We start from the raw sequence: 230686 nt of genomic DNA on the forward strand, positions 1-230686 counted from the left end.
TTAATTTTTTTACCACAAGGTTATTCGTTATCAATACGTAAGACGGATAAATTTGTTTAACTTTTAGGTGAACCCAGTGCATTGACGGAGTGCGGGGGGCGCTATAAGGTAGGAAATATCTTCTACAATGAAGTCCTTAAAGGCTACCCTCCCGCGAATGTAGCACGCAGGACGCGGGCGAAACGGCAGCGCCAGCTGTCAGGTCCAATGGTCATCGACAAACTTATGGAAGGAGTAACACTATGGCTTACAAACATATTCTTATTGCAGTAGACCTGTCCCCGGAGAGTAAAGTACTGGTTGAAAAAGCCGTTTCTATGGCCCGCCCGTATAACGCAAAAGTGTCCCTGATCCACGTGGATGTGAATTACTCCGACCTCTACACCGGGCTGATTGACGTTAACCTCGGCGACATGCAAAAACGCATCTCCGAAGAGACCCATCACGCGCTGACCGAGCTCTCCACCAACGCGGGCTACCCGATCACCGAGACCCTGAGCGGCAGCGGCGACCTCGGCCAGGTGCTGGTCGATGCGATTAAAAAATATGATATGGATCTGGTGGTCTGCGGCCACCATCAGGACTTCTGGAGCAAGCTGATGTCTTCTGCCCGCCAGCTGATCAACACCGTCCATGTCGACATGCTGATCGTCCCGCTGCGCGACGAAGAAGACGAATAACCGTCCCGTTTTATCTGCGTAAGACGCCCGCCGATGCGGGCGTCTTTATTTTCGCTTTCTCCTCACCGCATGGCAGAGATTAAAGCCATAAAATCGCCATTCAATTAGTGTGATCAACCAGTTATTCGCCAAAACATCTATATAATAATCTATTCATTAAGCCAATAACCGCAGCATGGCGAGTTATCAGACATTTTCGGCGCGTTCTGGCATACGCGTTCATACTTTTTGGGAAAGTAAAACAAGGCGAAGGAATATGAATACAACTGCACCTACGGGCTTGCTGCAGCAACCTCGTCCGTTCTTCATGATCTTCTTTGTGGAGCTCTGGGAACGTTTTGGCTATTACGGCGTTCAGGGGATCCTGGCGGTCTTCTTTGTCAAACAGCTGGGCTTCTCTCAGGAACAGGCCTTTATCACCTTCGGTGCTTTCGCGGCGCTGGTTTACGGGCTGATCTCCATCGGCGGCTACGTGGGCGACCATCTGCTGGGGACCAAACGCACGCTGGTGCTCGGCGCCATTGTGCTGGCTATCGGCTACTTTATGACCGGGATGTCGCTGCTGAAACCGCAGCTGATCTTTATCGCTCTCGGCACCATCGCCGTCGGCAACGGTTTGTTTAAAGCCAACCCGGCGAGCCTGTTGTCAAAATGCTATCCGCCTAAAGACGCCCGTCTCGACGGGGCGTTTACCCTGTTTTATATGTCGATAAACATCGGTTCACTGCTGTCGCTCTCGCTGGCGCCGGTGATCGCCGAAAAGTTTGGCTATGCCGTGACCTATAACCTGTGCGGCGCGGGGCTGATTATCGCGCTGCTGGTCTACTTCGCCTGCCGCGGGATGGTGAAAGATATTGGCTCCGAGCCGGATCATCGCCCCCTCAGCCTGCGCAATCTGGCACTGGTGCTGGCCGGGACGGTGGTAATGATTTTTCTCTGCGCCTGGCTGATGCATAACGTGATGGTCGCCAACCTGGTGCTGATTGTCCTGTCGACCGTGGTCATTGCGTTCTTTTTCCGCGAAGCGTTTCGCCTCGATAAAACCGGACGCAACAAAATGTTCGTCGCCTTTATCCTGATGATCGAGGCGGTACTGTTCTACATTCTGTATGCCCAGATGCCGACCTCGCTGAACTTCTTCGCCATCAACAACGTCCATCATGAGATCCTGGGCTTTACCATCAACCCGGTCAGCTTCCAGGCGCTCAATCCCTTCTGGGTGGTGGTTGCCAGTCCGGTGCTGGCGGCGATCTACACCCATCTCGGTCACAAAGGGAAAGACCTGACCATGCCGGTGAAGTTTACCCTCGGGATGTTGCTCTGCGCGCTGGGCTTCCTGACCGCCGCAGCCGCCGGAATGTGGTTTGCCGACGCCCAGGGATTAACCTCGCCGTGGTTTATTGTGCTGGTCTATCTGTTCCAGAGCCTGGGCGAACTGCTGATCAGCGCCCTGGGGCTGGCGATGGTTGCCGCGCTGGTGCCGCAGCATCTGATGGGCTTTATTCTGGGGATGTGGTTTCTGACCCAGGCCGCCGCGTTCCTGCTGGGCGGCTATGTGGCGACCTTTACCGCGGTGCCGGAAAACATCACCGATCCGCTGCAGACCTTGCCGGTCTATACCAATGTGTTCAGTAAAATTGGCCTGGTGACGCTGGGCGTCACGGTGGTGATGGCGCTAATGGTGCCGTGGCTGAACCGGATGATTAATACCCCGGCCAGCGCCGAGTAACCGTTTAAGACGGCCGATCCGCGCTGGCACCGTTTGTTCAGATATTGCGGTTCCCGGCTTGCGCTACGCTGAGCCGGGCGACAATTCGGTAGCCCGGATAAGGCGCGTTGCGCCGCTATCCGGGAGATACCACCACGGCGTAATATTACTCCGGCGTACCGGCGTAAATATCAAACCGATGCCCTTTGGTCACCACCGCGTTCGGCGTGGCGACCTCCGCCAGCGGCGGCGCGTAATCCGGGCGCTTCACCACCACCCGTTTGGTCGCCAGCTGGCGCGCCGGGGCCAGCAGGCCATCGGCGTCTAAATCGGGCCCCACCAGCGACTGAAAGACGCGCATCTCTTTCTTCACCAGCGCGCTTTTCTGCTTATGCGGGAACATCGGATCGAGGTACACCACCTGCGGACGCGGGGTGATATCGGTCAGCGCCGTCAGGCTGGAGGCGTGGATCAGCTGCAGCCGCTCCTGCAGCCAGCCGCCAATTTCCGCATCGGCATAGCCGCGCGCCAGGCCATCGTCGAGCAGCGCGGCGACCACCGGATTACGCTCCAGCATTCGCACGCGGCAACCGACCGACGCCAGCACGAAGGCATCGCGTCCCAGCCCGGCGGTGGCGTCGACGACATCCGGCAGGTAATCACCTTTAATACCCACCGCTTTGGCGACCGCTTCACCGCGGCCGCCGCCAAACTTGCGCCGGTGGGCCATCGCCCCGCCGACAAAGTCGACGAAGATGCCGCTAAGTTTGGGCTCATCGCGCTTACGCAGCTCCAGATGCTCCGTCGTCAGCACCAGCGCCATCAGGTTATCTTCATCCTGCTCCAGCCCCCAGCGGGCGGCTAAAACAGATAAGGCGCCGTCTCCGGCGCCTGTTTCATCAATTAAGCAGATCTTCACCGCAGACTTAACCCTTGATCCCGTAGTGCTCCAGCATCGCGTCCAGCTGCGGCTCACGGCCGCGGAAGCGTTTGAACAGCACCATCGGCTCTTCGGAACCACCGCGGCTCAGGATATTGTCGAGGAACGACTGACCGGTTTCGCGGTTGAAAATCCCCTCTTCTTCGAAGCGTGAGAAGGCGTCCGCCGCCAGCACGTCGGCCCACAGGTAGCTGTAGTAGCCCGCCGCGTAGCCGCCGGCGAAGATGTGGCTGAACGCATGCGGGAAACGGCCCCAGGTCGGGCCCGGCACCACAGCGACCTGCTTTTTAATCTCGGCCAGGGTCTCAAGAATTTTCGCCCCCTGCTCCGGCTTGTATTCCGCATGCAGGCGGAAATCGAACAGGCCGAACTCCAGCTGGCGCAGAATAAACATCGCCGCCTGGTAGTTTTTCGCCGCCAGCATTTTCTCCAGCAGCTCCTGCGGCAGCGGTTCACCGGTTTCATAATGACCGGAGATAAACGCCAGCGCTTCCGGCTCCCAGCACCAGTTTTCCATAAACTGGCTCGGCAGTTCGACTGCATCCCACGGCACCCCGCTGATGCCGGAAACGCCGGCGGTATCAATGCGGGTCAGCATGTGGTGCAGACCGTGGCCGAACTCGTGGAACAAGGTAATCACTTCGTCGTGGGTGAACAGCGCCGGTTTGCCGTTGACCGGGCGGTTGAAGTTACAGGTCAGGTAGGCGACCGGCTTCTGCAGGGAACCATCCAGTTTACGCATTTGGCCGACGCAGTCGTCCATCCACGCCCCGCCGCGTTTATGTTCGCGGGCATACAGGTCAAGATAGAAGCTGCCGCGCAGCTCGTTGTGTTCGTCATACAGCTCGAAGAAGCGCACTTCCGGATGCCACACATCGACATCGGTACGCTCTTTGGCGGTAATGCCGTAAATGCGCTTAACCACTTCGAACAGGCCGTTAACAGCTTTGTTTTCCGGGAAATAGGGGCGGAGCTGCTCATCGCTGATGCTGTAGAGGTGCTGCTTCTGTTTTTCGCTGTAGTAGGCGATGTCCCACGGCTGCAGTTCATCAACGCCAAACTCGGCTTTGGCGAAGGCACGCAGCTGGGCCAGCTCTTTTTCGCCCTGCGGACGGGCGCGTTTTGCCAGGTCGGTGAGGAAGTCGAGCACCTGCTGTGGATCCTCCGCCATTTTGGTGGCGAGGGATTTAAAAGCATAGCTGTCAAAGCCCAGCAGCTGCGCCAGCTCATGGCGCAGAGCGAGGATCTCCGCCATCACCGGGCTGTTATCCCATTTACCGGCGTTCGGCCCCTGATCGGAGGCACGCGTGGAGTAGGCGCGGTACATCTCTTCGCGCAGCGCCTGGTTGTCGCAGTAGGTCATCACCGGCAGGTAGCTCGGGATATCCAGGGTCAGCAGATACCCTTCCTGCTCTTTCGCCTGGGCCTGAGCCTGAGCGGCGGCCAGCGCGCTTTCCGGCATACCGGCCAGATCGGCGACGTCGGTCACCAGCTTGTTCCAGCCCATGGTGGCGTCGAGGACGTTGTTGCTGTACTGGTTGCCCAGCTCAGAGAGGCGCGCGGCGATTTCACCGTAGCGTTTCTGCGCCTCCGGCGGCAGGCCAATACCGGATAATTCAAAATCGCGCAGCGCATTATCAACCGCTTTTTTCTGCGCAGTATTCAGCGTGGCGTAGTTATCGCCATCGCGCAGGTCGCGGTAGGCTTTATACAGCCCTTCATGCTGGCCAACCCAGGTACTGTACTCGGAGAGCAGCGGCAGGGTCTGTTCGTAAGCTTCGCGCAGTTCCGGGCTGTTTTTTACCGAATTCAGATGGCTGACTGGCGAGAAGATGCGTCCCAGCACATCGTCCACTTCCGCCAGCGGCTGGCAAAGATTTTCCCAGCTATACGGCGCGCCGTGCGCCACCGCGCTTTCCACCGCGGCCCGGCAATCATCCAGCGCTTTGGTGACCGCAGGGACCACGTGTTCCGGTTTGATCGCAGAAAAAGGCGGCAGGGAAAAAGGCGTCAGTAATGGATTGGTCATATGCGCTGTCCTGTTGAAAAGGGTGAATGAAGCGCGCGTCCGGCGCTTATGCATGAGATCTAGAATGGGGGATAGTTGGGGGAATTTCAATGACGGGCGGTGCGTCATCCTGGGTATTGCTGCGATAAGTCCGCCCGTTGCGGGAAAAGGCCGACACGCGGTGCAGCGTGCCGGAAACCGCATTAATGCCTTTTTTGCGCCATCTCCCAGGCCGCCGACAGATTCAACCGCTGCCAGAACTGTTGTTCGGGGGTGGTGCCGGAAAGGGGGTAACCCGCCGGCAGCGCGGTGTTGACCATCAACGCCCGACGCTGGGCCGCTGACAGTTGCGGCAGGGCAGCCTCCAGCAGCACTTCCGCCCCCTCAGGCACCTGCAGACGCGGCTGCGGCCCCTTCTGCTGCGGCAGGTCGTAGGTCATGGTGAAACGAGAGAAATCACGCATCGCCGGATCGCGCCAGGGATCGTCTTTCACGCTGCTCTTCGCGCACTCAGCAAGCGATGTGCCGCAGGCTTTCGCCAGCGCGGCGCGCAGCTGATCGCGGGCTTCGTTAAATAATACCCGGTAGTGCGGATCGTTAAGATAGTGGGCCACGTTGCGCTCGGCCACCATCCGCGAGCCGATCACGTCCAGCGGATAGTGGACGCCCAGCACGATGCGCGAGTAGCCATAGCGGGCGCCGCGGGTTACCAGCGCGTCGTAGCGCTCCGGGATCATCGCCGCCAGCAGCAGCGCATCAGTATAGCCGGTGTTGGTGTGGCCGCTGGGGAACGAGCCGCCGTCGGCGGTATAGGGCTGGTTATCCTTCACCACCACGTCGTCCGGCACCAGGTGAATGGTGTTGCCCTGAACCAGAAACGGCCGCGGATTGTTGAAGTGCTTTTTCGCCTCGCCGGTGCTGACCTCCGAGGCTTTGATCAATGCTGCCGCTTTCCCCAGCGCGCCCTGGTCATAGGCGGTCAGAAACGCTTTGCCCAGCCGCGGCCCCAGCGCATCGCTGAGGAAGTAGAGGTAGCTAATCCCTTCCGCATCTACCAGCGCCTGACGGCGTGTCGTCTGCGCGGCATCGCGATTGATGCTAGTCACCGTCGCCAGATTCTGCTTCACGACGGTCTCCGGCAGGGTGCTGAACGCCGACAACAGCGCAATACCCGCCTGCTGGTTGGCCCGGGTCTGGAAGTCATAGCCGCTGGCCTTCAGCCAGGCGGTATCGGCCTGAGTTTTGTTTTGTTTCGTGTGCGCCAGCCGATCGCGGGTCAGCGTGGCGGCATCCCCCTGCAGAGCGTGACGTAGCTGCGTCAGCCCCTGTTGCTCAAGATCGTCATACGCCTGGCTGGAGGCAGCCGGCGTCACGCTATTGGCGAGGGCCGCCGCCCTGTCCAGCGGGATGTCTTTGGCCAGAACCGGTTGCGCCAGCAGCAGCGCGACGGCCAGCAGTGAGAGTTGCCTTTTCATTATTTTTCCTTTTATTCAGATAATTACCTTGCCTGCACCCGACGCTAGCGCGGCCGTTTGACGTTTTTATGACAGCGTTATGTTTTGCAACGCTTTTGGCAGAAATGAAACAGCGCGGCGGCGCAGCGGTAATCTCGGCCGATCTGCGGTAAACTATCGGTTAACTTGTTTACTTCCCGGAATCTCTGTATCCATGCTCAGTTATCGCCACAGCTTTCACGCAGGCAACCACGCCGACGTCCTCAAACACACCGTTCAGAGCCTGATCATCGAAGCGCTGAAAGAGAAAGAAAAACCGTTTCTCTACCTGGACACCCACGCTGGCGCGGGCCGCTATCAGCTGAGCGGCGAGCACGCCGAGCGTACCGGCGAGTATCTCGAAGGCATCGCCCGCATCTGGCAGCAGGACGACCTGCCGGCAGAGCTGGAGCCGTATATTTCCGTGGTCGAACACTTCAACCGTAATGGCCAGCTGCGCTACTATCCGGGCTCTCCGCTGATCGCCCGCCAGCTGCTGCGCGAGCAGGACAGCCTGCAGATGACCGAGCTGCACCCGAGCGACTTCCCGCTGCTGCGCGCCGAGTTCCAGAAAGACAGCCGCGCGCGCGTCGATAAAGCCGATGGCTACCAGCAGCTGAAAGCCAAGCTGCCGCCGGTATCGCGCCGCGGTTTGATTCTGATCGACCCGCCGTACGAAATTAAAACCGACTATCAGGCGGTGGTGACCGGGATCCACGAAGGCTACAAACGCTTCGCCACCGGCACCTACGCCCTGTGGTATCCGGTCGTGCTGCGCGCACAGATCAAACGCATGATCAAAGAGTTAGAAGCCACCGGCATTCGCAAAATTCTGCAAATCGAGCTGGCGGTGCGTCCGGACAGCGACCAGCGCGGCATGACCGCCTCCGGGATGATCGTCATCAACCCGCCGTGGAAGCTGGAGCAGCAGATGAACAATGTGCTGCCGTGGCTGCACAGCAAGCTGGTTCCGGCCGGCACCGGCCACGCCACCGTCAGTTGGATCGTACCGGAGTAATCGCAACCATCGGTGGAACCTTTTAAGCCTCGCGCTACAATCGCGGCAATCAACGATTAAGGACATATGGGCATGAGCAAACATTATGATTACCTCGCCATCGGCGGCGGTAGCGGCGGTATCGCCTCGATTAACCGCGCGGCCATGTACGGCCAGAAGTGCGCGCTGATTGAAGCCAAAGAACTGGGCGGCACCTGCGTCAACGTCGGCTGCGTGCCGAAAAAAGTAATGTGGCATGCGGCGCAGATCCGCGAAGCGATTCATCTTTACGGCCCGGACTACGGTTTCGATACCACCATCAACCATTTCGACTGGGAGAAGCTGGTCGCCAGCCGTAGCGCCTACATCGACCGCATCCATACCTCCTACGACAACGTACTGGGTAAGAACAACGTCGACGTGATCAAAGGCTTCGCGCGCTTTGTCGATGCCCATACCGTGGAAGTGAACGGCGAGACGATCACCGCTGACCATATCCTGATCGCCACCGGCGGCCGGCCGAGCCACCCGAATATTCCGGGTGTGGAATACGGTATTGATTCCGACGGTTTCTTTGAACTGCCGGCGCTGCCGAAGCGCGTGGCGGTGGTCGGCGCGGGCTATATCGCCGTTGAGCTGGCGGGGGTGATTAACGGCCTCGGCGCCGAAACGCACCTGTTCGTGCGTAAACACACGCCGCTGCGCAGCTTCGATCCGCTGATCGTGGAGACCCTGGTGGAAGTGATGAACGCCGAAGGCCCGCAGCTCCACACCAACGCGATCCCGAAAGCGGTAGTCAAGAATGCCGACGGCAGCCTGACGCTGGAGCTGGAAGATGGCCGCAGCCAGACCGTAGATTGCCTGATTTGGGCGATTGGCCGCGAACCGGCGACCGATAACTTCAACCTGGCGGCTACTGGCGTCAGAACCAACGAAAAAGGCTACATCGTCGTTGATAAGTTCCAGAACACCAACGTGCCGGGCATCTACGCGGTGGGCGATAACACTGGCGCCGTCGAGCTGACCCCGGTGGCCGTGGCCGCAGGCCGTCGCCTCTCCGAACGCTTGTTTAACAACAAGCCGGAAGAGCATCTGGACTACAGCAACATCCCGACCGTGGTCTTCAGCCACCCGCCTATCGGCACCGTCGGCTTAACCGAGCCGCAGGCGCGCGAGCAGTACGGCGACGATGCCGTGAAGGTCTACAAATCCTCTTTCACCGCGATGTACACCGCCGTCACCTCGCACCGCCAGCCGTGCCGCATGAAGCTGGTGTGCGTCGGCCCGGAAGAGAAGATTGTCGGGATCCACGGCATTGGCTTCGGGATGGATGAGATGCTGCAAGGCTTTGCGGTGGCCCTGAAGATGGGCGCCACCAAAAAAGACTTCGACAACACGGTTGCCATTCACCCGACGGCGGCAGAAGAGTTCGTCACCATGCGCTAAGACGCGATCGCCGGATGATAAAAAGAAGCCCCAGGGGCTTCTTTTTTTATGTTCAGGCCACGCCGTTATTGCCGTGGCGCATAAACGCCGGGCGCTGGTTGAGCGCCATATACCAGCGTTCCACGGCCGGCATCTCCGGATGGGCAAAAGGGGTCATCTTCCAGCGATGCACCGACAGCCCCAGCACGATATCGGCGAGGGTGAAGCGCTCGCCGGCTATCCACGCCCCGGTTCGCTGCAGTTGCGCTTCGACAATGCGCACGCAGTGGGTCCAGGTGGCAATACTCTCTTTAATCGCCGCCGGATCCTGAAAGCGCGGATCTTTACGCACCAGCCCCATAAAGGCATGGCGCCAGGCAGTGTTAAACTCGGTCGCCTGCCAGTCCATCCAGTGCTCCACCTCGGCGGCGGGCTGTGGCTCGGCGGGCAGCAGATCCCAGCGCTCCGCTTTCCGCGCCAGATAGCGGCAGATACTGTTCGACTCCCAGAGCACGAAGTCACCGTCCAGCAGCACCGGCACCAGGCTGTTAGGATTCAGGCGCTGAAACTCAGGCGTATCCAGAGGCTTAAATCCGCTACCGTAATCCTCCTGCTGGTACGCCAGCCCGGCTTCCTCGCAGGTCCACAACACTTTCCGTACATTGATTGAAGAGCGTTTGCCCAGAATTGTTAGCATTGTCAGCGATTCCTCAGCCATAAAAGAGAGATCTTTCACTCTACTCTATTGTCAGCCTTGCCAGCCAGCAACCAGGCAGAGTAGTGGATAATGTGTATAGTTGATTCCAGCCTGTTTGCCGAAAAGGAACCCGACATGTTGACCCCTTTTACCGTTTTGATGCCCGCAAATATTCGTTTTGGCCGTGGTCAGGCCCTGAGCGCTGCCCCCTGGCTGGCGCAGCAGGGCGGCCCCATTCTGCTGGTGCATGGCGCCAGCCCGCAGCGGGCGGCGTTTCTGCGCCATCAGCTGGAGGCGCTGCAGCTGGAGGTCACGATGCTGGCGATAAGCCGCGAACCCTGGCTTATCGATATCGAGCAGGGCGTCCAGCTGGCGCGCGAGAAAGGCGTCCGGGCAGTGGTCAGCCTCGGCGGCGGCGCGGTGATTGACGCCGGTAAGGCGATTGCGGCGCTGGTCCCCGCCGCCGGCCCGCTGGTCGACTATCTGGAGGTGGTGGGAACGGGTCGTCAGCTGGAAGCCAGTCCGCTGCCGTTCGTGGCGATCCCGACCACCGCCGGGACGGGCGCGGAGGTCACCAAAAATGCGGTGATCAACGTCCCGGAACAACAGCGGAAAGTGAGCCTGCGCGACGACCGAATGCTGCCTGACCTGGCGATTGTCGACCCGGCGCTGACCGACAACGCGCCGCGGAGCATCACCCTGAGCTCCGGCCTCGATGCCCTGACCCAGGTGATCGAACCCTGGCTCTGCAGCCGGGCCACTCCCTTCACCGATGCCCTCTGCCAGCAGGCGATCCCGCGGGGCATCCGCGCGCTGAAAATCCTGATGGAACAAGAGTGTCCGGCCAGCCGCGACGAGATGGCCTGGGTCAGCCTGTGCGGTGGACTGGCGCTGGCGAACGCCGGGCTGGGAGTGATCCACGGCCTTGCCGGCCCGCTGGGCGGCCTGAGCCGCGCCTCGCACGGTGCTTTATGCGGCAGCCTGCTGCCGTTTGGCCTGGCGCTCAATGAGTCGCAGATAAGCGACCCTGCCCTGCGCCAGCGCTTCAACGACGTTCGCCGCTGGCTGGCCGACGGGCTGGACGTCCCTGTGGATCGGGTCTGGGACAGTCTGCGGGAATGGAGCCATCGCGCTGGCCTTGGCACCCTGCGCGACCTCGGCGTAGCGCGCGATGCGCTGGAACCGGCGGCGCTGGCCGCCAGCACCTCCTCATCAATGAAGGCCAATCCGGTCAGCCTGAGCGGCGAACAGCTGCTGGAGATGCTGGAGGCGGCGTGGGAGTGAGCGCCCCGGGATAAAATTTTGTTGCATAATGAATGCTCCGAATTTCATCTGTGCCAGGATGTACAATTTTTAATTACTTATCAACAGCATACTTTAAAATAACAGCTTTTCTTCTCGGCGGAAAAGCGTGATCTCACGCACAGTTTGCTTCACACTCACCGAAGCGACTGTCTACGCTTAATAGACAAGGCCGGGTATGCCCGGCCCCGAACTCACGCTATCCGGAGGTCCGTATCGCTATGTTCAGCCAGAAATTACGCCACGTTGAAGACGACGAGTTAAGGATCGACATCGATCCCTGCTACGAAGCCGATCCGTACGAATTAAAGCTGGATGAGATGATAGACGCTGAACCGGAGCCTGAGGTGATCGAGGGGCTTCCGGCGTCCGATGCCCTTACCCCGGCGGATCGCTATCTTGAGCTGTTTACCAACGTGCAGAAATCACGCATCTTTGCCGACAGCAAAACCTTCCCCGACTGCGCGCCGAAACACGATCCGCTGGACATCCTGCGCAACTACCGCAAGGTCAAACGTCAGCCCGACTTCGACCTGCGACAGTTCGTGGAAGACAACTTCTGGCTGCCGGAGAACCAGACCGACGTCTACACCTCGGACCCCAGCCTGACGCTGAAAGAGCACATCGATAAGCTGTGGCCGGTGCTGACCCGCGAGCCTCAGGATCATATCCCCTGGTCGTCGCTACTGGCGCTGCCGCAGGCCTATATTGTGCCTGGCGGTCGCTTTAGCGAAACCTATTACTGGGACTCTTATTTCACCATGCTGGGGCTGGCGGAGAGCGGCCGGGAAGATCTGCTGAAATGCATGGCCGATAACTTTGCCTGGCTGATTGAAACCTACGGTCACATTCCGAACGGCAACCGCACCTACTACCTCAGCCGATCGCAGCCGCCGGTGTTTGCCCTGATGGTCGAACTCTTTGAAGAGGATGGCGTGCGCGGCGCGAAGCGCTATCTGGACCATCTGAAGATGGAGCACGCCTTCTGGATGGACGGCGCCGAGTCGTTGATCCCGCACCAGGCGTATCGCCACGTGGTGCGTATGCCGGATGGCTCCCTGCTCAATCGCTACTGGGACGACCGGGACACGCCGCGGGATGAGTCCTGGCGCGAGGACGTGGAGACCGCCCGACACTCCGGGCGGCCCGCCAATGAAGTGTACCGCGACCTGCGGGCGGGCGCCGCGTCCGGCTGGGACTACTCCAGCCGCTGGCTGCGGGATATCACGCGGCTGGCCAGCATCCGCACGACGCAGTTTATCCCCATAGACCTGAACGCCTTCCTGTTCAAGCTGGAGACGACCATCGCCAATCTCTCCGGCCTGAAGGGCGATCGCGAGACAGAGGCGGCCTTCCGCCAGAAGGCTCAGGATCGGCGGGCGGCGGTCAACCGCTATCTGTGGGATGATGAGAACGGCTGTTTCCGCGATTATGACTGGCGCCGTGAACAGCTGGCGCTGTTTTCCGCGGCCAGCATCGTCACCCTTTACGTCGGCCTGGCGACTCACGAGCAGGCAGAACGCCTTGCCGATGCGGTGCGGGCCCGCCTGCTCACCCCCGGGGGGATCATGGCCACCGAATATGAAAGCGGTGAGCAGTGGGATAAACCTAACGGCTGGGCGCCGCTGCAGTGGATGGCGATCCAGGGATTTAAACGTTACGGCCAGGATCCGCTGGGAGATGAGATTGCCTGGAGCTGGCTGCAGACGGTCAATCACTTTTACAAGCAGCATCACAAGCTGATTGAGAAATACCATATTGCCACCGGCGTCCCGCATGAGGGTGGCGGCGGGGAGTATCCCCTGCAGGATGGCTTTGGCTGGACCAACGGCGTGGTGCGCCGACTGATTGGCCTGTACGGTGAGCCAACCTAGTCGGGCTGTTCCCGGCGGCTTTCTCCTGCTATGTTCAGAGGATTCGCCCTGCCTGGAATGACGCTTATGCCTGAACTCCTGACGCCGCGCCTGCGCTGCTCACCGCTGCAGCTGGACGACTGGTCGTTTTTTCTTTCCCTGCAGCAGGATCCGCAGGTCATGCTCTACGTCGCCGACCCCCGGCCGCAGGCGGCCATCCGCGAGGCGTTCGATTCGCGGCTGCCGCCGTGGGCGCCGGGGGATGAACACTGGCTGTGCCTGGTGGTGCGCGACAGGCTCACCCATACCCCGCTCGGCCTGACCGGTTACCAGCATCATCAGCGCGACATTGCCGAGGTCGGCTTTCTCTTCGCTCCGGCGGCGCAGGGCCGGGGCTACGGCTACGAATCGCTGCGCGCGCTGTGCGACTACGCCTTTGCCACCGGCGGCGTCCGCCGCCTGACCGCCAGCGTCACCGCCGGCAACGAGGCGTCTAAGCAGTTGTTGCTCAAAGCCGGCTTCCGGCTGGAGGGGGAGTTGCGGGAGAACTACTGGCTGAACGGCCGCTGGCACAATGACTGGCTGTTCGGTCGGCTGCGTGGGGAGGGCGATGCGCCGTAGCTCACCGCCCGGCGTCAGTCTGGCTCAGAGGAACATCCCGCCCGAGACTTCCACGCGCTGCGCGTTCATCCACGCCAGCTCATCGCTGAGCAGGGCGGCGATGGCGTCGCCGATATCATCCGGCAGCCCGACGCGCCCCAGCGCGGTCTGGGCGGCGATATGCCGATTCACCTCGGCGTTATCGCGCACCACGCCGCCGCCAAAGTCGGTCTCGATGGCTCCCGGCGCAATGATATTCACCGAAATACCGCGCCCGCCCAGCTCTTTCGCCTGATAGCGGGTCAGGACCTCCATCGCCCCCTTCATCGCGGCGTAGGCCGCATAGCCCGGCAGGGCAAAGCGCGCCAGGCCGCTGGAAACGTTGAGGATCCGTCCCCCGTCCTGCAGGAGGGGCAGCAGCCGCTGGGTCAGGAAAAATGGCCCTTTGAACTGGATGTTCATCAGCTCGTCAAACTGCGCTTCGCTGGTCTCGGCGAAGGGGACGTTAAGGCCGATCCCGGCGTTGTTCAGTAAATAATCAAAGGTGGTTCGCCCCCACTTCTGCGCCAGCACCTGCGCCACCTCGCTGGCGAAAGCGTCGAATGTTGAAGAATCGCCGACGTTCAGCGCTAATGCCGCCGCTTTGACCCCTTTTTGCTCAATCTCCGCCACCACATCGAGGGCCGCCTGGCGGTTGCTGTGGTAAGTCAGAAGAATATCGGTTCCCTTCGCCGCCAGCTTCAACGCGGCGTTTTTACCCAGACCGCGGCTGCCGCCGGTCACTAAAGCGATACGTTGTGTCATCAGAAGACCCCTTTCAGGTTGCGTTGTGATTGTGTTCTAGCTTATTAACTGCCAGTGAAACAATAAATACGCTACATTACGTTTTACTGTTTCATTCATAACAACAATAGGCGATCGGCATGGATAAAATTCATGCAATGCAGTTATTCATTCGCGTAGCGGATCTGGAGAGTTTTTCCCGCGCCGCCGAGACCCTGGCGCTGCCGAAAGGCAGCGTCTCGCGGCAGATTCAGGCCCTGGAAAGCCATCTTGGCGTGCGGCTCCTGCACCGCACTACCCGCCGGGTTCAGCTCACCCAGGATGGGATGGTCTACTATGAACGGGCAAAGGATCTGCTGAGCAACCTCGATGAACTGGACGGCATGTTCCAGCACGATCCGGCGAGCATCAGCGGCCGGCTGCGGGTGGATATGCCGGTCGGTTTTGCTAAAAAACTGGTGATCCCTCATCTGCCGACTTTTTTACAGCAGTATCCGGGCATCGAACTGGAGCTGAGCAGCAGCGACCGGCTGGTGGACGTGATCCGCGAGGGGTTTGACTGCGTGGTACGCGTCGGCGCGCTCAAAGACTCAGGGCTTATCGCCCGCCCACTGGGCAAGCTGACGCAAATTAACTGCGCCAGCCCGGACTACCTTGCGCGATTTGGCTATCCGCAATCCCTTGAGGATCTGGCGGATCATGCCCTGATCCACTACGCCAGCACCCTCGGGGTCCGTCCCCCCGGCTTTGAGGTGGTGATCGATGGTGCGGTGCGCTGGGTAAAAACCGGCGGCATATTGACAGTCAACAGTACGGAAACCTATCAGGCAGCCTGTATCGCCGGGCTGGGGATCATTCAGGTGCCGCGTACCGGCGTGCGCGAGGCGTTACGCGCCGGCGACCTGACGGAGATCCTGCCCCAGTACCGCGCCGAGCCGCTGCCGGTCTCGCTTATCTACCCCCATCGGCGCAATCTCTCCCGTCGCGTACATCTGTTTATGGAGTGGCTGGGCGGGTTGATGAAAGATTATGTCGATTGATCCCCGCGGATGGTGAACGGGTGGCGGGTAGATGCGTTCCTGCAGGATACGCCATTTAAGGTATACTTTTTGCTGAATCTCGCGGTAAAAAAGGAAGAAATCACGTATGACGCCGGAAAACGACGATCGACGCCCACCACAGGAACCGGACACGCAGCCGGAGAAAAACAAAAGCCCCCTCGACGCTCTCAATGACACGGCCGTCGGGCAAAAAGCCAGCCAGGCGCTGAAGACCGTCACCGGAACGGCGGCCAAAGTGCAGCGCAACCCGGTGATCGCCCACTTACTGCGCGCCGCAGAACGTTTCAATGACCGGCTGGGCAATCAGTTCGGCGCGGCCATCACCTACTTCTCGTTCCTGTCGATGATCCCAATCCTGATGGTCTCCTTTGCCGCCGCCGGTTTCGTGCTGGCCTGGCACCCGACCCTGCTGCAGGACATTTTCGACAAGATTCTGCAAAACGTCAGCGACCCGACGCTGGCGGCGACGTTGAAAAACACCATCAACACCGCGGTGCAGCAGCGCACCGCCGTCGGTCTGGTCGGCCTGCTGGTCGCCCTCTATTCCGGTATTAACTGGATGGGCAATTTGCGCGAAGCGATCCGCGCCCAGTCGCGCGACGTCTGGGAGCGCCGGCCGCAGGACGAAGAGAAAATCTGGATAAAATACTTCCGCGATCTTATCTCGCTGATCGGTCTGCTGGTGGCGCTGATTATTACGCTGTCCATCACTTCTGTCGCGGGTTCCGCCCAGCAGTTGATTATCTCCGCGCTGTATCTCGACAACATTGAATGGCTGAAGCCCGCCTGGCGGCTGATCGGCCTCGCCATCTCGATTTTTGCCAACTATCTGCTCTTTTTCTGGATCTTCTGGCGGCTGCCGCGCCATCGTCCGCGGCGCAAAGCCCTGTTTCGCGGCACGCTTATCGCGGCGATTGGCTTTGAAATCATCAAAATCGTCATGACCTGGACGCTGCCGGCGCTGGTGAAATCCCCCTCCGGGGCGGCGTTCGGTTCGGTGCTGGGGCTGATGGCCTTTTTCTATTTCTTTGCCCGCCTGACGCTATTCTGCGCCGCATGGATCGCCACCGCGGAGTATAAAGACGACCGGCGGATGCCTGGCAAAACCCACCGTTAACGCATTGCGAGGATGAATTGAAGAGGCAAAATTCATCCTCGCGCTTTATTTCAGTAGATAAATCCACCCATTAACTTTTATTTAACCAAAAACTGGTTTTATCCTCTATCTTTTTAATTGTGTGAAGCATTTCATAGAACCATTTTTACTGGTGTAAAAATTATCCGCTTTTTGCCTGTTTTTTGCCCACTTTCCACGTTTGTTACAGATTGAAATGTCCCTGTGGCTGTGGCTATATGGCTTTTCGTTCGCGCAAAAATAAGAAAGATCTATGCAAGCCACAGCCACCACACTCGAAAACTCGCAGGAAACCGCCCCGGTCAATTCACGCAACAAAGTCGTTGTCGCCTCGCTCATTGGCACCGCCATTGAGTTTTTCGACTTCTACATCTATGCCACTGCCGCGGTCATCGTCTTCCCGCATATCTTTTTCCCGCAGGGCGATGCCGCCGCGGCCACCCTGCAGTCGCTGGCCACCTTCGCCATCGCCTTCGTCGCCCGGCCGATCGGCTCCGCGCTGTTTGGTCACTTTGGCGATCGCGTCGGCCGCAAGGTCACTCTCGTGGCCTCGCTGTTAACCATGGGGATCTCCACCGTGGTGATCGGCCTGCTGCCCGGCTATGAAAGCATTGGCATTGTCGCGCCGATGCTGCTGGCGCTGGCGCGCTTCGGTCAGGGGCTTGGCCTCGGAGGGGAATGGGGCGGCGCAGCGCTGCTGGCAACGGAAAACGCCCCGGCGCGCAAGCGCGCCCTGTACGGCTCCTTCCCGCAGCTGGGCGCGCCGATCGGCTTCTTCTTCGCCAACGGCACCTTCCTGCTGCTCTCCTGGCTGTTAACCGATCAGCAGTTTATGGAGTGGGGCTGGCGCGTGCCGTTTATCTTCTCCGCGGTGCTGGTGATCATCGGTCTGTACGTGCGCGTCTCGCTGCACGAAACGCCGGTCTTCGCCAAAGTGGCAGCGGCGAAAAAACAGGTCAAAATCCCGCTGGGTACCCTGTTGACCAAACACGTCCGCGTGACGGTGCTGGGCACCTTCATCATGCTGGCAACCTATACCCTGTTCTACATCATGACCGTCTACTCGATGACCTTCAGCACCGGCGCCGCGCCGAATGGCCTGGGCCTGCCGCGTAACGAAGTGCTGTGGATGCTGATGATGGCGGTGATTGGCTTCGGCGTGATGGTGCCTGTCGCCGGCCTGCTGGCGGACGCCTTTGGCCGTCGCAAGAGCATGATTGTCATCACCACGATGATTATTTTGTTCGCCCTGTTCGCTTTTAAACCGCTGCTGGGTTCCGGTAACCCGCTGCTGGTCTTCGCCTTCCTGCTGCTGGGCTTAAGCCTGATGGGACTGACTTTTGGCCCGATGGGCGCGCTGCTCCCGGAGCTGTTCCCCACGGAAGTGCGCTACACCGGCGCGTCGTTCTCCTATAACGTGTCGTCGATTCTCGGCGCCTCGGTCGCGCCGTACATTGCCGCCTGGCTGCAGGGCAACTACGGCCTGGCGGCGGTCGGCACCTATCTGGCGGCGATGGCGGCGCTGACGCTGATCGCCCTGCTGCTGACCCACGAGACCCGCCACCAGTCGTTGTGATCCTTCGCCCTGACGCCGCTGGCGTCAGGGCTCTCCTCTACTTTTTCATCTGCGACAAAATGGTCCGGCACTGGTTGCTATCGCCCTCCGCCGGGGAGATCAGCGCCAGCAGCGCGGCAGCCGGCGTCACCAGGGTCGCCAGCGCCGCCGCTACCGCACCGCGGACAATCAGCGGCCCGGCCTTCACTCCCGCCTGCGGCGATTTAAAGGTGCCCCGTACATACAGCGGTGAACGCAGGGTGATCACCCGGAAGCCTTTGCTTTCCGGATCGATGGTCAGGTCCAGCTGCTCGGAGGCGAAGCTGGCGGTTCCGGTCACATTGATCAGCGCGTTTTCCGTATCGAAGGCAAAAATCTGCGGCCGGGCGACGCCGTTGGTCACGTCGATATTGGCCGCCGCACAGTTCACCCGAACTTCCTCATCACCAAAAATCTGGCCGATCAGGTAGTTGCCGACGTTAAGACCGAGAATTTCCATCAGGTTACGACTGATCAGGCCGTCGTTCATCAGCAGTTTCAGGTTGCCATTACTGTTGCCGAGCAGGGCCGCCACCGAGTTGCCGCTGCCGCGCAGCTGAACATCGCCATTCATCTCGCCAAGGGTTTTCTGCATCATCTCGACGTTCGGCATCAGCGCCTTCAGCTTCAGGCGTCGCGCCTGCAGATTGGCCTCACCCTGCAGCGGCTTTTTATCGCCCTGCAAGTGTACGCTGCCGGCAATCGACCCGTTGGCCAGGCCAAAGCGCACCGGCTGCAGGCGCAGGTCGCCATCTTCCAGGATCACATGGGTCGACAGATCGCTGATCGGCAGGGTGCCGCCGTGCTCAATTCTCCGGCCCTTAAAGCGTACATCGGCATCCATCACCTGCCATTTATCGGTTTCAAAACGGTCTGCCGGCAGCACTTTACCCGCCGGCTGCGGTCGGTCGCCCGCCTGGCGCGCAGCGCCTTTCTTCGTCCCTTTGCCGGAATCGACGCCGATTAACGGCCCGAGATCCGCCAGCCGCAGCTGCTTCGACTCCATATCGCCGCTGAGTTTCGGCCGCGGTTTGCCGGTGGTATAGGTGAGGGAGCCATGAATGTCGCTATCGCCGATCCGACCATTAAAATCCTGGTAGTCAAAACGCATGCGGTTTTTCTGCTTAAAGTCGGCGCGCAGGCGGCCATCGGTAGAGAACGATGGCGTCTCCGGCAGCAGCACACCGGTCAGGTCGTAGAGATCGCGCAGCGAGTCGCCGGCGAATTTCAGCCGCAGGTCAATACCGCCGACGTTGAGCGGGTCGCTGACCGTGCCGCTGAATGCCACCCGGGTGTTGCCGGAGTGGAAGTCGCCCTGCAGCGGGAAAGGCGTGCTTGCGCTGCGCAGGGCCAGCATGCCGCCGATTTTACCGTTACCGGTGACCGGCTGGTCCTTGTAGCGGCCCTTCAGCGACAGGCCAAAGACGTAATCGCCCACTTTCGCCGCGCTATGCTGATCCTTCGTGCCGGTCACTTCGCTGAACGGCAGCGGTTTGCCGAGGGGATCGACAAGGATGGTGATATCGCTGCGGGTGATCTTGTCATCAATGGCGATAGTCCCGCGGTCAAAGAGAATATTATCGAGGCGAAAGGACCAGCTGGAGGGGGCGCTGTCGCCCGACGTACGCTGATCGCCAGCCAGCTGAAAGGTCCAGTTATTATTGTCTTCCGCCAGGCGGATCAGCCGCACGTCGGGCTGTTCCAGCTTGATCCACGGCAGGTACACCGTTTTGCTCAGCAGCGCCAGCGGGGCGAGGGTCGCCTCCACCCGCGGCAGGTGGATCATGGTCACCTGGGGGATGGCCGGCGGGTTGCCCAGCACGATATCTTCCGCGTGCACATGGGGCCACGGGATCCAGCTGCGCCAGCCGCGCTCGTCCGGCTGCCGCTCCCAGACCACGCCGAGATCGCCGCGGATGGCGAACGGTCGGTTAAGTTCGGCGGACACTTTCTGATTGATCGTCGGCTTCAGCCGGTTCCAGTCAAAGGTGGCCAGCACGATAAAGAAGAGAACGATCAGCAACAGTATCGTTCCTGTGATGATAACCAACGTTTTACGGGTTCTGCTCATCCCTACTCCGCTCCTTTTGCATCACGTCAGTCCTGAATATAGTCAAAACGCGGCGTTTATCCTGGAAATGCGCTTTTCGTCACATTACGCGCGTCAGGTCAAAAAAATAATGGAACGATGTTTTAATATGATTGACCAGCAAAACAGCGCAGCGCACACTAGCGCTTATATCGATTCCATTGCAGGTTCTGGCTATGTCTAAAAAAATTGCCGTTATTGGCGAATGCATGATTGAGCTGTCAGAGAAGAACGGGGCCGTTAACCGCGGCTTTGGCGGCGATACCTTAAACACCTCGGTCTATATCGCGCGGCAGACCGATGCCAGCGCACTGAGCGTCCACTATGTCACCGCGCTGGGAACCGATGCGTTCAGCCAGCAGATGCTCGACAGTTGGCAGCAGGAAAACGTCAACACCGATCTTATCCAGCGGATGGCCGACCGCCTGCCGGGGCTGTATTACATTGAAACCGATGACACCGGCGAGCGCACCTTCTACTACTGGCGCAACGAGGCGGCGGCAAAGTTCTGGCTGGAGAGCGATCGCGCGGCGGCGATTTGCGAAGAGCTGGCCACTTTCGACTATCTCTATCTGAGCGGCATCAGTCTCGCCATTCTCAGCCCAGCCAGCCGCGACAAGCTGTTCACGCTGCTGCGTGAGTGCCGCGCCAACGGCGGCAAGGTGATCTTCGACAACAACTATCGTCCACGCCTGTGGGCCAGCCAGGCGGAGACGCAGCAGGTCTATCAGGAGATGCTTGCCTGCACCGATATCGCGTTTCTGACGCTCGATGATGAAGACGCGCTGTGGGGGGAAAAACCGGTTGCTGAGGTGATCGCCCGCACGCATGCCGCCGGCGTGGAAGAGGTGGTGGTGAAGCGCGGGGCGGATGCCTGCCTGGTCTCGGTTAGCGGGCAACCGCTACAGGAAGTGCCGGCTGTCAGGCTGGCCAAAGAGAAGGTGGTGGATACCACCGCCGCCGGAGACTCCTTCAGCGCCGGCTACCTGGCCGTTCGCCTGACCGGCGGCGATGCTGAATCCGCCGCCAAACGCGGACACCTGACCGCCAGCACGGTGATCCAGTATCGCGGGGCGATCATCCCGCGGGAAGCGATGCCGCAGTAATTCTCCGCAGGAAGCGCTCTCCGGCCGCCGCTGGCGCGCCGGAGAGGCGTTAGTTACTGCCCTGGCGGGATGTCGCTGGCCTCGCTGTGGGCATCAACTGTATCAGCGCTGCCGCTGACCGCCGCGGCCGCCGGATTCGGCGCCATCAGTTTTTCCCACGTGGCCTGCAGCTCCTTCATGTTGTATTCCGGTTCGCCTTTCGGCTGCTGTAGCACCAGCGCCATATCCTGGGACAGCTGCTGACGCAGGTACTGATTCAGCATGTCTACCGTCAGGGAGTTGAGGAACTCCTGGCGCAGCTTCTGATACTGCTCCGGCGCGATATCCACCACCTGATTCTGCAGGGAGCGCATGCGCTGGCTCATCAGAATATCGGTGTCAGTGCGCGCATAGGTGGCAAACAGCCTCTGCAGCTCGAGGCTTTTCTGGGCGATAAGCGCGTCAAACTCCTCCTGCGGCAGGCCGTTGTCCCGCACTTTCGCCAGCTCGCGCGAGACCACGCTCAGGTTGTTGTTCAGACGCTCGCCCGGCGATTCGATGTTGATCGCGCACTGCGCGCGCTGATAGAGCACCCGGCAGTCAAAGCCAAGACCAATATCCTTCACGTTATTTTTGCTCAGGCTCTGCTGCACGTGCCAGAACAGCGCTTCGCGGGCGAGGTCGTCGCGCCAGTAGCGCTGCAGCGCCGCGGAGTCGCGGATTGGCTGCCAGGGCGCATCCCACATGATGGACAGTTTGTCCTGACGCACCGCGCTGGTCATGATGCTGACCGGCACGGTAGGCAGTGGCGATAAGGTCGGCACCGCCGCGGGCGTTTCCCGCTTGCCCTTCAGATCGCCGAAGGTTTTGCTGATTTGCTCAGCGACGCTGCGGCTGTCGACGTTACCGACCACAATCAGCGTCATGGCGTCGGGGGTGTACCATTTATGATAAAAGTCTTTCAGCTGCGCCACGTCTATCGGCTGCTTCAGCGGCGCGGCAGGATCATGGCCCAGCATGGTGGACCCTTTCAGGCGGTAGCGCCACCAGCCCTCTTTGGTATCCAGCGGCCACGTCGCCACCATGTCGCTGCCCTGCAGCGCATGATTGATCGATTCAGGCGTAATGGTCAGCTTACCGCTGGCGTCCGCCAGCCAGCTCAGCGCCTCTTTCAGCAGATCGTTGCGGTTATTGGGCAGACTGAGATTAAACATTGTGTAATCGTAGGAGACGATAGCCGGCGGCAGAGGACGCTTCGGGTCAATACTCTGCTGCCATAAAGAGCGCGCCTGCATCGTCGGCAGGCTGCCGCTTTGCGTCAACGCCAGGCGAGGAACAAAGCGGCTGAAACCACTCTGCTGAGTGCTTTCGCTCAGCGAGCCAATATTCACGGACAGACGGACTTCAATACGGTCGCTGGGACGCTGCGGCGTGGCCAGCACCTGCCACGTCAAACCATTCGCTAAGGTCCCTTGTTGCCAGGCCGGATCAGGCTGGAGCGCTTCTGCCTGCACATAACCGGCCGCCGCTACCATCAGCAAACCGCCCGTTAAGAGTTTAATTGTTGTGCCCTGCATGTGAACCCCTGATGAACATTCCTGGTTACAACAGCACCCCACTGACGGGCTGCCGAAAAAAAGTGAGAGTGAAATACGTCGGTTAGACCACACGGAGACGAAAATGTCGCATGACAACGCAAAATAATCATTTCGTGTCATTTCCGCCAAGCGGAAATGACCTCTAATTATGCGCAGGAGCCCGTACTCCAGCAAGGGAGTACGGGCCTAAGAGGAGGATTTAAGAGGATAATTCGTGCGATTTGTTCGCTGGAACACGGTTATTCAGAACATCATCCATCTGTTTGGCATCGAGTTCTTTGACCCATTTGGCCACCACCACCGTAGCGACGCCGTTACCCACCAGGTTGGTCAGCGCACGGGCTTCGGACATAAAGCGGTCGATACCGAGGATCAGCGCCAGGCCCGCCACCGGCAAATGCCCGACGGCGGAGATGGTCGCCGCCAGCACGATGAAGCCGCTGCCGGTCACCCCCGCCGCCCCTTTCGAGGAGAGCAGCAGCACCACCAGCAGGGTGATCTGATGGAAAATATCCATATGGCTGTTGGTCGCCTGGGCGATAAAGACCGCGGCCATCGTCAGGTAGATGGAGGTGCCATCGAGGTTGAACGAATAGCCGGTCGGGATCACGAGGCCCACCACCGATTTGCGGCAGCCCAGCTTCTCCATCTTGTCAAGCATTCTCGGCAGCGCTGATTCTGACGAGGAGGTTCCCAGCACAATCAGCAGCTCCTCACGGATATAGCGGATAAATTTGAAGATGCTGAAGCCGGTAGCCCGGGCGATACTCCCCAGCACCACCACCACGAACAGAATACAGGTGATGTAGAAGCAGATGATCAGCTGCCCCAACTGCACCAGGGTGCCGACGCCATATTTACCGATGGTAAAGGCCATGGCCCCGAAGGCGCCAATCGGCGCCAGGCGCATGATCATATTGATGATGCCGAAGATAACCTGGGAGAAGCTTTCAATGACGTTGAAAATCAGCTGGCCCTTGCTGCCCAGACGGTGCAGGGCAAAACCAAACAGGACGGCGAACAGCAGCACCTGCAGAATGTTGCCGCTGGCGAAGGCGCCAATGACGCTGCCCGGGATCACATCCAGTAAAAAGGCCACCACCCCCTGGTCTTTCGCCTGCTCAGCGTACACCGCCACCGCTTTCGCATCGAGCGTTGACGGGTCGACGTTCATCCCGGCGCCAGGCTGCACCACGTTGACGATAATCAGACCGATAATCAGCGCGATGGTGCTGACCACTTCGAAATAGAGCAGCGCCACCGCCCCGGTACGACCGACGGCTTTCATGCTTTCCATCCCGGCGATCCCCGTCACGACGGTACAGAAGATAACCGGAGCAATCACCATTTTAATCAGCTTAACGAAGGCGTCGCCGAAGGGTTTCATTTGCGCGCCCAGTTCCGGGTAAAAATGGCCCAGCAGAATACCGATCGCTATGGCCGTCAGAACCTGGACATAGAGGCTTTTAAAGATAGAGGTTTTCATAGGGTGTCCTTTGGGAATAACCACAGAGCAAGAAGGGATATTTGACGTCTGTGGCTTAAAAATAACACCCTGGAAACATTTCAGAAATAACTAACGCCGAAAGTGCAACGCAATTGTTAAAATCTTTGAGCTGACTCGCACAAGTCAACAAAACATTTACAAATTTTCATCCTCACGAACCGGGGAGAGATAGCGCGCGCTGAATGCCTCCAGCGGCAAAGCGCAACCGAACAGATGGCCCTGGAGCACCTCGACGCCCGCGGCTTGCAACCAGCGGTACTGGGCGTCGTTCTCCACCCCTTCCGCCACGATACGCAGCGACAGGCCGCGCGCGAGCTGGATCATCGCCGGCACCATGCTGACATCCTCCGGCAGCATATCGATGAATACTTTATCGATTTTCAGAATATCCACCGGCAGAGCTTTCATCTGCTGCAGCTGGTGCAACCCGGCATAACCCATGCCAAAATCATCCAGCGCAATCTGTACCCCGGCCTCGCGCAGCGGTCGCAACCGCGCCATCACATCCTGCGGATCGTCCATCCGGCAGCTCTCCGTCACCTCGAGGATGAGGGTGCCAGGGGCGATACGGTAGCGGGCGATCAGCTTTAGCATCTCCTCGCCACGGTCGTGTTCCAGCAGCTGGAGCAGGGAAACATTGACCGACAGCGGCAGCATAATCCCCTGGCTTTGCCAGGCCGCCAGCTGGCGGCAGGCCTCTTCCATCACCCAGTAGCCGACCGGGATAATCAGCCCGCAGGACTCAATGCGCTCAATCAGCGACGGTGGTAGCGACCAGCTGCCATCCGCCTGCCGCTGGCGCAGCAGTACTTCGGCGCCGCAGATCTCGCCGCTGGCGCAGGCCACCTGCGGCTGCAGCCAGATAGCGAACTGCTGGTTGTCGAGGGCGGTCATAATGTCGTGCTCTTCCATCAGACGGCGCTGAGCCTTTTCCATCTGCTCGGGATCGAAGAACTCAATCTGGTTTTTGCCTTTACGTCGTGCGGTGACGGCAGCCGACACCGCGCGCCGGTAAAACTGCTCGGCGCTGAGCCCGGCGTGGAACATGGCGATCCCGACGCTGGCGTAGGGCCGCAGCTGCAGCCCATGCAGCGGCAAACGCTCATTAATAATAGTGAGCACTTGCTTACTTAACGTCACCGCCTGCCACGGTTCGGCAAGGCCATCGGCGAGAATCGCGAAGTCATACCCGCTCACCTGAGCCAGCACCATTTGCGGCGGAATGGCGGCTCGCAGCTTCTCCACCAGCGTCAGGAGCAGCATTTCGCGCTGGCTCTCCTTGAGGACCCCGGCGGCATCCTGCAGGGTTTCGCAGGCGACGACGATTAGCGCGGCGCTCTGGGGGCGGGCCACCGTCTGCTCCAGCATCGCCAGCAAAAAGGCTTTATTCGGCAGCTCTGAGACCGGGAAGCGGGTCGACTGGATGGACAGTTCATCATGCTGGCGCACCAGGCTCTGCTGGTTGCGGTTATAGCTGCGCACCAGCATACCGATCTCGTCGTCATGGTGCAGGCGCGGGAGCGTTAGCTGATGGCCGAGACGATCCTGCTGGGAGAGATCGTTCAGCTCGCGGGCGATACGCCGCAGGGGGCGCACCATCAGCCGGTTGATGCACCAGGTAAGCGCCACCGTCAGCATCAGCACCAAAAGTAAGTAAGCCGTCACTAACGTAGCAAGGGCGCTCATGACGAATTTATACATGCGGTATGAATCCGCCTGCAGCACCAGATAGGCCAGCGGCTGGGGATTAGCCGGCCGTTCCAGTGAATAAATAGGCAGCGAAATCTGCACCGGCAGCTCAAACAGCCGGGTGACGGTCACCGGCACCGGCCGCTCGGGGATAAATCGCATCCGCAGCGCCTGGAACTGGTTCGGCAACACCACATCCGCCCGGCTGACGATGCCAGCAGGCTGGATACGGCTTAAAATGGCTTCCGCTTCCGGAATATCGGCTTTCAGAATAGCCGCAGACAGCGGTTCGCGAACGGATCGCGCGATACTTTCTAACTGCGTGGCCGTGGTAAAGCGACTCTGTTGCACAAAGTGAAACAGCAAAATAGTGCAAAAAACCAATACAAAGGCCATGGACACGCTCGCGACCATCGCCATCTGTTTGATTGTAAGTGAACGGCTGACGCGCAACGGTGTTCTCCACTGATACTGAATGCATACCCGGTATCAATCCTTCAATGCCGGTCGTTTCAGGCTGATTATATACTCAAATCCTTCGCCCACGCCCGCGAGGGATGAAGTGACGGGATATTTCCGCGCGGTGGCGCAGACGCCGGGGAAATCGCCCCGGCGGCCGACGGTGGGCAATGCCTCACGAGTATACGCGAAGCGCGTCGTGGAGTGGCGCTCTGTGACGTAATTCAGCCTATTCTGCTACCAGTCGGCGTAGGGCACCAGCGGCTGGGGCGGCATATCCAGATCCCCCTGCCAGCCGGCCGCCGAGTAGCGGACGTAAAGCAGCGCATGGCTCGGGGTGTAATCCTTCGCCTGCTGAATATCGACCGCGGCGCCGACGAACCAGTTGCTGGTCACCCGCCGCTCCACCAGCGCTCTGGCGGTGTAACCGAATCCCTGACTGCTGCTCCCCTCCTCCGTCAGCTCGCTGGCGCGCTGGCGGTAGTCGGACGGGATCAGGTTCAGCAGCGGATAACGGGCTTGCGTCTGGGTGCGCGAATGGGACCATGACACCGACCCGCCGAGCTCCCAGGACCAGTTCTCGGTACGCTGACGCCAGGTCACCGGCACGGCGAATGAGAGATACTCCTGCGGGCTGTAATAGCCGCCCTGGCCGAGGGTGTAACCGCTGAGATCTTTGTCGTAGTGCCAGATCATATTGTTGAGGCCGACGGTGACGCGACGATTATTCTCGTTGATGACCTTGTAGTAGTACCCGGTCATCCAGCGCACGCGCCAGTTATCCGCCACGTTTTTACCGGTCAGCGAATCGGCCCCCAGCGAGGACCAGATGCCGTGCGCTTCGCCCCGGTCATAACTGAGGCTCAGGCCGCCGCCGTCGGCGCGGACGCCGCCCCAGGTGGTGCCGGTATGGCTGCTGCTGTCTTTCTGCCCGCCAAAGGAGAGCAGCGAGCTGGAGATGGGGCGCCGGTGGACGTTGACCGTGTACCCCACCGGCCCGACGTCGCTGCTGTAGCTCAGCCCCCCCACCACATCGACGACATTGAAGCCCATCGGGGTGGTGCCGATATCGCCGCTCCAGGTGTCATTCTTCCAGCCGACCGCCACGCTGGCCCCGCTGTCGGTCTGGTTTTTACTGCCGCTGGTACAGGCGATCTCCCCGCAGGTGCCCCAGCTGGGCGAGTAGCTCCCGTCGCTGTGGGTGGAAAAGCTGCCGGCATCCATATTGACCAGATCGGTGCGAAAGAACATCCGGCCATCCGCCAGCGGAGCATCCACCTGCAGCATGGTGGTATGCGCCTTCAGGTCGGAATAGCCGCCGGTGCCGCTGGAACCCCAGAAGTCGTGTTCCAGGGTGACGTTCAGATCCTGCTGGCGATAAAGATCGGCGGCATCGCTACGGATCCCGCGCTTCAGCCAGTCATCCTGGCTGTCGTTGCGCGTCAGCCGCGTAAAGGTATCGTTATTCTGCGGCTGCACGGGGGCGATGCCGGAGGCCAACATCGCCTCCCGGTAGTGCGTCAGCGCCTGCTGCGGCGCCCCGGTCTGGGTGGCAAAGCGCGCGGCATCGCGCAGCACCAACGCGCTCTCCATCGAGGGCGGCTGCGCCTTCGCCTGCGGCACAATCTGGTTAAAAATCTGTTGGGCATCAGCGGTATCGCCAAGGCCGGCTCGCGCCAGCGCGACCCGACGCTGCATATTCATGGATTCGGTCTCTGCGCCTTTCAACTGCATGACCTGCGCCCGGGCGGCCTGTTTATCGCCCTCGGCCAGGTAGACTTCCGCAAGGCCGAGGCGCGCATCGCCATTGTCGGCCTCCTGGCGCAGCACCCGCTGATAGTCGGCAATCGCCGTCTGGCTGTCGCCGCGCTGCTGCGCCCAGTCGGCCAGCGTCAGGTCATAGCGCACCGAGGCGGGCTGCTGTTGGATAAGGGCGATCGCCTGCGCTTCGTTACCGCTGTCGCGCAGCTGGTTGGCCTGGCGCAGCACCCGGTCGCTTTGCAAACGCGCTTCGAGCTCACGAATATTATCCGTCCACGCGCTGCGCGGCAGAGCGGCGATTTGCGCCAGGGCCAGATCGTCCTGGTCGTTTCCCGACAGGTAGAGCCCCGAGGCGTAGACCCGTTCAGCATCCTGCGGCTGGCGGTTGACCATCGCCCGCATCAGCGCGTCGGCCTCCTGGCGTTCACCGGCGCTAACCAGATCGCGCGCCAGACGGTAGGTTATCCACACGCTGTCCGGATCCAGCGCCAGGCGCCGACGCTGGACTTCCGCCGCCTGCGCCCAGTTGCCCTGACTTTCCAGGGCCTGCGCCTGTTTCTCCAGCCGGTCGTTGGTCAGACTGCGCTCAATATCATCGATGCTCCGCCGCTGAGCGGGAGGGAGGCCGGCGATCCAGGCGCTGGCTTTCTCCGGCGATTCGGCGCGATAGAGGTTGGCCAGACCGCGCACCGCCAGATTATTACCGCGATCCAGGCGCAACGCCTGCTGGTAATAGCGCTCCGCCGCTGCCGACTCTTTGCGCGCCGCCGCGACGTCCCCCAATCCCAGCACGGCATAACTGTCGGTGCGATCGACCCGCTGCGCCTGGGCATAATAGTTCTGCGCCTGCGAAAGCTGGCCGGCTTTCAGGGCGTTATCCCCCTGCTTGATCAGCAGCCAGTAACGGTTGGTTTGCAGCAGGCTGTCCCATTTGCCGCGGTTCGGGCTGTCGGGGTCCATGGCAATCGCTTTATTGAGCTGCGCCACTGCCCGCGCGCGATCGCCGCGCTGGGAATAGGCCTGGCCGAGGGCGCCCACCGCATCGCTGTCGCGGCTGTCGGCCTGAACGGCTTTCTGCAGATCCGCGACCGCCTGCGAGGCATTCCCGGACTTGACCGCCGCCAGCCCTTCCGAGCGGGCGCGGAAGGTCGGATCCAGCAGCTGCGCCTGCTGCTGGTCGAGCAGAACGCGGGCGTTCGCCGCCACCGAGCCGGTGGGAAACTGCAGGAGAAATTGCTGCAACGCCTGCACGCTGGCCTTGCTCACCGGCATGCTTTTCACTTCACTGAACCACATGTCGGCGGCGATGCCGCGTCCTGAGGCCGAGCGGGCCATCTCCGCCAGATAGGCAAACCCTTCCTGCGGTTTGTTATCGGCAAACATCTGCTTCGCCAGCGAAGTCAGCAGGCTGACGTTGCCCGGCGCGCTGGCGTTCAGCTTTTTCAACTGGCTGACGCCTTCGCTATGGCGAGCGGGCAGGCGCGCCACCAGCGTCCAGTATTCAATGGCGACGTCAACGTCATCCGGCACCCCGCCGTACAGTTTTTCATAGGCGGCGATGGCTTCATCGACCTTCCCGGCCACGCCCAGCAGTCGCGCCTGCTGCAGCGCCTGCCGGCCCTCGCCGGTGTTGCTTTTCATCTCATTGCGCGACGCCTTCAGCTCCGGGGAGTCCGGCGCCAGCTTCGTCAATCGTTCCAGCTCTTTTTGCGCCCCGGCGGCATCCCCCTGACGCAGCAGGTAGCGCATCCGCGCGGCAATCAGATCCGGGTTGTTGGGATCAATCAGCTCCAGGCGGTACAGCGACTGGCGCACCAGGTCTTCACGATTACTGGCCTCGCCAAGGCGGACCTGCTCCAGCAGATGCTCCTGGGCAGGCGTCGTCGCCGCCTGCGCTAACGGCAGCAGCGCCACGCCGAGGGACAGCGTGAGTAAACTTAGTGAGAGCTTGCGCATTCCTGGTTCCAGTCAGGTTGTAATTCGCCACCCGCAGTGAAACGAAAACGGTGTTGATCCCAACCCTGGCCGAACAGCGTCAGAACTGCGCTGTAGTAGGCATCCGCGCCGGGATAGTTATCGGCGACGCGCTGGCGTTGCACCGACCGGGCCTCGTCGTCCTGTAAAAACGGTAGCATCACCGCGGAGAAGCCCACGGGCCCCTGGCCGCTGGTTTTGCCGGTGGCGATATTCACTTTCTCCGGCGGCACCCCCTGCTCCGTGGTCTGCGCCGCCATCGGCGCGAAGCGTTGCAGCAGGCGCGCTTTCTGCTTATCGCCATCATGGAGCATGCCCACCCACAGGTAGACGCGAATCGCGTCATAGCTGCCGATCAGCGGCTTTTCGGTTTTCAGCTGCCAGCCTTTCCCTTTCTCATAGCGCACCCAGTCCGGGATAAAGCCTTTCGGCGCGGTCTCCAGCAGCAGGCGCAGGTTGCTGTCGCGCAGGGCAGGCCACGGCGCGCCAAAACGCACAAAGTAGGTGGCCAGCTGCGGCGGAAGATAGCTGGGGTTAAACCGCCAGCCGCTGTCATCGGCAAAACCGACTTTTCCCGGCAGCAGCATCGTGCCAAGACCGGGCACCGCCACCGTCTCTTCCTCGACAATCCGCGCCAGCAGTGCTTTGCCGGTCTCGGTGTACTGCGGCTGCTGCCACAGGCGGCCCGCCTCCAGCAGCGCCCAGGCTATCCACAGATCCGAGTCGGAGGCCGAGTTGCTGTCCAGCAACGTCCACTGCTCATCGTCCTTTTTGCCCCACAGCCAGCCCGGCAGATGTTGCCGCAGGTCGCCTTCCGCCAGGTTGTTCTGCGTCCAGGTCAGTAGTTTGTCGAACCCTGCGCGATCGTTGGCGGCCAGGGCGAAAAACAGGCCATAGCTCTGTCCTTCCGAGGTGGAGATTTTGCGCGCATCGCTGGGGTCAATCACCCGTCCCTCAGGGCTGACGTACGCTTTTTTAAACTGCTCCCAGGCGGGCCACTGGCAGGCGGCGCTCACCGGGCCCGCCGCCAGCAGCAGCGCGGAGAGCACCGCGCCACAAAGTACTTTCATCATGGTTTATTCATCATCCAGGCTAAGACGGCGGCGACTGATGATGCGCAGCATGCGCCACAGCACCCACGCCAGCAGCACAATACTGATAGCGGCGAAGATCGCCAGCAGTATCGGGTGGTTAGAGAGCGCGAACCAGATGCGCTCGAACCAGGGCAGATGACCCACGTAGTAGATATCCCCTACCCGCAGACTGTTGACGCCGGACTCGCGGATCACCGCTACCGAGCCAAACATTGCTGCCCGCTTACCGCTGTCGTTGAGGGCGTTGGTCAGCAGTTCATTACCGCGCGGGCTGTCGGCCAGCAGGGCCACCACGCTGCGCTGATCGTTATACGGCGACTGGAAGCCAATCACCGCCGCCATCGGCCCGGAAGAGGTAATGTCGGTGCGGGTATTGGGCGTGCGGGCATCGTCATCGGGATAAATGCTCGCCAGGTCATAGTGGCGCATCGGCATTTTCACCCAGCTTTTGGTCGCCTCGACCAGCAGGTTGATTTTGGTGTCGTCCTTGAGGGACGACGGGATCGCGCCGATCAGCAGCAGATCCGCGTCTTTATTCTTGATCTGGTTGCCATCGTCGGTCATCTGCAGATTAATCGCCGCCAGACCGGTCTGCGAACCGATACCGCCCAGCGCCTGCAGCAGCGTCGCCACCTGGCCCTGGGTCGGCGCTTTCGGCACCACCACCAGCGTGTCGGAGAGGTCGGCCATACGGCTGTAAGGGAAGCCCGCATTGGCAAAGACGCGCAGGTCCGGCAGGGCGATAAAGTGATAATACTTCGAGAAGTCGATGGTCGAATCGTCGCCAATCACCACATGGTTCTGCACCGGCTGGAAGGTAATACAGTTGTCGATGGAGCCGCCCGGCATCGGGTTCATGTACTGGAAGTCAAAGCGCAGCTGGTTGACCGCCCCGAGACGCAGCGCGGGGATGGTGACCTCTGATTTGCCGTCCAGCAGCCCCTGCAGCACCGGCAGGCGCAGGATCAGTTTGTTCACGTCCTGAGCGCTGTTCAGGCTGAACGACTGCAGGAACTGGTCGTTGAGGCTGATATCCATCCGCGAACTGTCCTTCACCGGCGGCATGGTGTAGCGATATTTCAGATCCATATCGATGCCGTTGGCCCGCAGCAGATAGAGATCCGGCGGCAGATTAAGCGCCACGGTGATGGCATCCGGCACCAGCCCGCTGGACTGCAGCTGTTGCTCATAGGTTTTCAGCTCAGCGAAGGTGACCGAGCGGTCGGTGCGCACCCAGTTCGGTGCGTCGTAAGGCTGACGCGGCTGCAGGGTTTTGATGCCGTCCACGGTGACGCTGCTGCCGCGGAACAGAATATTGCCCTGGGCAATCCCCTTCGCTGCCAGCAGCAGATCGTTATCATCGCGGCCGAAAATTACCAGCAGCTTGACGTAAGGATCGTTCGGGTTGTCGATCATTTCGATGGTCGGCGCCTTGACCGGCGGATGATCGCGCAGGAAGTCCGGGCGCTTGTCGTTGGTGGCGAAGACGATGGCGTTACGATCCGGCAGTTCGTTGAAATAGACCGGGAACTGCTGGCCGCGCCAGCCGGCCTTGCTGCCGAACCAGGAGGCGACAATCGCCGCCGCCTGCTGCTGGGCCACCGCTGGCGAGCCCGGGAAAATCATCGGTAGCGTCAGCGGGCGGTTATCGCGCGGATCGTAGAACGGCACCGGGAAGTGTGACAGATCGTTATGCACCTTCAGCGACTGGTAGGTGAGATCCAGATAGCTTTCGCGCCCGACGTCCAGCCACAGCGTGCTGCTGGCGGGGTTTTCGCAGACATCGCGGTAGTGACCGACAAACTCCAGCCGTACGCGGTTGAAGTCGGTGATGTACAGCGGGTCAATCGGCAACTGCGCGCGGATCTTTTTCCCCAGCTGCTCTTTGGTCACGGGCAGGACGCCCATCAGCTCATCGTTGAGATAGACTTTCAGCTGCGACTGCACGGGCAGCAGCGAAGGCGATGGGGTGTATTCCAGGTTGAGCAGCGCGTTGGCGACCAGCTCATCGCTGCGCATGCCGAATTCGACCGACGCGTCAGGCCGTGAGCCGCGCAGCACGATGCTGCCGGGCGGCGGCGCGATGGTGGCAAAAGTCAGTTTCACCTCCCGCTGCGGGACGTTCTCGGCCACCGCCGCCGGGGCGGTCGGTTCGGCAAGGGCCGCCGTTGGCTCGCCCACCACGATCGGCGCGCCCGGGGTCGCTACCTGCGGCTGAACGCCAGGGGCGGCGTTCGCCACGACGGCCGGCGCCGCATAAGAGGCCAGCGGATACCAGCTGCACATGCCCACCGCTACTGCACACATCCAGGAAAGTTTTCTTTTCATCGCATTATCATCATTGTTGAGCCATTGCCGGGTCTGCGGAGAGCGTCGGCGCGGCGCGTTCAGGGCGTCGGGGTACAAACGACACTATCCAGGCCACCAGCGAAGTGAGCGCGCGGAAAACCACCTTCACCGACGGCGGCGAAAACTCCGCCAGGTGACGATAGCCACGGAAGCCCAGCTTGAGGATATCCAGCAGGCTTTCCATCGGCTTGTCTTCCGGGAAGCTATCCTGCCAAAGCGCCCACGTATCAGCGCGGGCAAACGTACACTGCACAAAATCGATATGCTGTTGGTTGGTCAACGGCAGTAGCTGGAGCCCCACCTCGCTGCCGTTGACCCGCGCGACCCTTACCGGGAAGGCATATTCCTGCTGTCCTCGTTTGAGCAACAGCCGGGCGTTCTGGCCTTCCAGCACCTGCGCGTCGCCGTGAATTTTGATCCCCAGCCCGCCGTCGGAATAGTCGTGAACCGTGCAGGAGAACAGATGGCCATCTTCGCGGGCAATCGCCGCCGGCATGCTCATTTCGACACGATGCGAACGGCGAACCTGCTTGCTTTCGACCGAGACCGCCACCGCGCCGCCAAGAATAATCAGGTTGTAGAACACCCAGACAATACTCACCCAGACGGTGAGAATTTCGTTTTCCGGGCCATACATAAATCGCCAGATCCCCACCGCGACGCCGACCAGATTGAGCAGTACAAGGTAGATATAGGGCCGGGAGATCACCCAGTCGACATACTCTTCTTCCACCAGCCCGCCCTTCGCGGTGACGTTGAACTTACCTTTATGCGGGTTAATCAGCGCCACAAAGGTGGGCGGCGCGATATACCAGGCCAGCACCGTCTCGTAGATTTCACTCCAGAACGAATGGCGGTATTTGCCCTGAATCTTCGAGTTGGTCAGGCTGGCGTGGATCATGTGCGGCAGCACGAACAGCGCGATCATCAGCGCGGGCGCATAAATGATATAGGCATGGAGCAGCAAAAAGGCCAGCGGCGCCGTGAGGAAGATGAGGCGCGGAATACCGGAGAGGAAGTGGAGCATGGCGTTAGCGTAGCAGACGCGCTGCGCCAGCTTCAGGCCTTTGCCAAACAGCGGGTTATCGAGCCGGAAAATCTGCACCATCCCGCGCGCCCAGCGGATGCGCTGGCCGATATGCGCGGACAAACTCTCCGTCGCCAGCCCCGCCGCCTGCGGGATCCGCATATAGGCTGAGGTGTGTCCCCGCCGGTGCAGACGCAGAGAGGTATGGGCATCTTCGGTTACCGTTTCGACGGCTATCCCGCCAATCTCATCCAGCGGGCCGCGACGGATAACGGCGCAGGAGCCGCAGAAGAAGGTGGCGTCCCACATGTCGTTCCCGTCCTGCACCAGGCCGTAGAACAACGTCCCTTCGTTCGGCGTTTTGCGAAAGCGGCCAAGGTTGCGCTCAAAGGGATCGGGCGAGAAGAAGTGGTGCGGGGTCTGCATCATCGCCAGCTCTTTCTCTTTCAGGAACCAGCCCATGGTCATCTGCAGAAACGAGCGCGTTGGCACATGGTCGCAGTCAAAGATCGAGACGAACTCCCCTTTAGCGTATTTCAGCGCATTGTTGATGTTACCGGCCTTGGCGTGCTCGTGGCTGGTACGGGCGATATAGTGCACCCCGACATCTTTGGCAAACTGGCGAAACGCTTCCCGTCCACCATCGTCGAGGATCCAGATGTTCAGCTTGTCCTTCGGCCAGTCGATGCCCTGCGAGGCGTAAATGGTGTTTTTCACCACGTTGAGATCTTCGTTGTAGGTAGGGACGAAGATGTCCACGGTTGGCCACAGATCCATATCCTCCGGCAACGGCACCGGCTGGCGGTTCAGCGGCCAAACCACCTGGAAGTAGCCCAGCACCAGCACCACCCAGGCGTAGGTCTCTGCGAACAGCAGAATGATCCCGCACACCAGGCTTACCGGGTCGTTCCAGTTCAGCGTCGAGGTGTAGCGCCACCAGATATAACGGCACGACACCGTCAGCGACAGTACAATAAGCATCAGCGCCGAGAAACGCCCCGGGATGCGACGCACCAGCAGCGCCACGCCCCACAGCAGCATCAGGAAGATAAACTGCGACAGCGGGTTAAAGGGCTGCGTAATACACATTAGCGCCAGCACCAGCGAGCAGAAGGTCACCCCCCCAAGGATCGCCCGACGCAGCTTCGGATTAAGGTGCGCCAGCTCTTTCTGTTTATCCAGATGGCCGGTGCGGGCATTCACCTGTTCAGGCAATTTTTCCAGCCATTGCGTATAGCGACCGTGCACCCCTTCCAGGGCCGCCAGCGAGCGCCAGTTGACCTTTTTTTCCGGCTCCGGCACGCGCGTCGCCAGCAACCACAGGGATTGCAGCAGGTAGCGCAGCGGATCCAGCGGACGCGGGCGATGCGGATTAATATGGGGAAAATAGGTTTCATGGTGGGCCAGAATCGCCTGCCAGCGCGGCGTCTCCAGCGGCATCAGCGCCCAGACCAGCGACGCCCACAGACAGCCAAGCGACGCCGAGAGCCAGGAGGCCCCGTGCTGCCGATAGTCGTCATAGCGCGCGCGCAGCCGTTCCCCCACCGGCGGAGCCAGCAGCAGCGTGCTGAGGCGGATCATTCCGCCCTCCCGCCGGAATAGTGGATCAGGCACCAGTTCGCCAGGGTCAGCACCTCTTCCGCCGCCAGGGAGTCCTGACGATACTCCCCGAGAGGTTGTTTCGCCGCCAGGCACTCGGCCATCGCCTCGTCGCGGTGAATCGTCACCGGCAGGATGCGCGGCTGGCTCTCCAGCCACAGCTGGTAGAGATCTTCCTGTAGCTGGCTGCCGACCCGCAGATCGTTAATCAGAATGTCGCTGTTGGCCGGGAGGGGCTGCTGGTGTAGACGGATATGGCTATTGGCGTCGGGATGAACCACCACCAGTGTGCGATCGCACAGCGTCAGCAGCTCGCGGGTTAATGGCGAATAACCGTTCGGCAGATCCAGCAGCAGCCAGCGGTACTGGCTCTGCAGCCGCTGCACAGCCTCCGCCATCGCCCCCAGCGCGGGCTGCAGCTGGTCAGCATTTTCTCTTTCGCCGGCGCTGAGCTGGCCAAACGGCAGCAGATCGATATGTTGCGTATAGCGCAGACCCGCGTCGCGCCAGTCCCGGCCGTCGAGCAGCGCCCGCGCCCAGCCGTCCTGATGATGGACGTCGGTATTGAAAAAAAAGCGCAGCATATTATCCGGGCTGGCGTCGATCGCCAGCACCGTTTCACCGAGCAATTGCAGCGCCCAGGCGAGTGCAGCCGTAATGGACGTGACGCCAGTCCCCCCGCGCACGCCCTGTAATCCCAGAATAGCCATCTCCGGCTTCCTTATTTTTTCTCTGCAAACTCTGCCAGTAACGGCCAGCGCTTCAGCGCCGCATTCAGCTGCTCGCGCCGGGAAATATCATGATAATCAATATCCGGCAGGGAAAATGCCCGGCTTAGCGCCAGAAAATCATTTTGAAAGGTGTACCCCAGCGTGGCGTCCGTGGGTACTGCAGGATCTTTTGCTGGCATATCTCTGTCCGTTTGAAATTTATTATTAAACCAGAGGACGAATACAGCGCATCCTTAAAAGCAGGTGTACATGCTAAAACTGATGACCTTTAATTTCAATGTTAGGTTTACTCTGCCGGTTTCGCTAGTAAACTTATCCAGTGTCAATCAGGGCGCACGAGGGATGCCGTGGATAGTGTATTTACTTTGGGTATTTCATCATTATGGGATGAAGTGTGCCATATGCCGGTCGGTGGGGTATGGTGGCTCAACGTTGACCGTTATACCGATGCCGTCAGTCTGTTTAATCAGACGCTGGCCGCGCAGGCGAAAAACAGCAAGATCGCCGCGCTGGTAATGGGAGACAAACCTAATAATATCATTTCATTAGATAATGAAGGTGGCCCGGATAATATCGCGCTGTTCACCCTGCCGAATCGTCCGGAAGCCCTGGAAGAAATACATCGTGATTTAGTCTGCTCCCTCGAACCTGGCAATTACTTGTTTATTCTGCTATGCGCTGAAAATACCTGGCAAAATATAAATAAAGATAAGCTATGCGCGTGGGTGGAAAAGACCAGCCGCTGGGCGCAATATCACCGTTGCGCTTTCCTGGCGATCAATTCCGCCCAGGATATCGATCGACAGCTCACCCCATTATTACGCGAGTACCGTTCCCTTTCCGGCCTGGCAAGTATTCGTTACCAGGGCGACCGGCATCTCTTTGATATTGCCTGGTGGGGAAGCGACAAAGGCATCAGCGCTCAGCAGCAGCTGATGGTGCAACGCGATGATGCCGGCTGGCGGCTGGCGCAGGAGACGGAAACCAGCGTTCAGCCACGTAGTGATGAGAAGGTGATCCTCAGCAATATGCGCGTGCTGGAAGGCGCCCCGCCGCTGTCGGAATACTGGACCCTGTTCGATACCAACGACGAGGTCTTCAACGCCGGGCGCACCGCACAAGCGGCCACGGTACTTTTCTCCATCACCCAGAATACGCAAATTGAACAGCTGGGACGCTATATTCATACCCTGCGTCGCCAGCGCGGTACGGCGCTGAAAATTATTGTCCGTGAGCAAACGCCCAGCCTGCGCGCGACCGATGAGCGGCTACTGCTCAGCAGCGGCGCCAGTCTGGTGATCCCCAGCAGCGCGTCGCTCTCCCGCTGTCTGACGTTGATCGAAAGCGTGCAGAACCAAAAATTCTCCCGCCATATTCCGGAGGATTTCGCCACGCTGTTGACCTGGAGCCAGCCGTTAAAGCTGCGCGGCTATCAGAAGTGGGATGCTTTCTGCGAGGCGGTACAGAACGTGATGGCCAATACCCTCCTGCCCGCCGACAGCAAAGGCGTGATGGTGGCCCTGCGCCCGGCGCCAGGGCTGCGCGTTGAGCAGGCGCTGACGTTATGCAAACCCAACCGGATGGGCGATATCATGACCATCGGCAATAACCGGCTGGTGCTGTTTTTGTCGTTTTGCCGGATTAATGACCTCGATACCGCGCTAAACCACATTTTCCCGCTGCCGACCGGCGATATTTTTTCTAACCGCATGGTGTGGTTTGAAGACAAGCAGATCCTCTCGGAAATCGTGATCATGCGCGGCGTCGAGCCCGCGCACTGGAACACGCCGCTGCCCTTGTCGATAGATAAAAACGAAACCATCAACGCCACCCACGATGGACGCCACTGGCGACGCTACCCCGAACCACACCGGTTAACCACCCGTGAGGAACAAGCCTGATGATGTCTATCGCCGATATTCTGCAACTGGTGGTGCTCTGCGCCCTGCTGTTTTTCCCGCTGGGCTACCTGACGCGCCATTACCAGCGCCGTATTCGCACGACGTTAAGATTGATGTTCTTTAAACCCCGTTACGTGAAACCGGCAGGCGTATTACGCCGGGGAGCCACGGTTAAGCAAGGCAAAGCGAACAAATGACAAACACTAAACCGACCGCGACACCGCTTCCGCTCTGGCAGTACTGGCGCGGCCTTGGCGGCTGGAACTTCTACTTTCTGGTCAAATTTGCCCTGCTGTGGGCCGGGTATCTCAATTTCCATCCGATGCTGAACCTGGTGTTTCTCGCCTTTCTGCTGGTGCCGATCCCGCGCGAAAAGCTACACCGTATCCGCCACTGGATCGCTATTCCGCTCGGCTTCGCGCTGTTCTGGCACGATACCTGGCTGCCCGGTCCGGAGACGCTTCTTAGCCAGGGTTCGCAAATCGCCGGCTTCAGCGCCAGCTATATCTGGGATCTGATCGTCCGGTTTATTAACTGGAGCATGGTCGGCGCCTTCTTTGTTTTACTGGTCCTGTGGCTGTTTATCAGTCAGTGGCTGCGCGTCACCGTGTTTGTCTCCGCGATGGTCGTCTGGCTGGCGGTCAGCCCGCTGCTGCCAGCCTTTACCCTATGGCCCGCCGGTCAGCCCACCACGGCCGCCGCCACGACCGCGCCGGCCAATACCGGTGCCAACGCCGCCGCTGGCACCGCGACCAGCCCCGCCAGCAGCGATATTCCACCGCAGACCGAGCCGCCGACGTCAGCCAATCTCACCAACTGGCTGAACGGTTTCTATGCCGCCGAGCAGAAGCGCAAAACGCCGTTCCCGGACCAGCTGCCGGCGGATGCCCAGCCGTTTGACCTGCTGGTGATCAATATCTGCTCGCTCTCCTGGTCGGATATTGAAGCCGCCGGTCTGATGGACCATCCGCTGTGGAAGCATTTCGATATTGTCTTCAAAAACTTTAACTCCGCGACCTCCTACAGCGGCCCGGCGGCGGTGCGCCTGCTGCGCGCCAGCTGCGGCCAGCTGTCGCATACCAACCTGTATCAGCCGTCCGGCGCCGATTGCTACCTGTTTGAAAACCTGGCGAAACTCGGCTTCAACCAGCAGCTGATGCTCGGCCATAACGGTCTGTTCGGCGACTTCCTGAAAGAACTGCGTTCGCTGGGCGGCATGCAGAGCCCGCTGATGGACCAGACCGGGTTGCCGGTCAGCCTGCAGGCGTTTGACGGCTCCCCGGTGTATGAGGATCTGGCGGTCCTCAACCGCTGGCTGAAGACCGAAGAGGCCAGCAGCAATCCGCGGAGCGCCACCTTCTATAACACCCTGCCGCTGCATGACGGCAACCACTTCCCGGGGCAAAGCAAAACTGCAGACTACAAAGTGCGTGCGCAGAAGCTGTTTGATGACCTGGATAACTTCTTCACCGAGCTGGAGAAATCGGGGCGGAAAGTGATGGTGGTGGTGGTGCCGGAACACGGCGGCGCGCTGAAGGGCGATAAGATGCAGGTCTCTGGCCTGCGCGATATCCCGAGCCCGTCGATCACGAACGTCCCGACGGCGGTAAAATTCTTCGGCATGAAAGCGCCGCATGAAGGGGCGCCGATTATCATCGATCAGCCCAGCAGTTACCTGGCGGTGTCGGAGCTGGTGGTGCGTGCCCTCGACGGCAAAATGTTCAGCGAGGACAGCGTCAACTGGCAGCAGTATGTCGCAAACCTGCCGCAGAGCGCAGCGGTGTCCGAAAACGCCAACGCCATCGTCATCCAGTATCAGGGCAAGCCTTATGTCCAGCTGAATGGCGGTAGCTGGGTGCCTTATCCGCAATAAGCGACAAGGCCGCCCAAACTGGCGGCCTTACATCGTGAGACGTTCCCATTCTCCCTTCCCCACCCTCATGCCTACGGGCGGGGAAGGCGGCAAATCAATCACCGTCTCTAACGCTGATCCTGTTTCGCCAGCCAGACCAACTGCTTGAGGCTGGCAGAGTAATAATCATCCTTGTCGTCAATCTGCGGCGCCTCCTGCGGTTCACCCAGCGTCAGATCGCGCACCGCCAGCAGACCGCCGGCCATATACCAGGGGGCCACCTCGTTGGTGCTGACGTTGATCCACGCCGGGGTTTGCAGACGCGGGTAACTCTGCATCCAGGCCTTCCACGGCGCGAGCAAAGCGCTTTGCGGATCGGCCCACGAGAGATACAGCGGGATACGAATCGCATCGAAACTCATCCGCGGCGGCCACTCTTTGGCTGGCAGCATCTTGCCATCCGCCCGCAGCGCCACCCAGTCGCTGGGCAGGTGTGATTTCCCCCACCCCATCTGCCCCAGCAGCGCCTGTCCGTCGGTCTGCAATGTCCGCCAGGCGGTCAGATGCGTCCGCTCCGCGAAGGCGCGCCAGGCCGGGAAGATGAAATAGGAGGGATTAAGGTTCAGATGGTCGTTGAGATTGAACCCTTTCACGCCCGGGAGCATCACCTGACGACCGGCGAAGGTCACCACCGTATATTTCAGCAGGGAGGCGGTGATGGCATCCGAGGCAATCGCGTAGCGCTTGTCCTGCCACTGCTTTTGCGCACGCAACAGCGCCCAGGCGATGAGAGTATCACCATCAGAGGCGTTGTTTTTATCGGCGATAGGGTCCGGCGCCACCGGGTTATAACGCCAGTAAAACAGCCCGTTAGACTTATCGCGCAGGGTGCTGTCCGTCCACTGCCACAGCTTGTCGAACGCCGGGCGATCGTTATTCGCCACCGCCAGGAGCATGGCAAAGCCCTGACCTTCCGTATGCGACACATTGCCATTGGCGGTATCAATGATACGGCCGTCCGGCATCATAAAACGGGCCTTATAGCGCTCCCAGGCCGTATCCGCCCACGCCCGGGGCACCAGCATCACTGCCGTTGTCACTATCACCGCCACTAAAGCACGCAGGGGCATACATTCACTCATTATGGATGGTAGTAAAGAAACTGAACGTCAGAGACAGAGAACACCCGCTCACGTTGTAAAACGACATGAGCACTGCCTCCCTGACTCTGCAGCCAGCGAGAATATAACCCCTCCAGTATGGCACAGAACGCGTTGCACCAGCGCACGCGTCCCGCGTCGTCCCGGCTGACCGGCAACGCCTGATGGCGCAGGCGCAGGCCATCCTCACCGACATCAATCGTCACCACGCCCCAGTGGAAATGGGTCAGCAGCCGGTTGATATTCGCCTCCAGCTCTCCCACCGTCTCCGACGCCGGCAGCGGATGGGTCTCCGCCAGCGAGGCGCCCATCTGACGCAGGAAGGGCTGGCTTTCCAGCTCGCCGGCATTATTTAACATACCTTCGACCATAATAACCAACAGATCGAACCATCCGGCAGGCGTCTGCTGTTGCTGGAACCAGGTCGTGACCACCGGGTTATTGTTCTCCGTCATCATCAATGATCTCCCAACATATAGCGGATATAGAGCCCGGCGGTGCTTTCGTTATAATCCCCGAAGGTGTCATAGCCAATCTGGCCCCCCAGCGTCATCTGTTTGTTAACCTTGTAGTCCGCCCCGGCGCGCAGGGTATAGCCGATGCCGCTCTTCGAGGTCGCGGAATAGTAGGCTTCCTTGGCAAACCCATTGCTCACCGCCGTCTCCAGGGTCTGCTGCCACTCCGAATTGGTCGGGAAATAGGCGCTCTTATCCTGACTGTAAGACTGGTAGCCCACCGAGCCGCCAAGCTTCATGGTCCAGTTATCATATTTCTCCGTCAGACTGACCGGCAGCGACACGCTGACATAGTTTTGCGGGCTAAAGTAGCCCCCCTGGCCATAGGTGAAGTAGCTGAGGTTCTTGGAATAATCCATATAGCTCATGCTCAACCCGGTCTGTAACTGGCGGTATTCGTCATGATAGGGCCGCAGATAGACCCCGGCATTGGCGTTAATGCTGGTGTTGCTGGCGACGTTCTGCCCCAGATAGCTGTATCCGCCACCGCCGACATAGAAGCCCGCGTCGCCGTCGTCATAGCTCAGCTGCAGGGTGCCGCCGTTTTTCGTCACCTGCCCCCAGGTTTTACCGGAATAAGTGTCCTTCAGACCAACGTAAGAAAGCAGGCTGTCGGTCAGTGAGCGGCGTTCGCCGGTCAGGATCAGCGACAGGTAGTTGCTCAGCTTAGGCGACCATTTCACCCCACCGACAACGGTATTGAGATCCTGGCCCAGCGGCGTGCTGCCAATATCGACGCGATAATCGTCACCGCTTAACGCCAGCGCCAGCTCGACGCCGTTAGCCTTCTGCGAATCGGTTGAGCCGCTGGTCTGGTCAACGTTCGGCTTAAGGCTGGAAGAGGCCAGATAGCTGGCGACCTGTCCCGAATCATAGCTCCCGAGCTTCGCCAGGTTTTCCATCCCGCTGCTGGTGGTCGGATTGAAATCTGCCGCATTCAGGGTGCCCAGGCCGCTTAAGGCTTCGGCCCCCGGATTGCTGGCAAAATAGGCCGTCCGCTCCGCCTCGGTCATCGAGGCGATCGCCGCCTGCTCGCTGGTGGCGGTACTCACCATATTGGAGACCGCGTTAGCCAGCGGGTTGGCGCCGTAGCGACGCCAGGCGTCGCCGCTGGCGGTTCCGGCGTTCAACGACACCGGGGTGACGGTAAAGTCAAAGCGCGAATCGCCAAATGGCGAAGAAGACCAGGTCAGCGGCGTCCGGAGCTCCGTCAGCTTGCTGGTACCCGATTCGCCGTCGCGCCCGCGCACGTCCATACCGCCCTGCAGCCAGCTGCCGGTTTTCTCCTGCAGCGACTCCATCATGGTGTCCACCTGGCGCAGCATCCGCGTCTCGGCGGTGTCCACTGGCAGATCGGGGCGCTGGATCCCCGGCAGCGTGGAACCGGGCGCGGCGGCCGACTGGGCGACCTGCCACGGCATATACTGCCCGTAGGCGGAGGCCGTTCGCGTCGGCGCCGACGTTTGCGACACGCCGATGAAGGGGTTATCCGCCGCCAGCACCCCGCCGACGGTTGGCGTTTCGCTGCTGTTGGTGCTTTGCATACCCAGCAGTTTGCCGCGGGCGCTACGCAGGTAGGTCATCGCCTGCTGATGATGGCCCTGCGCCTCTGCGACTCTCGCCAGCAGCAGTAAGCGATCCGGGGAGTTATCCTGGCGCAAGCCGCCGGCCAGCTGTTCGGCGCGATCGTTATTCCCCGCCGACAGCGCCACGTCGATGGCCCCGGCGCGCGCATCCTGGTTCGGCGTATCGCGCGTCATCAGGTAGTCATAAACCACCCCGGCCTCTTTATTCATTTTGCCGCTCTGGTACAACCGCGCCATCGCGAACATCAGATCGGTATTCTGCGGGTCGCTTTGCATGGCGCGGATCAGCTTGTCATACGCCGCGGCGTAGTTGCCCTGCTCACGCAGGCGATCGGCTTCGTTGATCACATAGCCATTGCGAATGCTCGCCAGCTGCGTCGGCGTACTGCTGGCCTGCAGCTGCGGATTGCTGAGCAGGTTCTGCGCCTCGCCGGTCAGCCCGGCCTGATTCAGCACCGCAATCTGATCGGCGTAATCACCGGCGTTGCCGGACACCCCGCTGCTGATATTGTTGCGCACCAGCGAGACCGCGGTAGTCAGATCGCCGCTCTCGGCCAGCAGCCGCGCCAGCTTGCCGGCGTCCGCCGGGGCTTTCGGCGGCGTGGAGGCCATCGCCCGCAGGGTATTGCTGGCGGCAGTGCGGTTGCCCTGCGCCAGATAGTTTTCGGCGGTCGCCAGCTGCAGGTTGTAGTTCACCCGCTGGCGTAAATCGCGCATGTCGCTGGTCTGGCTGCCGCCGGGAATGCGCGCCAGCAGCGTCTGCGCCTGCTGCCAGGCGCCGTTTTCGCTGGCAAACAGGGCGGCGGCATACAGCGCATTGTTGCTGGCGCCCGGGCGATAGGCCGCCGACATCAGCGAAGAGGCCTCGCTACCGTTACCCGATTTTTGCAACAGCCGGGCCAGATCGAGGCGCAGCCAGGGATCGTCCGGATAGCGGGCGACGCCTTCGCGCAGAGTGGCAATCGCGCCGCCTGGATTACCGCTGCTGACCTGCGCCTGGGCCTGACGGCGCACGGCATCGCCCGGCATACCGGCCACCACCCGAGGCTGCAGTTTTTGCTGCAGGCTCTGGGGGAGCGTCTGCAGCATCGCCTGCGCCTCGGCGGATTTATTCTGCTCGCGCAGCACGTAATAGAGGTTTTCCCGCCCCGCCGCGTTCTGCGGATCGTCGCTTAACAGCGAGCGTAGCGTTTGCTCCGCCTGGGGCAAATCTTTGTTATGCCGCAGCACATCGGCGCGGAACAGCTTCGCCGAGGCGCCCCGCGCCCCGCTCTGCTGCGCCAGCGGCGCGGAGAGCGCCAGCGCCTGGCTAATATTGCCCTGCTTATAAGCCTGCTGAGCCTGCGCCAGCTGGCCGTAGAACAGCGCATCGGCCGCCTGCTGACGACGGGTCGCCGAGGCGTCGCCGCCGAGATCCGCCGCCCGGCTCAAATACTGTGACGCGGCCTGGTAGTCGCCGCTGCGCTGCGCGATATAACCCATGCCCGCCAGCGCATCGGCATCCTGCGGGTTGGTCTGCAGCACCTCTTCAAATTGCTGCTTCGCGGCGGCGGTATTGCCGCTGTTGAGATTGGCATAGCCCTGGCCGCGCGCCTGACCGCTGCGCCGTTCGCGAAAGTAATTCTGGACTTCACTATCCTGCGGATGCCGCTGCATCCAGGTATCGTAATACTGCTCATCCCCGGCCTGCGGGCCCAGCCAGAGCAGCGCCTGACGCAAGCCGCTGTCCGCCTCTTTATTGCCGCTGGCCATCGGCTCAAGCAGAGCGATCCCTTCCCGGCGGGTCTCTTCCCGCCAGGTTAAGGCTTTGCCCAGCGCCACCCGCGGGGCGTTCTCCTGCGGATGCTGGGCCACGTACTGGCGCAGTTCGCTGATGGCCTGCGGATAAAGCGATTTGTCGCTGGCCATGGTCAGGTAATATTCCGCCGCCAGCCCGGCAGGCGGCGTATTGCCATTAAACATGCTGCGCCAGGTCGCCAGCGCCCCGGGAATATTGCCGCCGCGCGCCTGCTGGCGGGCCAGGCTGAGCTGCCCCTGCGGCACCTGCGACATCTTTTTAGCGTTGTCTAAATCCTGCAGCCCCGGGCTGTCCGGCGCCGCTTTCGCCAGCCGGGCGCGCCACTGCGCCGCCGCCTGCATATCGCCACCCTGCTGCGACCAGAGCGCCATCAGATACAGCGCCTGGGTGTTATTGGCATCGACCGAAAGCACCTTCTGCAGCGACTCCATCGCCAGTTCGTCATGGGATTTCTCATGCCAGTAGTTGGCCTGGGCGAACAGCGCCTGCAGCGCCGCGTCGTTACCTGCCGCCAGCGCGCCGCCAGAAGCACCGAGAGTCAACGCGCCGGTGAGGCAGAACGTCGTGAGCCGGCGGGAGGTTTTCATCGTTATTGTTATCTTTCTTTTCATTAGTTATCCCCCGAACCCAGACGCTTACGGGCATGACGTTTAAACATCGCGGTCAGCGCCAGTCCCATTATCGAGGTGGCAATCAGCCCCAGCACCGCCAGGAAACCGGAATGCTGGCTGGCATACCAGACAGCCATCATGTACCACGGCATCTGACCGCTGGGGAACGGCGTGCTGACCTGGAAGCTGCGCACCCCGTTATCACTGGTGATCACCGCGGTATCGCCACGGATCCCGGCGTTGATACGCGGCGAGTCCAGATCGGTCTTCAATCGCGCCAGCTGGTCATCATTGCTGGCCATCGCCACCACCACCAGGCGAGTCGCGTTCCACGGCGAACGATAGCTGATGAACCCGCGCCAGGCGCTGCTGGACGAGAAGTAGCGATCGGCATCGAGGCTGGCCGAGGTCCAGTCGCCGGTGAGCCGACGCTGCACTTTTTGCCACAGGTCAGGCTCACGGACGCTCAGTGTGTTATCCACCGGACGATACGGTGAATCAGCCAGCAGGCTCTGGTTAAAGGCCTGCTGATCGAGAGCGGTGACCGCCAGCACGTCACGTTCGCGCAGCGACTGCAGATCCGCGCCACCGGTCGGCATCCCGAGCACGACGCGGTTATTCGCCAGCGCAGTGCCGGTCGCATTTCCGGAGCGCGCCGCCAGATTCAGCAGGGTGGCCACCTGGGTCTCAGACGGGTCCGCCGGCAGCATAAGCGTCGTTTGCGAATAGTCCGCCAGTCGCGAGAAAGGGAATGAGGCGCCAACGAAATAGGAGAGGTTTGGCAGCAGCGAGAAGTGTCGCGTTTTGCTCAAATCAATCCAGGAATCGTCAGTGATCCGGCTCTTGATATTGTTATTCAGCAGTACCGAGCACGGAACATCGTCCTTCGGCACCACATTGAAGTACATCGACAGCTGGTTATCGCCGTAGATCAGGTAAGGTGCCAGCGGGATGGTAAAGCGCTCCTGGCGCGCATCGCCCCCGAGGTGGCGCCAGACTTTCTCCAGCGGCCCCTGCTTGTTCATCGCCAGGTTATTGAGGAAAGTGCCGTTGAGCGTGACGCTCAGCAGGGACTTGTCCTCATTAATCCAGCTTTCCGACGGGAAGCGGTAGCCAACCTGCAGCGGGATCGTCTCGCCATCCCAGAGATAGAGGTCGGGCGCGGCGCGAAAGGCGATACGTAAAGGCTCATGCCAGACGCCGCTGACGGTCGGGCTTTGATCCTTACGCAACAGCTCGCTGAGCCTGACCGGACGATCGGTGGGGATCCAGCGCGGCGCATCGTACGCTTTACCAACCGGGATGGTCTGCGGTTCGACATCCAGCGTCGCGGTTTGCGGGGCGAAGTTGCCGCGGGTCAAACGCCAGGCGGCCATGCGCAGCGCGGTATCGTTTTTACCGACAATCAGCAGCAGTTTGTAGGCCGGATTGGCGGGGTTGGCGATGACGCGCAGCAACGGTTTATCGGTTTCCGGCAGCGTCATGCCGCCCACCTGCTCGCCCGGATGGCCAATCACAATACCATGGCGTTCCGGCAGGCGATCGCGCAGGGCGCTGAAGGCGATGCCGCGATAGTCCGCCTGGATACCCAGCCATGAAGAGACCAGCGCCGCGGCGCTGAAGACGTCAGCCGACGGCTTCGCCCCATAGGCGACCGCGATGTCCGCCGGGGTCATCTGCATACTGTCAAAGAAGGGGCGTGGGAAGTGGCTCAGGTCGTCGCTGATGTTCAGTTGCTGGCTTTCCCAGCTGAAATGCGACGTGGGCAGCACCGTCACCCGCGACGAATCATGGATGTCACGCTGGCACTGCAGGATATCGCCATCGTTGATCTTCACGCTCAGGTTATTGCTGGAGACCATCAGCGCGGGCGGAATATCCAACTGATAATGGGAGACATCCTCGCCATCGGCACCCAGCGGCAGAGTGCCGAGGGGCTGACCGTTGAGCATCAGCTGCAGGGTGGCGTTGCGGCTCGCCATTTCCGGCGATACGCGGACGGCAAGGCTGAGCTGGGAATGGATCACCACCTGGTCGGAAGGCAGCGTAAAGCTAACGCCCCCCTGCCGCTGGCCGCCGCTGAGGATAATGCCGTCCGGCATCCCCATTTGCGCCAGATTCAGATCGCCTCCCCAAACCGGGGCGACGGGGATGACATCGGGCGCAACCGTGTCGCTCACCGGCGGGGTTACTACGGGCATCTCAGGCACAGGCGTTGTCAACGCCGCATCGCCTGCGGGGGCGGGCGCTACCGCTGGCGTGGCCTCTTCCGGAGCGGCCGCCGGAGGTTCGTCACCGGGCTCATTGTCCACCGCGCCGTTGAGCTGCGGAAAACTCAGCGGGGTTGAAGCGCCGGCAGCCGGCTCTTCACTGTGCAGCGCTGGCGCAGAGAACATCCCTGCCAGCAGCGCCAGCGTCGTTAATCGCTTCATAACGTCCCATCCTCCTGCGCCGTTTTCGCCACATCCGTCCGGCTGCGCTGGCTGCGACGGGTTTTCCACGTCAACCAGAACAGTTCGAACACGCAGCGCAAAATAGTGAAGAAGGAGCGAAACGGGTTATCCTGCGGGCGCGGCGGATTAATCCAGGCATCCGCGCGGGCCAGCACCACCCGCACCAGTTCACGGCGGCGCGAGAGAGGAATATCTTCATCAAACTTGAGGCGCAGGAAGCGCTCGTCTGAGGTGACCAGCTGAGCCGGAATGGAGATAGCCCCGGACTGCAGGATCAGCTCAATCTCTTCGATATCATCCTCCAGATGGCGCATATCCGGCGCGGCCACGCGGCAGCCGCCCATCGACAGGTCCGCGGTATGGCTGCGGGAAACGATACCGCTGGCGTAATGGATCACCACCGGAATGTCGACATCGATACGAATGGTTTTTCGCACCTGCCGCGTTTCGCGCGCTACGGCAATCGCCGCCAGCAGGAAGATCAGACTGTAGATCCCCCACCCGACGTTGAGGGCGATAACGTTGGGATCCGAGCCAAAGTAGTCATGGCCAATCGCCCGGACGATGCCGACCACCACCCCCAGGGCCAGCAGGCAGGCCACCACCAGGTGCGGCCGCACCACGGTGAAATCGAAGTAGCCGACGTCAAGCAGCCCACCCTTATCGGTAACGTTGAATTTGCCGCGTTTGGGGAAAATCATCGTCACCAGTGTCGGCAGCACCAGGTGGAAGGCCAGCACAATATCGTAGATCTCCCCCCAGAAGCTGTAGCGATAGCGGCCGTTCATTCGCGAACCAACGTAAATAGCGAGGAACAGATGCGGCAGGGCATAGGAGACAATCAGGCTCGCTGAAGAGTAAATAATATTGAGGTTAAACAGCAGATAAGCCAGCGGGGCGGTGACAAACACCACCCTCGGGAGCGCGAACTGGTAGTAGAGCATGGCGCTCAGGTAGCACAAGCGCTGCTGGAAGGTCAGGCCGCGACCAAACAGGGGATTATCGACGCGAAAGATCTGCGTCATCCCGCGCGCCCAGCGGGTTCGCTGGATGACGTGCACCACCAGACGTTCGGTGGCGAGACCAGCCGCCAGCGGAATATCGAGAAAGGCCGACTTCCATCCCAGACGCTGAAACTTCAGCGCCGTATGGGCATCTTCGGTCACCGTTTCGACAGCGAAACCGCCGATCTGCGCCAGCGCCTCGCGGCGGATCACCGCGCAGGAGCCGCAGAAAAAGGTGGCGTTCCAGTTGTCGTTCCCCTGCTGAATCGGGCCATAGAACAACATCCCTTCGTTCGGGATGTTGCGCCCGACGGAGAGGTTACGTTCAAACGGGTCCGGGGAATAGAAATAGTGCGGCGTCTGCACCAGAGCCAGCATCGGATCTTTCAGGAAACCGCCGACGGTGGCCTGCAGGAAGACGCGCGTGGCGACGTGGTCGCAGTCGAAAACGCAGATAAGCTCCCCGTGGGTCAGGGTCAGCGCATGGTTAAGGTTCCCCGCTTTGGCGTGCTTGTTGTCGTTACGGGTGATATAGCCCACGCCGACGTCGGCGGCGAACACGGCAAACTCACTGCGTTTGCCATCATCCAGAAGATAGATCTTCATTTTATCTTTTGGATAATCAATGCATTGTGCCGCCAGGACGGTATCGCGCACCACCTCTAACGGTTCGTTATAGCTCGGAATATAGATATCGACCGTCGGCCACTTGCTCATATCATCCGGCAGTGGAACAATGCCGCGCTTCAGCGGCCAGACCGTCTGCAGGTAGTTAAGCAGCAGCATCACCCAGATATAGACCTCCGCCAGAAAGAGTCCCATTCCGAGAATGGCTTCAATGGACGAGTTGAAGTGCAGGGTCTGCGTGAGGCGAAAATACATGTAACGCGTGGACATCAGCAGCGACGTGACGACCATAATGACCGATACGCTGCGGCGCTTGCTGAAGCCCATCAGAAAGAGAATACCGATACTTAGCAGACCAAAAATATACTGCTTTTGGCTGTCCATCGGCGTGATCACCACCAGCACGGCGACGGGAGACAGCACCAGCGCCAGCAACCAAAAAAGAGATTTTTTCATTCAGCAGCCCTGCAATAAGTTAAAGCCCTGACATGCGTGGCTGGCTGTGCACCGTGCCATCGCCAATGTGGATACCCAACAGCGAAGATATTTTTTTAGCCATGATTTCAATATCAAAGGCCGCTGCGGAGGAGGCGTTGAAGTCCAGGATCGACTTCTGCGAGGCATTAGCCTCTACCACGCTTTCATCACGATGGATCACGCCAAGCAGTCGCTCGCCCAGTTTCTCTTCCATCAGGCTGGTGACGTCCCGGCTGACCTGGCGACGGCTATCGCTTTGGTTTATGACGAAATAGTGCCCGTGCTTATGATTCAGCGCCCCGCCGGTCAGGCGCTGCTTTTCCACGTGCGCCAGGGTCGACATTGAGGCGGTATCCGCCAGCAGCGGGATCAGATGCAGATCCGCCAGCCCCGTCAGGGCCTTCAGCGCCGGTGAAGGCCCTGGCGGCATATCGGCGATGGTGATAAGCCCGGGATAGTTGAGCAGCGCCGAAAGACCGCGCTGGAGAAAATGGTCATTGTGGGTCAGTTGCTCATCAAACGCCTGACGCTGCGCCTCGCTCACTTCGCCGTAAGGCAGGACGAAAATATTGCTGCCGGCGCTCAGCACACACTGGCTCCAGTCATGCAGTTCCAGCGCCTTCGCCACGTAGCCCCGCTCATCGCTCAACGGCACGCCAAAATGCAAACGCAGCGCGTTCTGGACGTCAAAATCCAGCGCCAGGACTTTGCTGCCGGTCCGCGCCAGCGAATAAGCTAAATTGGCCGCAAGGGTCGTTTTCCCCACGCCACCTTTCGGTGAACAGACGCAAATCAACGGCATGTAGCGATCCTTTCCAGAAGAGATTTCAAAGGCTGGTCTTTATTTTTCGCCACCGGCTCCGCGGTTTTTGCCGCGAACAGGTGGGCATAGTTGTCGGCGCCCGGCGCAGGCCGCGGGGCCATCCTCGGCGGCGGGGACATCACCGGTTCAGGTACTGGCGTCGCTGCCAAGGGCTCTGACGTCATCGCCGGCGCCGGAGCGACAGGTTCCGGCATTGCAGGTTCTGCGACCGGCAGTGGGATCGCGGCAATAACTGGGGGGACTGGCGCAACCGGAGGTGATGCTGGCGCGGCGACCACAGGGTCGACACGCTGGAAGAGATCCGCAGGCACGGGCTGCGGCAGCGGCGCGGAGACCGACCCTCCCAGCGCCAGAGAAGCGGGTTTCCCGGCGTCGGGATTCAGCTGATTGAGGATCGCCCAATCCCCATGTTCCCGCGTGGCGGCTTGCGAAGAAAGATCCTGAAATTTGAGGTTTTGCGTCCGCGTTTTTTCTTGAAAGCGCTGCAGATCATCATAATGGTTCATTGATAACCTCATGATTTTAAAAATTTCATATTAAGTTTGTTGTTATTTTCTGGGTATATTAAAAATATCGTGACGCTTCTGGTATGGCAGATAAAGCGCCGGTGGTGACGTACCAATACACACGATTGACAGGGTTATAATAGTTTAGAATTTGATTTTTGGGATGATTCCACGGCAGAAGTATCGCTACACTAACACTTCCCTTTCAGAAGGATAGCCCCATTTTTTAGGTATGCGTACATCCTTAACCCCCGCAACCATCGCGCTTCCCAGTCGTTTTTATATAAAAGTATTACGCCATGATGAAATCATAGCGTCAGTTGAGCGAAAGAATAAACCTGAACCATTTTAATTTCTCTTTAATTCTATAAAAATGGACTGAAAGGCTTATTTTTTCGGATAATCGACGAAGAATGCTCCGAGAGTATGGCAGAAACTGCGGTAATAAACGGTGTTGCCAGGTTTCCTCTCCGGCGGAAGAGAAACTCCCGGTCCTGGGACCGGGAGTGTGCCATCAGGCGTGGGGTTTTTGCGGATTCTCATCCTGATCGACGGCAAAGCAGGCTACCAGCTGGCCGCCGTAATCCTTAAGCTGCGGCTGAAGCTGGGTGCAGGGACCAAAGCGTCGACGGCAGCGCGCGTTAAAGGCGCAGCCCGGCGGTGGATTCAGCGGGCTCGGCAGTTCGCCGGTCAGCTTGATCCGCTCGCGCCGATCGTCCGGATTCAGACGCGGCGTCGCCGACAACAGCGCCTGGGTGTACGGATGACGCGGATTGTTGAAGATCTGGTCCTTGGTGCCCTTCTCCACGCAGCGGCCGAGATACATCACCATCACTTCATCAGCGATGTGCTCGACGACCGACAGGTCGTGGGAGATAAACACGTAGGACAGCCCTAAATCCTGCTGCAGATCCATCATCAGGTTCAGCACCTGGGCACGTACCGAAACGTCCAGCGCGGAAACCGGCTCATCGGCAATCACCACGTCCGGATCCAGCATCAGCCCGCGGGCAATAGCGATACGCTGGCGCTGACCGCCGGAAAACATATGCGGGTAGCGATCGTAATGCTCGGTTTTCAGGCCGACCTTCGCCATCATCGCCAGCGCTTTTTCACGGCGCTGCTCTTTACTCAGGCTGCTGTTAATCAACAGCGGCTCTTCCAGAATCTGCCCCACTTTTTTACGCGGGTTTAGCGAACCATACGGGTTCTGGAACACAATCTGGATTTTCTGCCGCCGCAGCTTCTGCGCCTGCGGGTCGTGCTTAAGCAGATCCTGCCCCTGATAATACAGCTCACCGCCGGTGGGGATCTCAATCATTGTCAGCAGACGACCGAGGGTCGATTTGCCGCAGCCCGACTCCCCCACCACCGCCAGCGTTTTACCACGCTCAAGGGTAAAGGAGACGCCGTCCAGTGCTTTCACCAGTCGTTCCGGGGCGAATATTCCCTTCTTCACCGGGTAGTGTTTTTTCAGATCAATGGCCTGCAACAGCGGTTGTTGCGCGGCGGCCTTTTGCGTACTCATAATCCAGGCCTCCCGGCATCATCGAGTGGGTAGTGACATTTAGACTGACGGCCGCCGGTAAGATCCGCGAGCGCGGGCTCTTCGCTCCGGCATTTATCCGTGGCATAGGGGCAGCGCGGGTTCAGCAGACAGCCGACAGGACGGTCATATTTCCCCGGCACCACGCCCGGCAGCGACGCCAGACGCGCCTTATCCTGGGCGAACTCCGGCAGCGCGCGCAGCAGCGCCTGGGTGTACGGATGACGCGGCGCGCGGAAGATATCCTTCGCATCACCGGTCTCCACCACCTGACCCGCATACATGACGATAATTTTATGCGCCGCCTCGGCCACCAGCGCCAGGTCGTGGGTGATCAGCACCAGCGCCATATTCTCTTGCTGCTGCAACTCCAGCAGCAGCTCGATGATCTGCGCCTGAATAGTCACGTCCAGCGCGGTGGTCGGTTCATCGGCAATCAGCAGTTTTGGCCGACAGGCAATCGCCATCGCGATCATCACGCGCTGACTCATCCCGCCGGAAAGCTGGTGCGGGTAAACGTCGAGCCGCGACGCCGGATCGGGAATGCCCACCAGGTTCAGCAGGTCGATGGCCCGCTGACGGCGAGTTTGCTTATTGCCGCCCTGATGAACTTTGATCGCTTCCATAATCTGGTAGCCGACGGTATAGCACGGATTGAGGCTGGTCATCGGATCCTGGAAGATCATCGCCACTTCCGCCCCCACCAGCTGACGCCGCTCTTTTTCAGAGATGCGCTGCAGGTCGCGGCCATTGAACTCCAGTTTGTCCGCCATCACCCGGCCGGGATAGTCAATCAGGCCCATAATCGCCAGCGAACTGACGGATTTACCGGAACCGGACTCCCCCACAATACCGACCACTTCACCCTGATTCACGCTATAGCTGATGCGGTCTACGGCGCGGAACGGCGCGTTCTCATCGCCGAAATGCACCGATAATTTATCTACATTTAATAACGCCATCTCGAACCTCTTACTGCTTCAGTTTGGGATCGAGCGCGTCACGCAGACCGTCACCCATCAGGTTAAATGCCAGCACCGTCAGCAGGATCGCCACGCCCGGGAAGGTCACCACCCACCAGGCGCTTTGCGCGAACTGCAATACGTCGGAGAGCATGGTGCCCCACTCAGGCGTCGGCGGCTGCGCGCCCATGCCGAGGAACCCCAGCGCTGCCATGTCGAGAATGGCGTTAGAAAAGCCCAGCGACGCCTGAACGATCAGCGGCGCGAGACAGTTGGGAAGAATATTGACGAACATCTGGCGCATCGCGCCGGCGCCCGCTACGCGGGAAGCGGTCACGTAGTCGCGGTTGACCTCCACCAGCACCGCGGCGCGCGTCAGACGCACATAGTGCGGGAGCGCCACGAAGGTTAGCGCCAGCGACGCGTTGACGATAGATGGCCCGAAGATAGCCACCAGCACCAGCGCCAGCAGCAGGCTCGGCAGCGCCAGCATAATATCGACGACGCGCATAATGATGGAATCCACCACCCCGCCGAAATAGCCCGCCACCAGGCCGAGCACCACGCCAAGGATCAGCGACAGGACCACCACCAGGCAGCCCACCAGCAGCGACAGGCGGGCGCCGTACATCAGACGCGACAGAATATCGCGGCCCACGTCGTCGGTACCAAGCAGATGCGCCAGGCTGCCGCCATCCTGCCAGAACGGCGGCGCCAGCAGCGAATCACGGAACTGATCCGCCGGGTTATACGGGGCGAGGAAGTTGGCGAACACCGCGATGATAATCATCACCGCCACGTACACCAGACCGACGACCGCGCCTTTGTTGCGTTTGAAATAGTGCCAGAACTCCTGCAGCGGGGTCATTGGCACCGGTGCAGCAATAGCTTTATTCTCAGAAACTTGTGACATGATGGCCCCTTACTTCTTATGCCGGATACGCGGGTTCACCACGCCATACAGCAGGTCGACCAGCAGGTTGACGAGGATAATCATCGTCGCCACCAGCAGCACCCCGCCCTGCACCACCGGATAATCGCGACGCTGCAGCGCGTCGATCAGCCAGCGGCCTAAACCAGGCCATGAGAAAATGGTTTCCGTCAGGATGGCGCCCGCCAGCAGCGTGCCCACCTGCAGGCCAATGACCGTGACCACCGGCAGCATCGCGTTGCGCAGCGCGTGGACCACAATCACTCGCATCCGGGTCAGCCCTTTGGCGCGCGCGGTACGAATATAGTCTTCGCCGAGCACTTCCAGCATCGACGAACGGGTCATACGCACAATCACCGCCAGCGGGATGGTGCCCAGCACGATAGCCGGCAGGATCATATGCATTAAGGCGTCAATAAAGTCGCCCTGCTCGCCCCAGATGGCGGTGTCGATCAGCATGAAGCCGGTCAGCGGCAGAGTATCGTCAAGGAACACCGTATCGCTGATACGCCCGGAGACCGGCGTCAGGTTCAACTGCACCGAAACCAGCATAATCAGCATCATGCCCCACCAGAAGATAGGCATGGAGTAGCCGGTCAGCGCCAGACCCACGGCGGTGTGGTCAAAGATGGATCCGCGTTTTACCGCAGCCAGCACGCCCACCGGAATACCGACGGCGACAGCGAAAATCATCGCGCAAACGCCCAGCTCAAGGGTGGCTTTAAAGCGCGGGACAAACTCTTGCCACACGGGAATGCGGCTTTTCAGCGAGATGCCTAAATCACCGTGCAGTACGCCCCAAATGTAATGGGCATATTGCTGCCACAGCGGCTTATCAAGGCCCATTTCGGCCAGCAGCTGCGCGTGACGCTCGGGGGAAATACCACGTTCACCCGCCATAATCATCACCGGATCGCCGGGGATCATATGGACGAAGGCAAAGGTGAGAAGGGTGATACCGATAAATGTCGGGATGACGAGTCCCAGACGTCGGAGAATAAACTGCAACATAACCCGGATTCTCTCTAGTGACGCCCCGCCTGGCGACAGGGCGTCTGTATTGCTCACAAAAGCATTCCCCGGAATAGCGGGAATACGCCCCCTACCTCTCCCGCGCGGGGAGAGGAGGTCAGGCATCGTGCTTATTATTCGACGGAGACGTTATCGAAGTGGTGTTTGCCCAGCGGATCCACCACATAGCCTTTGACTTCTTTACGCACCGGCTCATAGACGGTGGAGTGGGCGATGATCAGCGCCGGAGCCTGGTCATGCATCACTACCTGAGCCTGTTTGTACAGTTCAATACGCTTGTTGTGGTCGTCGGTAGCGCGGGCCGGCTGAATCAGATCTTCAAACGGCTTATAGCACCAGCGCGAGTAGTTGGAGCCGTCTTTCGCTGCGGCGCAGCTGAACAGGGTCGCGAAGAAGTTATCCGGATCCCCGTTGTCACCGGTCCAGCCCATCATTACGGTCTGGTGCTCGCCCGCTTTCGCCCGCTTCAGATATTCACCCCACTCATAGGTGACAATCTTGGCCTGGACCCCGACTTTCGCCCAGTCAGCCTGGATCATTTCAGCCATACGGCGAGCATTCGGGTTGTACGGACGCTGTACTGGCATTGCCCACAGGTCGATGGTGAAGCCTTTTTCCAGGCCCGCTTCTTTCAGCAGCTGTTTCGCCTTCTCCGGATCGTAGGTGTAATCCTTAACGTCGTCGTTATAGCCCCACATAGTCGGCGGGATCAGGTTCTTCGCCGCCTGGCCTGCGCCCTGGTAAACGGCTTTGATGATCGCTTCTTTGTTGACCGCGTAGGTCAGCGCCTGACGAACTTTGACGTCGTCCAGCGGTTTCTTCTCGGTGTTGAAGGAGAGATAACCGACGTTCAGGCCCGGCTGTTCCAGCAGGGTAATGTTCTTATCTTCCTTCATGCGCGCGATGTCCGCCGGGTTCGGGTACGGCATCACCTGGCACTCATTTTTCTGCAGTTTGGCATAGCGCACGGAAGCGTCCGGGGTGATGGAGAAGACCAGACGATCGATCTTCGGCTTGGTACCCCAGTAGCCCGGGAAGGCTTTATACAGAATGCGGGAATCTTTCTGGTACTGCAGCAGCTGGAATGGGCCGGTACCGATTGGATTGAGGTCCACTTTTTCCGGCGTGCCAGCTTTCAACATGTTATCGGCATACTCTTTCGACAGGATGGAGGCGAAGTCCATGGCCAGGTCAGCGAGGAACGGCGCTTCCGGGCGAGTCAGGACGAACTGGACGGTTTTATCGTCCACTTTCTTCACTTCGCTAATCAGGTCCGGTAACCCCATCCCTTCAAAGTATTCATAGCTGCCGCCAGAAACTTTATGGTACGGGTTATTGGTATTCTTCTGGCGATCGAAGGAGAACACGATGTCATCGGCGTTCAGGTCACGGGTGGGTTTGAAGTCTTTATTATCTTGCCACTTCACGCCCTGGCGCAGATGGAAAGTATAGGTTTTGCCATCAGGACTGACTTCCCATTTCTCAGCAAGCCCTGGAATAACTTCCGTGGTACCGGTTTTAAATTCGACCAGGCGGTTATAGATCGGTACGGAACTGGCGTCATAGGTGGTGCCAGAGGTGAAGAGCTGTGGGTTAAAGCCTTCCGGCGAGCCTTCAGAACAATAAACCAGGGTTTTCGCTTGCACGCTGGCGGCGACGGTCATGGCGACCAGGCTCAGACCAAGCTTCAGCATCCCTGATTTCTTCAAGGAAATACTCATTATTCTGCTCCAAAACTGTGATGTTGTTTGCATATATCCGCCGGACCTTTATTTATTTTTATTCGTCCTATTTCAAACAACGGATGCGTTGGCTGCGCTCGATCATCCCAGTCACATCGTTATCTATGCTCAGGGGAGCTCGTACACTTGCCGCCTTTCCGCAGCTCGAACTATTTAGAATATACCCGGTCCAGTCGGTGGTGCCCGAAGGCGTAGAGAGAGATGGGGATTCCTTTCGCAAAAACGACTGAGTTGCAGTACGGATTCTCCATGAAATGCCCCTCATGCCCTACAATCTGTCAACAGAATGGGGAAACGTCAATACAGCCAGCCGGGTTTTACATCCAGCGTGAGAAACGGCAGGCAAAGATTAAAAAAACTTCAAGGCGCTATTTTCAGCAGAGAAATTTATGCTACGGGTCAATAAGCAGAATAATGACCTTAATAATTTGCAACACGCAGAGGGAAACAATTCCAACAAATGAGAAAAATTTCTTGCCGTGTGACCAATATGTGAGCGATTAATAGCGCGAACGTTAAAGCGCACAGCGGAAAATGCTACATTTAGCCATAAGCTTCGCGAAAAAAGATCTGTTCATCGATAAAAAAATGCAATGGAAGATGTCACAAAATAGCGAATAGCTGGCTGGAAACGTGGGTAAAGTCGTTTATTGTGATTTTGGTGGAATTTTTGGCCAGTGGCGCACTGATGATGCCCGGCGGCGCTGCGCTTGCGCGGGCCTACGGAACACAAGTCGAACTCTGCCCCCGGAGGTTCTCATCCTCACAGGCCTCAGATGCAAAAAAGCCTGCTCGTTGAGCAGGCTTTTCGAATTTGGTCGGTGATAGAGGATGACTCACCACTTCGTGGCTCGCCCTGCGGGCCGTTGCTGACGCAACGTTCTCTCGCTTCGCTCGAGTCGAACCTCCTGCCCCCGGAGGTTCTCATCCTCACAGGCCACAGATGCAAAAAAGCCTGCTCGTTGAGCAGGCTTTTCGAATTTGGTCGGTGATAGAGGATTCGAACCTCCGACCCCTTCGTCCCGAACGAAGTGCGCTACCAGGCTGCGCCAATCACCGAATGCGGGGCGCATCTTACTGCTGGGATGCCTACCCGTCAATGCCTTATTTTCAAAAAATCGCTCAACCGGCGAGAAACTCAGCAGCCTGAGCAGCGAATCGCCGGTTGGTCATCGTTTTCAGCGGCAGGTCACCTCAAACGCTTTGCGATACTCGGATACCTTACAGGTCACCGGCTCACCGAGATAGGTCGAGCCCGCCGGGTTGAATTTAAATTCCCCCAGCAGCATCGTCAGTTCCCCCAGCTCCGGGCAGGATTGCTGATGACGCATAATATCCGGGCGGGTATCGTTATTCACCGCGCGGGCGATGTCGCTGTATGCCAGCTTGTCGGCAAAGGCATTAGCACAAAACTGCAGTTCGCTTTGCGCCATATGCGCGGCCTGCCCTTTCAGCTCGGCATGCTGCGCCAGCAGCAGCTGGCGAACCTCGCCGGCCCGGCTGTAACCGATCGCCGAATAGCCGGCCTTATTGCTGAGGTTGACGCTGGCGCCAGCCTCAAGCAGCGCCTCAACATTGGCTTTATTATTCATTTTGACCGCCAGCATCAGCGGGCTGAGGTCGTTGGCGGAGAGCTGGTCCACCTTTGCGCCGCGCTGCACCAGCGCCGCGATCACCGCAGGCGACCCCTGACCCGCCGCCACCTGCAGCGCCGTGAGTCCTTCACGGTTCGGCTTATCCACCTCCACACCGGAGGCCGACAGCGCCAGCACCAGATTGGGATCATCCCCCGCCGCCGCCAGCATCAGCGGGGTGGTGCCGGATTTATCCGCCAGGCTGGTGTCCGCCCCGGCGTTGGCCAGCGTCGTGATGGTTTCCGCCGAACGCGCGTGATCGACCGCGAGGAAAAAGGCCGATTCCCCTGACGCATTGACGGCCTTCACGTCCGCCCCGTGCCTGATCAGCAGCGCCACGATCTCGTCGACGTTCTTCTTAAACGCGCCGGGCGCCAGTTGTAACGCCATGTCTTCGGTCATCAGCGCGCGGTTACCCGTCGCCAGCGATTTCGCCGCCGTTGCGCCGACAATTTTATCCAGCGCGCTCTCCTTCTCGACAGGCGCATCGGGCTTTTTCATCGCCAGAATATGCTGATAGTCGTTTCTGACGTCCCCGCCGTCGGCAATGGCGGACATCAATGCCGTACTCTTCTCGACGCTGGTCTGATTTACCGACGCGCCGGCCTGGAGAAGATCGCCGATAATCGCGGCATCGCTGCCGCGCGCCGCCGCCAGCATCAGCGCCGTGACGCCCTGGCGCGTCTGGAGATTCGGCTTCGCCTGACGCTTAAGCAGTAACGCTACCACATCACGACGATTTTCCGCGGCAGCGACCATCAGGCCACTCAAGCCGGTTTTATCCTGACCATCCACATCAATGCCGTTATTCAGCATGGCTTCGATCGTCGCTGGCGCATCGTATTTACAGGCCAGCAGGAACTGGCTGGTCTCTTCCTCAGACTGGCAGCCCGCGAGCATCAACAGGCACAGTAAGGCCAACCCCTTTATCACCTTCATCCTTTCTCTCCATGAAAAGTTCGTGCACAGGGGGAGCGAGAAAACTGGAGGGTAATCAAAGAAGAAGAGGCAACCTGCCAGACACATCCACTGTGCGAAAAAAATCCCTCGCGCGGCGTCTGCCGGCGAGGGATTAGCTTATCCTGGGCTCAGGAAGGGAGAACAGACCCGAGAATCTGAAAATAAACCCCGTGCCTTACTTTTTCCACCGGCACCAGTTGTTATTCTCATTGATCCCGCCATCCGGCGAGGTATAGCCGAGACAGCCCATAATGGTGTCATACAGCTCGACGTGACGGCGCGGCACCTTCATCGCAGCCTGCTGCTGCAGATGGGCAAACGCGGCGGCATGATCGGGGTTCTCCAGGTATTTATCCGACATCCACACCATCATCGGCACGCGGAACTGCTCCGGCGGCGCCATCTTGCGCGGCGTTCCGTGCAGGTGTTCGCGTTCATTAATCGACTCCCCATGATCGGCGGCATAGAACACAATCGCTTTCTTATCCCGCAGCTGGTCGAGGACGCTGACGATAAAGTGATCGACGTAGGTCACGCTGTTATCGTAGGAGTTAATCAGCTCCGCTTTCGAGCACTTGTTGTCGACGCCAACGCACTCCGGCTTCCACTGGGCGAAGCTGCGCGGGTAGCGTTGGGTGTAGTTAAAGTGGGAGCCTTTGGTGTGGAGAATGATCAGGTGCTTACCGGAGGCGTTGCCCTGCGCCATACCGCGTTTCATCTCCTCCACCAGCAGCATATCGTCAACGCTCTTACCGCGGTTGCGCGGCTCGGCGCCAATTTGCTCGCGGTAGGCGATATTGTTGGCCATCGTGTTGCTGTAGAACCACATCTCGCTCTGCATGGCATAGAGATTGCCGTTGAAGCCCAACTGATGAAGCACGGCAAAGACGTTCTGCTCTTTGAGCGTTCGCTGCGGGTTATCCTCCGCCCCGCCCTGACGCACAAACATACAGCGTAACGACAGCTTGGTGGCGGTATCGCAGGAGTAGCCGCGGAAGGCGACAAGATTCTTCTCTTTCTCCAGCTCTGGCGTGGTATTGCGGCTATAGCCGAGGATACCCATATGGTCCCAGCGGGTCGTTTCGCCAATGATAAACACCACGTAGGTGTCATCCAGGCCTTCCGGCGCGACGTAGGTAAACTTCTTCGCCGGGTTAATCAGCGATTTATTATCCGAGGATTCATCCACCTGCGCCCAGGCGTACAGCCCCAGCGCCGACAGCCAGTTTGATGGCAGATAGGAGTTGGCGATCACCCCGCCATAGCTCGGCATATCCACTTCCGAATGGCGCTCCACATCATGCTGACGCAGCTCAAGCAGGCGGATGGGACCCCAGACAATGAGTCCGGCCAGCACGACGATCAATACGTTTTTAACCCGCTGACCCGGGGTGCGCAGTTGGCGCAGCAGCGTATGGCGGCAGCGGTTGCTCCAGATGAACAGCAGCGGCGGCGCGCTCACCACCACCAGCCAGAGGATCAGGTGCCAGCCAATGACCTCTTTCGACAGGTCGATATCGGTGGTCATCACCGAAGCGATAATTCCGTAGCCAATCACCACATTGAGGAACGTCATGTAATAACTGGCGGCGGCGGAAAACAGGACAATCAGCGTCGCCAGAATGCGCCAGATGCGGCGACCAAACAGTGACAGCAGACGTAACAGGAAGAAGGTGACAAAGACCGTGGCGACCAGTTCAACGACACCGGAAAGCCCTTTCCAGAAAGTGAACTCTTGAGCATAACCATCGAAACGCCGGAAAAAAACGGCGATGTTCATAAACCAGCCGATGTACAGCGCCAGCCAAAAACTAAGCTTCTGCTGCGTCATCGTTCTAATATATTTCATGCAAGCAAACCTGGAAAAAGAAGAATAAAACACCGCCTGACGCTGTGGCACGAGTCAGTAGGCTAATAGGGTGCGTTAGGGTTGGTTATCAGAAACCTCTACAAAGCGCGATAAGTAGACCACAGGGAACGGGAAAAGTATCAGGAGGGAATGTGATCCAGCCAAACATTTACAAAACATTTGGCTGGATTGGCACTATTTGCTTAGGGGATTAACCAGGGGCACGTTTCGCGCTGCAGGTTTCAGGCGTGCGCCTCGCTATAAACACTGCCTTTCGGCTGACGGATGGTGGTGGACAGCGCCAGCGACAGTATCAGCAGGGCGAAGATCACGCAGAAGGTCACGTAGAAGCCGCCGAACAGCGAAGCGATGAGAGAGCCGCAGATGCTGCCGATACCAAAGCCCAGATAAATCACGCCGTAGTTTTTCGCCAGATTGTTCAGGCCAAAGAACTCACTCACCAGCGACGGGAAGACGGTGATGGTGCCGCCGAAGTTAAAGGCGACGCAGGCGATGGCGGCGAAGAAAGTCATGGCATTCAGCGGGGCGAACAGCAGCGCGGCCATCCCTACCAGCGACACGATCTGACCGAGGGTAATCACACGAATGCGGGAGATCTTGTCGGACAGGATGCCTAACACCAGGCGGCCGCTGAGGTTAGCAATCGAGATAACGGTTACCGCGTTTGCCGCCGTGGCGACATCCAGGTGGACCATCCCCTGGGCAATATCTTTCGCCACGCCAATCACGTACAGTCCGCTCATGCAGGCCGTCAGGAACATCACCGCCAGCATCCAGTACTGCGGTTTGCGCATCGATTCGGCGAGAGTAAAGTCATTTTCCACGACGCCGTTGGCCGCGGTGGTCGCCGTATGATTCGGCGCATCTTTCATCAGGGTCGCGCCAAAGACGATCATCACCAGCACGATAGCGCCCCAGATGACGAAGGTTTTTTCCAGGCCGACGGTGGCCAGCAGATGGGAATCAATGAATTTGAACCCCAGGCTGCCGAGCCCATAGGAACCAATGGAGAAAGCAGAGATCAGCCCTTTACGCTCCGGGAACCACTTCACGCAGTTCGACAGGGTCAGCAGATAGCCGGCGCCGTCCGCCAGCCCCACCAGCACGCCCGCGCTCAGCCACAGCATCATCAGGCTGTTGGAGTGCGCGGTCAGGAAGAAGCCCAAACCGAGCAGTATCCCGGAGGCCATGGTCACACGCTTAACGCCAAAGCGTTCCTGCAACTTCCCGGCGACCGACGAGGAGAGCGCCAGCCCGAGGCTCAGCAGGCCAAAGGAGAAAGCCACCTGGCTGACCGGCTCGCCCAGTTTGTCAGACAGCGAACTATTAAACAGGCTCCAGGTATAGACCGAACCGAGAGCAAATTGGGTGATGATGGTGCCGATTAGCGTAAGCCAGCGGGTCGATTGACGGTTTGCAGCGTTCATAGCAGTTGTCCTGATAAATTAACTGCCGCCACAATAGCGAAGGCCCCTCATCCTGTGGGGAAAAAGGCATGAACTGCCACCAGCAGGGAATGAAATGCATTAATGGCGGAACGAATGACATTGCAAAACATTCATTCCGCGAATTTCAGGAAAAAAGTTAGTGTGCGCTATCTCACAGAAATGCGCCATTACTGAGATTTAACAATAACCGCGTCGTTTCAAACGCGTAACAATATCGGTCAAAAGTTGGCGCTGACGCCCATCAGATAGAGCGTATTTTCCCCGGATGGGACATTGTCCGCCTGCGACAGCGTCGCCCATGCCGCAACATGGGATCCCAACCGCATATCGGCGCCCAGGGTGACATCACTCCAGCCGCCCTCTCTGGCGCGGGTCGTCGGCGACCAGGCATCGCTGGTAAGCGACTGGTTATAGCTCACCTGAGCCCAGGGATGCACGCCCCACAGCGACTGATAATCCATGCGCCAGCCGAGCGTGTTGACATACCCCGTCTCGCCAGCGCTTCTCGTCACTGGCGCGGTGACGTCACTGCGCAGGCTGGCCACCGGCCCGGAGGTCATGCCATTTGCCAGCAGATAATTCCAGCCAACGCTCTGACCACGGCTGCTGTCCGGTGGCGCCAGCGCCTGGTTTAATGCCAGCCCGCCAGGCGTCTCTGAGGACTTCATCCGCTCAGCGAGAATATCTTCGTAACGTGGTTGGTGATCGCTATCCCATGTATAGCGTTCCGGCGTATTACTTTTTGTATCGATAGCGATATATTCCTGTTGCCAGGCATTCGCTCCAGAGACACACGTCATCCAGACGGATACGCTCGCCGGGAACAAGAAGCCCCGGAGGCCATTGCATTTCTTTATTATCATTAATGCGACTCCAGAAAAGAGCCGAATCGGCAATATTGCTGTGTTTTTTTTGGGGATACGATTTCCCTGTATTAACTATTATCTTTATCTTTCAGCCGTCAAGCCGGGGCGTCCACTTTTTTAGCGCAGAGGGAGAAATAGCTATGCAACGTTGCGGATGGGTGAGTCAGGATCCGTTATATATCGAATATCACGATACCGAATGGGGTGTGGCGCAAAAAGAGGGCCGCCAGCTGTTTGAAATGATCTGCCTGGAGGGCCAGCAGGCCGGTTTGTCATGGATCACGGTGTTAAAAAAACGGCAGAACTACCGTCAGGCTTTTCACCAGTTCGACCCGGTGCGCGTGGCAGCGATGGGGGAAGACGATGTCGAGCAGTTGCTGCAGAATGCCGGCATCATTCGCCATCGGGGAAAAATCCAGGCCATTATCGGCAACGCCCGCGCCTATCTGGCGATGGAAGAAAATGGCGAGTCGTTCACTGATTTTGTCTGGTCCTTCGTCAACAATGAGCCGCAGGTGACCTGCGCCGCGACGCTGGCGGAGATCCCCACCACGACGCCGGCCTCCGATGCGCTGTCGAAGGCATTGAAAAAACGCGGCTTTAAATTTGTCGGCTCGACAATCTGTTATTCCTTTATGCAGGCCTGTGGACTGGTCAACGACCATATCACCGGCTGCTTCTGTCACCCTGGAGGTCAGGATGATCCGCAAGTGGGACACTAAAGATACCGCGCCGCTGCTGGCCCTGTGGCTGGACAGCACGATTCATGCCCATCCTTTTATCAGCGAAAGTTACTGGCGCGACAGCGTCGCGGTGGTACGGGATGTCTATCTTCCCGCCGCCAGCACCTGGGTCTGGGAACGCGATGGGGAATTAAAAGGCTTTGTTAGCGTGCTGGACTCCCGCTTCGTCGGCGCGCTGTTTGTCGCGCCGGACGCCATCCGCCAGGGCATTGGCCGGGCGCTGCTGGATGAAGTCAAACAGCACTACGCCTGGCTGAGTCTCGAGGTTTACCAGAAGAACGAATCGGCGGTCAGTTTCTACCATGCGCAGGGCTTCCGGATTGAAGACTGCGCATGGCAGGACGACACTCAGCACCCGACGTGGATTATGCGTTGGCCGGCGGATCAAATGCTGTAAGCGGCAGCGTCGGGCCGGTATATTTCTCCAGCCACGCCAGGGCGGTGTTCCCGGCACAGCCGTTGCCCAGCCGGGATGTCGGGATATCTTTGGTTAAGACATTCACCGCCCCGTTTTTGCAGATGCCCACCCGCGGATCCAGGTCGGGCCATGCCCCTTCATGCAGGCAAATCACCCCCGGGCGGATCCCCTCCGTCACCACCGCGCCGGCCAGCACCTGACCGCGGGCGTTCCACACCCGCACCAGATCGCCATCGGCAATCCCCCGAGCCCGGGCATCCTGCGGATGAATAGTCACCGGTTCGCGTCCGGCGACAGCATAGCGTTCGCGCAGCGTGGTGTGGTTCAGTTGACTGTGCAGACGGTGGGCCGGATGGGCCGACAGCAGCTGCAGCTGCCCCGCCTCAGCGTTGCCATGCCACTCGTCGGGCTCCAGCCACATCGGGTGCGGCGGGCAATCGGCGTAGCCAAAGGCGGCGATGGTCGGCGAGTGGATCTCAATTTTACCGCTCGCCGTTTTCAGCGGATTAGCCTGCGGATCGGCGCGGAAGGCGGCGAAGCGCGCAAAACGGGCATTCTCCGGCTCCTCTGGCATCTCAATCAGCTGGTTAGCCTGCCAGAATTCGGCAAACGGCGGCAGCATCACCTGCTGGTGAGCCCCGCGCTGGGCGGCGATCTGATAGAAGGTCTCCAGCCACTGCAAATCACTCTTCCCTTCGGTGAAGCGCTCGCGGCCGCCCACCTCCCAGCGTTCGCTGAGGTCGGCAAAGACCGTGAAATCGTCGCGCGCTTCATCTCGCGGGGCGACCACCTGCTTCATCGGCACCAGATGCTGATTGCTGTAATCTCCAGTCATGGTCAGATCGTTGCGCTCAAACGAGGTGGTCGCCGGCAGGACGATATCGGCATGGCGCGCGGCGGCGGTCCAGAAGCATTCGGAGATGACGATCAGCTCCGGCTTCTGCCAGGCCTGAATCAGGCGGTTGGTGTCCTGATGATGAGTAAAGTTGGCCCCGCCGGCCCACCAGATAAAGCGAATATCGGGGAAGCGACGCGCCATGCCGTTGTGCTGATACTCTGCCCCCGGATTCTCCAGCGCCTCGACGATCCGCGCGACCGGGATCTTCTCCACCGCGTCCACGCCCCCGGCGACGCTTCCCTGCATCGAGCCCAGTACCGCCGCGCGGCGCGTCGGGTTGCCGCCGTTGGCGAAATGATAGGAAAGACCAAACCCGCCTCCCGGGGTGCCAATCTGCCCCAGCATGGCGGCCAGGGTGACCAGCATCCAGTGCTTCTGCTCGCCATACTGCTGGCGCTGCATGCCCCAGCCAGACATCAGCATGGTGGTATTTTCATGGAAAATTTTCGCCAGTTCACGGATCTTATCCGCTTTCACGCCGCAGATCGCCGCCGCCCAGTCAGCGGTTTTCGCTACGCCGTCGCTTTCGCCGGTCAGATAGCGGGCAAAAATATCGTAGCCGCTGGTGCAGCGGGTAAGAAACGCATCATCCTGCCAGCTATTCTCCACCAGCGTATGGGCGATCCCCAGCATCAGCGCGACATCGGTGCCCATATGCGGCGCGATCCATTCCATCGAATCGCCAAAGAAATCGACGGTTTCCGATCGCATCGGATCGATGCAGATCAGGCGCTTACCGCTCTGGCGCAGCCGGTCGAACCACGGGATCCCCTGCTCGTCGGAGGCGTTCCAGGCAATTTTCAGGGTGTTCAGCGGATTGGCGCTCCACAGCACCACCACTTCGCTGTGCTCGAGCACCAGCGGCCAGCTGGTCTGCTGCTGATACACCTCATTCCCGCCCACGACGTAAGGCATGATCGCCTGCGCCGCGCCAGTGGAGTAATCGCCAAGATGGCCGGTATAGCCGCCCGCCAGGCTCATGTAGCGCTGCAGCAGGGTGGCCGCCTTATGCAGGACGCCGTTAGAGCGCCAGCCGTAGGAGCCGGCGAAAATCGACTGCGGACCGTAGCTTTCGCGGATCCGCCGATGCTGGGCGTCAATTAAATCCAGCGCCTGATCCCAGCTCACCCGCACGAATTCATCCTGACCGCGGACCCCCTGGGGCTTGTCCGGTGAAGCAAGGAAGCCTTTGCGCACCATCGGATAGCGCACGCGGGTTTTGCTGTGGACCTGATCGCGCACCGCCGTTTGCAGCGAGTTGGCAAACGGTGTCGCCAGCGCGCCGCGGGAAGAGAGGACGTTTTCACCGTCCGTTTCCACCAGCATCGGTCCCCAGTGGGCGGCGGTTAAGATGGTTTTGGTTGCAGATGAGGTTGGCAAGGGCGGCTCCTGGTCAGCGAATGCAGGTGTCATGACGGCGTGATGGGCAACCGTTCAATGTTATTTACAAAATGAGATGGTATCCGGGGAATTTTCTACGTAATCACGCGTCATAATCAACCGTCACGTTCGCTGTGACAAAGAATAAAAAGGATTAAGGACATTAAATGAAAAAACGCGTACTTATGATTGCGGCGCTGGTCAGCGGCACTCTGGCCATTTCTGGCTGCACCACCAACCCCTATACCGGTGAACGTGAAGCAGGTAAATCCGGTATTGGCGCAGGTATTGGCTCCTTAGTGGGCGCTGGCGTCGGCGCGCTCTCCTCTTCCAAACATGACCGCGGCAAAGGCGCGCTGATTGGCGCAGCGGCCGGCGCGGCGCTCGGCGGCGGCATTGGTTACTACATGGACGTGCAGGAAGCGAAGCTGCGCGACAAAATGCAGGGAACCGGGGTCAGCGTGACGCGAAATGGCGACAATATCGTGCTGAACATGCCGAATAACGTCACCTTCGACAGCAATAGCGCCAACCTGAAGCCGGCCGGCGCCAACACCCTGACCGGCGTGGCCATGGTGCTGAAAGAGTACGAGAAAACCGCTGTTAACGTCGTCGGCTACACCGACAGCACCGGCAGCAAGGATCTGAATATGCGTCTGTCGCAACAGCGTGCAGACAGCGTCGCCAGCGCGCTGATCACTCAGGGCGTGGCGGCCAATCGCATTCGCACCACCGGCATGGGGCCGGCGAATCCTATCGCCAGCAACAGCACGGCGGAAGGCAAAGCGCAGAACCGTCGCGTGGAAATTACCCTCAGCCCGCTGCAATAAGCGCATCCTCATGTCGCCCGGCAGCCGCTCTGCCGGGCAAAATGCTTGATATCGCTATTTTTCGCGCTAAGGTGTTGGCAGATTTTCAGCAAAGGAAGCCACCATGGCGAAAGCGGCGCGTGCAACTATCAGCGATGTGGCGAAAGCCGCAAAGACCGGCAAAACCAGCATTTCACGTTATCTTAACGGCGAGAAGCATCTGCTTTCCGACGATCTGTTATCACGTATTGAAAAAGCCATTGCCGAACTCGACTACCGCCCCAGCCTGATGGCCCGCGGCCTCAAGCACGGCCGAACCCGCCTTATTGGCCTGATCATCGCCGATATCACCAACCCCTACTCGGTCAATGTCATGAGCGGCATTGAAGCGGCCTGCCGGGAAAAAGGCTTCACCCTGCTGGTGTGTAATACCAATAACGAGCTGGATCAGGAACTGCACTACCTGGACCTGCTGCGCAGCTACCAGGTGGAAGGCATCGTGGTCAACGCAGTCGGTATGCGGGAGGATGGCCTGAACCGCCTGCAGCAGTCGGCCCTGCCGATGGTGCTGATTGACCGTAAAATCCCCGACTTCGCCTGCGATGTGGTCGGGCTTGATAACGCCCAGGCCGCCACCACCGCCACCGAACACCTGGTGGAGAAAGGGTTTGAGGCCATCCTGTTTCTCAGCGAACCGCTGGGCTCGGTGAATACCCGCCGCGAGCGTCTGAGCGCTTTTCGCGCTACCCTCACTCGTCACCACGGCGTGGTGGCTGAAAACGCCGAAGTGCAGCTCAACGACGGCGCGATGATGGACAACGTCCTGCGCCAGTTCCACGCCCGTCACCGCGGGATGCGCAAAGCGGTCATCTCCGCCAACGGCGCCCTGACGCTGCAGGTGGCCCGCGCTCTGAAGCGCGTCGGCCTGATCTGGGGGAGCGATATCGGCCTGCTGGGCTTCGACGAACTGGAGTGGGCGGAGCTGGCTGGCGTCGGTATTACCACCCTCAAACAGCCGACGTGGCAGATCGGCTACGCCGCGGTCGAACAGGTGATTCGGCGCATTGCCGGCACTAACGACCCCATCCGCGAGCGGGTCTTCTCCGGCGAGCTTATCGTCCGCGGATCAACCTCTCGTTAACGATCCTTCGTGATGCCGATCATAAATTAAACATCTCGCCCTTTCTTATGGAACCGATACCATCTAGCGTATTAAGGAGATTAAGCAACAAACGCCGGGAGTAAGAGCGCGATGGCCAGAAAAATTATTGTCGTTACCGCTGCGTATGGTAATGACCATGTTAAATCCTTAGGCGGCCAGGCCGCTGTCCTGCCGTTCATCGCCGACGCCGGTGCGGACGGTGTCGAGATCCGCCGCGAGCTGTGCAGCGCGGAAGAGCTCAACGCTCTGCCGTCGCTGGCGGCCACCATTGAGCGCCACGGCCTGCTGGCCTGCTACTCCGCGCCGCAGGCGCTGTTCGCCGATAACGGCGAGCTCAACCCGGAACTCCCGGCGCTGCTCGCGGAAGCGCAAACCCTTAACGCCCTGTGGCTAAAGCTCTCCCTTGGCCATTTCCTTCACAATCAGCAGTTGGATGAGCTGCGCGAGATCCTCCGCGACAGCGGCATGGCGTTGGTGGTAGAGAATGACCAGACCGACTGCGGCCAGCTGGCGCCGATGCAGCGCTTCAAAGCCGCCTGCAGGGTCCATCAGTTGCCGGTCACCTTAACGTTTGATATGGGCAACTGGCTGTGGGTCGGCGACTCGCCGGAAGAGGCGGCACGCCACCTTGCGCCGGCGGTCAGCTATATTCATGTGAAAGCGGCGGAGCCTCATCATGAGAAATTCCGCGCGGTACCGCCGGATCAGGCCGCCGATCGCTGGCTGGCCCTGCTCGATAATCTTCCTGCCGACGCGCCGCGTGGAATCGAGTTCCCGCTGACTGGCCATGACCTGACGGCCGTGACCCGCCGCTACGTCAACCTGTTACGCGAGGATTAAGCCGTGGAAAATTTAGATGTCATCACCATCGGCGAAGCCATGGCCATGTTTGTCGCCACCGAAACCGGCGATCTGGCCGAGGTGGAGCATTTCATGAAGCGTGTCGCCGGCGCCGAACTGAACGTCGCCACCGGCCTGGCGCGCCTGGGTCTGAAGGTCGGCTGGGTCAGCCGCGTCGGCAACGACAGCTTTGGCCGCTTCGTACTGCAATCGCTGGCGAAAGAGGGGATCGATAGCCACGCTGTCGCCATCGACAACCGCTTCGCTACCGGTTTCCAGATGAAATCGAAAGTCGAAAATGGAACCGATCCCATTGTGGAGTATTTCCGCAAAGGCTCTGCCGCCAGCCATCTGTCGCCGGACGATTTTCGCGCCGACTACTTCACCAGCGCCCGCCATCTGCACCTGAGCGGCGTGGCCGCCGCGCTCTCTGAAAGCTCATATGCGCTGCTGGAGCATGCGGCGAAGGTGATGAAAGCCGAGGGAAAAACCCTCTCTTTCGACCCTAATCTGCGCCCGGTGCTGTGGAAAAGCGAAGCCGAGATGGTGGAGAAACTCAACCGTCTCGCCTTCCAGGCTGACTGGGTTTTGCCAGGCTTAAAAGAGGGCGTGATTCTCACCGGCCAGCAGACCCCGGAAGGGATCGCCGATTTTTATCTCTCCCGCGGCGTCAAGGCGGTAGTCATTAAAACCGGCTGCGACGGCGCCTGGTTCAAGAGCGCCAGCGGCGAACAGGGAACGGTTGATGCCATTAAAGTCGAAAACGTCGTCGATACCGTCGGCGCCGGCGACGGCTTTGCCGTCGGGGTGATTAGCGCCCTGCTGGAAGGCAAAACCCTGCTTCAGGCGGTGAACCGTGGCAATAAAATCGGTTCGCTGGCGATTCAGGTCCAGGGCGACAGCGAGGGGCTCCCCACCCGCGATGCGCTGGGCGAATAACATTTATACGCAACAATAACAGCCGTCCTGTACCCTACCTGCAGCGCGGCACAGCAGCGTCCGTTTCGACGGACGGATGTCACCTCATTGACAGAGGCAAGCCTATGAATAGCTCAACAAATGCAACGAAACGCTGGTGGTACATCATGCCTATCGTGTTTATCACGTATAGCCTGGCGTACCTCGACCGTGCCAACTTCAGCTTCGCCTCCGCGGCAGGCATTACCGAAGACCTGGGCATCACCAAGGGGATCTCCTCCCTGCTGGGGGCCCTGTTCTTCCTCGGCTACTTCTTCTTCCAGATCCCCGGCGCTATCTATGCGGAGCGCCGCAGCGTTCGCAAACTGATCTTTATCTGCCTGATCCTCTGGGGCGGCTGCGCCTCGCTGACCGGTGTTGTGCATAATATCCCGGCGCTGGCGGCCATTCGCTTTATCCTCGGCGTCGTCGAAGCGGCGGTGATGCCGGCGATGCTGATCTATATCAGCAACTGGTTCACCAAATCAGAGCGCTCTCGCGCCAACACCTTCCTGATCCTCGGTAACCCGGTGACGGTCCTGTGGATGTCGGTGGTCTCCGGCTACCTGATTCAGGCCTTCGGCTGGCGGGAAATGTTCATCATCGAAGGGGTGCCGGCAGTGATCTGGGCCTTCTGCTGGTGGGTGCTGGTAAAAGACAAACCGTCGCAGGTTAACTGGCTGGCGGAGAGTGAAAAAGCCGCGCTGCAGGAACAACTGGATCGTGAACAGCAGGGCATCAAAGCGGTGCGTAACTATGGCGAAGCCTTCCGCTCCCGCAACGTGATCCTGCTCTGCGCGCAGTACTTTGCCTGGAGTATCGGCGTGTACGGTTTTGTACTGTGGCTGCCGTCGATTATCCGCAGCGGCGGTGAAAATATGGGGATGGTGGAAGTGGGCTGGCTCTCTTCGGTTCCGTACCTGGCGGCCACTATCGCCATGATCGTGGTCTCCTGGGCCTCCGATAAAATGCAGAACCGTAAGCTGTTCGTCTGGCCGCTGCTGCTGATTGGCGGACTGGCCTTCATCGGCTCCTGGGCGGTCGGCGCCAACCACTTCTGGGTGTCTTATACCCTGCTGGTGGTGGCCGGTGCGGCAATGTATGCGCCTTACGGCCCCTTCTTCGCCATTATTCCGGAAATGCTGCCGCGTAACGTCGCCGGAGGCGCCATGGCGCTGATCAACAGTATGGGCGCTCTGGGCTCCTTCTGCGGCTCGTGGTTTGTCGGCTACCTGAACGGTGCCACCGGCAGCCCCGCAGCCTCCTATATTTTTATGGGGGTGGCGCTTTTCGCCTCAGTATTGCTGACTTTGATTGTTAAGCCTGCTAATAATCAAAACATTCCGCTTGGCGCTCACCACGCCTGAACTATTTCTACTACGGAGATTCGCATGAAGCCGTCTGTCATTCTCTATAAAACGCTTCCCGACGACCTGCTACAGCGCCTGGAGGAGCACTTTTCCGTCACTCAGGTAAAAAACCTGCGGCCGGAGACCGTTTCGCAGCATGCAGAGGCCTTCGCCCAGGCTGAAGGCCTCCTGGGCTCCAGCGAAAAGGTTGACGCCGCGCTGCTGGAGAAGATGCCGAAGCTGCGTGCGACCTCTACCGTTTCCGTTGGCTATGACAACTTTGACGTCGAGGCGCTGAACGCTCGCCGGGTGCTGCTGATGCATACCCCGACCGTACTGACCGAGACCGTCGCCGATACGGTCATGGCGCTGGTGCTGAGCACCGCGCGCCGGGTAGTGGAAGTGGCGGAGCGCGTCAAAGCGGGCGAGTGGACGAAGAGCATTGGCCCGGACTGGTTCGGCAGCGACGTGCACCATAAAACCTTAGGTATCGTCGGCATGGGCCGCATCGGTATGGCGCTGGCGCAGCGCGCCCACTTCGGGTTCGGCATGCCGATCCTGTATAACGCGCGCCGCCAGCATCCGCAGGCGGAAGAGCGCTTCAATGCCCGCTATTGCGATCTCGATACCCTGCTGCAGGAAGCCGATTTCGTCTGCCTGATCCTGCCCCTGAGCGAAGAGACCCACCATCTGTTCGGTCAGGCGCAGTTTGCCAAAATGAAATCTTCCGCCATCTTCATTAACGCCGGACGTGGCCCGGTGGTGGACGAGCAGGCGCTGATCGCTGCTCTGCAGGCGGGTGAAATTCATGCTGCCGGCCTTGATGTCTTCGAACACGAACCGCTGGCAAAAGACTCGCCGCTGTTAACCCTACCAAACGTTGTCGCGCTGCCGCATATCGGCTCTGCCACCCATGAGACGCGCTACAACATGGCGGCCTGCGCGGTGGACAACCTGATCGATGCCCTGAACGGTAATGTAGAGAAAAACTGCGTTAACCCGCAGGTCAAATAAGCCATAAAAAAACCCGGGTAGCGGCGGCAATCGCCCTCCCCGGGTTCTTTTTGCATCTTATCCATCATCCTGCTCGTTCGCCGCAGCCAACGTCAGCCAGATGAGACATTAACGGGTGGCGTTCACCGCTGCCGTCCATGCCTGATTAAACGCCTGATGCTGCGCCGCCAGCGGCCCAATCAGCGCATTGTACTGGCTGGCCTGCTGCGAGGTGGGGAACTGAATGCCGTTGGCCACAAAGCTCACCTGGGTCCCCTGCTGAGCGACAAAATCCCCCACCTGAACCAGCTGCTGGGTAAAGATTTGCGCGGCCGGGATCAGCGGCTGCAGCGCGTCAGCTGGCGCGGTCACCACCTTGGCGTAAACCTGATCGAAGACCGGCTTAAGATCGTCAGCCTGCTTCAGAGCGCTATGCGCGGCATCGGCCTGCATTTTCGCATTCTGCAGCTGCTGGCTGAGCACGCCCAGCGCGCCGTTCGCCTGACGCAGCGGCTCACGCTGGGTCATATAGTCCTGCGGGACGCGGATAGCATTGACGCTGTCCACCACCGGGCGCAGACCAGCGTCCATCGCCTGGCTCACCTGCTGCGAGTAACCGTAGATCACCGCGTAGTCAGAGACAAAAGGCCCAAACTGTTTTTTCTGATCGGCGGTCAGCGTCGGCAGACGTTCACCGCTACGCATCGCCGTATTCTGCAGGAAGTCGATAAACGCTTTGCGCTGATCGCCTTCTTTATCAAAACACCCACTCAGGCTAACCACCATCAATAAGGCCGCCATAGCCGCAAACCAGCGAGAGCAGGACTTTCCTGTCGCCATTTTTTTACTCCTTTCAGCCAAAAAAAGCGCACAACGACACACACGTGCCAGACGCTGACAAGGATAGTCCAGCTCGGCCTCGCAGGATACCCTTTACTGCTAATCTTACGCAGGAAAAACGCCATTTCGCACGCCATCGTCGCGGTGTAGAACGTCTGTTATGCACATCACAAATATAGTCATCACATTCTGCGAGCGAAGTTTATATAACCATCTGATTTTTATGGCACTAAAAAAGTTTCCGTACGACGTGGCGTCCTAAAACGGACGATAATCGCACGCTTTGGCGCGCGCCTGCATTGCCTGCCCCCCACTTCAATGATTTGATGAATGAGCGATTAACGGCGATACGTTCGATTATCGCACAAATCAAACTCAATGACGCGAGGACGACGATAAAAACAGACCTCTGTCCCTCGCTCAGTCTGCCAGGAAAGCCGTATGACTAAGACAACCATCGACATTCAGGCCTTTATCAACGAGCACCCCTTCACCCGCTACCAGTGGATGATCCTTGCGCTCTGCTTTATCACCGTCGCGATGGACGGATTCGACACCGCGATCATCGGATTTATCGCCTCCGACCTGGTACAGGAATGGGGCGTGGAAAAATCGGCGCTCGGCCCGGTGATGAGCGCCGCGCTGGTGGGCCTGGCGGTCGGCGCCTTAACCGCGGGGCCGCTGGCTGACCGCATCGGCCGCAAAAAAGTGCTGATTATGTCGATCGTGGTGTTCGGCGGATTCAGCCTGCTTACCGCCTTCGCCACCAGCCTTAATCAGCTGACGCTGCTGCGTTTCCTGACCGGTCTCGGGCTCGGCGCGGCGATGCCGAATGCGGCCACCCTGATGAGCGAATATGCGCCGGAGCGCCGTCGGGCGCTGCTGGTGAACCTGATGTTCGTCGGCTTTCCGATGGGATCATCGCTGGGTGGCTTTTTATCCGCCTGGATGATCCCGCACTATGGCTGGCAGAGTGTGCTGGTGCTGGGCGGCGTGATGCCCCTCCTGCTGGCCGTAGCGTTAATTTTTCTGCTGCCGGAGTCTGCCCGCTATCTGGTGGTGAAGCAGCAGCCGGCGCAGCGCATTGCCGCCATCCTGAAACGCATCGCGCCGCTGCCGGAGGCGGTGGAATTTGAGCTGCGCGAAGCAGGCCAGGTGAAAGAGAAATCGGCCATCGGCGTCATTTTCTCCCCACGCTACGCGGTGGGTACCGTGATGTTGTGCCTGACCTACTTTATGGGCCTGCTGATTTTCTACCTCCTGACCAGCTGGCTGCCGCTGCTGATCCGCGAAACCGGCGCCTCGATGAGTCAGGCCTCCATCATCACCGCCCTGTTCCCGCTGGGCGGCGGGATTGGCGTACTGATCCTTGGCGCCCTGATGGACAAGATCAATCCCAACAAGGTGGTGGCCGTCGGCTGGTTGCTGACCGGCGTTTGCGTCTGCCTGGTGGGTTTCTCCACCAGCAGCCTGGTGCTGATGGGGGTGATGGTGTTTATCGCCGGTAGTATTATGAATGGCGCGCAGTCGTCGATGCCCGCGCTGGCGGCAGGCTTCTACCCGACGCAGGGGCGCGCCACCGGCGTCGCCTGGATGCTGGGTATCGGCCGCTTCGGCGGGATCCTCGGCGCATTCAGCGGCGCCTTCCTGATGCAGGCGCAGCTCTCCTTTGAAACCATCTTCACTCTGCTGGCCATCCCGGCGTTCCTGTCAGCCCTCGCGCTGCTGATCAAATACCGGGTCAGTAAATCCGCGCCGGCGACGAAAGACGACGCGAGAGGTCTGCAGAAAGCCTGATTGTTAAGCCGGCGGCCCGCGCCGGCTTTGCCGCTTTTTTCTTATCCGTTTACAAAAATTTTCGAAGCCATCTCATCGCGTTAGTAATCATTCTCTTAGGCTCCACTGCCGTTTGGCTGCCGGGGCCGATTCGATAGCCTGTTGGCAAATAATCACGGACGTTACCATCCGCTGCACGATTTTCTGACTATTCTTAAAGAGCTTTATAAAAAATCTCTTCCGCTGTGTGATAAAAGGAGTTCTCAATGGAATATAAAGATCCCGTGTTTGAACTGCTGAGCAGCCTGGAACACATCGTATTTAAGGATGATAATCAGAAACTTACCTCAAACCGTAAGTCCACTGTGTTTAGTGAATTTGAGCAACTGCGTAAAGGCACTGGACTTAAGATTGACGACTTTGCCAACGTCATGGGCGTGAGCGTCGCCATGGTAAGAGAGTGGGAGTCGAGACGGGTTAGACCGTCTCCCACCGAGCTGAAATTGATGCGCCTGATTCAGGCCAATCCACAGCTTTCACGACAGTTACTCGATTAATCCAGCGCGCAGCGGCATGGGTCAGTAAGGGGGCTTTTGCCGCTGCACCGTAAAAAAAAGTTTGCTATCAGGTGCTGAACGTGCGTTAATGCTCGCAGGTTTGATGTACAGACCACAGAGCAGTCGAATAGAGCAGTCCTTCTAAGGTTATCCAAAGATACCCCCGTAGTGAACTTTCCCTTTATCGCTTTAAATCTGTAGTCCAGACCGCTACGCCGCAAGGCTCACTTATTTTTTTAAAGGTAATTCACTATGTCCGGTAAAATGACTGGTATCGTAAAATGGTTCAACGCTGACAAAGGTTTCGGCTTCATCACTCCTGACGATGGCTCTAAAGACGTGTTCGTACACTTCTCTGCTATCCAGAACGATGGCTACAAATCCCTGGACGAAGGTCAGAAAGTTTCCTTCACCATCGAAAGCGGCGCTAAAGGCCCGGCAGCTGGCAACGTAACTTCTCTGTAAGTTCAAGCCGCTAAGAATCGAGAATCCCTGCCTGATGGCGGGGATTTTTTTTATCTGTCGCCAACAGCCGCCAGCATACGATGGCGGCTGTTGGGCATTCAGAGCAGGGAAAAGTGCCAGCCCGTCTCCCGCCACGCCAGGCTATGGGTCAGCTTCAGACCGTGTAAAAAAGCCTCATCATGTGACACCACCAGCATCGCGCCTGGAAACGCCGCCAGCGCGCTTTCAATAGCCTGTGTCGATGCTAAATCGAGATGGTTGGTCGGCTCATCCAGCAAAAGCAGCTGAGCGGGATCGCGTCGCCAGAGCACGCACGCCAGGGCCGCTTTCAGACGCTCGCCGCCGCTGAGCGTCGCCAGCGGCAGAGTGACCTTATCCGCGCCAAGCTGGAGCTGCGCCAGACGGGTGCGCAGAAGGCCCTCATCCAGCGGGGTATCGTCCAGGCTCAGGTGCGCCATGACCGATAACGACAGATCCAGCTGCGTCAGATGTTGATCCAGATAAGCCGCGCTCACCGACAGCCGGACATCGCCTGAGACGGCCTGCTCCAGCCCCAGCAGCGTTTTCAGCAAAGTGGTTTTGCCACAGCCGTTCGGTCCCTTTAGCGCAATACGCATCGGACCATCCATACGCCAGTCCAGCGGCGCAGCGGGTGAATGGGCGAGCTGCAATGCTTCCACCACCAGAACCTGCTTGCCGGCGGCCACTTCGCTACCCGGCAGGGTGAACATCACCGGATTGTCGTCTTCTACCCGCTCCCGTGCCTGCTGCACGGCGGCATTCAGACTGCTGTTCTGTTCACGATGCTGACGGCGCAGCGTTCCCGGGCGCTCTTTTGCCGCACCTTTGTACTTCACACGTTCAAACGATGCGATATTTAGCGTATCAACGGTCCGCAGCGTCTGAGCCGAGCGCCGCTGCGCGGCGTCATGCTCCTTTTGCATTCGCGCGCGGGTGCGCCGTCGCTCGGTCACAGCATGCTCCAGCGCCGCGCGCGCAGCCTGCTGCTCCGCCATACGCTGGCGCTGATATTCATCATAGTTGCCGCCGTAGCTGCGCAGCGCCGTCGGCGTCAGCTCAATAATCCTCGGCATCCGCGTCAGTAACTCGCGGTCGTGGCTGGCGATCAGAGCCCCACCCTGCCAGCTTTCCAGTTGGTGATAGAGCCACTCCCGCCCCTGGCGGTCCAGATGGTTGGTGGGCTCATCCAGCAGCAGATAATCGGCGCCGGAGACAAAGGCGCCGCACAGCAGAGCCTTCATCCGCTCGCCGCCGCTGAGTGAAAAAACGGGACGATCGGCAGAGAACGGCGGGAGATCGGCTTCACGGAAAGCTAAACTCAGGCGATCGGGGAGATCCCAGTGGCCATCCAATAGATCGAAATCGGCAGCCAGCACTTGACCCTGTTCAAGGCGAGACAAGGCATCAAATATCGGCGCATAGCCCAGCAGCGCCGCGAGGGTCATCTCTGGCGTGACGTTCGGCTGCTGCGCCACCCAGGCAATAGAAGCCCCGCGCTCGATATAGCCGTCGGCGGGGGAATCCAGACCGGCCAGCAGACGTAGCAGACGCGTCTTACCAACGCCGTTACGGCCGACCAGGCCGCAAAGCGACGATTCCAGCGATAAATTCAGCGGACCAAAAAGCGTATCTCCCGTCGCAAACTGACAGGTGACCTGATGTAAAACAAAAGCGGGGATGTGGGCGCAATGAGCCATAAGCACTCCTGAATGAAATCAATACTCCCCTACCCGCAACATCTGCGAGGTAAGGCGTGAAATTCATCAGTCGTGTTTGTTCATTTGTGGGGCGCGCTCCGGTGAGACGAGGAATTCGTCGGGGCATAGGATAGCCACACTCCGGTATGCGTTGCAAGCCTGTTTTATTCAACGATCGTGTAAAAATAAAAAGGCCTCCTGATATCAGGAGGCAAATGATTTATTTGGTGAACAATGAAAGGGTGCATTGAGAATGCCTGACACTGCAAGCATGGTGGGGATAGATCCCCACCAGATGCTCTTACTGTTTAATATCACAGGCTAAGAATGCCACCAGCTCAATATTTCCCTGCCTGACCTGTAATTCACATAGCGAATCACGAACCATCCAGGTCAATAATAAAATAGTGAAGCAAATCACTACTAAGCCAAACAACAGATACTTTTGCGGCATTCCTCGCCTCCAGTGTTGATTTTCAACAAGTAAGAGGCTACTCTTATGGTGTTCATGCATAGGGGAGCCTCACTTTGATTACTATCAGGTGGGGCTTTTCTCTGTCTGTCTCCCGCTGAATACCTGAGACACACAGTCTCAAGCACCCGCCGCCATTCTAGCGTAAATACCTCACGGAATTATGTTTATATATTCCTAAAACATTTCTTATCGATGAATGTAAATAATGAAGATATCAATAGCAGAATTATTAACGGTTCATCTATTTATATTTCACGTATAAAAAAACCTGCCCTGAGGCAGGTCTTTTATTATTACCGATACGCTTACTGCAGCAAAGAAATATCCGCGACCTGCAGGAACAGTTCACGCAGTTTGGACAGCAGCGTCAGACGGTTGATGCGAACATCTTTGTCTTCAGCGTTAACCATCACGTTCTCGAAGAATTCATCCACCGGCTCGCGCAGCGCAGCCAGCTCGATCAACGCATCCTGATAACGGCCTGCGGCGAAATACGGCTGCAGTTTGTCGCGCAGCACCACCAGATTGCCCGCCAGCTTGATTTCCGCCGATTCTTTCAGCACTGAAGCGTGAACGATGTCGTTCAGCGTCTCGTCGGATTTCGCGAGGATGTTGGAGACACGTTTGTTTGCCGCCGCCAGCGCGGAGGACTCTTCCAGGGTACGGAAGTGCGATACGGCTTTCATGCGCGCATCAAAATCCGCCGGGCGGGTTGGACGACGCGCCAGTACCGCCTGGATCGTGTCGACGCCGTAACCTTCGTCCTGATACCAGGCGCGGAAGCGGCCCAGCATAAAGTCGATCACATCATCAACCACGTTGGCGTTGGTCAGCTTCTCACCGTACAGACGCACCGCTTCTTCGGTCAGCGTTTGCAGATCGAGATTCAGGTTCTTCTCAACGATGATACGCAGCACGCCCAGCGCGGCGCGGCGCAGCGCAAACGGGTCTTTATCGCCTTTCGGATGCTGCCCGATACCAAAGATACCCGCCAGGGTGTCCATCTTATCGGCAATCGCCACCGCGCAGGCCACCGGGTTAGACGGCAGCGCGTCGCCGGCAAAGCGCGGCTGATACTGCTCGTTCAGCGCCACGGCCACGTCTTCCGCTTCGCCGTCATGGCGCGCGTAGTGCATCCCCATCACGCCCTGGGTGTCGGTGAACTCGAAGACCATGTTGGTCATCAGGTCGCACTTGGACAGCAGGCCCGCGCGGGTCGCATGGTTCACGTCAGCGCCAATCTGCCCGGCAATCCAGCCCGCCAGCGCCTGGATGCGATCGGTCTTGTCGCGCAGGGTCCCAAGTTGCTGTTGGAACAGCACGGTTTCCAGACGCGGCAGGTTATCTTCCAGACGTTTTTTACGGTCGGTGTTGAAGAAGAATTCAGCATCGGCCAGACGCGGACGAACCACCTTCTCGTTACCGGAGATGATCTGCTGCGGATCTTTGGACTCGATGTTGGCTACGAAGATAAAGTTCGGCAGCAGTTTGCCGGCGTTGTCGTAGACCGGGAAGTACTTCTGGTCGCCCTTCATGGTGTAAACCAGCGCTTCGGACGGCACCGCGAGGAATTTTTCTTCGAACTTCGCCGTCAGCACCACCGGCCATTCCACCAGCGAGGTGACTTCTTCCAGCAGGCTTTCGCTCAGATCGGCTTGACCGCCAATCTTACGCGCCGCTTCTTCCGCATCGGCTTTGATTTTGGCTTTACGCTGTTCGTAATCGGCGATGACTTTACCGCGCTCCAGCAGGATCTGCGGGTACTGGTCGGCATGATCGATAGTGAACTCCGGCTCACCCATAAAGCGATGCCCGCGAATCACGCGATCGGACGGAATACCGAGGATAGTGGCCGGGATCACTTTGTCACCCAGCAGCAAAGTCACCGTGTGAACCGGACGCACGAAGTGGACGTCAGACGCGCCCCAGCGCATCAGTTTCGGGATCGGCAGCTTCGCCAGCGAGCTGGCAATCATGTTCGGCAGCAGCGCTTCAGTGCTTTCGCCCTTTACATGGGCGCGATACAGCAGCCACTCGCCTTTGTCGGTGGTCAGACGTTCGGCCTGATCGACGGTGATACCGCAGCCGCGCGCCCAGCCTTCGGCCGCTTTGCTTGGCTTGCCTTCGGCATCGAACGCCTGGGCAATAGCCGGGCCGCGTTTTTCCACTTCGCGATCGGCTTGCGCCGCCGCCAGGTTGGCTACCTTCAGCGCCAGACGACGCGGGGCGGCAAACCATTCTACTTTACCGTGCGCGAGGCCAGCGTTATCCAGCTCCGCGGTCACGTTCGCAGCAAAAGATTCCGCCAGGCTGCGCAGCGCTTTTGGTGGCAGCTCTTCAGTGCCGATTTCCACCAGAAAAGTATTCTCAGACATGGCCGCCTCTTATTTATTCTTGTTGCACATCGGGAAGCCGAGCGCTTCACGGGAAGCGTAGTACGCTTCCGCCACTGCTTTAGTCAGGGTGCGAATGCGCAGAATATAGCGCTGACGCTCGGTGACGGAGATGGCTTTACGCGCATCCAGCAGGTTAAAGCTGTGAGCCGCTTTCAAAATACGCTCATAGGCCGGCAGCGGCAGCGGGGTCTCCAGCGCCAGCAGCTGCTGGGCCTCTTTCTCATACTGCTCAAAGCAGGAGAACAGGAAGTCGACGTCGGCGTATTCGAAGTTATAGGTGGACTGCTCCACTTCATTCTGGTGGAACACGTCGCCGTAAGTGGTTTTACCCAGTGGGCCATCGCTCCAGACCAGGTCATAAACGCTGTCCACGCCCTGGATGTACATCGCCAGACGCTCCAGACCGTAGGTGATCTCGCCGGTCACCGGCTTACACTCGAGGCCGCCCACCTGCTGGAAGTAGGTGAACTGCGTCACTTCCATGCCGTTGAGCCACACTTCCCAACCCAGACCCCAGGCGCCCAGCGTCGGGTTTTCCCAGTTGTCTTCGACAAAACGAATATCGTGAATGGTCGGGTCCATACCCAGCTCTTTCAGCGATCCGAGGTACAGCTCCTGAATGTTGTCCGGCGAGGGCTTAATCACCACCTGGAACTGATAGTAGTGCTGTAAACGGTTCGGGTTTTCGCCATAGCGGCCATCGGTTGGACGACGGGAAGGCTGCACGTAGGCGGTCGCCATTGGCTCCGGCCCTAACGCGCGCAGGCAGGTCATCGGGTGAGAGGTGCCGGCGCCGACTTCCATGTCCAGTGGTTGAACAATGGTGCAGCCCTGACGAGCCCAGTAATCCTGTAAGGTCAGGATCAGGCCCTGGAAGGTCCTGGTATCAAACTTTTGCATATGATTTCGTGCTGGATACGTGTGGATTTAAAGGAAGGAGTCAGTATACCCGCTGGCTGCGAGATATACAGTACGAAACGGCGTTGTTTCAGGAAAACGGACGAAATTTACGCCAGCCGGGGTCGATTCAGCGCATCGAAAGATGCATAAACTGGCCGTCCGGGTCAAAGGAACAGATGAAACGCTCATTCTTGCCGGTCCGCCCCGAAAGCTCATAGCTCGCCTGGAATTGTTCAAAATGGTTCACGTCAACGAGCTGCGTTTGCGTGTTGTAGCGAATAGCGGCCTGATCCTTGCAAAGCTGGGCCATATTGAGCGTCGTTTGCGGAGTAATGCGTGCGCGCTGCGCTTTTTGCGCCGGGGGGGAAATGGTCTCGCTGCAGCCCGCGAGGAGCAGCACCAGCATAACGGAAACAACACCTTTCACCACGTACTCCTCCACCGCCTTGTTAGCAAGTTGTTATCGTAAAGATTCAGTATTACAGGTATTTTGCGAATATCATAAAACCGCGACAAGTCTGTGACCGAAAACTCAGACTAATCTATTGCGACACCGGGACATAAGGCGGGTCAGACCTTATTTCGCCAGCAGACTTTGAGGGACTGATGCAAGAAAAGATACACTGGATCACCAACCTGCGCGGTATCGCCTGCATGATGGTGGTGATGATCCACAGTACCAGTTGGTATATCACTCATCCGCATGCCATCACCCTTATGGAATGGGACATCGCCAATCTGCTCAATTCCGCCTCCCGCGTCAGCGTGCCGCTGTTTTTTATGATCTCGGGATACCTGTTTTTTGGCGAGCGCAGCGCCCAGCCGCGCCATTTCTGGCGAATTGGTTTGTGCATTGCGTTCTATAGCGCGCTGTCTCTGCTGTATATCGCGCTGTTTACCCATATCAACGTCGAGCTATCGTTAAAGAATTTGCTGCAGAAGCCCGTCTTCTACCACCTGTGGTTTTTCTTTGCTATCGCCGTCATCTACCTGCTCTCGCCGCTGATTCAGGTTAAGTCCGTCAGTGGCAAAATGCTGCTGGTGCTGATGGCGATCCTCGGTATTCTGGCCAACCCCAATATGGTCAGCGTCAAAGCCGCCGGGATTGAGTGGCTGCCAGTCAACCTCTATATCAACGGCGATACCTTCTACTACGTGCTCTACGGCGTGCTGGGCAGAGCCATTGGCACCCTGGACACCAATAAAAAATGGCTGACCCCGTTCTGCGCCGCGCTGTTCATCGCCGCCGTGTGGGTTATCTCCCGCGGCACGCTGCATGAGCTGCGCTGGCGCGGAGACTTTGGCGACACCTGGTATCTCTACTGCGGGCCGGCGGTGTTCATTTGCGCGGTCGCTCTGCTGACGCTGGCCAAAAACTGGCTTAACGCGCGTCCCCTGCCCGGTATCGCCTGCATTGCGCGACATTCACTGGGGATCTACGGTTTCCATGCCCTGATAGTGCATGCGCTGCGCGCCAGCCATCTGGAGCTGTCCCGCTGGCCGCTGCTGGACATTGTGTGGATATTTAGCGCCGCCCTGCTCGGCAGCCTGCTGCTGTCAGGCCTGGTGCAGCGGATTGATAGCCGCCGGCTGGTCAGCTAACGGTCCGCCACCCGGAGGGGCCCGACTTACGACTCAGGCCCCTCTTCCGTCACGCTGAGAGGTTCCCGTAAGCGCGTCGGGTCCCAGGCATCACGCACGTTTTTCTGCACCGCAACAGCGCCAAACAGGCTCAAAAAGTACGCCAGCCCATAGAACCCTTTCTCGCTGAGCAGCAGAGTGGCATTCCACAGTCCGATAACCAGCAGACCTACAGCGATAACGAAGACCACCAGGCAGGTGGTGTAGTACAGCGCGGTGGTCGGAATGGCTTCATACTTATCGCGCACCGTCTTTTGATAAGATGCCGCGGCAAACAGCCCCAGTACCAGGACGGCAAAATAATAGCCTTTCTCATTCAACTGCATATCGGCATTCCACAGCCCCACCAGATAGGTGACGATGCCGCCGATCAGGGCAATCCAGGAGATCAAATGAAACGCCGGAGAATACGTCGCGTGCTTGTTTTCCATCACTTTTTACCTTTTACGCGCCTCGGAGCGGCGCTTATTCCGTTTTTTGCATCGCCCGGGCGACGCGGGTCCGTTCGGGGGTTGCCGATGCGCCATATAAGCAGACAAACCATGCCGCGATATAGACGGCTTTTTCATGCCAGTCTGCCGGCACATACCAGGCGCCAACCAGCAGCAGGCCGACCGATAGCAGCAGCACCAGCCGACATAAGGCAATAAAGCCGTCGTCCTGTTCCTGCCACTGGCTGGCGCGCTGATGGGCGAGGACGGCAAACATCCCCATCACCAGTACGCCGAGAAAATAACCTTTACCGCTAAACAACGGGCAGGTTCGCCAGATACCGAGCAGATAAACCAGCGATCCTGCTGCCATCATCACCCTGGCAATGTTGCGTTTTGTGTTCATCTCACCTCCCTGGTCGACAGGGGCTGATTATGACCGACTCTCCCGGCGATGCCGTAGGTTACGCACCGGAAAGCGGAGATTTCGGAATAAACAAATACGCTTTTTGGGATGGATGTAGTCGAGACATTCAGGGAGGGAATCCGCCCGGCGCTGCCGGACGGACTGAGGCTAAGACATCAGCGGTTTCAGTTGCTGATAAATCTGGCGGAAGGTTTCCCGCTGTGGCGCATAGTGGGCCACACGGCGATCGTCCGGGCGATGGGCTTGTTCAAGCGGCAGCGGCTTCAGCAGCCCGGCGCGGTCTGCCTCGTCGTGCACCGCCAGTTGCGCCAGCCGGGCCGCCCCCAGCGCCGGGCCGACATCGCCCCCGGTACGGTAATCGAGCTGCAGGCCGCTAATATCCGCCAGCTTTTGCCGCCAGTAAGCGCTGCGCGCCCCGCCGCCGATAAGCGTGATGCTCTGCGGCTTGATGCCGCAGGCGTGTACCACGTCCATGCCATCCGCCAGCGCATAGCCCACTCCCTCCAGCACCGCCCGCGCCAGCTCTGCCGGCCCATGCTGATGCGTCAGGCCAAAAAAGACGCCCTTGGCCTGCGGGTTGTTGTGCGGCGTGCGTTCGCCCGACAGATAGGGCAGGAACCACACCGGACCGGCGCTTTCATCCGCCGTCTGCGCCGCCGCGATCAGCGCCGGCACGCTGGCCAGGCCGGTTAATTTCGCCGCCCAGTCCAGGCAGGAGGCCGCGCTGAGCATCACCGACATCAGATGCCAACGGCCCGGCAGCGCATGGCAGAAGCTGTGCACCGCGCTTTCGGGTTTGCTGAGGAACCCTTCGCTGACGGCGAAGTAGACGCCTGAGGTGCCCAGCGACAGCATTGCCTGCCCGGCGTCGGCCATTCCGACCCCGACCGCGCCTGCGGCGTTGTCGCCGCCGCCGCCCACCACCAGCGCCTGCGGCATATTCCACGCCTGCGCCACCTCAGGTCGCAGTTGTCCGGTGACGTCGCTGCCTTCAAACAGCGCCGGCATCGCATCCCGACTGAGATCGCAGGCGGCGAGCATCTCATCGCTCCAGTCACGCCGGGCGACGTCCAGCCACATCGTACCGGCGGCGTCAGACATGTCGCTGGCAAGCTCGCCGGTCATGCGCAGGCGCAGATAGTCCTTCGGCAGCAGCACTTTATCGACCTGGTTGAACACCGCCGCCTCGTGGCGCTGCACCCAGAGTAACTTCGGCGCCGTAAAGCCCGGCATCATCAGGTTGCCGGTGATCTGCCGGGAAGCGCTGACTTTTTCCTCCAGCAGCTGGCACTCTTCGGCGCAGCGGCCGTCATTCCATAAAATGGCCGGACGCAGCACCTGTAACGATTTATCCAGCAACGTGGCGCCGTGCATCTGACCAGCGATGCCCAGCGCCTTCACGTCGCGCAGGCTATACTGCGCGCCCAGGGCTTTCATCGCCGTGTCTGTCGCCAGCCACCACTGTTCGGGATCTTGTTCCGACCACAGCGGATGCGGACGCGAGACGGTGAGTTTTTCGGTATGCGATGCCACTACCTCACCCTGCTCATTCAGCAGAATGGCTTTGACGCCCGATGTTCCCAGATCGATGCCGATATACATACTACCTCTCCTTAAACGCGCGCCACGGCTAAGCGTGGCGCGAACAGAGCATCCTGGTTGCGACGCCGGTCACGCCGGGCGCCGCCGCATGATTACTTATCAAACAGATAATGGTTGACCAGGTTTTCCAGTTGTTCCTGCTGGCCGCTGCGATGCTGCGGCGCCAGCTGATGCTGAGTGGCATACTGGGCTATGTCGCTGAGGGTCATCTGCCCGTTAAGGATCTGCTGCCCCAGCTCACCGTTCCAGCCGGCGTAGCGTCTGGCCACGCGTTTATCCAGCTCACCGTCCTCAATCATCCGCGCCGCAACTTTCAGCGACAGCGCCATGGTATCCATCGCGCCAATATGACCATAGAACAGGTCGTATTTGTCGGTACTCTGCCGGCGCACTTTCGCATCAAAGTTGAGGCCGCCGGTGGTGAAGCCGCCCGCTTTAAGAATTTCATACATCACCAGCGCATTCTCTTCGACGCTGTTCGGGAACTGGTCGGTATCCCAGCCCAGCTGCGGATCGCCGCGGTTGGCGTCGACGGAGCCGAACAGCCCCAGCGCGATGGCCGTCGCGATTTCATGATGGAACGAATGGCCGGCGAGCGTGGCATGGTTAGCTTCAATATTCAGTTTAATCTCTTTTTCCAGACCAAACTGTTTGAGGAAGCCGTAAACGGTAGAGGCATCATAGTCATACTGATGCTTGGTCGGTTCCTGCGGTTTGGGCTCAATCAGCAGCGTGCCTTTAAAGCCAATTTTATGCTTATGCTCCACCACCAGTTGCATGAAGCGGCCAATCTGTTCACGCTCCTGGCGCAGGTCGGTATTCAGCAGGGTTTCATAGCCCTCGCGACCGCCCCACAGCACATAGTTTTCGCCTCCCAGCTGATGAGTGGCATTCATGGCGGTGACCACCTGGGTGGCCGCCCAGCTAAACACTTCCGGATCCGGGTTGGTGGCCGCGCCGGCGCCGTAGCGCGGGTTGGTAAAGCAGTTTGCGGTCCCCCACAGAAGCTTCACGCCGCTCTGCTGCTGTTTCTCTGCCAGCACCTCGACCATGCGGGCGAAGTTATTGCTGTACTCCTGCAGCGAGGCGCCTTCCGGCGAGACATCGACATCGTGGAAGCAGTAGTAAGGCACATTGAGTTTGTGGAAGAATTCAAACGCCACATCGGCTTTACGTTTGGCCATTTCCAGGGCGTCGCCAGGCTGCTGCCATGGACGGTCGAAGGAGCCCACGCCAAACATATCGGCGCCATTCCAGCAGAAGGTATGCCAGTAACAGGCCGCAAAACGCAGATGATCTTCCATCCGTTTGCCCAGCACCAGTTCATCCGGGTTGTAGTGACGGAAAGCCAGCGGGTTAGTGGATTTCGGGCCTTCGTAACGAACGCGATCGAGTTGATCGAAATAGGTCTGCATAGAGAACTCCATATTCAGAGATGCGGCGAATAACCAATCAGATACCCTAAATAATTCGAGTTGCAGGAAGGCGGCAAGAGCGTGAACCTCCAGGCGCTGGTACCAGCAAGAGGTCGGAGCAACGAATGTCACCAACCCACCTACAACTTGAAGTATGACGGGTTTAAGCCAATATAGAATTTCACTTTCCATCTCCTCAATTACGTTATTTCACACCGCCATTGAGAGAATCCACAAACGTGCGCCAGCTCGCAAAAAATAATATACTTCCGCCTTCTCCGTGCCTTGTCGGACAAGTCCAGTGCAATAATAAGAGTGTGCATGAATAAAATACGATCGCCGTCATAATTTGCACATTAAACGAAATTTCATAACGGCAAAATAAGAACCGGTAATTGCCAGCCCTGCTTTCCGCGTTAAGAATCTGTAACGTATCCGCAACCTCATGTATCAAACATTATTTTTCCGTTCGTCTTATCTACCCTTACAAAAAAGGTATCATTATTATGAAGATAAAGAACCTTTGCCTTACACTTTGCGCCAGCTCCCTCCTGCTCGCCAGCATGGCGGGGATGGCGAAAGAAGTGAAGATTGGCATGGCCATCGACGATCTGCGTCTGGAGCGCTGGCAGAAAGACCGTGATATTTTCGTCAATAAAGCGGAATCCTTAGGCGCCAAAGTTTTTGTCCAGTCCGCCAACGGCAATGAAGAAACGCAGATGTCGCAAATTGAAAATATGATCAACCGCGGCGTCGATGTGTTAGTCATTATTCCTTATAACGGTCAGGTACTCAGCAACGTGATTAAAGAAGCCAAGCAGGAAGGTATTAAAGTCCTGGCCTATGACCGTATGATTAATAATGCTGATATTGATTTCTATATTTCTTTCGACAATGAAAAAGTCGGTGAAATGCAGGCGCAAAGTCTGGTCGACAAAGTGCCGCAGGGTAATTATTTCCTGATGGGCGGCTCGCCGGTGGATAATAACGCCAAACTGTTCCGCGCCGGGCAGATGAAGGTCCTCAAACCGTATGTGGATGAAGGCAAAATTAAGATTGTCGGCGATCAGTGGGTTGACGGCTGGCTGCCGGAGAACGCGCTGAAAATAATGGAAAACGCGCTGACGGCGAATAATAACAAGATCGATGCCGTGGTCGCCTCCAATGATGCCACCGCCGGCGGCGCCATCCAGGCCTTAACCGCCCAGGGGCTGGCCGGTAAAGTGGCGATCTCCGGTCAGGATGCTGACCTGGCGGGTGTGAAGCGCATTATTTCCGGTACCCAGACGATGACCGTCTATAAACCGATTACCACCCTGGCCACCAACGCCGCTGAAATCGCCGTTGAGCTGGGTAACGATAAGCAGCCGAAGGCCGATACCACGCTGAATAACGGCTTAAAAGACGTCCCTTCGCGCCTGTTAACGCCCATTGAGGTGAATAAAGAGAATATCGACGCCACGGTGATTAAAGACGGTTTCCATAAAAAGAGTGAACTGTAATGGCTGACGCCCCGCTCCGGGGCGTCATTTTCATCCCGCCGGATATCACTTTTGCGGAGTCTTTATGGCCTGGCTACTCGAAATGAAGAACATCACCAAAACCTTCGGCGCCGTTAAAGCCGTGGATAACGTCAGCCTGCGTCTGAACGCTGGCGAAGTGGTCTCGTTATGCGGTGAAAATGGGTCGGGGAAATCGACGCTGATGAAGGTGCTGTGCGGTATCTATCCGCACGGAAGCTATGAGGGCGAGATTATTTTTGCCGGCGAAACGCTGCAGGCAAACCATATTCGCGATACCGAACGCAAAGGCATCGCCATTATTCACCAGGAGCTGGCGCTGGTGAAACATCTCACCGTGCTGGAGAATATTTTCCTCGGCGCCGAGATCTCCCGCCACGGTCTGCTGGATTATGAAACCATGACGCTGCGCTGTCAGAAGCTGTTGGCGCAGGTCAATCTGCCCATTTCGCCCGACACCCGCGTCGGCGACCTCGGCCTTGGCCAGCAGCAGCTGGTGGAGATAGCCAAGGCGCTGAATAAACAGGTTCGTCTGCTGATCCTCGACGAACCGACCGCTTCCTTAACCGAACAAGAGACCGCGACGCTGCTGACGATCATTCGCGATCTGCAAAACCACGGTATCGCCTGCATTTATATTTCTCACAAGCTCAATGAGGTCAAAGCGATCTCCGACACGATCTGCGTGATCCGCGATGGCCAGCACATCGGCACCCGCGACGCCAGCGGCATGAGCGAAGACGATATCATCACCATGATGGTCGGCCGCGAGCTCACCGCGCTCTATCCCAGCGAGCCGCACGCCCACGGCGAGGAGATCCTGCGGGTCGAACATTTAACCGCCTGGCACCCGGTAAACCGCCATATTAAACGCGTCAATGACGTCTCGTTTTCCCTGCGTCGCGGGGAAATCCTCGGCATCGCCGGGTTGGTCGGCGCCGGACGTACCGAGGCGGTACAGTGCCTGTTCGGCGTCTGGCCGGGGCGCTGGCAAGGGGAGATCTTTATTGATGGCCAGCCGGTGAGCATTTCTAACTGCCAGCAGGCCATTGCCCACGGCATCGCCATGGTGCCGGAAGACCGCAAAAAAGACGGCATCGTGCCGGTGATGGCAGTGGGCAAAAACATTACCCTGGCGGCGCTTAACCAGTTTACCGGCGCGATGAGCAGCCTGGACGACGCCGCCGAGCAGCACTGCATTCAGCAGTCCATTCAGCGTTTGAAAATTAAAACCTCCTCGCCGGAACTGGCGATTGGCCGCCTGAGCGGCGGCAACCAGCAAAAGGCGATTCTCGCGCGCTGTCTGCTGCTCAATCCGCGCATTCTGATCCTCGACGAACCCACCCGTGGCATCGATATCGGGGCGAAGTATGAAATTTATAAACTGATTAACCAGCTGGTGCAGCAGGGCATCGCGGTCATTGTCATTTCATCAGAACTGCCCGAGGTGCTCGGTCTCAGCGATCGGGTGCTGGTCATGCACGAAGGTAGACTAAAAGCCAATTTGGTTAATCAACATCTGACCCAGGAACAGGTGATGGAAGCCGCGCTGAGGAGCGAACGCCATGTCGAAGAACACGTCGTCTGAAATCAAACTCACCCCAACCGCCCCCGCCGCCTTGCCGGCGCTGAAGGGGCTGAATCTCCAGGTCTTTGTGATGATCGCCGCCATCGTCGTCATTATGCTGTTTTTCACCTGGGTTACCGATGGCGCCTACCTGAGCGCACGCAATATCTCCAACCTGCTGCGCCAGACGGCCATCACCGGCATCCTCGCCGTTGGCATGGTGTTTGTGATTATTTCGGCAGAAATCGACCTGTCCGTCGGCTCGATGATGGGGCTGCTGGGCGGCACCGCGGCAATCTTTGACGTCTGGCTCGGCTGGCCGCTGCCGCTCACCATCCTGGTGACGCTGGTGATGGGCCTGCTGCTCGGGGCGTGGAACGGATGGTGGGTGGCCTATCGCAAGGTTCCCTCGTTTATCGTCACCCTTGCCGGGATGTTGGCGTTTCGCGGCATTCTGATCGGCATCACCAACGGGACCACCGTCTCGCCCACCAGCCCGGCGATGGCGCAGATCGGCCAAAGCTATCTGCCAGACGGTATTGGGTTTGGCATCGGCGTTGTCGGCATGGCGGCGTTTATCGTCTGGCAGTGGCGCGGGCGGATGCGCCGTCAGGCGTTAGGTCTGGCGACCTCGTCCTCCACCGCCGCCGTTGGCCGTCAGGCCATTACCGCGGTGATTGTGCTGGGCGCAATCTGGCTGCTCAATGACTATCGTGGCGTGCCGACCCCGGTGCTGATCCTCGCTGCCCTGCTGCTGGCAGGCCTGTTTATGGCCACCCGCACCGCCTTTGGTCGTCGCATCTATGCCATCGGCGGCAACCTGGAGGCGGCCCGCCTCTCAGGGATCAACGTCGAGCGAACCAAGCTGGCGGTGTTTGCCATTAACGGCCTGATGGTCGCCATTGCCGGGCTGATCCTCAGCTCGCGCCTCGGCGCCGGGTCGCCCTCGGCGGGCAATATCGCCGAACTGGACGCCATCGCCGCCTGCGTCATCGGCGGCACCAGCCTGGCGGGCGGCATCGGCAGCGTCGCCGGAGCGGTAATGGGGGCGTTTATTATGTCAGCCCTGGATAACGGCATGAGCATGATGGACGTCGCCACCTTCTGGCAATATATCGTTAAAGGCGCCATTTTGCTGCTGGCGGTGTGGATGGACTCCGCCACCAAGCGGCGCGCGTGAGGAGAGACTCTCTGAAGAATGTCTGAATTCTTTGCGCTACCGCCAAACTTCGCCACAAGGCGCTTGAAATATCTCGGGCATTAGCCGGTAGTGTATACCCAACATCATTCGGGTTGCAGACGACGCCCCCGGGCCGCGTACCGGCGTACGTGGCCCGGGTGAGTGAGGAAGCCAGGCCATCGGCAACATCAAGAATGAAGGGGTATGACCGGGGTTAGAGCAGGAACATTATCTATGTTTGAAAAGCGTCACCGTATTACGCTGTTATTCAATGCCAACAAAGCTTATGACCGCCAGGTGGTTGAGGGCGTCGGCGAGTATCTGCAAGCCTCCCAGCTGGAGTGGGATATCTTTATTGAAGAGGATTTTCGGGCACGAATCGAAAACATCAAAGAGTGGTTGGGCGATGGCGTTATCGCCGACTATGACGATCCCGAAATTGAAAAGCTGCTGGCCGATGTCCACGTGCCCATCGTCGGCGTCGGCGGCTCTTATCATCAGCCAGAGCAGTACCCGCCGGTCCACTATATTGCCACGGACAACGCTGCGCTGGTGGAAAGCGCCTTTCTCCATTTGAAGGAAAAAGGGGTGCACCGCTTCGCGTTTTACGGACTCCCCACCTCCAGCGGTAAACGCTGGGCGGTAGAGCGCGAGTATGCCTTCTGCCAGCTGGTCGCGAAGGAGAAGTATCGCGGTGTGGTCTACCAGGGGCTGGAGACGGCGCCGGAAAACTGGCAGCACGCGCAAAACCGGCTCGCCGACTGGCTGCAAACCCTGCCGCCGCAAACCGGCATCATCGCCGTCACCGACGCCCGCGCCCGCCACGTCCTGCAGGCCTGCGAGCTGCTGCATATCCCGGTGCCAGAGAAACTGTGCGTTATTGGCATCGATAACGAGGAGCTGACCCGCTATCTCTCTCGCGTCGCCCTCTCCTCCGTCGCCCAGGGCACCCGCCAGATGGGTTATCAGGCGGCAAAATTACTCCACCGGCTGCTGAATAACGAGGTGCTCCCGCTGCAGCGCCAGCTGATCCCGCCGATGCGCGTCGTTGAGCGACGCTCCACCGACTACCGGTCATTGAACGATCCCTCCGTGATTCAGGCGATGCATTACATTCGCAACAACGCCTGCAAAGGCATCAAGGTGGAACAGGTGCTCGACGCCGTGGGCATCTCTCGCTCCAATCTGGAGAAACGCTTCAAAGAGGAAGTCGGGGAGACCATCCACACGGTGATCCACAGCGAGAAACTGGAAAAGGCGCGCAGCCTGCTGGTGTCCACCAGCCTGTCGATCAATGAGATTTCACAGATGTGCGGCTACCCATCGCTGCAATATTTTTATTCGGTGTTTAAGAAGGAGTACGACGTGACGCCGAAGGAGTACCGTGACCGGCACAGCGAGGTGATGCTGTAGGGCAAAAAAATGCCCGGCGACAAGGCCGGGCATCCGGATTACAGATGGGCGGCGATGAGCCGCTGATTGTCCTGATACATCGCGAAGAGATAGTTGTTGTAGCTCGACCCTTTGGTCGAATAACCCTTCAGCTTATGAATCATGGTACTGGCCGTCACTTCCTGATCCGCCTTGCGCAGCTGCAGGCGCGATTTGCGGAATGAAGAATAAGCCGGGTGGGTGTTCAGGTTGGTGACATAAGCCTGCACCGACTGCTCCACTGATTCGAACTGCGAGTAGCCTTTCATCGCCCCGCGGCAGCGACCGGCGCCGCACTTCATGCCAAACAGGTTGTTGTTCTCACGCGCCAGCTTGGAGGTACCCCAGCCACTTTCCGCCGCCGCCATGGTTGCTACCATGCTGTTCGGAATAATGTCGACACGCTCAAGCAGCGCGTTCCAGGGCACATGACGCGTATTGCCTGACCACTTCACCTTATAACGGGCAGCGATATCTTTCAGGCGCGCCTTCTCAGTCGGCGACCAGCGAGCATCGTACTGCTTGGAAACAAGCCAGTTACGATCCGCAGTAATCGCCTGATTCTGCTTGGTAATATAAGGCATGACCGTCCGGAGAAACGCTTTTTTCCTTGGTGTTCCGGAAGGGTATTTTCGCAAGTCAGGAAGTGAACTGCTCTTTACACTATTGCGAGAATACTCTTGTTTACTGCTTACCTTAGTACTACTGATCTTCTTAACCGTTGGGGCTTTATGACTCTTTGTTGCTGTGTGCGTTGTTGCCAACACACTACCTGAAAATACACAGGTTAGTAACATAAGTATGGCGGCCCCATATCGTCGTATGGGATTCGATATCATCAGGTCTCCTGGTCGGATATATGCATTCCAACACCTTGTTTTTCACAAAAAAACGATAGCTGAATCGCTAATAGTATCAAAAATACGCAATGAGAGCATCAACAGAAATAGTCCAATTCCGAATTGGTGTCATCTGAAATCGGTTTCTGCGCCGCATCGCCAGTGCGAAAATGCTAGCTTCGTCTCATTTTTAGCCTATTTTTTGAGCGGTGTCACTCACCCCTTTTCATCCTCCTGGTAAAACGGCCGCCAGGAGGAGTTCACCCGTGCGGCAACAAGGCACACTAGATAAAAACCGCTCAAGGATCCCGCAATGAAACTCGCTGCGCTTGCCACGTTATTCGTGCCTGGGATGGCCTTTGCCGCCTGGACTACTACCGACTTCCCTGCCTTTACCGAAGAAGGGACGGGCCGATTCATCAGCCAGAAAGTGGTTGAGAAGGGTACACGTCCTCTGCAGCTAAATTTTGACCAGCAGTGCTGGCAGCCTTCCGGCGGCATTAAGCTCAACCAGATGCTGTCCATGGAGCCCTGCCGTGGCACCCCGCCGCAATGGCGCATCTTCCGCCAGGGGTTGTATACCCTGGAGGTGGATACCCGCTCCGGCACACCGACAATGATGATTTCGCTGGAGGAAAAAGAGGCCAGCGCCGCGGCGCCGCAGATCCGTCAGTGTCCGAAGTGGGATGGAAAACCGCTGACCATCGACGTCAGCAAAACCTTCGCCGAGGGCAGTAAGGTCCGCGATTTCTACAGCGGCAATGTCGCGACCGTCAGCGGCGGCAAAATCACCCTGCAGCCCGCCTTCGGCAGCAATGGCCTGCTACTGCTCGAGCGCGCCGAGACCGCCGCCCCGGCGCCGTTTGACTGGCACAATGCCACTGTCTACTTCGTCCTGACCGATCGCTTTGTAAACGGCAACCCGGCCAACGACAACAGCTATGGCCGTCATAAAGACGGCATGCAGGAGATCGGCACCTTCCACGGCGGCGACCTGCAGGGATTAACCAGCAAGCTGGATTATCTGCAGCAGATGGGGGTTAACGCCCTGTGGATCAGCTCCCCGCTTGAGCAGATCCACGGCTGGGTCGGCGGCGGCACGAAGGGCGATTTTCCTCACTACGCCTACCACGGCTATTACACCCAGGACTGGTCGAAACTGGACGCCAACATGGGGACCGAAGCGGATCTCCGCCGACTGGTGGATGAAGCGCATAAGCGCGGCATACGCATCCTGTTTGACGTGGTGATGAACCATACCGGTTACGCTACCCTGGCCGACATGCAGGAGTTCCAGTTCGGTGCCCTGTATCTGCAAGGCGATGAGCTGAAAAAAACCCTTGGCGAGCGCTGGACGGACTGGAAACCGGGCGCGGGCCAGACCTGGCACAGCTTTAACGACTATATCAACTTCAGCGACAAAGCCGGCTGGGAGAAATGGTGGGGCAAGAAGTGGATCCGCACCGATATCGGCGATTATGACAACCCAGGCTATGACGATCTCACCATGTCGCTGGCCTTCCTGCCGGACCTGAAAACCGAATCGAAGGAAGCCTCAGGCCTGCCGAACTTCTATAGCCATAAACCGGACACCGCGGCGAAGGCGATCCCGGGCTATACGCCGCGCGACTACCTGACGCACTGGCTGAGCCAGTGGGTGCGCGACTACGGCATCGACGGCTTCCGTGTCGATACCGCTAAACACGTGGAGATGGACGCCTGGCAGCAGTTAAAAACCCAGGCCACCGCCGCGCTGGCGGAGTGGAAAAAAGCCAATCCGGATAAAGCGCTGGATGCGGCGCCGTTCTGGATGACCGGCGAAGCCTGGGGACACGGGGTGATGCAGAGCGATTACTATCGCCACGGTTTTGATGCGATGATCAATTTCGACTACCAGGACCAGGCGGCGAAAGCGGCGACCTGTATGGCCAATATTGACCTCACCTGGCAGCAAATGGCGGACAAGCTGCAGAGCTTTAACGTCCTGAGTTACCTCTCCTCGCACGATACGCGCCTGTTCCGCGAAGGCGGCACCACTGCGGCGGAGCTGTTGCTGCTGGCCCCTGGCGCCGTGCAGATTTTCTATGGTGACGAATCATCACGTCCGTTCGGCCCCACCGGCTCGGACCCGCTACAGGGCACCCGTTCGCAGATGAACTGGCAGGATGTTAACGGCAAGGCGGCCCGCAGCGTCACTCACTGGCAGAAGATCGGTCAGTTCCGCGCTCGCCATCCGGCAATCGGCATGGGCAAACAGACAACGCTGTCGATGCCGCGTGGTTACGGGTTCGTGCGTGAGAGCGGTGAAGACAAAGTGATGGTCATCTGGGCCGGACAACAGCAGTAATCCACAGGTGGCTCTCCGCCCTGGCGGGGAGCCATTCAGAACAAAACGCTAACAAAATAGCAATTTACAGGATAAAGATAAAAAGCCGTCTCCTCCCGCCGATTTGCACCACGCTAGCGCTGGCGTTATGGTTAGCCACTTTCCAGAACCACCGATAGACTATTCGCGATGACATTTTCCCTTTTCGGCGACAAATTCACCCGTCATTCAGGCATCACCCGCTTGATGGAAGACCTTAATGACGGTCTGCGCACGCCGGGCGCTATTATGCTGGGCGGCGGCAACCCCGCTCAGATCCCGGAAATGAATGACTACTTCCAGCAGCTGCTGTCCGACATGCTGGATAATGGCAAAGCCCTTGATGCGCTTTGTAATTATGATGGGCCGCAGGGCAAAAGCGAGCTGCTGAGCCTGCTGGCGAACATGCTGCGCGACGAGCTGGGCTGGGAGATCGAACCACAGAATATTGCGCTAACAAACGGCAGTCAGAGCGCATTTTTCTACTTATTTAATCTGTTTGCAGGCCGTCGGGCAGATGGCACCACGCGTAAGGTACTGTTCCCACTGACGCCAGAATATATTGGTTACGCCGATGCCGGTCTGGAAGAGGATCTGTTCGTTGCCACCCGGCCGAACATCGAACTGCTGCCGGAAGGCCAGTTCAAATACCACGTTGATTTTGAACATCTGCAGGTGACGGAAGAGACCGGGATGATCTGCGTCTCGCGCCCCACCAACCCGACCGGCAACGTCATCACTGATGAAGAGCTGATCAAACTGGATGCGCTGGCGAATCAGCACGGGGTCCCGCTGGTGATTGATAACGCCTACGGCGTGCCGTTCCCGGGCATTATCTTTAGCGACGCCCGACCGCTGTGGAATCCAAACATCGTGCTGTGTATGAGCCTGTCCAAACTGGGCCTGCCGGGCAGCCGCTGCGGGATTATCATCGCCAACGAGAAAATCATCACCGCCATCAGCAACATGAACGGCATTATCAGCCTTGCCCCTGGCGGCATTGGGCCGGCAATGATGTGCGAAATGATTAAACGACAGGATCTGCTGCGCCTGTCAGAGACGGTGATCAAGCCCTTCTATTACCAGCGGGTGCAGGAAACCATCGCCATTATTCGCCGTTATTTACCGGAGGAGCGCTGCCTGATCCACAAACCGGAGGGAGCCATTTTCCTCTGGCTGTGGTTTAAGGACCTGCCGGTCTCCACCGAGCTGCTGTATCAGCGGCTGAAAAAGCGCGGCGTGCTGATGGTTCCAGGGGATTACTTCTTCCCGGGTCTGGATAAGCCGTGGCCGCACACTCACCAGTGTATGCGCATGAACTATGTGCCAGACCCGCAAAAAATTGAGGCCGGGGTGAAAATTCTCGCCGAAGAGATTGAATTCGCCTGGCGCGAACAGGAAGCATAGCCTCTGACGCCACGGGCGGTTAACGCCCGTCAGCGTCCCCACTCACGCCAGCGCCAGCCGCTGGCGTTTTTGCGCGCATAGCGCCTCCAGCTCCGCGGGAACCATCACCCGCAGCGCCTGCGTCGGGCAGGCGGCCACGCAGGCTGGTCCTTCAGCGCGGTGATGGCATAAATCGCATTTCAGCGCCTGCGCCTGCTCCTTCACTACCGTAACGGTCATCGCGCCGTACGGGCAGGCCACCATGCAACTTTTGCAGCCGATGCAGCGCCGCTGGTCGACCCACCAGACGTCATTGTCGCGCTGAATCGCCCCTTGCGGGCAAACGCTGGCGCAGGGCGCATCCTCGCATTGTCGGCACGCCGTCGCCGTCGATATGTCACCGCTTTTCACCACCCGGATACGCGGCGCGAAATGGTTCGTCGACAGGGCGGCGACATCCTGCGCCTGCTGGTGCGCCACCGCACAAGCCACTTCACAGGTACGACAGCCAATACACCGCTGGGCATTGGCAATAAGAAACTGGTTCATCCTCTGCTCCCTGGGGATAAAACCGCAGGGTGCCAGAATAGTCCCTGCCCGCGCTTTGATCCTGAATGGAATCAGCGCTGTTTTTTGTCAGATGGCCTGCAGGATGTGGTCATTTGCCTGACGCTTCACGCACCGTGAAACCCAGCTCACGCGAAATTGCTTCGGCGGTCTCACGCAGCGGTTTTAACAAGTTCTTTTCGCCAACTCCCCTGCACGAAGTCCGCCGGGGAGCTGGCGTGAATGATTACAGAAACAACGCCTTATCGCGCAGGATATGATCGTTACCGCGACGGCGGGTGAAGCCAATCCGATCGAAATACTCCAGGATCTGAATCGCCAGCTTACGCCCGACGTTTAAGGTGTCGCGGAAATCCGCGGCGCAGGTTGATCCGCGCAGCTGATCCAGCTCGCGCACCCGTTGGGCGAACTGCACAATGCGATCGTTGCGGTAGTAACGATCCTTGACGATCGCAGTAATCATCCCCTGCTGCGCCGCCTGGCGCAGCACCGCGCGCATCAGGGACTCTTCAACATGGACTTCGCGCGCGAGATCGCGCACCCACCACGGATCGTCGCCGAACAGGGTTTCCACCTTCTGCCAGACCGCCTGCTGCTCGTCGGTAAACCCGGCTTTATGCTCCGGCAAATGCAGCCAACCGTGATGGCTGTGGACTAAGCCGCTCTCGCGCATCTGCTCAATCAGCAGCAGCACCAGCGCTTCATCTTCCATCGGCAGCGCGATGCGGCGCAGGCGCTCCCGGCCCGGCCCGGGCTCATCGCGATGCTGCTCATGGTAACGCGCCAGAGCATCCAGCAATTTTCGCTGCCAGCGGGCGGCAAGCGGGGCACTGAGCAGGCGCTGTCCGGCCTGCAGATAGTCTGGTCGCTGGATCAGGGCGGCCATTCCGGCTTCGCTGAGCTGCCGCGCCCAGGCGAAGCGCTCAAGCCGGACGGCATCCCGCTGCAGATGCAGCTCAAGCGCCGGCGCATCGTCAGCGCCAACTGCCGCCAGGGCGTGCAGCCACTGCAGATACTCCGGTTTACGTTTGCCGCGGCGCGGGGGATCCAGCGTCACCACCCGTGCGCCGGCCAGCGTCAAGCGAGCAGAGATATCGCGGAGCACCAGCCGGTCGTTATCCGCCAGCCACAGCGGGGTATCCAGCACCAGCTCCGCCAGGTTGCCCTCGAGGAGCGACACCCGACCGGTAATGTGGCTGGCAGCATGGTGAATATGCAGCGGTTGCCACTGGCTGAGCGGCGTATGGCACTGCAGCTCGACAATCACCCGTTCCGCAGGCTCCGGCGGCGGTGAGGACAACAGCCAGTCGCCGCGGTGCACTGCCTCTTTCTGTGCATCGCCGACAATATTCAGCGCAATGCGCTGCCCGGCGTGCGCCTGCTCAACCGCTTGATTCTGGGCATGCAGACCCCGCACGCGCATCGGCGTGTTCACGCCGGTGAGCCACAGAGTATCCCCGACCCGGACTTCGCCGGAGAGCGCCGTCCCGGTGACCACCAGCCCCGCGCCTTTGACGGTAAAAGCGCGGTCCAGCGCCAGGCGAAACCGCTGCTGCTGCGGGTGGGGGCGCTCCGCAAGCTGCAACAGATGGCTGCGCAATTCGGCAATACCGATGTTTTCTGCCGCCGCGGTGGGAAAGAAAGCGACGGCGTCAAAGCCCAGCTCGCGCAGAGTCTGCTCGACCTCCGCCCGGACCTCCTCCACCCTGGCGGCCGCCACGCGGTCCGTTTTGGTGAGCGCCACGGTCAGCGTCGGCTTTCCGGTCAACTGCAGGATCGCCAGGTGTTCGCGGGTTTGCGCCATCACCCCGTCATCGCAGGCCACCACCAGCAGCGCATGGTCAATACCCCCTACCCCCGCCAGCATGTTGGACAAAAACTTTTCGTGCCCGGGAACGTCAATAAATCCCAGCACCCGCCCGTCCGGCTGCGGCCAGTAGGCATAGCCGAGATCGATCGTCATTCCCCGCGCTTTCTCTTCCGGCAGACGATCGGCATTTACGCCGGTTATCGCCTGCAGCAGCGTCGTTTTGCCGTGGTCAACATGTCCAGCGGTGGCAATAATCATCGTAACAACATCTCCATAAACCGGGTTTCATCTTCCAGACAGCGCAGGTCCAGCCAGAGCCGACCATCATCAATGCGGCCAATCACCGGACACGGCAGCGCGCGCCAGCGGGCAGCCAGCGCCTCCAGCCGGCTGCCGCGGCCGTCATGCGGGGTAAAGGTCAACGCCGCGCTGGGCAGGCGGTCAACGGGTAACGAACCGCTGCCAATCTGCGACTGGCAGGCTGCCACGCTGACGGCAAAGTCAGCATAGTGTGCCGCCAGGTCAGGCAGCAGGCGTTCAGCCAGCCGGCGGATCTCTTCCGCCGGACGGGTGAGCAAGCGCAGCGTCGGTAATCTCTCCGTCAGCACCTCCGGGTGCTGATAGAGGCGCAGCGTGGCTTCCAGCGCCGCGAGGGTCATTTTATCCGCGCGCAGGGCCCGCTTCAGCGGATGGCTTTGCAGCCGGGCAATCAGCGCGCGTTTGCCGACGATAATTCCGGCCTGCGGGCCGCCGAGCAGCTTGTCGCCAGAGAAACTGACCAGGCTCACCCCGGCGGCGATCATCTCCTGCGGCATCGGCTCCTTCGGCAGGCCATACTGGCTGAGATCCACCAGCGACCCGCTGCCCAGGTCGGCCACCACCGGGATGTCCAGTTCGCGGCCAATGGCCGCCAGCTCCGCTTCGTCGACGGCTTTAGTAAAGCCTTCAATGCTGTAGTTGCTGGTGTGAACCTTCATCAGCAGCGCGGTATTGTCATTCACCGCCTGACGATAGTCTTTGGCATGGGTGCGGTTGGTGGTACCCACTTCGTGCAGCTGACAACCCGCCTGACGCATCACATCAGGAATGCGAAATGCGCCGCCGATCTCCACCAGTTCGCCGCGGGAAACCACCACTTCGCGGCCGCTGGCGGTGGCCGCCAGCATCAGTAGAACGGCCGCCGCGTTGTTGTTCACGATACAGGCATCTTCCGCGCCGGTGATCTGGCACAGCAGATCGGCAATGGCGCGATCGCGATGGCCGCGCCCGGCGTCGTCGAGATCATATTCGAGCGTCACCGGCGCGCGCATCGCGCTGGCAACCGCCTCCACGGCCGACTCCGCCTGGATGGCGCGCCCCAGATTGGTATGCAATACCGTACCGGTGAGATTAAACACCGGACGCAGGGCGCTCCGCTGGCCGGCGGTGAGCCGCTGCTCACAGGCGTGCAGCCAGTCATGGCTCCAGTCAGGGAGCGTCTGCCGTTGGCTAATCTGTTCCCGCGCCTCATCCAGCATCTGGCGCAGCTGCGCCACCACCTGCGAATGGCCGTGCTGCGCCAGCAGGGGAGAAAAAGCGGGGTCGCGTAGTAAGCGGTCAATGGCCGGAAGCCGGGTATAAAGCGCACGAATATCGGTAGTCATGAATGGGCCTGGCGGTAAGTTATTTTCCCCCCTCCCGACGGGAGAGGGAGTCAACAATCAGCGGCGATTGTAACGCCTCCTTGCGCAAACTGTTACCTGCCTGGGTCAAGTCCGCGGCGGTTCGGTACGCGCAAAGCTGGCGCGCTGGAACAACGCATCCACCAGCTTCACCAGTTGCGGCCGGGTGGCGCACCAGCCGGGCGCGACCCGGCGAAAGTTCAGATAAGCAATGGCGCAGGCCGTGGAAATGGTCGCCAGATTAACCTCGTCGCCGCGCAGCGTTCCGTCTGCCGCGCAGGCTTCCAGCCGGTCGAGGCCGCGAGCCACTTTCTCCCGCTGGCGGAGCAGCTCTTGCTCTGACTGTTGCGCGCCCGGGCGGGCTTTTTCGCGCACCAGCGCCTGGGCGGCCTCCATCACTCCATCCGCCAGTGCTTCAAGCTGGCGCATCCTGAGAGCGGCTCTGGGGTCGGCGGGGATCATCGGCGGCGCCACGCCCAGCAGCTCCAGATACTGGGCGATGACCGGGGAGTCAAACCAGCACTCACCGTCGTCCGTCACCAGCGCCGGCACTTTGCCCAGCGGGTTATAGCGCGCCACACCGTTGCTTTCGCTGTAGGGGGATTCGTTGACAAACTCAAAAGGGATGCGCTTTTCCAGCAGGATCACGGAGATTTTGCGCACAAAGGGACTGGTGTAGCTGCCGATCAGTTTCATAGCCTGCTCCTTATCGCCAACAAATTATCGCCAACAAAGATATGAGTATGGCTCAGGGCAGGACAAAAGGCAGGTGAGCGTCCCGCTCAACCTGCCGCCGATCGCATTAATGGTCGAGATAGAGGTAGTGCATCCAGCTGGTCATCCGCAGCAGCACTTTACGCATCACCGAGACGTGGGCGAAATGGTCGGAGTAGACCGCCACCTGCGCGTAGATGCCATCGGGCAGCGCATCAATTTCGGCATTGGGGTCGAGCTCGATGGTCGCCAGCACGCCATCGCTGCCCGGCGTCACGGTCAGCGACTGTAACGCCCCTTGCGCCTGATAACTTCCTCCCGGCACCACCGGTAAAATACTCACCAGTTTGCCGTGGAACACCTGCCCGGGCAGGGCGTTAAACACCGCTTCCGCGTCGTCGCCTTTCTCCAGCCTTAACAGGGAATTTTGCCGAAACTGGGCGACGATCAGCCGTTTTTGCTCGGGGATAAACACCATCACCGGACGCAGCGGCAGCGAGGCGGCATAGGTCCCCGGACGGATCAGCACCTGGGTGATATACCCATCGCTTGGCGCCCGCACGGTGGTCTGATCGAGATTATATTTCGCCTCCGCCAGCTGGGCGCGCAGGCTGGCCACTTGCGACTGCTCGCCGTTGATCATGCTGTCCAGCTGGCTCTGGATCTGCGCCTGCTCCGCCACCGACGCCTTGACCAGCGCGTCCTGGGCAAGGTAATTCTGCCTGGCGTTATCGATGTCGCTTTCCGAGAACGGGTTCACCCGCGCCTGGCTCCCTTTCAGGTAGCGCTGATAGTCCTTGTATAAGCGATCGCGTTCCGCCGACACGCGGGTGGTGTTGGCCTGGGCTTCAGAGAGCTGCGCTTTGAGGGTGTTAATACTGTGCAGCGCCGTCACCAGGTCGGCCTGCAGACGGTCGACCCGCGCCTGATAGCGCGCCGGGTCAATAGTAAAAAGCACCTCACCCTTTTTGACGCGCTGATTCGCTTTGTCGGTGACGCTGTTAACCACTCCGGTAACCTGCGGCGTAATAGGAATAGATATCACCGCCTTTTGCGCCAGAAAGGTGTAAGGGTGGTTATAGTTCATTAATAAAATAAGCGCGCTAACAATAAATACGCCCCCCAGCGCCGCGGTAGGTACCGTCCATTTATTTACCGGTATTTTGAAGATTTTAAATATCGACCAGGCGATGGCCACGTAGGTCAAAATTATCAACAGATCCATAGATTATTTCTCCGCCGCAGAGGTGGACTGCGGCCGCTGGATGGCCGCCACCTGGTGTTCAAGGTCGCTCAGTCGTTGGCGAAGCTGTTGTATATCGGTCTCTTTTTCAGGTTCGTCAGGGGCCGTATTCGCCTTATGCTGCATGCCCCAGCCGCGCTCAGGCTGGTACAACGTGGCCCAAATCCATAAAAACGGCCAGATGACGTGGAGAGTAAAAAGACTGACCCATCCGGCGACATGAATAGCATCGGAATGAGGGTGGTTGCGTTTTTTGGCGATCAAATAAGGAATATCGTGAATAATGATAATCCCATAAAAAATGACCAGAAAAACGAAGATCAGAACGCCCAGCGCAAAATAATTGAGAAACATAATTCCCTCGGCTTTACGCTAATAATTTATATGAATTTTATTCACGACCCACTGACATTCGGGCCGCTATTTTGAGCATAATTCACGCCTTTCATTTTTGCCATCCGGCGTAAAAAAGTTATTCGGCAGTTAAGGTTGCTTAGTTACAGAGCCATCTCGCCCTGGCCGCAAAACCGGGCCGAGATCACAGCGGCAAAAATCCACCGTGAAATTCTTTGTGATCAAAATCACAAACAAACAACAAAACCACGAAACAAAATTGTGACAAATATCACACAAAAAGGCAGATCAGCGGCTAAAAAGGCGCTGTGTTGTTTTTTTACACAGGAATTATGTGATCAGCATCACTACAAAAAGCGCTTTGCCCCCTATATTCATGTGATCCGTATCACACAAAAGGGCGCTGGCTGGACAGCTAAACGATTCAGTGCCAGATTTCGCACTATCAATCAGGGCCCGGCTACCTCTGCCGCCACATTAACAACAAACCTCGGGCTTTAAGCCTGCGCGATACGCAAAACAGAAGAAGGGGTGTTTTATGTCATCCGATATCAAGATCAAGGTGCAAAGCTTTGGTCGTTTCCTCAGCAATATGGTGATGCCGAATATCGGCGCGTTTATCGCGTGGGGTATCATCACCGCGCTTTTCATTCCGACAGGGTGGTTGCCAAACGAAACGCTGGCGAAGCTGGTCGGTCCGATGATCACCTACCTGCTGCCGCTGCTGATCGGTTACACCGGCGGTAAATTAGTCGGCGGCGAACGTGGTGGCGTGGTCGGGGCGATCACCACCATGGGCGTTATCGTCGGCGCGGATATGCCGATGTTCCTCGGCTCAATGATTGCCGGCCCGCTGGGCGGCTACTGCATCAAGAAGTTCGATAACTGGGTAGACGGTAAGATCAAATCCGGTTTTGAAATGCTGGTGAATAACTTCTCCGCTGGCATCATCGGGATGATCCTCGCCATTCTGGCCTTCCTCGGCATTGGCCCGGCGGTTGAAGTTCTGTCGAAAATTCTGGCGGCTGGCGTTAACTTTATGGTGGCGCACGACATGCTGCCGCTGGCGTCTATCTTCGTGGAACCGGCAAAAATCCTGTTCCTCAATAACGCCATTAACCACGGTATCTTCTCGCCGCTGGGTATTCAGCAGTCCCACGAGCTGGGTAAATCTATCTTCTTCCTGATTGAAGCTAACCCGGGTCCGGGGATGGGCGTTCTGCTGGCGTACATGTTCTTTGGTCGCGGCAGCGCAAAACAGTCAGCAGGCGGGGCGGCTATCATCCACTTCCTGGGGGGTATCCATGAAATCTACTTCCCGTACGTGCTGATGAACCCACGTCTGATCCTGGCCGTTATCCTCGGCGGGATGACCGGTGTCTTCACCCTGACCATCCTCAATGGCGGTCTGGTCTCTCCGGCTTCCCCAGGCTCTATCCTGGCGGTGCTGGCGATGACGCCGAAAGGCGCCTACTTCGCTAACATCGCCGCGATTATCGCAGCGATGGCGGTCTCCTTCGTGGTCTCTGCGGTTCTGCTGAAGACCAGCAAGGTAAAAGAAGAAGACGATATCGAAGCCGCAACGCGTCGTATGCATGACATGAAAGCGGAATCCAAAGGCGCCAGCCCGCTGGCGGCCGGTAATGTCACCAACGACCTGAGCCATGTGCGTAAAATCATCGTCGCCTGCGACGCCGGGATGGGTTCCAGCGCCATGGGCGCCGGGGTACTGCGCAAGAAAGTGCAGGATGCCGGACTGAGTAACATCTCGGTTACCAACAGCGCGATCAATAACCTGCCGCCGGATGTTGACCTGGTTATCACTCACCGTGACCTGACCGAGCGGGCGATGCGCCAGGTACCACAGGCGCAGCATATTTCGCTGACCAACTTCCTCGACAGCGGTCTGTACACCAGCCTGACTGAGCGTCTGGTCGCGGCCCAGCGCCACATCGAGAATGAAGTGAAAGTTACCGATAGCCTGAAAGACAGCTTTGATGATGGCGACAAAAACCTGTTCCAGTTGGGTGCGGATAACATCTTCCTCGGGCGCAAAGCAGCCACCAAAGAAGAAGCCATTCGCTTCGCCGGCGAGCAGCTGGTGAAAGGCGGCTACGTCGAGCCGGAATATGTGCAGGCGATGCTGGACCGCGAAAAACTGACCTCGACCTATCTCGGCGAGTCCATCGCGGTACCGCACGGCACCATCGAAGCGAAAGACCGTGTGCTGAAAACCGGCGTCGTCTTCTGCCAGTACCCGGAAGGCGTGCGCTTTGGGGAAGATGAAGACGATGTCGCCCGTCTGGTCATCGGCATCGCGGCCCGCAACAACGAGCATATTCAGGTTATCACCAGCCTGACTAACGCCCTGGATGACGAAACCGTGATTGAGCGCCTGGCGAAAACCACCAGCGTCGACGAAGTTCTGGCACTGTTGAATAAATAACCAAAGCGGTCCATTCCCTCTCCCTTTGGGAGAGGGTTTGGGTGAGGGGCAAAGCCTCACCCCAGCCCTCTCAGGTAAAAACATTAATTGAAGGTTAATACTATGAAAGCATTACATTTTGGCGCAGGTAATATCGGACGTGGCTTTATCGGTAAATTGCTGGCCGACGCGGGCATTGAACTGACGTTCGCCGATGTCAATCAGACCGTACTTGATGCCCTGAATGCCCGTCATAGCTATCAGGTTCACGTCGTCGGTGAGAATGAGCAGGTGGATACTGTCTCCGGCGTCAATGCCGTCAGCAGCATCGGCGATGAGGTTGTGGACCTGATCGCTGAGGTGGATCTGGTCACCACCGCCGTCGGTCCCGTCGTACTCGAGCGCATCGCCCCGGCCATCGCCAAAGGGCTGGCGAAGCGCAAAGCGCAGGGCAGCGAACGTCCGCTGAACATTATCGCCTGCGAAAATATGGTGCGCGGCACCACGCAGTTAAAAGGCCACGTGTTTAACGCGCTGGCGGAAGAAGATAAAGCGTGGGTTGAAGCCCATATCGGCTTTGTCGACTCCGCCGTTGACCGTATTGTGCCGCCATCGGCTTCCGCCACCCATGACCCGCTGGAAGTCACCGTGGAAACCTTCAGCGAGTGGATTGTCGATAAGACGCAGTTCAAGGGCGCGCTGCCGACTATCCCGGGAATGGAATTAACTGATAACCTGATGGCATTTGTCGAACGCAAGCTCTTCACCTTGAACACCGGGCATGCTATAACCGCCTACCTCGGAAAACTGGCGGGCCACCAGACGATTCGCGACGCGATCCTCGACGAGAAAATTCGTGCCGTCGTGCAGGGCGCGATGGAAGAGAGCGGCGCGGTGCTGATCAAACGTTACGCCTTTGACCCGCAGAAACACGCGGCTTATATCCAGAAAATTCTTGGACGTTTCGAGAACCCGTACCTGAAAGACGATGTTGAGCGCGTTGGCCGTCAGCCGCTGCGCAAACTGAGCGCTGGCGACCGTTTAATTAAGCCGCTGCTGGGTACCCTGGAATACGGTCTGCCGCACCGCAACCTGGTGAAAGGGATTGCAGCGGCGATGCATTTCCGTAGCGAAGACGATCCGCAGGCGCAGGAGTTGGCAGCCCTGATCGCCGACAAGGGGCCGCAGGCCGCGCTGGCGCAGATTTCCGGCCTGGATGCCGCAAGTGATGTCGTCGCGGAGGCCGTTAACGACTACAACGCGGAAAAATGATGCACAACCTGGCGCGACCAACGTCGCGCCCATTACGACTCCTGTCAGATATGCAGGCAATGATGGAAGAAACACAAGCATTTGAAAACCGTGTGCTTGAGCGTCTGAATGCTGGCAAAACCGTACGAAGCTTCCTGATCGCCACCGTCGAACTGTTAACGGAAGCGGTCAATATTCTGGTGCTTCAGGTGTTCCGTAAAGACGACTACGCGGTGAAATACGCCGTCGAGCCCTTGCTGGAGGGCAGCGGGCCGCTCGGCGATCTCTCTGTACGCCTGAAGCTGATTTATGGCCTTGGGGTGATAAGTCGTGCCGAATATGAAGACGCCGAACTGCTGATGGCCCTGCGCGAAGAGCTTAACCACGACGGCAATGAGTACAGCTTTACCGACGACGAAATTATCGGTCCGTTCGGCGAGCTGCACTGCGTCGCCGCCCTGCCGCCAACGCCGCAGTTTGATGACAGCGATGCCGAACTGCTGGCAATGCAGAAGCTGCGTTACCAGCAGATGGTGCGCTCAACAATGGTGTTGTCCCTGACTGAGCTGATTTCGCGAATCAGCTTAAAAAAAGCCTTCCAGAAATCAACGCTCTGACTCCGGCTCCGTCTGGTCGCAGGTCGGCCGGTAAAGCTGACGATAATATTCCAGACGCTGCAGAAACAACGCTTCCTTATCCTGGGGAATATCTCGCGGTATATGCTGCAGACGCGGAGATTTTTTCAAATACTCCATAAACGCCTGACTGGAAGCCATAAAATCAACCGCTTTATCGATTAAACGTGGTACGCCGTCGCCGATCTTTGCCATCACGTCCTCCTTTTGGGAATAATCTGATTAAGCATTAGCCAAATCACCGGCGCGGGTTAAGGAAAACGTGCTTATCTGCCGACGGGCTTCACAGAAATGAAATTAGAACGGGTATTAGGCGGAATATTAATAAAATTCAAATTATTAGCGAGCGCTGGTATAGCATTCTGCGGGCGATAAACGGCGAATTTTTGATAAATAACTATCAACAATGGCGGTCACGGCACATACTATAGGCGAATGAAGCCCCTTTATTAACAGATTAAGTCACCATGAAAGAAGTCGAAAAAAATGAAATCAAGCGCCTGAGCGACCGTCTCGACGCCATCCGCCATCAGCAGGCCGAGCTGTCGCTGGTGGAAGCCGCCGACAAATACGCCGAGCTGGAAAAAGAAAAAGCCACCCTGGAAGCGGAGATTGAACGTCTGCGTTCCGTCCAGAGCCAGAAGCTGAGCAAAGAGGCGCAGAAACTAATGAGCCTGCCGTTCCGCCGCGCGATCACCAAAAAAGAGCAGGCCGATATGGGCAAGCTGAAGAAAAGCGTTCGCGGTCTGGTGGTCGTCCATCCGATGACCGCCCTGGGCCGGGAAATGGGTCTGAAAGAGATGACCGGTTTCGCCCGCAGCGAATTCTGATCCCCTGCCCTCTCCGCCCGGAGAGGGTCATTCTGTCTTCACTTCCCACATTTTTACCCTCAGCCAGGTCGATTGGTCCAACCAATAATTTCATCTACCCCCCAGCAGTTCACAAATCCATCAAAATACATCACAAACACGTTGCTTAAGAGCAACATCTGATTAACCATTCGTTGTCATCAACCCTGATACCCTTAATTGGCCGGGCCAATTTTACCTACGATGGGATCGGCAATGAGCGCAGACTCAGCCCTCCTCTCCTGGCGGCCCGATGGAGACCCTGCATGAATCTCTGGCAACAAAACTACGATCCCGCCGGTAATATCTGGTTATCCAGTCTTATCGCATCGCTACCGATTCTGTTTTTCTTTTTTGCGCTGATTAAGCTCAAACTGAAAGGCTACCTCGCAGCCACCTGGACCGTCGCTATTGCGCTGGCCGTCGCCTTGCTGTTCTATAAAATGCCGGTGGACCGCGCCTTAGCCTCGGTGGTCTACGGCTTCTTCTACGGCCTGTGGCCTATCGCGTGGATTATTATCGCCGCGGTCTTCGTCTATAAAATCTCGGTGAAGACCGGGCAGTTCGACATCATCCGCTCATCGATTCTGTCGATTACGCCGGACCAGCGCCTGCAGATGCTGATCGTCGGCTTCTCGTTCGGCGCCTTTCTCGAAGGGGCGGCGGGTTTCGGCGCGCCGGTGGCGATTACCGCCGCGCTGCTGGTCGGCCTTGGGTTTAACCCGCTGTATGCGGCTGGCCTGTGCCTGATCGTCAACACCGCGCCGGTGGCCTTCGGCGCGATGGGCATCCCGATCCTGGTCGCCGGCCAGGTGACCGGTATCGACAGCTTTGCTATCGGCCAGATGGTGGGCCGTCAGCTGCCGTTCCTGACCATTATCGTCCTGTTCTGGATCATGGCCATCATGGATGGCTGGCGCGGCATCAAAGAGACCTGGCCGGCGGTGATGGTGGCAGGCGGTTCGTTCGCTATTGCCCAGTACCTCAGCTCTAACTTCCTTGGCCCGGAGCTGCCGGACATCATCTCGTCGCTGGTCTCCCTGGTCTGTCTGACCCTGTTCCTCAAACGCTGGCAGCCGGTACGCATCTTCCGCTTCGGCGATATCGGCGCCTCGCAGGTGGATATGACGCTGGCCCGCACCCGCTACACGGCGGGACAAGTGATCCGCGCCTGGTCGCCGTTCCTGTTCCTGACCGCCACCGTGACCCTGTGGAGCGTACCGCCGTTTAAAGCGCTGTTCGCACCGGGCGGCGCAATGTATGACTTCGTCATCAATATTTCGGTGCCGTTCCTCGACAAAATGGTTGCCCGTATGCCGCCGGTAGTTAGCGCCGCGACGCCATACGCCGCGGTGTATAAATTCGACTGGCTGTCGGCAACCGGCACCGCCATTCTGTTCGCCGCCCTGCTGTCCATCGTCTGGCTGCGCATGAAGCCAAAAGACGCGCTGACCACCTTCGCCGGGACGCTGAAGGATCTGGCGCTGCCGATCTACTCTATCGGCATGGTGCTGGCGTTCGCCTTTATCTCCAACTACTCCGGGCTGTCGTCGACCCTGGCCCTGGCGCTGGCGCATACCGGCCACGCGTTTACCTTCTTCTCGCCGTTCCTTGGCTGGCTGGGGGTATTCCTGACCGGTTCGGACACCTCGTCTAACGCCCTCTTCGCCGCACTGCAGGCAACGGCCGCGCAGCAGATTGGCGTCTCCGATATTCTGCTGGTCGCGGCCAACACCACCGGCGGCGTCACTGGCAAGATGATTTCCCCTCAGTCGATCGCCATCGCCTGCGCCGCGGTAGGCCTGGTGGGTAAAGAGTCGGATCTGTTCCGCTTTACCGTCAAACACAGCCTGATCTTCACCTGCATGGTGGGCCTGATCACCACGCTGCAGGCCTACGTTTTAACCTGGATGATCCCGTGATAGTGATGCCTAAACGCCTGGCCGACGACGTGGCGCGTCGCGTCCGGGCGCTGATTGAAGAACAACAGCTGGAGGCGGGCATGCGACTGCCCGCTGAACGCCAGCTCGCCGCCCAGCTCGGCGTCTCGCGCAATTCCCTGCGCGAAGCGCTGGCGATGCTGGTCAATGAAGGCGTGCTGCTGAGCCGTCGCGGCGGCGGCACCTTCGTCCGCTGGCAGCATGAACCGTGGTCGGAGCAAAACATCGTCCAGCCGCTGAAGACGCTGCTGGCCGATGACCCGGACTACAGCTTCGACATCCTCGAAGCCCGCCACGCCATCGAGGCCAGCACCGCGTGGCACGCAGCGATGCGGGCCACCGACGCCGATAAAGAAAAAATTCGTCTGTGCTTTGAAGCGACCCAGAGTGAAGACCCGGATATCGCCTCGCAGGCGGATGTCCGCTTCCATCTGGCCATCGCCGAAGCCTCGCATAACGTGGTGCTCCTGCAAACCATGCGCGGTTTTTTCGACCTGCTGCACTCCTCCGTTAAGCAGAGCCGCCAGCGCATGTATCTGGTGCCGCCGGTGTTTGCCCGCCTGACTGAACAGCACCAGGCCGTTATGGAGGCTATTGTTGCCGGTGACGCCGAGGCGGCGCGCCAGGCGATGATGGGCCACTTAGGTTTTGTCCACGCCACGATTAAACGTTTTGATGAAGACCAGGCCCGCCAGGCGCGAATTACCCGCCTGCCCGGTGACCACAATGAAAATTCCAGGGAGAACTCGTGATGATTATTTCCGCCGCCAGCGACTATCGCGCCGCCGCACAGCGTATCCTGCCGCCGTTTCTGTTCCACTATATCGACGGCGGCGCCTACGCCGAACATACCCTGCGCCGTAACGTCGAGGACCTGTCCGATGTGGCCTTGCGCCAGCGTATTTTGCGCAATATGTCGGATCTGAGTCTCGAGACCACTCTGTTCAATGAGAAGCTGGCGATGCCGACGGCGCTGGCGCCGGTCGGGCTGTGCGGCATGTACGCTCGCCGCGGCGAAGTGCAGGCCGCCGGCGCGGCGGACGACAAAGGCATTCCGTTCACCCTCTCTACCGTTTCCGTTTGCCCGATTGAAGAGGTCGCCCCGACCATCAAACGCCCGATGTGGTTCCAGTTATACGTCCTGCGCGACCGCGGCTTTATGCGCAATGCGCTGGAGCGCGCCAAGGCCGCCGGCTGCTCGACGCTGGTCTTTACCGTCGATATGCCGACCCCTGGCGCCCGCTACCGCGACGCCCATTCCGGCATGAGCGGCCCGAACGCCGCCCTGCGCCGCTACTGGCAGGCGGTGACTCATCCGCAGTGGGCGTGGGACGTCGGCCTTAACGGTCGCCCGCACGATCTGGGCAATATCTCCGCCTATCTCGGCCAACCGACCGGTCTGGAGGATTACATCGGCTGGCTGGCGAATAACTTCGATCCGTCGATTTCATGGAAAGACCTCGAGTGGATCCGCGATTTCTGGGACGGTCCGATGGTGATCAAAGGGATCCTCGATCCGGAGGACGCCCGCGACGCGGTGCGCTTCGGCGCTGACGGCATTGTGGTCTCTAACCACGGCGGCCGCCAGCTCGATGGCGTGCTCTCCTCGGCCCGCGCCCTGCCGGCCATTGCCGACGCGGTGAAAGGCGACATCACTATTCTCGCCGACAGCGGCATCCGCAACGGGCTCGACGTGGTGCGGATGATCGCCCTGGGCGCCGACAGCGTGCTACTGGGCCGCGCTTACCTGTACGCCCTGGCGACCCACGGTAAGCAGGGCGTGGCGAATCTGCTGAACCTGATCGAAAAAGAAATGAAAGTGGCGATGACCCTGACCGGGGCGAAAACCATCCGTGAAATCAGCCGTGATTCGCTGGTGCAGAACGCCGAAGCGCTGCAGACCTTCGATGCGCTCAAGCAGAATAACGCCGCGTAGGCGGCGGCGTCATTCTCTCCCCTCACCCTAACCCTCTCCCTCAGGGAGAGGGGACTGTCCGGCAGACAGGTTAGCGGCGGCGTTTCCCTGAGCCTCTGTCCACGAAAAGTATCGACTGATGGGTGAGTCCTTTACCCGCACCCTCCGATCCACCGACCGGCGCCGGTTTTCCCCCTCTCCCTCAGGGAGAGGGCCGGGGTGAGGGTTCGCCAAATATCTGCTATTCTGCCCCCCGCAATTAAGGGGGCAGTATGCTGAACATCGTGTTATTCGAACCAGAGATCCCGCCGAACACCGGGAATATTATCCGCCTGTGCGCCAACACGGGCTTCAGTCTGCATATCATTGAGCCGATGGGCTTTACCTGGGACGATAAACGCCTGAGACGCGCCGGACTGGACTATCACGAGTTCACTGCCGTGCAGCGCCATGCGGATTACGCGGCGTTTCTCGCCAGCGCGCAGCCACAGCGGTTGTTCGCCCTGACCACCAAAGGCACGCCGGCGCACAGCGCAGTGAGCTATCAGGATGGCGATTTCTTGATGTTTGGCCCGGAAACCCGCGGTCTGCCGGCCAGCATCCTCGATGCCCTGCCGCCAGAGCAGAAAATCCGTATTCCGATGATGCCGGACAGCCGCAGCATGAACCTGTCCAACGCGGTGTCGGTGGTGGTGTATGAGGCCTGGCGCCAGCTGGGGTATCCGGGCGCCGTGTTGCGCAGCTAACCTGAGCCATTCCCGGATGGCGGCGCACCGCGCCTTATCCGGGCTACATATCTAAGCTTAACAGCGGCAAATGGCAATACATCAAATCCCGTCGCCGTACTCGAAGGTGTGGTGGATGCCGTTGAAATGCTGATCCATGTCCATCGCCGGCTTGTCGCTCTCCGGCTTGCCAACGATGCGCGCCGGTACGCCCGCCGCGGTGGTGTGCGGCGGAACCGGCTGCAATACCACCGAACCGGCGCCAATCTTCGCCCCACGTCCCACTTCGATATTACCGAGGATCTTCGCCCCGGCGCCAATCATCACGCCTTCGCGAATTTTCGGGTGACGGTCGCCGCTGGTTTTACCGGTACCGCCGAGGGTGACCGACTGCAGGATAGAGACGTCATCTTCAATCACCGCCGTTTCGCCGACCACAATGCCGGTGGCGTGGTCGAGCATGATCCCGCGGCCGATTTTCGCCGCCGGGTGGATATCCACCTGGAAGGAGACGGAGACCTGATTTTGCAGGAAAATCGCCAGCGCACGTCGGCCCTGAGTCCACAGCCAGTGGCCGATACGGTAGGCCTGCAGCGCATGGAAACCCTTCAGGTAGAGCAGCGGCGTGGAGTATTTATCCACCGCCGGGTCGCGCGTGCGCACCGCCTGAATATCGCAGGCGGCGGAGGCGATCATTTCCGGATCGGCGGCATAGGCCTCTTCCACCACTTCGCGAATGGCGATCGCTGGCATAATCGGCGAGGCCAGCTTGTTGGCCAGCATATAGCTCAGCGCACTGCCCAGATTTTCATGCTTGAGTAGCGTAGCGTGGTAAAAACTGGCGAGCATCGGCTCACAGTCAGCCAGAGCCCGGGCTTCGGCTTTAATATTATTCCAGACGATATCCAGTTCTTCACACGGCATTGCATACTCCAGACGATATGATAATGACCTGCCAGTTCTGCGCTGGCAGGGTCATTCAGGTGACAAAGGAAAGCTAATTGCTGCTGCGCTCGTCCTTGCGGGCGCGACCCAATAAGGTCAATGCTGCCTCGCGCGCAATTTTTCCGCAATACAATACCTGATAAATTTCCTCGGTTATTGGCATTTCGACACCTAAACGCTGTGCCAGAACGCGAACTTCCTTGGTATTGCGGTAGCCTTCGACCACCTGGCCAATCTTGTCCTGGGCGCTCTGCACGTCCATACCCTGGCCGAGCATCATGCCGAAGCGACGGTTACGGGACTGGTTGTCGGTGCAGGTGAGCACCAGGTCACCGAGACCGGCCATACCCATAAAGGTTTCCGGATCGGCGCCCAGCGCCGCGCCGAGACGGGACATTTCCACCAGCCCACGGGTAATCAGCGCCGTACGCGCATTGGCGCCGAAGCCGATGCCATCCGACATACCGGCCCCGATGGCAATGACGTTTTTCACCGCGCCGCCGAGCTGCACGCCGATAAAGTCCGGATTGATGTAGACGCGGAAACTTTTGCCGCAGTGCAGCAGGTGCTGCAGATCCTCGGCAAACTGCGGATCCGTCGCTGCCAGCGAAATCGCCGTCGGCAGACCGGCGGCCAGCTCTTTGGCGAAGGTTGGCCCCGAGATCACCGCCAGCGGGATATCATCGCCCAGCGCTTCACGCGCTACGTCCTGCAGCAGGCGGCCGGTTTCAGCCTCGAGGCCTTTGGTCGCCCACACCAGACGTGCGTCGGGACGCATCAGCGGTTTAATCTGACGTAATACCTGGCCGAACACATGGCTTGGCACCACGACAAGGATGTCGCGGCTGGCGGCCAGCGCGGTGGCCAGGTCGCTCTCAAGATGCAGCGTATCCGGGAAAGGCACATCGGGAAGGAACGCGGCGTTGCAGCGATCGTGTTGCAGCGTCGCGATATGTTTCGGGTCATGGCCCCAGAGCACAACGTGGTGGCCATTTCTTGCCAGGGTGATGGCAAGAGCGGTGCCGTAAGAGCCGGCACCGATCACAGTCATTGCAGCATTAAGTGCGTTCATCAGGCATCCTGATGTTGTTCAGCACCTTCGCCAGCCTGCTGCTGCAGATAGTTCATAAACAGCGCGTCGAAGTTCACTGGCGCAAGGTTAAGTTGCGGGAAGGTGCCGCGGGAAACCAGGCTGGTGATGCACTCACGCGCGTACGGGAACAGAATGTTCGGGCAGTATGCGCCGAGGCAGTGCGCCATCTGGGTGCCTTCGATGCCGTCGATGGAGAAAATACCGCCCTGCTGTACTTCACAGAGGAACGCGGTTTCTTCGCCCAGCGCGGCGGTCACGGTCACACGCAGCACCACTTCATAAACGCCTTCAGCCAGCTGGGTGGAGGCGGTATCCAGATCAAGTTTAACTTCCGGCTGCCAGTCTTTCTGGAAAACTTGCGGCGCGTTCGGCGCTTCAAAAGAGATATCTTTGGTATAGATACGCTGGATCTGGAAGGTCATTTCGGTGCTGTTTTGTTCTGACATAGTAAAACCCTTTCGTGTTGTCCTTAAATACGCGCTTCCGCCAGGGAAAGCGCGCAAAAATTAGCGCAAGAGGGGATCAAGTCCACCACGTGAATCAAGCGCATACAAGTCGTCACAGCCGCCAATGTGCTGCGCATCAATAAAAATCTGCGGAACCGTCGTCCGTCCGCTGCGCTGGATCATCTCCTCACGCTTCGCGGCATCGCCATCGATCGGCAACTCATGGAACGTTACGCCTTTGCTGTTCAACAGCGCTTTCGCGCGTACGCAGAACGGGCAGGTCGCTTTGGTGTAGATCTCAATATTGGCCATGACTTTACTCCTGTTTTTACCCTGGGGTTTTACGCCGCAGCCTGAGCTTCCCCTCACGTCAGGCATGAAGGGGAAAGCGCGGCGGCATTACCACGCGAGGTAAGTTATTTGCCGCGTACCAGAGGAAGGTTTTCGCCGCTCCAGCCAGCGATGCCCTCTTTCAGTACAAAGACTTTTTCAAACCCGGCTTTGTTCAGCGCGCTGGCTGGCTCTTGCGCCTGCATGCCGGAACCGTCTACCACAATAATGGGTTGCGATTTGTGTTTTTCCAACTCGCCGACGTTATTGGCTTTGATATCGGCAGGCAGCAGGTTGATGGCGCCGGCAATATGGCCTTTACGGAAATCGTCACGCTGACGCAGGTCGACCACCACCGCATCTTCTTTATTGATAAGACGCGTCGCTTCACCACGGGTGATGACTTTAACTTTCGACATCAACCCTTTAAAGGTGGTGAACAGTACCGCACCCAGCAGCGCGATCCACGCGATGCTCAGGACCGGGTGACGGCCGATGAATTGCATAATTTCTTGCATGGGGGGTTACAACTCCCGACTAAGTGATAAAAAACCAGGGAAGGAGTATACCTGTGCATTGCGGCAAATACAGCCAGTGAGCGCGATGTAATGTATTTTCTGCGGGCGGTCACGAAAAAAAAGCCGCCTTCATCATCGCCTCTGACGCCGCCCCTTCCCTTTCTTTGATCTTTCACGGGGATTTAAACGATTCAGCTGTAGTAAAATTACGCAAAATTTCTGTCTTTGAGCATGAGGTTGTCGCAATGTCGGTTTCTAAAAAACCTATGGTACTGGTGATTCTGGATGGCTACGGCTATCGCGAAGACCAACAGGATAACGCCATTTACAGCGCTAAAACGCCGGTAATGGACGCCCTGTGGGCCAAACGTCCGCATACCCTGATCGATGCATCTGGCCTGGAAGTCGGCCTGCCGGACCGTCAGATGGGGAACTCCGAAGTAGGCCACGTCAACCTGGGCGCCGGTCGTATCGTCTACCAGGACCTGACCCGTCTCGATGTTGAAATTAAAGAACGCACCTTCTTCGCCAACCCGGTACTCACCGCCGCGGTCGACAAAGCGGTTGCCGCCGGTAAAGCGGTCCACATCATGGGCCTGATGTCTCCGGGCGGCGTCCACAGCCACGAAGATCACATCATGGCGATGGTGGAGCTGGCAGCAGAGCGCGGCGCTGAGAAAATCTATCTGCACGCCTTCCTTGATGGCCGTGATACGCCGCCGCGCAGCGCGGAAAAAACGCTGGCGACATTCGAAGCCAAATTTGCCGCGCTGGGCAAAGGCCGCATCGCGTCTATTATTGGCCGCTACTATGCCATGGATCGCGATAACCGCTGGGATCGCGTGGAACAAGCTTATGATCTGATGACCCTGGCGAAAGGCGAATTCCAGGCCGATACCGCCGTCGCGGGTCTGCAGGCCGCCTACGCCCGTGACGAAAACGACGAATTCGTCAAAGCCACCGTTATCCGCGCCGCCGGCCAGGCCGATGCCGCGATGGAAGACGGCGACGCGCTGATCTTCATGAACTTCCGTGCTGACCGCGCGCGTGAAATCACCCGCGCCTTCGTCAACGCCGACTTCGACGGCTTCGCGCGTAAGAAAGTGGTTAACCTCGACTTCGTGATGCTCACCGAATACGCCGCCGACATCAAAGTCGCCTGCGCTTATCCGCCCGCCTCACTGGCTAACACCTTCGGCGAGTGGATGGCGAAGCACGATAAAACCCAGCTGCGCATCTCCGAAACCGAGAAATACGCTCACGTCACCTTCTTCTTCAACGGCGGCGTAGAAGAGCCGTTTAAAGGCGAAGAGCGTATTCTGATTAACTCACCAAAAGTGGCAACCTACGATCTGCAGCCAGAAATGAGCTCCGCCGAGCTGACCGAGAAACTGGTCGCCGCCATCAAAGGTGGCAAATACGACACCATCATCTGTAACTACCCGAACGGCGATATGGTTGGCCATACCGGGGTGATGGAAGCGGCAGTGAAGGCGGTTGAAGCGCTGGATCACTGCATCGACCAGGTGACTCAGGCGGTGGAATCCGTTGGCGGCCAGTTGCTGATCACCGCCGACCACGGCAACGCCGAGCAGATGCGCGACCCGGCCACCGGTCAGGCGCACACCGCCCATACCAACCTGCCGGTTCCGCTGATCTACGTCGGTAACAAAGCGGTCAAAGCGGTCAATGGCGGTAAACTTTCCGACATCGCCCCGACCATGCTGTCGCTGATGGGAATGGAAATCCCGCAAGAGATGACTGGCAAGCCGCTGTTCATCGTGGAATAATCCTTCCCCATGAGGGGAAAGGCGACGTATTCAACTACATGGATCGCAACGGCAGTTCGATCCGTCCTTTACGCCAGCGCGCTCAGCGCTGGCGTATTGCTGTGCGCGTCATCTGCGCACGCCGACGATCGCGATCAGCTAAAGTCCATCCAGGCCGACATCGCCGCCAGGCAGCGGGCGATTAAGCAACAGCAGCAGCAGCGCGCAAGCCTGCTCGCCCAGCTCAAAGCGCAGGAAGAGGCGATCGCCGCCGCGGCCCGCAAACTGCGTGAAACCCAGGACAGCCTGAACCAGCTCAATAAGCAGATTGACGAGATGAACGCTTCTCTCGCGAAGCTGGAGCGTCAGCGCGCGTCTCAGGAACGTAACCTCGCCGCGCAGCTTGACGCCGCGTTCCGCCAGGGGCCGCATACCGGCATCCAGATGGTGCTGAGCGGTGAAGAGGGCCAGCGCAATCAGCGGATGCAGGTCTACTTCAGCTATTTCAACCAGGCCCGTCAGGAGACTATTGCGGAGCTGAAGAAAACGCGCGAAGAGATGGCGGTGCAAAAGTCGATGCTCGAAGAGAAGCAGAGCCAGCAGCAGACGCTGGTCTACGAACAAAAAGCCCAGCAGGCGAAGCTGGAGCAGGCGCGTAACGAACGGAAAAAGACCCTTTCCGGTCTGGAGTCCGCCATTCAGCAGGGTCAGCAACAGTTAAGTGAATTGCGGGCTAACGAATCGCGCCTACGCGGTCGTATCGCCCAGGCGGAGGCTGCCGCCAAAGCCCGAGCCGATCGGGAAGCTCGCGATGCGCAGGCGGTGCGCGACCGCCAGCAGGAAGCATCGCGCAAAGGCACCACCTATAAACCAACGGAAAGCGAGCGTTCGCTGATGTCACGCACCGGCGGGCTGGGCTCGCCGCGCGGCCAGGCGTTCTGGCCGGTTCGCGGTCCGCTCCTTCATCGATATGGCGAACAGCTGCAAGGTGAACTACGTTGGAAAGGGATGGTTATCGCCGCGTCTGAAGGCACCGAAGTCAGAGCCATTGCCGATGGTCGGGTCATTCTGGCTGACTGGCTGCAGGGCTATGGTCTGGTGGTGGTGGTCGAACATGGCAAAGGCGACATGAGCCTGTATGGCTATAACCAAAGCGCGCTGGTCAGCGTCGGTACGCAGGTTCGTGCTGGTCAGCCTATCGCGCTCGTAGGCAGCAGCGGCGGTCAGGGCCGTCCGTCGCTCTATTTCGAAATTCGCCGCCAGGGTCAGGCGGTCAATCCACAGCCGTGGTTGGGAAGATAAGTTTTGCTTCAATTTCGCGCAATTGCTCTTGCCGTAGCCGGTTCGCTGGCTCTGGCGGCGCCAGCGTTCGCTGGCAAACTCTCCATCGTTATTGACGATTTTGGCTACCGCCCGCAGACCGAGAATCAGGTGCTGGCGCTGCCGTCAACTATCTCCGTCGCCGTGCTGCCGAACGCGCCGCACGCCCGGGAAATGGCCACGAAAGCGCATAATCTGGGCCATGAAGTGCTCATCCACCTGCCGATGGCGCCGCTCAGCAAACAGCCGCTGGAAAAAGACACCCTGCGTCCCGAAATGAGCAGCGAGGAGATCGAGCGCATCATTCGCGAGGCTTACGGCAAAGTTCCCTACGCCGTCGGGCTGAATAACCATATGGGCAGCGCGATGACCTCCAACCTGTTTGGTATGCAGAAGGTGATGCAGGCCCTGGAGCGCTACAATCTCTATTTTCTCGATAGCGTCACCATCGGCAACACCCAGGCCATGCGCGCCGCGCAGGGCACCGGGGTGAAGGTGATTAAGCGCAAGGTGTTTCTTGACGATACGCAGAATGAAGCCGATATCCGCACCCAGTTCAATCGCGCCATCGCCCTGGCGCGGCGCAACGGTTCGGCAATAGCCATTGGCCATCCGCATCCGACGACGGTGCGGGTGCTGCAGCAGATGGTCTATAACCTGCCGCCGGATATCACGCTGGTGCGCCCGAGCAGCCTGCTCAACGAGCCGCAGGTCGACAACTCGACGCCAAACTACGCTCAGCCGCCCGCGCAACAAACGCCGCCGCAGCAGCAGAAGCCGCGTAATCCGTTCCACGGCGTGAAGTATTGCAAGCCGAAGCGCCCGCTGGAGCCCGTGAACGCCAGCCGCTTCTTCACTATCCTCAGCGACAGCATCAGCCAGAGCGCGCTGGTCCAGTACTATCGCCTCAAATGGCAAGGCTGGGACAATCCCGGCAACTAGACCACTCAGGGGTCCGTTCGCTTTTGCGCGACGGGCGCCTGGTTATCTTCGTGGGCGTACCACGCCTTAAAATATTTGAGAAAGCTGTAAAACGTGGCGTACAGGCCGGTGACCACGCCGACTTTGCCATAGCGCCACGCTCCGCTAAAGAGATACCACTTAAAGAAAGCGCCAATGGCGCTGACGATCCCCCGCGTCAGCGAAGGTTTGATCTGCTGGTACTTCACCAGCCGGGTGGTATAGCTGTTCAGCTTATTAAACACTTCATGCAGCGAATAAAAGGTGTCATGGCGTACAAAGCCCGGCAGCCTGACGGAGCGTGCGTGTCCGACCACCTGGTCATCCACCGGCCGGTCGTTAAACCGCGCCTGCTGGCGGTTAAAGAGACGCACCGGGTAATCCGGCGAAGAAATAGGGTAGATCGTTCGCACCTGCGTGCCGAGCACAAACCAGTAGCGCGGCAGACGCCAGGCGCAGGTTGGGTCCGGCTCCTCCCCCGCTTTTAGCGCCTGAATGGCCGCCACTACGTCATTATCAAGAATCTCATCGCTATCCATACACAGCACCCAGTCATGGCTGGCCAGCCCGATGGCGTAGTTCATCTGGGCGCCGTGGGCTTTATAGGCATGATGATGGACGGTGAGGCCAAACTGCTGACAAATAGAGACCGTTTCGTCGGTGCTGCCGGAGTCGACGACGATACATTCATCGGCCACCTTCAGCAGCGGCGGCAGCACCTCCATCAGCAGGCGCGCAGAGTTACAGGTCAGTAAGCATACGGAGAGTTTAAGCATGATAGTTACAAAGTTAAACCGCGACTAAACACACTGTATAAGCGAATAACCGTAAAATCGATGTAGAAATTGTGCGCTTAATATTAAGCAGGCTAAAAATGTTATCCAAATCTAAATTAAGGCGCCCGCAGGCGCCTTTTTTGCTGATTTTTACAACAGCCCGGAGGCGTTATTCCCAGCTCAGAACCACTTTACCGGACTGGCCGGAGCGCATCGCGTCAAAACCTTTCTGGAAATCATCAATGCCGAAGCGGTGGGTGATGATCGGTGAAAGGTCCAGACCAGACTGGATCAGCGCCGCCATTTTGTACCAGGTTTCGAACATTTCGCGACCATAGATCCCTTTAATAAACAGCCCTTTGAAGATGACCTTGGTCCAGTCGATGGACATATCCGACGGCGGGATACCCAGCATCGCGATACGGCCGCCGTGGTTCATGGTATCGAGCATGCTGCGAAACGCCGGCGGCGCGCCGGACATCTCCAGGCCCACGTCGAAACCTTCGGTCATGCCCAGCTCGGCCATCACGTCGTTGAGGTTCTCTTTCGCCACGTTCACCGCGCGGGTGACGCCCATTTTGCGCGCCAGCTCCAGACGGTACTCGTTGACGTCGGTGATCACCACGTTACGCGCGCCGACGTGTTTCGCCACCGCCGCCGCCATCACGCCGATCGGACCGGCGCCGGAAACCAGTACATCTTCCCCGACCAGATCGAAGGAGAGCGCGGTGTGCACCGCGTTGCCGAACGGGTCGAAGATAGACGCCAGGTCATCAGAGATATTGTCGGGGATTTTAAAGGCGTTAAAAGCCGGGATCACCAGATACTCGGCAAAGCAGCCCGGGCGGTTGACGCCCACGCCGATGGTGTTGCGGCACAAATGGGTGCGGCCCGCGCGGCAGTTGCGGCAGTGGCCGCAGGTGATATGCCCTTCGCCGGAGACGCGGTCGCCAATCTTAAAGCCGCGCACTTCCTGACCAATCCCCACCACTTCGCCGACGTATTCGTGACCGACCACCATCGGCACCGGAATGGTCTTCTGCGACCACTCATCCCAGTTGTAGATGTGCACGTCGGTTCCGCAAATAGCAGTCTTGCGGATTTTAATCAGCAGATCGTTATGGCCGACTTCCGGTTCCGGTACGTCGGTCATCCAGATGCCTTCTTCCGCTTTCAGTTTGGATAACGCTTTCATCTCACACCCTTATTAGGCGATGACGCCCAGTTGTTTGCCGATGCGGGTAAAGGCTTCCACCGCACGCTCAATTTGTTCAGGGGTATGCGCCGCCGACATCTGGGTGCGAATACGCGCCTGGCCTTTCGGTACCACCGGATAGAAGAAGCCGGTGACATAGATCCCTTCTTTCTGCAGCTCGCGGGCAAAGTTCTGCGCCACCACCGCTTCACCCAGCATCACCGGAATGATGGCGTGGTCGGCGCCCGCCAGCGTGAAACCTGCCGCGGTCATTTTTTCGCGGAACAGACGCGCGTTAGCCCACAGCCGATCGCGCAGGTCTGCCCCCTCTTCAACCATCTCCAGCACTTTGATGGAGGCGGCCACAATGGCCGGCGCCAGAGAGTTGGAGAACAGATACGGACGGGAACGCTGGCGCAGCCACTCAACCACCTCTTTGCGTGCGGCGGTGTAGCCTCCGGAGGCGCCGCCCAGCGCTTTACCCAGCGTGCCGGTGATGATGTCGACGCGACCCATCACGTCGCAATATTCATGAGAGCCGCGGCCGTTTTCGCCGACGAAGCCGACGGCGTGGGAGTCATCGACCATCACCAACGCATCGTATTTATCCGCCAGGTCGCAAACGCCTTTCAGGTTGGCGATCACGCCATCCATCGAGAAGACGCCATCGGTGGCGATCAGCACGTGACGCGCGCCGGCCTCGCGCGCTTCTTTCAGACACGCTTCCAGCTCCTGCATGTCGTTGTTGGCATAGCGGAAGCGCTTCGCTTTACACAGGCGCACGCCGTCGATGATCGAGGCATGGTTCAGGGCGTCGGAGATAATGGCGTCTTCCGGCCCGAGCAGCGTTTCAAACAGGCCGCCGTTGGCGTCAAAGCAGGAGGAGTAGAGGATCGCGTCTTCCATACCGAGGAAATCGGCCAGCTTCTTCTCCAGCTGCTTATGCGTGTCCTGGGTACCGCAGATGAAGCGCACCGAGGCCATCCCGAAGCCGTGGCTGTCCATACCGGATTTCGCTGCGGCAATCAGTTCCGGGTGGTTCGCCAGACCCAGATAGTTATTGGCGCAGAAGTTAATCACATGGCTGTCGCCGACGGTAATGTCCGCCTGCTGCGCCGAGGTGATGATCCGCTCTTCTTTGAACAAGCCTTCGGCCCGAGCGGTTTCCAGATTACTCGTTAACTGTTTGTAGAAATCACCACGCATTGCAACTCTCCAGATTCGGCAAAATTTGGCACATATTACCCAAAGCTATACGCTGATACGAGATGATGCAGGCCTGAATGAATTATTTGCAGCATAAATCACGTCAGCCCAGCACCTTATTCTGCGAATGGCTGTAGGCTTGCTCATGTGGTGATATGATATGAGCATTCATGCCCGGATTGTCTTCGGGCTCCCAACTTCAAAGGTACAGTTATGATCATCGTTACCGGCGGCGCAGGCTTTATCGGCAGCAACATCGTTAAAGCGCTGAATGACAAAGGCATCACCGACATTCTGGTTGTCGACAATCTGAAAGACGGCACCAAGTTTGTGAATCTGGTTGACCTGAACATCGCTGACTACATGGATAAAGAAGACTTTCTGATCCAGATAATGGCGGGTGAAGAGTTCGGTGAAATCGAAGCGATCTTCCACGAAGGCGCGTGCTCTTCCACCACAGAGTGGGATGGCAAGTACATGATGGATAACAACTATCAGTACTCTAAAGAGCTGCTGCACTACTGCCTGGAGCGTGAAATCCCGTTCCTGTACGCCTCTTCCGCCGCCACCTACGGCGGGCGCACCAGCGACTTCATCGAGTCCCGTGAGTACGAACAGCCGCTGAACGTCTACGGCTACTCCAAATTCCTGTTCGACGAATACGTCCGCCAGATCCTGCCGGAAGCCAATTCGCAGATCGTCGGCTTCCGCTACTTCAACGTCTACGGGCCGCGCGAAGGCCACAAAGGCAGCATGGCGAGCGTCGCTTTCCACCTCAACACCCAGCTGAATAATGGCGAAAGTCCGAAACTGTTCGAAGGCAGCGACGGCTTCAAGCGCGACTTCGTCTACGTGGGCGACGTGGCAGACGTCAACCTGTGGTTCTGGGAAAACGGCGTGTCCGGGATCTTCAACCTTGGCACCGGCCGCGCGGAATCCTTCCAGGCGGTTGCCGATGCGACCCTGGCTTTCCATAAAAAAGGCAGCATTGAGTACATCCCGTTCCCGGACAAACTGAAAGGCCGCTACCAGGCATTCACCCAGGCCGATCTGACTAACCTGCGCAAAGCGGGCTATGACAAACCGTTCAAAACCGTTGCCGAAGGCGTAACGGAATATATGGCCTGGCTGAATCGGGATGCGTAAGAGATAACATGAAAATTCTGGTGGTAGGCCCGTCTTGGGTGGGCGACATGATGATGTCGCAAAGTCTTTATCGTACGCTCAGGGCGCGCTATCCCCAGGCGATTATCGACGTGATGGCGCCAGCCTGGTGCCGTCCGTTGCTATCGCGCATGCCGGAAGTGAATGAAGCGATCCCGATGCCGCTGGGCCACGGCGCGCTGGCTATCGGCGAACGCCGCAAGCTCGGCCACAGCCTGCGCGAGCGTCGCTACGATCGCGCTTACGTGCTGCCGAACTCGTTTAAATCGGCATTAGTCCCCTTCTTTGCCAACATCCCGCTGCGCACCGGCTGGCGCGGCGAGATGCGCTACGGCCTGCTCAACGACGCCCGGGTGCTGGACAAAGACGCCTGGCCGCTGATGGTGGAACGCTACGTGGCGCTGGCCTACGACAACGGCGTGATGCGCTGCGCCAAAGATCTGCCGCAGCCGCTGCTGTGGCCGCAGCTGCAGGTCAACGATGGCGAAAAATCACAGGCCTGCAACGCCTTTAATCTCTCAAACGAGCGGCCGATCATCGGCTTCTGCCCCGGCGCGGAATTCGGTCCGGCCAAACGCTGGCCGCACTATCACTATGCTGCGCTGGCGAAAAAGCTTATCGACGATGGCTATCAGATTGCGTTATTCGGCTCGGCGAAAGATAACGAGGCCGGCAAAGAGATCATCGCCGCCCTCAGCAGCGAGCAGCAGGCCTGGTGTCGTAATCTGGCGGGTGAAACCCAGCTGGAGCAGGCGGTCATTCTGATCGCCGCCTGTAAAGCTGTAGTGACTAACGATTCGGGGCTGATGCACGTCGCCGCCGCGCTGGACCGCCCGCTGGTGGCGCTGTATGGCCCGAGCAGCCCGGACTTCACCCCGCCGCTGTCGCATAAAGCGCGGGTTATCCGCCTGATTAGCGGCTACCACAAGGTGCGCAAAGGCGATGCCGCGGAAGGCTATCATCAGAGCCTGATCGACATCACCCCAGAACGCGTCCTGCAAGAGCTGAACGAACTGTTAGCGGAAAAAACCGAGCACGAGGAAGCGTAACGGATGCGGGTATTGATCGTAAAAACCTCGTCCATGGGCGACGTGCTACACACGCTGCCCGCGCTAACCGACGCTGCGCAGGCCATCCCCGGCATTCGCTTCGACTGGGTGGTTGAAGAGGGTTTCGCGCAGATCCCCTCCTGGCATGAAAGCGTCGAGCGGGTGATCCCGGTGGCGATTCGCCGCTGGCGTAAAGCCTGGTTTTCCGCGCCGATTAAAGCGGAGCGTCAAGCCTTCCGCGAGGCCGTTCAGGCGGTAAAGTATGACGCCATCATCGACGCCCAGGGGCTGGTGAAAAGCGCCGCGCTGGTTACTCGCCTGGCGCACGGCGTCAAGCACGGTATGGACTGGCAAACGGCCCGCGAGCCGCTGGCCAGCCTGTTTTACAACCGCCGCCACCATATCGCGAAACAGCAGCACGCGGTGGAGCGTACCCGCGAGCTGTTCGCCAAAAGCCTTGGCTACGCGAAACCCCAGACCCAGGGGGATTACGCCATTGCGCGCCATTTCCTGCAGCACGAGGCTAGCGCTGCCGCGCCCTATCTGGTGTTTCTGCACGCCACCACCCGCGATGATAAGCACTGGCCGGAAACCCGCTGGCAGGAGCTTCTCGATCTGCTGGCCGACAGCGGCGTCCGCATTAAGCTGCCGTGGGGCGCCCCGCACGAAGAGGCGCGGGCAAAACGACTGGCGGAAGGCCGGGAGTATGTTGAAGTGCTGCCGCGCATGAGCCTTGAGCAGGTGGCGCAGGTTCTGGCCAGCGCCCGGGCTGTCGTCTCGGTCGATACCGGACTGAGTCATTTGACCGCCGCGCTGGATAAACCGAACTTCACGCTCTACGGCCCGACCGATCCGGGGCTGATTGGCGGATACGGTAAAAACCAGCATATCGTCAGGCCGGAAAACAGCACCAGCACCAGCGATATTCCGGCCAGCCGGGTTCATCTTCTCCTGCAAAATCAGGGGCTGCGCTGATGGGATCCCTGTTTAAACAGATCTACCGCTATACGCGCCCTCGCGCTTATCGCCACAATGAAAATCTGTGGCCTTTTACCCGTATTACGCGCGCGCCAAGCGGCGAAATCAGCGCGTTACGCTATAAAGGGAAAACGGTGCCGCTGGTCAGCCTGAGCGCGCTGAAAAACAGCATGCAGGGCGAAGTCCTGCTGACCGCCACCGGCCCCTCAACCCGCAATATCGATTTTTCCCTGTTGTCGAAAACGATCCCGGTGATGGGCGTCAATGGCGCCTGGCATCTTGCCGACCGGCTGCACTTTTCGCTCTATACCATCGTCGACATGGAATTTTTCGATAAGAAGCCTGATATTATCCGCGCCATTGTCAGCCAGCCGGAGATTCTGCTGTTCACCACCATGCACGGGATCGCCAAAATCCTCGATCGCTATGGGGACGCACTACGCTGCCGTTTGGCGTTGATTGAGGACGGTTGCTATAAGATTTACCAGCCGAAAGTCGCCAGCGAAGCGATAAAGCGCACTTACCAGCAGAATGCGGCGATGTGCTTTCATCCTCAGCGCCCGGATATCTGTTTTAGCACCGATATTCGCCAGGGCATCTTTGATGCCGGCACGGTGGTCTACTGGGCGCTGCAAATTCTCGCCTGGCTGGGCTTCAATACTATCCTGGTGAGCGGCCTGGATATGACCAACTTTAACCAGCCGCGATTCTACGAAACACAACAAGAAAAATTGCCTTCTTACCTGGCAACAAAAGTGGATACCCTCGTCATGCCCTCCTTTGCGCATGCCGCGCAGGTACTGCAGCAACGTCAGATTCGGGTGATTAATTTTTCCCCAGAAAGCGCTGTGCCGGATACTATCTTCGAAAAGGTTGCGTTTAATGAGTACTTTAAAAGTGAGTAACTTCGCCAGACAGGGTTACTCGATTGTCTTTCCTTTGTTTTTATTTTTCAGCGCGATTTTTTGCATGTCCACCCGGACCAATAATCTGCTGCATTTATCGATCCTGCTGCTATTGCTGTCGCTGGTACGCCAGGAAAACCGCCAGGCGCTGGCCGGGGTGTTACGCGAGCAGTGGCAGACCTGGACGCTGCTGGCAGCTTTCTTTATCTATTACGCCCTCAGTAACCTGTGGGGACATACGCCACAGCATATTGACTCGCCGATCACCCACGGCGTGTATCTGACGGGGTATCTGTTGCTGATGACGATGCTGCTCAGCGACGAACGAACCCGCCGCCTGGCCATGCTGGCGGTGGTTGGCGGGATCACCGTGCTCTCCCTGTGGACGCTGATTATCGACCATACGCTGGTCCTCACCGAACGAGCGGTCTCCCCCGAGAACCCCGGACCAACGAACGTTATCGACCTTGCCGGTTACTGCGGCATCGGCATTTTAATCTGCGGCATGCTACTGAAAGAAAAAGCCAGCCACTGGCTCTATCTGCCGGTGGTCATCATGCTGGTGATGCTGCTGCTCACCCAAAGCCGTGGGCCGATCATCGCCCTGGTGCTGGCGGTCGGCTGCACGTTGCACCTGCACGTCTTCACCCGCCGCAACCTGCTGATCGCCGCGGCGCTGGCTGTGCTGGTTGCGCTGCTTTTGGTCATGACGCCGGTGGGCGACATGCTGCTCGCCCGTTTCGAGGAGCTTGGCACCCAAAGCGGGCTGCGCCTGAGCATCTGGCACCATACGCTGTCGGAGATGGCCAGCCAGCCGTGGCTGGGGCGCGGTTTCAGCTATGAACTGGATTTCATCAACTACAGCGGCGAGCACATCACCACCACCCACAGCGTGTATATGGGCGCCCTGCTGAAAGGCGGCATCCTGGGGTTACTGCTGCTGCTGGCGGTCATTGCCTGCGGGCTATGGCAGGCGTGGCGCAAGCGCCACACCGACAGCCGCTACAGTCTGGCGATCCTGTTTTACGCGCTGGTGTTTATGGCCTCGCAGGGGATGTTTATCATCAGCAACCCCCGGGAAACCTGGGTGCTGTTCTGGCTGCCGCTGGGCATCGCGCTCAGCAAAGGGCTGGCGGAAAAACGCTAACAAAAAGGGCCGTCAGCGGCCCTTTTTTATATTCACTTTTAAATCAACTGCGGGCGGCGACCAGCCGGTCGGCCTGCTCTTTAATCACGGGCCACACCGACTCAATCGCCACATCGGCGACATTCGCTTCTTCACAGACGATCTGTTTCGCCTTGTCATAGCCCGGCGCCCAGATGTGATAGCCGGGCAGCCCGGTATCCTTGAGTTTGCGCTTGTTATAGACCGCCACCATCGGTTTATCGAAGGCCCGGGCGATGTGCACGATCGAGGTGTCTGGCGTAATGACTAAATCACAGCTGCGGATCACTTCGACGGCGGAGTTGATGGTGCTGTCGGCGATATACAGCGCCATATCCAGCTCCAGCTGGCGGATTTTCTCACTACGCCCCACCATCACGATACAGACCCGGTAAGGTAGGGCGCGTAACCGCTCGACCAGGGTCGCCACCTGGTGACGACAGAAGTCTTTATCCTCGGACGCGGTAAAAGGGTTAATGGCGATACGCAGTTCGACCTCTCCGGCCTGGGAAAGCAAGCGAGCCACTTTCTCCCGCTCATGGCGGCAGCCGGGGAGATGATAGTGATACGGGTGGTCGTCAACGATGCCAAACAGTTTCACCACCTGTTTATAGCGCTGGGAAATATGGCTGTTGCTGTCAAAAAAAGCGATCGAATGATCGTAAAGTTTATATTGATCTTTATTAAAACCAATCACGCTGGCCGCCCGTAAATCGGCGAGTAATTTAAAGCGTTCATAGCTGGTGACGTCATCAAAATCGATAACTGCATCAAAACCTACCGCCCGCAACGTATTTAAGGACATGCGCGGCCGATATAAATATACTTGCTGAATGAATTCTGAGCCTGCTAATATTTCGCAGCATATTGGTCCGGTTAACACCGAAACCTGATATCCCCGTTCGGCCAGTATTCTGGCGCAGCCGGTCGTGACCACCATATCCCCGACTTTATCGTCCAGGCGCAATAGCAGTACGCGGCGGACAGCCGCTGGGTCGAAGGCTTTACGCGCCGGCTTATTTCTGTATCGATAGTTAATTAAATTAAATTTAATGCCGCGGAAAAAAGCATTCTTTTTCCGCGTTAATTGTTTAAGGATACGCATACGGTACCTTGAGCTGTGTTAGCGCTGTGTGATTTTCCGCTGGTAATATTCTGCCAACGTCATGCCCTTCACCTGCGGCGCCAGCCAGCTAAAAAAGGCTTCAAGGTCAGCGTATAAACGCTCAATATCCCGTTCATTCTGGAACGTGGGGCTGCCGCCGGGCATATACTCTGAAGAGTGGAGCATATATTCCACGTAGTCATTGCCCTGCGTCAACGTTTGTTCGACGACTTTTTTCATCGTCTCCACGTTGCCGCCCATCGGACGCAGCCAGTGTACGGAGGGGGAACGCACTTTACCCCGCAGGCGATCGTAGCCCTGCTTCACGCTGTTCATCCACGCTGAGTGCTTGTACTGAATGCTCATCGGCACTTCCAGCAGCGGAGAGTGGCCTTCGCGGCTGATATCATTTTCATCGAGAAAATAGGCATGCTGCGGGAAGCGGCGATAATCGGTCCCGCCATCGCCCTGCGGCGCTCCCTTGGCGGTCTTCCAGTTCACCCGCGGGGTCACCGAGCAATCCACCTGATAACCGTGCTCCACCAGCAGACGCGCATAGCGCTCGTCAAAGGCCCAGCGCCCGGCGCGATGGCTGACCATTTTAGTCTGGAAAGTATCCTCCAGCAGATGCGTCATATAGTCGACCTTCTCACGCATCATGGCATCGCTGTATTCAATGAGATAAGGCTTATGCCGCCAGTCATCGGCGGTCAGCGGCTCGGTCGGCGGGCTGTTCCACGCATGCAGATGCATGCCGACTTCCGCGGTGCCGCGGGCAATCACGTCTCTGGCGAATTCGATATAAAAGGGGTCGATGGCCATTTCATAGTTGGTCAAATAGACCGGTTTAAAGCCATACTTTTCGCAAAGCTGCTGAAAACGCGGGAGATAACGCGCATTCTCGGTGGTGATGCTGTCATGTTTTTGCCAGAGGTTATCGCCCTCTGTATCAATCGTGATGAGAAATGCGGGATTGTGCACGAAAACGTCCTCAGGCCATACGTATCGGGTCATGGTAGAGCAATACAACGCTTCTCTCAATCTGTCTGATCCCCTAGAATCGGAACCCTTATCCTGGATGAAGAACAGAGTATGACGCCTGAAACCCTCTCCCGCGGCCCGTTGAACCCGGCGCGGATCCTGGTCATTAAGCTGCGCCATCATGGCGACATGCTGCTGATCACGCCGCTTATTCACGCGCTGAAACAGCAGTATCCCGCCGCCAGCGTGGATGTGCTGCTGTATGAAGAGACCCGGGATATGCTCGCCGCCAACCCCGATATCCATCATATTTATGGTCTCGATCGCCGCTGGAAAAAGCAGGGAAAAAGGCATCAGTTGAAGATGCAATGGCAGCTCATTCAGACGCTGCGTCAGCAGCGATACGATATGGTGCTTAACCTTGCTGACCAGTGGCCGAGCGCGATTATCAGCAAACTGACCGGCGCCGCGACGCGGATTGGTTTTGATTTTCCGAAGCGCCGCCACCCGGTCTGGCGCTATTGCCACACCGCGCTGGCCTCCACCCAACAGCACAACCAGCTGCATACGGTACAGCAGAATCTCTCTATTCTCGCTCCGCTCGGTCTCCCGTTGAACGACGCGCCGGCGCGGATGGGCTACAGCGAAGCAGACTGGGCCACCAGCCGCGCCCTGCTGCCGGAGGAGTTCCGGGAAAACTACATCGTCATCCAGCCAACGTCGCGCTGGTTCTTTAAATGCTGGCGCGAAGATCGTATGAGTGCGCTGATCAACGCGCTGTCTGCCGAGGGGTACGCGGTGGTGCTCACCTCCGGCCCCGACGATCGAGAGAAGAAGATGGTGGACACCATCATCGCCGGTTGCCCGCAGGCGCGTCTGCACTCTTTAGCCGGCCAGTTAACGCTGCGCCAGCTGGCGGCGGTGATCGATCACGCCCGCCTGTTTATCGGCGTCGACTCGGTGCCGATGCATATGGCTGCGGCGCTCGGCACTCCGCTGGTCGCCCTGTTCGGCCCCTCGAAGCTGACCTTCTGGCGTCCGTGGCAGGCGAAAGGCGAGGTGATCTGGGCCGGCGACTTCGGTCCGCTACCCGACCCGGATGACATCAACACCAACACCGAAGAACGTTATCTCGATTTAATTCCTACCGACGCCGTGATCGCGGCGGCGAAAAAGGTACTGGCATGAGTAAATTCAGGCTGGCTCTGGTGCGGCAGAAGTACCGCCCGGACGGCGGCGCAGAACGGTTTGTCTCCCGCGCGCTGGAAGCCCTCGACAGCAGTCATCTGCAGCTGAACGTCATCACCCGCGAATGGCAGGGGCCGGTGAAACCGGACTGGCAGATCCATATCTGTAATCCGCGCAAATGGGGGCGCATCAGCCGCGAGCGCGGCTTTGCCAACGCCGCGCGCGCGCTCTGGCAGCGCGAGTCTTTCGACCTGGTGCAGAGCCATGAACGTATTCCCGGCTGCGATCTCTACCGCGCTGGCGATGGCGTTCATCGCCGCTGGCTGCAGCAGCGCTCGCGCATTTTACCGGCCTGGAAAAGCCGCCTGCTGTTCGCCGACCGTTATCATCGCTACGTCATGCAGGCGGAGCGCGAGATGTATGAAGACTCACACCTGCGCGGGGTGATCTGCAACGCCGAGATGATCAAGCGCGAAATTATCGAAGACTTTGGCCTGCCGGCGGAGAAGATCCACGTTATTTATAACGCCATTGATAACCAGCGTTTTCTACCGCCGGGCGAAGACACCTTTGCCGCCTTACGCGCCAAATGGCAGCTACCGCTGCAGGCAACCTGCCTGATTTACGTCGGCTCCGGCTTTGAGCGCAAGGGACTGGCGGCGGCAATCCGCGCCATCGCCCCCACCGATCGCTATCTGCTGGTGGTTGGCAAAGATAAGGATCAGCCGCGCTATCAGGCGCTGGCGAAGAGTCTCGGCTGCGAAGCGCGGGTGCGCTTCTTCGGCATGCAGTCGGAGACGCTGCCCTTCTATCAGATGGCCGATGGTCTGCTGCTGCCCACCCTCTACGATCCGTTCCCCAACGTCATTCTCGAAGCGATGGCCTGCGGTCTGCCGGTGATCACCACCACCGGCTGCGGCGGGGCGGAGTTTATCGTCGACGGCCACAACGGTTACGTCTGCGACGCCCTGGATATCCCGGCGCTGCAGCAGGCGGTGATGGCCCTGCCTGCCCGCGCGCTGGGCTCCGCGCAAGGCGGTCGCGCCCGCGAGCGCATCATGGCCTGCACCAGCGAGCGACTCTCAACCCAGCTGCTTTCTCTTTATCAGGATCTGGTGAAATAACGATGCGCATCTTATTTGTGATTGACGGTTTACCCGGCGGCGGCGCGGAAAAAGTGGTCCTGACCCTGGCAGCACAGTTCCTGCGCGACGGCGATCGGGTGTCGCTCATTTCGCTGCGCGATGTCTGCGAGTATCCGTTGCCCGAGGGTCTCGACTATCAGGTGGTGGCCGATCGCTGCCGTAAACCGTGGCGCAAGCTGACCGAGCTGTCCCGCCGCGCCCGCCAGCTGGACGCCGCGGTCATCCGGGCCGAACAGCAGGGGCAATTTGACCTCGTGCTTTCCAACCTGCACAAAACCGACCGCATCGTCGCCCGCAGCCGGGCGCTGCGCGAGCGTAACGTCTGGTTCTGCCTGCACGGCGTATTCTCTGCCTCCTATCTCGGGCACCGCACCGGCTTTGACCGCTGGATGAAGCAGCAGAAAATTAAGCGAATTTACCAGGGTCGCAACGTGGTGGCGGTTTCCGACGCCGTGGGACGCGATCTGGTGGAAGCCTTCGCCCTGCGTCCGGCACAGCTGAAAACTATCTACAACCCCTTCGATATCGCCACTCTGCGCGCCGAGGCGGAAGCCGACAGTGAGCGACCGGCCGGTGACTATCTGATTCACGTCGGCCGCTTCCATCCGGGCAAACGCCACGACCGCCTGCTCGAAGCCTATGCGCAAAGCGGCATTGACGCGCCGCTGGTGCTGTTAGGCCAGGGAAAACCGGAGCAAGAGCAGCGCCTGCGCCAGCTGGCCAAAACGCTGCAGGTTGACGATCGGGTGTGGTTCAAGGGTTTTCAGAAAAACCCCTTACCGTGGATCAAAGGCGCACGGATGCTGGTTTTAAGCTCCGATAGCGAAGGATTCGGCAATGTGGTGGTGGAAGCGCTGCTGTTGCATACGCCGGTTGCCAGCACCCGCTGCCCCGGCGGCGTCACCGAGATCCTCACCGGCGAACTTGCCCGCGGTCTGGCGGATCTGACCAGTCCGGCGCTGGCTCAGACGATGCAAAGCATTTACCATAACCCGCCGACTATCGACGACGCCGCGCTGGAAAAATTCAGCGTCGTGTCCATTTGTCAGCAGTACCGTCAGTTGCAGCGCACCTGACGCCGTTAGTTAACCAGGATCGAAGATTTATGAGTCAAACGCCTTTATTGAGCATCGTGGCTGCCGTCTACAACGGTGAGAAATTTCTTGCGCAGTTCTTTGAGTGCCTTGAACAGCAGCAGCTGGAAAGCTATGAACTGATCCTGGTGAACGATGGTTCGACAGACAACAGCCTGGCGGTGATCGCCGAATGGCGGGATCGGCTGCAGAACGTCCAGGTACTGGAGCAGGAAAACCAGGGCGTCTCGGTCGCGCGCAATACCGGCCTCGCCGCCGCCAGCGGCAAATATCTGGCGTTTCCGGATATCGACGACAAACTCTATCCGGGCATGTATCGCACGCTGCTGGAGATGGCCGAGAAAGAACATCTCGATATCGCGACCTGCAACGGCACCTACGTGTATGAAAAGCGCCGCGAGAGCCACCCGATCTTCCCGCTGGATCGCCTGCCCTCGACCGGCGTGCTGCCGGGTCATGTCTGGCTCAAGCAGGCCCTGGACTCGCGGAAGTTTCTACACGTCACCTGGCTCAACATCTATCGCCACGACTTTATCCGCCAGCACCACTTCCATTTCGAGCCCGGCCTGCGCCATCAGGATATCCCGTGGACGACAGAGGCGCTGCTGGCCGCGGAGCGCGTGCAGTACACCAGCCAGCAGTTCTATGATTACTACATCCACTCTGAGTCGGTGTCGCATAAGCCGGACAACGACGACACGCTGATGCGTTCGGCGCGCCACTATATGAAGATTCTGGAGATGCTGGAGGCGATCAACCAGCGCTACCCGGATAAAGTGCGCCATATCGCCGCCTGTCGCTGGCAGATCGCCAAAGAAGGCCTGGGGATCATCCACACCTTCGACAGCATGAAAGATGAGTCGAAAAAGCATGTTATTATTAAAGAATTCTTCGACCGCGGTATCTGGCGGTTAATCTGGAAAAACGCCTGTACTTTCCGTTTACGCTGGCGCCTGGGACGCCGTTATCTGCGTATTAAGCGTTATCGCCACGCGGTATAGACCAAAAACCCGCTGTTTCCGCCAAAGAGATAGCTTTACGCGGGCTAAATGCTTAGAATTTGCCCGCCAAAACAGAGAACGGATAAATAGTTTGGAATTGCTTTATACCACCCTACTTTACCTTATTCAGCCGCTGGTGTGGCTGCGGCTGCTGCTGCGCAGTCGTAAGGCTCCTGCCTATCGTAAACGCTGGGCGGAACGCTATGGCTTCTGTCAGAACAAGGTAGAGCCGGATGGCATTCTGCTGCACTCCGTTTCCGTCGGAGAAACCCTGGCCGCCATTCCGCTGGTTCGCGCTCTGCGCCACCGCTACCCTTCGATGCCGATCACCGTCACCACCATGACGCCGACCGGCTCCGAGCGCGCCATGTCGGCGTTCGGCAAAGATGTCCATCACGTCTATCTGCCCTACGATCTGCCCGGCGCCATGAACCGCTTCCTGAATACCGTTCAGCCGAAGCTGGTTATCGTGATGGAAACCGAGCTATGGCCGAATATGGTGGCCGCGCTGCATAAGCGTAAGATCCCGCTGGTGATCGCCAACGCCCGCCTTTCTGAACGTTCCGCCAAAGGCTATGCCAAACTGGGCGGTTTTATGCGCCGCCTGTTAAGCCGTATTACACTTATCGCCGCGCAGAATGAAGAGGATGGCAACCGCTTCCTTGCTCTCGGACTGAAGCGCAACCAGCTGGCGGTCACCGGAAGTCTGAAATTCGATATCTCCGTCACCCCGGAGCTGGCGGCCCGCGCGATTACGTTGCGCCGCCAATGGGCGCCACACCGCAAGGTCTGGATTGCCACCAGCACTCACGACGGCGAAGAACAAATCATCCTGCAGGCGCATAAAAAACTGCTGGAGACCTTCCCGAACCTGCTGCTGATCCTCGTTCCCCGGCATCCGGAGCGCTTCCCCGACGCGCGTGAGATGGTGCAAAAGGCCGGAATGAGCTTTACTCTGCGCAGCACCGGCGAGATCCCCTCCTCCAGTACCCAGGTGGTGATTGGCGATACCATGGGTGAACTGATGCTGCTCTACGGCATTGCCGACCTCGCCTTCGTTGGCGGCAGCCTGGTGGAGCGCGGCGGCCATAACCCGCTCGAGCCGGCGGCGCATGCCATTCCGGTGCTGATGGGGCCGCATACCTTCAACTTCAAAGATATCTGCGCCAAGCTGCAGCAGGATGATGGCCTGATCACGGTCACCGACGCCGACTCGCTGGTCAGGGAAGTGTCCACGCTCCTGACCGATGAAGACTACCGCCTGTGGTATGGCCGTCACGCGGTGGAAGTGCTGCACCAGAACCAGGGCGCGCTGTCGCGTCTGCTCAAGTTACTGCAACCTTACATGCCGCAACGGAGTCATTAATGTCGAACCGGCTTTCCGTGGTGATGATCGCCAAAGATGCAGCGGACCTGCTGCCGGATTGTCTGGACTCCGTTAGCTGGGCAGATGAAATCATCGTCCTCGACTCTGGCAGTACCGACATCACCGTCGAGCTGGCCCGCCGCCTCGGCGCCCAGGTCTATACCCATACCGACTGGCGAGGCTATGGTATTCAGCGCCAGCGCGCGCAGGACTATGCCACCGGCGACTGGGTGTTGATGATCGATACCGATGAGCGCGTCACGCCAGAACTCAGGCAGGCTATTCTTAAGGTGCTGGCAGCGCCGCAGCGCGGCGCTATCTACAGCATCGCTCGTCGCAACTACTTTCTCGGACGCTTTATGCGCCACAGCGGTTGGTATCCCGATCGCGTGCTGCGCCTGTACGAACGCGCCCGTTACCGCTATAACGATAATCTGGTCCATGAATCGCTGGATAGCCTGGGCGCAGAGGTCATTCCGCTAACCGGCGATCTCCTGCATCTGACCTGCCGCGACTTCGCTGGCTTCCAGCAAAAACAGCTGGCGTATGCTGCCGCGTGGGCGCTTGAGCGCCACCGCAAGGGCAAGAAGACCTCGATGGCGGGCATTTTCAGCCATACCCTGGGCGCGTTCCTGAAAACGCTGCTGCTGCGCGGTGGGGTGCTGGACGGTAAGCAGGGCTGGTTACTGGCGATGGTCAACGCGCAGTATACGTTTACGAAATATACCGAGCTGTGGGCGCTGAGCCACGGCTACTCGGAGAAAGGGTAATCATGAGCACAAAAGCGATCTATCCGGGTACCTTTGATCCCATCACCAACGGTCATATCGACATTGTCACCCGCGCGGCGAGCATGTTCGATAAAGTGGTGCTGGCTATCGCCGCGAGCCCGAGCAAAAAGCCGATGTTTACCCTCGACGAGCGTATCGCGCTGGCCACTCAGGCAACAGCGCATCTGGTTAACGTGGAGGTTATCGGCTTTAGCGACCTGATGGCCAGTTTCGCCCGCGCGCAGCAGGCCAATATTTTAATTCGCGGCCTGCGGGCGGTGGCGGATTTCGAGTATGAGATGCAGCTGGCCCACATGAACCGCCACCTGATGCCAACGCTGGAAAGCGTGTTCCTGATGCCGTGCAAAGAGTGGTCGTTTATCTCTTCCTCACTGGTGAAGGAAGTGGCGCGTCACCAGGGCGACGTTTCTCATTTCCTGCCAGCTAACGTCCACCAGGCGCTGTTGAATAAGCTGAAGTAACGCATCAGCTGGGGCATGAGCCACGCAGGCTGGCGCTGCACTGCGCCGCCCATCCACACCGGCTCTGTCCCGGTCTTTGTGCCAGGTGGCGCTACGCTGACCTGGCCTACAAACCTTCCTGTTCCTGAGAACTACTTCTGGCACTGACGGCAATAAAAGGTCGCCCGCTGGGCATGTTTGGTCCCGACAACCGGCGTGCCGCAGAGCCGGCACGGTTCGCCCTTGCGGCCATAGACCTGCAGCTCCTGGGCAAAATAGCCCGGCTTGCCATCGCTTTGCAGGAAATCCTTCAGCGTGGTGCCGCCCTGCTCTATCGAACGCAGCAGGACCAGCTTAATCACTTTCACCAGCTGCTCACACTCTTCCCGCGACAGTGAAGAAGCCAACCTGTCGGGATGGATCCCGGCCGAGAACAGCGACTCGCTGGCGTAGATATTGCCGACCCCTACCACCAGCTTGTTATCCATCAGCCAGGGTTTGATCGCAGTTTTTTTCTTCGCGCATTTCTGCTGAAGATAGTCGGCGTTAAATTCATCGCTGAGCGGCTCCGGGCCAAGGTGGGCCAGTACCGGATGGTCTTCCAGCGTTTTGGTCCACAGCCAGGCGCCAAAGCGGCGCGGATCGGTATAGCGCAGCACCTTGCCATTACTCATGACCAGGTCAACGTGATCGTGTTTTTCGGCCGGTAGCTCTTCGCTCAGGATACGCAGGCTTCCCGACATCCCGAGATGAACGATGATCCAGCCGTCCGGCAGTTCCAGAAGCAGGTATTTGGCACGACGCCGCACGCTGAGTACCGGAACGTCGCTCAGGCGATAAATCTCTTCGGAAACCGGCCAGCGCAGCCGTCCATTGCGCACAATGGCGTGCAGAATAGTTGCGCCAACCAGGTGCGGCTCGATGCCGCGGCGGCTGGTTTCAACCTCTGGTAATTCAGGCATGATTTTCCTCCATTTACCCGACGTATTGTGCTTCACGGACAGGTGACTGAAAAGGGAGTATGTGAAAGCAATATGGGGGAGTTTTAAAAACAAAAAACCCCGCCGAAGCGGGGTTTTTATACAAGGAGGCTAAAATTATTTGATTTTAGCTTCTTTGTAGATAACGTGCTGACGTACAACCGGATCGTACTTTTTCAGTTCCATTTTTTCCGGTTTGGTACGCTTGTTCTTCGTGGTGGTATAGAAGTGACCAGTACCAGCGGAAGAAACCAGCTTGATTTTCTCACGAATACCTTTAGCCATGATTTATTTCCTCTAAGTACTTAGTACTTTTCGCCACGGGCACGCAGTTCAGACAGAACTGTATCGATGCCTTTCTTATCGATTACACGCATACCTTTAGCAGATACGCGCAGGGTGACAAAACGCTTCTCGCTCTCAACCCAGAAACGGTGAGAGTGCAGGTTCGGCAGGAAACGGCGTTTAGTCGCGTTCAGTGCGTGGGAACGGTTGTTACCGGTCACCGGACGCTTGCCAGTAACTTGGCAGACTCGGGACATGTCTATTCTCCAAAAATCAAATTAGCTCGAGCTTCGTATGGGGTATTGGCGCCTCGTCAGGCTTTACAGCCTGGTCATCGCAGTTCAATGTGAACTCTCGACTGCCAGGCCCAAATGCCAAACCCGAGATTCTCAAAGGTGGCGTAGTATACGCTGACTCGGCGATGTGCTCAAGTCCCGAACAGACAAAGATCCCGAAGGATCGCCAGTTCGGGGCTAAATCCAGCCACGCTCGGCAAAAGATACATACGCACCGCGGCCGATAACCAGATGGTCAAGCACGCGTATCTCCATGAATCGACAACATTTTACCACCCTTTCGGTAATCAGCCTGTCTGCCTGGCTCGGCTCCGGACTACCGGAGGGATGATTATGCGCAAGGATCACGGCGGCAGCGTTCACTTTGATGGCTTCGCGTACAATTTCTCGCGGATGCACCTCAACGTGGCTAAGAGTACCAGAAAAAAGGCGACTATGTTTCAACACCCGGTTCTGATTATCTAAAAAGATCACCATAAAGATCTCGCGCTCTTCTTCCGTAAGCTGGCTTTGTAAAAATTCCCGCGTCGTCGAGGGACTGACCAGCGCAGCCTCCTCGACCAGCTGTGAGCTAAAATAGCGTCGCGCCAGCTCGGCAATACCCTTCAGTTGCGCATATTTCGCCAGTCCCAGTCCATCCACGGCAATCAGCTGCGCTTTATCCGCGGAAAGCAGAGCGTAGAGCGAGCCAAAACGCTGCAGTAACGCCTGCGCATAGCCGAGCACATCCTGACGACGCGTGCCGACGCGCAGAAACAGCGCCAGCAGCTCAACATCCGTTAGCGCTTCGATGCCGTACTGCAACATCTTTTCTCGTGGCATCAGATTTTCCGTTTCGTCCATGCGCCCTCCTGGGTGAATTTGCCTATCCTGGCACAGCCTGACGGCGCTGCCGACCCACTGCTTTTCACCCTGCGTAGCCGCTCGCAAAGTGAATGCCCACCAGAGGCACGACGACGACAGGATTGTGATAAGATGCGCGGATTCTGGTCTACGGCAACAGGAAGACATCATGATGACTCTGGCGGGTAAAAAAATCGTCCTGGGCGTCAGCGGCGGTATCGCGGCGTATAAAACCCCGGAACTGGTGCGCCGACTGCGCGAACGCGGCGCGGAGGTGCGTGTCGCGATGACGGAGGCGGCAAAAGCGTTCATCACCCCACTCAGCCTGCAGGCGGTATCCGGCTATCCGGTTTCCGACAGCCTGCTCGATCCGGCGGCGGAAGCGGCCATGGGCCATATTGAGCTCGGGAAATGGGCCGACCTGGTGATCCTCGCCCCGGCAACCGCTGATTTAATCGCCCGCGTGGCGGCCGGCATGGCCAACGACCTGGTGTCGACGATCTGTCTTGCCACCCCTTCCCCGGTTGCCGTGGTGCCCGCCATGAACCAGCAGATGTATCGCGCGCAGGCCACCCAGCAGAATCTGCAGACGCTGGCTTCCCGCGGCCTGCTGCTGTGGGGACCGGACAGCGGCAGCCAGGCCTGCGGCGACGTCGGCCCGGGGAGAATGCTCGATCCGTTAACCATCGTGGAGATGGCCGCGCAGCATTTCGCCTCCCCTGTCAAAGATTTGCAACATCTCAACCTCATGATTACCGCGGGCCCGACCCGTGAGCCGTTGGATCCGGTGCGTTACATCAGCAACCACAGCTCAGGCAAAATGGGCTTCGCGATTGCCGCCGCCGCCGCGCAGCGGGGCGCGAACGTGACCCTGGTCAGCGGCCCGGTATCACTACCGACACCGTCGTTTGTGCAGCGCATTGATGTCACTACCGCACTGGAAATGGAAGCCGCCGTCCAGGCCGGCGCTCAGCAGCAGCATATTTTTATTGGCTGCGCCGCAGTGGCGGATTACCGCGCCGCCGTCATCGCCGAAGATAAAATTAAAAAACAAGGTGATGAATTAACAATAAAAATGATTAAAAACCCGGATATCGTGGCCGGGGTTGCGGCGCTAAAAGCCCATCGCCCTTACGTCGTTGGGTTTGCCGCCGAAACGAATAATGTGGAAGAATATGCGCGGCAAAAACGTGCCCGCAAAAACCTCGACCTGATTTGCGCTAACGATGTTTCTCAGCCTGATCAGGGCTTTAATAGCGATAACAACGCATTACACCTTTTCTGGCAGGATGGGGAAAAGCGCTTACCACTTGAGCGCAAGGAACTCCTGGGCCAATTATTACTCGACGAGATCGTGACCCGTTATGATGAAAAAAATCGACGTTAAGATTCTGGACCCGCGTGTCGGCCAGCAATTTCCGCTGCCGACCTATGCCACCTCCGGCTCCGCCGGACTTGACCTGCGAGCCTGTCTCGACGACGCCGTAGAGCTGGCGCCGGGTGCAACCACGCTGTTGCCGACGGGCCTTGCGATTCATATCGCCGATCCCTCTCTGGCGGCGGTAATTCTGCCACGCTCCGGCCTGGGCCATAAGCATGGCGTAGTACTGGGCAATCTGGTGGGCCTCATCGACTCCGATTACCAGGGGCAACTGATGGTGTCCGTCTGGAACCGCGGTCAGCAGAGCTTTATTATCGAGCCGGGCGAACGTATCGCGCAGATGGTCTTTGTGCCGGTCGTGCAGGCGGAATTTAACCTGGTGGAAGAGTTTGACGCCACCGACCGCGGCGAAGGCGGCTTCGGTCACTCAGGGCGTAAATAAGCCCAGCAACACGGAACCTGCATCCCAACGCGCATAACGCAATAACATCACCGCAAACTCCGGTTTGCGGTCGCGTTGTGGATGTCTGCCTGACAAGTGCTTATTTTCAGGGGTATTTTAAAACATGGCAGAAAAGCAAACTGCGAAACGGAATCGTCGCGAAGAAATACTTCAATCTCTGGCGCTCATGCTGGAATCCAGCGATGGTAGTCAACGTATTACCACCGCGAAACTGGCGGCTTCCGTCGGCGTCTCCGAAGCCGCGCTGTATCGCCATTTTCCCAGCAAAACCCGCATGTTTGACAGCCTGATCGAGTTCATTGAAGACAGTCTGATTACGCGCATCAATTTGATTTTGAAAGATGAAAAGGACACGACCGCGCGCCTGCGCCTGATCGTTCTGTTGATTCTTGGGTTTGGCGAGCGTAATCCTGGGCTGACGCGTATCCTCACCGGGCACGCGCTGATGTTCGAACAGGACCGGCTACAGGGCCGCATCAACCAGCTTTTTGAGCGCATCGAAGTGCAGCTGCGTCAGGTGATGCGCGAGAAAAAAATGCGTGAAGGCGAAGGCTACACCCTCGACGAAACCCTGCTGGCCAGCCAGCTGCTGGCCTTCTGCGAGGGTATGCTGTCGCGCTTTGTGCGCAGCGAGTTCAAATATCGTCCGACGGATGATTTCGAGGCCCGCTGGCCGCTGGTCGCCGCACAGCTGCAGTAAATCCTCACATGCAGCCGCCAGGCTGCATGATTCTCCTCGCAATCTGCGTAAGTTTGTTGCAAATCCCAGGGCCATTGGTTGAATTGCCCAATGCGCGTTTCCGCTTTCCTTTCCTACTATCCAGCTTGCTGATCGTTTCACCCTCCCCCAACACCACCCGACAAGGAGAGATTTGATGGCGACGTCACGGCGGGATTTATTGAAGATAGGCGGGTTGGCAACCGCATCGCTACTAGTCAGTCAAAAAAGCTTCGCAGCATGGGCCCCTTCTGAACGCTATCCTGACCCACGCATCGTGGCCGTCGATGACAGCTTTCGTCGCTATATGCTTGCCAGCGCAAAGGTTGAACGCATCGCCAGCGGCTTCCGTTGGGCGGAAGGCCCGGTCTGGTTCGGCGACATGCGAATGCTGCTGTGGAGCGACATTCCGAATAACGCCATCATGCGCTGGGATGAAATCAGTGGAGAAACCAGCGTCTTTCGCTACCCGGCCAATTATAGCAATGGCCACGCCCGCGACAGACAGGGGCGCTTAATCAGTTGCGAGCACGACACCCGCCGCATTACGCGTACCGAATACGATGGATCTGTCACCGTACTGGCCGATAGCTACCAAGGTAAGCGCCTCAATTCCCCAAACGATATCGTTGTGAAGTCAGACGGTACCATCTGGTTTACCGACCCGCCATTTGGCATCAGCGGCTTTTACGAAGGCCACAAAGCAACGCCAGAATTGCCGCAAAACGTCTATTGCTTGGAGCCGGAAAGCCGCAAACTAAGCGTGGTATTGGGCGACATAAAAGGGCCAAATGGTTTGTGTTTCTCGCCGGACGAAAAGACCCTGTACGTGGTGGAAAGCCGGGCGACACCGAACCGCTTAATTCTGGCGTGGGACGTGGAAGGCAATACGCTGAAAAATAAACGGGTGTATCTCGACTGTGGCAACGGTACCGCCGATGGGATCGCCTGCGACGCAGACGGCAATCTGTGGTGCGGATGGGGAAGCGGAAACGAAGAACTCGACGGCGTGCGGATCTTTAACCCTCAGGGTAAGCATATCGGCACCATTCAACTGCCGGAGCGCTGCGCGAACTTGTGTTTTGGCGGCGAACAGCGCAATCTGCTGTTTATGGCGTCCAGTACGTCAATCTATTCGCTGTACGTCAATGCGCAGGGCGCTAAGCTGGTATAGAGGAAATATCCGGCAGCCGAGGCTGCCGGATGCATCATCAGATGCCGTAGGCTTCACGATAGGCGCGAACTGACGCCAGATATTCCGCCATCTCGGGTTTCTCTTCCAGATAAGCGATCAGCTCTTTCAGAGTGATGATTGAGATCACCTGGCAGCCGTAATCCCGCTCCACTTCCTGAATAGCGGAGATCTCGCCGCGGCCGCGCTCCTGACGATCCAGGGAGATCAGTACGCCCGCCAGCTGGGCGCCCTGGGCCTGGATAATCTCCATGGATTCGCGGATCGCCGTACCGGCGGTGATCACGTCATCCACCAGCATCACACGCCCCTGCAGCGGGCTACCGACCAGGTTGCCGCCTTCGCCGTGGGTTTTTGCCTCTTTGCGGTTAAAGCAGTAAGGCAGATCGCGGTCATGATGCTCGGCTAACGCCACCGCGGTGGTGGTGGCGATCGGAATACCTTTATAGGCCGGGCCAAACAGCAGGTCGAACTCAATCCCGGAATCCACCAGCGCCTCGGCATAAAAACGGCCCAGCAGTGCCAGATCGCGCCCGGTGTTAAACAGGCCGGCGTTGAAGAAATAGGGGCTCTTGCGCCCGGATTTCAGCGTGAACTCGCCAAACTTAAGAACCTGCTTGCTAAGCGCAAACTCAATAAACTGGCGCTGATACGGCTTCATGGATTCGCTCCTTTTGGTACTTTCATCATTGTCAGACTACGCGCTCATCCTTCGCAGGTGTAATGAAGGATGAAGCGCAAAAAAAAGGCGACTTCTCAGTCGCCTTAATCATTAATTTTCTAACGCCGCCTTCTGCGTCGTGATAATGGATTCGATCCCCCCTCGGGCTAACGCCAGGAGAGTGAGGAGCTCTTCATGGGTGAACGGCTCGCCTTCTGCCGTCCCCTGCACCTCAATAATGCGGCCATCTTCGGTCATCACCACGTTCATGTCGGTTTCCGCTGCGGAATCTTCGATGTACTCCAGATCGCAAATGGCTTCGCCGTTAACGATACCAACGGACACCGCGGCAACCATCCCCTTCATTGGGTTGGTTTTCAGCTTGCCGGCTGCCACCAGTTTGTTTAGCGCATCGGCCAGCGCCACGCAGGCTCCGGTAATCGACGCCGTACGGGTGCCGCCATCGGCCTGCAGCACATCGCAGTCGAGGGTGATGGTGAATTCACCCAGCGCTTTCAGGTCAACCGCCGCGCGCAGCGCGCGAGCGATCAGACGCTGAATTTCCATCGTCCGGCCGCCCTGCTTGCCTTTTGCTGCTTCACGCGCGTTACGCGTGTGCGTTGAGCGCGGCAGCATGCCATATTCAGCGGTGATCCAGCCCTGCCCCTGTCCTTTCAGGAAACGCGGAACGCCTTCGTCAATGGAAGCGGTGCACAACACTTTGGTATCACCGAATTCGACCAGCACGGAGCCTTCAGCGTGTTTTGTGTAATTACGGGTCAGGGTGACGGGACGCACCTGATTAGCGCTACGGCCTGCTGGACGCATGATAGAAATCTCCGGCTTGAAACGAATGTGGGGCGCATTATACGAATTTCATGGCGAAAAGCCTATGCCAACACGTGCCGGGCACGCACATAATGTCAGTCCAGTGTTTTACGATAAGATTTCAACCCCACGCCAATCACTATCACCGCCAGGCCGATCAGTGGCAAAAGGTCGGGTAATAATGCCATCGCAGAATAGCCTTTCAGCATGATGCCCTTAACCAGTCGGATGAAATAGGTCAGCGGTAAACAGGAGCCAATGGCTTTCGCCCAGTCAGGCATACTAATAAAGGGGCTGATAAAGCCGGAAAGCATAATGGAAGGAATAAAGTAAAATGACGACATTTGCAGCGCCTGCAGTTGGTTTTGTGCCAGGCCAGAAATACCAATGCCAATTGACAGGCAGAGGAAAACATATATTAACAGCACAAAAAAAAGCAGAAAAACGCTACCATGAAGGGGAATATCGAACAATAGCACAGCGGCAATCAGAATTAACGTCGCCTGGAACAAACCGATGACAACAAAAGGCGTTATCTTCCCGACAATGACCTCAAACCCGGTCAAAGGAGAGACCAGTAAATTTTCTAACGCCCCGTTTTCTCGCTCACGGGTAATAGACAGGGCGGTCATCAGGATCAAGGTGGTACTGAGTATCGATCCCATAATACCTGGAATAGTATTAAACTGGGTAATCCCCTCAGGGTTAAACATCCGATGGATAATAAGCTCGAAATCATCCTCTTTTTGCGAGACACGCATGTCGCCCGGCAAATCGTGTTGAAACATCGATTTCGCCACCTGTACAAGGGCACTTAGCGCATTCCCCGTGGTTATCGGATCGATGGCATCCCCCTGAATTAACAGCTGAGGCTTTTCTCCACGCAGCATCTTGCGCGTAAACCCCTCAGGAATTGTCACGATAAAAGTGACATCTCCCCGAACGAAAGCTTTCTGCGCCGCCTCTTCTGAATCGACAGGAATCATTGAAAAATACCCTGTATTTTGCGCTTCCGTCACAAAAATATGACTCATGCGTTCGGTATCGTAATTTAATAACGCGGTAGGAAGATTATGGGGATCCATATTGATCGCATAGCCAAGAATGATCAGCTGAAAAATAGGTGTCAGGAGCACCATACTAATGCTGACTTTATCACGACGTAATTCGTGGATTTCCTTAATAACCACGCCGATCCAACGGGTAAAGGAGAAGCTTAAATTAATTTTTTTCACAATCGTTTTTCATCAAGTAGGTAAATGCATCTTCCAGATTGGTAGCCACCTGACAGAACTCATAGCCCTGTTGTGTAAATGCAAAAAGCGTGGACTTTAATTTGGCTTCATCTCTGGAAGTAATATAAAGCTGATTGCCAAAAATGACCGTTTGCTCAATATCCGGCAAGCGTTGTAGCTGGTTTTCAAGCAGCGTCAGACCGGTGCCACTGGTTCGCATGGTGATCAGATTCTGGGACGCGATAATCGACGAAATAGTGCCATTCGCCAACAGACGGCCATAAGACAGATAGGCAACCTTATGGCAGCGCTCGGCCTCATCCATATAATGCGTGCTCACCAGGATTGAGATCCCTCTGTCCGATAACTGATGCAGCATTTGCCAGAACTCTCGCCGCGCTTTCGGATCCACGCCGGCGGTTGGTTCATCGAGAAACAACAAAACGGGTTCATGCAACATGCAAGCGGCGAGGGCCATTCTTTGCTTCCAGCCGCCAGAAAGCTCCCTGGCCTGCTGATGCTGTCGGGTAGTGAGGCCTAACTCTGAAAGCGCACGTTCAACCCGGGCTTTACGTTGGTCGAGGCTATACAACCGCGCGATAAAAAGTAAGTTTTCCCGGATGGTTAAATTTCCCCACATTGAGAAATACTGGGTCATATAACCTATCTTTTTTTTTATTTTTTCCCGCTGCGTAAAGATGTCCATGCCCAGACAAGAGCCTTCACCTGAATCCGGGGTAATCAAACCACACATCATCCGAATCGATGTTGTTTTCCCGCTACCGTTCGGCCCAAGAAAACCATAAATTTCGCCTTTGGCCACCTGCAAAGAGAAATCCTTTACGACGTGATGCTCACCAAAATACTTATTGAGATTTTTTACATCAATACAAAGATTATTCATTACCAATAACCTCCACATCAAACGGCTGGCCGATTTTCATCCGCTCAGCCTGCTTCCGGGCAGGAACAGCCTCAGCCATAAAAATGAGTTTCTCCCGGCGTTTCGTACTATAAATAACCGGAGGCGTAAATTCCGCTTCAGGACTGATGTAGTTAATCACGCCAGCAATGGGCTCAGCGCAACCATCGCATATCAGTTTTACCTTAGTTCCGATTTTAAATTTACCAAGCATCGCCTCGGGTATAAAAAAGCGTACTTTTATATTCTCAGGAGGTAACAGACTAATTATTGGTCTGCCGGCAGTGGGCCGTTCCCCGGCACGATAAATAATATCGAAGACTTTAGCATTGACCGGAGAAACAATCGTCGTTTGCTGGACATCCCAAAGCGCCTTGTCACGTTCGAGTTTTGCCGCGGCCACCATCGAGAGCTGTTTGCTAATCTCATCCTGACGGGCAGGCAGTTGCCGCGCTTTGAGTTGATTAATTAACTCTTCAACCTGCGCGCCTTTTTGCGTTAACTCATCCCGGATATCCTCCCATTCTGCGAGCGAGATGGCGCGACTGGCGTAAAGATTACGATACCGCTCAAGCTGACGCTTTACCTGGGATTCCGCCGATCGTGCTTTTTTAATCTGGGCACGAATAATATCCAGCTCTTCAGGCCGCTCTCCCGACTCCAGATTTCGCAATAATGCGCTCTCTGCAGAAAGTTTTTCCTCAGCTCGCAGGAAAATATTTTGCGCATCAAAGGACTCAATCTTCACTAACTCTTGTCCAGGCGTGACATTATCTCCTTTCTTAATGAATAGCTGTTCAATTTTTGCAGTGGAAGAATAAGAAAGATAGACAAATTCGCCATGTGAATAACCAGATAACCTGTTCTCCGGTTTGTTATCACACCCCGTTATCATCAGCATCGCTATCACAACAATAAATATATTTACTGGCTTTTGCATTAAAACGCATCCGTACGCATAGAGTTTTTCATTACTGATTTCTGGATTGAATTATTCTCATTCCAAACCCTAACGTTATCGTCAGTTTAATCCTTTAAATAATGCTTAAAGTATATTTCATTCAATTTATCGAGAGCACTCAGGTTTAAACCAGCGATCGAGTGAAAAGCATCATCTTTTGTGAATGCAAGAATCGACGATCCGCCTGGAGAAAACCATTTAGCGCTCTGTTTAAAAGGCCATGGTAGTTCATAACCTTTTTCTCTCAGTAAATCGTTAAGCACACGCCAGTCGTCTCTAAAATCATTTCCGGAAAATGGGCTATCACTTTGTGCACCTTCTGCAGTGAATAATTGAATTGGCGTACAAAAGTTAACCGAACTGGGAAAGTACATATTATAAAAGCTTACAATGAGTTTCTGCACCTCTTCAGGAAAAGAGCCGGGGATCGTCAACACACCTAACAAATATTTATAGTCTGGATATCTTTTTATAAAATCAAATATCCCGCGCCATAAATAATCAAGAACATTACTTTTTTGATAAGGCTTCTGGATAAATCCACGGCCGATTTCCACACACTGGCTTAAACAGGAATAGGCATTATTATGGTACTTGAATAGGCTGTTGCTATAGAGGCCTGTTATTCCATGTTGCGCTAACTGCTCACCAACGGGTATTAGACGATAGGCACCCAGTATTTCTTCATCAGAAGGATCCCATAAAATGATATGGTAATAGGTTTCATCAAAAACATCATTATCTCTGTCTTTACCGCATCCGGCGCCAATATCGCGATAACAGCGCTCGCGTAAGCGCCCCAGCTCATCAATAATGGGTGAGTCTCCGAGGGTATTGCAGCGAAATATCAATAATTTTCTACCATCATCAAATTGTCTTAATACTTCGCACTCTTCTATTGCGTTTATTAAACTCTCTCGACTACCTGTTAATTGTTGCGGAGAAACCGTATCTACCAGCGCCGGGCCATTCTCTCCGATGCTCTGGAGATGCATCAAGCATACACTTGACGCGGCAGACAGATCTTTATTAAATCGATTAAACGAAGATAAGGCTATTTGCTGCCCTACTTTGATTTTCATGGTCTTACCACGATGGCGTAGCGCTTCACGAATAATCATTATATTTGACAGTTGCCGCCAGACCGTCGCAGCTAAATAATAAGTTTTGCTGTTTGATCCCGTAATATGAACAGGTACCAGCGCCGCGTTGTTTCTCATCGCCAGCTGTAAAAAACCGGGATTCCATTGATGTTCCTGTAAACCTGAAAGAGACCAGCTAGCCAACTTACCTGCAGGACAAATAATCAACACACCACCGTTCTTCAGGTGATCGTTCATTTCCCTGAATTTCTTATGGCTCATCTTACCAGCCATATTCTCAATACCAATGGTAAGTTCTGCCACCTGTGGGAATATCATTGGCAAAATATGGTTAGCCACTATTTTTATATCTTTCCTGACCTGAGCGATAGTATGTATTAAAGCAATACCATCCATTACCGTCGGATGATTTGAAATAACAACTGTAGCACCCTGTCGGGGTATATTATTAAAGTCAGAGCATTCCGTTTCACATCGGACGTTAAAAAAATCAACGACCGAACTAACCCAATGCACACCATTTTTATCAATTAACCGTTCGTCGTTTATTAAACGAGAGAATATCTTATTGCCAAATGCGGCTCTGAAAACCCATTTTTTCCAGTGTGGAATATTGGTATCCGGGAAAAACTCTCTAATGACTCTGTCAAAGATAGCGTTCATATTAAAATCCTTTTTATAGAACTAATCTAAAACGACTATACTCGTGATCCTTCTGTCGGACAATACCGCCCAAAATGAAAACCCACTAATACAAAATTAATGAATATAGTTGAAGTGATAATATTCATGAAGACAATATAAACAATAGCAGGTTTAATATATTCGCCGTAATAAATTCAAAAAAAGCATACATAATACTTAAAGATAATAGACCATAGTATTTCCAGTGGTTATATTTGGCACGAAAGCATCACTCTGATCAGATTTTCCGCCAAGAAACTAGCTCGTATAGCATCATCTGTATTTGATGCTCACGCCAAATAACATAAAACCATTAACTACAGCAAAAAGTAATATCTCCCCGCGGTCAACAAAGCGCAGAAAAACTATTTCTTCAGTAAGCCAAAATAATTAACCACATATGACTTAACAGCATCATGGACGTAAAATTGCCAATACAAAACGTCTTATTTTTATCCACAACAGAAGCATACCGCTCGCTTAACTTAGTAATTGCATGAAATAGATTGTGGCTATGCCCCTCAAAACAATCGCCATCCAGGTATTTCATCACTATTCCTGTTAAGTCACCGCCCGCATAGCTATAATCCTTGCATTCATTATTACGAAAACAGGAACGTCTATGATCCGCAGTATGACCGCCTATGCCCGCCGTGAAATCAAGGGTGACTGGGGTAGCGCCGCATGGGAGCTGCGCTCGGTAAACCAGCGCTATCTGGAAACGTACTTCCGCCTGCCGGAGCAGTTCCGTAGTCTGGAGCCCGTGGTACGCGAGCGCATTCGCGCCCGCCTGACTCGCGGTAAAGTCGAATGCACCCTGCGTTTTGAACAAGATCCCAGCGCTCAGGGTGAACTTATCCTCAACGAAAAGCTGGCTAAACAGCTGGTCAACGCTGCCAACTGGGTGAAAATGCAGAGCGATGAAGGGGAAATCAACCCGGTTGATATCCTGCGCTGGCCGGGCGTGATGGCCGCCAAAGAGCAGGATCTCGACGCCATCGCCGCCGACATTCTGGCCGCTCTTGATGGCGCGCTGGACGACTTCATCGTCGCCCGCGAAACGGAAGGCCAGGCCCTGAAAGCGCTTATCGAGCAGCGGCTTGAAGGGGTGAGCGGCGAAGTGACCAAAGTTCGCGCCCATATGCCGGAAATCCTCCAGTGGCAGCGCGAGCGTCTGGTTGCCAAACTGGAAGACGCGGAAGTGCAGCTGGAAAATAACCGTCTTGAGCAAGAGCTGGTGCTGATGGCGCAGCGTATCGACGTTGCCGAAGAGCTGGACCGCCTCGAAGCGCACGTTAAAGAGACCTACAACATTCTGAAAAAGAAAGAGGCTGTGGGTCGCCGTCTCGACTTTATGATGCAGGAGTTCAACCGTGAGTCGAACACCCTGGCGTCAAAATCGATTAACGCCGAGGTCACCAACTCCGCGATTGAGCTGAAGGTACTGATCGAGCAAATGCGCGAACAGATACAGAATATCGAGTAACGCTTTCTCACCCATCCAGGCACTACCGTATAAAAGGCCATGATCAATCATGGCCTTTTTATTTATCTCTCCCGCCGGCTGACGATAAGAATCTACGTATAAAAATAGTCGTCCAGTTTTCGGTTGTGGCAAATGAGCCCAACGCGACACAGTCTGGGGACACACCACCGCGGGAGAAAAGAATGAACTTCAACGCGCTTCACCAGCAAAACCAACCGTTGTTGCTTGCCAACGTCTGGGATGCCAGCAGCGCTCAGGCCGCTCAGCAGGCCGGTTATCAGGCGCTGGGCTCCTCCAGCGCTGCTATCGCCGCAATGTTAGGGTATGAAGATGGCGAAGAGATGAGTTTTGACGAGCTGTTATATATCGTCTCACGCATCAAAGCTGTTAGCGAACTGCCGTTAAGCGTCGATTTAGAGGCGGGCTACAGCGCCACAACCAGCCACATCATTGACAATATCCAGCGTCTGGCGCATCTCGGCGTGAGCGGAATAAACCTCGAGGATAGTCATGTGGTGAATAATACGCGTCGTCTTGACGATGCCGTGGTCTTTGCCGCCAAAATCCAGGAAATCACCCACGCTTGTCCCGATATGTTTGTTAATGTCCGCACCGATACCTTTCTTCTCAACATACCAAATGCACTGGATGAGACGCTCTATCGCGGTCAGTTATACGCTAACCATGGCGGATGCGGTTTTTTTGTGCCTTGCGTCACCCGCGCGGAAGATATTACCGCCATTGTCCGCCACGTGCCTTTACCCTTAAACGTAATGTGTATGCCTGAGCTGGCGGACTTCAGTACCTTATCGGCACTGGGCGTAAAACGAATTTCGATGGGCAATTTTATTCATGCTGCCACACAGGCCAGACTGAAAGACTTATTATGTCAGGTGCAAGCTAACTACTCTTTCTCGGGTGTTTTTTGACCATGAAAATTACCGACAGCATCCAGTGCGATATCTGGTATCAGGCGCTGCTTGAACGCGCTGTGGAGTTTACCGGCGTCTTTTTCGTTGGCGTGAAAACCACCGGCGTATTTTGTATCTCGGTCTGTCGGGCGCGAAAACCCAGGCGGGAAAACGTCGAATTCTATAATGACGTTAAATCCGCGCTGGATGCCGGGTTCCGGCCATGCAAAGTCTGTCGCCCGACGGAGAATGCCCGGACAGCCCCCGCCTTTGTTGAGCAAGCGCTCCGCCTGCTGCGAGAAGACCCGAAGGTTCGCCTCAGTGATAGCGAACTACGTCAGCACGATATTAGCCCGGAACGCGTTCGCCGCTGGTTCCTGCAAAACCACGGGATCACCTTTCAGGCTTTTCAACGGATGCAGCGCGTTAATATGGCGCTTCAGGAGCTGAAAGCAGGCCGATCAACCACCGATGTCGCTTTCGATAGCGGCTATGAGTCCTTAAGCGGTTTCGGCTATACCTGCAAAAAATTGACCGGTTCCGCACCCAGCGCGCAACGCCAGGTTGTTTTAATTCATCGTTTTACCACCCCGTTAGGGCCAATGTTTGTTTGTGCAACGCAGCGGGGGATTTGTCTGCTGGAGTTTGTCGACAGACGAGCGCTGGAGACAGAATTCAGCGACCTGCAGCGACGGTTCGACGCCAGCATCATCGCCGGTGAAAACGCCCACACCCGGCAGGCGCAACAGGAAATAACGGAGTATTTTGCCGGGCGGCGTCAATCGTTCGAGGTGGCGCTTGATACCCCAGGCAGCGAATTCCAGCGAGCGGTCTGGCGCCATTTACAGTACGTTAGCTTCGGTGAGACGACGCATTATCAATCGATTGCGATGGATATCGGTAAACCAACGGCCACGCGCGCGGTGGCTGCAGCAAACGGCGCTAACCGCGTCGCGATTATCATCCCCTGCCATCGAATTATCGGCAAAGATGGTTCGATGACCGGTTACGGCGGCGGCGTTGCACGTAAAAAATGGCTTATTAACCATGAGGCAACCATCAGGGAAAAATGCGGCTGATTTTACTTCCCGGATGAAGGGCCCCTCCCTGTTCACTTTCACTGCGGCTCGGTAAACCTATTTTTTGTCCAGCGCCCGGCAGGTTAAAAACGCCCCTGCCGCGCACAGCAGCGCCGGAGCCAGATAGCTGTGATCCATGTGGGTGAACTCCATCACCAGCACCACCGCAGTCAGCGGCATCTGCATGGAGGCGGCGAGAAACGCGGCCGCCCCCACCAGAGCGAAGCTGCTTTTATCTCCACCAGGGAAGCCGAGCTGCCAGAGCGCGCAGAGCAACAGACTGACCAGTCCGCCTACCGCCAGCCCCGGGGTTAACAATCCACCCTCCGCGCCGCCGCGCAGCACCGCCAGGATCATCACCATCTTCAACACTAACAGGATAGCGACCATAGAGAGAGGCAGCCCGTCGCTGAGCGCCAGCTGCATTGGTCCCTTGCCGTTGCCCGGAAGTTCCGGGAAATAAAGGCTCAGGATGGCAAGAAGGGAAAACCCCAGCAGACAGAACACCGGCATCTGCCAGTCACTTCGGACGCGTGAACGCGCTGCGCTGGTCGCTTTACGAAAGAGCCAGGCGCCGGTGCCAAGAATCGGGCCCGCCAGAATCGCCCACCAGAGAAAGGAATGCGGAAGCGTGCTGGAAACAAAATGGTATTGCGATTCATCCCCTAACCCCAGGGTAGCCGTCCACGCGGCAATCGCCGAGGTCATTATCGCCGCCAGCGTTTTTTCCCAGCTAAACGACAGCAGCATGACCTCAAGGCTGAACAACGCCCCTGCCAGCGGGACGTTATAGACCGCCGCCAGACCGGCGCCCGCCCCACAGGCGATCAGCGTGCGAGTTTCATCTTCCAGCAGGCCCAGCTTACGCGCCACCATCCCCGCCCCCAGCGCGCCCATTTCCCGGGGCGCCACTTCGCGGCCAAGCGGGGAACCCAGCGCTACGGTGACGATCTGCAGCAGGGAGTGGATCGTCGTGGTGCCTGCTGGCATGGGTACGGAAGGGTTGGCCACCGACGCCGCAATGGAAACCCGCTTCTGCCCATAGCGACCAAGCAGCCACCAGCCAAATCCGGCGACCCCGCCGCCGGCCACGATTGCCGCGATGCGGCGTGGCCAGGATGACTCCGTGACGCCCTGTAAAAATGACACCGAACCGACGATCTGCCCGGCACTGTAGCCAAAAGCCAGGTGCTGTATCGCGTGTAAAATCAGTGCCAACACCATACCGGACAAACCGGCCAGAATCCCGGTTAATACCATGGCTATCAGGCGGGTCAGATTGTTTTTATTCCCGGCGGCGACGCTCATTTTCTCAGGCCTTGAAAAGGAAAAATAAAAGAATAAAGGACGAGACTTAAACATTGCGTAATCATAGTGTTTTCGATAGTGATACCCGTCGCCTCACTTAGCATTACTTTTTCTAATCAATAAAAATACCTAAAAAATCAATAAACCTTTAAATCAAGCCATCACAGATACTACTTCCATTAATTTTTCCTGGCGTAAATGATTCGCTTTAGAAAATCTCAATCGTGATCCTGCGCACAAATCGTTAACCTGCCCGCCATTATCTGGGGGGATCTATGCTGCTTCATGTTCTGTATTTAATCGGTATCACCGCGGAAGCCATGACCGGCGCGCTGGCTGCCGGGCGCCGGCGGATGGACACGTTTGGCGTCATCATTATCGCCACCGCGACCGCGCTGGGCGGGGGTTCCGTTCGCGATATCCTGCTGGGACATTATCCTCTCGGCTGGGTGAAACATCCGGAATATGTCATTATTGTCGCTGTCGCCGCCGTCCTCACCACCATTGCCGCTCCAGTGATGCCTCACCTTCGCCGGCTGTTTCTGGTGCTGGACGCGCTGGGGCTGATCGTGTTTTCCATCATCGGCGCGCAGATCGCCCTGGATATGGGCGAAGGTCCGATCATCGCCTCTATCGCCGCGGTCATCACCGGCGTTTTTGGCGGCGTACTGCGCGATATGTTCTGCAAACGCATTCCGCTGGTCTTCCAGAAAGAGCTCTATGCCGGGATCTCGTTTGCCGCAGCCGTACTCTATATTGCCCTGCAACATTACGTCAGCAGCCACGATGTGGTGGTGCTGGCTACGCTGCTGTTCGGCTTTACCGCCCGCATGCTGGCACTGCGCTGGAAACTGGGGCTACCGGTCTTCCACTACACCCATGATAGCCACTAACCGCCTCAAAATCCGGGGATGCGCTGCCCACTGAGCCATTGCGCCAGCGCCACCACATCCGGATGGTGCAGGAAGGCCACCAGCTGGCGGGCTCTGATCTCCCCCACGCCCGGCAGCACGCGCCATTGCGCTTCACTTTTTGCCGCCAGCAGATGCCAGTTCTCGCTTTCGAGCTGCGTCAGCGCCCCCTGAGGCACCGGGAGCCCCATCGCCAGCACCCAGCGGATAAAAGGCCGTTTGCGAACGAGATCAAATTGATGCCAGAGGTGCTGCCCGCGGGCGGCGGAGATCCCTGGCACCGCCTGCAGCTGCTCCACCGTAAGCGCCAGCCAGGAAAAAATATGCGTCATCGGGTTTTGCTGCTGAATGGCGCGCCATAAATTTTCCCCCACGCCATCGACATCCAGCGCGGACTTTGATGACAGCCAGATCAGCCGGGAAAGAAACTGTTCGCTGCACTCAGGGGTGGCGAAATAGCAGGTTAGCGCATTGAATTTCGCCGCCGGCGGCGTCGGTTTATGGCGCTCGGCCGTCCGCCAGACGACGGCGTCGATCCGAGGAATACCCTGCCCTGCCAGACTGATCTGCAGCTGATCGCCAACCCCAATATCCAGCGCCTGCCAGCGGGCCACAGAGCCAACATTAACCCGCTGCACGCGTTTATCATCCAGCCGCTGGGGCTCAAGCTGGGCCACGACGTTGAGCCTGCCGCTGCGGCCAGTGCTGAAATGGATCGCCCGTACCTCCATCACTTGCGAGGCCGGAGGATACTTCCAGGCCGCCAGCCACTCTCCCTTTCCGGGAGACCAGGCACGTCCCGGCGGTTCGCGCCCTTCGCGCACAATCACGCCATCGCTGACGAAGGGAAGCGGCGAGCGATACCAGCGCTGGCGCCACTCCGCCACCTGTTCGACGCGCGTCACCGGGTGGGTATATTGCCCGCTGTACTTAAACCCCGCCTGCGTCAGCAGCTGCTGTCGACGGCGCATATCCGACGGGCCGTCTGGCCAGGCCCAGATAAAAACGTCCAGTTGACTGAGCGCCGCCGCCGCGTCGGCTCGCATCATCAACCCGGCGACTTTCGCCCGCGCGTTCATCCCCCCAGCCTGCTGCTGAACATGGCCGTCCCGGCGCAGAAACAGCTCCCCCTGCAGCACGCTGTTGGCCAGTTCACCGGTCGTCACTTTCGCCAGCGCCGGGATCTGCCGCGCTCGGGCGGTCCATGCCTCACCGCGCAGACCATCGCCGCGGCTAATGGCCTGAACCAAACTCCCCTGGCGATAGACCAGGGTCACCGCCACGCCGTCCACTTTAGGCTGTATCCACAGGTCGGTTTTATTTTTCATCCAGTGGGCCACACTGATCTCATCCGCCAGCTTGCGCACGCCGGTATGGGCCACCGGATGACGCGCATCGCCGGTGGGCGGAGGCAGATCGTCATCTTCAGGCGTCGTGCCCGGAAAGCATTGTCGCCACTGCGCCAGGCGCAGGGTGAGCTGGTCGTAAACCTCATCGCTCACTTCGCTGGCGCCTTGTCGCCAGTAGTCCTCTTTCCAGGCGACAATTTGCTGATGAAGGCGTGAAATCTCCTGCCTTCCTCTGGCCGGCGGCCAGTCCGGACACGTCGCCAGCGCGCTGGCAGAGAACATCCCTAGCGCCAGCCACCACCCTCCTTTACGCATTGCAGTCCCTCCTTCATCACCTGGCGGAGAGTCTGCTGTAGAACACCGCGAGCCGCGACGGGTACTTTTTCGCCTTGCGAAGCGTCTTCCAGGATTTACGCTTCATTGCAGCAACGGCTAGCGAATTCAGGAAAACGGCAGGCAAAATGAAAGAAACAGCGGCAAAAAGTGTGACAATGACTGCGTCACGCCGCGGCGACGTGTATAATAGGCTCGTATGTAGGACCTCTTTCGATAACCACATACAAAAGACACTCATGGCTCAAGGCACGCTTTATATTGTTTCCGCCCCTAGCGGCGCGGGTAAATCCAGCCTGATTCAGGCTTTATTAAAAACCCAACCGTTGTATGACACCCAGGTATCGGTCTCCCATACCACGCGGGCGCCGCGTCCGGGTGAAGTGCACGGCGAACACTATTTCTTCGTGAATCACGACGAATTCCGCTCGATGATTGGCGAAAACGCGTTTCTGGAACATGCAGAGGTCTTTGGCAACTATTACGGCACGTCGCGTAAAGCGATCGAGCAGGTGCTGGCGACTGGCGTCGATGTCTTCCTCGATATCGACTGGCAAGGTGCGCAGCAGATCCGTAAAAGCATGCCCGGCGCACGCAGCATTTTTATTCTGCCGCCGTCAAAAGATGAACTGGACCGTCGCCTGCGCGGCCGCGGCCAGGACAGCGAAGAGGTGATCGCGAAACGGATGGCCCAGGCCGTTGCGGAAATGAGCCATTACGCGGAATATGATTACCTGATTGTGAACGATGATTTTGACACCGCCCTGAGCGACCTGAAAAATATCATCCGCGCTGAACGTCTGCGCATGAGCCGCCAAAAGCAGCGACATGGCGCTTTAATCACCAAACTATTGGCAGACTGAACCCACATTCAGTATCATGCCCAGTCATTTCTTCACCTGTGGAGCATTTTAAGTATGGCACGCGTAACTGTTCAGGACGCTGTAGAGAAAATTGGTAACCGTTTTGACCTGGTACTGGTCGCCGCGCGTCGCGCTCGTCAGATGCAGGTAGGCGGAAAGGATCCGCTGGTACCGGAAGAAAACGATAAAACCACCGTTATCGCACTGCGCGAAATCGAAGAAGGTCTGATCAACAACCAGATCCTCGACGTACGTGAGCGCCAGGAACAGCAAGAGCAGGAAGCCGCTGAATTACAAGCCGTTACCGCGATTGCTGAAGGTCGTCGTTAATCACACAGCGGGTCGCCCTTGTATCTGTTTGAAAGCCTGAATCAGCTGATTCAAAACTACCTGCCGGAAGAGCAAATCAAGCGCCTTCGGCAGGCGTATCTCGTTGCACGTGACGCTCACGAGGGTCAGACACGTTCAAGCGGTGAACCCTATATCACGCACCCGGTCGCGGTAGCCTGCATTCTGGCCGAGATGAAGCTCGACTATGAAACGCTGATGGCCGCGCTGCTGCATGATGTGATTGAAGATACCCCCGCCACCTACCAGGACATGGAACAGCTTTTTGGTAAAAGCGTTGCCGAACTGGTAGAGGGGGTGTCGAAACTTGATAAGCTCAAGTTTCGCGATAAGAAAGAGGCGCAGGCCGAAAACTTTCGCAAAATGATCATGGCGATGGTGCAGGACATCCGCGTCATCCTCATCAAGCTTGCCGACCGCACCCACAACATGCGTACTCTGGGCTCGTTACGCCCGGATAAACGCCGCCGCATCGCCCGCGAAACGCTGGAAATTTACAGCCCGCTGGCGCACCGTTTAGGTATCCATCACATCAAGACCGAGCTCGAAGAGCTGGGCTTTGAAGCGCTGTACCCTAACCGCTACCGCGTCATTAAAGAGGTGGTCAAAGCGGCGCGCGGCAACCGTAAAGAGATGATCCAAAAAATCCTCTCCGAAATCGAAGGACGGTTGCAGGAAGCGGGGATCCCCTGCCGCGTCAGCGGTCGCGAAAAGCATCTGTACTCCATCTACTGCAAAATGGTGCTTAAAGAGCAGCGTTTTCACTCGATCATGGATATCTACGCCTTCCGCGTTATCGTCCATGATGCCGATATCTGCTATCGCGTGCTCGGCCAGATGCACAGCCTCTACAAACCGCGTCCAGGTCGTTTCAAAGATTACATCGCCATTCCGAAAGCGAACGGCTATCAGTCTTTGCATACCTCGATGATCGGCCCCCACGGCGTCCCGGTCGAGGTACAAATTCGTACCGAAGACATGGACCAGATGGCGGAGATGGGGGTTGCGGCGCACTGGGCTTATAAAGAGCACGGCGGCGAAAGCAGCACCACCGCGCAAATCCGCGCTCAGCGCTGGATGCAAAGCCTGCTGGAGCTGCAGCAGAGCGCCGGCAGCTCGTTTGAATTTATCGAGAGCGTAAAATCCGATCTGTTCCCCGATGAGATTTACGTTTTCACCCCGGAAGGTCGCATTGTCGAACTGCCCGCCGGCGCCACGCCGGTGGACTTCGCCTACGCGGTGCATACCGATATCGGCCATGCCTGCGTTGGCGCGCGCGTCGATCGCCAGCCTTATCCGCTGTCGCAGCCGCTCTCCAGCGGCCAGACTGTCGAAATTATCACCGCGCCGGGCGCACGCCCGAATGCCGCCTGGTTGAACTTTGTCGTCAGCTCGAAAGCGCGCGCCAAGATCCGTCAGCTGCTGAAGAACCTCAAGCGCGACGACTCAGTCAGCCTTGGCCGTCGTCTGCTCAACCACGCGCTGGGTGGTAGCCGCAAACTCGCCGAGATCCCGCCGGAGAATATCCAGCGCGAACTCGATCGCATGAAGCTGGCCACGCTTGACGATCTGCTGGCGGAAATCGGTCTGGGCAACGCCATGAGCGTCGTGGTGGCGAAAAACCTGCAGCAGGGCGAAGCCGCTGCGGCGCCGGTACCGGCTAACGCGTCGAACCACGGCCATCTGCCGATCAAAGGCGCCGATGGCGTGTTGATCACCTTCGCCAAGTGCTGTCGCCCGATCCCAGGTGACCCGATTATCGCCCACGTCAGTCCGGGTAAAGGGCTGGTTATCCACCATGAATCCTGTCGTAACATTCGCGGCTACCAGAAAGAGCCGGAGAAATTTATGGCGGTTGAGTGGGATAAAGAGACCGCTCAGGAGTTCATCACCGAAATCAAGGTGGACATGTTTAACCACCAGGGCGCGCTGGCTAACCTGACGGCGGCGATCAACACCGCGTCTTCCAATATCCAGAGCCTGAATACGGAAGAGAAAGATGGCCGCGTATACAGCGCCTTTATCCGCCTGACCGCGCGCGACCGCGTGCATCTGGCGAATATCATGCGCAAAATCCGCGTCATGCCGGACGTGATTAAAGTCACCCGTAACCGAAACTAGCTTTATGAACTCAAAGCGCTACGAGCGTATCTGCGAAATGCTCGCCAGGCGTCAGCCTGACCTGACGGTCTGCATGGAGCAGGTCCATAAGCCTCATAACGTCTCTGCGGTCATTCGGACCGCAGATGCCGTTGGCGTACACGAAGTGCATGCCGTCTGGCCAAGCAGCCGGATGCGTACCATGGCCTCCGCCGCCGCGGGCAGCAACAGCTGGGTGCAGGTGAAAACCCACCGCACCATCGCAGATGCCGTCGGCCACCTGAAAGGCCAGGGTATGCAAATCCTCGCCACCCACCTTTCCGACAAAGCCATCGATTTTCGTGAAATCGACTATACGCGTCCAACCTGCATCCTGATGGGCCAGGAGAAAACCGGCATCACCCAGGAAGCGCTGGCGCTGGCCGATCAGGACATCATTATCCCGATGATCGGCATGGTGCAGTCGCTGAACGTCTCCGTCGCCTCGGCGCTGATCCTTTACGAGGCGCAGCGCCAGCGGCAGAACGCCGGGATGTACCAACGCGCCAACAGCATGCTGCCGCCGGAAGAGCAGCAGCGCCTGCTGTTCGAAGGCGGTTATCCGGTGCTGGCCCGCGTCGCCCGACAAAAAGATCTGCCTTACCCCCACGTCAACGAGCAGGGCGAAGTGGAAGCCGATGACGCATGGTGGGCTACCATGCAGGCAACGAGGTAAACCTGATGTCAGGCCGCCTGCTCGATGCCGTTCCGCTCAGCTCACTCACCGGAGTGGGCGCTGCGCAAAGCAGTAAACTGGCGAAGATCGGCCTGCATACGGTTCAGGACCTGCTGCTGCACCTGCCGCTGCGTTACGAAGATCGCACCCATCTTTACCCGATAGCCGAGCTGCTTCCCGGGGTTTATGCCACCGTGGAAGGCGAAGTGCTCAACAGCAATATCACCTTCGGCGGCCGGCGGATGTTGACCTGCCAGATCAGCGACGGCACCGGCATCCTCACCATGCGCTTTTTCAACTTTAACGCGGCGATGAAAAACAGCCTCGCGACTGGTCGTCGGGTGCTGGCCTACGGTGAAGCCAAACGCGGGAAGTACGGCGCCGAGATGATCCACCCGGAATACCGCGTCCAGGGCGATATGAGCACCCCGGAGCTTCAGGAAACGTTAACTCCGGTCTATCCGACCACCGAAGGCATCAAGCAGGCGACCCTGCGCAAGCTCACCGATCAGGCGCTTGAGCTCCTGGAAACCTGCGCGATTAGCGAACTCCTGCCACCGGAGCTGGCGCAGGGGATGATGAGCCTGCCGGAAGCGCTGCGTACGCTGCACCGTCCGCCTCCCTCCTTGCAACTTAGCGAGCTGGAAAGCGGCAAGCACCCGGCGCAGCAGCGTCTGATTCTGGAAGAGCTGCTGGCGCATAACCTCAGCATGCTGGCGCTGCGGGCAGGCGCCCAGCGCTATCACGCCCTGCCGCTCGGCGCCAACGATACCCTGAAAAACCAGCTGCTGGCCTCCCTGCCCTTTAAGCCCACCGGCGCGCAGGCGCGGGTTACCGCCGAGATCGAACACGATATGGCGCTGGACGTGCCGATGATGCGCCTGGTGCAGGGCGATGTTGGCTCCGGTAAAACGCTGGTCGCCGCGCTGGCCGCCGTGCGCGCTATCGCCCACGGCAAACAGGTGGCGCTGATGGCGCCCACCGAACTACTTGCCGAACAGCACGCCAATAACTTCCGCAGCTGGTTTGAACCGCTGGGCATAGAAGTCGGCTGGCTGGCGGGCAAACAGAAAGGCAAAGCCCGTCAGGCGCAGCAGGAGGCTATCGCCAGCGGCGAAGTGCAGATGATTGTCGGCACTCACGCCATCTTCCAGGAGCAGGTGCAGTTTAACGGCCTGGCGCTGGTGATTATCGACGAACAGCACCGCTTCGGCGTGCATCAGCGGCTGGCGCTGTGGGAAAAAGGTCAGCAGCAGGGGTTCCACCCGCATCAGCTGATCATGACCGCCACGCCTATCCCCCGCACCCTGGCAATGACCGCCTACGCCGATCTGGACACCTCGATTATCGACGAGCTGCCGCCGGGCCGAACCCCGGTGACCACCGTCGCCATCCCGGACACCCGGCGCAGCGATATTATCGACCGCGTACGCAACGCCTGCACCCACGAAGGGCGCCAGGCCTATTGGGTTTGTACGCTAATTGAAGAGTCCGATCTGCTGGAAGCCCAGGCGGCGGAAGCGACCTGGGAAGAGCTCAAACTGGCGCTGCCGGAACTGAATATCGGCCTCGTCCACGGGCGGATGAAACCGGCCGAGAAGCAGGCGGTAATGCAGGCCTTCAAGCAGGGCGAGATGCATCTGCTGGTGGCCACCACGGTGATTGAAGTCGGTGTTGACGTGCCTAACTCAAGCCTGATGATTATCGAAAACCCGGAACGTCTGGGTCTGGCGCAGCTGCACCAGCTCAGAGGGCGCGTCGGGCGCGGCGCGGTCGCTTCCCACTGCGTGCTACTCTATAAATCGCCGCTCTCCAAAACGGCTCAGAAACGCCTGCAGGTCCTGCGCGACAGCAACGACGGTTTCGTCATCGCCCAGAAAGACCTCGAAATCCGCGGTCCCGGCGAGCTGCTCGGCACCCGCCAGACCGGCAACGCCGAATTTAAAGTAGCGGACTTGCTGCGCGATCAGGCGATGATCCCCGACGTTCAACGCATTGCTCGCCATATTCATGAACGCTATCCGCTGCAGGCCCAGGCGCTTATCGAGCGCTGGATGCCGGAAACCGAACGCTATTCCAACGCGTAGCGCGCGCTTTTGCCGCGCTGCGGGCAATTTTTCTACACAACGAGTGGATTATGAAACGAGAACTGGCCATCGAATTTTCGCGTGTCACCGAAGCCGCCGCGCTGGCGGGCTATAAATGGCTGGGCCGCGGCGATAAGAATACAGCCGACGGCGCAGCGGTTAACGCCATGCGCATTATGCTTAACCTCGTCAATATCGACGGCACCATCGTCATCGGTGAGGGCGAAATCGATGAAGCGCCGATGCTCTATATCGGCGAAAAAGTGGGTACCGGCAAGGGCGATGCGGTAGATATCGCTGTCGATCCCATCGAAGGCACCCGCATGACGGCGATGGGCCAGGCCAACGCCCTGGCGGTGATGGCGGTCGGCGATAAGGGCTGCTTCCTCAACGCGCCGGATATGTATATGGAAAAGCTGATCGTCGGCCCGGGTGCTAAAGGCGCTATCGATCTCAATCTGCCGCTGGAAGAGAACCTGCACAATATCGCCCGCGCCCTGAAAAAACCGCTGGGCGAGCTGACCGTCACCGTGCTGGCGAAACCGCGCCACGACGCGGTCATTGCCCAGCTGCAGCAGCTGGGCGTGCGTGTATTCGCGATTCCCGATGGCGACGTCGCGGCCTCTATTCTCACCTGCATGCCGGATAGCGAAGTCGACGTACTGTACGGCATCGGCGGCGCGCCGGAAGGGGTGGTTTCCGCCGCGGTGATCCGCGCCCTCGACGGTGATATGCAGGGGCGTCTGCTGGCTCGCCACCACGTGAAGGGCGATAACGAAGAGAACCGCCGCATCGGTGAAAACGAGCTGGCGCGCTGCAAAACCATGGGCATTGAAGCAGGCAAAGTGCTGCGTCTGGATGAAATGGCGCGCAGCGATAACGTCGTCTTCTCCGCCACCGGGATCACCAAAGGCGATCTGCTGGACGGCATCACCCGCAAGGGCAACATGGCCACCACCGAGACGCTACTGATCCGCGGCAAGTCTCGCACTATCCGTCGTATTCAGTCGATTCATTACCTCGACCGTAAAGATCCGGACATCCAGCAGCACATCCTGTAATACCGCTTTTTCTCTCCCAGGCAACCGTCCGCAGGCGGTTGCCCTGTTCTTCGTTTATATTTGATCAATAGAGCTTTCTTGTGCCTTCGGGGTGGAAATCTTACTCGTCTGGACCGAAGATAAGGCATCGCTTGGCAACAGGAGAAGACGATGGCGGACTGGGTTAGCGGCAAAGTGACAAAAGTGGAGTACTGGACGGATGCCTTGTTCAGTTTATACGTGCGGGCGCCTGTTCATCCGTTTACCGCCGGGCAGTTTACCAAGCTCGGACTGGAAATCGACGGAGAACGCGTGCAACGCGCCTACTCCTACGTCAATGCCCCCGGCAATCCCGATCTCGAGTTCTATCTGGTCACCGTCCCGGAAGGCAAGCTGAGCCCGCGTCTGGCGGCGCTGAAGCCGGGCGATGAAGTCCTGGTGGTGAGTGAAGCGGCAGGTTTCTTCGTCCTCGAGGAGGTACCGGATTGCGATACCCTGTGGATGCTGGCGACCGGCACTGCCCTCGGGCCGTACCTGTCAATTTTGCAGGAAGGCAAAGATCTTGAACGCTTTAACAACCTGGTGCTGGTCCACGCCGTCCGCTACGCCGCGGACCTGAGCTATCTGCCTCTGATGCGCGAGCTTGAGCAGCGCTACGCCGGTAAATTACGCATCCAGACGGTGGTCAGCCGCGAAACCGTGGAAGGCTCGCTGACCGGCCGGGTGCCGTTCCTGATTGAAACCGGCGCGCTGGAAGAGGCGGTTGGCCTGCCGATGACCACCGACACCAGCCATGTGATGCTGTGCGGCAACCCGCAAATGGTGCGCGATACCCAACAGCTGTTAAAAGAGACCCGGCAGATGACCAAACATCTGCGTCGCCGGCCAGGCCACATGACGGCTGAGCACTACTGGTAATCAGGCGTCCGCTTTCCAGCGCACGTCCTGGGTCTCCTTGCCGAACTTATTCTCGCCCTGGGTGCCGACAAACGCCCCCAGGTCGATCAACATCATGACGATAATCAACGTCGGCACAAAGCGCCCGACGCCCCACTGCCAGACCTGCGGCAGCATCGCCCAGTTCCCCGCCAGCAGCATCCACGCCAGAATCATCAGCAGCGCCCACAATCCGGATTTGCCGCGATCGTGCAGCCGCTTGACCACCACCGCCGCCGTCGGCCACAGCAGGCAGACGATAATAAACGCCGCCGTCTGCAGGTTGAGAAGATTGCTGCCTGCCAGGGTAAACAGGGCGCTCATGGTCACCAGCCAAATGGCAATCCAGATCCAGAAATCGCGGCGGCCAATGCGCCCTTTAATTGAGAATAACCACTGCTGTAGGGTCATGCGTTTTTCCTTATCATCATCGTCTGCGTAGTTTACCCTGGCGTCGTGACTTTTTGACAAGCGCCGCGCTTCCCGATTTAATCGTCAGCAGGCAAAAAAAGGAACGACGGGCATGAAGAAGTGGACAATCTTGTGTTTAAGTGGGCTGATGGGCCTGACCGTCGGCCCGCACGCGTTGTCCGCAGAAAGCGAATCGGCGACAGCGGCGCCCTATCTGCTCTCTGGCGCCCCGAGTTTTGACCTGTCGATCAGCCAGTTCCGGGAAAAATTTAACGCCGATAACCCGAAGCTGCCCCTGAACGAATTCCGTTCCATCGCCACCAGCCGGGATCAGGCTAATCTGACCCGCGCCGCCAGCAAAATTAATGAAAATCTCTATGCCTCGACCGCGCTGGAGCGCGGCACACTGAAGATCAAATCTATGCAGATCACCTGGCTGCCAATCCAGGGGCCGGAGCAAAAAGCGGCGAAGGCCAAAGCGCTGGAGTATATGAGCGCCATGATCCGCGCCTTCGTGCCCACTCTTAGCCCAGCGCAAAGCCAGCAAAAGCTGCAAAAACTGCTGACTGCCGGCAAGGGCAAACGCTATTTCGCCGATACCGAAGGCGCCGTTCGCTATGTGGTGGCAGATCATGGCGAAAAGGGTCTGACCTTCGCCATTGAACCGATTAAGCTGGCGTTATCTGAAACGCTGGAAGGCAACAATAAATGACAAAAAGCAAAGCCTTTCCAGTGACGAGTCTCTATACTGTTTCACAGACCATGCTGCCCTCTGGGGCGGCTATATTCCTTAATTCGCTTAAGTAGCGTGGAGAATTAAAATGCGACATCCTTTAGTGATGGGTAACTGGAAACTGAACGGCAGCCGCCACATGGTAAACGAACTGGTTGCGAACCTGCGTACCGAACTGGCTGGCGTAAGCGGCTGTGCAGTTGCCATCGCCCCGCCGGAAATGTATCTGGACCTGGCTAAACGTGCGGCAGAAGGCAGCCACATTCACCTGGGCGCGCAGAACGTTGACGTGAACCTGTCCGGCGCATTCACCGGTGAAACCTCCGCCGAAATGCTGAAAGATATCGGCGCACAGTACATCATCATCGGCCACTCCGAGCGTCGTACCTACCACAAAGAATCCGACGAGCTGATCGCGAAGAAATTCGCTGTGCTGAAAGAGCAGGGTCTGACCCCGGTACTGTGCATCGGTGAAACCGAAGCCGAAAACGAAGCGGGCAAAACCGAAGAAGTTTGCGCACGTCAGATCGACGCCGTGCTGAAAACGCAGGGCGCTGCCGCTTTCGAAGGCGTGGTTATCGCTTACGAACCGGTATGGGCTATCGGTACCGGCAAATCCGCGACCCCGGCTCAGGCTCAGGCGGTGCACAAATTCATCCGTGACCACATTGCTAAAGCTGACGCGAAAATCGCTGAGCAAGTGATCATCCAGTACGGTGGTTCCGTTAACGCTGGCAACGCAGCAGAGCTGTTCACCCAGCCGGACATCGACGGCGCGCTGGTTGGCGGCGCCTCCCTGAAAGCTGACGCTTTCGCGGTGATCGTTAAAGCAGCAGAAGCAGCGAAAAAAGCGTAATTCGCTTTTCCCGGTGGCGAAACGCGACCGGGGTGACTGACAAAACGTGGGAGCCCGGCTTAGCACAGCGCAAGCCGGGCTTTCTTTTGCCGTTACAGTTTCCCCAACAGCTGATACCACGCGTAGTCCAGCGGCAGTAAAATCAGATAACTCACCGCCGCCAGCACCAGACACAGTTGCATCCCCGCCCTCGCCGGGACCTTGCCTAACCCCATCGCCACCACGATCGGCGACGCCTGATAGGGCAGCAGCGGCGTGGAATACCCCAGCACCTGAATCATGATCACGCTGAGCAGCGGAAAGCCGGTCGCGTCGGCAAAGCTCTGCGCAAAAGTGGTATACAGCGCCGGCACGCCGTTGGCGGTCATAATAAAGTTCAGCGCGCTGGTTATCCCGGTCAGGGCGAGGAAGCTGGTGAACGGATTGTCTTTATCCAGCGGCATCACCTGCAGCAGCGCATTGCCCACCGCACCGCCAATTCCGGTTTGGGTAACGGCGATCGCCAGTCCCAGAATCCCGGCGACGTAAATACAGGTACGCATATTCACCCCGCTGGCAAACTCCTCACCGTTGATAAAGCCCACCCGCGGCAGCAACGTGACCACTGCCGCCGCCAGGCCGGTCCACGCCGGGCCGACGCCGTGCCAGCTCTCCGTCACCCATAGCGTGAGGACGACCGCCAGCAGCCACGCCAGACGTTTCTCGTCGCGGCTCATCGGCGGCAGCGGTGCCAGGTCACGCGGTGGATGCGGCTTGCCGGGAAACAGCCAGCAAATCAGCGCCACCAGCACCGCCCCTTTCAGCCAGCCAAGCACCGGCGTATGCAGCAGCAAATAGGGAACATAATTCAGATGGATACCGTACGAGCCTTCCGCCGCGCCGCTCATCACCAGATTTGGCACGTTAGCGGGCAAAATCGTCGCCGAAAGCTGAAAGGTGCCGAACCCCACCGCCAGCGCCAGGCCGAACCAGCCGCGGCTGCCATCGACAATGCCCGCGCGGCGGGCCATCGCCGCCACGATCGGCATCAGCAGCGCGATACGTCCCATGTTGGAAGGCATGACAAACGCCAGCGCGTAGCTCAGCAACACCACGCTGCCGACCATCCGCGGCCAGGAGTCAGTGAGCCGCGCAGACAGCGCCTGCGCCGCCCGGTCTGCCAGCCCGGTTTTACGGATCGCGATACCGAGCACAAAGCCGCTGAACACCAGCCAGAACGCCGAGGAGGCAAAGCCGCCGAAGATCACCTCCGGCGGAGCGATTTTGGCCATCATCGCCGCCGCGAAGAACAGCAGCGCGGTGATAAATTCCGGCAGCAGCGACGTCGCCCAGAGCACAATGGTGACGCCGACAATCAATGAAGGAAGGAACAGCGGGTGGGTAAGCCAGAGCGACATGCCTGTCTCCTGTCGTTTTTTTCAGCAAGAATACGACGACAGGTAAGACAGGTAAACGCCAGAACTAGTGGTTTGCGTTAAGGATGGCGCAACGATGATCCTGAATTTCTTCCGCTGAAGCCCGGTTCAGGGTCAGCAGGTTACGCTCCGTCGCCAGCAGCACCAGCGAGCCGTCGCTCTGCTGCGCCATCGCCAGCGCGAAGCGTCCCATATGTTCACGCGCCTCCGGCACCTCTTCCGCCAGCATCAGGAACGGGCTGCGCTGGGCCAGTTCGGCCTCCGTCACCCGGCGCGCCAGGTATTCATGGCCCTGAAGCCCGCCCGGCAGCGGCAGCCAGCGGCTGCTGACCGCCGCCGCATCCTTATCTAACTGCGCGCGCACATCGGGGCGCAGGCAGGAGATATGAATATGGAAATGGTTTTGCGTGCGTCCGCTGCGCGAGTTAATCGCCAGCGATATCGCGTTATCGGGAACCGGCGCGCCGTGACGCTGACTCATGATTTCTCGTCCCTGCCAGGCCTGCCAGAAGAAGTTCGGCGTCAACGGGTCCAGCAGCAGCGGGCTTTCGGTGCCGTTAATGCGGTAGGTCGGCATCAGCAAATACTGCAGCGGGCCGTTACGGTCTTTAAACAGCACATAGCCGCCCTTGAGGTTCACTTCCGCGCACGGCGACGGGTTTTGCTGCTGTTGCTGATGGGGTACGCACTGCTGCAGGACAATCTTGCGTAATGCGTCCGGGTTGCCGGAGTGCAGCCAGTAGTAGCCGCCCGCCAGCGCCGCGAGGATCGCCACCAGCAACGCCAGCAAAAAGTATCTTACTCTTCTCATTTTCATTCCCTGTTAAGCCTGAAGCGGAAGAGTAACGTAATTTGATGACTAAATGAAAACAGATGGCGGGTGGGGCGTTATCCCGGGTGGCGGCTGACGCCTTACCCGGGCTACCAGACGAAGCAGAACTGTAGCCCTGCTAAGCGTAGCGCAAGCAGGGACAAGAGGATTAACGCTGGCTAATCTGGTCGAAGGTGCCGCCGTTGGAGAAGTGCTCTTTCTGCGCTTTCGTCCAGCCGCCGAACTCCTGATCGATAGTAAACAGCTTCAGTTTCGGGAACTCGTTAGCATATTTCTTCGCCACATTCGGATCGCGCGGGCGGTAGAAGTTCTTCGCCGCAATCTCCTGGCCTTCCGGCGAGTAGAGATACTTCAGGTACGCTTCCGCCACCTGGCGCGTGCCTTTTTTATCCACCACTTTGTCGACCACAGAGACGGTCGGCTCAGCCAGAATCGACTCACTCGGGGTCACGATTTCAAACTTGTCTTTGCCCAGTTCGTTGGTCGCCAGCAGCGCTTCGTTTTCCCAGGCAATCAGCACATCGCCGATGCCGCGTTCTACGAAGGTATTGGTCGAACCACGCGCGCCGGAGTCCAGCACTTCCACGTTTTTATACAGCGCCTTGACGAATTCCTGGGCTTTGGCCTGGTCGCCGTGATTCTGATGCAGAGCATAGCCCCAGGCTGCCAGATAGTTCCAGCGGGCGCCGCCGGAGCTTTTCGGGTTCGGGGTAATGACCGACACGCCCGGTTTGATCAGGTCGTTCCAGTCATGGATCTGTTTCGGGTTGCCCTTGCGGACGAGGAACACGATGGTTGAGGTATACGGTGCGGAGTTATCCGGCAGGCGTTTCAGCCAGTTTTTATCGATACGGCCGCGTTCAGCAATGGCGTCTACGTCGTAGGCCAGCGCCAGTGTGACCACATCCGCTTCAATACCGTTAATCACTGAGGTCGCCTGTTTGCCAGAACCACCGTGCGACTGGCGGATCACCACGTTATCGCCGGTCTCCTGCTTCCAGTGCGCGCTAAACGCTTTGTTGTACTGTTCGTACAGCTCGCGCGTTGGATCATAAGAAACGTTTAAAAGCTGAATGTCTTTTGCCAGAACGCTGGCGGATGCCAGCAACAGAGTTAACCCTACGCCCCACTTATTCATCGCACCGCTCTCTTTATGTGTGTTGTGATGGGCTAAGCGTGCCAGAAAGCGATTCAATGATTAAAGAATAAAAAAAGATTGGCTATAACTTGTGGATATAAAGAGGTGAATAAGGATTGCCCCCTCCCGGGCGGGAGAGGGCGCGAAGCGATTAGACTTCTTCCATACGGCCCAGCAGCGCCTGCAGGCGATCCTGCCAGCCCTGCTGTTGCTCTTTCAGCTGGCTGTTTTCGCGCTCCAGCTCTTCACGACCATGCTGCGCGCTCTGAACTTCCTGAACCAGGGTGTTGTTCTTTTCTTTCAGCTCTTCGATTTCCATCTGCAACAGAGTGATGGTATCAATCGCCTGCTGAACTTTAGATTCTAATTTCTCAAACACTTCTAATGACATCGTCATACCTCTCCTGAACTTGCAAGGCGTTGATAGAAACTCGTGTTTCGTATACGCGGTCCCGCCTTAACGAAAATTAGCGCACATAGCGGTGTTATCGTCGATTGTATGAATCCCCGCCGCCCCTGTCCAGCGGCAAGCCGCGCAGATTGCGGTTTGCAACACTTTTCAGTCTTTACCTGGTGCTTTCAGCGCAGTTCGCTCGTACTTCATGGGTCATTGTTAATTTTATGGTTAACAAAATGCGAGGTGAAACGCTCCGGCACCGGTCTCAATGCGCGCGGATGGCGCGAAAACGCTCATTTTCTTGACGCGGTACACACATTTGAAGTTCGATATTTCTCGTTTTTGCTCGTTAACGATAAATTAACACTATGCCTACATGGCAATATGGTCGTCTGTGACCACCCTACATACAATAATCATCACCACGCTTCAGGATTCGATTATGAGCCAAACATCAACCTTAAAAGGCCAGTGCATCGCAGAGTTCCTCGGTACCGGGTTGTTGATCTTTTTCGGCGTTGGGTGCGTGGCTGCGCTCAAGGTCGCGGGAGCCAGCTTCGGGCAATGGGAAATCAGCATCATCTGGGGTCTGGGCGTCGCCATGGCGATCTACCTGACCGCTGGGGTCTCCGGTGCGCACCTTAACCCTGCGGTAACTATCGCACTCTGGCTGTTCGCCTGCTTCGATGGCCGCAAAGTGGTCCCTTTTATCATTTCGCAATTCGCTGGCGCCTTTTGCGCTGCGGCATTAGTTTACGGGCTTTACTACAATCTTTTCCTCGATTATGAAACCACCCACCATATGGTCCGCGGCAGCGTAGAAAGCCTCGATCTGGCCGGCACCTTCTCCACCTATCCGAACCCGCATATCAATTTTGTGCAGGCCTTCGCGGTAGAGATGGTGATTACCGCTATCCTGATGGGCGTCATCCTGGCGCTGACCGACGATGGCAACGGCGTGCCGCGCGGCCCGCTTGCTCCGCTGCTGATCGGCCTGCTGATTGCGGTGATTGGCGCCTCCATGGGACCGCTGACCGGCTTCGCCATGAACCCGGCGCGTGATATCGGCCCGAAAGCTTTCGCCTGGCTGGCCGGCTGGGGCGACGTCGCCTTCACCGGCGGCAAAGATATTCCTTATTTCCTGGTGCCGCTGTGCGCACCGGTGGTCGGCGCGGCGCTGGGCGCATTCAGCTATCGTAAGCTGATTGGCCGTCACCTGCCTTGCGACACCTGCGTGGATGAAGAGCAACAGAGCCCCTCCTCTTCCACCACTCAACATAAAGCTTCGCTGTAATCTGACTACGGGACACCGACTATGACCGACAAAAAATATATCGTTGCGCTTGACCAGGGCACTACCAGCTCCCGGGCCGTTGTGATGGATCATGATGCCAATATCGTCAGCGTCTCCCAGCGAGAATTTGAACAAATTTATCCTAAGCCAGGCTGGGTCGAACATGACCCGATGGAAATCTGGGCTTCCCAAAGCTCGACGCTGGTCGAAGCGCTGGCCAAAGCGGATATCAACTCCGATCAGATCGCGGCCATCGGCATCACCAACCAACGTGAGACCGTGGTGGTGTGGGAGCGTGAGACCGGTAAACCCATCTACAACGCCATCGTCTGGCAGTGCCGCCGTACCGCGGAGATCTGCGAGCAGCTCAAGCGTGACGGGATGGAAGAGTATATCCGCAAGGCCACAGGCCTGGTGGTGGACCCCTACTTCTCCGGCACCAAGGTAAAATGGATCCTCGACCATGTCGAAGGTTCCCGTGAACGTGCGAAACGCGGCGAGCTGCTGTTCGGTACCGTTGACACCTGGCTTATCTGGAAGATGACCCAGGGCCGCGTGCACGTTACCGACTACACCAACGCCTCACGTACCATGCTGTTCAACATCCACGAGCTGGACTGGGACGACAAAATGCTCGACGCGCTGGACATTCCGCGCGCCATGCTGCCGGAAGTGCGTAAGTCATCCGAAGTGTACGGCCAGACCAACATCGGTGGTAAAGGCGGGACCCGTATCCCTATCGCCGGGATCGCCGGTGACCAGCAGGCGGCCCTGTTCGGCCAGCTGTGCGTCAAAGAAGGGATGGCGAAAAACACCTATGGCACCGGCTGCTTTATGCTGATGAACACCGGTGAAAAAGCGGTCACCTCCACCCACGGTCTGCTGACCACCATCGCCTGCGGCCCGCGCGGCGAGGTGAACTACGCGCTGGAAGGGGCGGTGTTTATGGCCGGCGCGTCCATTCAGTGGCTGCGTGACGAGATGAAGCTCATCAGCGATGCCTTCGATTCCGAGTACTTCGCCACCAAAGTGAAGGATACCAACGGCGTATACGTGGTACCCGCGTTCACTGGTCTTGGCGCACCATACTGGGACCCGTATGCCCGCGGCGCGATTTTCGGCCTCACCCGCGGCGTGAACTCCAACCACATTATCCGTGCGACGCTGGAGTCCATCGCCTATCAGACCCGCGATGTGCTGGAGGCGATGCAGGCAGACTCTGGCATTCGTCTGCACGCCCTGCGCGTGGACGGCGGCGCGGTGGCTAACAACTTCCTGATGCAGTTCCAGTCCGATATCCTCGGCACCCGTGTCGAGCGTCCGGAAGTACGCGAAGTGACGGCGCTGGGCGCGGCCTATCTGGCGGGTCTGGCGGTCGGTTTCTGGCAGAATCTGGACGAGCTGCAGGAGAAAGCGGTGATTGAGCGCGAATTCCGCCCGGGGATTGAAACCACTGAGCGTAACTATCGTTACAGCGGCTGGAAGAAAGCGGTGAAACGCGCGTTAGCGTGGGAAGAGCACGACGAAGCGTAAGATTGTGGAGGTATTCCCGGCTTGCGGCGTAAACGCCTTAGCCGGGCTACAAAACCCCAAACAGAACGATCTTGTAGCCCGGACAGGTGCGCAGCACCGCCTCCGGGTTTTTTATCAGCCAAATATTGGCAGCAGCAGGTATAGCTTAATCACCAGTGCGTTAACGATGTCGATAAAGAACGCTCCCACCATCGGCACCACCAGGAAGGCCATATGTGACGGGCCAAAGCGGTCGGTAATCGCCTGCATATTAGCAATCGCCGTCGGCGTTGCGCCCAGACCAAACCCGCAGTGGCCCGCCGCCAGCACCGCGGCATCGTAATTCTTGCCCATCATCCGGTAGGTAACGAACACCGCATACAGCGCCATCGCCAGCGCCTGCACCGCCAGGATAATAATCATCGGCAGCGCCAGCGAGGCCAGCTCCCACAGCTTGAGGCTCATCAGCGCCATGGCGAGGAACAGCGACAGGCTGACGTTGCCCAGCACCGATACCGCGCGATCGAACACCCGGTACAACCCCGCCAGCGCCAGGCTGTTGCTAAGGATCACGCCGATAAACAGCACGCAGACGAAGGTCGGCAGCTCGAAGACGCTGCCCGCCAGCAGTTGCGCAACCACCTTGCCCACCGTCAGACAGATAGCGATCAGGGCGATACTTTCGATCAGCACCAGCGAGGTGATCACCCGCCCCACGTCCGGTTTTTCAAAGGCGGTTGGCGCCACCTGATCGTCCGGTGTGCCGTCCGGAGAGGAAGAGTGCTTCACCAGGTAGCGAGCCACCGGACCGCCGATCAGGCCGCCCAGCACCAGGCCGAAAGTCGCGCAGGCCATCGCCACTTCGGTGGCGTTGGCAAAACCGTAGCGTTCAACGAACAGCTTGCTCCACGCCGCCCCGGTGCCGTGGCCGCCGGATAAGGTAATCGACCCGGCCAGCAGGCCCATCAGCGGATCCAGCCCCAGCAGCGTCGCCATGCCGATACCGAGGGCATTCTGCAGCAGCAGCAGGCCAACCACCACGATCAGGAAAGTGCCCAGCACCTTGCCGCCGGCCCGCAGGCTGGCGAGGTTGGCGTTAAGACCGATGGTGGCGAAGAACGCCAGCATCAGCGGGTCTTTCAGACTCATATCGAAATCAATTTCGATATCCATGCTTTTCTTCAGCACCAGCAGCGCCAGCGCCACCAGCAAACCGCCGGCAACAGGTTCAGGAATGGTGTATTTCTTGAGGAAGGGAACGGTTTGCACGAGTTTTCTGCCGAGCAATAGCACAAGCGTTGCGGCAACGAGCGTCGATAAGGTATCGAGGTGAAACATAAAAAGCTCCTTATGGGCGCATGATCCATTCACACGCGACGTAATTCCTGGTGTCTTTAGCTTCTCATCATGAGGAGTCAGAAGGGGATTTTACGCAGAACGGCGGAAAAAATGACAGAAAAAGATATTTTGTATCCTTAATGATGCGATTTAGCATACAAAATGTTAATAACCTCGTTGCGCATATTCACGGCATAAATTTTTATGACCAAATGCTGGCAAACGTTTGCTTTTGGTCTACAGTCCGATAAAATTCCCGCTTTGCCACCTTGGGATTGCTTGTGATGTCCGTTAACACCGCAGAGTCAGAAAATGCGCAACCGGTTGCGCATAAATCAGCTAGCGAATTAATCTACCGCCTCGAAGATCGCCCACCGCTACCGCAAACCCTGTTCGCCGCCTTCCAGCACCTGCTGGCGATGTTTGTCGCGGTGATCACTCCAGCGCTGTTAATCTGCCAGGCTCTCGGTCTCCCGGCGCAAGATACCCAACATATCATCAGCATGTCGCTGTTCGCTTCCGGTGTCGCCTCTATTATTCAGATCAAAGCCTGGGGCCCGGTCGGCTCCGGATTGCTCTCCATCCAGGGCACCAGCTTTAACTTTGTCGCCCCGCTGATCATGGGCGGTACCGCATTGAAAACCGGCGGCGCCGACGTCCCCACCATGATGGCCGCCCTGTTCGGCACCCTGATGCTGGCCAGCTGCACGGAAATGGTCCTCTCCCGCGTCCTGCACCTGGCGCGCCGCATCATTACCCCGCTGGTCTCCGGCGTGGTGGTGATGATTATCGGCCTGTCGCTGATTCAGGTCGGACTGACTTCCATCGGCGGCGGCTACGCGGCGATGGCCGACCACACCTTCGGCGCGCCGAAGAACCTGCTGTTGGCGGGCATCGTGCTGGCGCTGATCATTATTCTCAACCGCCAGCGTAATCCCTATTTGCGCATTGCTTCGCTGGTGATTGCCATGGCGGCGGGCTATCTGGCGGCATGGTTCCTCGATATGCTGCCAGCCAATACCGCCCCGACCAACAGCAGCCTCATCACCGTGCCAACGCCGCTCTACTATGGTCTCGGCATCGACTGGAGCCTGCTGCTGCCGCTGATGCTGGTGTTTATGATCACCTCTCTGGAAACCATCGGCGATATCACCGCCACCTCGGACGTCTCCGAACAGCCGGTTTCCGGTCCGCTGTATATGAAGCGCCTGAAAGGCGGCGTGCTGGCTAACGGCCTGAACTCCTTTGTTTCCGCGGTCTTCAACACTTTCCCGAACTCCTGCTTCGGCCAGAACAACGGCGTGATCCAGCTGACCGGCGTTGCCAGCCGCTACGTCGGTTTCGTGGTCGCCCTGATGCTGATCGTCCTCGGTCTGTTCCCGGCGGTGAGCGGCTTCGTGCAGCACATCCCTGAGCCGGTGCTCGGCGGCGCCACGCTGGTGATGTTCGGCACCATTGCCGCGTCCGGCGTGCGCATCGTCTCCCGTGAGCCGCTGAACCGTCGGGCGATCCTGATTATCGCCCTGTCGCTGGCAGTGGGCCTCGGCGTGTCGCAGCAGCCGTTAATCCTGCAGTTCGCCCCAGACTGGCTGAAAAACCTGCTCTCTTCGGGAATTGCCGCCGGTGGTATCACAGCGATTGTTCTGAATTTAATTTTCCCGCCAGAAAAAGCCTGATCTGACGCGCTCCCGGTCGCGCCATTGGCCGGGACGCTTTCCACGACCTGCCTCATCACGGAAATAAACCACGCCCGCCTTGAGAAGTGCGCCTAAATCGGGCATAACACGGTGATGTGCATCTCACAGAATGGAAGACCATGAAATTTCTTGGAAAGCTGATTCTCTGGCTGCTAGTCGCTCTGCTGCTCGTCATTGTTGGCGCGTGGTTCCTGCTGCAAACCCACTGGGGCGCCCGCCAGGCCAGCGCCTGGCTCAGCAATGGCACCGGCTGGCAGGTCTCCTTCGATGCGATGGAACACGATTTCTCCTCCCCTCTTCATGTGCAGTTGCAAAACGTCACCTTTGGCCGGGAAGGCAAGCCGGCCACCCTGGTGGCAAAAACGGTCGATATTGGCTTCAGCACCCGCCAGTTTAGCGATCCGCTGCATGCGGATGAGATAGTCCTTAACGACGGCACTCTGAATCTGTCCCCCCACTCTGCAGACCTGCCGTTCGCTGCCGACCGGCTGATGTTGCGCAATATGGCTTTCAACAGCCCGGAAACCGGCTGGGCGCTCAGCGCGCAGCGCGTCACCGGCGGCGTCAGCCCATGGACGCCGGAAGCGGGCAATGTGCTGGGGAAAACGGCGCAGATCCAGATGAGTGCGGGCTCGATGACGCTCAATGGCGTCCAAGCCAGCAACGTTCTGATTCAGGGCAGGATTGATCAGGGCGAAGTGACCCTCTCCACCCTCGGCGCCGATGTCGCCCGCGGCACCTTAACCGGCAATGCGAAACGCAGCGCCGACGGCAGCTGGCTGGTGGATAACCTCCAGCTCAATGAGATTCGACTGCAGAGCCCCGCCTCGCTGGCCGACTTTTTCGCGCCGTTAACCACGGTCCCCTCTCTGCAGATTGGCCGCCTGGATATCACCGACGCCCGCCTGCAGGGGCCGGACTGGGCGGTAACCGACCTCGACCTGAGCCTGCGCAACCTGACGCTCAGCCACGGCGGCTGGCAGAGCCAGGACGGCACGCTGTCGATGAACGCCAGCGAATTTATCTACGGCTCGCTGCACTTCTTCGATCCGATTTTGAATGCTGAATTCTCTCCCCAGGGTATTGCGCTGCGCCAGTTCTCCTCGCGCTGGGAGGGCGGCATGGTGCGCACCTCCGGCAACTGGCTGCGCGCTGGTAACGCGCTGGTGCTCGACGACACCGCCTTCGCCGGACTGGAGTACACGCTGCCGGCGAACTGGAAACAGCTGTGGATGGCGCCGATGCCAGCCTGGCTGCAAAGCCTGACGCTGAAAAAATTCAGCGCCAGCCGTAACCTGATCATCGATGTGGATCCTGCCTTCCCGTGGCAAATTACCGCCCTCGATGGCTATGGCGGCGAGCTACAGCTGGTGAAAAACGGCAGCTGGGGAGTATGGAACGGCAGCGCGACGCTGAACGCCGCGGCGGCGACTTTTAACCGGATCGACGTGCGCCGCCCGTCACTCAAGCTGAGCGCGACAGCGTCGACGGTCAATATCACTGAGCTTAGCGCCTTCACCGAGCGCGGCATTCTGCAGGCCACTGCCGCGGTATCCCAGCTGCCGCAGCGCCAGGTCAATCTGAGCTTTACCGGCCGCGGCGTGCCGCTGAATATTCTGCAGGCCTGGGGCTGGCCGTTGCTACCGATAAGCGGGGATGGCAATCTCCAGCTGACCGCCAGCGGCAGCGTGCAGGCCGATGCCCCGCTCAAGCCGACGGTCAACGGGCAGCTCAGCGCCGTGAATATGGAGAAACAGCAGGTGGCGCAAATCATGCGCAACGGCGAGGTCAGCCCCGCCCCCGCCGCGCCGCAGTAAAATCCCCCTCATCTGGCCCTCTCCCCACGGGGAGAGGGCATGCTTTCCGACAAACTCCGCTCTGGCCACTCCCTCTCCCTTTCAGGGAGGGGGTTGGGGTGCGAGTCCTGAAACCTGTGTGCAATACGCGGCTATCTGTACCTATTTAGCGCAACAGGTTCCTTTCAAATATCAGAATTGCTATAACCAAATTACTGGAAGTCGATAAAAAACCGCTCCCTGTACCTACAAAAATATAAAAGGATCAATCATGCCTGAAATACGTCAGCGTATTCTGGAGAATATGCAAAAATTCTCCCGGGCCATGATCGGCGCCGTATTGTTCTTGCCGGTCATTGGCTTAATTCTGGCCCTCAGTTCAGTATTAACTAATCCGACATTAATTGCTGAAACCAGTTTCTTACATCAGCTTGGGCAAATGCTCGGCGACACCTTTTGGCCCTTATTTGGCAACCTCGGCTTATTATTTTGCGTCGGCATTAGCTATGGCCTGGCAAAGGATAAAAAAACCGAAGTCGCGCTGGTTGCAGTGATGTGCTTCATTATGTTTCTTGGCGCCAACCACTCCTGGCTGGAACACACCCACGGACTCGCCGAAAAAATTAACGGTGAATATTATGGCACCGGGCAAACCCAGCTGCTGGGCTTTGTGGTGGTGGATATGGGCGTTTTCCTGGGCATTATTCTCGGCTGCACGATTGCGTGGGTGCACAATAAAGTCTCTGCCATTGAGCTGCCTGGCGCGCTGTCGATGTACGGCGGCGCCAAGCTGACGCTGGTGGCGATGACGCCGGTGGTTATCTTCTACGCCATCGCCTTTACCTGGATTTGGCCCTTTATGACCCACGGCATCTCCGCCCTCACCGGTTTTATGAAAAATGCCGGGGTCGCCGGGGTCTTCGTCTATGGTTTCTTTGAAAAATTCCTTATCCCCACCGGCCTGCACCATTTCGTCTGGTCCCCCTTCCAGCTCACCCAGATTGGGGGCACCCTGCACGTGGACGGTCAGGTGGTCTCCGGGACCCAGGCCATTTTCCTCGCCTATATGCGCCACCCCGACCTGACGCCGGTCATGAACGACGCATTACGTTTTTCGCAGCAAGGGATGACCACTATCTTTGGCCTGGCGGGCGCCTCGCTGGCGTTCTACCACACCGCGAAACCGGAGAAGAAAGTGATGGCGAAGGCGATCCTGCTGCCGGCGATCATCACCTCGATGCTGACCGGTATCACCGAACCGATCGAGTTCACCTTCTTGTTTGTCTCGCCGCTGCTGTGGGTGATCCACGCGACGTTAACCGCCGCCTCGCAGGCCATTTGCGACATTTTCACCGTACGTCCCTGGGGAGCATCGGGCCTGATCGAGTTTCTGATCTATAACCTGCCGCTGCCGGTCTCCTTAACGCGCTGGCCGGGCTATGTCCTTATTGGTATCGGCCAGTTCGCCGTTTACTACGTGATTTTCCGCACCCTGGTGGTGAAGCTGAATCTGAAAACGCCGGGCCGGGAAGATGACGAGAACGTGAAGCTTTACAGCAAAGCAGAGTACCGCCAGAAAGTCTCGCAACCGCAGTCGGTCACCGATGACATTATCCGCGGCCTCGGGGGCAAGGAGAATATTCTCTCCGTCGATAATTGTTTTACTCGTCTGCGCGTGGCCGTGCGCGATATGGCGCGGGTTGATGACGCGCAATTAAAAAATACCGGCGCCAACGGCGTCGTACGAAATCGTAATGAAGTTCAGGTTATTTATGGCGTCAAAGTGGGACAGGTACGTTCCCGGGTTGATAACTGGTTAGCAGAAAATTAATGAGGAGTTTGTATGAAATTAACCGTATTAGGCGGGGGCGGCGTTCGCTCTGCATTTTTAGCGAAATCTCTGGCCTATAACGCTCACCGCATTGGTTTAACAGAAGTGGTTTTTCTCGATAACTCTGCTGATAATCTGGCGATATTTGGCGAAATTGCCCGCTATGTATTTAATACTATTCGCCCGGATATTCAGTTTAGTACCACTACCGACCCGATCGCAGCGCTGCAGGATGCCAACTATATCATTACCACCCTGCGGGTTGGCGGTGACGAAAGCCGTATTCGCGACGAACGCATTGCGCTACAGCATAACACCCTCGGCCAGGAGACCACCGGCGCCGGCGGTTTCGCGATGGCCATGCGTTCGATCCCGGCGATCCTTCGCTATTGCCAGCTGATCGAAGAACATGCCGCCGAAGACGCCATTCTGTTTAACTTTACCAACCCGTCAGGCCTGGTGACGGAAGCGATCGTCAAGTCCGGTTTTAAGCGCCGGGTCTATGGGATCTGCGATGCCCCCTCCGAGCTGATTCGTGAACTGCCAGCGATCCTTGGTTGTGAAGAACACGACCTCAGCGTGGAATGCTATGGGCTGAACCATTTCTCATGGTTTACCCACTTCACCGTACGCGGGGAAGAGGTAACCGAACGGCTGATCGCCAGCCCGGAACTGTACCAGAAGACGGCGATGCAGTACTTCTCCCCGGAGCTGGTGCGGCTTTGCGATAATCAGCTCCTCAATGAATATCTCTATTATTACTACTATCGAGAGGTGGCGCTGAAGGCGATTCAGGAGGCCGGCGAGACGCGCGGAGAGCAGATCGCCCGTATCAATCAGGAGATGCGCGAAGCGCTGCGCACTGTGGATGCCAGAACGCAACCGGAAGCCGCTTTCACCATCTGGATGCAGCATTACCTGCGCCGGGAAAACAGCTATATGCAGAATGAGTCGCAGCAGGAAAAATTCCACACCCGCGAACCGCTGACGCTGCGCCAGTTTATCGAAGAGCCGGACACCGGCGGCTATGCCGGGGTGGCGCTGGATATCCTGGAAGCGGTGAACAGCACCACCACCAAGCGTATCGTGGTATCGATCCAGAATCACGACACGCTCGACTTTTTGCGCCCTGACGACGTGATCGAGATCAGCTGCGACCTGAGCCGGGATGGCCTCAAGCCGGTGACGCCGGTGAAGGTGCCGACGGCGCAGAAGAATATGATTTCCTGCGTGAAGGAGTATGAGCGGCTGGCGGTGGCGGCAATCCTGCAGCAGGATAAATCGCTGGCGGTGCGGGCGCTGATGGCGCACCCGCTGATCGGTTCCTATTCGCTGGCGAAAACCCTGGTCGAAGCCTATCTCGACGATGAGCAATTCGCCGCCTGGCAGTAACCCGCATTGCCGATGGGATTCCCCCCCGCTCGCGCTGCGCTTAGCGGGGCTACGAACGGAGCGGTTTGTGTTTTATGTAGGCCGGGTCAGGCGTAAGCCGCCTCCCGGCAAAATAGCCGCATCACCCGGTAGCCCGGATAAGGCGCCAGCCGCCATCCGGGAACTCCCACACTCGCGACGCGCTTAGCGGGGCTACGAACGGAGCGGTTTGTGTTTGATGTAGGCCGGGTCAGGCGTAAGCCGCCACCCGGCAAAATAGCCGTCTCACCCGGTAGCCCGGATAAGGCGCCAGCCGCCATCCGGGAACTCCCCCGCTCGCGCTGCGCTTAGCGGGGCTACGAACGGAGCGGTTTGTATTTGATGTAGGCCGGGTCAGGCGTAAGCCGACACCCGGCAAAATTGCCGTATCACCCGGTAGCCCGGATAAGGCGCCAGCCGCCATCCGGGAGCTCCCCCCGCCCGCACCGCGCTTAGCGGGGCTACGAACGGAGCGGTTTGTGTTTTATGTAGGCCGGGTCAGGCGTAAGCCGCCTCCCGGCAAAATAGCCGCATCACCCGGTAGCCCGGATAAGGCGCCAGCCGCCATCCGGGAACTCCCCCCGCTCGCGTCGCGCTTAGCGGGGGCTAACTATTACTACGTAGGCTGGTAAACCACATCTTCAACAGTCGCTCAAAGCCTAAGATGCAGTAGCCGAAAAACGGGTTGCTCCAGTAAATATCATCGTCGAACTTCTGCGGGTCGTGAATAATAAACGCCGTATCCGCAGCCTGCGCCAGCGGGCTTTGATAGTCGCCGGTAAAGCAGACCAGATTAATCTCCTTCCCCTCCAGGGCCTTCACCCAGTTAAGCGCCGAGCTGCTGCGCCCGGATTTAGAAACGATCCAGATGGAGTCGAAGCGGGCGGCGTTTTTCTGTTCGAGGATTTCATAATCGGGCCACAGCGCCAGGCTGGCATTCACGCCGGTGACGAGGAACTTGTTGTAAATATACTGGGCGATTAGCTGCGAAAAGCCGCTGCCGTGGATCAGGATGCGCTGCTGTTTAAGGCTTGCCAGCAGCGGCGTCAGCGCTTCTTCCGGCTGAACGCTCATGTAGTCGATATCGTTGGTGACATCGAGCTTCGGCATGGTGATATTGAACTTGATGAAATAGACCAGCTCCAGCCAGCCGCTGAACTTCAGTTTCTTCGCCAGCCGGACCAGCGAAGAGGGGTTGCTGTAGCACTGTTCGGCCACAGCGCGGACTCCCTGGCGGATACACTGCTCCGGGTCGTTCTGAATAAAGCGCAGCACGGTCATTTCCGTTTTGCTTAGCTTCACGTCACGAAAGATATTTTCTAAGTCCATGGCGGGCTCCTCTCAACGGCAGAATACGCTAACACCGTTCGGCGACAGCGTCTGCGGCCTGAGTCACCACTATGAAATGAACGTTACTTTTTGTACAAAAATGAAATAAAAAAACCCTCGCCGCTGGCGGAGAGGGTTGCAGCCGTTAAGATGGTGTTTTACAGGGTAATCGTCAGCGTATTGCCCTCGGCGCTCACTACCATACCCCATTCGCTGCCGGCCTGAGTCCCGCCCTGCACGCCCGCGACCTGCGGGATATTGCGCAGGCACAACGTCCAGCCGCGGGCCTCGCCTTCGCCGCTCACGGCGATGGTGTTGCCCTGGCGCCTGGCCTTCAGGGTGAAAATCGTCGAGCCGTCTGCCGCCGGAACGTCACAACGTGCCTCGCGTCCATCCTCGAGGTGGAACAGCTGGAAGGCGGTGCCCTCATGCCAGGCATAATCGGGTTTCTGGTCATTGTTGCCCAGCGCCAGCAGGGTGTTGTCACGAACGTAGACCGGCAGGCTCAGCGCATCGTGATGCTGCTTATGCCAGCGGCTACCCGGTAATTCATCGTTATGCCACAGGTGCGTCCAGCGCCCATCCGGCAGATAAAATTGCACCTCGCCCGCTTCGGAGAACACCGGCACCACCAGGACCGAATCACCGAGCATATACTGGCGGTCAAGATAGTCGCAGGCCGGATCGTCCTGAAACTCGAGCATCATCGCACGCAACATCGGCGTGCCGAACTCGTTGGCCAGCGCCGCCTGGCGATAGAGATACGGCATCATGCGGCATTTCAGCTGCGTGAAGTGGCGCACCACGTCGCAGGACTCTTCGTCGTAAGCCCATGGCACCCGATAGGATTTGCTGCCGTGCAGCCGGCTGTGGCTGGAGAGCAGGCCGAAGGCGCACCAGCGCTTGTAGACGTGGGCCGGCGCGGTGTTTTCGAAACCGCCGATATCGTGACTCCAGAAACCGAAGCCGGACATGCCGATCGACAGCCCGCCGCGCAGGCTTTCCGCCATCGATTCGTAGTTGGCGTAGCAGTCGCCGCCCCAGTGCACCGGGAACTGCTGCGCGCCCACCGAGGCGGAACGGGCGAACAGCACCGCCTCCTGCTCGCCGACGGTCTCTTTCAGCACCTTCCACACCAGCTCGTTATAGATGAATGCGTAGTGGTTGTGCATTTTCTGCGGATCGGAACCGTCAAACCACTGGACGTCGGTCGGGATACGCTCGCCGAAGTCGGTCTTGAAGCAATCGACCCCCATCGCCACCAGGCCTTTTAACTTGTCGGCGTACCACTGGCAGGCTTCCGGGTTGGTGAAGTCATAAATCGCCAGCCCCGGCTGCCACTTATCCCACTGCCACAGCGAACCGTCCGGGCGCTTCAGCAGGTAGCCCTTCTCTTTCAGCTCCTTGAACACCGGCGAGCGCTGGCCGATGTACGGGTTGATCCACACGCAGACCTTCAGCCCTTTCGCCTTCAGGCGTTTGATCATCCCTTCCGGGTCCGGGAAAGTTAGCGGATCCCATTCAAAATCGCACCACTGGAAGGCCTTCATCCAGAAGCAGTCGAAGTGGAAGACGTGCAGCGGCAGATGGCGCTCAGCCATGCCGTCGATAAAGCTATTTACCGTCGCTTCGTCATAGTTGGTGGTGAACGAGGTCGTCAGCCACAGACCGAACGACCATGCCGGCGGCAGCGCCGGGCGGCCGGTGAACTGCGTATAGCGGTTAAGCACCGCTTTCGGCGTCGGGCCGTCGATCACGAAGTACTCAAGGTATTCGCCTTCAACGCTGAACTGGACCTTAGAGACCTTCTCCGAGCCCACCTCGAAGGAGACGCGCTGCGGATGGTTGACCAGCACGCCGTAGCCGTGGTTGGTCAGATAGAAGGGGATATTTTTGTAGGATTGCTCGGTGCTGGTACCGCCGTCTTCGTTCCAGGTTTCTACCGTCTGGCCGTTGCGCACCAGCGCGGTAAAGCGCTCGCCGAGGCCGTAGACGGTTTCGCCGACGCCGAGGTCGAGGCGCTCAAACATGTAGTTGCGCTGGGTCTTACTATCCTGCACGTAGCCGTTGTTTTTCAACTGGCTACCGGTGATGCGCACGCCGTCGCGCAGAAAATCCAGCGCCCAGAATTCACCTTTAGTGACGCGCACGCTGAGGTTGCCGCTTTTCAGCTCGGCGAACCCGGCCGTATTTTCTATTTCGACATGGACGTCTTTCTGCACGTTCAGCGGATAGTGCGGGCCGTTATCCAGCGCGCCCTGGAAGTGCGCCATGCGCACGCCGATTATCCCTTCCTGAGGCGAGAAAAAGCGCAGGGTGAACAATGGCGTATCCAGCTGCCAGGCACGTTCGCGAACATCGCGCGGCGCGGCATAGACCACCATTTCATTCCCCTGCTGTTCCACCTCGTAAACCTGTACGGGTTGGATCAGGTTGAGCCCTGGTTGAATGAGCCAGTTTCCATCACTGATTTTCATTAAAACGTCCTCTTAGTTTTGCCATTCTTTATCGATCGGGGCTGCGGTGAAATCTTGTTCGTTGCGACGCGCGCCCTCGGCCAGCTCGGCCATCATTTTTTTCAGGAACGGCGTTTTCAGCGTGTAGTAGCGTTTGGCGATCACCGCGCTCAACAGGTAGCACACCGCCGGAACGAGGGTGAACAAGGCGATAATGATGGTGAGGGTGGCGCTGTTCTGGGTTTTAGCGGCGGCGTCATAGCCGCCGCCGGCCAGCATCCAGCCGATCAGCGCGCCGCCCAGCGCCAGCCCCAGCTTGAGCACAAACAGGGTGCCGGCGAAGCTGATGCCGGTCAGGCGTTTGCCGTTACACCATTCGCCGTAGTCGACGGTGTCGGACATCATCACCCACTGGATTGGCGTCACCAGCTGGTGCAGTACGCCAATGATGAAGATAAAGACGAACATGGTGATTTCGGCGTCCATCGGTACGAAGAACATCGCCACGCTGAGCACCGCCAGGAGGGCGTTGGTCCACCAGAAGACGCTGACTTTGCATTTCCAGTCGGTCAGCGGTTTCGCCAGCGCCGAGCCAATCAGGTTGCCGACGCAGTAGGTGGTGAGGAAGACGGTGAACAGCGCCGCCGAGCCCATGATCCAGGTGGTGTAGTACATCATCGCGCCGCCGCGAACGCAGACCGCGAGGATATTGAGGATGGTGAGCACGCCAACCACCCGCCACTGGTCATTGCGCCAGATATCGCGCAAGTCTTCACGCATCGAAGTGCTGCTCGGCGGCGCTTCGACACGCTCTTTGGTGGTGAAAAAACAGAAGGCCAGCATCAGGAAGGCGACCACCGAGAGCACCGCGATGCCGCCCTGGAAGCCGAGCGCTTTATCTTCGCCGCCGATAAAGTTGACCAGCGGCATCATCAGCACGGTGGAGAGCATGCCCCCCGCCGTCGCCAGCACGAAGCGCCAGGACTGCAGCGAGATGCGCTGCGTCGGGTTGTCGGTGATCACGCCGCCCAGCGCGCAGTAGGGGATATTCACCACGGTGTAGAGCAGGGTCAGCAGCGTGTAGGTCACGGCGGCGTAGATCAGCTTGCCGTTGTGGCTTAAATCCGGCGAGCTGTAGGCCAGCACGCAGACGAGGCCGAACGGGATAGCGCCGAAGAGGATCCACGGGCGGAACTTACCCCAGCGGCTACGGGTGCGGTCGGCAAGCAGGCCCATGCACGGGTCGGAAATCGCGTCCAGCGCGCGCGCCAGCAGGAACATGGTGCCGACAAAGCCGGCGGGGATACCGAAAATATCAGTGTAGAAAAACATCATGTACAACATGACGTTATCAAAAATAATGTGGCTGGCGGCATCACCCATGCCGTAACCAATTTTCTCTTTGACGGACAAAATGTGATCTTTCATATGCGCACTATTCCCTTAGCGGCACCGCGGATTGGTACCGGTTACGATTTTTGTAAACCTTTGCCGCAGTAAGATGAATTGCGATATCTCGTTATCAGATTACGTTTCTTGTTTTCTGTGATCGTGGTAGGGAATCAGGGAGTGAAAAAGTGTAACTCACGGATTTTGTGAGGATTTGTCCAGGACTGTTCTGTAAAGTCCAGTTTTAACAGTAAAAAAGTGCGTTTAGGTATGTGGTAAACGGCTGAAAGTAGCTATAATGCGCCCCGCCTCCATGTAGCAATCGAGGCGCGGAAGATCGTCATCTCCGGTGAGGTGGCTGGACTTCAAATCCAGTTGGGGCCGCCAGCGGTCCCGGGCAGGTTCAACTCCTGTGATCTTCCGCCAGTTTGCCTCTGCTCCCCCCAAAGCCACGCCATACCAACCTGAGCACCCCCAAACTCATCATCCCAGCCAATCATTTTCATCCAAACCCTGCGTTATTTTGTCTCTCGCAAACCCGTTACACTGGCGCGGTGGCCGCGTGCCGTTGCCAACCGAAACAGGAGAGCCATAATGACCCCCGAACTCAGACACTGTTTTTCCATTACCATCCAGGTTGATAAACCGATAATTGTCTCCCGCAGCCCGCAGACCGGTAAGCGCCAGCTGATCCCGATTATCGGCGGCAGCGTCTGCGGTCAGCTTCGCGGCCACGTGCTGCCCGGCGGCGTCGACAGCCAGATAATCGAACCCGACGGCACCTGCAGGCTGTCCGCCCGCTATGCCCTGCAGGTGGCGGAAGGGACCGTCTATGTGGAAAACAATGGCATCCGCCGGGTGCCGGCCCAGTATCATGACCAGCTATTCGCCGACGATATGCGCTTTTTTAGCGATATTCCGCCAGAAGCCATCTATTTTCGCACCGTTCCCTCCTTCGAGGTGGATACCCCCGCGCTCAGCTGGCTAACCACCTCGCTGTTTATCTGCGCCGGTGGCCGGACCCAGGATGGGGTAATGCTCGATTTCTATCAGGTGGGCTGATTTTCACTTTCTGCATATAACTGTTATTGCCGTTAGCCCGTTTTTCCCCTCCCGGCAGCGGTCTACTATCGCGTCATCTTTTCATTCACCCGAATCACAGACCAGAGCAGTTATGAAAGCTATCGCCATTACTCAAGCCGCCGCTGACGGCAACAACATCCCTTCTTTAACTGAGATCGACCTGCCGGTCCCCACCGCCCACGGGCGTGACCTGCTGGTCGCCGTGAAAGCCATCTCGGTCAATCCGGTAGACACCAAAGTGCGCGCCGGCTTCCAGGGCGACACACCGCGGGTGCTGGGCTGGGACGCCGTTGGCGTGGTGCAGTCCGTCGGTGAGGAGGTGACGTTGTTCGCCCCGGGTGATGAGGTCTGGTACGCCGGCGCGCTGGGCCGGGCCGGCAGCAACAGTGAATATCAGCTGGTGGACGAGCGCCTGGTGGCGCACAAACCGCGCACCCTCGATAACGCCGCTGCCGCCGCGCTGCCGTTGACGGCGATCACCGCCTGGGAGCTGCTGTTTCACCGTCTCGGCGTTAAGGAAGGCGGCAATGCGGGCGACACGCTGCTGATCGTCGGCGCGGCGGGCGGCGTGGGGTCAATCCTGACCCAGTTGGCCAGCAAACTGACCGCCATGACGGTGATCGGCACCGCCTCGCGTCCGGAGAGCCAGCAGTGGGTCCGCGAGGCGGGCGCGCACCATGTGATCGATCACAGCAAGCCGCTCGCCAACGAGCTGGCGCGCATTGGCATCAGCGCGGTGACCCATGTCGCCAGCCTGACCAACACCGAGCAGCACTTCAACGCGCTGATCGACGCCCTCGCCCCGCAGGGCAAGCTGGCGCTGATTGATGACCCGGAGACCCTCGACGTGGTGCCGCTGAAAGCGAAAAGCCTGTCCCTGCACTGGGAATTTATGTTCACCCGTTCAATGTTTGAGACGGATGATATGATCGCCCAGCATCAGTTGCTCACCCGCGTGGCGGCGCTGATCGACAGCCACACGATCAAAACCACCCTCGGCGAACACTACGGCGCCATCACCGCCGCCAATCTGCAGAAAGCGCATCGCCAGCTGGAAACCGGGCGTGCCGTCGGCAAGATTGTGCTCGAGGGGTTTTAAGATGATATCGCTTATCGCCGTGCTCAAGGCGAAACCGGGCCAGACGGACGCCCTGCGCCAGGCCCTGCAGGCGCTGCTCCTGCCGACAAGACAGGAGCCGGGCAATCTCGACTACGCCCTGTTTCAGCTGCGCGACGCGCCGGACACCTTCTACATGCGCGAGGCGTGGCAGGGACAGGACGCCCTCGATGCGCATGTCGCGATGCCCTATTTTCAGGCGTTTATGACGCAAATGGAGTCCCTGCTGGCTGAGCCGCTGCGGCTGGACTACCTGACGGCGATTGAGCCTTAGCAGGTTCGATTCACGAGGGGTGGGAAAATCACGCCCCTCCGCCGCACGGGCTTAAAAGTGGGCGGGAAGCGGGTGAGCAATGGTCCTCAGCACACCGCGATGGATCGTAATATAATCACCTTTACGCAGCTCCGACAGAATCGACATAATGCGGCTACGCGACAAGTTGGTACGGCGCTGAATAAAGCTCAGGACGTTGATTTGGCGACGATATGCCTCCGGATAGTCCGCCAGCTCTGTTAGCAGGGTTCGCACCATCAGGTAAGAATCCACCCCCATCATCTCCTGCGAACGCATGCTCAACACCATCAGCCGCTGCGCCAGAACATGGGCCATCTCCTGCCACAAGTTTTGCGCATTGAGGATCTCGACCGCGGCCTGATGCGCTATCCAGTGTCCGCGCAAATCTGTCTCAGCAAACAGAGAGCAGTGGTGTTTTTCCGGAATACCGTTAAAGACGCCGTAACCATCGATTAATCCCAATAGCGAAGGGGAAAATATCGTTGATATCACCATGTTGTTTTCCGCATGGCATAGCGAGGCAATCCCCTCTTCGAGCAGAATTAATCCGGATTCAGCCTGGATCGGCGGAAAACGATAATAGGTCGATCGCGGCAGCGCAAAGGGTGAGCTGGCGGGCAGGAACGCAGATAACAGGGATTCCACCGCGAATAACGGCTTTGTCTGTCTTCCGTAATAAAAAGACGGTAACGCCTGGTCGGTAGAGAGGCTGGCTGCAGGTATCGACATGGTTTTATGCCATCGGTCAGGTTGAAAAAGTGATTCGTTGAGAATCATAGTATCAACAGGTGAAATAACGAATAAAAGACAAGACGTTACGGGGATAAAAAGAGTGTAAGCATCATTATCTGCAATAACTATTTATCTTTATTCTACAGGAATAAATAATACTATTTGCCGTAAATACCTATAAGGCTTAGCGGCGATAAAGATAAGGCCACCTTATTATTTACTGCGCTGGCTAACGCCGCGCCTGAGGGTTTCTCAACCGCTTTCCCCCTCGCATCTCGGCCAGTCCAGGCTACGCTTATCGATGCCACTGACCACCCGCATTCCCCTCCCGTTCTATTGAGTCCATTCATCAAGAAGAGGTTTCGCTATGCTGATCAATGCTATTGGTACCTACTCCGCCAGCCAGCCGCTGGAATCAATGGCCATCACCCGCCGCGAGCCGGGGCCACAGGATGTACAGATCGCCATCGCTTACTGCGGCGTCTGCCACTCCGATCTCCACCAGGCGCGTTCGGAATGGGCGGGAACGCTCTATCCCTGCGTGCCGGGGCATGAAATTGTGGGTCGGGTGACCGCGGTCGGCAACGCCGTCTCGCGCTACGCCGTCGGCGATCTGGTGGGCGTCGGCTGCATGGTCGATAGCTGCCAACAGTGCGAAGAGTGCGCTGAGGGGCTGGAAAACTACTGCGACCACATGGTGCTGACCTATAACGGCCCGACCCAGGACGCGCCGGGCCACACTCTGGGCGGCTATTCCCAGCAGATCGTGGTCAAAGAACACTACGTGCTGCGGATAACCCATCCCGAAGCGCAGCTGGCCGCCGTCGCGCCGCTGCTGTGCGCCGGGATCACGACATACTCGCCGCTGCGCCACTGGCACGTCGGGCCGGGTAAAAAAGTCGGCGTGGTCGGCATCGGCGGCCTCGGGCATATGGGGATCAAGTTGGCCCACGCCATGGGGGCCCACGTGGTGGCCTTTACCACCTCCGAATCCAAGCGTAATGCGGCCAGAGCGCTGGGCGCCGATGACGTGGTGGTGTCGCGCAACGACGACGAAATGGCGGCCCACGTCAAAAGCTTCGATTTTATCCTCAACACCGTGGCGGCGCCGCACAATCTCGATGCCTTCACCACGCTGCTGAAACGCGATGGCACCATGACCCTCGTAGGCGCTCCGGCCACGCCGCATCCGTCGCCGGAAGTGTTCAATCTGATCTTCCGCCGCCGGTCGATTGCCGGCTCGATGATCGGCGGTATCCCGGAAACCCAGGAGATGCTCGACTTCTGCGCCGAACACGGCATCGTCGCCGATATCGAGCTGATCCGCGGCGATGAGATCAACGAAGCCTGGGAAAGAATGGTCAAGGGTGACGTGAAATACCGCTTCGTGATCGACAGTGCGACCCTCGCCGGCTAAGCGCCGCGACGAAAGGTGCGCCGCCATTCCGTCGGGCTGACGCCAAAGCGCGCTTTAAACTGCTGGCGCCAGGTGACCGCTGAAAGATAGCCCACCGCCTCCGCCACCTGCTCGACCGGCAGATCGCCCGCCTCAAGCAGACTCTGGCTGCGGCGCAGACGTTCGGCGGTCAGCCAGTCGGTAATGCTCATCCCGGTCGCCCTGGCGAAGTGGCGGGTCAGGGTACGGCGGCTCATCGCCACCACCCGGGCCAGCGAATCGAGACTGTGCGGCTCGGCAATATGCTGCTGCAGATAATCCAGCAGGCAGTTAATCCGTGCATCGCGGGTGTTTTTCGGCACCGGCTGAGCGATAAACTGCGCCTGGCCGCCCTCGCGGTGCGGCGAAACAATCATCCGCCGGGCGATCTGGTTGGCCGCGAGGCTGCCGAAACGCTGGCGGATGAGATACAGACAGCAGTCCAGCGCCGCCGCGGTGCCCGCCGAGGTGATCACTCGCTGGTCATCGACATACAGGGCATTGATATCCAGTTGCACCTGCGGAAACCGGCGCTGGAAATCCTGCTCGAACTCCCAGTGGGTCGCCGCTCGCCTGCCGTCCAGCAGCCCGGCGTAGCCGAGGACAAACGCGCCGAGACACAGGCCGACGATTTCCGCGCCGTTATCCCGCGCCCGCACCAGGCTATCAAGCAGTGCCTGCGGCGGACGCCGATCGACCTCGCCCCAGTAAGGCACCACCACGATATCCGCCTGTTCCAGCGCGGCGAAATCGCCGGTGGCGTACAGCGCAAAACCATCGCGGGCGCGCAGCAGCCCCGGCCGCTCGGCGCAAATGTGCAGATGAAAGCGTTTGATTTCAGAGACCGAATCGCCAAACAGCATGCAGGGGACGGCGTAGTGAAACGGGCTAAAGCCCTCTACAGCGACAATCGCCACGTCGGTGAGTTTCATCGTCCTTTCCCCTTGCGCATGTTAATAAACCACGGTTTCCCCATCCTGCGGGATACTCACCACATCGGCAATCTGATTATCCACCGCATACTGGCGCATCTCTTCCCGGCTCACCAGACAGTGGTTGACCGCCTCGAGGTGGATAGCCATGATTTTCGCTTCCGGCAGGGCGAAGTGCACGTTCAGGAGATCTTCCTTGCCCATGATTATCGGGCCAAAGCCGATGACGTGGGCGTAGCCGGCGTTGAGGACCACCACGTCCGGGCGCAGCTTCAGCAGGTCGGCTGCAATGTCATCACGCCAGATGGTATCCCCCATCAGCCACAGCGTCTTCTCCTGCGGATGGCGAAACACCACGCCGCAGGCTTCTCCCAGGCGCTCAGCCATCGCCGGCACCGCGTAGGTACGGTCGCTGCCGTGTTGGCCGGAGGTGGTTTTCTGCAGGCGCACGCCGGCAAATTCGCTGTCTGCCGACAGCAGGCGCAGATCCTGAAATCCCTGGCTGCGCAGCAGCGCGGCGTCGGCCTCATGCTGGACGAACACCGGCAGGGTTTTCGGGATCGCGGCGATCGCCGCCGCGTCCCAGTGATCGTCATGGGTATGGGTGACGATCACCGCATCAACGTCGATAATTTTATCGCGGGAAAACGGCAGCTCAACCAGCGGATTGCGCAGCTCGCTGCGCGCAGTGCCAGGAAAACCTGGCCAGGCGCCCTTGTCAGCCAGCATCGGGTCGATGAGAAATCTTTTCCCGGCGTAGTCAATCCTCTGGGTCGCATTACGGATGTGGGTGATGTTCATGTTGGTGTTCCTCAGTGGGGTCATCTGACGAACATCGTACTGAGTACTAGCCTGGCTCAACAGGGGCATTTGGACAATGATCGATGAAATCGGGCCAACCTGCGGCAGTTGCCATCCGCCTCCGGCTATGTTGTTCTTAAGGCTCAATTTTTGACAGGAGTGGCAGGATGAAAAAGAAACTGACCGCCGCCGATATGCACGACCCGCAGGTCATCGCCGAGACGCCGTGGTTCAGCATGTGTAAGGTGGGGATTGATGTCGCCTCCGGCGAGCGCCGCGACTTTTATTCCATTCATTACCCGCGCCCGGCGGTGGGGATTGTGGCTATCCAGGATGAGAAAGTACTGCTGATTCGCCACTACCGCTATCTGATCGATCAGGTGGTGTGGGCCATTCCCTCTGGCGGCGTCGATGAAGGGGAAGATCCGGCGGTCGCCGCGCTGCGCGAGCTGCGGGAAGAGACCGGCTGGCAGGCGCAACGCGTCGAGGAGATCATTCGCTTCAACCCCTCCTACGGCAGCAGCGATCAGCTGTTTATCACCTGGCTGGCTACCGACTTACGCTGGGTGGGCATGGATGCAGATCAGGATGAGGTGATGGAGACCGGCTGGTTTACCTTCGACGAGATAAACCAGCTGATCGCCTGCGGCGAGATGCCGGATGGGCTGTCGCTGGTGCCGCTGCTGCAGCTGATGGCGCAGCGGCGAAGCGGCCCGCTTACGGCTTAAGCATCCGCCAGCGGAACCACAGCTGGGCCACCAGGATCAGCACGCCGCCGATAATCTTCTGCAGCGGCAGCTGTTCGCCGTACCACAGCGCGGCGGCAATGACCGTCAGCAGCGGTTCGAGCACCATGATGATCGCCGCGCTGGCCACCGCCGCGTACTTCTGCCCCTTCATCTGCAGACCGAAGCGCAGGCTGGTGGCGATGACAATGCTGGCCACCAGCCAGCCGAGAGTCGGCAGGGTCATCGGCTGGTCCCAGCGTTCAACGGCAGCGGAGATGGTCAACCCGACGATACCGGTGATCGCCAGCTGCACGGTGGTCAGGGGGATCAGCGGTACTTCACGCGCGCAGCGGCTGGTGTAACAGAACCAGATCGACTGCACCAGCGCCGTCAGCAAAAACCAGCCCTGGCTGGGGTGGAAGGCTATCGGCATATGCAGACTGAGCAGCCCCAGGCCTACCACCGCGATCGGCAGGCACTCCCACCAGGCGCGAGGCGGGCGCACCTTCATCATCACCCACGCGGTTAGCGGGACGAACATCATCGACAGGCTCATGATAAACGCCCCTTCGCCGAGCGACGCCGTCGTGGAGACCGAATAGATCCACAGGCAGAGGTTGAGCGCAAACCAGAGTCCGCTGATGATGAGTTTTGGCCAGTGCTGCTTTTGCGGGCGAAAACCGCGGCAGAACGGCAGCAGAAGCAGCGCGGCGAAGAAAAAGCGCAGCCCAAGGAACGCGAATACCGGCATGCCGGCGATCGCCTCGCGGGAAAAAATCCAGCCGCAGGCGGCAATCACCGTCGCGGCAATCAGCAGCAGGTCAGCCTGCCGTTGGCGTACCATACGCGCCTCTCCCTGTGTGTAGGCTTACCAGCCCGGCACCGCGCCGCCGTTGAAGATAGTCTCTGCCGCCTTCGCCACCTCCGGCGACTGGTACGACTGCATAAACTCCTTTACGTTTTCCGCGTCTTTATTGTCTTCCCGGGTCACGATGATGTTCACGTAGGGCGAGTTTTTATCTTCGATAAAGATGCCGTCACGAACCGGCGACAGCCCGGTTTGCTGCAGGTAGGTGGTGCTGATGATAGCCACGTCGACTTTGGGATCGTCGAGCACGCGCGGCAGTTGCGCCCCTTCCAGCTCCATAATTTTCAGGTTACGCGGGTTATCGGTGATATCCACCGCCGTCGGCAGCAGGCCGGTCCCGGCTTTGAGGGAAATCAGCTTCTCTTTTTGCAGCAGCAGCAGCGCCCGCCCGAGATTGGTCGGGTCGTTGGGGATGGCGATCGTCGCGCCGTCTTGCAGTTCGGCGACTGACTTGATCTTGCGCGAATAGCCGGCCATCGGGAAGACGAAGGTATTGCCGACCGCCACCAGATGATAGTTATGCGCTTTGTTGTCCTGCTCAAGGAAAGGCCGATGCTGGAAGACGTTGGCGTCCAGATCGCCGGCGTTGGTCGATTCGTTAGGCAGCAGCGAGCCGCTGAATCCCACCAGTTCGACGTCCAGACCGTACTTCTCTTTGGCCACCTTCTTCGCCACTTCCGCCACATCCTGCTCGGCGCCGTTAATCACGCCGACCTTAATGTGCTTCGCTTCATTACCCTTTTGGTCGCAGCCGACCAGCGCCAGACCCGCCAGCATCACTGCGGCGGCGGCCCGTAAACGTAATCTCATCCTCTTCACCCTGTCTGTCCTGACTGTCATTGTTTTTTTCGTGCAAAACTATAGCGACTTTCGGGTCGGGTAATAAACAGCAAACCACGCAACTGGAAATAAAATCATCTTCGCGAAACGCGAGGCGCTAGCCCCGTCGCCACTCACCCGGCGTCACGCCATAGCGCATTTTGAAGCGCTTCGAGAAGGACGCCAGCGACTGAAAGCCGCAGCGTTCGGCAATGACCTCGAGGTTGGTCTGACGCTCCAGGCGCAGCAGCCGGGCGGCCAGCGCCATTCGCAGCTGCGACAGCCACGCCTGCGGCGTCAGGTGATAAACGCGGGCAAAATGACGGGCAAAGGTGGCCCGCGAAAGAAAGGCACGGGCGGCCATGGTTTCCAGCGTCCACGGCTGCTCCGGGGTCGCCATCACCGCCAGCACCGCCGGCATCAGGCGTTCATCGCTCATCAGACGCAGCAGTCCACCGGGCGGCTGTTGCTCACCAAGCAGCATGCGCAGCAGGAGCACCAGCAGCGTATCGCCGAGGCTGCGCACGATAGCGCTGCCGCCGGGACGCTGCGCCAGGCTCTCGCGCACCAGTATATTAAGCAGCGCGTCCAGCTCCGGGCAGTCTTCACGCGCATCGGTATGGAGATGGATCAGCGTCGATGCTTCACTGAACAGCCAGCTGACGTGCGGACCAAAATAGAATTCGCCGCACAGCATCTCCAGCGCCCCCTCCGCCGGGCCGACGCGCATTTCCGTCACCGTGCCGTTAAACCGGTGCGCTACCGGCAGCACCTGGCCCCACTCCACCAGGCTCTCCATCAGATGCGGCGAACCGTACGGCAGGAGGACCACATCTCCCGCGCGCAGGTGATGAGTCTGGCCGCCGACGTTGAGCCGCCCCTCGCCGCGCAGCACCACGTGCCAGGGCACCACGCCGCTGCGCATTTGCTGGTGCCCGGCCTGCCAGCGGCCGCCGAAGCGACAGTGCAGGTTCACTTCGCAGCGCGGCGCCAGCAGCGCCAGCAGATGACTGAGACTGTCCATGCTTCTCCTGAGACGATAAGACAAAAAGGTGAGACGAAGACCGCCAGTCTAGCATGCGGCAAGCGCCTAAGATGACCCCATTGCCAACACACCCTCGATAACAACAGGAGTTAACCATGAGCCGTTTAGCTGATATCCGTGAACAAGACGCCACCGGCAAAGCCGCCGATATTTTCGCCGGGATCAAAAAAGCGATGGGCAAAGTGCCGAACGCCTATCTCACCATCGGCGGCCACTCGCCGGCAGCACTGCAGCAGGCGCTGGCGCACAATGCGATGCTCCATAAAGGCAGCCTCAGCGCCCAACAGCTGGAAGCGATTAATCTGTCGGTCAGCGAAGCCACCGGCTGTGACTACTGTCTGGCCGCGCATACCCTGATGGCGAAAAAAGCCGGCTTCAGCAGCGAACAAATCCACGCCCTGCGCCGCGGGGAGTATGCGGAAGAGGCGCAGCTTGATGCGCTGGTGAAATTCGCGCAGACCCTGGTGACCACCACCGGTACGCTGCCGGAAGCCGACGTCGCCGCGCTGCGCAACGCCGGTTTTAGCGACCAGCAGGTGATTGAGATCATCAGCGCCGTCAGCGCCATCCTGTTCACCAACATGGTGAACCGGGTTAACGACACGGTGGTCGACTTCCCGAAAGCCGATTAACCCGTCGTCGCGCGCCTGTTTACAGTCCCAATTCGCTTAGCCCCGGATGATCGTCCGGGCGGCGCCCCTGGGGCCAGTGGAACAGGCGCTCGCTTTCGGCGATCGGCAGGTCGTTGATGCAGGCGTAGCGCGTCTGCATCAGCCCGTGCTTATCAAACTCCCAGTTCTCATTGCCATACGAGCGAAACCAGTTGCCGCTGTCGTCGCACCACTCATAGGCGAAGCGCACGGCAATGCGATTCTCCTGCCATGCCCACAGCTCCTTAATCAGCCGGTATTGCTGCTCCTTGCGCCATTTTCGCTGCAGGAACTCAACAATTTGCCCCCTGCCGTGGACAAATTCGCTGCGGTTGCGCCATTCGCTATCCACGGTGTAGGCCAGAGCGACTTTTTCGGCATCGCGACTGTTCCAGCCATCTTCCGCGGCGCGGACCTTCTGGATAGCGCTGTCGCGGGTAAACGGCGGGAATGGGGGACGTTGCTCATTCATCAGGAGTCTCCTTTTGAGGCTAATTGCTGCTGCAGGCGCTGATTCTCCTGCTCCAGGTCATGAATACGTTGCTGCAGGTTCTGGCTGTACTCCGCCACCTGCTGCGCGCTGTAGCGCGGCGTAATGTGCTGCGGGCAGTTCCAGTCAAACGCCTGCAAATGAAAAAGAAACAGACGTTCAATGCGGGCGCGATAGTTGGCCGGCGCCACCTGCGCCAGCAGCTGCGGATGGTCCTCTGCCGCCAGGACCTCGACGGTGGCGTAGATTTTCAGCCTGGCACGGCGCGGATAATCCATCAAAAACAGGCAGGCCCGGTCGCTGCCGCGCAGATTGCCGGTAGTGATGTACTGGCGGTTACCGCCGAAATCGGCCATCGCCAGGGTAGTGTCATCCAGCAGATGCAGAAACCCCGGCGGGCCGCCGCGATGCTGAATGTAGGGCCAGCCGCTCTGCGACACCGTCGCCAGATAAAAGCTGTCGCGGGTGGCGATCATCCCCGCTTCGCTGTCGCCGAAGCGGTCGGCCTGGCGGCGACTGTGCGGCGTTTGCCACAGCGAGTCGCTGCCCATTTCATGCTGCACATCCATCACGTCCGGGGTGATGGCGATATCGAGAAAGGTTGCTGCCATAGCGCCTCCTGTTGTCTGGCGCCATCATGGACTGTACTGTGAAGAATGATAATACGGGTAAAGTGGCAATCATCTTTCCGAAAAACGGGAGAATAATGGATCGATTAAGCGCGATGGCGCTGCTGGTGAAAGTGACCGAGCTGGGGAGCATGTCGGCGGCGGCGCGGGCGCTGAATATGCCGTTGACCACCGTCAGCCGCCATATTGGTGAACTGGAGAGCGCGCTGGGCGTGCGCCTGCTGGCGCGAACCACCCGCAAACTGACGCTCACCGACGCCGGGGTCGATTATGTTGCCGCCGCGCAGCGGATCCTTGAGGAGGTGGAAAACGCCGAACGCCAGGCGACGGGCGAATATCAGGAGCCAAAGGGTGAGCTGGTGATCTCCGCGCCGACGATGTTTGGACGCCAGCACGTTCTTCCGGTAATCAGTGAATTTATCGCCCGCTACCCGCTAATTCGCGTCCGTTTGCTGCTCAGCGATCGCAATGCCGACCTGGTGAGCGACCATGTCGATCTGGCGGTGCGGATTGGCGACCTGGCGGACAGCAGCATGGTGGCCACCCGCCTCGGCACCATGCGGATTGTGGCCTGCGCCCATCCGGCGCTGCTGGCGAAATACGGCGAGCCGCAGCGGCCGCGCGATCTGGCGGCGCTGCCGATCATCCGCATTGAATCGCCGATGCCCTATCGCGGCTGGCGCTTTCGCGCCGCTGAGCGCGAGGACCAGCTGATTAACCTGCCGCCGGTGCTATCCGTCACCACGCCAGAGAGCGCCGCCGATGCTGCGCGCCTGGGGGTGGGGGTGGCCCGCTTACTGCATTATCAGGCGCTGGATGGCCTGCGCCACGGGGAGCTCCGTCTGCTGCTGGAAAGCGTCGAGCCCGCCCCCGCGCCGGTCCATTTGCTGTATACCGCGCGGGATCTGGCGCCGCTTAAGCTGCGGAAATTTATCGATTTTGCCGCGCCGGCGCTGCGTCAGGCACTGCTGCGCATCGCCGGGGCCGCTTAATGCGTCGCGGTCTTCAGCGGTGCCTCCTTTAACAGCCAGGAGAGGACAAACGCCACCGCCATAATGCCGGCCGCCATCAGGAACGCCGCGTGGATCGCCGCGCCGAAGGCGTCGAGGTAGTCGAGGCGGATATCCGCGGGCAGGTGCTGAACCGCCACTGGATTCATTCCCGGCGGCAGCACCGCGCCTTCCGGCAACAGCTTTTGCAGGTTGCTCTGCAGCACGTGCGTGAACACCGCGCCAAACAGCGCCACGCCGATCGAGCCACCAATCGAGCGGAACAGGGTCACGCCGGAGGTGGCGACGCCGTACATCTGCGCCGGCATCGCATTCTGCACCGCCAGGACCAGCACCTGCATCACCAGCCCCAGACCCGCCCCCAGCACGCCGGTAAACAGGTACAGCTGCCACAGCGGCGAGTGAATGGTGATGCGGGTCAGCAGTACCATGCCGGTCACGCCGAGCAGGGTGCCGAGGATCGGAAACAGGCGATATTTACCGGTACGGCTGATAATCCGCCCGCTGATAATCGAGGTCAGCAGCAGGCCGCCCATCAGAGGGATCAGCTGCAGCCCGGCCTCGGTGGGCGTCGCCTCCTTCACCACCTGCAGATAGAGCGGCAGGAAGGTGACTGACCCGAACAGCGACATGCCGATGACGAAGCCGATCAGGCTGCACAGCAGGAAGCTGCGGTTGCGGAACAGCGCCAGCGGAATAATCGGCTCGGCGGCCATCCGTTCTTCGTAAATAAAGCCGATGATCCCCACGATGCCGAAGGCCAGAATGCACCACAGCTGCTGGTCATTCCACGCATGGACGCTACCCCCTTCCGAGGTAAACAGGATGATGCACAATAGCGCCATGCTGAGGTAAATCGCCCCCAGCCAGTCAATCTGATGCTGGCTGCGTTTATTGCTGCTGTGGAATACCGCGCCGATCACCAGCAGCGCGAACAGGCCGAGCGGCAGGTTGATATAGAAGATCCAGCGCCAGGAGGCGTGCTGCACCAGAAAACCGCCGATCAGCGGGCCGATCACCGTCGCGAGGCCAAAAACGCCGCCGAACAGCCCCTGATAGCGGCCACGATTGGCGGGTGGGATGACGTCGGCGACCGCCGCCATGCTGATCACCATCAGGCCGCCGCCGCCGAGCCCCTGCAGGCCGCGCATCAGCACCAGCTGGGTCATGTTCTGCGCCAGCCCGCAGAGCGCAGAGCCGACGAGAAACAGCCCAATCGCCACCTGTAGCACGATTTTGCGACCGAACAGATCGCCGAATTTCCCGTACAGCGGCACCGCGATGGTGGAGCTGAGAATATAGGCCGTGACCACCCAGGAAAGCTTGTCCAGCCCGCCCAGTTCGCCGACAATCGTCGGCAGCGCGGTGGAGACAATGGTCTGATCCAACGCCGAGAGCAACATCACCAACAGCAATGCGCTGAACAGCAGGCGTATCGACTGCACCGGTGGGTTAGCGACTTCAGAAGTCATTACAACGCTCGCTTGAAATTAATTAAATGCATAATTAATATTTAGTGAAAGAATGAGTCGGGTCAAGAGATCGCCATACCATGACAGCACAAAAGGATCAGGATGCACCCCGCCGCCCGGGTCGGCCGCGCGGTAAAAAACCGGGTACCGCCAACCGCGAACAGCTGATGGACATTGCCCTGACGCTGTTTGCCCGCGACGGGACGGCTCGCGTATCGTTGAACGCCATCGCCAAAGAGGCCGGGGTGACGCCAGCGATGCTGCATTACTATTTCAGCTCCCGGGAAGCGCTGGTGACCCAGCTGATTGAGGAGCGCTTTATGCCGCTGCGCAATCACATCAGCCGCATTTTTGTCGATCATCCGCAGGATCCGGTGCTGGCGCTGACGATGATGGTCGAGACGCTGGCGCATATGGCGGAGAAAAACGCCTGGTTCGCGCCGCTGTGGATGCAGGAGATCATCGGCGAGATGCCGATCCTGCGTCAGCATATGGATGCCCGCTTCGGCGAGGAGCGTTTTCAGGTGATGCTGGAGACGGTGCGTCGCTGGCAGCTGGAGGGCAAGATCAATCCGGCGCTGTCGCCGGAGCTGCTGTTTACCACGGTGATTAGCCTGGTGCTGGTGCCATTTTCACGCATTCACAGCGATCCGCGTTTACAGGCGGTCAACCGCCAGACCATCATCAGCCACGCGCTGGCGTTAATGGGCCACGGCGTCGGAGGTTAAGGCGTGGTTTTGACGCTTTTGTAGCCCGGATAAGGCGCCACGCGCCGCCATCCGGGAGTTTCCCTGCTCGCGCTACGCTTAGCAGGGCTACAACTTCTATGTTAATTCCCGGCAGATTGCGCTCCCGGTTGATCTTCTGCGTTATGTCTCTTATGCCGCAGGGAGCGCACAGGGGGCGGCCAGTCGCCGCCGCCCCCTGTACCCCCGGGCTCCGGCCAGCACCGGCAGTTTCAGTCGCGCATGTGGTTAAATTAACAACAGGTCGCACGAACCCCAGGACGGGTAAGGCGACAGCCGCCACCCGGCAAGAATACTGGTGCCGTGCCTGATATCCTGCCCGGCGGCGCTGCGCTTGCCGGTCCTGGGTGGGGCGAAACGACGGGAGGACTGCGTAGGCCGGATAAGGCATTTATGCCGCCATCCGGCACAACCACAGGTAGGGTACCTGACCGCCCGGGGATACCACTACCGTTACAGCGCCTTCGACAAATAGTGGCGCTGCATGCCTGCGTGGGGGAAGTCGGGCAGCGACATCTGCAGCTGATAGCCTAATTTCTGATAAAACGGCAGCGCCTGGAAGCTAAAGGTATCCACCAGCAGATGGCTGCAGCCTAGCGCCTGCGCCTGCTGTTCCGCCTCCTGCATCAGCTCGCTCCCCAGCCCGCGCCCGCGCGTCGCCTCGCTAACCCACAGATACTCAATGCACAGCCAGTTGCCCTTGCGTTTGGCAATCAGCCCGCCCTGCATCACCCCTTGCGCATCGCGGGAGTAAACCCCCAGATCGCCAAACTGCGCCGCATCGAGATACTGCTGATTATACTGCCGCAGACCGGCAAACAATTCTTGTTGATCGTCGGGATTAATGCTTTTTGTAATGATTAGCGTCATTAACTATCTCCAGTATCGCGATGCCGAATGGTTATTTTCCCTCTCCACTTTCACAAAATATTCTTATTTTCTCCATGATTATTTGCCTTAATTTTTTGCGTTCTAAAAGTAAGCAAAAAAACCTTTCCATTATCGCGACGGATCGTATAATGGATAAAAATGAGAATGATCATTCTCACCAAAAGACCAGAGGAGATGCGCTTTTCACCTCCTGAAGACCGAAGAGGTTGGCTTCAACGGAGACACAATAACAATCACGTTCAGGAACATCTGTGTTCCTTTTTTGTCATTTTCGCTCACCCGAAAATGCCTCAGCGCCCAACCTATTCCCTCGTTTTTAAATAAACGGGGCGGACGTCTTATATCTTGAGAAAATATAATGAAATACATCATAGCTCCCATCGCGACAGCATTATTTCTCCTTAGCGGATGCGATAATGCGCAGACATCTGCCCCGCAGCAATCCACGCCGGAAGTGGGCGTGGTCACCCTGCAAAGCCAGCCGGTGCCGGTAGTTAGCCAGCTCACCGGGCGCACCACCGCCTCGCTCAGCGCCGAAGTACGCCCCCAGGTGGGCGGCATCATCCAGAAGCGCCTGTTTACCGAAGGCGATATGGTGAAGGCCGGGCAGGCCCTTTACCAGATCGATCCCTCCAGCTATCGCGCGACCTGGAACGAAGCGGCGGCCGCACTGAAACAGGCCCAGGCGCTGGTGGTCTCCGATTGCCAGAAGGCCCAGCGCTACGCGTCGCTGGTCAGGGATAACGGCGTTTCCCGCCAGGATGCCGACGACGCCGCCTCCACCTGCGCCCAGGACAAGGCCAGCGTGGAATCGAAGAAAGCGGCGCTGGAGAGCGCGCGCATCAACCTGAACTGGACCACCGTCACCGCACCGATAGCCGGGCGCATCGGCATCTCGTCGGTTACGCCGGGGGCGCTGGTCTCCGCCGATCAGGATACCGCGCTGGCGACGATCCGCGGGCTCGACACCATGTATGTCGATCTGACGCGATCCAGCGTCGATCTCCTGCGTTTACGCAAACAAAGCCTGGCCAGCAACAGCGACACCCTCAGCGTAACGTTAACCCTGGAAGATGGCAGTACCTACCAGGAAAAAGGGCGTCTGGCGCTCACCGAAGTCGCCGTCGATGAATCCACCGGCTCGGTGACCCTGCGCGCTATCTTCCCCAACCCGCAGCACGTCCTGCTGCCGGGGATGTTCGTCCGCGCGCGCATCGATGAAGGCATCATGAACGACGCGATCCTCGCCCCACAGCAGGGGATCACCCGCGATGCCAAAGGCGACGCCACGGCGCTGGTGGTCGATGCCGCCAACAAAGTTGAGCAGCGTACCGTGGAAACCGGCGACACCTATGGCGATAAATGGCTGGTGCTGAGCGGCCTGAAAGCAGGCGATAAGCTGATTGTCGAAGGCACCAGTAAAGTGGCCCCCGGACAGACAGTGAAGGCCGTTGCCGTCAACAATAACGGAGGCAATGCCTGATGTTCTCCCGTTTCTTCGTGCGTCGCCCGGTCTTTGCCTGGGTGATCGCCATTCTGATTATGCTCGCCGGGGTGCTGGCGATCCGCACCCTGCCGGTAGGCCAGTATCCGGACGTCGCCCCGCCGGCGGTGAAAATCTCCGCCACCTATACCGGGGCGTCCGCCGAAACCCTGGAGAACAGCGTCACCCAGGTGATCGAGCAGCAGCTTACCGGCCTCGACCATCTGCTCTACTTCAGCTCCACCAGCAGCTCCGATGGCTCGGTCAGCATCACCGTCACCTTTGAGCAAGGGACCGACCCGGACACCGCCCAGGTGCAGGTGCAAAACAAAGTCCAGCAGGCGGAATCGCGGCTGCCGAGCGAAGTCCAGCAGTCCGGCGTAACGGTGGAAAAATCGCAGAGCAGCTTCCTGCTGATCCTCGCGGTGTATGACAAAACCAATCGCGCCACCAGCTCCGATATCTCCGACTGGCTGGTCAGCAATATGCAGGACCCGCTGGCGCGTGTGGAGGGCGTCGGCAGCCTGCAGGTGTTCGGCGCCGAATACGCGATGCGCGTCTGGATGGACCCGACCAAACTCGCCTCCTACTCGCTGATGCCTTCCGACGTTCAGTCGGCGATTGAGGCGCAGAACGTGCAGGTTTCCGCCGGTAAAATCGGCGCGCTACCGTCGTCCAATGCCCAGCAATTGACCGCCACCGTGCGTGCGCAATCCCGGCTGCAAACCCCTGACCAGTTTAAAGCGATCATCGTGAAAAGCCAGGCCGACGGCTCGGTGGTGCGCCTGAGCGATGTCGCGCGGGTGGAGATGGGCAGCGAGGATTACACCGCTACCGCTAATCTGAACGGCCATCCGGCCGCCGGGATCGCGGTGATGATGGCCCCCGGCGCCAACGCGCTGGACACCGCGACCCTGGTGAAAAGCAAGATCGCCGAATTCCAGCGTCAGATGCCGCAGGGCTACGATATCGCCTATCCGAAGGACAGCACCGAGTTCATCAAAATCTCGGTCGAGGATGTGATTCAGACCCTGTTCGAAGCGATCATTCTCGTGGTCTGCGTGATGTATCTGTTCCTGCAGAACTTCCGCGCGACGCTCATTCCGGCGGTGGCGGTGCCGGTGGTGCTGCTTGGCACCTTTGGGGTGCTGGCGCTGTTCGGCTACTCGATTAACACCCTGACGCTGTTCGCCATGGTGCTGGCGATCGGCCTGCTGGTGGATGACGCCATCGTGGTGGTGGAAAACGTCGAGCGCATTATGCGCGACGAAGGGCTGCCCGCCCGCGAAGCCACCGAAAAATCGATGGGCGAAATCTCCGGCGCGCTGGTGGCGATCGCCCTGGTGCTGTCTGCGGTGTTCCTGCCGATGGCCTTCTTCGGCGGATCGACCGGGGTCATCTATCGCCAATTCTCGGTAACCATTATTTCGGCAATGATGCTGTCGGTGGTGGTGGCACTAACCCTCACCCCGGCGCTGTGCGGCGCGCTGCTCAGCCACTCCAAACCGCACACCAAAGGGTTCTTTGGCGCCTTTAACCGCCTGTGGGGGCGCACGGAAGCAGGCTACCAGCGCCGGGTGCTCGGCGGCCTGCGCCGGGGCGCAGTGATGATGGGCGCTTACGCGTTGATTTGCGGGGCGATGGCGCTGGCGATGTGGAAGCTGCCGGGCAGCTTCCTGCCGGTGGAGGACCAGGGGGAGATCATGGTCCAGTACACCCTGCCCGCCGGGGCAACCGCGGTGCGTACCGCCGAGGTGCGTCGCCAGGTGACCGACTGGTTCCTCACCAAAGAGAAAGCCAATACCGACGTCATTTTCACCGTCGACGGCTTCAGCTTTAGCGGCAGCGGCCAGAACGCCGGGATGGCCTTCGTATCGCTGAAAAACTGGTCGCAGCGCAAAGGGGACGACAATACCGCCCAGGCCATTGCCCTGCGCGCCACCAAAGAGCTGGGGACGATCCGCGACGCCACCCTGTTCGCCATGACCCCGCCGTCAGTAGACGGTCTCGGGCAGAGCAACGGCTTCACCTTCGAGCTGATGGCCAGCGGCGGTACTGACCGCGACAGTCTGATGAAGCTGCGCAGCCAGCTGCTGGCGGCGGCCAACCAGAGCAGCGAGCTGCAGTCGGTGCGCGCTAACGATCTGCCGCAGATGCCGCAGCTGCAGGTGGATATCGATAACAACAAAGCCGTCTCGCTGGGGCTGTCGCTGAGCGATGTGACCGATACGCTCTCCAGCGCCTGGGGCGGTACCTACGTGAATGACTTTATCGATCGCGGCCGGGTGAAAAAGGTCTATATCCAGGGCGAAAGCGACGCGCGCGCGGTGCCGTCGGACCTCGGCAAATGGTTCGTTCGCGGCAGCGATAACAGCATGACGCCGTTCTCCGCCTTCGCCACCACCCACTGGCAATACGGCCCGGAAAGCCTGGTGCGCTACAACGGCTCCGCCGCCTTTGAGATCCAGGGCGAAAACGCCGCCGGCTTCAGCTCCGGCGCGGCGATGGACAAGATGGAAAAGCTGGCCGACAGCCTGCCGGCGGGCTCCACCTGGGCGTGGAGCGGTATTTCGCTGCAGGAAAAGCTCGCCAGCGGCCAGGCGATGAGCCTCTACGCCATCTCGATTCTGGTGGTGTTCCTGTGCCTGGCGGCGCTGTATGAGAGCTGGTCGGTGCCGTTCTCGGTGATCATGGTTATCCCGCTCGGCCTGCTCGGCGCGGCGCTGGCGGCGACGCTGCGCGGTTTAAGCAACGACGTCTACTTCCAGGTGGCGCTGCTGACCACCATCGGCCTGTCGTCGAAAAACGCCATCCTGATCGTGGAGTTCGCTGAATCCGCCGTGGATGAGGGGTATTCGCTCTCCCGGGCGGCGATCCGTGCCGCGCAGACCCGTCTGCGCCCGATTGTCATGACCTCGCTGGCGTTTATCGCCGGGGTACTGCCGCTGGCCATCGCCACCGGCGCCGGAGCCAACAGCCGCGTGGCGATCGGCACCGGCATCATCGGCGGCACCCTGACGGCCACCCTGCTGGCGGTGTTTTTCGTACCGCTGTTCTTCGTGCTGGTGAAACGTCTCTTCACCCGCCAACGTCCTTCTCAGGAGTAAGGTATGTTTCGTTTGAGTTTTATGTTTATCGCGCTCCTGACCGCGGGCTGCGTCTCGCTTGACCCGCATTATGATCGCCCGGCCGCGCCGGTGCCGGCCACCCTGCCCGGGGCGCACGGCGAATCGACGGCGGTGGTCGGCGACTGGCAGAAAGTGGTCAATGACGCGCGGCTGAAAAAAGTGGTCAGTCTCGCGCTGAACAGCAACCGCGATGTGCAAAAAGCGCTGGCCGATATCGAGGCCGCGCGCGCCCAGTACGGCGAGACGCGGGCGTCGCTGTTTCCTACCGTCGATGCCGAGCTGAGCCATACCCGCAGCAAAACGGTAGCCAGCGGCCTGAGCTCCGCTTCGCAGGCCGACGGCGCGGTCTCCAGCTTCGAGCTGGACTTGTTCGGCAAGAACCAGAGCCTGTCGCGCGCGGCGCGCGAAACCTGGCTTGCCAGCGAATTCACCGCGCAGAATACCCGGCTGACGATGATTGCCGATTTGACCACCGCCTGGGTAACGCTGGCGACGGATAACAGCAATCTGGCGCTGGCGCAGCAGACCATGGACAGCGCAGCAAACTCGCGCAACATCGTCGCCCGCCAGATGGCGGTGGGTACCGCTTCCGCCGGCGATGTAAGCTCGGCGGAAAGCGTCTATCAGCAGGCCCGCGCCAGCGTCGCCAGCTATCGCACGCTGGTGGCGCAGGATAAAAACGCCATTAACCTGCTGGCGGGGGAAACCGTGCCGGAGAGCCTGTTGCCCGGCACCCTCGAGAGTCTCGGGGATAACAGCATCGCGCTGGTGCCGGCGGGCGTGTCGTCGTCGGTGCTGCTGCGCCGGCCGGACATTCAGGAAGCGGAGCACAATCTGAAGAGCGCCAATGCCGATATCGGCGCGGCGCGGGCGAACTTCTTCCCGTCGATTTCCCTGACCGCCAGCGCCGGGGTCGGCAGCGACTCGCTGTCGTCGCTGTTCAGCCACGGGATGCAGGTGTGGTCGTTCGCCCCCTCCATCAGCCTGCCGCTGTTCACCGGCGGCAGCAACCTGGCGCAGCTGCGCTATGCGGAAGCGGAGAAAAAGGGGCTGATCGCCACCTACGAGAAATCGATTCAGAGCGCCTTTAAGGACGTTGCCGATGCGCTGGCGCGCCGGGAAACGCTGAGCGAAGAGCTCGATGCCCAGCGGCAGTACGTCGCCGCCGAGCAGACATCGCTGGATATCGCCATGAAGAGCTATCAGGCCGGAGTCGGCGATTATCTGTCGGTGCTTACGGCCCAGCGCACGCTGTGGTCGGCGAAGACGACGCTGCTGTCCCTGCAGCAGACCGACCTCAATAACCGGATCACCCTCTGGCAGTCGCTGGGCGGCGGCGCCAGTTAATTTCACCCGCCGGGCGGCCGCGCCCGGCTTCTGTAAGGAATCGTTATGCCACGTGTTTCCCTCTCCTGGGCGCTGATCCTCGGCCTGCTGTCGGGTATCGGCCCGCTGTGCACGGATTTTTATCTGCCGGCGCTGCCGGAGATCACTCAGCAGCTGCAGGCCACCAGCACCCAGACCCAGCTGTCGCTGACCGCCGCGCTGATTGGCCTCGGCCTGGGTCAGCTGTTTTTCGGCCCGCTGAGCGATCGCATTGGCCGCCTGAAACCGCTGGCGCTGTCTCTGCTGCTGTTTATCTTTGCTTCGGCGATGTGCGCCCTGACCCGGGATATCAACATGCTGATTGTCTGGCGCTTTTTACAGGGCTTCGCCGGCGCCGGCGGCTCGGTGCTGTCGCGATCCATCGCCCGCGATAAATACCAGGGCACCCTGCTGACCCAATTTTTCGCCCTGCTGATGACCGTGAACGGCATTGCGCCGGTGCTGTCCCCGGTGCTGGGCGGCTACGTTATCACCGCCTTCGACTGGCGAATTCTCTTCTGGACGATGGCCGCCATTGGCGGCGTGCTGCTGGTGATGAGCCTGACGATCCTGCGGGAAACGCGCCCGGCCGCAGCAACGCATACCGCCCGCCAGCAACGCGGCCAGCCGGTGCTGAAAAATCGCCGCTTTCTGCGCTTCTGCCTGATTCAGGCCTTTATGATGGCCGGGCTGTTCTCTTACATCGGCTCCTCTTCCTTCGTGATGCAAAGCGAATACGGCATGAGCGCCATGCAGTTCAGCCTGCTGTTCGGTCTGAACGGTATCGGGCTGATTATCGCGGCGATGATCTTTTCCCGCCTGGCGCGCCGCTTTAGCGCCGAAAGCTTGCTGCGCGGCGGCCTGACGCTGGCGGTGAGCTGTGCGGCGATCATGCTGCTGTTTGCCTGGCTGCAGCTGCCGGTGCTGGCGCTGGTCGGCCTGTTCTTTACCGTGTCGCTGATGAGCGGCATCAGCACCGTCGCTGGCGCGGAGGCGATGAGCGCCGTCGATGCCGCGCAGTCCGGGACCGCGTCCGCGCTGATGGGCACCCTGATGTTTGTCTTCGGCGGCATCGCCGCGCCGCTGGCAGGCCTCGGCGGTGAAACGATGCTGAAAATGAGCCTCGCGATGGCCATCTGCTACCTGCTGGCGCTGCTGCTGGGCCTCAGCAAACCGCGCAGCGCGCGCTAATCTCCTGCTGCGGTAATAAAATATTCCAGATTTATTACCGCACTATTTCCCGCCATACCTACCATTCTCCTATTATTCTCCGCGTACTAATCGTGATACTCTTCACAGGCAAGGAATAAATAATTCCTTATACTGCGCGCCACTGAGAATAACGAGGTTTCTATGAGTATCGACCTGAGCAAACTGCTGACCGAGCGACGCAACGCCAACAGCGCCAACATTGACACCCTCTCCACCCTCGACATGCTGACGGTGATAAACCAGGAAGACCAGCAGGTAGCCCAGGCGATTACGCCCTATCTGCCGCAGATTGCCGAGGTGGTGGATAAGGTCGCGACGGCGCTGCAGGCCGGTGGCCGCTTGATTTATATCGGCGCGGGTACCTCAGGGCGTCTGGGGATCCTCGATGCCAGCGAATGCCCGCCAACCTTCGGCACCCGCCCGGAGCAGGTGGTGGGGATCATCGCCGGCGGACATAAAGCGATTCTCAGCGCCGTGGAAAACGTGGAAGACAACAAAGCGCAGGGGGCGATGGATCTGCAGAACCTGAACTTCAGCCACCGCGATGTGCTGGTGGGACTGGCGGCCAGCGGACGCACGCCGTACGTCATTGGCGCCATGGAATACGCCCATAGTCAGAATGCCTTTGTCGCCATCGTCAGCTGTAACCCGCATGGCGAAATGGCCCAGCTGGCGGACGTGGCGATCACCCCGGTGGTCGGCCCGGAAGTGGTCACTGGCTCTACCCGTCTGAAAGCCGGTACCGCGCAGAAGCTGGTGCTGAACATGATCTCCACCGGGGCGATGATCCGCGTCGGCAAGGTGTACAGCAACCTGATGGTCGACGTCGAAGCGACCAACGCCAAGCTGATTGAGCGCCAGGTCTCTATCGTGATGGAGGCGACCGACTGCGATCGTCCCACTGCCCGGAAGGCGCTGGAGGCCTGCGGCCGCCACTGTAAAACGGCGATCGTGATGGTGCTGGCGGACTTAAGTGCCGAAGACGCGCAGTCGCTGCTGGCAAAAAACAACGGCTATATCCGCAAGGCGCTCAGCAACACCTGAGCACCGACAGACAGGTAACGGGCAATGGCAAAAATAACGAAAGAAATGATAGCGCGGATCCTCGCCCACGTAGGCGGCGCCGCAAACGTCGCGCAGGCGGGCAACTGCATGACGCGCCTGCGCTTGACCCTGCGCGATGAAAGTCTGGCCGACAGCGCCGCCATCCGCCAGATTGACGGCGTAATGGGGGTGATCGTCAGCGACGAGCAGTTCCAGGTGGTGCTCGGCCCCGGCAAGGCGCAAACCGCCGCCGAGATGATGAACGTCCTGCTGGAGGAGGCGCCCGCCGCGCCGACGCTGGCCGACGTCGCAGCGGAGAAAAAGCAGGCGCTGAAGGGCAAGCAGACCAGCGCGGTGCAGAAGTTTCTCGCCAAATTCGCCACCATCTTTACGCCGCTGATCCCCGGCTTTATCGCCGTCGGGCTGCTGCTGGGCTTCGCCACCCTGGCGGAACAGATCTTCGTGCTGGAGAACGCCCATCCGAACGCCAGCCTGGTAGCGCTGATTGGCTACATGAAGGTCTTCAGCAAAGGGATGTTCACCTTCCTGAGTATCCTGATTGGCTATAACGCGCAGAAGGCGTTCGGCGGCTCCGGCGTGAACGGCGCGATTATCGCCTCGCTGTTCGTGCTGGGCTACAACCCGGAGGCGACCAGCGGCTTCTACGCCGGCATTTCCACCTTCTTCGGCCACGGCATCGATCCGCGCGGCAATATCATCGGCGTATTGATCGCCGCTATCCTTGGGGCGTGGGTTGAACGCCAGGTGCGGCGGGTAATGCCGGCCAACCTCGATATGATCCTCACTTCGGCGGTGACGCTGCTGATCATGGGCGCGGTGACCTTTACGGTGATCATGCCGATTGGCGGCTGGTTGTTTACCGGCATGTCGTGGCTGTTCCTGCATCTTAACGGCAACCCGTTTGGCTCGGCGGTGCTGGCCGGCCTGTTCCTGCTGGCGGTGATGTTCGGCGTCCATCAGGGGTTTGTCCCGGTCTATTTTGCGCTGGTGGACGCCCAGGGCTTTAACTCGCTGTTCCCGATCCTGGCGATGGCCGGGGCCGGGCAGGTGGGGGCGGCGCTGGCGCTATTCTGGCGGGCGAAGCGCGATTCGCTGCTGCGAACCCAGATTAAAGGGGCGATTATTCCGGGCTTCCTCGGGATTGGCGAGCCGCTGATCTACGGCGTCACCCTGCCGCGGATGAAGCCGTTTGTCACCGCCTGCCTCGGCGGCGCCTGCGGCGGGTTCTTCGTCGGACTGATCGCCTGGCTGGGGCTGCCGGTCGGCCTGAACACGGTGTTCGGCCCGTCCGGGCTGGTGGCGCTGCCGCTGATGACCTCCGGCAGCGGAATTTACGCCGGGATGGCGGTCTACGCCGGCGGGCTGGCGGTCTCCTACCTGTGTGGCTTTGTCCTCACCTGGCTGTTCGGCAGTAAAAATGTCGATTTAAGCTAGAACGCGACTGTCGGGTAGTGCCCGGTGGCGGCTTCGCCTTACCGGGCCTGCAACATCGTTACGCCGCCGCGCCCGACTACCATTTCCTGCCCCGCCGCCCGGGCTGGCGCATGCTATGATTCCCCTTTGTCATATTTCGCTTGAGGAAAAGATGGGCTCCAGCAAAAAAGGGATGCTGAACGTACTGATTGCCGCCGTGCTGTGGGGCAGTTCCGGGGTGTGTGCGCAGTTTATTATGCAGGAAAGCCAGATGTCGTCGCCGTTTCTGACCATGACACGTCTGCTGTTCGCCGGGCTGATCCTGTTGATGCTCGGCTTTGTTCACGGCGACCGCATTTTCCGCGTGCTGCAAAACCGCCGCGACGCCCTCAGCCTGCTGTTTTTCTCGCTGTTTGGCGCGTTAACCGTGCAGTTCACCTTTCTGATGACCATTGAAAAATCCAATGCCGCCACGGCCACGGTGCTGCAGTTCCTGTCCCCGACGATCATCGTCGCCTGGTTTGCCCTCGCCCGCAAAGCGCGTCCCACTCCGCTGGTGCTGGGAGCTATCTGCACCTCGCTGGCGGGCACCTTTCTGCTGGTGACCCACGGCAACCCAACGACGCTGTCGATTTCGCCGGCGGCGCTGTTCTGGGGGATCGCCTCGGCGTTTGCCGCCGCGTTTTATACCACCTATCCCTCGACGCTGATTGCCCGCTACGGGACGCTGCCGATCGTCGGCTGGAGTATGCTGTTCGGCGGCGCGATGCTGCTGCCGTTTTACGGCGGCCAGGGCACCGATTTTGTGGTGAACGGCAGCCTGCTGTTAGCTTTTTTCTATCTGGTGGTGATCGGTACCTCGCTGACCTTCAGCCTCTATCTCAATGGCGCGCAGAAAATTGGCGGCGCGAAGGCCGGGATCCTCAGCTGCGCCGAACCGCTGAGCAGCGCCCTGCTGTCGCTCCTGCTGCTGGGGATCACCTTCACGCTGCCGGACTGGCTGGGCACTCTGCTGATCCTTGCGTCGGTGGTGCTGATCGCCATCGACTCGCGGCGGCGGGTGAGAGCCGCCTGAGCAGGCGATAAAAATTGCATTTTCAATAAGTTAAACTGACCACTATTTGCGTGTTTTCGCGCCTGCGCATATAGTTGACGGAAGCGATTACGGAAGGAGAAGCCTGATGAAAGCATGTTGGATGGTATGCCTGGTCACCGCCCTGAGCGCCACGTCGGCGTGGGCCGAATCACCGCTGCAAAGCCTGCAGTTCGAGCAGCAAAAACAGCAGGTGCTCAAAGCGGTGAAGGAAAAATGCGCGCCAGCAAGCCACCTCAGCGACAACGATTTTGCCAATAAAGTGCTGGCGACCGACGGTAACAAGAACGCGGTCCGCGAAGCAACGCTGGCGAAAGAGCGCAATAACCAAAAAAGCTACCAGGCCGCAATCGACAAAATCGTCTGTCCGGCCAAATAGCGGTTATTTCAGCCTGGCGACCAGCGTTTTCCAGTCAAACGGCGTCAGCTGCCTGTAGCTCAGGCTACGGGCGGCCATCTGCTCCGGCAGCTGGCGCTGGCTTTTCGCGATCGCCTCGCTCATTATCCCGGCGCTCCCCACGTCACGCAGGGTTTTCACCACCTCTTCCATCTCTTCGCTGCGCCGAATGCCATGTTCCGCCACCCGGCTGATCAGATAGTCGGGGAACGCTCCTGTCCAGCCCAGAGAGGGGAAACTATGATGCAAGGAACTAAGCACCTCCTCCTCGACGCCATATTCACGGGCCGCGAACAGGCATTCTGTGGTGAGCGCTTCAAGACCTTTGATCATCACGCTACGGCACATTTTTATCGCCGACACCTGGCCCACCGTACTGGCGCCATAGCGGGCATTCAGCCCCAGCCCCTGCAGACGCGGCGCGATCGCCTCCGCCTGCGGCCCGCCGATCAATAACGGTGTCTGCAATCGGGCCGGCGGTACCGGCGCCATCACCGCGACATCGATGTAGGCGCCGGGCAGAAAATGTTCAGCCGCCTGCCGTTTCGTCTCCGGCGCCACGGAGTTGAGATCGAGGAAGTATTGCCCCGGCTGCAGCAGCGCGGCCGCCTGCTGCGCCACCTTTAGCGCCTCACCCGCGGTCACAGTAGAAAAAACCAGCGTGGCCCCCTCCAGCGCCTGCGCCAGCGAACTTCCCACCTGAACGCGCGAGTCACGGGCTTTTTTGCCCATCGCCTCTCGCGCCGGGCCATTGAGCTTGCAATCCCAAATGGTCACCGTATTCTCACGGGCCAGATCCGCCGCCAGAATGCCACCCGCCTCGCCAAAACCAATAAACGCGATCGTCATCATTACTCCTCACGCGGCCAGACGCGGGCCGGAATAAAAACCTCGCCAGCAAACAGCAATCGCGCCGTGCGTAACAGGCCGCAGCCAGCCAGGGCGCCGTCAGCATCAAGCTGAAGCGTTACGCTAAATTCGCCTGTCGGATGCTCAACGCTGAGCAGCGGCGTATCGCCTGGCGCTACCTGCGCCAGGCCCTGCGCGACAGAGCCGGGGAGCAGACAAGCGCTGGCCACGCTCACCGCGCCAAACACGCCGATTGACGCGTGGCAGCGGTGCGGGATAAAGGTGCGGCTGCTGATGGCGCCGCCGTGTCGCGGTTCGGCGATCAGGGTCATCTTGGGCACCGTGCGCTGGCTGACGTCGCCAAGCTGCATCAGCGGCCCGGCCTGCAGGCGAATCGACTCCAGGCGACGTTTAAGCGCATCGTCATTATCCAGCTGTTCGCGCGTCTCATAGCCGGTGCAACCGAGGTCGGAAGCGCGCAGCAGGATCACCGGCATACCGTTATCGATGCAGGTCACCTCAACGCCGTCAAAACGGTCACGAACCCGGCCGGTCGGCAGCAGCGCCCCGCAGCTGGAGCCCGCCACATCAAGAAAATGGAGCAGGATCGGGCTGGCGCTGCCCGGCACGCCATCGATACGACTCTCGCCGGCGTAGTCGACCCCGTCGGCATCGCAGGGGATCTCTGCCACCGCCAGTTGCCCCGTGTTCTCCATATAAATACGCACCCGAGTGAGCGGCGCATCGTGGCGAACCAGACCACGCTCGATGGCGAAAGGGCCAACGGCGGCGAGAATATTGCCGCAGTTTTGGCCGTAATCCACGGTGGCCGCCGCCACGTTCACCTGGGCAAACAGATAGTCCACATCGGCGTCAGGCCGTGCGGAGCGGCGGATAATCGCCACTTTACTGGTCAGCGGATCGGCGCCGCCGATCCCGTCAATTTGCCGGGGATCAGGCGAGCCCATCACCGCCAGCAGCACCGCATCACGTTGCACCGGATCGGCAGGCAGATCGTCAGCCAGAAAACAGGCTGCCTTCGAGGTGCCGCCGCGCATCCATAGACAGGGGATTCCGCGTTGCGCCATTTATTCCTCCACCTCGTCTGCGCGGTCGTAATACCGCAGCCCCTTTTCCGCCAGACGCGGGCGCATCGCGTAAATATCCAGCCCCAGCTCGCCATGGCGCATCCGCTCACGCTTCGCAAGCTCATTGCTCATACGGGCTTCCGCTTTATCGAGCACATCACGGACCTGCGCGTGAGGCAGCACCACGACGCCATCGTCGTCGGCCACCACGACATCGCCCGGCTGCACAAGCTGGCCTGCGCAAATCACCGGGACGTTAACCGAACCGAGGCTCTCTTTCACCGTTCCCTGGGCATAAACCTGACGGGACCAGACGGCGAATCCCATCTCCCGCAAAGTCTGCGAATCACGAATGCCGATATCGCCCACCAGACCGACCACGCCGCGCGATTGGAGAGACGTCGCCAGCAGATCGCCGAAGAAGCCATCGCCGCACGGCGACGTCGGGGCCACCACCAGAATATCGCCGGCGCGGCACTGCTCGACCGCGACATGAAACATCCAGTTGTCGCCTGGCGTCACCAGCACGGTTACCGCGTTGCCCGCCCGGCTGACGCCCTGCTGAATCGGACGGATTGCCGGCCCCATCAGCCCCTGACGATCCCAGGCTTCATGGAGCGTCGCCACCCCGGCCGCCTCACAGCGGCGCAAAACCGCCTCGTCATGGCGCGGCAGGTGGCGGATCACAAGGCCTTTTTTATTTAACAGGTTCATGCCAGGTTCTCCGTTACGCGGGGGAAGATGCTCTGGAAGGCTTCGCCGTGAACGATATCGCGCGTGGCCGTGATGCCGATATTGCGCTTGGCCTGCACCCCGCGCTGCAGCGCCACGCGGGTGTAGTATTCCCACAGATGCTCCTGACCCTGCATGCACTGAATGGCCTGATACTTTTTCTCCCAGACGGCGGTGATGTCCAGTAACACATCGGGTTTCCAGTTGCACTGCTCCGGCTGGTGCGGTTCGAAACAGTAAACCGGGGGAGCAGCGACAATTTTCTCGCCGGGGCGATAGCCTTCTGCCTGAGCGATAATCCGAGCCTCCTGCGCCAGGTGGGAGGCCAGCGGATGATCGTAGTTATAGGGATCGTGCAGGGAGTGCGTCAGGACAAAGTGGGGCTGGATACGGCGATACACATCCGCCAGACGAAACAGCGTCTCTTTATCGGCGCGCAGCGGATAGTCGCCGATATCAAAGAATTCGACGCTGGCGCCCAGGATCTCAGCGGCGGCCTGCGCCTCTTCGCGACGCACCTGCTTCACCGCCTCCTCGGTCATGTTGCCTTTGCGCCACAGTTTGGCGGACTCGCCGCGCTCGCCAAAGGATAAACAGACCACATGGACCTGATAGCCCTGCAGGGCATGCAGCGCTATCGCACCGCCCGCGCGCCAGACGAAATCGGCCGAGTGGGCGCTGACGACAAGGGCACTTTTTTCGCTAACCGGATGAGACATGATGGCTTCCTCTGTTGTTTTTTTCAGCTTGTCATGTCCCGTCGCAGGGAGGTAATTCGTTAACTTGCGAAGGCTATGATTTTTATTTATGTTGTCGACTCACTCACTGTTTCAGGCCTGACGAACCATGCTGAAGAAAAAGCACGATAAAATCATAAATATCATGCAGCTGCGCTTTTTCTGTCAGGTCGCGCTGCGCGGCAGCGTCTCGCGTGCGGCCGATGACTTATTCCGCACGCAGTCAGCGATAACCCGGGCGATCCGCGACCTTGAATCCGCCTTGAACGTCACGCTGTTCGAACGCCATTACAGCGGCATGGTGCCCACCGAGTATGGCAAGTGCATCCTGCCGCGCGCCCGGCGGGCGATTGACGACCTGCAGGCCATTCCGGCGCTGTTGCAGAAACACCATACCCGCACCAGCGGCCCGCTGGCGGACGCCGGCTGGCTGTTCAATACCCGCCGGTTAGCCATATTTATTCAGCTCTATCACGTCAACCATACCCAAACCGTCGCGCAACAGTTGGGGATCACCCAGCCGGCGGTCAGCGCCGCGCTGAAGGTCCTGGAGAAAGGGGCGGATTCGGCGCTATTTCGCCGGACGCCAGAAGGGGTGCGCCCCACGCCCGCCGCGGAGCTACTCTATCCCCCGGTAAGCAGAGCGCTCAACGAGCTGGAAAACATCTGGAGCGATCTCGCCGCCCGTCGCGGGGTGCTGGAGGGCACCGTGCGCATTGGCGCCCTGCCGCTGAGCCGGACCCGGCTACTGCCCTCCGCCATCGCCGCCTTTCTGGCCCAGCACCCGGGCATTACCCTCATGACCAATGAAAGCCCGTATGAGTCGCTGGTCGCCGATATGCGGGCAGGTAATATCGATTTTATTATCGGCGCCCTGCGTCAGGATGAAGATCTTCCGGACCTCTGTAGCGAGGCGTTATTCGAAGAGGATATGTTGATTTTACTGCGTAATAACCACCCGCTGCTGCGCCATCCGGATCCGCGCAGCCAGCTGGCGACCGCGCAATGGGTGCTGCCGCGCGCCAACGCGCCGGCGCGCCATTTACTGGATAAGGCGTTTATCACCCTGGGGCTGCCGCTGCCCCAGCCGACGGTGGAGACCGGGGATGCGGCGATGGTGAGAGGATTGCTGCAGGACTCCGACATGCTGGCGGCGGTCTCCGCCAGCCAGATGCGTTTTGAAACTGACAATGGGCTGCTCAGCGTGTTGCCGGTCCCCCTGCCCGATACCACCCGGCGTATCGGGCTGACGTTTCGCGCCGGCAGCCTGCCCTCCCCGGCGACGCAGGCGCTGTTGCGTTTTATCTATCAGCAGGTTCAGGACGGGACCGTTTAACGTTTACCCGCCACCGAATAGGTTACCTGTTGGTTGCGCGTTTGCTGAAACGCCTCCAGCGTCTGCCCGCGCATCGCGGCGTAAATATGCAGGTTGGATACACCGACCACCGCGCCCATTTTCTCCAGCAGGAAGAAACTGGCGCCATACTGAATCAATCCCCGCCAGTCACGTGCGTTGAGCAACTGCTGTTCCTCCTCACTAAGTCCGGCTTCGGCATAAAGCGACTGAGGCGACTGCAGAAAACGTTCGCGCCAGGCAGGCTCAATCAGCCGATGCAGGAAACGGTTAAGCCGCAAGCCATTCAGGCTGCGCTCGTGGGTAAAAGGATAGGTTCCCGGCAGTTTCTCCACCCCGGCCAGCTGCTGCGCCATATGCTGGCGATGGCGCGTCAGGGTATCGACGGGGGGCAGGCGCGCATTGTTCTCAAGGATCAGCGTGGCGATACCGGTCATCGACGGCAGGTAATAGTCGCGCCAGGTTTCGGTGACATTGGCTGATAGCGCGCCGCGCATCACCAGCCACATGATTACTTCGGACCCCTCCATCCCCCCCAGCTCGGCATATTCGCCAAGGGTCATTTCGGTGAGCTTTTCCGGGTCATTAACCAGCATGTCAACAAACTGGGCATCCCAGTCGGGATTATTAAATCCGCAACGCTCGCCATGAACCTGATGCGAGAGGCCGCCGGTCGCGACAATCGCCACATTGATATCTTCCGGGAAGCTTTCAATTGCCCGGCGCAGCGCCTGGCCGAGTTTGTAACAACGGCGCGCGCTCGGTACCGGAAATTGCAGCACGCCGATCTGTAACGGGATCACCGCCGTCGGCCACCCCTGCGCTTCATCCCAGGGCAGCAGCGCCGAAAGCGGCGAGAAAAGGCCGTGGTCGAGCTTTTTATCCATAAAGAACGACATATCAAACTCATCGGCCATCAGGCTGGCGCCAATGTGCCTTGAGAGCGCCGCATTGCCCTGGACCGGCGGCAGGCAGCGTGGTCCGCCGCCTTCATCGGCAACGTCATATTGACTGTCGATTCCCAGCGTAAAAGTCGAATAGTGATCGAAGAAAAAGGCGGTCACATGATCATTAAAGATGTACACCAGCGCATCCGGTTTTTTCTCCTCCAGCCAGCGCTGCAGCGGTTCGAAGCTCTGGAAGATCGGCGACCACGCCGGGTCCTGCTGTTTATGATGATCGACCGCGAAGCCGATAGTCGGGGTATGAGAGACGGCGATACCGCCGAGAATGTTAGCCATCAGATAACTCCACTTATCGGTGTTCCAGGGGGGATGACAAAGCGTCCAGTTCTGCCTCTGTGAGTCGAGGCTTAGCGTGATTCATACGGTGCAACAAAATACAGATCCCCGCCAGGCAGGCCGGCAGCGCAAGCACCAAAAAGATCGACGAGTGTCCCGGTACGGCCAGCATCAGCATCCCGCCCAGCGTGGAGCTGAGAATAGCCCCGGTACGGCCGATACCATGCATCCAGCTGACGCCGGTAGCACGGATCTCGGTTTGATAATAGGCTGGCGAATAGGCCTGCAGACCGTTCTGCGCGCCGTTAATGCACATCCCGCTGATAAAAATCAGCACCGACAGCGCCGCCGATCCGAAATCCATCAACCCTTGGGACAACAGGCACAGGCAGCCGAGGAAATAGGTTGCCGCAATCACGGCTTTCGCCGAAGCGCGATCCATCAGCATACCGACAAGGATCCCGCCCAGCGGGCCGCCGAGCTGGAACAAGCCGGTCATCATCGCCGCCTGCTGCAGCGACAGCCCGCCGGAGCGGAGAATGGTTGGCAGCCAGCCGTTCAGCAGATATATCACGAACAGCCCCATAAAATAGGTCAGCCACAGCGCTATCGTGCCGCGGGCATAGCCATGCCGAAACAGCTGCGCCACTTTGCTGCTCCGCGTGATGGGCGGCGCATTCAACTGAAAAACGGTTTCCGCCGTAAACTGGCCCCCAAGCCGGTTAAGCGCCCTGGCGATCTGCTCGCCCGGTAGCCGGCGCGCCACCATGTTCATCGCCGACTCCGGCAACATCACGATCATAAAGGGGAGCACCACGAGCGGCAGCACGCCGCCAAAAATCAGCGCCGAGTGCCAGCTGTAATGCGATAACAAACCGGCGGCGATAAAGCCGCCGAGGCCGGAACCCACGTTAAAACCGCTGTACATCAGGGTGATCATCACCCCTTTACGCCGCTCCGGCATATATTCCGCCACCAGCGTGACGCAGTTGGGCATCACCGCGCCAAGGCCAAGGCCAGTAAGAAAACGCATCAGCGCCAGTTGCGATGGGCTTTGCGCCACGGCGCCGGCCAGGCTGAACAGCGCAAACAGCGCCACCGACCAGAGTAAAATGCGTTTTCGGCCGTAGCGGTCAGAAAGCGGGCCCGCCACCAGGGCGCCAATGGCGACGCCGAACATGGCCGCCCCAAGAATCGGCCCCATTTCAGCCCGGCTGATGCCCCAGTCCTCAATGAGCGCCGGGGCGACAAAGCCCATCACCGCGGCGTCATACCCATCCAGCATAATGATGATGAAACAGAGCAGCAGCACGTTCCATTGAAAGCGCGAGACCGGACGGGCATCTATCCACGCTTTCACATCGACAACGTTCATGTGATTCATAGGGTCACTTCCTTAAGCAGGCGGTACGAATGTTCTGGTTAGTGTTTTTTGAGTGGAACTTTCGTACTCAACTTAAGGCAGGTCACGCAGGCTGTCCGGTTCGAAAACCCGGCGTCAGATATGAGTTTTATTTATAATGTGAGGGATACGACAAAAACCAGCCAGCAAAAAACCCGCAGCCAACGGCGGCGGGTCAGGGCAAGAGCGGAGTTCAGTGCTTCGGAATAATTAAATCGCCGCGCAGCGGGCTGCCGCCCGGGTTGTCCGTTTTCTCGGTCAGCCAGTTGACGATCCGCGACGCCATCGCGTCCATGGAATATTCAATGGCCGGAATGGTGGGGATACCGGGCAGCTGTAACGATCCGGCGAGGCTAAACACCATCACATTTTGCGGAACGGCGCGGTTAAACGCCTGCAGCTGCGGCACCACGCGCTGCGCCTGCTGTTCATCGCTCACCAGCAGCGCGTTAAAGTTCAGCGTCGTGGCGTTATTGACCAGCTCCTGCACCGCCACCGACGGCGAGGTGTTATCCAGAAACACCAGGTTGCGATTAAACGGCAAAAAGTTTTTTTCCAGCGCGTGCTTGTAGCCCAGCAGCACCTGGTCGGCAAAGCCGCTGCTCTGCGGATGAATCAGCGCAATCTGCCGTCTCCCCTGACTAATCAGATAGTGGCAGGCGGTTTCGGCAGCGAAGGCATGATCGAACTGAATGCTGTTGTCGCCCTCGCTGTCGAGGCAGTCCACCAGCACCACGTCCGGGCGGTTAATATTCAGGGGAAAACGCGCGCCGATGATCAGCACGTTATCGCACAACCCGCAGGTCAACTCCTCCAGCGAGCTCATCACGCCGTTGCTGGTGTTGGCGAAGCGCAGCAGCAGGTGCTTCTGGTGCTGGCTGAGCTGTTTTTCCAGGGCGTAGAGATAGCTGGTGGTTTGATTGATGTTGTCCTGGGCGCAGATGACGCCGATACAGCCGGTGGACTGGCTGAGCAACGACTGGGCTATCATGTTTGGCCGGTAATTGAGCGCTTCCGCCGCCTGCAGCACCGCCTGACGACTGGCTTCCTTCACGCCACGTGAGCCGCTCAACACTCGCGACACCGTGGCTTTGGAAACCCCGGCAAGTCGTGAAACATCATTGATTGTCGACATCATTTTCCCCTGCGCGGGCGCCGCGTCCCGCCAAAATCCTGTAAACCTGAATCGCTTCAATTGTGACCAGCGCAGTATATCCATTTCACCATTTGTTTGGAAACCGATTTTCCATTTCAGCGTAAAACATCGCCAAATCGACAGAATAATGTGAGCGAAATCCAATAAATCCGCCCCATAAGCAGGAGATCTTGACCACTATCACAGTTCTGCTTTTTATGAATGGAAACCGGTTTCCGTCTGATATCAAATCATCCACGCAATAACTTTTTACATTTTGAGGATGGTCGTCGATGTACAAGATTATGCTGTGCTGCTCTGCCGGGATGTCCACCAGTCTGCTGGTCAGAAAGATGGTGGAGGCGGCGAATGAACGTGACCTGCCGGTGCAGATTGATGCCTATGGCGTTTCCGAATTTGACATGCAGTTTCCGCAGTATCAGGTGGTGTTGCTTGGCCCCCAGGTGAAATACATGTTGAAAACCCTGTCTGACAAAGCGGCTTCCCTGAACATTCCCGTTCAGCCCATCGATACGATGGACTACGGTATGCAGCGGGGAGACAACGTCCTGAATTATGCTCTGTCGCTGATCCCAGCGGCGCACTGAGAGGTGTTGAAATGAGTTCTCTGTATCAGTCCATGATTGCCGTGATCGAGCAATCTATTACTCCGCTGGCAGGACGCCTTGGGCAGCAGAAATACGTTATCGCTATCCGCGATGGCTTCACTGCCGCCTTGCCGTTTATGATCATCGGCTCTTTCATGCTGGTATTTATCTTTCCGCCGTTTTCACCCGATACCACCAACGGCTTTGCCCGCGGCTGGCTTGATTTCTCCCAGCACTACCGCGAACAGCTGATGCTGCCGTTTAACCTCAGCATGGGCGTGATGACCTTCTTTATCTCGGTCGGCATTGGCGCCAGCCTCGGTCGTCAGTTTCAGCTCGATCCGGTGATGTCCGGTCTGCTGGCGTTTATGGCCTTCCTGCTGGTCGCCGCGCCCTATGCCGATGGCAAAATTTCCACTCAGTATCTGTCCGGTCAGGGCATTTTCACCGCGCTGATCACCGCCATCTACTCCACCCGCGTTTATGCGTGGCTGAAGCAAAACAACATTACGATTCGTCTGCCGAAAGAGGTCCCCACCGGCGTCGCCCGTTCGTTTGAAATCCTGATCCCGGTGCTGGTGGTCATTGCGACTCTGCATCCGCTGAACCTGTTTATCGAAGCGCAGACCGGGATGATCCTGCCGCAGGCGATCATGCATCTGCTGGAGCCGCTGGTTTCCGCCTCCGACTCGCTGCCGGCGATTTTGCTCTCCGTTCTGATGTGCCAGATTTTCTGGTTCGCCGGGATCCACGGCTCACTGATTGTTACCGGCATTATGAACCCGTTCTGGATGGCCAACCTGTCGGCAAACCAGGCGGCGCTGGCGGCGGGTACGGTGCTGCCGCACGTCTATCTGCAGGGCTTCTGGGATCACTATCTGCTGATTGGCGGTGTCGGTTCGACTCTGCCGCTGGCTTTCCTGCTGCTGCGTAGCCGGGCCACTCATCTGCGCACCATCGGCAAGATGGGCATTGTGCCGAGCTTCTTTAATATCAACGAGCCGATTCTGTTCGGGGCGCCAATCATCATGAACCCGATGATGTTTATCCCCTTCGTCTGCGTGCCGATGGTCAACGCGGTGCTGGCTTACGGCGCGACGCGTCTTGGCTGGCTGAGCCAGGTGGTGTCCCTCACTCCGTGGACCACGCCGGCACCAATTGGCGCGTCATGGGCGGCCAACTGGACCCTGAGTCCGGTGGTGATGTGTCTCATCTGCATGGTGATGTCGGCGGTCATTTACCTGCCGTTCCTGCGCGCCTATGAACGTTCCTTAATGAAAACCGAAGTTGAGAAAGCCAAAAATAGCGTTCCAGTGGCAGAAACCGTTAGCTAATCCCTCTCCTTCCGGAGAGATAATAAGATGACAGCGTAATAATGCAGAAAATGGACTTTCACTGCATTATTAAATAATAAATACCTCAGGAATACACATGATTGAATTAGAAGATGCGGTAATGGAAATTATCGTTAATGCAGGACAGTCACGCTCATTATGTTTTGAAGCGTTGCATGCGGCCCGAACCGGAAATATCGACGAAGCGCGCTTACTCTTAAATGAGGCCGACGGCTACGCCCGCCGGGCGCATCAGATGCAGACCCAGCTCATCGGGCAGGATGCCGGTGAAGCGCGTCAGCCTATGACGCTGATTATGGTACATGCCCAGGATCATCTGATGAATTCGCTGCTGGCCCGCGAGTTCTCAGAAGAATTAATCCATCTGTACCAGCGTTAATTAATATGAAATAACGTCAGCGAGAATATTATTCTCCGGCGTCGCTGTACCCTAAAAAACAAATCAGCTTATTTTGGTTATTTATTTTAGCCAGAATGGGATGGTTATTATCTGAAATATATTAATTATTAAAGCGAGATAACCATGAATACTGTGAAAAAACTGCCTTTAGCCATGGCGGTTGTCGCCGCGCTGTGCCCAATTTCTGTCATGGCGCAAGAATTTACGCAGGAACAGATCGACGCCATCGTTGCCAAAGCCGTTGATAAAGCGCTGGCCGACCGCCAGGCGAAAATCGACGCCGCGGCCAACAAAAAGGTCGACGTGATCACCAACCCGCAGACCACCGCCGCCTCGCCGGATATGGCCATTCCGTTCGGCCTCAAGTTCAGCGGCTATGCCCGCTATGGCGCCCACTTCCAGACCGGCGACCAGAAATATGTCGGCGTCGACGGCTCCTATAACGGCGCCTCGGCGATCGGCCGTCTCGGCAACGAAAGCAACGGCGGCGAATTCCAGATCAGCAAGGCCTTCAAAAGCGCGCAGGGGGCTATCTGGGATCTCAACGTGATGTTCGACCACTGGAGCGACGAAGTTAACCTGAAGAAGGCCTACGTCGGCGTCACCAACGTCCTCGACTCCAACCCCAACGCCTATCTCTGGGCCGGCCGCGACTTCCACCAGCGTCCGCAACAGGGGATCAACGACTACTTCTGGATGAACCACGACGGCCAGGGCGCCGGGGTGAAGAACTTTGATATCGGCGGCGTGCAGTTCGACGTGGCGACGGTGTCGCAGGTGAAATCCTGTAGCCCGGAAGTGATGGCCGATGAAACCAACCCGTCGCGCATCACCTGTACCGGCAGCTCCGATACCGGCGACAACGGCCACTACGCGCTGACCACCAAAACCCACAACATCAAGGCCGGGCCGATCGACGTCGAGGTGTACGCCAACTACGGCTTTGACTCGAAGGCGGTGGACAGCGACGCGCGCCTCGAAGCCTGGCAGGGCGGCCTGGTGCTGAGCCACACCAACGACAGCGGGGTGAACAAGGTGATCCTGCGCTACTCCGACAACTCGGATAACAGCGTCTACAACAAAACCGACGACCTGACCACGGTCTACGCCAGCTTCGAGGGCAGCCATAAGTTCACCCAGCAGGCGCAGATCGAATACCTGCTGGCCTTCCACGACTACGACAACGGCAAGGACAACACCGACAACCGTAAAAACTACGGCGCCATCGTGCGGCCGATGTACTTCTGGAACGACGTGCACTCCACCTGGCTGGAAGCGGGCTACCAGCGCGTGGATTACGACCAGGGCGGGGATAACCACGGCTGGAAGCTGACGCTGTCGCAGAACATCGCCATCGGCATGGGGCCGGAGTTCCGCCCGATGCTGCGCTTCTATGTGACCGGCGGTCAGGTGGACAACGAGCATACCGCGAAGGTTAACGGCACCCAGGACCAGCAGCTGGATTCACTGAACGTCGGTGGAATGTTTGAGGCGTGGTTCTGATGCGATAGCGTTGTCGAAGGCGCGTTCCCGGCTGGCGCTACGCTTAGCCGGGCTACGACTGGTGCGCTCCATTTATGCCGGATGGCGGCATACATGCCTTATCCGGCCTACAGAAAATCGCCTTCCCCCCAGGACCGGCAAGCGCAGCGCCGCCGGGCGGTCAGGCGCCGTACCCGCGGTAGTGCCGGCTGGCAAAAGGCGAGCGGCCTTAAGCGGGTGGATTCACCTTCACTTTGGTCGCCACCAGCAACCCGGTAAACAGCATTAATATTCCTGACAACACCAGCGGCGACAGCAGCCCTAAGTGGTCGAGCGCCACGCCGCCGACCGCGGCGCCGCAGGTGTTGGCCAGCTGGATCACCGCCACCTGAATCGACCCGGCTTTTTCCGCCTGATCGGAGAGCGAACGGGTGATCCACGTTGACCACCCCACCGGGATCAGCGCAAACGCGAAGCCCCAGATAATCGCCACCGTCGAGGCGACGATTTTG

At 58.6% G+C, this 230686-nt stretch carries 199 protein-coding genes, 2 tRNA genes, 1 other RNA gene and 3 pseudogenes (1 of these 205 cut by a window edge); 101 read left to right on the plus strand and 104 right to left on the minus strand.

What is annotated here, in order from left to right:
• The first annotated feature begins 242 nt into the window (after positions 1-242).
• On the plus strand, positions 243-680 hold the full coding sequence (gene uspA, locus FHW76_RS14580; RefSeq protein ID WP_004145166.1) for a universal stress protein UspA: 438 nt from the start codon (positions 243-245) through the stop codon (positions 678-680).
• A 256-nt stretch (positions 681-936) separates the two neighbouring features.
• Complete coding sequence (gene dtpB, locus FHW76_RS14585; RefSeq protein WP_183476793.1) at positions 937-2409, plus strand: dipeptide/tripeptide permease DtpB; 1473 nt, start codon at positions 937-939, stop codon at positions 2407-2409.
• Between the two features lie 145 nt (positions 2410-2554).
• On the opposite strand, the gene rsmJ is transcribed toward dtpB, so the two are convergent.
• The 3 genes from rsmJ to FHW76_RS14600 all read right to left on the minus strand — a co-directional run bounded on the left by rsmJ (position 2555) and on the right by FHW76_RS14600 (position 6811).
• Positions 2555-3307: a 16S rRNA (guanine(1516)-N(2))-methyltransferase RsmJ gene (rsmJ, locus tag FHW76_RS14590; RefSeq protein WP_055323087.1), complete on the minus strand. Its 753-nt coding sequence runs from the start codon at positions 3305-3307 to the stop codon at positions 2555-2557.
• 7 nt (positions 3308-3314) lie between these two features.
• Entirely contained in the window at positions 3315-5357 is a 2043-nt protein-coding gene (gene prlC, locus FHW76_RS14595) for an oligopeptidase A (RefSeq protein WP_008806935.1), read from the minus strand.
• Between the two features lie 182 nt (positions 5358-5539).
• On the minus strand, positions 5540-6811 hold the full coding sequence (locus FHW76_RS14600) for a phosphatase PAP2 family protein (RefSeq protein ID WP_046882259.1): 1272 nt from the start codon (positions 6809-6811) through the stop codon (positions 5540-5542).
• A 193-nt stretch (positions 6812-7004) separates the two neighbouring features.
• Between FHW76_RS14600 and FHW76_RS14605 the strand changes: the two genes are divergently transcribed.
• Positions 7005-7847 carry a 23S rRNA (adenine(2030)-N(6))-methyltransferase RlmJ gene (locus tag FHW76_RS14605; RefSeq protein WP_008806933.1) on the plus strand — a complete coding sequence of 281 codons (843 nt, stop codon included), beginning with the start codon at positions 7005-7007 and terminating at the stop codon, positions 7845-7847.
• A 72-nt stretch (positions 7848-7919) separates the two neighbouring features.
• On the plus strand, positions 7920-9272 hold the full coding sequence (gene gorA / locus FHW76_RS14610; protein WP_183476795.1) for a glutathione-disulfide reductase: 1353 nt from the start codon (positions 7920-7922) through the stop codon (positions 9270-9272).
• Positions 9273-9324: 52 nt separating this feature from the next.
• Here gorA and FHW76_RS14615 read toward each other — a convergent pair whose 3' ends face one another.
• Entirely contained in the window at positions 9325-9948 is a 624-nt protein-coding gene (locus FHW76_RS14615; protein WP_012540364.1) for a glutathione S-transferase family protein, read from the minus strand.
• A gap of 135 nt (positions 9949-10083) precedes the next feature.
• On the opposite strand from FHW76_RS14615, the gene FHW76_RS14620 reads away from it, so the two are divergent.
• The 3 genes from FHW76_RS14620 (at position 10084) to FHW76_RS14630 (ending at position 13724) form a co-directional block, all read left to right on the plus strand.
• Positions 10084-11232: an iron-containing alcohol dehydrogenase gene (locus FHW76_RS14620; protein ID WP_023323366.1), complete on the plus strand. Its 1149-nt coding sequence runs from the start codon at positions 10084-10086 to the stop codon at positions 11230-11232.
• 239 nt (positions 11233-11471) lie between these two features.
• Positions 11472-13124, plus strand: a complete 1653-nt coding sequence (locus FHW76_RS14625; protein ID WP_008806929.1) for an alpha,alpha-trehalase — start codon at positions 11472-11474, stop codon at positions 13122-13124.
• Between the two features lie 66 nt (positions 13125-13190).
• Entirely contained in the window at positions 13191-13724 is a 534-nt protein-coding gene (locus FHW76_RS14630; protein ID WP_023298314.1) for a GNAT family N-acetyltransferase, read from the plus strand.
• A gap of 24 nt (positions 13725-13748) precedes the next feature.
• Here the strand turns inward: FHW76_RS14630 and FHW76_RS14635 are convergent, their stop codons facing one another.
• Positions 13749-14507: an SDR family NAD(P)-dependent oxidoreductase gene (locus FHW76_RS14635; protein WP_032736512.1), complete on the minus strand. Its 759-nt coding sequence runs from the start codon at positions 14505-14507 to the stop codon at positions 13749-13751.
• Between the two features lie 119 nt (positions 14508-14626).
• On the opposite strand from FHW76_RS14635, the gene FHW76_RS14640 reads away from it, so the two are divergent.
• The 3 genes from FHW76_RS14640 to FHW76_RS14650 all read left to right on the plus strand — a co-directional run bounded on the left by FHW76_RS14640 (position 14627) and on the right by FHW76_RS14650 (position 18258).
• Positions 14627-15526 carry a LysR family transcriptional regulator gene (locus tag FHW76_RS14640; protein ID WP_022065187.1) on the plus strand — a complete coding sequence of 300 codons (900 nt, stop codon included), beginning with the start codon at positions 14627-14629 and terminating at the stop codon, positions 15524-15526.
• Between the two features lie 106 nt (positions 15527-15632).
• Entirely contained in the window at positions 15633-16664 is a 1032-nt protein-coding gene (yhjD, locus tag FHW76_RS14645; protein WP_008806925.1) for an inner membrane protein YhjD, read from the plus strand.
• Between the two features lie 271 nt (positions 16665-16935).
• Positions 16936-18258: an MFS transporter gene (locus FHW76_RS14650; RefSeq protein ID WP_012967096.1), complete on the plus strand. Its 1323-nt coding sequence runs from the start codon at positions 16936-16938 to the stop codon at positions 18256-18258.
• Between the two features lie 37 nt (positions 18259-18295).
• Here the strand turns inward: FHW76_RS14650 and FHW76_RS14655 are convergent, their stop codons facing one another.
• Entirely contained in the window at positions 18296-20347 is a 2052-nt protein-coding gene (locus FHW76_RS14655; protein WP_023340806.1) for an AsmA family protein, read from the minus strand.
• A 194-nt stretch (positions 20348-20541) separates the two neighbouring features.
• Here FHW76_RS14655 and FHW76_RS14660 point away from each other — a divergent pair, with 194 nt between their 5' ends.
• The gene (locus FHW76_RS14660) at positions 20542-21471 is read left to right on the plus strand and encodes a sugar kinase (protein ID WP_012967094.1); all 930 of its coding nucleotides are present in this window, start codon (positions 20542-20544) and stop codon (positions 21469-21471) included.
• A gap of 53 nt (positions 21472-21524) precedes the next feature.
• Here the strand turns inward: FHW76_RS14660 and FHW76_RS14665 are convergent, their stop codons facing one another.
• From FHW76_RS14665 to bcsR, 9 genes are all read right to left on the minus strand, one after another.
• Positions 21525-23027: a pitrilysin family protein gene (locus tag FHW76_RS14665; RefSeq protein WP_008806921.1), complete on the minus strand. Its 1503-nt coding sequence runs from the start codon at positions 23025-23027 to the stop codon at positions 21525-21527.
• Positions 23028-23247: 220 nt separating this feature from the next.
• The gene (locus FHW76_RS14670; protein ID WP_008806920.1) at positions 23248-24534 is read right to left on the minus strand and encodes a dicarboxylate/amino acid:cation symporter; all 1287 of its coding nucleotides are present in this window, start codon (positions 24532-24534) and stop codon (positions 23248-23250) included.
• 156 nt (positions 24535-24690) lie between these two features.
• Positions 24691-26697, minus strand: a complete 2007-nt coding sequence (gene hmsP, locus FHW76_RS14675; RefSeq protein ID WP_016161933.1) for a biofilm formation regulator HmsP — start codon at positions 26695-26697, stop codon at positions 24691-24693.
• Between the two features lie 243 nt (positions 26698-26940).
• The gene (bcsC, locus tag FHW76_RS14680; RefSeq protein WP_183476797.1) at positions 26941-30420 is read right to left on the minus strand and encodes a cellulose synthase complex outer membrane protein BcsC; all 3480 of its coding nucleotides are present in this window, start codon (positions 30418-30420) and stop codon (positions 26941-26943) included.
• Positions 30402-31511: a cellulose synthase complex periplasmic endoglucanase BcsZ gene (bcsZ, locus tag FHW76_RS14685; protein ID WP_012967091.1), complete on the minus strand. Its 1110-nt coding sequence runs from the start codon at positions 31509-31511 to the stop codon at positions 30402-30404. Before bcsZ ends, bcsC begins: the two co-directional genes overlap by 19 nt.
• 3 nt (positions 31512-31514) lie before the next feature.
• A complete protein-coding gene (gene bcsB / locus FHW76_RS14690) occupies positions 31515-33860 on the minus strand; it encodes a cellulose biosynthesis cyclic di-GMP-binding regulatory protein BcsB (RefSeq protein WP_008806916.1) in 2346 nt (781 codons plus the stop codon).
• A 10-nt stretch (positions 33861-33870) separates the two neighbouring features.
• Positions 33871-36489 (minus strand): UDP-forming cellulose synthase catalytic subunit, encoded by a 2619-nt coding sequence (bcsA, locus tag FHW76_RS14695; RefSeq protein WP_012540356.1) that lies wholly within the window; start codon positions 36487-36489, stop codon positions 33871-33873.
• Positions 36486-37217: a cellulose biosynthesis protein BcsQ gene (gene bcsQ, locus FHW76_RS14700; RefSeq protein ID WP_008806914.1), complete on the minus strand. Its 732-nt coding sequence runs from the start codon at positions 37215-37217 to the stop codon at positions 36486-36488. The genes bcsA (FHW76_RS14695) and bcsQ overlap by 4 nt, the downstream gene beginning before the upstream one ends.
• Before the next feature lie 11 nt (positions 37218-37228).
• Positions 37229-37417, minus strand: coding sequence for a cellulose biosynthesis protein BcsR (gene bcsR, locus FHW76_RS14705; RefSeq protein WP_002921513.1), 189 nt, complete (start codon positions 37415-37417; stop codon positions 37229-37231).
• A gap of 168 nt (positions 37418-37585) precedes the next feature.
• Here bcsR and bcsE point away from each other — a divergent pair, with 168 nt between their 5' ends.
• Genes bcsE through bcsG form a run of 3 tightly spaced genes read left to right on the plus strand, consistent with a single transcriptional unit; the run spans position 37586 to position 41012 of the window.
• Positions 37586-39139, plus strand: a complete 1554-nt coding sequence (bcsE, locus tag FHW76_RS14710) for a cellulose biosynthesis protein BcsE (RefSeq protein ID WP_023298320.1) — start codon at positions 37586-37588, stop codon at positions 39137-39139.
• A complete protein-coding gene (gene bcsF, locus FHW76_RS14715; protein ID WP_008806912.1) occupies positions 39139-39336 on the plus strand; it encodes a cellulose biosynthesis protein BcsF in 198 nt (65 codons plus the stop codon). The genes bcsE and bcsF overlap by 1 nt, the downstream gene beginning before the upstream one ends.
• Positions 39333-41012 (plus strand): cellulose biosynthesis protein BcsG, encoded by a 1680-nt coding sequence (gene bcsG, locus FHW76_RS14720; protein WP_023298321.1) that lies wholly within the window; start codon positions 39333-39335, stop codon positions 41010-41012. The genes bcsF and bcsG overlap by 4 nt, the downstream gene beginning before the upstream one ends.
• Positions 41013-41119: 107 nt before the next feature.
• On the opposite strand, the gene FHW76_RS14725 is transcribed toward bcsG, so the two are convergent.
• The 19 genes and pseudogenes from FHW76_RS14725 to FHW76_RS14815 form a co-directional block, all read right to left on the minus strand.
• Positions 41120-42121, minus strand: coding sequence for a glycosyl hydrolase family 8 (locus FHW76_RS14725; RefSeq protein WP_012967086.1), 1002 nt, complete (start codon positions 42119-42121; stop codon positions 41120-41122).
• An 11-nt stretch (positions 42122-42132) separates the two neighbouring features.
• Complete coding sequence (gene bcsD, locus FHW76_RS14730; protein WP_008806909.1) at positions 42133-42609, minus strand: cellulose biosynthesis protein BcsD; 477 nt, start codon at positions 42607-42609, stop codon at positions 42133-42135.
• Entirely contained in the window at positions 42609-46661 is a 4053-nt protein-coding gene (locus FHW76_RS14735) for a cellulose biosynthesis protein BcsC (protein ID WP_032755975.1), read from the minus strand. The genes bcsD and FHW76_RS14735 overlap by 1 nt, the downstream gene beginning before the upstream one ends.
• Positions 46661-49093: a cellulose biosynthesis cyclic di-GMP-binding regulatory protein BcsB gene (gene bcsB, locus FHW76_RS14740; protein ID WP_023298323.1), complete on the minus strand. Its 2433-nt coding sequence runs from the start codon at positions 49091-49093 to the stop codon at positions 46661-46663. The genes FHW76_RS14735 and bcsB (FHW76_RS14740) overlap by 1 nt, the downstream gene beginning before the upstream one ends.
• Positions 49090-51201, minus strand: a complete 2112-nt coding sequence (gene bcsA / locus FHW76_RS14745) for a UDP-forming cellulose synthase catalytic subunit (RefSeq protein WP_012967083.1) — start codon at positions 51199-51201, stop codon at positions 49090-49092. The genes bcsB (FHW76_RS14740) and bcsA (FHW76_RS14745) overlap by 4 nt, the downstream gene beginning before the upstream one ends.
• Before the next feature lie 19 nt (positions 51202-51220).
• Positions 51221-52013: pseudogene (locus FHW76_RS14750) on the minus strand (cellulose synthase operon protein YhjQ/BcsQ).
• A 1-nt stretch (position 52014) separates the two neighbouring features.
• Positions 52015-52551 (minus strand): cellulose biosynthesis protein BcsO, encoded by a 537-nt coding sequence (gene bcsO, locus FHW76_RS14755; protein ID WP_016161937.1) that lies wholly within the window; start codon positions 52549-52551, stop codon positions 52015-52017.
• 316 nt (positions 52552-52867) lie between these two features.
• Positions 52868-53041, minus strand: a pseudogene (locus FHW76_RS14760) (hypothetical protein); the annotation flags it as partial.
• A gap of 24 nt (positions 53042-53065) precedes the next feature.
• Positions 53066-54079: a dipeptide ABC transporter ATP-binding subunit DppF gene (gene dppF / locus FHW76_RS14765; protein WP_012540348.1), complete on the minus strand. Its 1014-nt coding sequence runs from the start codon at positions 54077-54079 to the stop codon at positions 53066-53068.
• Entirely contained in the window at positions 54076-55059 is a 984-nt protein-coding gene (gene dppD / locus FHW76_RS14770) for a dipeptide ABC transporter ATP-binding protein (protein WP_012540347.1), read from the minus strand. Before dppD ends, dppF begins: the two co-directional genes overlap by 4 nt.
• Positions 55060-55069: 10 nt before the next feature.
• Complete coding sequence (gene dppC / locus FHW76_RS14775; RefSeq protein WP_008806901.1) at positions 55070-55972, minus strand: dipeptide ABC transporter permease DppC; 903 nt, start codon at positions 55970-55972, stop codon at positions 55070-55072.
• A gap of 9 nt (positions 55973-55981) precedes the next feature.
• On the minus strand, positions 55982-57001 hold the full coding sequence (gene dppB / locus FHW76_RS14780; RefSeq protein WP_008806900.1) for a dipeptide ABC transporter permease DppB: 1020 nt from the start codon (positions 56999-57001) through the stop codon (positions 55982-55984).
• 134 nt (positions 57002-57135) lie between these two features.
• Entirely contained in the window at positions 57136-58743 is a 1608-nt protein-coding gene (gene dppA, locus FHW76_RS14785; protein WP_012540345.1) for a dipeptide ABC transporter periplasmic-binding protein DppA, read from the minus strand.
• A gap of 836 nt (positions 58744-59579) precedes the next feature.
• Positions 59580-59712: non-coding RNA, RtT sRNA (locus FHW76_RS14790), on the minus strand.
• A 34-nt stretch (positions 59713-59746) separates the two neighbouring features.
• Positions 59747-59823: transfer RNA gene (locus FHW76_RS14795), tRNA-Pro, on the minus strand.
• A 119-nt stretch (positions 59824-59942) separates the two neighbouring features.
• Positions 59943-61337 (minus strand): ankyrin repeat domain-containing protein, encoded by a 1395-nt coding sequence (locus FHW76_RS14800; RefSeq protein WP_040968939.1) that lies wholly within the window; start codon positions 61335-61337, stop codon positions 59943-59945.
• 196 nt (positions 61338-61533) lie between these two features.
• Entirely contained in the window at positions 61534-63207 is a 1674-nt protein-coding gene (eptB, locus tag FHW76_RS14805) for a kdo(2)-lipid A phosphoethanolamine 7''-transferase (RefSeq protein ID WP_016161940.1), read from the minus strand.
• Positions 63208-63449: 242 nt separating this feature from the next.
• Positions 63450-64655 (minus strand): MFS transporter, encoded by a 1206-nt coding sequence (locus FHW76_RS14810; RefSeq protein ID WP_012540343.1) that lies wholly within the window; start codon positions 64653-64655, stop codon positions 63450-63452.
• 239 nt (positions 64656-64894) lie between these two features.
• Positions 64895-65476 carry an autotransporter outer membrane beta-barrel domain-containing protein gene (locus tag FHW76_RS14815; protein WP_162493230.1) on the minus strand — a complete coding sequence of 194 codons (582 nt, stop codon included), beginning with the start codon at positions 65474-65476 and terminating at the stop codon, positions 64895-64897.
• A gap of 206 nt (positions 65477-65682) precedes the next feature.
• On the opposite strand from FHW76_RS14815, the gene tag reads away from it, so the two are divergent.
• Together tag and FHW76_RS14825 are read left to right on the plus strand one after the other, a co-directional pair.
• The gene (gene tag, locus FHW76_RS14820) at positions 65683-66264 is read left to right on the plus strand and encodes a DNA-3-methyladenine glycosylase I (protein ID WP_008806894.1); all 582 of its coding nucleotides are present in this window, start codon (positions 65683-65685) and stop codon (positions 66262-66264) included.
• Positions 66242-66682: an N-acetyltransferase gene (locus FHW76_RS14825; RefSeq protein ID WP_008806893.1), complete on the plus strand. Its 441-nt coding sequence runs from the start codon at positions 66242-66244 to the stop codon at positions 66680-66682. Before tag ends, FHW76_RS14825 begins: the two co-directional genes overlap by 23 nt.
• On the opposite strand, the gene FHW76_RS14830 is transcribed toward FHW76_RS14825, so the two are convergent.
• Complete coding sequence (locus FHW76_RS14830) at positions 66651-68981, minus strand: molybdopterin guanine dinucleotide-containing S/N-oxide reductase (protein WP_022064585.1); 2331 nt, start codon at positions 68979-68981, stop codon at positions 66651-66653. The genes FHW76_RS14825 and FHW76_RS14830 overlap by 32 nt on opposite strands.
• 167 nt (positions 68982-69148) lie before the next feature.
• Here FHW76_RS14830 and FHW76_RS14835 point away from each other — a divergent pair, with 167 nt between their 5' ends.
• The 6 genes from FHW76_RS14835 to ghrB all read left to right on the plus strand — a co-directional run bounded on the left by FHW76_RS14835 (position 69149) and on the right by ghrB (position 75112).
• Positions 69149-69811: an OmpA family lipoprotein gene (locus FHW76_RS14835; protein WP_002921917.1), complete on the plus strand. Its 663-nt coding sequence runs from the start codon at positions 69149-69151 to the stop codon at positions 69809-69811.
• 103 nt (positions 69812-69914) lie between these two features.
• Entirely contained in the window at positions 69915-70931 is a 1017-nt protein-coding gene (locus FHW76_RS14840; protein ID WP_008806891.1) for a LacI family DNA-binding transcriptional regulator, read from the plus strand.
• 111 nt (positions 70932-71042) lie between these two features.
• Complete coding sequence (locus FHW76_RS14845) at positions 71043-71792, plus strand: sugar phosphate isomerase/epimerase (protein ID WP_008806890.1); 750 nt, start codon at positions 71043-71045, stop codon at positions 71790-71792.
• Between the two features lie 3 nt (positions 71793-71795).
• Complete coding sequence (locus FHW76_RS14850; protein WP_008806889.1) at positions 71796-72731, plus strand: sugar kinase; 936 nt, start codon at positions 71796-71798, stop codon at positions 72729-72731.
• A gap of 104 nt (positions 72732-72835) precedes the next feature.
• Positions 72836-74116, plus strand: coding sequence for an MFS transporter (locus tag FHW76_RS14855; protein WP_008806888.1), 1281 nt, complete (start codon positions 72836-72838; stop codon positions 74114-74116).
• Between the two features lie 24 nt (positions 74117-74140).
• A complete protein-coding gene (ghrB, locus tag FHW76_RS14860; RefSeq protein ID WP_012540338.1) occupies positions 74141-75112 on the plus strand; it encodes a glyoxylate/hydroxypyruvate reductase GhrB in 972 nt (323 codons plus the stop codon).
• A 108-nt stretch (positions 75113-75220) separates the two neighbouring features.
• Here ghrB and FHW76_RS14865 read toward each other — a convergent pair whose 3' ends face one another.
• Positions 75221-75931 (minus strand): DUF3053 domain-containing protein, encoded by a 711-nt coding sequence (locus FHW76_RS14865; protein WP_012540337.1) that lies wholly within the window; start codon positions 75929-75931, stop codon positions 75221-75223.
• Between the two features lie 441 nt (positions 75932-76372).
• On the opposite strand from FHW76_RS14865, the gene FHW76_RS14870 reads away from it, so the two are divergent.
• From FHW76_RS14870 to cspA, 3 genes are all read left to right on the plus strand, one after another.
• The gene (locus tag FHW76_RS14870) at positions 76373-77728 is read left to right on the plus strand and encodes an aromatic acid/H+ symport family MFS transporter (protein WP_008806885.1); all 1356 of its coding nucleotides are present in this window, start codon (positions 76373-76375) and stop codon (positions 77726-77728) included.
• Between the two features lie 245 nt (positions 77729-77973).
• A complete protein-coding gene (locus FHW76_RS14875; RefSeq protein WP_002921931.1) occupies positions 77974-78264 on the plus strand; it encodes an HTH-type transcriptional regulator in 291 nt (96 codons plus the stop codon).
• Between the two features lie 252 nt (positions 78265-78516).
• Positions 78517-78729: an RNA chaperone/antiterminator CspA gene (cspA, locus tag FHW76_RS14880; protein WP_000014594.1), complete on the plus strand. Its 213-nt coding sequence runs from the start codon at positions 78517-78519 to the stop codon at positions 78727-78729.
• 98 nt (positions 78730-78827) lie between these two features.
• Here the strand turns inward: cspA and FHW76_RS14885 are convergent, their stop codons facing one another.
• The 5 genes from FHW76_RS14885 to FHW76_RS14905 all read right to left on the minus strand — a co-directional run bounded on the left by FHW76_RS14885 (position 78828) and on the right by FHW76_RS14905 (position 84645).
• A complete protein-coding gene (locus FHW76_RS14885; RefSeq protein WP_064166783.1) occupies positions 78828-80447 on the minus strand; it encodes an ATP-binding cassette domain-containing protein in 1620 nt (539 codons plus the stop codon).
• A 301-nt stretch (positions 80448-80748) separates the two neighbouring features.
• Positions 80749-80901 carry a type I toxin-antitoxin system toxin HokA gene (hokA, locus tag FHW76_RS14890; protein WP_032731451.1) on the minus strand — a complete coding sequence of 51 codons (153 nt, stop codon included), beginning with the start codon at positions 80899-80901 and terminating at the stop codon, positions 80749-80751.
• 326 nt (positions 80902-81227) lie between these two features.
• Positions 81228-83297 carry a glycine--tRNA ligase subunit beta gene (glyS, locus tag FHW76_RS14895; protein WP_183476799.1) on the minus strand — a complete coding sequence of 690 codons (2070 nt, stop codon included), beginning with the start codon at positions 83295-83297 and terminating at the stop codon, positions 81228-81230.
• A gap of 9 nt (positions 83298-83306) precedes the next feature.
• A complete protein-coding gene (glyQ, locus tag FHW76_RS14900) occupies positions 83307-84218 on the minus strand; it encodes a glycine--tRNA ligase subunit alpha (RefSeq protein ID WP_004205014.1) in 912 nt (303 codons plus the stop codon).
• 127 nt (positions 84219-84345) lie between these two features.
• Positions 84346-84645 carry a YsaB family lipoprotein gene (locus FHW76_RS14905; RefSeq protein ID WP_077598891.1) on the minus strand — a complete coding sequence of 100 codons (300 nt, stop codon included), beginning with the start codon at positions 84643-84645 and terminating at the stop codon, positions 84346-84348.
• A 179-nt stretch (positions 84646-84824) separates the two neighbouring features.
• Between FHW76_RS14905 and FHW76_RS14910 the strand changes: the two genes are divergently transcribed.
• A complete protein-coding gene (locus tag FHW76_RS14910; protein WP_012967072.1) occupies positions 84825-85820 on the plus strand; it encodes an acyltransferase in 996 nt (331 codons plus the stop codon).
• Between the two features lie 26 nt (positions 85821-85846).
• Here FHW76_RS14910 and yiaA read toward each other — a convergent pair whose 3' ends face one another.
• The 4 genes from yiaA to xylA all read right to left on the minus strand — a co-directional run bounded on the left by yiaA (position 85847) and on the right by xylA (position 89734).
• A complete protein-coding gene (gene yiaA / locus FHW76_RS14915) occupies positions 85847-86293 on the minus strand; it encodes an inner membrane protein YiaA (protein WP_008806879.1) in 447 nt (148 codons plus the stop codon).
• Between the two features lie 31 nt (positions 86294-86324).
• On the minus strand, positions 86325-86696 hold the full coding sequence (gene yiaB, locus FHW76_RS14920; RefSeq protein WP_008806878.1) for an inner membrane protein YiaB: 372 nt from the start codon (positions 86694-86696) through the stop codon (positions 86325-86327).
• Positions 86697-86864: 168 nt separating this feature from the next.
• Entirely contained in the window at positions 86865-88319 is a 1455-nt protein-coding gene (gene xylB / locus FHW76_RS14925; RefSeq protein ID WP_183476802.1) for a xylulokinase, read from the minus strand.
• Positions 88320-88411: 92 nt separating this feature from the next.
• A complete protein-coding gene (xylA, locus tag FHW76_RS14930) occupies positions 88412-89734 on the minus strand; it encodes a xylose isomerase (RefSeq protein ID WP_008806876.1) in 1323 nt (440 codons plus the stop codon).
• 506 nt (positions 89735-90240) lie between these two features.
• Here xylA and xylF point away from each other — a divergent pair.
• The 4 genes from xylF to xylR all read left to right on the plus strand — a co-directional run bounded on the left by xylF (position 90241) and on the right by xylR (position 95414).
• Positions 90241-91236 (plus strand): D-xylose ABC transporter substrate-binding protein, encoded by a 996-nt coding sequence (gene xylF / locus FHW76_RS14935; protein ID WP_004210164.1) that lies wholly within the window; start codon positions 90241-90243, stop codon positions 91234-91236.
• A 64-nt stretch (positions 91237-91300) separates the two neighbouring features.
• Positions 91301-92842, plus strand: coding sequence for a xylose ABC transporter ATP-binding protein (locus tag FHW76_RS14940; RefSeq protein ID WP_012540329.1), 1542 nt, complete (start codon positions 91301-91303; stop codon positions 92840-92842).
• Positions 92820-94001, plus strand: coding sequence for a xylose ABC transporter permease XylH (gene xylH, locus FHW76_RS14945; protein WP_183476804.1), 1182 nt, complete (start codon positions 92820-92822; stop codon positions 93999-94001). The genes FHW76_RS14940 and xylH overlap by 23 nt, the downstream gene beginning before the upstream one ends.
• Before the next feature lie 234 nt (positions 94002-94235).
• Positions 94236-95414 carry a D-xylose utilization transcriptional activator XylR gene (gene xylR, locus FHW76_RS14950; protein ID WP_008806872.1) on the plus strand — a complete coding sequence of 393 codons (1179 nt, stop codon included), beginning with the start codon at positions 94236-94238 and terminating at the stop codon, positions 95412-95414.
• 38 nt (positions 95415-95452) lie between these two features.
• Here the strand turns inward: xylR and FHW76_RS14955 are convergent, their stop codons facing one another.
• Positions 95453-96271, minus strand: a complete 819-nt coding sequence (locus FHW76_RS14955) for a protein bax (protein WP_008806871.1) — start codon at positions 96269-96271, stop codon at positions 95453-95455.
• Positions 96272-96584: 313 nt separating this feature from the next.
• Here FHW76_RS14955 and FHW76_RS14960 point away from each other — a divergent pair, with 313 nt between their 5' ends.
• Both FHW76_RS14960 and avtA read left to right on the plus strand, forming a co-directional pair.
• Entirely contained in the window at positions 96585-98618 is a 2034-nt protein-coding gene (locus FHW76_RS14960) for an alpha-amylase (protein ID WP_008806870.1), read from the plus strand.
• A 168-nt stretch (positions 98619-98786) separates the two neighbouring features.
• Positions 98787-100043 carry a valine--pyruvate transaminase gene (gene avtA / locus FHW76_RS14965; RefSeq protein WP_008806869.1) on the plus strand — a complete coding sequence of 419 codons (1257 nt, stop codon included), beginning with the start codon at positions 98787-98789 and terminating at the stop codon, positions 100041-100043.
• Positions 100044-100085: 42 nt separating this feature from the next.
• On the opposite strand, the gene FHW76_RS14970 is transcribed toward avtA, so the two are convergent.
• The 7 genes and pseudogenes from FHW76_RS14970 to FHW76_RS15000 all read right to left on the minus strand — a co-directional run bounded on the left by FHW76_RS14970 (position 100086) and on the right by FHW76_RS15000 (position 106371).
• Entirely contained in the window at positions 100086-100571 is a 486-nt protein-coding gene (locus FHW76_RS14970) for a 4Fe-4S dicluster domain-containing protein (protein WP_016161946.1), read from the minus strand.
• 109 nt (positions 100572-100680) lie between these two features.
• Positions 100681-100776: pseudogene (locus FHW76_RS14975) on the minus strand (IclR family transcriptional regulator); the annotation flags it as partial.
• Positions 100777-100815: 39 nt separating this feature from the next.
• On the minus strand, positions 100816-102657 hold the full coding sequence (gene selB, locus FHW76_RS14980; RefSeq protein ID WP_012540318.1) for a selenocysteine-specific translation elongation factor: 1842 nt from the start codon (positions 102655-102657) through the stop codon (positions 100816-100818).
• Entirely contained in the window at positions 102654-104042 is a 1389-nt protein-coding gene (gene selA / locus FHW76_RS14985) for an L-seryl-tRNA(Sec) selenium transferase (RefSeq protein ID WP_008806866.1), read from the minus strand. Before selA ends, selB begins: the two co-directional genes overlap by 4 nt.
• A gap of 105 nt (positions 104043-104147) precedes the next feature.
• The gene (locus FHW76_RS14990) at positions 104148-104756 is read right to left on the minus strand and encodes a glutathione S-transferase (RefSeq protein WP_004145238.1); all 609 of its coding nucleotides are present in this window, start codon (positions 104754-104756) and stop codon (positions 104148-104150) included.
• A 106-nt stretch (positions 104757-104862) separates the two neighbouring features.
• Complete coding sequence (locus FHW76_RS14995) at positions 104863-105999, minus strand: HlyD family secretion protein (RefSeq protein ID WP_009484617.1); 1137 nt, start codon at positions 105997-105999, stop codon at positions 104863-104865.
• A gap of 3 nt (positions 106000-106002) precedes the next feature.
• Positions 106003-106371: a DUF3302 domain-containing protein gene (locus tag FHW76_RS15000; RefSeq protein ID WP_004152044.1), complete on the minus strand. Its 369-nt coding sequence runs from the start codon at positions 106369-106371 to the stop codon at positions 106003-106005.
• A gap of 538 nt (positions 106372-106909) precedes the next feature.
• Here FHW76_RS15000 and mtlA point away from each other — a divergent pair.
• From mtlA to mtlR, 3 genes are all read left to right on the plus strand, one after another.
• Positions 106910-108817, plus strand: a complete 1908-nt coding sequence (mtlA, locus tag FHW76_RS15005; RefSeq protein ID WP_004173919.1) for a PTS mannitol transporter subunit IICBA — start codon at positions 106910-106912, stop codon at positions 108815-108817.
• 102 nt (positions 108818-108919) lie between these two features.
• On the plus strand, positions 108920-110068 hold the full coding sequence (mtlD, locus tag FHW76_RS15010; protein ID WP_008806863.1) for a mannitol-1-phosphate 5-dehydrogenase: 1149 nt from the start codon (positions 108920-108922) through the stop codon (positions 110066-110068).
• Entirely contained in the window at positions 110068-110664 is a 597-nt protein-coding gene (mtlR, locus tag FHW76_RS15015; RefSeq protein ID WP_002922401.1) for a mannitol operon repressor MtlR, read from the plus strand. Before mtlD ends, mtlR begins: the two co-directional genes overlap by 1 nt.
• Here mtlR and FHW76_RS15020 read toward each other — a convergent pair.
• The gene (locus FHW76_RS15020) at positions 110653-110877 is read right to left on the minus strand and encodes a hypothetical protein (protein WP_012540317.1); all 225 of its coding nucleotides are present in this window, start codon (positions 110875-110877) and stop codon (positions 110653-110655) included. The genes mtlR and FHW76_RS15020 overlap by 12 nt on opposite strands.
• 272 nt (positions 110878-111149) lie before the next feature.
• Here FHW76_RS15020 and FHW76_RS15025 point away from each other — a divergent pair, with 272 nt between their 5' ends.
• The 5 genes from FHW76_RS15025 (at position 111150) to trmL (ending at position 116131) form a co-directional block, all read left to right on the plus strand.
• A complete protein-coding gene (locus FHW76_RS15025) occupies positions 111150-111512 on the plus strand; it encodes a YibL family ribosome-associated protein (RefSeq protein ID WP_008806861.1) in 363 nt (120 codons plus the stop codon).
• Positions 111513-111796: 284 nt separating this feature from the next.
• Positions 111797-113452, plus strand: coding sequence for an L-lactate permease (gene lldP, locus FHW76_RS15030; protein ID WP_008806860.1), 1656 nt, complete (start codon positions 111797-111799; stop codon positions 113450-113452).
• Positions 113449-114222, plus strand: a complete 774-nt coding sequence (gene lldR / locus FHW76_RS15035) for a transcriptional regulator LldR (RefSeq protein ID WP_008806859.1) — start codon at positions 113449-113451, stop codon at positions 114220-114222. Before lldP ends, lldR begins: the two co-directional genes overlap by 4 nt.
• Positions 114222-115406, plus strand: a complete 1185-nt coding sequence (gene lldD, locus FHW76_RS15040; protein WP_008806858.1) for an FMN-dependent L-lactate dehydrogenase LldD — start codon at positions 114222-114224, stop codon at positions 115404-115406. Before lldR ends, lldD begins: the two co-directional genes overlap by 1 nt.
• A 251-nt stretch (positions 115407-115657) precedes the next feature.
• Positions 115658-116131, plus strand: coding sequence for a tRNA (uridine(34)/cytosine(34)/5-carboxymethylaminomethyluridine(34)-2'-O)-methyltransferase TrmL (gene trmL, locus FHW76_RS15045; protein WP_004205043.1), 474 nt, complete (start codon positions 115658-115660; stop codon positions 116129-116131).
• Positions 116132-116212: 81 nt separating this feature from the next.
• Here trmL and cysE read toward each other — a convergent pair whose 3' ends face one another.
• From cysE to FHW76_RS15070, 5 genes are all read right to left on the minus strand, one after another.
• Positions 116213-117034 carry a serine O-acetyltransferase gene (gene cysE, locus FHW76_RS15050; protein ID WP_002922426.1) on the minus strand — a complete coding sequence of 274 codons (822 nt, stop codon included), beginning with the start codon at positions 117032-117034 and terminating at the stop codon, positions 116213-116215.
• 73 nt (positions 117035-117107) lie between these two features.
• On the minus strand, positions 117108-118127 hold the full coding sequence (gene gpsA / locus FHW76_RS15055; protein WP_008806857.1) for an NAD(P)H-dependent glycerol-3-phosphate dehydrogenase: 1020 nt from the start codon (positions 118125-118127) through the stop codon (positions 117108-117110).
• Positions 118127-118594, minus strand: coding sequence for a protein-export chaperone SecB (secB, locus tag FHW76_RS15060; protein ID WP_002922428.1), 468 nt, complete (start codon positions 118592-118594; stop codon positions 118127-118129). Before secB ends, gpsA begins: the two co-directional genes overlap by 1 nt.
• Positions 118595-118654: 60 nt before the next feature.
• Positions 118655-118906 (minus strand): glutaredoxin 3, encoded by a 252-nt coding sequence (grxC, locus tag FHW76_RS15065; protein WP_008806856.1) that lies wholly within the window; start codon positions 118904-118906, stop codon positions 118655-118657.
• Positions 118907-119010: 104 nt separating this feature from the next.
• On the minus strand, positions 119011-119442 hold the full coding sequence (locus FHW76_RS15070) for a rhodanese-like domain-containing protein (RefSeq protein WP_008806855.1): 432 nt from the start codon (positions 119440-119442) through the stop codon (positions 119011-119013).
• 245 nt (positions 119443-119687) lie between these two features.
• Here FHW76_RS15070 and gpmM point away from each other — a divergent pair, with 245 nt between their 5' ends.
• Genes gpmM through FHW76_RS15085 form a run of 3 tightly spaced genes read left to right on the plus strand, consistent with a single transcriptional unit; the run spans position 119688 to position 123473 of the window.
• Positions 119688-121232 carry a 2,3-bisphosphoglycerate-independent phosphoglycerate mutase gene (gpmM, locus tag FHW76_RS15075; RefSeq protein WP_008806854.1) on the plus strand — a complete coding sequence of 515 codons (1545 nt, stop codon included), beginning with the start codon at positions 119688-119690 and terminating at the stop codon, positions 121230-121232.
• Positions 121233-121241: 9 nt separating this feature from the next.
• Positions 121242-122513 (plus strand): murein hydrolase activator EnvC, encoded by a 1272-nt coding sequence (gene envC / locus FHW76_RS15080; protein ID WP_008806853.1) that lies wholly within the window; start codon positions 121242-121244, stop codon positions 122511-122513.
• Between the two features lie 3 nt (positions 122514-122516).
• Positions 122517-123473 carry a divergent polysaccharide deacetylase family protein gene (locus FHW76_RS15085; protein WP_008806852.1) on the plus strand — a complete coding sequence of 319 codons (957 nt, stop codon included), beginning with the start codon at positions 122517-122519 and terminating at the stop codon, positions 123471-123473.
• A 5-nt stretch (positions 123474-123478) separates the two neighbouring features.
• Here the strand turns inward: FHW76_RS15085 and FHW76_RS15090 are convergent, their stop codons facing one another.
• From FHW76_RS15090 to kbl, 3 genes are all read right to left on the minus strand, one after another.
• Positions 123479-124267, minus strand: coding sequence for a glycosyltransferase family 2 protein (locus FHW76_RS15090; RefSeq protein WP_012540315.1), 789 nt, complete (start codon positions 124265-124267; stop codon positions 123479-123481).
• Positions 124268-124436: 169 nt separating this feature from the next.
• Positions 124437-125462 (minus strand): L-threonine 3-dehydrogenase, encoded by a 1026-nt coding sequence (gene tdh / locus FHW76_RS15095; RefSeq protein ID WP_004205051.1) that lies wholly within the window; start codon positions 125460-125462, stop codon positions 124437-124439.
• Between the two features lie 12 nt (positions 125463-125474).
• A complete protein-coding gene (gene kbl, locus FHW76_RS15100) occupies positions 125475-126668 on the minus strand; it encodes a glycine C-acetyltransferase (RefSeq protein ID WP_008806850.1) in 1194 nt (397 codons plus the stop codon).
• 213 nt (positions 126669-126881) lie between these two features.
• Between kbl and rfaD the strand changes: the two genes are divergently transcribed.
• Genes rfaD through FHW76_RS15125 form a run of 5 tightly spaced genes read left to right on the plus strand, consistent with a single transcriptional unit; the run spans position 126882 to position 131911 of the window.
• Positions 126882-127814 (plus strand): ADP-glyceromanno-heptose 6-epimerase, encoded by a 933-nt coding sequence (gene rfaD / locus FHW76_RS15105; RefSeq protein ID WP_008806849.1) that lies wholly within the window; start codon positions 126882-126884, stop codon positions 127812-127814.
• Between the two features lie 8 nt (positions 127815-127822).
• The gene (rfaF, locus tag FHW76_RS15110) at positions 127823-128881 is read left to right on the plus strand and encodes an ADP-heptose--LPS heptosyltransferase RfaF (RefSeq protein WP_008806848.1); all 1059 of its coding nucleotides are present in this window, start codon (positions 127823-127825) and stop codon (positions 128879-128881) included.
• Between the two features lie 3 nt (positions 128882-128884).
• Positions 128885-129856, plus strand: coding sequence for a lipopolysaccharide heptosyltransferase RfaC (gene rfaC / locus FHW76_RS15115; protein WP_071583273.1), 972 nt, complete (start codon positions 128885-128887; stop codon positions 129854-129856).
• Positions 129856-130764: a sugar glycosyltransferase gene (locus tag FHW76_RS15120; protein WP_012540313.1), complete on the plus strand. Its 909-nt coding sequence runs from the start codon at positions 129856-129858 to the stop codon at positions 130762-130764. Before rfaC ends, FHW76_RS15120 begins: the two co-directional genes overlap by 1 nt.
• On the plus strand, positions 130742-131911 hold the full coding sequence (locus FHW76_RS15125) for an O-antigen ligase (RefSeq protein ID WP_022064893.1): 1170 nt from the start codon (positions 130742-130744) through the stop codon (positions 131909-131911). Before FHW76_RS15120 ends, FHW76_RS15125 begins: the two co-directional genes overlap by 23 nt.
• Positions 131912-131954: 43 nt before the next feature.
• Here FHW76_RS15125 and FHW76_RS15130 read toward each other — a convergent pair whose 3' ends face one another.
• Together FHW76_RS15130 and FHW76_RS15135 are read right to left on the minus strand one after the other, a co-directional pair.
• Positions 131955-133034: a glycosyltransferase family 9 protein gene (locus tag FHW76_RS15130; protein WP_055323287.1), complete on the minus strand. Its 1080-nt coding sequence runs from the start codon at positions 133032-133034 to the stop codon at positions 131955-131957.
• 18 nt (positions 133035-133052) lie between these two features.
• Positions 133053-134015, minus strand: coding sequence for a polysaccharide deacetylase family protein (locus FHW76_RS15135; RefSeq protein WP_012540311.1), 963 nt, complete (start codon positions 134013-134015; stop codon positions 133053-133055).
• A gap of 111 nt (positions 134016-134126) precedes the next feature.
• Between FHW76_RS15135 and rfaQ the strand changes: the two genes are divergently transcribed.
• The 7 genes from rfaQ (at position 134127) to coaD (ending at position 141061) form a co-directional block, all read left to right on the plus strand.
• Positions 134127-135203 (plus strand): putative lipopolysaccharide heptosyltransferase III, encoded by a 1077-nt coding sequence (rfaQ, locus tag FHW76_RS15140; RefSeq protein WP_012540310.1) that lies wholly within the window; start codon positions 134127-134129, stop codon positions 135201-135203.
• Positions 135200-136327: a glycosyltransferase family 4 protein gene (locus FHW76_RS15145; RefSeq protein WP_008806841.1), complete on the plus strand. Its 1128-nt coding sequence runs from the start codon at positions 135200-135202 to the stop codon at positions 136325-136327. The genes rfaQ and FHW76_RS15145 overlap by 4 nt, the downstream gene beginning before the upstream one ends.
• A gap of 2 nt (positions 136328-136329) precedes the next feature.
• Complete coding sequence (locus tag FHW76_RS15150; protein ID WP_012967059.1) at positions 136330-137424, plus strand: glycosyltransferase; 1095 nt, start codon at positions 136330-136332, stop codon at positions 137422-137424.
• A 29-nt stretch (positions 137425-137453) separates the two neighbouring features.
• Complete coding sequence (locus tag FHW76_RS15155) at positions 137454-138443, plus strand: glycosyltransferase (protein ID WP_008806839.1); 990 nt, start codon at positions 137454-137456, stop codon at positions 138441-138443.
• A 91-nt stretch (positions 138444-138534) separates the two neighbouring features.
• Positions 138535-139809: a lipid IV(A) 3-deoxy-D-manno-octulosonic acid transferase gene (waaA, locus tag FHW76_RS15160; protein ID WP_008806838.1), complete on the plus strand. Its 1275-nt coding sequence runs from the start codon at positions 138535-138537 to the stop codon at positions 139807-139809.
• Entirely contained in the window at positions 139809-140579 is a 771-nt protein-coding gene (locus tag FHW76_RS15165) for a glycosyltransferase family 2 protein (RefSeq protein WP_183476806.1), read from the plus strand. Before waaA ends, FHW76_RS15165 begins: the two co-directional genes overlap by 1 nt.
• 2 nt (positions 140580-140581) lie before the next feature.
• The gene (gene coaD / locus FHW76_RS15170) at positions 140582-141061 is read left to right on the plus strand and encodes a pantetheine-phosphate adenylyltransferase (RefSeq protein ID WP_008806836.1); all 480 of its coding nucleotides are present in this window, start codon (positions 140582-140584) and stop codon (positions 141059-141061) included.
• A 131-nt stretch (positions 141062-141192) separates the two neighbouring features.
• Here the strand turns inward: coaD and mutM are convergent, their stop codons facing one another.
• The 4 genes from mutM to radC all read right to left on the minus strand — a co-directional run bounded on the left by mutM (position 141193) and on the right by radC (position 143444).
• Positions 141193-142002 carry a bifunctional DNA-formamidopyrimidine glycosylase/DNA-(apurinic or apyrimidinic site) lyase gene (gene mutM / locus FHW76_RS15175; RefSeq protein WP_016161958.1) on the minus strand — a complete coding sequence of 270 codons (810 nt, stop codon included), beginning with the start codon at positions 142000-142002 and terminating at the stop codon, positions 141193-141195.
• Between the two features lie 135 nt (positions 142003-142137).
• Positions 142138-142305: a 50S ribosomal protein L33 gene (gene rpmG, locus FHW76_RS15180; protein WP_002922510.1), complete on the minus strand. Its 168-nt coding sequence runs from the start codon at positions 142303-142305 to the stop codon at positions 142138-142140.
• 20 nt (positions 142306-142325) lie between these two features.
• Positions 142326-142562 carry a 50S ribosomal protein L28 gene (gene rpmB, locus FHW76_RS15185; protein ID WP_002436699.1) on the minus strand — a complete coding sequence of 79 codons (237 nt, stop codon included), beginning with the start codon at positions 142560-142562 and terminating at the stop codon, positions 142326-142328.
• 216 nt (positions 142563-142778) lie between these two features.
• On the minus strand, positions 142779-143444 hold the full coding sequence (radC, locus tag FHW76_RS15190; RefSeq protein ID WP_008806834.1) for a RadC family protein: 666 nt from the start codon (positions 143442-143444) through the stop codon (positions 142779-142781).
• Positions 143445-143616: 172 nt separating this feature from the next.
• On the opposite strand from radC, the gene coaBC reads away from it, so the two are divergent.
• The 4 genes from coaBC to FHW76_RS15210 all read left to right on the plus strand — a co-directional run bounded on the left by coaBC (position 143617) and on the right by FHW76_RS15210 (position 147180).
• Positions 143617-144831, plus strand: coding sequence for a bifunctional phosphopantothenoylcysteine decarboxylase/phosphopantothenate--cysteine ligase CoaBC (coaBC, locus tag FHW76_RS15195; protein ID WP_080930203.1), 1215 nt, complete (start codon positions 143617-143619; stop codon positions 144829-144831).
• Complete coding sequence (gene dut, locus FHW76_RS15200) at positions 144809-145267, plus strand: dUTP diphosphatase (RefSeq protein WP_012540306.1); 459 nt, start codon at positions 144809-144811, stop codon at positions 145265-145267. Before coaBC ends, dut begins: the two co-directional genes overlap by 23 nt.
• A 124-nt stretch (positions 145268-145391) precedes the next feature.
• On the plus strand, positions 145392-145988 hold the full coding sequence (slmA, locus tag FHW76_RS15205; RefSeq protein WP_008806831.1) for a nucleoid occlusion factor SlmA: 597 nt from the start codon (positions 145392-145394) through the stop codon (positions 145986-145988).
• A 175-nt stretch (positions 145989-146163) separates the two neighbouring features.
• Entirely contained in the window at positions 146164-147180 is a 1017-nt protein-coding gene (locus FHW76_RS15210) for an SMP-30/gluconolactonase/LRE family protein (protein WP_072047567.1), read from the plus strand.
• A 37-nt stretch (positions 147181-147217) separates the two neighbouring features.
• On the opposite strand, the gene pyrE is transcribed toward FHW76_RS15210, so the two are convergent.
• From pyrE to FHW76_RS15240, 6 genes are all read right to left on the minus strand, one after another.
• Positions 147218-147859: an orotate phosphoribosyltransferase gene (pyrE, locus tag FHW76_RS15215; RefSeq protein ID WP_008806829.1), complete on the minus strand. Its 642-nt coding sequence runs from the start codon at positions 147857-147859 to the stop codon at positions 147218-147220.
• A 111-nt stretch (positions 147860-147970) separates the two neighbouring features.
• Positions 147971-148687 (minus strand): ribonuclease PH, encoded by a 717-nt coding sequence (gene rph, locus FHW76_RS15220; protein WP_002922602.1) that lies wholly within the window; start codon positions 148685-148687, stop codon positions 147971-147973.
• Between the two features lie 95 nt (positions 148688-148782).
• Positions 148783-149922, minus strand: a complete 1140-nt coding sequence (locus FHW76_RS15225) for an ABC transporter permease (RefSeq protein ID WP_012540305.1) — start codon at positions 149920-149922, stop codon at positions 148783-148785.
• A complete protein-coding gene (locus FHW76_RS15230; protein WP_016161962.1) occupies positions 149909-150826 on the minus strand; it encodes an ABC transporter ATP-binding protein in 918 nt (305 codons plus the stop codon). The genes FHW76_RS15225 and FHW76_RS15230 overlap by 14 nt, the downstream gene beginning before the upstream one ends.
• Entirely contained in the window at positions 150819-151784 is a 966-nt protein-coding gene (locus FHW76_RS15235; protein ID WP_012967055.1) for an HlyD family secretion protein, read from the minus strand. Before FHW76_RS15235 ends, FHW76_RS15230 begins: the two co-directional genes overlap by 8 nt.
• 86 nt (positions 151785-151870) lie before the next feature.
• Entirely contained in the window at positions 151871-153571 is a 1701-nt protein-coding gene (locus FHW76_RS15240; RefSeq protein ID WP_183476808.1) for a lysophospholipid acyltransferase family protein, read from the minus strand.
• A gap of 643 nt (positions 153572-154214) precedes the next feature.
• Here FHW76_RS15240 and FHW76_RS15245 point away from each other — a divergent pair.
• From FHW76_RS15245 to FHW76_RS15255, 3 genes are all read left to right on the plus strand, one after another.
• On the plus strand, positions 154215-155078 hold the full coding sequence (locus FHW76_RS15245) for a YicC/YloC family endoribonuclease (RefSeq protein WP_008806823.1): 864 nt from the start codon (positions 154215-154217) through the stop codon (positions 155076-155078).
• A gap of 182 nt (positions 155079-155260) precedes the next feature.
• A complete protein-coding gene (locus FHW76_RS15250; protein ID WP_046620713.1) occupies positions 155261-156007 on the plus strand; it encodes an isocitrate lyase/phosphoenolpyruvate mutase family protein in 747 nt (248 codons plus the stop codon).
• Between the two features lie 2 nt (positions 156008-156009).
• Positions 156010-157068, plus strand: coding sequence for a bifunctional transcriptional activator/DNA repair enzyme AdaA (locus FHW76_RS15255; RefSeq protein WP_012967052.1), 1059 nt, complete (start codon positions 156010-156012; stop codon positions 157066-157068).
• A gap of 57 nt (positions 157069-157125) precedes the next feature.
• Here FHW76_RS15255 and FHW76_RS15260 read toward each other — a convergent pair whose 3' ends face one another.
• The gene (locus FHW76_RS15260; RefSeq protein ID WP_183476810.1) at positions 157126-158376 is read right to left on the minus strand and encodes a chloride channel protein; all 1251 of its coding nucleotides are present in this window, start codon (positions 158374-158376) and stop codon (positions 157126-157128) included.
• Positions 158377-158651: 275 nt separating this feature from the next.
• Here FHW76_RS15260 and FHW76_RS15265 point away from each other — a divergent pair, with 275 nt between their 5' ends.
• Positions 158652-159269, plus strand: a complete 618-nt coding sequence (locus tag FHW76_RS15265) for a trimeric intracellular cation channel family protein (RefSeq protein WP_012540300.1) — start codon at positions 158652-158654, stop codon at positions 159267-159269.
• A 5-nt stretch (positions 159270-159274) separates the two neighbouring features.
• On the opposite strand, the gene ligB is transcribed toward FHW76_RS15265, so the two are convergent.
• Entirely contained in the window at positions 159275-160951 is a 1677-nt protein-coding gene (gene ligB / locus FHW76_RS15270) for an NAD-dependent DNA ligase LigB (RefSeq protein WP_183476812.1), read from the minus strand.
• 257 nt (positions 160952-161208) lie between these two features.
• Between ligB and gmk the strand changes: the two genes are divergently transcribed.
• From gmk to fpr, 7 genes are all read left to right on the plus strand, one after another.
• On the plus strand, positions 161209-161832 hold the full coding sequence (gene gmk, locus FHW76_RS15275) for a guanylate kinase (RefSeq protein WP_002922664.1): 624 nt from the start codon (positions 161209-161211) through the stop codon (positions 161830-161832).
• A 54-nt stretch (positions 161833-161886) separates the two neighbouring features.
• Positions 161887-162162: a DNA-directed RNA polymerase subunit omega gene (gene rpoZ / locus FHW76_RS15280; RefSeq protein ID WP_000135058.1), complete on the plus strand. Its 276-nt coding sequence runs from the start codon at positions 161887-161889 to the stop codon at positions 162160-162162.
• An 18-nt stretch (positions 162163-162180) separates the two neighbouring features.
• Entirely contained in the window at positions 162181-164301 is a 2121-nt protein-coding gene (gene spoT / locus FHW76_RS15285; RefSeq protein ID WP_008806818.1) for a bifunctional GTP diphosphokinase/guanosine-3',5'-bis pyrophosphate 3'-pyrophosphohydrolase, read from the plus strand.
• Between the two features lie 4 nt (positions 164302-164305).
• On the plus strand, positions 164306-164995 hold the full coding sequence (trmH, locus tag FHW76_RS15290; RefSeq protein WP_044612993.1) for a tRNA (guanosine(18)-2'-O)-methyltransferase TrmH: 690 nt from the start codon (positions 164306-164308) through the stop codon (positions 164993-164995).
• A 5-nt stretch (positions 164996-165000) separates the two neighbouring features.
• Entirely contained in the window at positions 165001-167082 is a 2082-nt protein-coding gene (gene recG, locus FHW76_RS15295) for an ATP-dependent DNA helicase RecG (RefSeq protein WP_008806816.1), read from the plus strand.
• Positions 167083-167132: 50 nt separating this feature from the next.
• Positions 167133-168143: a class II fructose-bisphosphatase gene (gene glpX / locus FHW76_RS15300; protein ID WP_022064595.1), complete on the plus strand. Its 1011-nt coding sequence runs from the start codon at positions 167133-167135 to the stop codon at positions 168141-168143.
• 150 nt (positions 168144-168293) lie between these two features.
• The gene (gene fpr, locus FHW76_RS15305; protein WP_004173895.1) at positions 168294-169040 is read left to right on the plus strand and encodes a ferredoxin--NADP(+) reductase; all 747 of its coding nucleotides are present in this window, start codon (positions 168294-168296) and stop codon (positions 169038-169040) included.
• Here the strand turns inward: fpr and FHW76_RS15310 are convergent, their stop codons facing one another.
• On the minus strand, positions 169041-169469 hold the full coding sequence (locus FHW76_RS15310) for a DUF805 domain-containing protein (RefSeq protein ID WP_004173894.1): 429 nt from the start codon (positions 169467-169469) through the stop codon (positions 169041-169043).
• A 112-nt stretch (positions 169470-169581) separates the two neighbouring features.
• Here FHW76_RS15310 and FHW76_RS15315 point away from each other — a divergent pair, with 112 nt between their 5' ends.
• Together FHW76_RS15315 and tpiA are read left to right on the plus strand one after the other, a co-directional pair.
• The gene (locus FHW76_RS15315; protein WP_008806815.1) at positions 169582-170181 is read left to right on the plus strand and encodes a YiiQ family protein; all 600 of its coding nucleotides are present in this window, start codon (positions 169582-169584) and stop codon (positions 170179-170181) included.
• Positions 170182-170290: 109 nt separating this feature from the next.
• Positions 170291-171058: a triose-phosphate isomerase gene (gene tpiA, locus FHW76_RS15320; RefSeq protein ID WP_002922909.1), complete on the plus strand. Its 768-nt coding sequence runs from the start codon at positions 170291-170293 to the stop codon at positions 171056-171058.
• Positions 171059-171150: 92 nt separating this feature from the next.
• Here the strand turns inward: tpiA and FHW76_RS15325 are convergent, their stop codons facing one another.
• The 4 genes from FHW76_RS15325 to zapB form a co-directional block, all read right to left on the minus strand.
• Positions 171151-172455, minus strand: coding sequence for an SLC13 family permease (locus tag FHW76_RS15325; RefSeq protein ID WP_016161971.1), 1305 nt, complete (start codon positions 172453-172455; stop codon positions 171151-171153).
• 64 nt (positions 172456-172519) lie between these two features.
• Entirely contained in the window at positions 172520-173290 is a 771-nt protein-coding gene (locus tag FHW76_RS15330; protein WP_162493227.1) for a CDP-diacylglycerol diphosphatase, read from the minus strand.
• A gap of 163 nt (positions 173291-173453) precedes the next feature.
• The gene (locus FHW76_RS15335; RefSeq protein ID WP_002922936.1) at positions 173454-174443 is read right to left on the minus strand and encodes a sulfate ABC transporter substrate-binding protein; all 990 of its coding nucleotides are present in this window, start codon (positions 174441-174443) and stop codon (positions 173454-173456) included.
• Between the two features lie 151 nt (positions 174444-174594).
• On the minus strand, positions 174595-174840 hold the full coding sequence (gene zapB, locus FHW76_RS15340; protein WP_008806812.1) for a septal ring assembly protein ZapB: 246 nt from the start codon (positions 174838-174840) through the stop codon (positions 174595-174597).
• Between the two features lie 442 nt (positions 174841-175282).
• On the opposite strand from zapB, the gene FHW76_RS15345 reads away from it, so the two are divergent.
• Together FHW76_RS15345 and glpK are read left to right on the plus strand one after the other, a co-directional pair.
• Entirely contained in the window at positions 175283-176134 is an 852-nt protein-coding gene (locus FHW76_RS15345; protein WP_183476814.1) for an MIP/aquaporin family protein, read from the plus strand.
• 21 nt (positions 176135-176155) lie between these two features.
• On the plus strand, positions 176156-177667 hold the full coding sequence (glpK, locus tag FHW76_RS15350) for a glycerol kinase GlpK (RefSeq protein WP_008806810.1): 1512 nt from the start codon (positions 176156-176158) through the stop codon (positions 177665-177667).
• Between the two features lie 114 nt (positions 177668-177781).
• On the opposite strand, the gene gltS is transcribed toward glpK, so the two are convergent.
• On the minus strand, positions 177782-178984 hold the full coding sequence (gene gltS / locus FHW76_RS15355) for a sodium/glutamate symporter (RefSeq protein WP_012967046.1): 1203 nt from the start codon (positions 178982-178984) through the stop codon (positions 177782-177784).
• Positions 178985-179268: 284 nt separating this feature from the next.
• Here gltS and FHW76_RS15360 point away from each other — a divergent pair, with 284 nt between their 5' ends.
• The 4 genes from FHW76_RS15360 to FHW76_RS15375 all read left to right on the plus strand — a co-directional run bounded on the left by FHW76_RS15360 (position 179269) and on the right by FHW76_RS15375 (position 185700).
• Entirely contained in the window at positions 179269-180660 is a 1392-nt protein-coding gene (locus FHW76_RS15360; protein ID WP_008806808.1) for an NCS2 family protein, read from the plus strand.
• Between the two features lie 140 nt (positions 180661-180800).
• Entirely contained in the window at positions 180801-182498 is a 1698-nt protein-coding gene (locus tag FHW76_RS15365; RefSeq protein WP_080930160.1) for an AsmA family protein, read from the plus strand.
• Positions 182499-182748: 250 nt separating this feature from the next.
• Positions 182749-184308 carry a PTS transporter subunit EIIC gene (locus FHW76_RS15370; protein WP_023298351.1) on the plus strand — a complete coding sequence of 520 codons (1560 nt, stop codon included), beginning with the start codon at positions 182749-182751 and terminating at the stop codon, positions 184306-184308.
• Positions 184309-184320: 12 nt separating this feature from the next.
• Positions 184321-185700 carry a glycoside hydrolase gene (locus FHW76_RS15375; protein WP_077139480.1) on the plus strand — a complete coding sequence of 460 codons (1380 nt, stop codon included), beginning with the start codon at positions 184321-184323 and terminating at the stop codon, positions 185698-185700.
• A 624-nt stretch (positions 185701-186324) separates the two neighbouring features.
• Here FHW76_RS15375 and FHW76_RS15380 read toward each other — a convergent pair.
• From FHW76_RS15380 to FHW76_RS15390, 3 genes are all read right to left on the minus strand, one after another.
• Entirely contained in the window at positions 186325-187047 is a 723-nt protein-coding gene (locus FHW76_RS15380) for a MurR/RpiR family transcriptional regulator (RefSeq protein ID WP_012967042.1), read from the minus strand.
• A gap of 158 nt (positions 187048-187205) precedes the next feature.
• Positions 187206-189524, minus strand: coding sequence for an alpha-xylosidase (gene yicI / locus FHW76_RS15385; protein WP_086512127.1), 2319 nt, complete (start codon positions 189522-189524; stop codon positions 187206-187208).
• 12 nt (positions 189525-189536) lie between these two features.
• Entirely contained in the window at positions 189537-190931 is a 1395-nt protein-coding gene (locus FHW76_RS15390) for a glycoside-pentoside-hexuronide family transporter (protein ID WP_008806802.1), read from the minus strand.
• 292 nt (positions 190932-191223) lie between these two features.
• On the opposite strand from FHW76_RS15390, the gene FHW76_RS15395 reads away from it, so the two are divergent.
• The 4 genes from FHW76_RS15395 to FHW76_RS15410 all read left to right on the plus strand — a co-directional run bounded on the left by FHW76_RS15395 (position 191224) and on the right by FHW76_RS15410 (position 193366).
• Positions 191224-191318: transfer RNA gene (locus tag FHW76_RS15395), tRNA-Sec, on the plus strand.
• Positions 191319-191486: 168 nt separating this feature from the next.
• Positions 191487-191954, plus strand: a complete 468-nt coding sequence (locus FHW76_RS15400) for a DUF3237 domain-containing protein (RefSeq protein WP_012967039.1) — start codon at positions 191487-191489, stop codon at positions 191952-191954.
• Between the two features lie 112 nt (positions 191955-192066).
• On the plus strand, positions 192067-193074 hold the full coding sequence (locus tag FHW76_RS15405; protein ID WP_008806800.1) for a zinc-binding alcohol dehydrogenase family protein: 1008 nt from the start codon (positions 192067-192069) through the stop codon (positions 193072-193074).
• 1 nt (position 193075) lies between these two features.
• Positions 193076-193366: a putative quinol monooxygenase gene (locus FHW76_RS15410; protein WP_008806799.1), complete on the plus strand. Its 291-nt coding sequence runs from the start codon at positions 193076-193078 to the stop codon at positions 193364-193366.
• Between the two features lie 51 nt (positions 193367-193417).
• On the opposite strand, the gene FHW76_RS15415 is transcribed toward FHW76_RS15410, so the two are convergent.
• Positions 193418-194116 (minus strand): winged helix-turn-helix transcriptional regulator, encoded by a 699-nt coding sequence (locus tag FHW76_RS15415; protein ID WP_032731502.1) that lies wholly within the window; start codon positions 194114-194116, stop codon positions 193418-193420.
• Positions 194117-194486: 370 nt separating this feature from the next.
• Between FHW76_RS15415 and FHW76_RS15420 the strand changes: the two genes are divergently transcribed.
• Positions 194487-195536: an NAD(P)-dependent alcohol dehydrogenase gene (locus tag FHW76_RS15420; RefSeq protein ID WP_022065263.1), complete on the plus strand. Its 1050-nt coding sequence runs from the start codon at positions 194487-194489 to the stop codon at positions 195534-195536.
• On the opposite strand, the gene FHW76_RS15425 is transcribed toward FHW76_RS15420, so the two are convergent.
• Together FHW76_RS15425 and FHW76_RS15430 are read right to left on the minus strand one after the other, a co-directional pair.
• Positions 195533-196486, minus strand: a complete 954-nt coding sequence (locus tag FHW76_RS15425) for a GlxA family transcriptional regulator (protein ID WP_023340844.1) — start codon at positions 196484-196486, stop codon at positions 195533-195535. The two genes, FHW76_RS15420 and FHW76_RS15425, sit on opposite strands and share 4 nt — an antisense overlap.
• A gap of 21 nt (positions 196487-196507) precedes the next feature.
• Entirely contained in the window at positions 196508-197287 is a 780-nt protein-coding gene (locus tag FHW76_RS15430; protein ID WP_032756052.1) for an MBL fold metallo-hydrolase, read from the minus strand.
• Between the two features lie 167 nt (positions 197288-197454).
• On the opposite strand from FHW76_RS15430, the gene FHW76_RS15435 reads away from it, so the two are divergent.
• Entirely contained in the window at positions 197455-198015 is a 561-nt protein-coding gene (locus FHW76_RS15435) for an NUDIX domain-containing protein (RefSeq protein WP_110218584.1), read from the plus strand.
• On the opposite strand, the gene FHW76_RS15440 is transcribed toward FHW76_RS15435, so the two are convergent.
• From FHW76_RS15440 to FHW76_RS15450, 3 genes are all read right to left on the minus strand, one after another.
• On the minus strand, positions 198005-198859 hold the full coding sequence (locus FHW76_RS15440; RefSeq protein WP_002922972.1) for a DMT family transporter: 855 nt from the start codon (positions 198857-198859) through the stop codon (positions 198005-198007). The two genes, FHW76_RS15435 and FHW76_RS15440, sit on opposite strands and share 11 nt — an antisense overlap.
• 24 nt (positions 198860-198883) lie before the next feature.
• Positions 198884-199693: a lipoprotein NlpA gene (gene nlpA, locus FHW76_RS15445; RefSeq protein WP_183476816.1), complete on the minus strand. Its 810-nt coding sequence runs from the start codon at positions 199691-199693 to the stop codon at positions 198884-198886.
• 127 nt (positions 199694-199820) lie between these two features.
• On the minus strand, positions 199821-200726 hold the full coding sequence (locus FHW76_RS15450; RefSeq protein WP_032731507.1) for an AraC family transcriptional regulator: 906 nt from the start codon (positions 200724-200726) through the stop codon (positions 199821-199823).
• Positions 200727-200842: 116 nt separating this feature from the next.
• Here FHW76_RS15450 and FHW76_RS15455 point away from each other — a divergent pair, with 116 nt between their 5' ends.
• Positions 200843-201379: a carboxymuconolactone decarboxylase family protein gene (locus tag FHW76_RS15455; RefSeq protein ID WP_008806790.1), complete on the plus strand. Its 537-nt coding sequence runs from the start codon at positions 200843-200845 to the stop codon at positions 201377-201379.
• A gap of 19 nt (positions 201380-201398) precedes the next feature.
• Here the strand turns inward: FHW76_RS15455 and FHW76_RS15460 are convergent, their stop codons facing one another.
• Both FHW76_RS15460 and FHW76_RS15465 read right to left on the minus strand, forming a co-directional pair.
• Positions 201399-201869 carry a nuclear transport factor 2 family protein gene (locus tag FHW76_RS15460; RefSeq protein ID WP_022065267.1) on the minus strand — a complete coding sequence of 157 codons (471 nt, stop codon included), beginning with the start codon at positions 201867-201869 and terminating at the stop codon, positions 201399-201401.
• Complete coding sequence (locus FHW76_RS15465) at positions 201869-202498, minus strand: pyridoxamine 5'-phosphate oxidase family protein (protein WP_012540285.1); 630 nt, start codon at positions 202496-202498, stop codon at positions 201869-201871. Before FHW76_RS15465 ends, FHW76_RS15460 begins: the two co-directional genes overlap by 1 nt.
• Positions 202499-202536: 38 nt before the next feature.
• Here FHW76_RS15465 and FHW76_RS15470 point away from each other — a divergent pair, with 38 nt between their 5' ends.
• The gene (locus FHW76_RS15470) at positions 202537-203508 is read left to right on the plus strand and encodes a LysR family transcriptional regulator (protein WP_165453586.1); all 972 of its coding nucleotides are present in this window, start codon (positions 202537-202539) and stop codon (positions 203506-203508) included.
• On the opposite strand, the gene FHW76_RS15475 is transcribed toward FHW76_RS15470, so the two are convergent.
• A complete protein-coding gene (locus FHW76_RS15475) occupies positions 203505-204998 on the minus strand; it encodes an MDR family MFS transporter (RefSeq protein ID WP_183476817.1) in 1494 nt (497 codons plus the stop codon). The two genes, FHW76_RS15470 and FHW76_RS15475, sit on opposite strands and share 4 nt — an antisense overlap.
• Before the next feature lie 80 nt (positions 204999-205078).
• Between FHW76_RS15475 and FHW76_RS15480 the strand changes: the two genes are divergently transcribed.
• Positions 205079-205726, plus strand: coding sequence for a TetR/AcrR family transcriptional regulator (locus tag FHW76_RS15480; protein WP_008806785.1), 648 nt, complete (start codon positions 205079-205081; stop codon positions 205724-205726).
• Between the two features lie 471 nt (positions 205727-206197).
• On the opposite strand, the gene FHW76_RS15485 is transcribed toward FHW76_RS15480, so the two are convergent.
• Positions 206198-206614, minus strand: coding sequence for a GNAT family N-acetyltransferase (locus FHW76_RS15485; RefSeq protein WP_008806784.1), 417 nt, complete (start codon positions 206612-206614; stop codon positions 206198-206200).
• Here FHW76_RS15485 and FHW76_RS15490 point away from each other — a divergent pair.
• On the plus strand, positions 206589-206705 hold the full coding sequence (locus FHW76_RS15490; protein ID WP_012540280.1) for a hypothetical protein: 117 nt from the start codon (positions 206589-206591) through the stop codon (positions 206703-206705). The genes FHW76_RS15485 and FHW76_RS15490 overlap by 26 nt on opposite strands.
• Here FHW76_RS15490 and FHW76_RS15495 read toward each other — a convergent pair.
• Positions 206665-206787 (minus strand): hypothetical protein, encoded by a 123-nt coding sequence (locus FHW76_RS15495; RefSeq protein ID WP_012540279.1) that lies wholly within the window; start codon positions 206785-206787, stop codon positions 206665-206667. The genes FHW76_RS15490 and FHW76_RS15495 overlap by 41 nt on opposite strands.
• 206 nt (positions 206788-206993) lie before the next feature.
• Here FHW76_RS15495 and eefA point away from each other — a divergent pair, with 206 nt between their 5' ends.
• The 8 genes from eefA to FHW76_RS15535 all read left to right on the plus strand — a co-directional run bounded on the left by eefA (position 206994) and on the right by FHW76_RS15535 (position 217773).
• Positions 206994-208118 (plus strand): multidrug efflux RND transporter periplasmic adaptor subunit EefA, encoded by a 1125-nt coding sequence (gene eefA / locus FHW76_RS15500; protein WP_049165270.1) that lies wholly within the window; start codon positions 206994-206996, stop codon positions 208116-208118.
• Positions 208118-211225 (plus strand): multidrug efflux RND transporter permease subunit EefB, encoded by a 3108-nt coding sequence (gene eefB, locus FHW76_RS15505; RefSeq protein WP_004151514.1) that lies wholly within the window; start codon positions 208118-208120, stop codon positions 211223-211225. Before eefA ends, eefB begins: the two co-directional genes overlap by 1 nt.
• 3 nt (positions 211226-211228) lie before the next feature.
• Entirely contained in the window at positions 211229-212593 is a 1365-nt protein-coding gene (eefC, locus tag FHW76_RS15510) for a multidrug efflux RND transporter outer membrane subunit EefC (protein WP_012967026.1), read from the plus strand.
• A 45-nt stretch (positions 212594-212638) separates the two neighbouring features.
• A complete protein-coding gene (locus tag FHW76_RS15515; protein WP_012967025.1) occupies positions 212639-213802 on the plus strand; it encodes a multidrug effflux MFS transporter in 1164 nt (387 codons plus the stop codon).
• Between the two features lie 162 nt (positions 213803-213964).
• Positions 213965-214867: an N-acetylmuramic acid 6-phosphate etherase gene (murQ, locus tag FHW76_RS15520; RefSeq protein ID WP_012967024.1), complete on the plus strand. Its 903-nt coding sequence runs from the start codon at positions 213965-213967 to the stop codon at positions 214865-214867.
• Between the two features lie 24 nt (positions 214868-214891).
• Positions 214892-216322, plus strand: coding sequence for a PTS N-acetylmuramic acid transporter subunit IIBC (gene murP, locus FHW76_RS15525; protein ID WP_044649853.1), 1431 nt, complete (start codon positions 214892-214894; stop codon positions 216320-216322).
• A gap of 151 nt (positions 216323-216473) precedes the next feature.
• A complete protein-coding gene (locus tag FHW76_RS15530) occupies positions 216474-217376 on the plus strand; it encodes a DMT family transporter (RefSeq protein WP_002923118.1) in 903 nt (300 codons plus the stop codon).
• Positions 217377-217482: 106 nt separating this feature from the next.
• Complete coding sequence (locus FHW76_RS15535; RefSeq protein ID WP_002923120.1) at positions 217483-217773, plus strand: YicS family protein; 291 nt, start codon at positions 217483-217485, stop codon at positions 217771-217773.
• Positions 217774-217776: 3 nt separating this feature from the next.
• On the opposite strand, the gene FHW76_RS15540 is transcribed toward FHW76_RS15535, so the two are convergent.
• From FHW76_RS15540 to galB, 4 genes are read right to left on the minus strand one after another with little or no spacing between them, the layout of a single operon-like run.
• Positions 217777-218640 carry an NAD(P)-dependent oxidoreductase gene (locus tag FHW76_RS15540; RefSeq protein ID WP_044649852.1) on the minus strand — a complete coding sequence of 288 codons (864 nt, stop codon included), beginning with the start codon at positions 218638-218640 and terminating at the stop codon, positions 217777-217779.
• A gap of 2 nt (positions 218641-218642) precedes the next feature.
• Positions 218643-219728: a 4-oxalomesaconate tautomerase gene (locus FHW76_RS15545; protein WP_016162004.1), complete on the minus strand. Its 1086-nt coding sequence runs from the start codon at positions 219726-219728 to the stop codon at positions 218643-218645.
• Positions 219729-220442: a 4-carboxy-4-hydroxy-2-oxoadipate aldolase/oxaloacetate decarboxylase gene (locus tag FHW76_RS15550; RefSeq protein WP_008806775.1), complete on the minus strand. Its 714-nt coding sequence runs from the start codon at positions 220440-220442 to the stop codon at positions 219729-219731.
• Positions 220439-221179, minus strand: coding sequence for a 4-oxalmesaconate hydratase (galB, locus tag FHW76_RS15555; RefSeq protein ID WP_022065828.1), 741 nt, complete (start codon positions 221177-221179; stop codon positions 220439-220441). Before galB ends, FHW76_RS15550 begins: the two co-directional genes overlap by 4 nt.
• 127 nt (positions 221180-221306) lie before the next feature.
• Between galB and FHW76_RS15560 the strand changes: the two genes are divergently transcribed.
• On the plus strand, positions 221307-222533 hold the full coding sequence (locus tag FHW76_RS15560) for a LysR family transcriptional regulator (protein WP_087731758.1): 1227 nt from the start codon (positions 221307-221309) through the stop codon (positions 222531-222533).
• On the opposite strand, the gene FHW76_RS15565 is transcribed toward FHW76_RS15560, so the two are convergent.
• The 3 genes from FHW76_RS15565 to FHW76_RS15575 all read right to left on the minus strand — a co-directional run bounded on the left by FHW76_RS15565 (position 222530) and on the right by FHW76_RS15575 (position 226329).
• On the minus strand, positions 222530-223792 hold the full coding sequence (locus FHW76_RS15565) for a gallate dioxygenase (RefSeq protein WP_008806772.1): 1263 nt from the start codon (positions 223790-223792) through the stop codon (positions 222530-222532). The two genes, FHW76_RS15560 and FHW76_RS15565, sit on opposite strands and share 4 nt — an antisense overlap.
• Before the next feature lie 13 nt (positions 223793-223805).
• The gene (locus FHW76_RS15570) at positions 223806-225176 is read right to left on the minus strand and encodes an aromatic acid/H+ symport family MFS transporter (protein ID WP_012540273.1); all 1371 of its coding nucleotides are present in this window, start codon (positions 225174-225176) and stop codon (positions 223806-223808) included.
• A gap of 211 nt (positions 225177-225387) precedes the next feature.
• Positions 225388-226329, minus strand: a complete 942-nt coding sequence (locus tag FHW76_RS15575) for a LacI family DNA-binding transcriptional regulator (RefSeq protein WP_032691298.1) — start codon at positions 226327-226329, stop codon at positions 225388-225390.
• A gap of 293 nt (positions 226330-226622) precedes the next feature.
• Here FHW76_RS15575 and FHW76_RS15580 point away from each other — a divergent pair, with 293 nt between their 5' ends.
• The 4 genes from FHW76_RS15580 (at position 226623) to FHW76_RS15595 (ending at position 230195) form a co-directional block, all read left to right on the plus strand.
• The gene (locus tag FHW76_RS15580) at positions 226623-226937 is read left to right on the plus strand and encodes a PTS sugar transporter subunit IIB (RefSeq protein ID WP_004145041.1); all 315 of its coding nucleotides are present in this window, start codon (positions 226623-226625) and stop codon (positions 226935-226937) included.
• An 11-nt stretch (positions 226938-226948) separates the two neighbouring features.
• Entirely contained in the window at positions 226949-228271 is a 1323-nt protein-coding gene (locus FHW76_RS15585; protein ID WP_002923156.1) for a PTS cellobiose transporter subunit IIC, read from the plus strand.
• A gap of 97 nt (positions 228272-228368) precedes the next feature.
• Positions 228369-228671 carry a PTS lactose/cellobiose transporter subunit IIA gene (locus tag FHW76_RS15590; protein WP_002923158.1) on the plus strand — a complete coding sequence of 101 codons (303 nt, stop codon included), beginning with the start codon at positions 228369-228371 and terminating at the stop codon, positions 228669-228671.
• Between the two features lie 144 nt (positions 228672-228815).
• On the plus strand, positions 228816-230195 hold the full coding sequence (locus tag FHW76_RS15595; protein ID WP_016162007.1) for a carbohydrate porin: 1380 nt from the start codon (positions 228816-228818) through the stop codon (positions 230193-230195).
• Between the two features lie 208 nt (positions 230196-230403).
• On the opposite strand, the gene nepI is transcribed toward FHW76_RS15595, so the two are convergent.
• Positions 230404-230686, minus strand: the end of a protein-coding gene (gene nepI, locus FHW76_RS15600; protein WP_049138705.1) for a purine ribonucleoside efflux pump NepI. It continues 911 nt past the right edge of the window; 283 of the gene's 1194 nt are visible here — the last part of the coding sequence; its start codon lies off the right edge, out of view — the gene reads right to left on this strand; its stop codon occupies positions 230404-230406.

Origin of the sequence: Klebsiella sp. RC2, from assembly GCF_014192815.1 — a bacterium.
In the GTDB taxonomy this organism is placed as follows: Bacteria; Pseudomonadota; Gammaproteobacteria; order Enterobacterales; family Enterobacteriaceae; genus Klebsiella; species Klebsiella variicola.

What these genes read in the sequence shown, in the direction of transcription:
- FHW76_RS14870 (WP_008806885.1), top strand. Translation starts at nt 76,373, where the DNA reads ATGACTAAGACAACCATCGACATTCAGGCCTTTATCAACGAGCACCCC.
- FHW76_RS15145 (WP_008806841.1), top strand. Translation starts at nt 135,200, where the DNA reads ATGAGTAAATTCAGGCTGGCTCTGGTGCGGCAGAAGTACCGCCCGGAC.
- FHW76_RS15360 (WP_008806808.1), top strand. Translation starts at nt 179,269, where the DNA reads ATGTCCGTTAACACCGCAGAGTCAGAAAATGCGCAACCGGTTGCGCAT.
- FHW76_RS15245 (WP_008806823.1), top strand. Translation starts at nt 154,215, where the DNA reads ATGATCCGCAGTATGACCGCCTATGCCCGCCGTGAAATCAAGGGTGAC.
- FHW76_RS14810 (WP_012540343.1), bottom strand. Translation starts at nt 64,655, where the DNA reads ATGAACGCTGCAAACCGTCAATCGACCCGCTGGCTTACGCTAATCGGC.
- FHW76_RS14940 (WP_012540329.1), top strand. Translation starts at nt 91,301, where the DNA reads ATGGCCTGGCTACTCGAAATGAAGAACATCACCAAAACCTTCGGCGCC.
- bcsR (WP_002921513.1), bottom strand. Translation starts at nt 37,417, where the DNA reads ATGCCAGCAAAAGATCCTGCAGTACCCACGGACGCCACGCTGGGGTAC.
- FHW76_RS15070 (WP_008806855.1), bottom strand. Translation starts at nt 119,442, where the DNA reads ATGCAAGAAATTATGCAATTCATCGGCCGTCACCCGGTCCTGAGCATC.
- FHW76_RS15430 (WP_032756052.1), bottom strand. Translation starts at nt 197,287, where the DNA reads ATGAACATCACCCACATCCGTAATGCGACCCAGAGGATTGACTACGCC.
- yiaB (WP_008806878.1), bottom strand. Translation starts at nt 86,696, where the DNA reads ATGAACACAAAACGCAACATTGCCAGGGTGATGATGGCAGCAGGATCG.
- dppD (WP_012540347.1), bottom strand. Translation starts at nt 55,059, where the DNA reads ATGGCGTTATTAAATGTAGATAAATTATCGGTGCATTTCGGCGATGAG.
- FHW76_RS15400 (WP_012967039.1), top strand. Translation starts at nt 191,487, where the DNA reads ATGACCCCCGAACTCAGACACTGTTTTTCCATTACCATCCAGGTTGAT.
- lldD (WP_008806858.1), top strand. Translation starts at nt 114,222, where the DNA reads ATGATTATTTCCGCCGCCAGCGACTATCGCGCCGCCGCACAGCGTATC.
- lldP (WP_008806860.1), top strand. Translation starts at nt 111,797, where the DNA reads ATGAATCTCTGGCAACAAAACTACGATCCCGCCGGTAATATCTGGTTA.
- ligB (WP_183476812.1), bottom strand. Translation starts at nt 160,951, where the DNA reads ATGCGTAAAGGAGGGTGGTGGCTGGCGCTAGGGATGTTCTCTGCCAGC.
- tdh (WP_004205051.1), bottom strand. Translation starts at nt 125,462, where the DNA reads ATGAAAGCGTTATCCAAACTGAAAGCGGAAGAAGGCATCTGGATGACC.
- rfaQ (WP_012540310.1), top strand. Translation starts at nt 134,127, where the DNA reads ATGACGCCTGAAACCCTCTCCCGCGGCCCGTTGAACCCGGCGCGGATC.
- FHW76_RS15150 (WP_012967059.1), top strand. Translation starts at nt 136,330, where the DNA reads ATGCGCATCTTATTTGTGATTGACGGTTTACCCGGCGGCGGCGCGGAA.
- FHW76_RS14815 (WP_162493230.1), bottom strand. Translation starts at nt 65,476, where the DNA reads ATGACGTGTGTCTCTGGAGCGAATGCCTGGCAACAGGAATATATCGCT.
- FHW76_RS15345 (WP_183476814.1), top strand. Translation starts at nt 175,283, where the DNA reads ATGAGCCAAACATCAACCTTAAAAGGCCAGTGCATCGCAGAGTTCCTC.
- FHW76_RS14970 (WP_016161946.1), bottom strand. Translation starts at nt 100,571, where the DNA reads ATGAACCAGTTTCTTATTGCCAATGCCCAGCGGTGTATTGGCTGTCGT.
- hokA (WP_032731451.1), bottom strand. Translation starts at nt 80,901, where the DNA reads ATGCCGCAAAAGTATCTGTTGTTTGGCTTAGTAGTGATTTGCTTCACT.
- kbl (WP_008806850.1), bottom strand. Translation starts at nt 126,668, where the DNA reads ATGCGTGGTGATTTCTACAAACAGTTAACGAGTAATCTGGAAACCGCT.
- mtlA (WP_004173919.1), top strand. Translation starts at nt 106,910, where the DNA reads ATGTCATCCGATATCAAGATCAAGGTGCAAAGCTTTGGTCGTTTCCTC.
- dppC (WP_008806901.1), bottom strand. Translation starts at nt 55,972, where the DNA reads ATGTCACAAGTTTCTGAGAATAAAGCTATTGCTGCACCGGTGCCAATG.
- tpiA (WP_002922909.1), top strand. Translation starts at nt 170,291, where the DNA reads ATGCGACATCCTTTAGTGATGGGTAACTGGAAACTGAACGGCAGCCGC.
- glpK (WP_008806810.1), top strand. Translation starts at nt 176,156, where the DNA reads ATGACCGACAAAAAATATATCGTTGCGCTTGACCAGGGCACTACCAGC.
- bcsD (WP_008806909.1), bottom strand. Translation starts at nt 42,609, where the DNA reads ATGATGACGGAGAACAATAACCCGGTGGTCACGACCTGGTTCCAGCAA.
- FHW76_RS15265 (WP_012540300.1), top strand. Translation starts at nt 158,652, where the DNA reads ATGCTGCTTCATGTTCTGTATTTAATCGGTATCACCGCGGAAGCCATG.
- FHW76_RS15380 (WP_012967042.1), bottom strand. Translation starts at nt 187,047, where the DNA reads ATGGACTTAGAAAATATCTTTCGTGACGTGAAGCTAAGCAAAACGGAA.
- FHW76_RS14990 (WP_004145238.1), bottom strand. Translation starts at nt 104,756, where the DNA reads ATGAAACTGATCGGCAGCTACACCAGTCCCTTTGTGCGCAAAATCTCC.
- gmk (WP_002922664.1), top strand. Translation starts at nt 161,209, where the DNA reads ATGGCTCAAGGCACGCTTTATATTGTTTCCGCCCCTAGCGGCGCGGGT.
- mutM (WP_016161958.1), bottom strand. Translation starts at nt 142,002, where the DNA reads ATGCCTGAATTACCAGAGGTTGAAACCAGCCGCCGCGGCATCGAGCCG.
- secB (WP_002922428.1), bottom strand. Translation starts at nt 118,594, where the DNA reads ATGTCAGAACAAAACAGCACCGAAATGACCTTCCAGATCCAGCGTATC.
- FHW76_RS15495 (WP_012540279.1), bottom strand. Translation starts at nt 206,787, where the DNA reads ATGATCATTCTCATTTTTATCCATTATACGATCCGTCGCGATAATGGA.
- rfaF (WP_008806848.1), top strand. Translation starts at nt 127,823, where the DNA reads ATGAAAATTCTGGTGGTAGGCCCGTCTTGGGTGGGCGACATGATGATG.
- FHW76_RS15585 (WP_002923156.1), top strand. Translation starts at nt 226,949, where the DNA reads ATGAGTTCTCTGTATCAGTCCATGATTGCCGTGATCGAGCAATCTATT.
- FHW76_RS15235 (WP_012967055.1), bottom strand. Translation starts at nt 151,784, where the DNA reads ATGCAAAAGCCAGTAAATATATTTATTGTTGTGATAGCGATGCTGATG.
- FHW76_RS15550 (WP_008806775.1), bottom strand. Translation starts at nt 220,442, where the DNA reads ATGAACCTGTTAAATAAAAAAGGCCTTGTGATCCGCCACCTGCCGCGC.
- FHW76_RS15415 (WP_032731502.1), bottom strand. Translation starts at nt 194,116, where the DNA reads ATGTCGATACCTGCAGCCAGCCTCTCTACCGACCAGGCGTTACCGTCT.
- rpoZ (WP_000135058.1), top strand. Translation starts at nt 161,887, where the DNA reads ATGGCACGCGTAACTGTTCAGGACGCTGTAGAGAAAATTGGTAACCGT.
- gorA (WP_183476795.1), top strand. Translation starts at nt 7,920, where the DNA reads ATGAGCAAACATTATGATTACCTCGCCATCGGCGGCGGTAGCGGCGGT.
- xylR (WP_008806872.1), top strand. Translation starts at nt 94,236, where the DNA reads ATGTTTGAAAAGCGTCACCGTATTACGCTGTTATTCAATGCCAACAAA.
- FHW76_RS15090 (WP_012540315.1), bottom strand. Translation starts at nt 124,267, where the DNA reads ATGCTTAAACTCTCCGTATGCTTACTGACCTGTAACTCTGCGCGCCTG.
- FHW76_RS15570 (WP_012540273.1), bottom strand. Translation starts at nt 225,176, where the DNA reads ATGAATCACATGAACGTTGTCGATGTGAAAGCGTGGATAGATGCCCGT.
- coaBC (WP_080930203.1), top strand. Translation starts at nt 143,617, where the DNA reads ATGACTCTGGCGGGTAAAAAAATCGTCCTGGGCGTCAGCGGCGGTATC.
- dppA (WP_012540345.1), bottom strand. Translation starts at nt 58,743, where the DNA reads ATGAGTATTTCCTTGAAGAAATCAGGGATGCTGAAGCTTGGTCTGAGC.
- FHW76_RS15330 (WP_162493227.1), bottom strand. Translation starts at nt 173,290, where the DNA reads ATGAAAATGAGAAGAGTAAGATACTTTTTGCTGGCGTTGCTGGTGGCG.
- FHW76_RS15125 (WP_022064893.1), top strand. Translation starts at nt 130,742, where the DNA reads ATGAGTACTTTAAAAGTGAGTAACTTCGCCAGACAGGGTTACTCGATT.
- FHW76_RS14605 (WP_008806933.1), top strand. Translation starts at nt 7,005, where the DNA reads ATGCTCAGTTATCGCCACAGCTTTCACGCAGGCAACCACGCCGACGTC.
- FHW76_RS14660 (WP_012967094.1), top strand. Translation starts at nt 20,542, where the DNA reads ATGTCTAAAAAAATTGCCGTTATTGGCGAATGCATGATTGAGCTGTCA.
- FHW76_RS14995 (WP_009484617.1), bottom strand. Translation starts at nt 105,999, where the DNA reads ATGGATCTGTTGATAATTTTGACCTACGTGGCCATCGCCTGGTCGATA.
- bcsB (WP_023298323.1), bottom strand. Translation starts at nt 49,093, where the DNA reads ATGAAGCGATTAACGACGCTGGCGCTGCTGGCAGGGATGTTCTCTGCG.
- prlC (WP_008806935.1), bottom strand. Translation starts at nt 5,357, where the DNA reads ATGACCAATCCATTACTGACGCCTTTTTCCCTGCCGCCTTTTTCTGCG.
- bcsG (WP_023298321.1), top strand. Translation starts at nt 39,333, where the DNA reads ATGACAAACACTAAACCGACCGCGACACCGCTTCCGCTCTGGCAGTAC.
- FHW76_RS15595 (WP_016162007.1), top strand. Translation starts at nt 228,816, where the DNA reads ATGAATACTGTGAAAAAACTGCCTTTAGCCATGGCGGTTGTCGCCGCG.
- FHW76_RS15155 (WP_008806839.1), top strand. Translation starts at nt 137,454, where the DNA reads ATGAGTCAAACGCCTTTATTGAGCATCGTGGCTGCCGTCTACAACGGT.
- FHW76_RS14735 (WP_032755975.1), bottom strand. Translation starts at nt 46,661, where the DNA reads ATGAAAAGAAAGATAACAATAACGATGAAAACCTCCCGCCGGCTCACG.
- grxC (WP_008806856.1), bottom strand. Translation starts at nt 118,906, where the DNA reads ATGGCCAATATTGAGATCTACACCAAAGCGACCTGCCCGTTCTGCGTA.
- FHW76_RS15375 (WP_077139480.1), top strand. Translation starts at nt 184,321, where the DNA reads ATGAAATTAACCGTATTAGGCGGGGGCGGCGTTCGCTCTGCATTTTTA.
- FHW76_RS15210 (WP_072047567.1), top strand. Translation starts at nt 146,164, where the DNA reads ATGGCGACGTCACGGCGGGATTTATTGAAGATAGGCGGGTTGGCAACC.
- FHW76_RS15325 (WP_016161971.1), bottom strand. Translation starts at nt 172,455, where the DNA reads ATGTCGCTCTGGCTTACCCACCCGCTGTTCCTTCCTTCATTGATTGTC.
- FHW76_RS15435 (WP_110218584.1), top strand. Translation starts at nt 197,455, where the DNA reads ATGAAAAAGAAACTGACCGCCGCCGATATGCACGACCCGCAGGTCATC.
- FHW76_RS14875 (WP_002921931.1), top strand. Translation starts at nt 77,974, where the DNA reads ATGGAATATAAAGATCCCGTGTTTGAACTGCTGAGCAGCCTGGAACAC.
- FHW76_RS14910 (WP_012967072.1), top strand. Translation starts at nt 84,825, where the DNA reads ATGCAAGAAAAGATACACTGGATCACCAACCTGCGCGGTATCGCCTGC.
- FHW76_RS15530 (WP_002923118.1), top strand. Translation starts at nt 216,474, where the DNA reads ATGGGCTCCAGCAAAAAAGGGATGCTGAACGTACTGATTGCCGCCGTG.
- FHW76_RS15515 (WP_012967025.1), top strand. Translation starts at nt 212,639, where the DNA reads ATGCCACGTGTTTCCCTCTCCTGGGCGCTGATCCTCGGCCTGCTGTCG.
- eefA (WP_049165270.1), top strand. Translation starts at nt 206,994, where the DNA reads ATGAAATACATCATAGCTCCCATCGCGACAGCATTATTTCTCCTTAGC.
- gpmM (WP_008806854.1), top strand. Translation starts at nt 119,688, where the DNA reads ATGTCGGTTTCTAAAAAACCTATGGTACTGGTGATTCTGGATGGCTAC.
- FHW76_RS15120 (WP_012540313.1), top strand. Translation starts at nt 129,856, where the DNA reads ATGGGATCCCTGTTTAAACAGATCTACCGCTATACGCGCCCTCGCGCT.
- FHW76_RS14650 (WP_012967096.1), top strand. Translation starts at nt 16,936, where the DNA reads ATGCAAGCCACAGCCACCACACTCGAAAACTCGCAGGAAACCGCCCCG.
- gltS (WP_012967046.1), bottom strand. Translation starts at nt 178,984, where the DNA reads ATGTTTCACCTCGATACCTTATCGACGCTCGTTGCCGCAACGCTTGTG.
- FHW76_RS15420 (WP_022065263.1), top strand. Translation starts at nt 194,487, where the DNA reads ATGCTGATCAATGCTATTGGTACCTACTCCGCCAGCCAGCCGCTGGAA.
- FHW76_RS15480 (WP_008806785.1), top strand. Translation starts at nt 205,079, where the DNA reads ATGACAGCACAAAAGGATCAGGATGCACCCCGCCGCCCGGGTCGGCCG.
- FHW76_RS15425 (WP_023340844.1), bottom strand. Translation starts at nt 196,486, where the DNA reads ATGAAACTCACCGACGTGGCGATTGTCGCTGTAGAGGGCTTTAGCCCG.
- eptB (WP_016161940.1), bottom strand. Translation starts at nt 63,207, where the DNA reads ATGAAATATATTAGAACGATGACGCAGCAGAAGCTTAGTTTTTGGCTG.
- glyQ (WP_004205014.1), bottom strand. Translation starts at nt 84,218, where the DNA reads ATGCAAAAGTTTGATACCAGGACCTTCCAGGGCCTGATCCTGACCTTA.
- xylF (WP_004210164.1), top strand. Translation starts at nt 90,241, where the DNA reads ATGAAGATAAAGAACCTTTGCCTTACACTTTGCGCCAGCTCCCTCCTG.
- FHW76_RS15545 (WP_016162004.1), bottom strand. Translation starts at nt 219,728, where the DNA reads ATGGCGCAACGCGGAATCCCCTGTCTATGGATGCGCGGCGGCACCTCG.
- rfaC (WP_071583273.1), top strand. Translation starts at nt 128,885, where the DNA reads ATGCGGGTATTGATCGTAAAAACCTCGTCCATGGGCGACGTGCTACAC.
- FHW76_RS15335 (WP_002922936.1), bottom strand. Translation starts at nt 174,443, where the DNA reads ATGAATAAGTGGGGCGTAGGGTTAACTCTGTTGCTGGCATCCGCCAGC.
- FHW76_RS15460 (WP_022065267.1), bottom strand. Translation starts at nt 201,869, where the DNA reads ATGAATGAGCAACGTCCCCCATTCCCGCCGTTTACCCGCGACAGCGCT.
- FHW76_RS14725 (WP_012967086.1), bottom strand. Translation starts at nt 42,121, where the DNA reads ATGCCCCTGCGTGCTTTAGTGGCGGTGATAGTGACAACGGCAGTGATG.
- dtpB (WP_183476793.1), top strand. Translation starts at nt 937, where the DNA reads ATGAATACAACTGCACCTACGGGCTTGCTGCAGCAACCTCGTCCGTTC.
- FHW76_RS14665 (WP_008806921.1), bottom strand. Translation starts at nt 23,027, where the DNA reads ATGCAGGGCACAACAATTAAACTCTTAACGGGCGGTTTGCTGATGGTA.
- FHW76_RS14630 (WP_023298314.1), top strand. Translation starts at nt 13,191, where the DNA reads ATGCCTGAACTCCTGACGCCGCGCCTGCGCTGCTCACCGCTGCAGCTG.
- bcsB (WP_008806916.1), bottom strand. Translation starts at nt 33,860, where the DNA reads ATGAAAAGAAAACTTTCCTGGATGTGTGCAGTAGCGGTGGGCATGTGC.
- FHW76_RS15230 (WP_016161962.1), bottom strand. Translation starts at nt 150,826, where the DNA reads ATGAATAATCTTTGTATTGATGTAAAAAATCTCAATAAGTATTTTGGT.
- FHW76_RS15165 (WP_183476806.1), top strand. Translation starts at nt 139,809, where the DNA reads ATGTCGAACCGGCTTTCCGTGGTGATGATCGCCAAAGATGCAGCGGAC.
- rph (WP_002922602.1), bottom strand. Translation starts at nt 148,687, where the DNA reads ATGCGTCCAGCAGGCCGTAGCGCTAATCAGGTGCGTCCCGTCACCCTG.
- trmL (WP_004205043.1), top strand. Translation starts at nt 115,658, where the DNA reads ATGCTGAACATCGTGTTATTCGAACCAGAGATCCCGCCGAACACCGGG.
- FHW76_RS15565 (WP_008806772.1), bottom strand. Translation starts at nt 223,792, where the DNA reads ATGGCTAACATTCTCGGCGGTATCGCCGTCTCTCATACCCCGACTATC.
- FHW76_RS14960 (WP_008806870.1), top strand. Translation starts at nt 96,585, where the DNA reads ATGAAACTCGCTGCGCTTGCCACGTTATTCGTGCCTGGGATGGCCTTT.
- pyrE (WP_008806829.1), bottom strand. Translation starts at nt 147,859, where the DNA reads ATGAAGCCGTATCAGCGCCAGTTTATTGAGTTTGCGCTTAGCAAGCAG.
- FHW76_RS14635 (WP_032736512.1), bottom strand. Translation starts at nt 14,507, where the DNA reads ATGACACAACGTATCGCTTTAGTGACCGGCGGCAGCCGCGGTCTGGGT.
- FHW76_RS15310 (WP_004173894.1), bottom strand. Translation starts at nt 169,469, where the DNA reads ATGACCCTACAGCAGTGGTTATTCTCAATTAAAGGGCGCATTGGCCGC.
- FHW76_RS14670 (WP_008806920.1), bottom strand. Translation starts at nt 24,534, where the DNA reads ATGAAAACCTCTATCTTTAAAAGCCTCTATGTCCAGGTTCTGACGGCC.
- selB (WP_012540318.1), bottom strand. Translation starts at nt 102,657, where the DNA reads ATGATTATTGCCACCGCTGGACATGTTGACCACGGCAAAACGACGCTG.
- trmH (WP_044612993.1), top strand. Translation starts at nt 164,306, where the DNA reads ATGAACTCAAAGCGCTACGAGCGTATCTGCGAAATGCTCGCCAGGCGT.
- coaD (WP_008806836.1), top strand. Translation starts at nt 140,582, where the DNA reads ATGAGCACAAAAGCGATCTATCCGGGTACCTTTGATCCCATCACCAAC.
- recG (WP_008806816.1), top strand. Translation starts at nt 165,001, where the DNA reads ATGTCAGGCCGCCTGCTCGATGCCGTTCCGCTCAGCTCACTCACCGGA.
- FHW76_RS15255 (WP_012967052.1), top strand. Translation starts at nt 156,010, where the DNA reads ATGAAAATTACCGACAGCATCCAGTGCGATATCTGGTATCAGGCGCTG.
- dppB (WP_008806900.1), bottom strand. Translation starts at nt 57,001, where the DNA reads ATGTTGCAGTTTATTCTCCGACGTCTGGGACTCGTCATCCCGACATTT.
- rfaD (WP_008806849.1), top strand. Translation starts at nt 126,882, where the DNA reads ATGATCATCGTTACCGGCGGCGCAGGCTTTATCGGCAGCAACATCGTT.
- FHW76_RS14615 (WP_012540364.1), bottom strand. Translation starts at nt 9,948, where the DNA reads ATGCTAACAATTCTGGGCAAACGCTCTTCAATCAATGTACGGAAAGTG.
- FHW76_RS15260 (WP_183476810.1), bottom strand. Translation starts at nt 158,376, where the DNA reads ATGAGCGTCGCCGCCGGGAATAAAAACAATCTGACCCGCCTGATAGCC.
- FHW76_RS14840 (WP_008806891.1), top strand. Translation starts at nt 69,915, where the DNA reads ATGGCGAAAGCGGCGCGTGCAACTATCAGCGATGTGGCGAAAGCCGCA.
- FHW76_RS15020 (WP_012540317.1), bottom strand. Translation starts at nt 110,877, where the DNA reads ATGGCAAAGATCGGCGACGGCGTACCACGTTTAATCGATAAAGCGGTT.
- glpX (WP_022064595.1), top strand. Translation starts at nt 167,133, where the DNA reads ATGAAACGAGAACTGGCCATCGAATTTTCGCGTGTCACCGAAGCCGCC.
- FHW76_RS14845 (WP_008806890.1), top strand. Translation starts at nt 71,043, where the DNA reads ATGGCCAGAAAAATTATTGTCGTTACCGCTGCGTATGGTAATGACCAT.
- FHW76_RS14825 (WP_008806893.1), top strand. Translation starts at nt 66,242, where the DNA reads ATGATCCGCAAGTGGGACACTAAAGATACCGCGCCGCTGCTGGCCCTG.
- FHW76_RS15405 (WP_008806800.1), top strand. Translation starts at nt 192,067, where the DNA reads ATGAAAGCTATCGCCATTACTCAAGCCGCCGCTGACGGCAACAACATC.
- FHW76_RS15580 (WP_004145041.1), top strand. Translation starts at nt 226,623, where the DNA reads ATGTACAAGATTATGCTGTGCTGCTCTGCCGGGATGTCCACCAGTCTG.
- bcsA (WP_012540356.1), bottom strand. Translation starts at nt 36,489, where the DNA reads ATGATCCGCCTCAGCACGCTGCTGCTGGCTCCGCCGGTGGGGGAACGG.
- mtlD (WP_008806863.1), top strand. Translation starts at nt 108,920, where the DNA reads ATGAAAGCATTACATTTTGGCGCAGGTAATATCGGACGTGGCTTTATC.
- galB (WP_022065828.1), bottom strand. Translation starts at nt 221,179, where the DNA reads ATGTCTCATCCGGTTAGCGAAAAAAGTGCCCTTGTCGTCAGCGCCCAC.
- FHW76_RS14835 (WP_002921917.1), top strand. Translation starts at nt 69,149, where the DNA reads ATGAAAAAACGCGTACTTATGATTGCGGCGCTGGTCAGCGGCACTCTG.
- uspA (WP_004145166.1), top strand. Translation starts at nt 243, where the DNA reads ATGGCTTACAAACATATTCTTATTGCAGTAGACCTGTCCCCGGAGAGT.
- FHW76_RS14640 (WP_022065187.1), top strand. Translation starts at nt 14,627, where the DNA reads ATGGATAAAATTCATGCAATGCAGTTATTCATTCGCGTAGCGGATCTG.
- FHW76_RS15560 (WP_087731758.1), top strand. Translation starts at nt 221,307, where the DNA reads ATGCTGAAGAAAAAGCACGATAAAATCATAAATATCATGCAGCTGCGC.
- FHW76_RS15455 (WP_008806790.1), top strand. Translation starts at nt 200,843, where the DNA reads ATGAGCCGTTTAGCTGATATCCGTGAACAAGACGCCACCGGCAAAGCC.
- FHW76_RS15365 (WP_080930160.1), top strand. Translation starts at nt 180,801, where the DNA reads ATGAAATTTCTTGGAAAGCTGATTCTCTGGCTGCTAGTCGCTCTGCTG.
- FHW76_RS15575 (WP_032691298.1), bottom strand. Translation starts at nt 226,329, where the DNA reads ATGTCGACAATCAATGATGTTTCACGACTTGCCGGGGTTTCCAAAGCC.
- FHW76_RS14955 (WP_008806871.1), bottom strand. Translation starts at nt 96,271, where the DNA reads ATGATATCGAATCCCATACGACGATATGGGGCCGCCATACTTATGTTA.
- FHW76_RS15000 (WP_004152044.1), bottom strand. Translation starts at nt 106,371, where the DNA reads ATGTTTCTCAATTATTTTGCGCTGGGCGTTCTGATCTTCGTTTTTCTG.
- bcsO (WP_016161937.1), bottom strand. Translation starts at nt 52,551, where the DNA reads ATGAACCATTATGATGATCTGCAGCGCTTTCAAGAAAAAACGCGGACG.
- ghrB (WP_012540338.1), top strand. Translation starts at nt 74,141, where the DNA reads ATGAAGCCGTCTGTCATTCTCTATAAAACGCTTCCCGACGACCTGCTA.
- radC (WP_008806834.1), bottom strand. Translation starts at nt 143,444, where the DNA reads ATGGACGAAACGGAAAATCTGATGCCACGAGAAAAGATGTTGCAGTAC.
- eefB (WP_004151514.1), top strand. Translation starts at nt 208,118, where the DNA reads ATGTTCTCCCGTTTCTTCGTGCGTCGCCCGGTCTTTGCCTGGGTGATC.
- glyS (WP_183476799.1), bottom strand. Translation starts at nt 83,297, where the DNA reads ATGTCTGAGAATACTTTTCTGGTGGAAATCGGCACTGAAGAGCTGCCA.
- FHW76_RS15475 (WP_183476817.1), bottom strand. Translation starts at nt 204,998, where the DNA reads ATGACTTCTGAAGTCGCTAACCCACCGGTGCAGTCGATACGCCTGCTG.
- yhjD (WP_008806925.1), top strand. Translation starts at nt 15,633, where the DNA reads ATGACGCCGGAAAACGACGATCGACGCCCACCACAGGAACCGGACACG.
- murQ (WP_012967024.1), top strand. Translation starts at nt 213,965, where the DNA reads ATGAGTATCGACCTGAGCAAACTGCTGACCGAGCGACGCAACGCCAAC.
- FHW76_RS14620 (WP_023323366.1), top strand. Translation starts at nt 10,084, where the DNA reads ATGTTGACCCCTTTTACCGTTTTGATGCCCGCAAATATTCGTTTTGGC.
- FHW76_RS15315 (WP_008806815.1), top strand. Translation starts at nt 169,582, where the DNA reads ATGAAGAAGTGGACAATCTTGTGTTTAAGTGGGCTGATGGGCCTGACC.
- eefC (WP_012967026.1), top strand. Translation starts at nt 211,229, where the DNA reads ATGTTTCGTTTGAGTTTTATGTTTATCGCGCTCCTGACCGCGGGCTGC.
- FHW76_RS14885 (WP_064166783.1), bottom strand. Translation starts at nt 80,447, where the DNA reads ATGGCTCATTGCGCCCACATCCCCGCTTTTGTTTTACATCAGGTCACC.
- FHW76_RS15440 (WP_002922972.1), bottom strand. Translation starts at nt 198,859, where the DNA reads ATGGTACGCCAACGGCAGGCTGACCTGCTGCTGATTGCCGCGACGGTG.
- xylA (WP_008806876.1), bottom strand. Translation starts at nt 89,734, where the DNA reads ATGCAGACCTATTTCGATCAACTCGATCGCGTTCGTTACGAAGGCCCG.
- envC (WP_008806853.1), top strand. Translation starts at nt 121,242, where the DNA reads ATGAGGGGAAAGGCGACGTATTCAACTACATGGATCGCAACGGCAGTT.
- FHW76_RS14625 (WP_008806929.1), top strand. Translation starts at nt 11,472, where the DNA reads ATGTTCAGCCAGAAATTACGCCACGTTGAAGACGACGAGTTAAGGATC.
- bcsC (WP_183476797.1), bottom strand. Translation starts at nt 30,420, where the DNA reads ATGCGCAAGCTCTCACTAAGTTTACTCACGCTGTCCCTCGGCGTGGCG.
- cspA (WP_000014594.1), top strand. Translation starts at nt 78,517, where the DNA reads ATGTCCGGTAAAATGACTGGTATCGTAAAATGGTTCAACGCTGACAAA.
- FHW76_RS15370 (WP_023298351.1), top strand. Translation starts at nt 182,749, where the DNA reads ATGCCTGAAATACGTCAGCGTATTCTGGAGAATATGCAAAAATTCTCC.
- gpsA (WP_008806857.1), bottom strand. Translation starts at nt 118,127, where the DNA reads ATGAACGCACTTAATGCTGCAATGACTGTGATCGGTGCCGGCTCTTAC.
- mtlR (WP_002922401.1), top strand. Translation starts at nt 110,068, where the DNA reads ATGCACAACCTGGCGCGACCAACGTCGCGCCCATTACGACTCCTGTCA.
- xylB (WP_183476802.1), bottom strand. Translation starts at nt 88,319, where the DNA reads ATGTATATCGGCATCGATCTGGGAACATCGGGCGTCAAAGCCATTCTG.
- FHW76_RS15410 (WP_008806799.1), top strand. Translation starts at nt 193,076, where the DNA reads ATGATATCGCTTATCGCCGTGCTCAAGGCGAAACCGGGCCAGACGGAC.
- bcsF (WP_008806912.1), top strand. Translation starts at nt 39,139, where the DNA reads ATGATGTCTATCGCCGATATTCTGCAACTGGTGGTGCTCTGCGCCCTG.
- yicI (WP_086512127.1), bottom strand. Translation starts at nt 189,524, where the DNA reads ATGAAAATCAGTGATGGAAACTGGCTCATTCAACCAGGGCTCAACCTG.
- tag (WP_008806894.1), top strand. Translation starts at nt 65,683, where the DNA reads ATGCAACGTTGCGGATGGGTGAGTCAGGATCCGTTATATATCGAATAT.
- dut (WP_012540306.1), top strand. Translation starts at nt 144,809, where the DNA reads ATGATGAAAAAAATCGACGTTAAGATTCTGGACCCGCGTGTCGGCCAG.
- FHW76_RS15130 (WP_055323287.1), bottom strand. Translation starts at nt 133,034, where the DNA reads ATGCGTATCCTTAAACAATTAACGCGGAAAAAGAATGCTTTTTTCCGC.
- murP (WP_044649853.1), top strand. Translation starts at nt 214,892, where the DNA reads ATGGCAAAAATAACGAAAGAAATGATAGCGCGGATCCTCGCCCACGTA.
- bcsZ (WP_012967091.1), bottom strand. Translation starts at nt 31,511, where the DNA reads ATGATGAAAGTACTTTGTGGCGCGGTGCTCTCCGCGCTGCTGCTGGCG.
- zapB (WP_008806812.1), bottom strand. Translation starts at nt 174,840, where the DNA reads ATGACGATGTCATTAGAAGTGTTTGAGAAATTAGAATCTAAAGTTCAG.
- FHW76_RS15240 (WP_183476808.1), bottom strand. Translation starts at nt 153,571, where the DNA reads ATGAACGCTATCTTTGACAGAGTCATTAGAGAGTTTTTCCCGGATACC.
- nlpA (WP_183476816.1), bottom strand. Translation starts at nt 199,693, where the DNA reads ATGAGATTACGTTTACGGGCCGCCGCCGCAGTGATGCTGGCGGGTCTG.
- FHW76_RS15465 (WP_012540285.1), bottom strand. Translation starts at nt 202,498, where the DNA reads ATGGCAGCAACCTTTCTCGATATCGCCATCACCCCGGACGTGATGGAT.
- FHW76_RS15540 (WP_044649852.1), bottom strand. Translation starts at nt 218,640, where the DNA reads ATGACGATCGCGTTTATTGGTTTTGGCGAGGCGGGTGGCATTCTGGCG.
- FHW76_RS14800 (WP_040968939.1), bottom strand. Translation starts at nt 61,337, where the DNA reads ATGAAGGTGATAAAGGGGTTGGCCTTACTGTGCCTGTTGATGCTCGCG.
- cysE (WP_002922426.1), bottom strand. Translation starts at nt 117,034, where the DNA reads ATGCCGTGTGAAGAACTGGATATCGTCTGGAATAATATTAAAGCCGAA.
- FHW76_RS15025 (WP_008806861.1), top strand. Translation starts at nt 111,150, where the DNA reads ATGAAAGAAGTCGAAAAAAATGAAATCAAGCGCCTGAGCGACCGTCTC.
- rpmB (WP_002436699.1), bottom strand. Translation starts at nt 142,562, where the DNA reads ATGTCCCGAGTCTGCCAAGTTACTGGCAAGCGTCCGGTGACCGGTAAC.
- xylH (WP_183476804.1), top strand. Translation starts at nt 92,820, where the DNA reads ATGTCGAAGAACACGTCGTCTGAAATCAAACTCACCCCAACCGCCCCC.
- FHW76_RS15250 (WP_046620713.1), top strand. Translation starts at nt 155,261, where the DNA reads ATGAACTTCAACGCGCTTCACCAGCAAAACCAACCGTTGTTGCTTGCC.
- FHW76_RS14855 (WP_008806888.1), top strand. Translation starts at nt 72,836, where the DNA reads ATGAATAGCTCAACAAATGCAACGAAACGCTGGTGGTACATCATGCCT.
- FHW76_RS14600 (WP_046882259.1), bottom strand. Translation starts at nt 6,811, where the DNA reads ATGAAAAGGCAACTCTCACTGCTGGCCGTCGCGCTGCTGCTGGCGCAA.
- slmA (WP_008806831.1), top strand. Translation starts at nt 145,392, where the DNA reads ATGGCAGAAAAGCAAACTGCGAAACGGAATCGTCGCGAAGAAATACTT.
- FHW76_RS15485 (WP_008806784.1), bottom strand. Translation starts at nt 206,614, where the DNA reads ATGACGCTAATCATTACAAAAAGCATTAATCCCGACGATCAACAAGAA.
- fpr (WP_004173895.1), top strand. Translation starts at nt 168,294, where the DNA reads ATGGCGGACTGGGTTAGCGGCAAAGTGACAAAAGTGGAGTACTGGACG.
- rpmG (WP_002922510.1), bottom strand. Translation starts at nt 142,305, where the DNA reads ATGGCTAAAGGTATTCGTGAGAAAATCAAGCTGGTTTCTTCCGCTGGT.
- FHW76_RS14655 (WP_023340806.1), bottom strand. Translation starts at nt 20,347, where the DNA reads ATGAGCAGAACCCGTAAAACGTTGGTTATCATCACAGGAACGATACTG.
- FHW76_RS15490 (WP_012540280.1), top strand. Translation starts at nt 206,589, where the DNA reads ATGCTTTTTGTAATGATTAGCGTCATTAACTATCTCCAGTATCGCGAT.
- bcsA (WP_012967083.1), bottom strand. Translation starts at nt 51,201, where the DNA reads ATGAAAAAATCTCTTTTTTGGTTGCTGGCGCTGGTGCTGTCTCCCGTC.
- FHW76_RS14865 (WP_012540337.1), bottom strand. Translation starts at nt 75,931, where the DNA reads ATGGCGACAGGAAAGTCCTGCTCTCGCTGGTTTGCGGCTATGGCGGCC.
- selA (WP_008806866.1), bottom strand. Translation starts at nt 104,042, where the DNA reads ATGACTACCGATATTCGTGCGCTTTATACCCGGCTTCCGGCCATTGAC.
- FHW76_RS15590 (WP_002923158.1), top strand. Translation starts at nt 228,369, where the DNA reads ATGATTGAATTAGAAGATGCGGTAATGGAAATTATCGTTAATGCAGGA.
- FHW76_RS15450 (WP_032731507.1), bottom strand. Translation starts at nt 200,726, where the DNA reads ATGGACAGTCTCAGTCATCTGCTGGCGCTGCTGGCGCCGCGCTGCGAA.
- avtA (WP_008806869.1), top strand. Translation starts at nt 98,787, where the DNA reads ATGACATTTTCCCTTTTCGGCGACAAATTCACCCGTCATTCAGGCATC.
- bcsQ (WP_008806914.1), bottom strand. Translation starts at nt 37,217, where the DNA reads ATGGCTATTCTGGGATTACAGGGCGTGCGCGGGGGGACTGGCGTCACG.
- dppF (WP_012540348.1), bottom strand. Translation starts at nt 54,079, where the DNA reads ATGAGTACGCAAAAGGCCGCCGCGCAACAACCGCTGTTGCAGGCCATT.
- FHW76_RS15390 (WP_008806802.1), bottom strand. Translation starts at nt 190,931, where the DNA reads ATGAAAGATCACATTTTGTCCGTCAAAGAGAAAATTGGTTACGGCATG.
- FHW76_RS15535 (WP_002923120.1), top strand. Translation starts at nt 217,483, where the DNA reads ATGAAAGCATGTTGGATGGTATGCCTGGTCACCGCCCTGAGCGCCACG.